This window comes from Actinomadura barringtoniae (genome assembly GCF_017573505.1).
Classification (GTDB): Bacteria; Actinomycetota; Actinomycetes; order Streptosporangiales; family Streptosporangiaceae; genus Spirillospora; species Spirillospora barringtoniae.
This window is the reverse complement of sequence record NZ_JAGEOJ010000004.1, coordinates 227,644-449,724: the sequence shown is the minus strand read 5'-3', so window position 1 is coordinate 449,724 and position 222,081 is coordinate 227,644. Positions and strand designations below refer to the sequence as shown.

At 71.2% G+C, this 222,081-nt stretch carries 222 protein-coding genes, 1 pseudogene and 1 riboswitch (1 of these 224 only partly in view); of the genes and pseudogenes, 128 read left to right on the top strand and 95 right to left on the bottom strand.

Annotated elements, in window-relative coordinates; all coding sequences use genetic code 11:
- The 5 genes in view from J4573_RS12000 to J4573_RS11980 are tightly spaced (at most 46 nt apart) and all read left to right on the top strand, a layout consistent with a single transcriptional unit that may run on beyond the window.
- A protein-coding gene (locus J4573_RS12000) for a nitroreductase family protein (protein WP_208255444.1) crosses the window boundary here: on the top strand, nucleotides 1–551 show its 3' portion. Its footprint begins 205 nt before the window's first position; only the last 551 of its 756 coding nucleotides appear in the window; the start codon falls outside the window, past its left edge; the stop codon is at nucleotides 549–551.
- Nucleotides 548–1,492, top strand: a complete 945-nt coding sequence (locus tag J4573_RS56040) for a zinc-binding dehydrogenase (RefSeq protein WP_307796597.1) — start codon at nucleotides 548–550, stop codon at nucleotides 1,490–1,492. Before J4573_RS12000 ends, J4573_RS56040 begins: the two co-directional genes overlap by 4 nt.
- A complete protein-coding gene (locus J4573_RS11990; protein WP_208255442.1) occupies nucleotides 1,489–2,229 on the top strand; it encodes an enoyl-CoA hydratase/isomerase family protein in 741 nt (246 codons plus the stop codon). Before J4573_RS56040 ends, J4573_RS11990 begins: the two co-directional genes overlap by 4 nt.
- Nucleotides 2,230–2,275: 46 nt before the next feature.
- Nucleotides 2,276–2,761 (top strand): MaoC family dehydratase, encoded by a 486-nt coding sequence (locus tag J4573_RS11985; RefSeq protein WP_208255441.1) that lies wholly within the window; start codon nucleotides 2,276–2,278, stop codon nucleotides 2,759–2,761.
- Nucleotides 2,762–2,781: 20 nt separating this feature from the next.
- Nucleotides 2,782–3,528, top strand: coding sequence for a TetR/AcrR family transcriptional regulator (locus tag J4573_RS11980; RefSeq protein ID WP_208255440.1), 747 nt, complete (start codon nucleotides 2,782–2,784; stop codon nucleotides 3,526–3,528).
- 28 nt (nucleotides 3,529–3,556) lie between these two features.
- Here the strand turns inward: J4573_RS11980 and J4573_RS11975 are convergent, their stop codons facing one another.
- From J4573_RS11975 to J4573_RS11965, 3 genes are read right to left on the bottom strand one after another with little or no spacing between them, the layout of a single operon-like run.
- Nucleotides 3,557–4,072: a flavin reductase family protein gene (locus J4573_RS11975; protein WP_208255439.1), complete on the bottom strand. Its 516-nt coding sequence runs from the start codon at nucleotides 4,070–4,072 to the stop codon at nucleotides 3,557–3,559.
- On the bottom strand, nucleotides 4,069–4,887 hold the full coding sequence (locus J4573_RS11970) for a VOC family protein (RefSeq protein ID WP_208255438.1): 819 nt from the start codon (nucleotides 4,885–4,887) through the stop codon (nucleotides 4,069–4,071). Before J4573_RS11970 ends, J4573_RS11975 begins: the two co-directional genes overlap by 4 nt.
- Nucleotides 4,884–5,621 (bottom strand): enoyl-CoA hydratase/isomerase family protein, encoded by a 738-nt coding sequence (locus J4573_RS11965; RefSeq protein WP_208255437.1) that lies wholly within the window; start codon nucleotides 5,619–5,621, stop codon nucleotides 4,884–4,886. The genes J4573_RS11970 and J4573_RS11965 overlap by 4 nt, the downstream gene beginning before the upstream one ends.
- Nucleotides 5,622–5,827: 206 nt before the next feature.
- On the opposite strand from J4573_RS11965, the gene J4573_RS11960 reads away from it, so the two are divergent.
- Genes J4573_RS11960 through J4573_RS11910 form a run of 11 tightly spaced genes read left to right on the top strand, consistent with a single transcriptional unit; the run spans nucleotide 5,828 to nucleotide 18,079 of the window.
- On the top strand, nucleotides 5,828–7,342 hold the full coding sequence (locus J4573_RS11960) for an ABC transporter substrate-binding protein (protein WP_208255436.1): 1,515 nt from the start codon (nucleotides 5,828–5,830) through the stop codon (nucleotides 7,340–7,342).
- Nucleotides 7,343–7,344: 2 nt separating this feature from the next.
- Nucleotides 7,345–8,187 (top strand): ABC transporter ATP-binding protein, encoded by an 843-nt coding sequence (locus tag J4573_RS11955; RefSeq protein WP_208255435.1) that lies wholly within the window; start codon nucleotides 7,345–7,347, stop codon nucleotides 8,185–8,187.
- Nucleotides 8,184–9,167, top strand: a complete 984-nt coding sequence (locus J4573_RS11950) for an ABC transporter permease (protein WP_208255434.1) — start codon at nucleotides 8,184–8,186, stop codon at nucleotides 9,165–9,167. The genes J4573_RS11955 and J4573_RS11950 overlap by 4 nt, the downstream gene beginning before the upstream one ends.
- Nucleotides 9,168–9,174: 7 nt before the next feature.
- On the top strand, nucleotides 9,175–10,101 hold the full coding sequence (locus J4573_RS11945) for an ABC transporter permease (RefSeq protein ID WP_208255433.1): 927 nt from the start codon (nucleotides 9,175–9,177) through the stop codon (nucleotides 10,099–10,101).
- Entirely contained in the window at nucleotides 10,098–10,913 is an 816-nt protein-coding gene (locus J4573_RS11940; protein WP_208255432.1) for an ABC transporter ATP-binding protein, read from the top strand. The genes J4573_RS11945 and J4573_RS11940 overlap by 4 nt, the downstream gene beginning before the upstream one ends.
- 28 nt (nucleotides 10,914–10,941) lie before the next feature.
- Entirely contained in the window at nucleotides 10,942–12,369 is a 1,428-nt protein-coding gene (locus J4573_RS11935; protein WP_208255431.1) for a hydroxymethylglutaryl-CoA synthase, read from the top strand.
- Nucleotides 12,359–13,543, top strand: coding sequence for an acetyl-CoA acetyltransferase (locus J4573_RS11930; RefSeq protein WP_208255430.1), 1,185 nt, complete (start codon nucleotides 12,359–12,361; stop codon nucleotides 13,541–13,543). Before J4573_RS11935 ends, J4573_RS11930 begins: the two co-directional genes overlap by 11 nt.
- Nucleotides 13,544–13,554: 11 nt before the next feature.
- On the top strand, nucleotides 13,555–14,454 hold the full coding sequence (locus J4573_RS11925) for an SDR family NAD(P)-dependent oxidoreductase (RefSeq protein WP_208255429.1): 900 nt from the start codon (nucleotides 13,555–13,557) through the stop codon (nucleotides 14,452–14,454).
- Between the two features lie 9 nt (nucleotides 14,455–14,463).
- On the top strand, nucleotides 14,464–14,961 hold the full coding sequence (locus J4573_RS11920) for a VOC family protein (RefSeq protein WP_208255428.1): 498 nt from the start codon (nucleotides 14,464–14,466) through the stop codon (nucleotides 14,959–14,961).
- The gene (locus J4573_RS11915) at nucleotides 14,961–16,487 is read left to right on the top strand and encodes a class I adenylate-forming enzyme family protein (protein ID WP_208255427.1); all 1,527 of its coding nucleotides are present in this window, start codon (nucleotides 14,961–14,963) and stop codon (nucleotides 16,485–16,487) included. The genes J4573_RS11920 and J4573_RS11915 overlap by 1 nt, the downstream gene beginning before the upstream one ends.
- Complete coding sequence (locus J4573_RS11910) at nucleotides 16,484–18,079, top strand: class I adenylate-forming enzyme family protein (RefSeq protein ID WP_208255426.1); 1,596 nt, start codon at nucleotides 16,484–16,486, stop codon at nucleotides 18,077–18,079. Before J4573_RS11915 ends, J4573_RS11910 begins: the two co-directional genes overlap by 4 nt.
- On the opposite strand, the gene J4573_RS11905 is transcribed toward J4573_RS11910, so the two are convergent.
- Nucleotides 18,080–19,081, bottom strand: a complete 1,002-nt coding sequence (locus tag J4573_RS11905) for an MBL fold metallo-hydrolase (protein WP_208255425.1) — start codon at nucleotides 19,079–19,081, stop codon at nucleotides 18,080–18,082.
- 67 nt (nucleotides 19,082–19,148) lie between these two features.
- Between J4573_RS11905 and J4573_RS11900 the strand changes: the two genes are divergently transcribed.
- The 18 genes and pseudogenes from J4573_RS11900 to J4573_RS11815 all read left to right on the top strand — a co-directional run bounded on the left by J4573_RS11900 (nucleotide 19,149) and on the right by J4573_RS11815 (nucleotide 36,216).
- Nucleotides 19,149–20,690, top strand: coding sequence for an AMP-binding protein (locus J4573_RS11900; protein WP_208255424.1), 1,542 nt, complete (start codon nucleotides 19,149–19,151; stop codon nucleotides 20,688–20,690).
- 33 nt (nucleotides 20,691–20,723) lie between these two features.
- A complete protein-coding gene (locus tag J4573_RS11895; RefSeq protein WP_208255423.1) occupies nucleotides 20,724–21,875 on the top strand; it encodes an acyl-CoA dehydrogenase family protein in 1,152 nt (383 codons plus the stop codon).
- 12 nt (nucleotides 21,876–21,887) lie between these two features.
- Nucleotides 21,888–22,910 (top strand): acyl-CoA dehydrogenase family protein, encoded by a 1,023-nt coding sequence (locus tag J4573_RS11890; protein ID WP_208255422.1) that lies wholly within the window; start codon nucleotides 21,888–21,890, stop codon nucleotides 22,908–22,910.
- Nucleotides 22,911–23,010: 100 nt separating this feature from the next.
- Nucleotides 23,011–24,093, top strand: coding sequence for an LLM class flavin-dependent oxidoreductase (locus J4573_RS11885; protein ID WP_208255421.1), 1,083 nt, complete (start codon nucleotides 23,011–23,013; stop codon nucleotides 24,091–24,093).
- On the top strand, nucleotides 24,090–25,079 hold the full coding sequence (locus J4573_RS11880; protein ID WP_208255420.1) for an LLM class flavin-dependent oxidoreductase: 990 nt from the start codon (nucleotides 24,090–24,092) through the stop codon (nucleotides 25,077–25,079). The genes J4573_RS11885 and J4573_RS11880 overlap by 4 nt, the downstream gene beginning before the upstream one ends.
- Nucleotides 25,076–26,623, top strand: a complete 1,548-nt coding sequence (locus tag J4573_RS11875) for a class I adenylate-forming enzyme family protein (protein WP_208255419.1) — start codon at nucleotides 25,076–25,078, stop codon at nucleotides 26,621–26,623. The genes J4573_RS11880 and J4573_RS11875 overlap by 4 nt, the downstream gene beginning before the upstream one ends.
- Nucleotides 26,624–26,628: 5 nt before the next feature.
- Nucleotides 26,629–27,615: an LLM class flavin-dependent oxidoreductase gene (locus tag J4573_RS11870; RefSeq protein WP_243772911.1), complete on the top strand. Its 987-nt coding sequence runs from the start codon at nucleotides 26,629–26,631 to the stop codon at nucleotides 27,613–27,615.
- A 58-nt stretch (nucleotides 27,616–27,673) separates the two neighbouring features.
- Nucleotides 27,674–28,648, top strand: a complete 975-nt coding sequence (locus J4573_RS11865; protein WP_208255417.1) for an enoyl-CoA hydratase/isomerase family protein — start codon at nucleotides 27,674–27,676, stop codon at nucleotides 28,646–28,648.
- 7 nt (nucleotides 28,649–28,655) lie between these two features.
- Nucleotides 28,656–29,639 carry an LLM class flavin-dependent oxidoreductase gene (locus J4573_RS11860; protein ID WP_208255416.1) on the top strand — a complete coding sequence of 328 codons (984 nt, stop codon included), beginning with the start codon at nucleotides 28,656–28,658 and terminating at the stop codon, nucleotides 29,637–29,639.
- Nucleotides 29,636–29,947: a VOC family protein gene (locus tag J4573_RS11855; protein WP_243772824.1), complete on the top strand. Its 312-nt coding sequence runs from the start codon at nucleotides 29,636–29,638 to the stop codon at nucleotides 29,945–29,947. The genes J4573_RS11860 and J4573_RS11855 overlap by 4 nt, the downstream gene beginning before the upstream one ends.
- Nucleotides 29,948–30,016: 69 nt before the next feature.
- Nucleotides 30,017–30,562, top strand: coding sequence for a TetR/AcrR family transcriptional regulator (locus J4573_RS11850; protein ID WP_208255415.1), 546 nt, complete (start codon nucleotides 30,017–30,019; stop codon nucleotides 30,560–30,562).
- A gap of 39 nt (nucleotides 30,563–30,601) precedes the next feature.
- Nucleotides 30,602–30,856: pseudogene (locus tag J4573_RS56650) on the top strand (GH12 family glycosyl hydrolase domain-containing protein); the annotation flags it as partial.
- 143 nt (nucleotides 30,857–30,999) lie between these two features.
- On the top strand, nucleotides 31,000–33,147 hold the full coding sequence (locus J4573_RS11840) for an MMPL family transporter (protein ID WP_208255414.1): 2,148 nt from the start codon (nucleotides 31,000–31,002) through the stop codon (nucleotides 33,145–33,147).
- Nucleotides 33,148–33,208: 61 nt separating this feature from the next.
- Entirely contained in the window at nucleotides 33,209–33,475 is a 267-nt protein-coding gene (locus J4573_RS11835) for a metal-sensitive transcriptional regulator (RefSeq protein WP_208255413.1), read from the top strand.
- A 127-nt stretch (nucleotides 33,476–33,602) separates the two neighbouring features.
- On the top strand, nucleotides 33,603–34,082 hold the full coding sequence (locus tag J4573_RS11830) for an O-methyltransferase (RefSeq protein WP_208255412.1): 480 nt from the start codon (nucleotides 33,603–33,605) through the stop codon (nucleotides 34,080–34,082).
- A gap of 101 nt (nucleotides 34,083–34,183) precedes the next feature.
- Nucleotides 34,184–35,302, top strand: a complete 1,119-nt coding sequence (locus J4573_RS56035) for a sensor histidine kinase (RefSeq protein WP_208255411.1) — start codon at nucleotides 34,184–34,186, stop codon at nucleotides 35,300–35,302.
- Nucleotides 35,303–35,377: 75 nt separating this feature from the next.
- Nucleotides 35,378–35,992, top strand: coding sequence for a DUF2975 domain-containing protein (locus J4573_RS11820; RefSeq protein WP_208255410.1), 615 nt, complete (start codon nucleotides 35,378–35,380; stop codon nucleotides 35,990–35,992).
- A complete protein-coding gene (locus J4573_RS11815) occupies nucleotides 35,992–36,216 on the top strand; it encodes a helix-turn-helix domain-containing protein (RefSeq protein WP_208255409.1) in 225 nt (74 codons plus the stop codon). Before J4573_RS11820 ends, J4573_RS11815 begins: the two co-directional genes overlap by 1 nt.
- A 100-nt stretch (nucleotides 36,217–36,316) precedes the next feature.
- Here J4573_RS11815 and J4573_RS11810 read toward each other — a convergent pair whose 3' ends face one another.
- From J4573_RS11810 to J4573_RS11800, 3 genes are all read right to left on the bottom strand, one after another.
- Entirely contained in the window at nucleotides 36,317–37,804 is a 1,488-nt protein-coding gene (locus J4573_RS11810; RefSeq protein WP_208255408.1) for a sialidase family protein, read from the bottom strand.
- Nucleotides 37,805–37,951: 147 nt separating this feature from the next.
- Nucleotides 37,952–39,490, bottom strand: coding sequence for a sialidase family protein (locus J4573_RS11805; RefSeq protein ID WP_208255407.1), 1,539 nt, complete (start codon nucleotides 39,488–39,490; stop codon nucleotides 37,952–37,954).
- A gap of 121 nt (nucleotides 39,491–39,611) precedes the next feature.
- A complete protein-coding gene (locus J4573_RS11800; RefSeq protein WP_208255406.1) occupies nucleotides 39,612–40,658 on the bottom strand; it encodes an LLM class flavin-dependent oxidoreductase in 1,047 nt (348 codons plus the stop codon).
- Between the two features lie 163 nt (nucleotides 40,659–40,821).
- Here J4573_RS11800 and J4573_RS11795 point away from each other — a divergent pair, with 163 nt between their 5' ends.
- Complete coding sequence (locus tag J4573_RS11795) at nucleotides 40,822–41,712, top strand: polysaccharide deacetylase family protein (RefSeq protein WP_208255405.1); 891 nt, start codon at nucleotides 40,822–40,824, stop codon at nucleotides 41,710–41,712.
- Nucleotides 41,713–41,721: 9 nt separating this feature from the next.
- On the opposite strand, the gene J4573_RS11790 is transcribed toward J4573_RS11795, so the two are convergent.
- The 8 genes from J4573_RS11790 to J4573_RS11755 all read right to left on the bottom strand — a co-directional run bounded on the left by J4573_RS11790 (nucleotide 41,722) and on the right by J4573_RS11755 (nucleotide 51,620).
- Nucleotides 41,722–43,221, bottom strand: coding sequence for a peptide MFS transporter (locus J4573_RS11790; protein ID WP_208255404.1), 1,500 nt, complete (start codon nucleotides 43,219–43,221; stop codon nucleotides 41,722–41,724).
- Nucleotides 43,222–43,365: 144 nt separating this feature from the next.
- Nucleotides 43,366–44,808: a DUF1996 domain-containing protein gene (locus tag J4573_RS11785; RefSeq protein ID WP_208255403.1), complete on the bottom strand. Its 1,443-nt coding sequence runs from the start codon at nucleotides 44,806–44,808 to the stop codon at nucleotides 43,366–43,368.
- Nucleotides 44,809–45,228: 420 nt separating this feature from the next.
- Nucleotides 45,229–46,293 carry a zinc-dependent alcohol dehydrogenase gene (locus tag J4573_RS11780; RefSeq protein ID WP_208255402.1) on the bottom strand — a complete coding sequence of 355 codons (1,065 nt, stop codon included), beginning with the start codon at nucleotides 46,291–46,293 and terminating at the stop codon, nucleotides 45,229–45,231.
- 36 nt (nucleotides 46,294–46,329) lie between these two features.
- Nucleotides 46,330–47,142, bottom strand: coding sequence for an ATP-binding cassette domain-containing protein (locus tag J4573_RS11775; protein WP_208255401.1), 813 nt, complete (start codon nucleotides 47,140–47,142; stop codon nucleotides 46,330–46,332).
- Nucleotides 47,139–48,173, bottom strand: coding sequence for an ABC transporter permease (locus tag J4573_RS11770; RefSeq protein ID WP_208255400.1), 1,035 nt, complete (start codon nucleotides 48,171–48,173; stop codon nucleotides 47,139–47,141). The genes J4573_RS11775 and J4573_RS11770 overlap by 4 nt, the downstream gene beginning before the upstream one ends.
- A gap of 22 nt (nucleotides 48,174–48,195) precedes the next feature.
- On the bottom strand, nucleotides 48,196–49,344 hold the full coding sequence (locus J4573_RS11765; protein WP_208255399.1) for a sugar ABC transporter substrate-binding protein: 1,149 nt from the start codon (nucleotides 49,342–49,344) through the stop codon (nucleotides 48,196–48,198).
- Nucleotides 49,344–50,540: an aldose epimerase family protein gene (locus tag J4573_RS11760; protein WP_243772822.1), complete on the bottom strand. Its 1,197-nt coding sequence runs from the start codon at nucleotides 50,538–50,540 to the stop codon at nucleotides 49,344–49,346. The genes J4573_RS11765 and J4573_RS11760 overlap by 1 nt, the downstream gene beginning before the upstream one ends.
- Before the next feature lie 183 nt (nucleotides 50,541–50,723).
- On the bottom strand, nucleotides 50,724–51,620 hold the full coding sequence (locus J4573_RS11755; RefSeq protein WP_208255398.1) for a U32 family peptidase: 897 nt from the start codon (nucleotides 51,618–51,620) through the stop codon (nucleotides 50,724–50,726).
- Nucleotides 51,621–51,811: 191 nt separating this feature from the next.
- Between J4573_RS11755 and J4573_RS56030 the strand changes: the two genes are divergently transcribed.
- Nucleotides 51,812–52,585, top strand: coding sequence for an IclR family transcriptional regulator (locus J4573_RS56030; protein WP_208255397.1), 774 nt, complete (start codon nucleotides 51,812–51,814; stop codon nucleotides 52,583–52,585).
- Here J4573_RS56030 and J4573_RS11745 read toward each other — a convergent pair.
- Genes J4573_RS11745 through J4573_RS11710 form a run of 8 tightly spaced genes read right to left on the bottom strand, consistent with a single transcriptional unit; the run spans nucleotide 52,564 to nucleotide 59,585 of the window.
- Complete coding sequence (locus J4573_RS11745) at nucleotides 52,564–53,202, bottom strand: TenA family protein (protein WP_208255396.1); 639 nt, start codon at nucleotides 53,200–53,202, stop codon at nucleotides 52,564–52,566. The two genes, J4573_RS56030 and J4573_RS11745, sit on opposite strands and share 22 nt — an antisense overlap.
- The gene (locus J4573_RS11740; protein WP_208255395.1) at nucleotides 53,187–53,933 is read right to left on the bottom strand and encodes a glutamine amidotransferase; all 747 of its coding nucleotides are present in this window, start codon (nucleotides 53,931–53,933) and stop codon (nucleotides 53,187–53,189) included. The genes J4573_RS11745 and J4573_RS11740 overlap by 16 nt, the downstream gene beginning before the upstream one ends.
- A gap of 30 nt (nucleotides 53,934–53,963) precedes the next feature.
- Entirely contained in the window at nucleotides 53,964–54,995 is a 1,032-nt protein-coding gene (locus tag J4573_RS11735; RefSeq protein ID WP_208255394.1) for a phosphotriesterase family protein, read from the bottom strand.
- Entirely contained in the window at nucleotides 54,992–56,008 is a 1,017-nt protein-coding gene (locus J4573_RS11730; RefSeq protein WP_208255393.1) for an ABC transporter permease, read from the bottom strand. Before J4573_RS11730 ends, J4573_RS11735 begins: the two co-directional genes overlap by 4 nt.
- A gap of 1 nt (nucleotide 56,009) precedes the next feature.
- Nucleotides 56,010–56,765 carry an ATP-binding cassette domain-containing protein gene (locus tag J4573_RS11725; protein WP_208255392.1) on the bottom strand — a complete coding sequence of 252 codons (756 nt, stop codon included), beginning with the start codon at nucleotides 56,763–56,765 and terminating at the stop codon, nucleotides 56,010–56,012.
- A complete protein-coding gene (locus tag J4573_RS11720; RefSeq protein ID WP_208255391.1) occupies nucleotides 56,765–57,778 on the bottom strand; it encodes a substrate-binding domain-containing protein in 1,014 nt (337 codons plus the stop codon). The genes J4573_RS11725 and J4573_RS11720 overlap by 1 nt, the downstream gene beginning before the upstream one ends.
- Nucleotides 57,775–58,713 (bottom strand): carbohydrate kinase family protein, encoded by a 939-nt coding sequence (locus tag J4573_RS11715; RefSeq protein WP_208255390.1) that lies wholly within the window; start codon nucleotides 58,711–58,713, stop codon nucleotides 57,775–57,777. Before J4573_RS11715 ends, J4573_RS11720 begins: the two co-directional genes overlap by 4 nt.
- Nucleotides 58,710–59,585 (bottom strand): BtpA/SgcQ family protein, encoded by an 876-nt coding sequence (locus tag J4573_RS11710; protein WP_208255389.1) that lies wholly within the window; start codon nucleotides 59,583–59,585, stop codon nucleotides 58,710–58,712. The genes J4573_RS11715 and J4573_RS11710 overlap by 4 nt, the downstream gene beginning before the upstream one ends.
- A gap of 143 nt (nucleotides 59,586–59,728) precedes the next feature.
- Between J4573_RS11710 and J4573_RS11705 the strand changes: the two genes are divergently transcribed.
- Together J4573_RS11705 and J4573_RS11700 are read left to right on the top strand one after the other, a co-directional pair.
- Nucleotides 59,729–60,751, top strand: a complete 1,023-nt coding sequence (locus J4573_RS11705) for a LacI family DNA-binding transcriptional regulator (RefSeq protein WP_208255388.1) — start codon at nucleotides 59,729–59,731, stop codon at nucleotides 60,749–60,751.
- Between the two features lie 2 nt (nucleotides 60,752–60,753).
- On the top strand, nucleotides 60,754–61,872 hold the full coding sequence (locus J4573_RS11700) for a M20 family metallopeptidase (RefSeq protein WP_208255387.1): 1,119 nt from the start codon (nucleotides 60,754–60,756) through the stop codon (nucleotides 61,870–61,872).
- Here J4573_RS11700 and J4573_RS11695 read toward each other — a convergent pair.
- The 3 genes from J4573_RS11695 to acuI are packed head-to-tail and all read right to left on the bottom strand — an operon-like array spanning nucleotide 61,861 to nucleotide 65,818.
- A complete protein-coding gene (locus J4573_RS11695) occupies nucleotides 61,861–63,567 on the bottom strand; it encodes a class I adenylate-forming enzyme family protein (RefSeq protein WP_208255386.1) in 1,707 nt (568 codons plus the stop codon). The genes J4573_RS11700 and J4573_RS11695 overlap by 12 nt on opposite strands.
- A 33-nt stretch (nucleotides 63,568–63,600) precedes the next feature.
- A complete protein-coding gene (locus J4573_RS11690; RefSeq protein ID WP_208255385.1) occupies nucleotides 63,601–64,797 on the bottom strand; it encodes an FAS1-like dehydratase domain-containing protein in 1,197 nt (398 codons plus the stop codon).
- 25 nt (nucleotides 64,798–64,822) lie between these two features.
- Nucleotides 64,823–65,818 carry an acrylyl-CoA reductase (NADPH) gene (acuI, locus tag J4573_RS11685; protein WP_279575414.1) on the bottom strand — a complete coding sequence of 332 codons (996 nt, stop codon included), beginning with the start codon at nucleotides 65,816–65,818 and terminating at the stop codon, nucleotides 64,823–64,825.
- Nucleotides 65,819–65,975: 157 nt separating this feature from the next.
- On the opposite strand from acuI, the gene J4573_RS11680 reads away from it, so the two are divergent.
- The 7 genes from J4573_RS11680 to J4573_RS11650 are packed head-to-tail and all read left to right on the top strand — an operon-like array spanning nucleotide 65,976 to nucleotide 75,785.
- Nucleotides 65,976–67,604, top strand: a complete 1,629-nt coding sequence (locus J4573_RS11680; RefSeq protein ID WP_208255384.1) for an SMP-30/gluconolactonase/LRE family protein — start codon at nucleotides 65,976–65,978, stop codon at nucleotides 67,602–67,604.
- Nucleotides 67,601–68,446 carry an SDR family NAD(P)-dependent oxidoreductase gene (locus tag J4573_RS11675; protein WP_208255383.1) on the top strand — a complete coding sequence of 282 codons (846 nt, stop codon included), beginning with the start codon at nucleotides 67,601–67,603 and terminating at the stop codon, nucleotides 68,444–68,446. Before J4573_RS11680 ends, J4573_RS11675 begins: the two co-directional genes overlap by 4 nt.
- A 29-nt stretch (nucleotides 68,447–68,475) precedes the next feature.
- The gene (locus tag J4573_RS11670; RefSeq protein WP_208255382.1) at nucleotides 68,476–69,819 is read left to right on the top strand and encodes an aromatic ring-hydroxylating oxygenase subunit alpha; all 1,344 of its coding nucleotides are present in this window, start codon (nucleotides 68,476–68,478) and stop codon (nucleotides 69,817–69,819) included.
- Between the two features lie 46 nt (nucleotides 69,820–69,865).
- Nucleotides 69,866–71,695, top strand: coding sequence for a flavin-containing monooxygenase (locus J4573_RS11665; RefSeq protein WP_208255381.1), 1,830 nt, complete (start codon nucleotides 69,866–69,868; stop codon nucleotides 71,693–71,695).
- An 8-nt stretch (nucleotides 71,696–71,703) separates the two neighbouring features.
- On the top strand, nucleotides 71,704–72,621 hold the full coding sequence (locus tag J4573_RS11660) for an SDR family NAD(P)-dependent oxidoreductase (RefSeq protein WP_208255380.1): 918 nt from the start codon (nucleotides 71,704–71,706) through the stop codon (nucleotides 72,619–72,621).
- A 3-nt stretch (nucleotides 72,622–72,624) separates the two neighbouring features.
- On the top strand, nucleotides 72,625–74,337 hold the full coding sequence (locus tag J4573_RS11655) for a thiamine pyrophosphate-binding protein (protein ID WP_208255379.1): 1,713 nt from the start codon (nucleotides 72,625–72,627) through the stop codon (nucleotides 74,335–74,337).
- Nucleotides 74,337–75,785 carry an aldehyde dehydrogenase family protein gene (locus J4573_RS11650; RefSeq protein ID WP_208255378.1) on the top strand — a complete coding sequence of 483 codons (1,449 nt, stop codon included), beginning with the start codon at nucleotides 74,337–74,339 and terminating at the stop codon, nucleotides 75,783–75,785. Before J4573_RS11655 ends, J4573_RS11650 begins: the two co-directional genes overlap by 1 nt.
- Here the strand turns inward: J4573_RS11650 and J4573_RS11645 are convergent.
- The 4 genes from J4573_RS11645 to J4573_RS11630 are packed head-to-tail and all read right to left on the bottom strand — an operon-like array spanning nucleotide 75,782 to nucleotide 80,264.
- Nucleotides 75,782–77,032 (bottom strand): acetyl-CoA hydrolase/transferase family protein, encoded by a 1,251-nt coding sequence (locus J4573_RS11645; protein WP_208255377.1) that lies wholly within the window; start codon nucleotides 77,030–77,032, stop codon nucleotides 75,782–75,784. The two genes, J4573_RS11650 and J4573_RS11645, sit on opposite strands and share 4 nt — an antisense overlap.
- Nucleotides 77,029–77,922, bottom strand: a complete 894-nt coding sequence (locus tag J4573_RS11640; RefSeq protein WP_208255376.1) for an HpcH/HpaI aldolase/citrate lyase family protein — start codon at nucleotides 77,920–77,922, stop codon at nucleotides 77,029–77,031. Before J4573_RS11640 ends, J4573_RS11645 begins: the two co-directional genes overlap by 4 nt.
- 22 nt (nucleotides 77,923–77,944) lie before the next feature.
- The gene (locus J4573_RS11635; protein WP_208255375.1) at nucleotides 77,945–79,111 is read right to left on the bottom strand and encodes an acyl-CoA dehydrogenase family protein; all 1,167 of its coding nucleotides are present in this window, start codon (nucleotides 79,109–79,111) and stop codon (nucleotides 77,945–77,947) included.
- Between the two features lie 10 nt (nucleotides 79,112–79,121).
- The gene (locus J4573_RS11630) at nucleotides 79,122–80,264 is read right to left on the bottom strand and encodes a CaiB/BaiF CoA transferase family protein (RefSeq protein ID WP_208255374.1); all 1,143 of its coding nucleotides are present in this window, start codon (nucleotides 80,262–80,264) and stop codon (nucleotides 79,122–79,124) included.
- Nucleotides 80,265–80,318: 54 nt separating this feature from the next.
- Here J4573_RS11630 and J4573_RS11625 point away from each other — a divergent pair, with 54 nt between their 5' ends.
- Genes J4573_RS11625 through J4573_RS11590 form a run of 8 tightly spaced genes read left to right on the top strand, consistent with a single transcriptional unit; the run spans nucleotide 80,319 to nucleotide 88,579 of the window.
- Nucleotides 80,319–81,797, top strand: a complete 1,479-nt coding sequence (locus J4573_RS11625) for a class I adenylate-forming enzyme family protein (RefSeq protein ID WP_208255373.1) — start codon at nucleotides 80,319–80,321, stop codon at nucleotides 81,795–81,797.
- Nucleotides 81,798–81,821: 24 nt separating this feature from the next.
- Complete coding sequence (locus tag J4573_RS11620) at nucleotides 81,822–82,625, top strand: FadR/GntR family transcriptional regulator (protein ID WP_208255372.1); 804 nt, start codon at nucleotides 81,822–81,824, stop codon at nucleotides 82,623–82,625.
- Between the two features lie 46 nt (nucleotides 82,626–82,671).
- Nucleotides 82,672–83,448, top strand: coding sequence for an SDR family NAD(P)-dependent oxidoreductase (locus J4573_RS11615; RefSeq protein WP_208255371.1), 777 nt, complete (start codon nucleotides 82,672–82,674; stop codon nucleotides 83,446–83,448).
- A 47-nt stretch (nucleotides 83,449–83,495) separates the two neighbouring features.
- Complete coding sequence (locus J4573_RS11610) at nucleotides 83,496–84,644, top strand: acyl-CoA dehydrogenase family protein (protein WP_208255370.1); 1,149 nt, start codon at nucleotides 83,496–83,498, stop codon at nucleotides 84,642–84,644.
- Nucleotides 84,641–85,582 carry an acyl-CoA dehydrogenase family protein gene (locus tag J4573_RS55230; protein WP_208255369.1) on the top strand — a complete coding sequence of 314 codons (942 nt, stop codon included), beginning with the start codon at nucleotides 84,641–84,643 and terminating at the stop codon, nucleotides 85,580–85,582. Before J4573_RS11610 ends, J4573_RS55230 begins: the two co-directional genes overlap by 4 nt.
- The gene (locus tag J4573_RS11600; RefSeq protein WP_208255368.1) at nucleotides 85,579–86,361 is read left to right on the top strand and encodes an enoyl-CoA hydratase/isomerase family protein; all 783 of its coding nucleotides are present in this window, start codon (nucleotides 85,579–85,581) and stop codon (nucleotides 86,359–86,361) included. The genes J4573_RS55230 and J4573_RS11600 overlap by 4 nt, the downstream gene beginning before the upstream one ends.
- On the top strand, nucleotides 86,358–87,536 hold the full coding sequence (locus J4573_RS11595) for an acyl-CoA dehydrogenase family protein (RefSeq protein WP_208255367.1): 1,179 nt from the start codon (nucleotides 86,358–86,360) through the stop codon (nucleotides 87,534–87,536). The genes J4573_RS11600 and J4573_RS11595 overlap by 4 nt, the downstream gene beginning before the upstream one ends.
- Nucleotides 87,533–88,579, top strand: a complete 1,047-nt coding sequence (locus J4573_RS11590; RefSeq protein ID WP_208255366.1) for an acyl-CoA dehydrogenase family protein — start codon at nucleotides 87,533–87,535, stop codon at nucleotides 88,577–88,579. The genes J4573_RS11595 and J4573_RS11590 overlap by 4 nt, the downstream gene beginning before the upstream one ends.
- Here J4573_RS11590 and J4573_RS11585 read toward each other — a convergent pair.
- The 6 genes from J4573_RS11585 to J4573_RS11560 all read right to left on the bottom strand — a co-directional run bounded on the left by J4573_RS11585 (nucleotide 88,545) and on the right by J4573_RS11560 (nucleotide 94,506).
- Entirely contained in the window at nucleotides 88,545–89,531 is a 987-nt protein-coding gene (locus tag J4573_RS11585; protein WP_208255365.1) for a CU044_5270 family protein, read from the bottom strand. The genes J4573_RS11590 and J4573_RS11585 overlap by 35 nt on opposite strands.
- Nucleotides 89,528–90,064 carry an RNA polymerase sigma factor gene (locus J4573_RS11580; protein WP_208255364.1) on the bottom strand — a complete coding sequence of 179 codons (537 nt, stop codon included), beginning with the start codon at nucleotides 90,062–90,064 and terminating at the stop codon, nucleotides 89,528–89,530. The genes J4573_RS11585 and J4573_RS11580 overlap by 4 nt, the downstream gene beginning before the upstream one ends.
- Nucleotides 90,065–90,172: 108 nt before the next feature.
- Nucleotides 90,173–90,847, bottom strand: a complete 675-nt coding sequence (locus J4573_RS11575) for a hypothetical protein (protein WP_208255363.1) — start codon at nucleotides 90,845–90,847, stop codon at nucleotides 90,173–90,175.
- 113 nt (nucleotides 90,848–90,960) lie between these two features.
- Nucleotides 90,961–92,118: an AI-2E family transporter gene (locus J4573_RS11570; RefSeq protein ID WP_208255362.1), complete on the bottom strand. Its 1,158-nt coding sequence runs from the start codon at nucleotides 92,116–92,118 to the stop codon at nucleotides 90,961–90,963.
- A gap of 179 nt (nucleotides 92,119–92,297) precedes the next feature.
- Nucleotides 92,298–93,143, bottom strand: coding sequence for a GNAT family N-acetyltransferase (locus J4573_RS11565; RefSeq protein WP_208255361.1), 846 nt, complete (start codon nucleotides 93,141–93,143; stop codon nucleotides 92,298–92,300).
- Nucleotides 93,144–93,225: 82 nt separating this feature from the next.
- Nucleotides 93,226–94,506, bottom strand: a complete 1,281-nt coding sequence (locus tag J4573_RS11560) for a serine hydrolase domain-containing protein (RefSeq protein WP_208255360.1) — start codon at nucleotides 94,504–94,506, stop codon at nucleotides 93,226–93,228.
- A 238-nt stretch (nucleotides 94,507–94,744) separates the two neighbouring features.
- On the opposite strand from J4573_RS11560, the gene J4573_RS11555 reads away from it, so the two are divergent.
- From J4573_RS11555 to J4573_RS11525, 7 genes are all read left to right on the top strand, one after another.
- On the top strand, nucleotides 94,745–96,313 hold the full coding sequence (locus J4573_RS11555) for an ABC transporter substrate-binding protein (protein WP_208255359.1): 1,569 nt from the start codon (nucleotides 94,745–94,747) through the stop codon (nucleotides 96,311–96,313).
- 1 nt (nucleotide 96,314) lies between these two features.
- Nucleotides 96,315–97,409 carry an ABC transporter permease gene (locus tag J4573_RS11550; RefSeq protein WP_307796596.1) on the top strand — a complete coding sequence of 365 codons (1,095 nt, stop codon included), beginning with the start codon at nucleotides 96,315–96,317 and terminating at the stop codon, nucleotides 97,407–97,409.
- Nucleotides 97,406–98,302, top strand: a complete 897-nt coding sequence (locus J4573_RS11545) for an ABC transporter permease (RefSeq protein ID WP_243772821.1) — start codon at nucleotides 97,406–97,408, stop codon at nucleotides 98,300–98,302. The genes J4573_RS11550 and J4573_RS11545 overlap by 4 nt, the downstream gene beginning before the upstream one ends.
- Nucleotides 98,299–99,057: an ABC transporter ATP-binding protein gene (locus tag J4573_RS11540; protein WP_208255358.1), complete on the top strand. Its 759-nt coding sequence runs from the start codon at nucleotides 98,299–98,301 to the stop codon at nucleotides 99,055–99,057. The genes J4573_RS11545 and J4573_RS11540 overlap by 4 nt, the downstream gene beginning before the upstream one ends.
- Nucleotides 99,054–99,959 carry an ABC transporter ATP-binding protein gene (locus J4573_RS11535; RefSeq protein WP_208255357.1) on the top strand — a complete coding sequence of 302 codons (906 nt, stop codon included), beginning with the start codon at nucleotides 99,054–99,056 and terminating at the stop codon, nucleotides 99,957–99,959. Before J4573_RS11540 ends, J4573_RS11535 begins: the two co-directional genes overlap by 4 nt.
- 100 nt (nucleotides 99,960–100,059) lie before the next feature.
- Nucleotides 100,060–100,791, top strand: a complete 732-nt coding sequence (locus J4573_RS11530) for a S1 family peptidase (RefSeq protein ID WP_208255356.1) — start codon at nucleotides 100,060–100,062, stop codon at nucleotides 100,789–100,791.
- Nucleotides 100,792–100,927: 136 nt separating this feature from the next.
- Complete coding sequence (locus tag J4573_RS11525; RefSeq protein WP_208255355.1) at nucleotides 100,928–101,305, top strand: hypothetical protein; 378 nt, start codon at nucleotides 100,928–100,930, stop codon at nucleotides 101,303–101,305.
- An 89-nt stretch (nucleotides 101,306–101,394) separates the two neighbouring features.
- Here J4573_RS11525 and J4573_RS11520 read toward each other — a convergent pair whose 3' ends face one another.
- Entirely contained in the window at nucleotides 101,395–101,928 is a 534-nt protein-coding gene (locus J4573_RS11520; RefSeq protein ID WP_208255354.1) for a hypothetical protein, read from the bottom strand.
- A gap of 54 nt (nucleotides 101,929–101,982) precedes the next feature.
- On the bottom strand, nucleotides 101,983–102,633 hold the full coding sequence (locus J4573_RS11515) for an ATP-binding protein (protein WP_208255353.1): 651 nt from the start codon (nucleotides 102,631–102,633) through the stop codon (nucleotides 101,983–101,985).
- A 234-nt stretch (nucleotides 102,634–102,867) separates the two neighbouring features.
- On the opposite strand from J4573_RS11515, the gene J4573_RS11510 reads away from it, so the two are divergent.
- From J4573_RS11510 to J4573_RS11495, 4 genes are all read left to right on the top strand, one after another.
- Entirely contained in the window at nucleotides 102,868–103,734 is an 867-nt protein-coding gene (locus J4573_RS11510) for a DUF5753 domain-containing protein (RefSeq protein WP_208255352.1), read from the top strand.
- Nucleotides 103,721–104,062: a DUF397 domain-containing protein gene (locus J4573_RS11505; RefSeq protein ID WP_208255351.1), complete on the top strand. Its 342-nt coding sequence runs from the start codon at nucleotides 103,721–103,723 to the stop codon at nucleotides 104,060–104,062. Before J4573_RS11510 ends, J4573_RS11505 begins: the two co-directional genes overlap by 14 nt.
- A gap of 97 nt (nucleotides 104,063–104,159) precedes the next feature.
- Nucleotides 104,160–104,987, top strand: coding sequence for an SAM-dependent methyltransferase (locus tag J4573_RS11500; protein WP_208255350.1), 828 nt, complete (start codon nucleotides 104,160–104,162; stop codon nucleotides 104,985–104,987).
- 39 nt (nucleotides 104,988–105,026) lie between these two features.
- Nucleotides 105,027–105,887, top strand: a complete 861-nt coding sequence (locus J4573_RS11495) for an amidohydrolase family protein (protein ID WP_243772893.1) — start codon at nucleotides 105,027–105,029, stop codon at nucleotides 105,885–105,887.
- A 10-nt stretch (nucleotides 105,888–105,897) separates the two neighbouring features.
- On the opposite strand, the gene J4573_RS11490 is transcribed toward J4573_RS11495, so the two are convergent.
- Nucleotides 105,898–106,668, bottom strand: a complete 771-nt coding sequence (locus tag J4573_RS11490) for an SDR family NAD(P)-dependent oxidoreductase (protein WP_208255348.1) — start codon at nucleotides 106,666–106,668, stop codon at nucleotides 105,898–105,900.
- 119 nt (nucleotides 106,669–106,787) lie between these two features.
- Between J4573_RS11490 and J4573_RS11485 the strand changes: the two genes are divergently transcribed.
- The 3 genes from J4573_RS11485 (at nucleotide 106,788) to J4573_RS11475 (ending at nucleotide 109,379) form a co-directional block, all read left to right on the top strand.
- A complete protein-coding gene (locus J4573_RS11485) occupies nucleotides 106,788–107,393 on the top strand; it encodes a TetR/AcrR family transcriptional regulator (RefSeq protein ID WP_208255347.1) in 606 nt (201 codons plus the stop codon).
- Nucleotides 107,394–107,470: 77 nt separating this feature from the next.
- The gene (locus tag J4573_RS11480; RefSeq protein WP_208255346.1) at nucleotides 107,471–108,889 is read left to right on the top strand and encodes a S8/S53 family peptidase; all 1,419 of its coding nucleotides are present in this window, start codon (nucleotides 107,471–107,473) and stop codon (nucleotides 108,887–108,889) included.
- 97 nt (nucleotides 108,890–108,986) lie between these two features.
- Entirely contained in the window at nucleotides 108,987–109,379 is a 393-nt protein-coding gene (locus tag J4573_RS11475; RefSeq protein WP_208255345.1) for a DUF1801 domain-containing protein, read from the top strand.
- A 365-nt stretch (nucleotides 109,380–109,744) separates the two neighbouring features.
- Here J4573_RS11475 and J4573_RS11470 read toward each other — a convergent pair whose 3' ends face one another.
- The 10 genes from J4573_RS11470 to J4573_RS11425 are packed head-to-tail and all read right to left on the bottom strand — an operon-like array spanning nucleotide 109,745 to nucleotide 118,315.
- A complete protein-coding gene (locus J4573_RS11470; protein WP_208255344.1) occupies nucleotides 109,745–111,193 on the bottom strand; it encodes an aldehyde dehydrogenase in 1,449 nt (482 codons plus the stop codon).
- 12 nt (nucleotides 111,194–111,205) lie between these two features.
- Nucleotides 111,206–111,520 (bottom strand): hypothetical protein, encoded by a 315-nt coding sequence (locus J4573_RS11465; protein WP_208255343.1) that lies wholly within the window; start codon nucleotides 111,518–111,520, stop codon nucleotides 111,206–111,208.
- Nucleotides 111,521–112,822, bottom strand: coding sequence for a metal-dependent hydrolase family protein (locus J4573_RS11460; protein ID WP_208255342.1), 1,302 nt, complete (start codon nucleotides 112,820–112,822; stop codon nucleotides 111,521–111,523). It abuts the gene before it with no gap.
- A complete protein-coding gene (locus tag J4573_RS11455; RefSeq protein ID WP_208255341.1) occupies nucleotides 112,819–113,187 on the bottom strand; it encodes a hypothetical protein in 369 nt (122 codons plus the stop codon). The genes J4573_RS11460 and J4573_RS11455 overlap by 4 nt, the downstream gene beginning before the upstream one ends.
- A gap of 5 nt (nucleotides 113,188–113,192) precedes the next feature.
- Nucleotides 113,193–114,464, bottom strand: coding sequence for an aromatic ring-hydroxylating oxygenase subunit alpha (locus tag J4573_RS11450; RefSeq protein WP_208255340.1), 1,272 nt, complete (start codon nucleotides 114,462–114,464; stop codon nucleotides 113,193–113,195).
- A gap of 8 nt (nucleotides 114,465–114,472) precedes the next feature.
- Nucleotides 114,473–115,330, bottom strand: a complete 858-nt coding sequence (locus J4573_RS11445) for a TauD/TfdA dioxygenase family protein (protein ID WP_208255339.1) — start codon at nucleotides 115,328–115,330, stop codon at nucleotides 114,473–114,475.
- Nucleotides 115,327–115,662 (bottom strand): hypothetical protein, encoded by a 336-nt coding sequence (locus J4573_RS11440; protein WP_208255338.1) that lies wholly within the window; start codon nucleotides 115,660–115,662, stop codon nucleotides 115,327–115,329. Before J4573_RS11440 ends, J4573_RS11445 begins: the two co-directional genes overlap by 4 nt.
- Nucleotides 115,663–115,667: 5 nt before the next feature.
- Nucleotides 115,668–116,924, bottom strand: coding sequence for an aromatic ring-hydroxylating oxygenase subunit alpha (locus tag J4573_RS11435; RefSeq protein WP_208255337.1), 1,257 nt, complete (start codon nucleotides 116,922–116,924; stop codon nucleotides 115,668–115,670).
- Between the two features lies 1 nt (nucleotide 116,925).
- On the bottom strand, nucleotides 116,926–117,558 hold the full coding sequence (locus J4573_RS11430) for a carboxymuconolactone decarboxylase family protein (RefSeq protein WP_208255336.1): 633 nt from the start codon (nucleotides 117,556–117,558) through the stop codon (nucleotides 116,926–116,928).
- A gap of 13 nt (nucleotides 117,559–117,571) precedes the next feature.
- Nucleotides 117,572–118,315 carry an SDR family NAD(P)-dependent oxidoreductase gene (locus tag J4573_RS11425; RefSeq protein ID WP_208255335.1) on the bottom strand — a complete coding sequence of 248 codons (744 nt, stop codon included), beginning with the start codon at nucleotides 118,313–118,315 and terminating at the stop codon, nucleotides 117,572–117,574.
- Nucleotides 118,316–118,517: 202 nt separating this feature from the next.
- Between J4573_RS11425 and J4573_RS11420 the strand changes: the two genes are divergently transcribed.
- A complete protein-coding gene (locus tag J4573_RS11420) occupies nucleotides 118,518–119,099 on the top strand; it encodes a TetR/AcrR family transcriptional regulator (protein ID WP_208255334.1) in 582 nt (193 codons plus the stop codon).
- Here the strand turns inward: J4573_RS11420 and J4573_RS11415 are convergent.
- From J4573_RS11415 to J4573_RS11400, 4 genes are read right to left on the bottom strand one after another with little or no spacing between them, the layout of a single operon-like run.
- Nucleotides 119,086–119,688, bottom strand: a complete 603-nt coding sequence (locus J4573_RS11415; protein ID WP_208255333.1) for a TetR/AcrR family transcriptional regulator — start codon at nucleotides 119,686–119,688, stop codon at nucleotides 119,086–119,088. The genes J4573_RS11420 and J4573_RS11415 overlap by 14 nt on opposite strands.
- Nucleotide 119,689: 1 nt before the next feature.
- The gene (locus J4573_RS11410; RefSeq protein WP_208255332.1) at nucleotides 119,690–121,381 is read right to left on the bottom strand and encodes a nitric oxide reductase activation protein NorD; all 1,692 of its coding nucleotides are present in this window, start codon (nucleotides 121,379–121,381) and stop codon (nucleotides 119,690–119,692) included.
- Nucleotides 121,378–122,235 (bottom strand): CbbQ/NirQ/NorQ/GpvN family protein, encoded by an 858-nt coding sequence (locus J4573_RS11405; protein ID WP_208255331.1) that lies wholly within the window; start codon nucleotides 122,233–122,235, stop codon nucleotides 121,378–121,380. Before J4573_RS11405 ends, J4573_RS11410 begins: the two co-directional genes overlap by 4 nt.
- Nucleotides 122,235–123,413, bottom strand: a complete 1,179-nt coding sequence (locus tag J4573_RS11400) for a spirocyclase AveC family protein (protein ID WP_208255330.1) — start codon at nucleotides 123,411–123,413, stop codon at nucleotides 122,235–122,237. Before J4573_RS11400 ends, J4573_RS11405 begins: the two co-directional genes overlap by 1 nt.
- A 163-nt stretch (nucleotides 123,414–123,576) precedes the next feature.
- Here J4573_RS11400 and J4573_RS11395 point away from each other — a divergent pair, with 163 nt between their 5' ends.
- Nucleotides 123,577–125,115 (top strand): AMP-binding protein, encoded by a 1,539-nt coding sequence (locus J4573_RS11395; protein ID WP_208255329.1) that lies wholly within the window; start codon nucleotides 123,577–123,579, stop codon nucleotides 125,113–125,115.
- On the opposite strand, the gene J4573_RS11390 is transcribed toward J4573_RS11395, so the two are convergent.
- Together J4573_RS11390 and J4573_RS11385 are read right to left on the bottom strand one after the other, a co-directional pair.
- Entirely contained in the window at nucleotides 125,096–126,145 is a 1,050-nt protein-coding gene (locus tag J4573_RS11390) for a ferredoxin--NADP reductase (protein WP_208255328.1), read from the bottom strand. The two genes, J4573_RS11395 and J4573_RS11390, sit on opposite strands and share 20 nt — an antisense overlap.
- A 100-nt stretch (nucleotides 126,146–126,245) precedes the next feature.
- Nucleotides 126,246–127,082 carry an SDR family oxidoreductase gene (locus tag J4573_RS11385; protein ID WP_208255327.1) on the bottom strand — a complete coding sequence of 279 codons (837 nt, stop codon included), beginning with the start codon at nucleotides 127,080–127,082 and terminating at the stop codon, nucleotides 126,246–126,248.
- Nucleotides 127,083–127,172: 90 nt separating this feature from the next.
- Here J4573_RS11385 and J4573_RS11380 point away from each other — a divergent pair, with 90 nt between their 5' ends.
- A complete protein-coding gene (locus J4573_RS11380) occupies nucleotides 127,173–128,357 on the top strand; it encodes a cytochrome P450 (protein WP_208255326.1) in 1,185 nt (394 codons plus the stop codon).
- Nucleotides 128,358–128,360: 3 nt separating this feature from the next.
- On the opposite strand, the gene J4573_RS11375 is transcribed toward J4573_RS11380, so the two are convergent.
- The gene (locus J4573_RS11375; RefSeq protein ID WP_208255325.1) at nucleotides 128,361–128,963 is read right to left on the bottom strand and encodes a TetR/AcrR family transcriptional regulator; all 603 of its coding nucleotides are present in this window, start codon (nucleotides 128,961–128,963) and stop codon (nucleotides 128,361–128,363) included.
- Nucleotides 128,964–129,112: 149 nt separating this feature from the next.
- Here J4573_RS11375 and J4573_RS11370 point away from each other — a divergent pair, with 149 nt between their 5' ends.
- The 19 genes from J4573_RS11370 (at nucleotide 129,113) to J4573_RS11280 (ending at nucleotide 147,249) form a co-directional block, all read left to right on the top strand.
- Nucleotides 129,113–130,375 (top strand): cytochrome P450, encoded by a 1,263-nt coding sequence (locus J4573_RS11370; protein ID WP_208255324.1) that lies wholly within the window; start codon nucleotides 129,113–129,115, stop codon nucleotides 130,373–130,375.
- Between the two features lie 26 nt (nucleotides 130,376–130,401).
- Nucleotides 130,402–131,163 (top strand): SDR family NAD(P)-dependent oxidoreductase, encoded by a 762-nt coding sequence (locus tag J4573_RS11365; protein WP_208255323.1) that lies wholly within the window; start codon nucleotides 130,402–130,404, stop codon nucleotides 131,161–131,163.
- A 108-nt stretch (nucleotides 131,164–131,271) separates the two neighbouring features.
- On the top strand, nucleotides 131,272–132,120 hold the full coding sequence (locus tag J4573_RS11360; RefSeq protein WP_208255322.1) for an MlaE family ABC transporter permease: 849 nt from the start codon (nucleotides 131,272–131,274) through the stop codon (nucleotides 132,118–132,120).
- Nucleotides 132,120–132,971: an ABC transporter permease gene (locus J4573_RS11355; protein ID WP_208255321.1), complete on the top strand. Its 852-nt coding sequence runs from the start codon at nucleotides 132,120–132,122 to the stop codon at nucleotides 132,969–132,971. The genes J4573_RS11360 and J4573_RS11355 overlap by 1 nt, the downstream gene beginning before the upstream one ends.
- Complete coding sequence (locus J4573_RS11350) at nucleotides 132,968–134,035, top strand: MlaD family protein (protein WP_208255320.1); 1,068 nt, start codon at nucleotides 132,968–132,970, stop codon at nucleotides 134,033–134,035. The genes J4573_RS11355 and J4573_RS11350 overlap by 4 nt, the downstream gene beginning before the upstream one ends.
- Nucleotides 134,035–135,162 (top strand): MCE family protein, encoded by a 1,128-nt coding sequence (locus J4573_RS11345; RefSeq protein ID WP_208255319.1) that lies wholly within the window; start codon nucleotides 134,035–134,037, stop codon nucleotides 135,160–135,162. The genes J4573_RS11350 and J4573_RS11345 overlap by 1 nt, the downstream gene beginning before the upstream one ends.
- The gene (locus J4573_RS11340) at nucleotides 135,159–136,226 is read left to right on the top strand and encodes an MCE family protein (RefSeq protein WP_208255318.1); all 1,068 of its coding nucleotides are present in this window, start codon (nucleotides 135,159–135,161) and stop codon (nucleotides 136,224–136,226) included. The genes J4573_RS11345 and J4573_RS11340 overlap by 4 nt, the downstream gene beginning before the upstream one ends.
- The gene (locus J4573_RS11335) at nucleotides 136,223–137,272 is read left to right on the top strand and encodes an MCE family protein (protein WP_208255317.1); all 1,050 of its coding nucleotides are present in this window, start codon (nucleotides 136,223–136,225) and stop codon (nucleotides 137,270–137,272) included. Before J4573_RS11340 ends, J4573_RS11335 begins: the two co-directional genes overlap by 4 nt.
- Before the next feature lie 9 nt (nucleotides 137,273–137,281).
- Nucleotides 137,282–138,301: an MCE family protein gene (locus J4573_RS11330; protein WP_208255316.1), complete on the top strand. Its 1,020-nt coding sequence runs from the start codon at nucleotides 137,282–137,284 to the stop codon at nucleotides 138,299–138,301.
- Complete coding sequence (locus J4573_RS11325) at nucleotides 138,298–139,587, top strand: MCE family protein (protein ID WP_208255315.1); 1,290 nt, start codon at nucleotides 138,298–138,300, stop codon at nucleotides 139,585–139,587. Before J4573_RS11330 ends, J4573_RS11325 begins: the two co-directional genes overlap by 4 nt.
- Nucleotides 139,584–140,387 (top strand): hypothetical protein, encoded by an 804-nt coding sequence (locus J4573_RS11320; RefSeq protein WP_208255314.1) that lies wholly within the window; start codon nucleotides 139,584–139,586, stop codon nucleotides 140,385–140,387. The genes J4573_RS11325 and J4573_RS11320 overlap by 4 nt, the downstream gene beginning before the upstream one ends.
- A gap of 7 nt (nucleotides 140,388–140,394) precedes the next feature.
- Entirely contained in the window at nucleotides 140,395–141,138 is a 744-nt protein-coding gene (locus tag J4573_RS11315) for a hypothetical protein (RefSeq protein ID WP_208255313.1), read from the top strand.
- Nucleotides 141,135–141,884 carry a hypothetical protein gene (locus J4573_RS11310; protein WP_208255312.1) on the top strand — a complete coding sequence of 250 codons (750 nt, stop codon included), beginning with the start codon at nucleotides 141,135–141,137 and terminating at the stop codon, nucleotides 141,882–141,884. The genes J4573_RS11315 and J4573_RS11310 overlap by 4 nt, the downstream gene beginning before the upstream one ends.
- Before the next feature lie 10 nt (nucleotides 141,885–141,894).
- Nucleotides 141,895–142,512: a cytochrome c oxidase subunit 3 family protein gene (locus tag J4573_RS11305; protein WP_208255311.1), complete on the top strand. Its 618-nt coding sequence runs from the start codon at nucleotides 141,895–141,897 to the stop codon at nucleotides 142,510–142,512.
- Between the two features lie 2 nt (nucleotides 142,513–142,514).
- Nucleotides 142,515–142,790 (top strand): cytochrome C oxidase subunit IV family protein, encoded by a 276-nt coding sequence (locus tag J4573_RS11300; protein ID WP_208255310.1) that lies wholly within the window; start codon nucleotides 142,515–142,517, stop codon nucleotides 142,788–142,790.
- Between the two features lie 9 nt (nucleotides 142,791–142,799).
- On the top strand, nucleotides 142,800–143,987 hold the full coding sequence (locus J4573_RS11295) for a PucR family transcriptional regulator (RefSeq protein ID WP_208255309.1): 1,188 nt from the start codon (nucleotides 142,800–142,802) through the stop codon (nucleotides 143,985–143,987).
- A gap of 53 nt (nucleotides 143,988–144,040) precedes the next feature.
- Nucleotides 144,041–145,207, top strand: a complete 1,167-nt coding sequence (locus J4573_RS11290; protein WP_208255308.1) for an acyl-CoA dehydrogenase family protein — start codon at nucleotides 144,041–144,043, stop codon at nucleotides 145,205–145,207.
- Between the two features lie 6 nt (nucleotides 145,208–145,213).
- On the top strand, nucleotides 145,214–146,536 hold the full coding sequence (locus tag J4573_RS11285; RefSeq protein WP_208255307.1) for a GDSL-type esterase/lipase family protein: 1,323 nt from the start codon (nucleotides 145,214–145,216) through the stop codon (nucleotides 146,534–146,536).
- 107 nt (nucleotides 146,537–146,643) lie between these two features.
- Complete coding sequence (locus tag J4573_RS11280) at nucleotides 146,644–147,249, top strand: TetR/AcrR family transcriptional regulator (RefSeq protein WP_208255306.1); 606 nt, start codon at nucleotides 146,644–146,646, stop codon at nucleotides 147,247–147,249.
- Here the strand turns inward: J4573_RS11280 and J4573_RS11275 are convergent.
- Together J4573_RS11275 and J4573_RS11270 are read right to left on the bottom strand one after the other, a co-directional pair.
- Nucleotides 147,246–148,388, bottom strand: a complete 1,143-nt coding sequence (locus J4573_RS11275) for an NAD(P)/FAD-dependent oxidoreductase (RefSeq protein WP_208255305.1) — start codon at nucleotides 148,386–148,388, stop codon at nucleotides 147,246–147,248. The two genes, J4573_RS11280 and J4573_RS11275, sit on opposite strands and share 4 nt — an antisense overlap.
- A complete protein-coding gene (locus tag J4573_RS11270) occupies nucleotides 148,385–148,582 on the bottom strand; it encodes a ferredoxin (RefSeq protein WP_208255304.1) in 198 nt (65 codons plus the stop codon). The genes J4573_RS11275 and J4573_RS11270 overlap by 4 nt, the downstream gene beginning before the upstream one ends.
- A gap of 287 nt (nucleotides 148,583–148,869) precedes the next feature.
- On the opposite strand from J4573_RS11270, the gene J4573_RS11265 reads away from it, so the two are divergent.
- Nucleotides 148,870–150,630, top strand: a complete 1,761-nt coding sequence (locus J4573_RS11265) for a serine/threonine-protein kinase (RefSeq protein WP_243772819.1) — start codon at nucleotides 148,870–148,872, stop codon at nucleotides 150,628–150,630.
- 18 nt (nucleotides 150,631–150,648) lie between these two features.
- Here the strand turns inward: J4573_RS11265 and J4573_RS56025 are convergent, their stop codons facing one another.
- The 5 genes from J4573_RS56025 to J4573_RS11240 all read right to left on the bottom strand — a co-directional run bounded on the left by J4573_RS56025 (nucleotide 150,649) and on the right by J4573_RS11240 (nucleotide 156,055).
- Entirely contained in the window at nucleotides 150,649–150,837 is a 189-nt protein-coding gene (locus J4573_RS56025) for a ferredoxin (RefSeq protein ID WP_208255302.1), read from the bottom strand.
- Complete coding sequence (locus tag J4573_RS56020; RefSeq protein ID WP_208255301.1) at nucleotides 150,834–152,138, bottom strand: cytochrome P450; 1,305 nt, start codon at nucleotides 152,136–152,138, stop codon at nucleotides 150,834–150,836. The genes J4573_RS56025 and J4573_RS56020 overlap by 4 nt, the downstream gene beginning before the upstream one ends.
- Nucleotides 152,125–153,483, bottom strand: a complete 1,359-nt coding sequence (locus J4573_RS11250) for an aromatic ring-hydroxylating oxygenase subunit alpha (RefSeq protein WP_208255300.1) — start codon at nucleotides 153,481–153,483, stop codon at nucleotides 152,125–152,127. Before J4573_RS11250 ends, J4573_RS56020 begins: the two co-directional genes overlap by 14 nt.
- Before the next feature lie 86 nt (nucleotides 153,484–153,569).
- The gene (locus J4573_RS11245) at nucleotides 153,570–154,892 is read right to left on the bottom strand and encodes an amidohydrolase family protein (RefSeq protein ID WP_208255299.1); all 1,323 of its coding nucleotides are present in this window, start codon (nucleotides 154,890–154,892) and stop codon (nucleotides 153,570–153,572) included.
- 5 nt (nucleotides 154,893–154,897) lie between these two features.
- Complete coding sequence (locus tag J4573_RS11240) at nucleotides 154,898–156,055, bottom strand: CoA transferase (protein WP_208255298.1); 1,158 nt, start codon at nucleotides 156,053–156,055, stop codon at nucleotides 154,898–154,900.
- A gap of 23 nt (nucleotides 156,056–156,078) precedes the next feature.
- On the opposite strand from J4573_RS11240, the gene J4573_RS11235 reads away from it, so the two are divergent.
- Nucleotides 156,079–157,077, top strand: a complete 999-nt coding sequence (locus J4573_RS11235; protein WP_208255297.1) for an enoyl-CoA hydratase/isomerase family protein — start codon at nucleotides 156,079–156,081, stop codon at nucleotides 157,075–157,077.
- Between the two features lie 3 nt (nucleotides 157,078–157,080).
- Here J4573_RS11235 and J4573_RS11230 read toward each other — a convergent pair whose 3' ends face one another.
- Genes J4573_RS11230 through J4573_RS11200 form a run of 7 tightly spaced genes read right to left on the bottom strand, consistent with a single transcriptional unit; the run spans nucleotide 157,081 to nucleotide 163,891 of the window.
- On the bottom strand, nucleotides 157,081–158,121 hold the full coding sequence (locus J4573_RS11230; protein WP_208255296.1) for an NAD(P)H-dependent amine dehydrogenase family protein: 1,041 nt from the start codon (nucleotides 158,119–158,121) through the stop codon (nucleotides 157,081–157,083).
- Nucleotides 158,122–158,125: 4 nt separating this feature from the next.
- Complete coding sequence (locus tag J4573_RS11225) at nucleotides 158,126–158,914, bottom strand: enoyl-CoA hydratase (protein WP_208255295.1); 789 nt, start codon at nucleotides 158,912–158,914, stop codon at nucleotides 158,126–158,128.
- A 15-nt stretch (nucleotides 158,915–158,929) separates the two neighbouring features.
- Nucleotides 158,930–160,078, bottom strand: a complete 1,149-nt coding sequence (locus J4573_RS11220) for an acyl-CoA dehydrogenase family protein (protein WP_208255294.1) — start codon at nucleotides 160,076–160,078, stop codon at nucleotides 158,930–158,932.
- On the bottom strand, nucleotides 160,069–160,935 hold the full coding sequence (locus J4573_RS11215; RefSeq protein WP_208255293.1) for an acyl-CoA dehydrogenase family protein: 867 nt from the start codon (nucleotides 160,933–160,935) through the stop codon (nucleotides 160,069–160,071). Before J4573_RS11215 ends, J4573_RS11220 begins: the two co-directional genes overlap by 10 nt.
- 42 nt (nucleotides 160,936–160,977) lie before the next feature.
- Nucleotides 160,978–162,648 carry a thiolase C-terminal domain-containing protein gene (locus tag J4573_RS11210; protein ID WP_208255292.1) on the bottom strand — a complete coding sequence of 557 codons (1,671 nt, stop codon included), beginning with the start codon at nucleotides 162,646–162,648 and terminating at the stop codon, nucleotides 160,978–160,980.
- A gap of 11 nt (nucleotides 162,649–162,659) precedes the next feature.
- On the bottom strand, nucleotides 162,660–163,187 hold the full coding sequence (locus J4573_RS11205; RefSeq protein ID WP_208255291.1) for a carboxymuconolactone decarboxylase family protein: 528 nt from the start codon (nucleotides 163,185–163,187) through the stop codon (nucleotides 162,660–162,662).
- Entirely contained in the window at nucleotides 163,184–163,891 is a 708-nt protein-coding gene (locus J4573_RS11200) for an SDR family NAD(P)-dependent oxidoreductase (RefSeq protein WP_208255290.1), read from the bottom strand. The genes J4573_RS11205 and J4573_RS11200 overlap by 4 nt, the downstream gene beginning before the upstream one ends.
- 151 nt (nucleotides 163,892–164,042) lie before the next feature.
- Between J4573_RS11200 and J4573_RS11195 the strand changes: the two genes are divergently transcribed.
- From J4573_RS11195 to J4573_RS11185, 3 genes are read left to right on the top strand one after another with little or no spacing between them, the layout of a single operon-like run.
- Nucleotides 164,043–164,777 carry an SDR family oxidoreductase gene (locus tag J4573_RS11195; protein ID WP_208255289.1) on the top strand — a complete coding sequence of 245 codons (735 nt, stop codon included), beginning with the start codon at nucleotides 164,043–164,045 and terminating at the stop codon, nucleotides 164,775–164,777.
- A 5-nt stretch (nucleotides 164,778–164,782) separates the two neighbouring features.
- The gene (locus J4573_RS11190; RefSeq protein ID WP_208255615.1) at nucleotides 164,783–166,210 is read left to right on the top strand and encodes an aldehyde dehydrogenase family protein; all 1,428 of its coding nucleotides are present in this window, start codon (nucleotides 164,783–164,785) and stop codon (nucleotides 166,208–166,210) included.
- Nucleotides 166,207–167,412: a CaiB/BaiF CoA transferase family protein gene (locus tag J4573_RS11185; RefSeq protein ID WP_208255288.1), complete on the top strand. Its 1,206-nt coding sequence runs from the start codon at nucleotides 166,207–166,209 to the stop codon at nucleotides 167,410–167,412. Before J4573_RS11190 ends, J4573_RS11185 begins: the two co-directional genes overlap by 4 nt.
- Here J4573_RS11185 and J4573_RS11180 read toward each other — a convergent pair.
- Nucleotides 167,349–167,984 carry an alpha/beta hydrolase fold domain-containing protein gene (locus tag J4573_RS11180; protein ID WP_208255287.1) on the bottom strand — a complete coding sequence of 212 codons (636 nt, stop codon included), beginning with the start codon at nucleotides 167,982–167,984 and terminating at the stop codon, nucleotides 167,349–167,351. The two genes, J4573_RS11185 and J4573_RS11180, sit on opposite strands and share 64 nt — an antisense overlap.
- Before the next feature lies 1 nt (nucleotide 167,985).
- Nucleotides 167,986–168,705: an enoyl-CoA hydratase/isomerase family protein gene (locus J4573_RS11175; protein ID WP_208255286.1), complete on the bottom strand. Its 720-nt coding sequence runs from the start codon at nucleotides 168,703–168,705 to the stop codon at nucleotides 167,986–167,988.
- 120 nt (nucleotides 168,706–168,825) lie between these two features.
- Here J4573_RS11175 and J4573_RS11170 point away from each other — a divergent pair, with 120 nt between their 5' ends.
- The 10 genes from J4573_RS11170 to J4573_RS11125 are packed head-to-tail and all read left to right on the top strand — an operon-like array spanning nucleotide 168,826 to nucleotide 179,580.
- Nucleotides 168,826–170,004 carry an amidohydrolase family protein gene (locus J4573_RS11170; protein ID WP_208255285.1) on the top strand — a complete coding sequence of 393 codons (1,179 nt, stop codon included), beginning with the start codon at nucleotides 168,826–168,828 and terminating at the stop codon, nucleotides 170,002–170,004.
- 7 nt (nucleotides 170,005–170,011) lie between these two features.
- The gene (locus tag J4573_RS11165; RefSeq protein ID WP_208255284.1) at nucleotides 170,012–171,445 is read left to right on the top strand and encodes a FadD3 family acyl-CoA ligase; all 1,434 of its coding nucleotides are present in this window, start codon (nucleotides 170,012–170,014) and stop codon (nucleotides 171,443–171,445) included.
- Nucleotides 171,442–173,019, top strand: coding sequence for a methylmalonyl-CoA mutase family protein (locus J4573_RS11160; RefSeq protein WP_208255283.1), 1,578 nt, complete (start codon nucleotides 171,442–171,444; stop codon nucleotides 173,017–173,019). Before J4573_RS11165 ends, J4573_RS11160 begins: the two co-directional genes overlap by 4 nt.
- On the top strand, nucleotides 173,019–173,420 hold the full coding sequence (locus J4573_RS11155) for a cobalamin B12-binding domain-containing protein (RefSeq protein ID WP_208255282.1): 402 nt from the start codon (nucleotides 173,019–173,021) through the stop codon (nucleotides 173,418–173,420). The genes J4573_RS11160 and J4573_RS11155 overlap by 1 nt, the downstream gene beginning before the upstream one ends.
- Before the next feature lie 25 nt (nucleotides 173,421–173,445).
- Complete coding sequence (locus J4573_RS11150; RefSeq protein ID WP_208255281.1) at nucleotides 173,446–174,402, top strand: LLM class F420-dependent oxidoreductase; 957 nt, start codon at nucleotides 173,446–173,448, stop codon at nucleotides 174,400–174,402.
- Nucleotides 174,399–175,451: a CaiB/BaiF CoA transferase family protein gene (locus J4573_RS11145; RefSeq protein WP_208255280.1), complete on the top strand. Its 1,053-nt coding sequence runs from the start codon at nucleotides 174,399–174,401 to the stop codon at nucleotides 175,449–175,451. The genes J4573_RS11150 and J4573_RS11145 overlap by 4 nt, the downstream gene beginning before the upstream one ends.
- The gene (locus J4573_RS11140) at nucleotides 175,444–176,847 is read left to right on the top strand and encodes a class I adenylate-forming enzyme family protein (protein WP_208255279.1); all 1,404 of its coding nucleotides are present in this window, start codon (nucleotides 175,444–175,446) and stop codon (nucleotides 176,845–176,847) included. The genes J4573_RS11145 and J4573_RS11140 overlap by 8 nt, the downstream gene beginning before the upstream one ends.
- A complete protein-coding gene (locus J4573_RS11135) occupies nucleotides 176,825–177,736 on the top strand; it encodes an acyl-CoA dehydrogenase family protein (protein WP_208255278.1) in 912 nt (303 codons plus the stop codon). Before J4573_RS11140 ends, J4573_RS11135 begins: the two co-directional genes overlap by 23 nt.
- Nucleotides 177,723–178,811: an acyl-CoA dehydrogenase family protein gene (locus J4573_RS11130; RefSeq protein WP_208255277.1), complete on the top strand. Its 1,089-nt coding sequence runs from the start codon at nucleotides 177,723–177,725 to the stop codon at nucleotides 178,809–178,811. The genes J4573_RS11135 and J4573_RS11130 overlap by 14 nt, the downstream gene beginning before the upstream one ends.
- A 1-nt stretch (nucleotide 178,812) precedes the next feature.
- A complete protein-coding gene (locus J4573_RS11125) occupies nucleotides 178,813–179,580 on the top strand; it encodes an enoyl-CoA hydratase/isomerase family protein (RefSeq protein ID WP_208255276.1) in 768 nt (255 codons plus the stop codon).
- A gap of 64 nt (nucleotides 179,581–179,644) precedes the next feature.
- Here J4573_RS11125 and J4573_RS11120 read toward each other — a convergent pair whose 3' ends face one another.
- Entirely contained in the window at nucleotides 179,645–180,406 is a 762-nt protein-coding gene (locus J4573_RS11120) for an SDR family NAD(P)-dependent oxidoreductase (protein WP_208255275.1), read from the bottom strand.
- 54 nt (nucleotides 180,407–180,460) lie between these two features.
- Here J4573_RS11120 and J4573_RS11115 point away from each other — a divergent pair, with 54 nt between their 5' ends.
- The 3 genes from J4573_RS11115 to meaB are packed head-to-tail and all read left to right on the top strand — an operon-like array spanning nucleotide 180,461 to nucleotide 183,985.
- Nucleotides 180,461–181,891 (top strand): class I adenylate-forming enzyme family protein, encoded by a 1,431-nt coding sequence (locus J4573_RS11115; RefSeq protein ID WP_208255274.1) that lies wholly within the window; start codon nucleotides 180,461–180,463, stop codon nucleotides 181,889–181,891.
- Nucleotides 181,884–183,035, top strand: coding sequence for a thiolase family protein (locus J4573_RS11110; RefSeq protein ID WP_208255273.1), 1,152 nt, complete (start codon nucleotides 181,884–181,886; stop codon nucleotides 183,033–183,035). The genes J4573_RS11115 and J4573_RS11110 overlap by 8 nt, the downstream gene beginning before the upstream one ends.
- Nucleotides 183,032–183,985 carry a methylmalonyl Co-A mutase-associated GTPase MeaB gene (meaB, locus tag J4573_RS11105; protein WP_307796595.1) on the top strand — a complete coding sequence of 318 codons (954 nt, stop codon included), beginning with the start codon at nucleotides 183,032–183,034 and terminating at the stop codon, nucleotides 183,983–183,985. Before J4573_RS11110 ends, meaB begins: the two co-directional genes overlap by 4 nt.
- On the opposite strand, the gene J4573_RS11100 is transcribed toward meaB, so the two are convergent.
- The 7 genes from J4573_RS11100 to J4573_RS11070 all read right to left on the bottom strand — a co-directional run bounded on the left by J4573_RS11100 (nucleotide 183,921) and on the right by J4573_RS11070 (nucleotide 189,482).
- Nucleotides 183,921–184,736, bottom strand: coding sequence for an acyl-CoA thioesterase (locus J4573_RS11100; RefSeq protein ID WP_208255272.1), 816 nt, complete (start codon nucleotides 184,734–184,736; stop codon nucleotides 183,921–183,923). The genes meaB and J4573_RS11100 overlap by 65 nt on opposite strands.
- 71 nt (nucleotides 184,737–184,807) lie before the next feature.
- Nucleotides 184,808–185,494 (bottom strand): TetR/AcrR family transcriptional regulator, encoded by a 687-nt coding sequence (locus J4573_RS11095; protein ID WP_208255271.1) that lies wholly within the window; start codon nucleotides 185,492–185,494, stop codon nucleotides 184,808–184,810.
- 114 nt (nucleotides 185,495–185,608) lie between these two features.
- Complete coding sequence (locus J4573_RS53875; RefSeq protein WP_208255270.1) at nucleotides 185,609–186,397, bottom strand: acyl-CoA dehydrogenase family protein; 789 nt, start codon at nucleotides 186,395–186,397, stop codon at nucleotides 185,609–185,611.
- Between the two features lie 2 nt (nucleotides 186,398–186,399).
- Complete coding sequence (locus J4573_RS11085; protein WP_243772817.1) at nucleotides 186,400–187,497, bottom strand: acyl-CoA dehydrogenase family protein; 1,098 nt, start codon at nucleotides 187,495–187,497, stop codon at nucleotides 186,400–186,402.
- Complete coding sequence (locus J4573_RS11080; RefSeq protein WP_208255269.1) at nucleotides 187,494–187,889, bottom strand: nuclear transport factor 2 family protein; 396 nt, start codon at nucleotides 187,887–187,889, stop codon at nucleotides 187,494–187,496. Before J4573_RS11080 ends, J4573_RS11085 begins: the two co-directional genes overlap by 4 nt.
- A 43-nt stretch (nucleotides 187,890–187,932) precedes the next feature.
- Nucleotides 187,933–189,156: a metal-dependent hydrolase family protein gene (locus J4573_RS11075; protein WP_208255268.1), complete on the bottom strand. Its 1,224-nt coding sequence runs from the start codon at nucleotides 189,154–189,156 to the stop codon at nucleotides 187,933–187,935.
- A 2-nt stretch (nucleotides 189,157–189,158) separates the two neighbouring features.
- The gene (locus J4573_RS11070; RefSeq protein ID WP_208255267.1) at nucleotides 189,159–189,482 is read right to left on the bottom strand and encodes a hypothetical protein; all 324 of its coding nucleotides are present in this window, start codon (nucleotides 189,480–189,482) and stop codon (nucleotides 189,159–189,161) included.
- A 229-nt stretch (nucleotides 189,483–189,711) separates the two neighbouring features.
- On the opposite strand from J4573_RS11070, the gene J4573_RS11065 reads away from it, so the two are divergent.
- From J4573_RS11065 to J4573_RS11040, 6 genes are all read left to right on the top strand, one after another.
- Entirely contained in the window at nucleotides 189,712–190,026 is a 315-nt protein-coding gene (locus J4573_RS11065; RefSeq protein ID WP_208255266.1) for a hypothetical protein, read from the top strand.
- Nucleotides 190,027–190,036: 10 nt separating this feature from the next.
- A complete protein-coding gene (locus tag J4573_RS11060; protein ID WP_208255265.1) occupies nucleotides 190,037–191,326 on the top strand; it encodes an amidohydrolase family protein in 1,290 nt (429 codons plus the stop codon).
- A gap of 89 nt (nucleotides 191,327–191,415) precedes the next feature.
- On the top strand, nucleotides 191,416–192,042 hold the full coding sequence (locus tag J4573_RS11055; protein ID WP_208255264.1) for a TetR/AcrR family transcriptional regulator: 627 nt from the start codon (nucleotides 191,416–191,418) through the stop codon (nucleotides 192,040–192,042).
- Complete coding sequence (locus J4573_RS11050) at nucleotides 192,039–192,521, top strand: hypothetical protein (protein WP_208255263.1); 483 nt, start codon at nucleotides 192,039–192,041, stop codon at nucleotides 192,519–192,521. Before J4573_RS11055 ends, J4573_RS11050 begins: the two co-directional genes overlap by 4 nt.
- Nucleotides 192,522–192,585: 64 nt before the next feature.
- Nucleotides 192,586–193,098 carry a DoxX family protein gene (locus tag J4573_RS11045; protein WP_208255262.1) on the top strand — a complete coding sequence of 171 codons (513 nt, stop codon included), beginning with the start codon at nucleotides 192,586–192,588 and terminating at the stop codon, nucleotides 193,096–193,098.
- Nucleotides 193,099–193,208: 110 nt separating this feature from the next.
- On the top strand, nucleotides 193,209–194,789 hold the full coding sequence (locus J4573_RS11040) for a serine/threonine-protein kinase (RefSeq protein ID WP_208255261.1): 1,581 nt from the start codon (nucleotides 193,209–193,211) through the stop codon (nucleotides 194,787–194,789).
- Here J4573_RS11040 and J4573_RS11035 read toward each other — a convergent pair.
- Nucleotides 194,740–195,702, bottom strand: a complete 963-nt coding sequence (locus J4573_RS11035) for a hypothetical protein (RefSeq protein ID WP_208255260.1) — start codon at nucleotides 195,700–195,702, stop codon at nucleotides 194,740–194,742. The two genes, J4573_RS11040 and J4573_RS11035, sit on opposite strands and share 50 nt — an antisense overlap.
- Before the next feature lie 269 nt (nucleotides 195,703–195,971).
- Here J4573_RS11035 and J4573_RS11030 point away from each other — a divergent pair, with 269 nt between their 5' ends.
- From J4573_RS11030 to J4573_RS11020, 3 genes are all read left to right on the top strand, one after another.
- Complete coding sequence (locus J4573_RS11030) at nucleotides 195,972–197,189, top strand: PucR family transcriptional regulator (protein WP_208255259.1); 1,218 nt, start codon at nucleotides 195,972–195,974, stop codon at nucleotides 197,187–197,189.
- Between the two features lie 81 nt (nucleotides 197,190–197,270).
- On the top strand, nucleotides 197,271–199,571 hold the full coding sequence (locus tag J4573_RS11025) for an ATP-binding protein (protein WP_208255258.1): 2,301 nt from the start codon (nucleotides 197,271–197,273) through the stop codon (nucleotides 199,569–199,571).
- Between the two features lie 130 nt (nucleotides 199,572–199,701).
- Nucleotides 199,702–200,085, top strand: a complete 384-nt coding sequence (locus J4573_RS11020; RefSeq protein WP_208255257.1) for a hypothetical protein — start codon at nucleotides 199,702–199,704, stop codon at nucleotides 200,083–200,085.
- Nucleotides 200,086–200,185: 100 nt separating this feature from the next.
- On the opposite strand, the gene J4573_RS11015 is transcribed toward J4573_RS11020, so the two are convergent.
- Nucleotides 200,186–200,539: a metalloregulator ArsR/SmtB family transcription factor gene (locus J4573_RS11015; RefSeq protein WP_208255256.1), complete on the bottom strand. Its 354-nt coding sequence runs from the start codon at nucleotides 200,537–200,539 to the stop codon at nucleotides 200,186–200,188.
- A 55-nt stretch (nucleotides 200,540–200,594) separates the two neighbouring features.
- Nucleotides 200,595–201,041 (bottom strand): VOC family protein, encoded by a 447-nt coding sequence (locus tag J4573_RS11010; protein ID WP_208255255.1) that lies wholly within the window; start codon nucleotides 201,039–201,041, stop codon nucleotides 200,595–200,597.
- 69 nt (nucleotides 201,042–201,110) lie between these two features.
- Here J4573_RS11010 and J4573_RS11005 point away from each other — a divergent pair, with 69 nt between their 5' ends.
- Nucleotides 201,111–201,764 (top strand): TetR/AcrR family transcriptional regulator, encoded by a 654-nt coding sequence (locus J4573_RS11005; protein WP_208255254.1) that lies wholly within the window; start codon nucleotides 201,111–201,113, stop codon nucleotides 201,762–201,764.
- 63 nt (nucleotides 201,765–201,827) lie between these two features.
- Here the strand turns inward: J4573_RS11005 and J4573_RS11000 are convergent, their stop codons facing one another.
- Nucleotides 201,828–202,538: a C39 family peptidase gene (locus tag J4573_RS11000; RefSeq protein WP_208255253.1), complete on the bottom strand. Its 711-nt coding sequence runs from the start codon at nucleotides 202,536–202,538 to the stop codon at nucleotides 201,828–201,830.
- A gap of 193 nt (nucleotides 202,539–202,731) precedes the next feature.
- Nucleotides 202,732–203,388, bottom strand: coding sequence for a response regulator transcription factor (locus tag J4573_RS10995; protein WP_208255252.1), 657 nt, complete (start codon nucleotides 203,386–203,388; stop codon nucleotides 202,732–202,734).
- A gap of 88 nt (nucleotides 203,389–203,476) precedes the next feature.
- Between J4573_RS10995 and J4573_RS56015 the strand changes: the two genes are divergently transcribed.
- From J4573_RS56015 to J4573_RS10980, 3 genes are all read left to right on the top strand, one after another.
- Nucleotides 203,477–205,291: a sensor histidine kinase gene (locus J4573_RS56015; protein ID WP_208255251.1), complete on the top strand. Its 1,815-nt coding sequence runs from the start codon at nucleotides 203,477–203,479 to the stop codon at nucleotides 205,289–205,291.
- 75 nt (nucleotides 205,292–205,366) lie between these two features.
- A complete protein-coding gene (locus tag J4573_RS10985) occupies nucleotides 205,367–205,819 on the top strand; it encodes a hypothetical protein (protein WP_208255250.1) in 453 nt (150 codons plus the stop codon).
- 118 nt (nucleotides 205,820–205,937) lie between these two features.
- Nucleotides 205,938–206,852 carry a trypsin-like serine peptidase gene (locus J4573_RS10980; RefSeq protein WP_208255249.1) on the top strand — a complete coding sequence of 305 codons (915 nt, stop codon included), beginning with the start codon at nucleotides 205,938–205,940 and terminating at the stop codon, nucleotides 206,850–206,852.
- Nucleotides 206,853–206,876: 24 nt separating this feature from the next.
- Here the strand turns inward: J4573_RS10980 and J4573_RS10975 are convergent, their stop codons facing one another.
- A complete protein-coding gene (locus tag J4573_RS10975) occupies nucleotides 206,877–207,272 on the bottom strand; it encodes a RidA family protein (RefSeq protein ID WP_208255248.1) in 396 nt (131 codons plus the stop codon).
- A gap of 118 nt (nucleotides 207,273–207,390) precedes the next feature.
- On the opposite strand from J4573_RS10975, the gene J4573_RS10970 reads away from it, so the two are divergent.
- On the top strand, nucleotides 207,391–208,365 hold the full coding sequence (locus J4573_RS10970; protein WP_208255247.1) for a helix-turn-helix transcriptional regulator: 975 nt from the start codon (nucleotides 207,391–207,393) through the stop codon (nucleotides 208,363–208,365).
- A gap of 30 nt (nucleotides 208,366–208,395) precedes the next feature.
- Here J4573_RS10970 and J4573_RS10965 read toward each other — a convergent pair whose 3' ends face one another.
- Nucleotides 208,396–209,043, bottom strand: a complete 648-nt coding sequence (locus tag J4573_RS10965) for a GNAT family N-acetyltransferase (protein ID WP_208255246.1) — start codon at nucleotides 209,041–209,043, stop codon at nucleotides 208,396–208,398.
- Nucleotides 209,044–209,192: 149 nt separating this feature from the next.
- Nucleotides 209,193–209,867 (bottom strand): class I SAM-dependent methyltransferase, encoded by a 675-nt coding sequence (locus J4573_RS10960; RefSeq protein WP_208255245.1) that lies wholly within the window; start codon nucleotides 209,865–209,867, stop codon nucleotides 209,193–209,195.
- A 141-nt stretch (nucleotides 209,868–210,008) separates the two neighbouring features.
- On the opposite strand from J4573_RS10960, the gene J4573_RS10955 reads away from it, so the two are divergent.
- The gene (locus J4573_RS10955; protein WP_208255244.1) at nucleotides 210,009–211,331 is read left to right on the top strand and encodes an MFS transporter; all 1,323 of its coding nucleotides are present in this window, start codon (nucleotides 210,009–210,011) and stop codon (nucleotides 211,329–211,331) included.
- A 21-nt stretch (nucleotides 211,332–211,352) separates the two neighbouring features.
- On the opposite strand, the gene J4573_RS10950 is transcribed toward J4573_RS10955, so the two are convergent.
- On the bottom strand, nucleotides 211,353–212,138 hold the full coding sequence (locus J4573_RS10950) for a DeoR/GlpR family DNA-binding transcription regulator (protein WP_307796594.1): 786 nt from the start codon (nucleotides 212,136–212,138) through the stop codon (nucleotides 211,353–211,355).
- Between the two features lie 179 nt (nucleotides 212,139–212,317).
- Between J4573_RS10950 and J4573_RS10945 the strand changes: the two genes are divergently transcribed.
- The 4 genes from J4573_RS10945 to J4573_RS10930 all read left to right on the top strand — a co-directional run bounded on the left by J4573_RS10945 (nucleotide 212,318) and on the right by J4573_RS10930 (nucleotide 216,233).
- Complete coding sequence (locus J4573_RS10945) at nucleotides 212,318–213,961, top strand: sodium:solute symporter family protein (RefSeq protein WP_243772814.1); 1,644 nt, start codon at nucleotides 212,318–212,320, stop codon at nucleotides 213,959–213,961.
- 23 nt (nucleotides 213,962–213,984) lie between these two features.
- Nucleotides 213,985–214,329, top strand: coding sequence for a hypothetical protein (locus J4573_RS10940; RefSeq protein WP_208255243.1), 345 nt, complete (start codon nucleotides 213,985–213,987; stop codon nucleotides 214,327–214,329).
- A 46-nt stretch (nucleotides 214,330–214,375) separates the two neighbouring features.
- Nucleotides 214,376–215,476 (top strand): galactose-1-phosphate uridylyltransferase, encoded by a 1,101-nt coding sequence (galT, locus tag J4573_RS10935; RefSeq protein ID WP_208255242.1) that lies wholly within the window; start codon nucleotides 214,376–214,378, stop codon nucleotides 215,474–215,476.
- Between the two features lie 73 nt (nucleotides 215,477–215,549).
- On the top strand, nucleotides 215,550–216,233 hold the full coding sequence (locus tag J4573_RS10930) for an O-methyltransferase (protein WP_208255241.1): 684 nt from the start codon (nucleotides 215,550–215,552) through the stop codon (nucleotides 216,231–216,233).
- On the opposite strand, the gene J4573_RS10925 is transcribed toward J4573_RS10930, so the two are convergent.
- Both J4573_RS10925 and cobF read right to left on the bottom strand, forming a co-directional pair.
- The gene (locus J4573_RS10925; protein WP_208255240.1) at nucleotides 216,217–217,161 is read right to left on the bottom strand and encodes a cobalamin-binding protein; all 945 of its coding nucleotides are present in this window, start codon (nucleotides 217,159–217,161) and stop codon (nucleotides 216,217–216,219) included. The genes J4573_RS10930 and J4573_RS10925 overlap by 17 nt on opposite strands.
- Before the next feature lie 10 nt (nucleotides 217,162–217,171).
- The gene (gene cobF / locus J4573_RS10920) at nucleotides 217,172–217,948 is read right to left on the bottom strand and encodes a precorrin-6A synthase (deacetylating) (RefSeq protein ID WP_208255239.1); all 777 of its coding nucleotides are present in this window, start codon (nucleotides 217,946–217,948) and stop codon (nucleotides 217,172–217,174) included.
- A 57-nt stretch (nucleotides 217,949–218,005) separates the two neighbouring features.
- On the opposite strand from cobF, the gene J4573_RS10915 reads away from it, so the two are divergent.
- Nucleotides 218,006–218,740, top strand: a complete 735-nt coding sequence (locus J4573_RS10915) for a cobalt-precorrin-6A reductase (RefSeq protein WP_208255238.1) — start codon at nucleotides 218,006–218,008, stop codon at nucleotides 218,738–218,740.
- On the opposite strand, the gene J4573_RS10910 is transcribed toward J4573_RS10915, so the two are convergent.
- Nucleotides 218,732–219,598 carry a CbtA family protein gene (locus J4573_RS10910; protein ID WP_208255237.1) on the bottom strand — a complete coding sequence of 289 codons (867 nt, stop codon included), beginning with the start codon at nucleotides 219,596–219,598 and terminating at the stop codon, nucleotides 218,732–218,734. The genes J4573_RS10915 and J4573_RS10910 overlap by 9 nt on opposite strands.
- A gap of 32 nt (nucleotides 219,599–219,630) precedes the next feature.
- The gene (locus J4573_RS10905; protein WP_208255236.1) at nucleotides 219,631–219,852 is read right to left on the bottom strand and encodes a CbtB domain-containing protein; all 222 of its coding nucleotides are present in this window, start codon (nucleotides 219,850–219,852) and stop codon (nucleotides 219,631–219,633) included.
- 1 nt (nucleotide 219,853) lies between these two features.
- A riboswitch (adenosylcobalamin (AdoCbl) riboswitch) is annotated at nucleotides 219,854–219,998 on the bottom strand.
- 46 nt (nucleotides 219,999–220,044) lie between these two features.
- Here J4573_RS10905 and J4573_RS10900 point away from each other — a divergent pair.
- On the top strand, nucleotides 220,045–220,623 hold the full coding sequence (locus J4573_RS10900) for a histidine phosphatase family protein (protein WP_208255235.1): 579 nt from the start codon (nucleotides 220,045–220,047) through the stop codon (nucleotides 220,621–220,623).
- Nucleotides 220,624–220,639: 16 nt separating this feature from the next.
- Here J4573_RS10900 and J4573_RS10895 read toward each other — a convergent pair whose 3' ends face one another.
- Together J4573_RS10895 and J4573_RS10890 are read right to left on the bottom strand one after the other, a co-directional pair.
- A complete protein-coding gene (locus J4573_RS10895) occupies nucleotides 220,640–221,062 on the bottom strand; it encodes a GPP34 family phosphoprotein (RefSeq protein ID WP_243772867.1) in 423 nt (140 codons plus the stop codon).
- Nucleotides 221,059–221,688 (bottom strand): TetR/AcrR family transcriptional regulator, encoded by a 630-nt coding sequence (locus J4573_RS10890; RefSeq protein ID WP_243772813.1) that lies wholly within the window; start codon nucleotides 221,686–221,688, stop codon nucleotides 221,059–221,061. Before J4573_RS10890 ends, J4573_RS10895 begins: the two co-directional genes overlap by 4 nt.
- Between the last annotated feature and the right edge of the window lie 393 nt (nucleotides 221,689–222,081).

Below are 222,081 nucleotides of genomic sequence, written 5' to 3'. Positions count from 1 at the left end.
CCGACCTCTACCTCGCCGCGTACGAGGAGCACGTCCTCGCGCCGCTGAACGGGTCCGCGGGCACGGAGGGCCGTGAGGTGAAGGGTCGCCTCGGCGGGGTCGGAGCGGACGGCCAGGTCAGCGAACGCACCCAGCGCATCCTGCGCGGAGCCGACCACCTCGCCCGCACCATCGGCCGCGCGCCGTACCTGGTGATCCCCTGCGCCACCCGCCCGCTTCCCGAACGAGGCGGCCCGGGTACGAGCTCGGCGGTCTACGGGTCGATCTATCCGGCGGTCTGGCAGTTCAACCTCGCGCTGCGCGCCCGCGGGCTCGGCACCGTGATCACCTCGCTGCACCTGCACCACGCCCGGCGGGCGGCCGAGATCCTCGGGATTCCCGGCACCGCCCTCCAGGTCACCCTGCTTCCGGTCGCCTACACCCAGGGCACCGAGTTCAGGCCCGCCGCGCGCAGGCCCGTGAACCAGGTCGCCTACCTCGACCGGTGGGAACGGCCGTTCCCCTACGAAGACAAGCCGATCGACCAGCTCACCGGGGAGGAAGCTCTGTGAGAGCCGCCCACGTCACCACCCCTTCCGCCGAGGACCCCGTCAACGCCATCGAAGTGGGGAACGTCGACATCCCCGAGGCGCCCGACGGCTGGTCCCGCGTCGAGATCCACGCGGGTGCGCTCAACATGCACGACATCTGGATGCTCCGCGGCGTCGCCGGTGGAGCGCCCTGCGTCCTCGGCAGCGACGGGGCCGGGATCTGCGACGGCGAGGAGGTCCTCGTCCATCCCGTCCTGCCCGCGACGGCCGGCAGGGGTGTCGCGCACTCCGTCCTGCTCAGTGACCGGGGGTACGGGCTGCTCGCCGAGCAGGCGGTCGTGCCCGCGGGCGGTGTCGCGCCCAAGCCCGCCCATCTGACGTGGGAGGAGGCCGCGAGCATCCCGACCGCCTGGCTCACCGCGTACCGGATGCTGTTCACCAAGGCCGGGCTTCAGGCCGGCCAGACCGTCCTCGTCCAGGGCGCCGGTGGGGGAGTGTCCACCGCGGTCATCGCGCTCGCGAAGGCCGCCGGGGCCTCGGTGATCGTCACCTCGCGGTCCGAGGCCAAACGCGAACGCGCCCTCGAAGCAGGTGCGGACGCCGCGCTCCGGACGGATGAACGGGTCCCCGACCTCGTTGACGTCGTCATCGAGTCCGTCGGCCCCGCCACGTTCGAGCACTCGGTGAAATCGGCCAAGGCGGGCGGCACGATCGTCGTCTGCGGCGCGTCCACAGGCTTCACCGCGCCGATCGACCTGGCCCGGCTGTTCGCCCGCGAGCTCACCGTGCACGGATCGACGATGGGCACCCGCGAGGAGTTCGCCGCCCTGGTCGCCTTCGTCGGCGAGCACACGATCCGCCCGCTGGTCGACAGCACCGTCGCGCTGGACGACGTCCGGACGGCGGCGCAACGCATGCTCGACGGCGACGCGTTCGGCAAGCTCTGCGTGGCCGTCCGATGAGCACCGTCGTCGTCGAACGCCGCGGGCCGGCGCTCTGGGCCCGCATCGACCGGCCCGGGGCCGGTAACGCCTGCAGTTCGGCCGTCATGGCGGGCCTCGAGGACTGGCTCGACCGGGCCGGCGAGCCCGGCGTCGCGGCCCTCGTTCTCACTGGCACGGGCAGGAGCTTCTGCGCCGGGGCGGACCTGACCGAGGGGCAGAGCCTGCTCGGGGATCCGCCCGCGCTGCGGGCGTTCCTCGAACGCGGGCGCGACCTCGTCGGGCGGGTACGCGAGGCGGGCAGGCCCACGATCGCGGCGGTCAACGGCGCCGCGTACGGCGGCGGGCTGGAGCTCCTCCTGGCCTGCGACATCGCCGTCGCCGGCGCGAGCGCGCGCATCGGCGACCGGCACGTGGCGGTCGGCCAGGTGCCCGGATGGGGTTCCAGCGCCATGCTCCCGAAGGCGGTCGGCCCCGCCATCGCCCGGAGGCTGCTGATCACCGGGGAGACCTGGACGGCCGAGCAGGCCGCGGGCCGCGGCCTGGTCAGCGAGGCCGTCCCCGACACCGACCTCGACGACCACGTACTGGCGATCGCGAACCGCATCGCCGGCCTGGACCCCGTGGCGGTCGCCCGGATGCTCAAGGTCGCCCGGGGCCACGGCGACGAAGACGCCTGGTCACGCGAGGCCCGCGTGCTCCGGGAGCACATCGACGGCCAGATCGCTGCCTTCACCGCCGCCCGGCGCGCACGCTGAGGCGTAGCATTTACATTACGACCAGTCGGAATGGAGTGGCTCCACGATGCGGACGCCCCAACGGACCGCCCTGAACGGGCCGTACGAACTGCTCGACCTGGTCGGCAGTGAACTCGGCGCCAGCCAGACCCGGGTGGTGACCCAGGACGAGATCGACCGGTTCGCCGACGTCACCGGCGATCACCAGTGGATCCACGTCGACGTCGAGCGGGCCGTGGCCGGCCCCTTCGGCGGTACGATCGCCCACGGCTTCCTGACCCTCGCGCTCGTGCCCCGGCTGCTCGCCGACATCCTCACGATCGAGAACGTGTCGATGGGCGTCAACTACGGGCTCGACCGCGTGCGGTTCGTCCGGCCGCTGCCGCCCGGCACCGAGATCCAGGGCGTCGCCACGCTCGTCTCGGCCGAGCGGGTTCCGGCCCGCGGCGGCGGGCAGGAGGGCGTGCAGGCCAAGGCGTCGGTGGTCGTGGAGTTCGCGAACGACGCCAGCACCTGTTGCGTGGCGGAGATCTTGTTCCGTTACCATCCGTGACCGATACCGGAAGGAGCGCGATGGCAGAGGAGACCGCGGTCGCGGCGGACGAGTCCCCGAGCGAGGACGAGTCCCCGGGCGGGCCGGCGGAGCAGTCCCCGGGCGGGCCGGCGGGCGAGGCCCGCGGCGGGCCGGAGGAGGCGGCGGGCTCGCGGACCGAGGACCCCGGCTGGCGGTGGTCCGGCGGCTACGACCCGCAGCGGACCCGCCGGGAGATCGTCGACAGCGCGCTCTACCTGTTCGAGCGGGAGGGCTTCGACCGTACGACGCTCAAGGAGATCGTCGTGCGCGCCAACCTCACCAAGGGCGCGTTCTACCACCACTTCCAGAGCAAGGAGGATCTGCTCTGGAAGATCCAGAACGACTATCTCGACACCCAGATCGAGTCCGCCCGGGCGATCATCGACGAGGACTCCGACCCGGTCGAGCAGCTGCGCGCACTCATCGGCCTGAGCCTGGCCGGGGTGGCGACCTACCGGGCGCACGTCGCGATCTTCTACCAGGAGCGGCGGCACCTCACCGGCGACCGGCTCCTGTCGGTCGGCGAGAAGCGCGACACGCTCGAGACGATCTTTCGCGAGGTGGTGCAGCGCGGCATCGACGCCGGCGCGTTCCGCCGGGAGATGAGCGACCGCATCATCACCTTCGGCATCTTCGGCATGTGCGCGTCGGCCTTCCAGTGGTTCAACCCCGAGGGCAGCCTCGGGATCGACGAGGTGGCCGAGCAGTTCTGCGAGCTGATCCTCATGGGACTGCTCACCGAGTAGGGACGCCGGGGCCCCGGCGCCCCACCCGTCAGTCCGTGGCGGCGACGACGGGCGTGGTGAACCGGCCCTGGTAGAACGACAGGGCCGGCGTCTCGCTCGGCTTCAGGTGAACGTGGTCCACGGCGACCAGGATGATCACGTGGTCGCCGCTGGTGATGATCTCGGCCGGGTGCCCGGCGAGGATGGCGGGGGTCTCGGGCAGCAGCGGGACGCCGCCCGGGCCGGGCGTCCAGCCGACGCCGCCCAGCCGTTCCTCACCCGACAGCCCCGACGTGGCGAACCGCCGCGCGACGTCCTCCTGCTCCTGGCTCAGGATGTGGATCGCGATGCGCTCGGCGTCGGTGAGGGTCTGGAAGCTCGACGACGAGTGCGCCAGGCAGAACAGCACCTTCGCCGGGTCGAGCGACACCGAGGTGAAGGAGTTGACCGTCAGCGCCGCGACCCGCCCGTCGGCGGTACGGGCCGTCACCGCCGTCACGCCGGTGGGGAAGTGACCGCACACGCGGCGGAACTGGGTGGAGTCGAACAACGGTTCGGTCGTCATCGGGTCACCGCCGGGGGAGAGGAAGCGTAGTCGGGCCGGAGGCCGTCCTCGAGCTGGATCAGGCACACCGTGTGGCCTCCGGGGTCCTTCACCAGGTGAAGCGGGCCGTGCGGGCTCTCGATCGGCCCGACGGTCGGGGCGCCTCCGAGCTCGGTCGCCAGAGCGACCGCCTCGTCGAGCGACGTGACGCTGAAGTAGGTGATCCACTTCGACGGCACGAGGTTCGGCCACTCGTTGTCCATCTCCAGCACGCCCGCGACCGGGACGTCGCCGAGGGTCAGCACCGTGTAGGGCCGTCCGGTCGGGGTGTCGTCGCGTTCCTCGGTCCCGTAGTGGAAGAGGGACCGGTAGTAGGCCACCGACTTGCCCGGCTCGCCGGTGTCCAGCTCGTTCCAGCAGAGCGCGCCGGGCACGTTGAGCAGCTGGACGCCCGCGCGGGCCTCGCCCTGGTAGAGGCCGAAGGCCGCGCCGAACGGGTCGATCACGGTCGCGCCCGTCCCGGCGGCCGGGAGGTACCGCGGGCCCGTCACGAGTTCGCCGCCGAGCGCGACCGCCTCCTCGGTGCCCGCCGCGATGTCGTCGATGGCGAAGTAGGTCAGCCAGCCGCGTGGCCGCCCGCCGTGCAGCGACCCGTCGGAGATCCCGGCGACGTCGCGGCCGTCGACCGAGCACATCCGGTACGTCGAGCCGCCGAGCCGCTCATGCCGGGCCGACCAGCCGAGGAGCGCGGAGTAGAACTCCTCCGCCGCCTCGGGATCGGGCGTGCACAGCTCGACCCAGACCGCCTCGCCCGGCTGGAACACGGGGTCGTTCACGATTCGCCTCCCTCGTGGCCGGCGTCGACGATGGTGCGCGCCGACGCCTCGTACGCCCGGTCGGGCCGGCCCGTGCGCAGGCTGGACTCGACGACGTCGACGATCGCGCGCAGGGTGTCGCCCGGCACCGCGAGCAGCCCGTCGACGACCTCGTCGACGGCCTTGTCGAGCTCGGCGGCCCCGGGCACGACCTTGGAGACCAGGCCCCACGCCTCCAGCCGGCGGCCCGTGGCGCTCGTGAGCCCGCACAGCAGGGCGTAGGCCTGGGCGCGCGGCAGCGCCTGGGCGATCAGGTGGCCGACGCCGGCCGGGGCGAACCCGAACCGCGCCTCGGGCAGCGAGACCTGGGCGTCCGCCGCGGCGACCGGGAGGTGCACGGCGTCCAGCAGGCCGACGCCGAACCCGATGACCTTGCCGCGGACCCCGGCCACCACCGGCACCGGCAGCCGCCGGATCCGATCGACGAGCGCGTCGCTGGCCCGCAGGCGTTCGGCCACGGTCTCCGCGGACTCGCCGAAGAGGCCCTCGAACGCCGAGGTGTCCCAGCCGCCGCAGAAGTGCCTCCCGGCCATGTCCAGGCGGATCACGACGCAAGACGGGTCATCGGCTGCGGCCTCCAGGGTCTCGGTCAGCTCCAGCAGCAGGGCGGTGTCGAAGCAGTTGCCCCGCGCGGAGTTGTCGAAGGTCACCCTGGCGACGCGCCCCTCGTAGTCGTTCGTCACTGTGATCGACATGGCCAAATCATACATGCCAGTCGGTATGAAATAAGGCCCGGGCCGTGAAAATCTGGACAGAGTCCTGCATCATGACCTGGATCTGACCATTGACTTGATACCGGCCGGTCGGTACTTTGTGACGACCGTCACGGGCCCGGGTCTGAGAGACACGGGAATGCCGTCGCCCCGACGTCGCGGGCGATGCGACGCTGGGGAGGATCCAAATGATCAAGAACGCCCTGACCCCTCGGCGACTGGCGAGCGTCGCCGTCGCGGCAGCGGTGGCGATCGGCGCCGCCGGTTGCGGCGGCGATCCGGGGACCGGTTCGGCGGGCACGTCCACGATCCGGGCGCTGCTCAACGCCCAGCCGGCCACGCTCGACCCGATCGCCGGAGCCCGTTCGGCCCAGGTCGTCTGGGCGACCATGATCGAGCCGCTCATCGCCACCGACGCCGAGCTGGAGCCCGCCAAGACCGGTCTGATCACCGACTGGAAGCGCTCCTCGCCCGACAAGTGGACGTTCACGATGCGCGAGGGCGTGAAGTTCAGCAACGGGGAGCCCGCGGACGCCGCGGCGGCCGCCGCCACGCTGGAGCTCACCCGCAGCTCGGCCACCTCGCTGCTGAAGACCTACTTCACCAACGTCGCCTCCATCGAGGCCCCGGACGCCACGACCATCGTGATCAACACCAAGCGCCCGCAGTACGACATCCCGAACCTGCTGACCACGGTGTTCCTGCTGCCGCCCAAGTACTACAAGCAGAAGGGCCCGGCGGGCTTCTCGGCCGCCCCGGTCGGCACCGGGCCGTACACGTTCGAGGCCTCCAAGGCCGGACGCGAGATCTCGGTCAAGGCGAACCCGGCCTACTGGGGCCAGAAGCCCGGCAACACCGGGGTCACCTTCACCTGGGCGACCGAGGCCTCGCAGCGGCTGGCGCTGCTGCAGAGCAAGAGCGTGGACGTCGCCTTCGACCTGCCGCCGGCCCAGGCCGACCAGGCCAAGGGCGCCGGGCTCAAGGTCGTCAGCACCGAGAGCGCGCTGAAGATCACTGCGGTCCTGGAGACGACCAAGGCGCCCTTCGACAACCCCACCCTGCGGGAGGCGGCGGCCCTCGCGATCAACCGGGACGACATCGTCAAGGGCATCTTCAACGGCAAGGCGGTCGCCGACGGCGGCCTGCTGAACGTCAAGCCCGGCACGCAGCCCAAGGACAAGGTGGACGCCGACCCGGCCAAGGCCAAGCAGCTCGTCGGCTCGTCGTCGCCCTCGGTCAACCTGACCTATCCGGCCGCGCAGTACACCAACATGAAGGAGGTCGCGCAGGCCGTGGGCGCGAGCCTCGAGCAGGCCGGCTTCAAGGTGAAGTACCTGCCCGTCGACTACGGCACGCTGGTCAAGCAGGTCGTGGGCCGGCAGATCAACGGCATGTACATGCTCGGCGCCGTCCCGAACGTCGCCGTCCCCGACTTCTTCGCCACCGGCTACGTGAAGACGGCGTCGATCACCGGCAACTGCCCGAGCCCGGCGACCGACAAGATGATCGCCAAGGCGCTGGAGCAGAAGGACGCCGCGGCCGCGCAGAGCACCTACGACGAGCTCAACTCGATCAGCGTCGTCCAGGAGCACTGCTTCGTGCCGCTGTACAAGCAGATCTACAACTACGGGCTCGGCTCGGGCGTGGACGGCGTCGTCTACGGGCCGCTGAACAGCGTCGACTTCACGAAGGCGACGCGCTGACGATGGCCGGCATCCTGGAGAAGGAGGTCCCGGCCGGTGACGGCCGCGGCCTCCCCGGCTCCGAGAACGCGCCGGTGCTCGTCGTCGACGGGCTCGTGGTCGAGCACCGCAACCGCACCACCGGCGAGGCCTTCCGGGCCGTCGACCAGGTGTCGCTGAGCGTCGGCGCGGGGGAGAGCGCCGCCGTCGTCGGTGAGTCGGGCTCGGGCAAGACCACCCTGGCGATGGCCGTCACCGGGCTCGGGCCCCGCGGCGAGGGCGACGTCACGCTCCTCGGGCGCTCGCTGGCCACGCTCGGCCGGCGGCGGCTGCGGGAACTGCGCCGCGAGGTGCAGATCGTGTTCCAGGACCCGCACGGATCGCTGGACTCGCGGCAGTCCGTGCGCTCGGGCCTCAAGGAGCTGCGCGGGCTGCAGCGCGAACGCACCTCGTGGATCGACGACGCCGGGCTGCTGGAGCGGGTCCGGCTCTCCCCGGACCTGCTCGACCGGTACCCCCACCAGCTCAGCGGCGGCCAGGCGCAGCGGGTCTGCATCGCGCGGGCGCTGCTCATGCGCCCCCGCCTCATCGTCGCCGACGAACCGACCTCCGGCCTCGACGTCTCCGTCCAGGCCGACGTGCTCACGCTCCTTCGGGAGGTACGGGAGACCACCGGAGCCGCCATGCTCATGATCAGCCACGACCTCGCGGTCGTCCGGTCCGTCTGCGACACCGTCCACGTGATGCGGCGCGGGCGGGTCGTGGAGTCCGGTCCCTGCGAGACCGTCTTCACCGATCCCTCCGACGACTACACGCGCGAGCTTCTCGCCGCGATGCCCGGAGCGCGATGGAGGGCACGCCGATGACCGCTTCGCTGACCGAGAGCACGCCGGCCAAGGGAACGCCGGCCAAGGGCTTCTCGCCGAGGGCCGCCCGCCTGCGGCGCGCCGGAGCCCGGCTCGTGACCCTCTTCGCGTCGTTGTTCATCGCTTTGACGATGGCGTTCGCGCTGGGGCGGCTGTCGGGTGACCCGACGACCAACATCCTCGGACCCACGGCGGCGCCCGACCAGCGCGAGGCGCTCCGCCAGCAGCTGGGCCTGGACCGCCCGCTGCTCGTGCAGTACTTCGACTACCTCAAGGGCGTCTTCACCGGGGACCTCGGCGACTCGCTGCAGTTCTACCAGCCGAACACGACGATGATCTTCGATCGGGTGCCGTTCACCCTCCAGCTCGTCGCGGGCGGCATGCTCCTCGCCATCCTCATCGGGGTGCCGCTGGGCGTGCTCGCGGCGACCCGCGAGGGCACCTGGTGGGACCGGGCCGCCTCCACGGTGGCCCTGCTCGGCCAGTCCGTCCCGGTGTTCTGGCTCGGCATGATGCTCGTCGTCCTGTTCGCCGTGAAGCTGGGCTGGCTCCCGGCCGGGCAGTCGGGGACACCGAAACACCTCGTCCTGCCCGCCCTGACGATGTCGCTGTACCCGATGGCGCACATCGCACGGCTGACCCGGGCGTCCATGAGCGAGGCGCTGTCCGAGCCGTTCATCGACTCGGCCCGCGCCCGCGGCATCAGCCGGGTGCGCGTGGTGTGGCGGCACGCGTTCAAGAACGCGCTGATGCCGGTGCTGACCATCGTCGTCCTGCAGACCGGCATCCTGCTGTCGGGCGCCGTCGCGATCGAGTACGTCTACTCGTGGCCCGGACTGGGACAACTCGCCCTCCAGGCGGTCCAGTTCCGTGACTTCCCGCTGGTCCAGGCCATCGTGGTGTTCGGCGCCGTCGTCTTCGTCTGCCTGAACCTGATCGTCGACGTCATCCACTCCGTCGTCGACCCGAGGGTGAGGTGAACCCGCGATGAGCAGGCTCGGACTCGACCCCCTCACGTCCGGCGACAAGGCGGAGGCCGCGGCCGCCGCGGCGGAGCCCGGCACGACGCCGCGCAAGGCCTCCAGGCGGTCCCGCACCTCGGTGTTCTGGCTGGCCGCGCCGCTGGTGGTGATCGCCGCCCTCGTCTTCGTCCTGCCGCTGACCGGGCTCCTGCCCGAGGGCGGCCAGAACCTGTCGAAGACGCGGCTGCCGCCCGCGTTCCTGGACGGCGGCACCTGGGCGCACCCGCTCGGCACCGACAAGCGCGGCCAGGACATCCTCACCGGCCTGGTGACCAGCGGCCGGCTGACCATCATGATCGGCCTGGTCGGCGCCCTCGTCGCGATCGGGCCCGGCGTGCTGATCGGCCTGGTCGCGGGCTACTTCCGCGGCTGGGCCGACAAGGTGATCTCGATCCTCATCGACGCCCAGCTCGCGCTGCCGTTCATCCTCATCGCGCTGGCGATCATCTCCAACCGGGGCAGCTCGCTCCCGGTGCTGTTCCTGGTCCTGGCGCTCACCGGCTGGGCGGCCTGCGCCCGGGTGACCCGCGCCACCACCATGACCATCAGGGAACGGCAGTTCGTCCTCGGCCTGCGGGCCGTCGGCGCGTCCGAGGCCCGGATCGTGTTCCGGCACGTGCTGCCCAACCTCGCCGGGACGATCGTCGCCCTCGGAACGCTCCAGGTCGGCACCGCGATCCTCGTCGAGAGCGCGCTGAGCTTCCTCGGCCTGGGCGTCGTTCCGCCCAAGTCCAGCTGGGGCTCCATGCTCGCGTCCGGTCAGGACGAGCTGAGCCAGGCCTGGTGGATCGCGTTCTTCCCGGGGCTCGCCATCACCGTCCTGGTGCTGCTGGTGAACCTGCTGGGCGACGCGCTGCTCACCCACCACGACCCACGAAAGCGGCGCCGATGACCGAGCAGGCAACGGAACAGAGGGAGGCCCTGCTGGACGTCGCGGGCCTGTCGATCACGGCCAGGCTCGCCGACAGCGACCTGCCGCTGCTGGAGGACGTCGACCTGGCGATCGGGCGCGGCGAGATCGTCGGCGTCGTCGGCGAGTCCGGCAGCGGCAAGACCACCCTGGCCCGCGCGGTCGTCGGCCTCCTGGAGAAGAACGTCCGGGTGGACGGCGGCTCGATCGCGCTGTCGGGCGACCGGATCGTCGCCAAGGGCGTCGACCGCACCGGCAAGGTCCGCGGCGCCGCCGTCGGGATGGTCTTCCAGGACGCGTCCCGTTCGCTCAACCCGCTGATGAAGGTGCGGGCGCACCTCGCCGAGGTGCTGCGGCGGCACGTCGACGGCATCACCAAGGACGAGGTCGAACGGCGGTCCGTCGAGGTGCTGGAGCAGATGCGGATCACCGACGCCCGCCGCGTCCTCGACAGCTACCCGCACCAGCTGTCCGGCGGCCTGCGCCAGCGGGTCGCCATCGGCCTGGCGGTCGTCACGCGGCCGTCGATGGTCATCGCCGACGAGTGCACCACGGCGCTGGACGTCACCACGCAGACCAAGGTCGTGGAGCTCTTCCGCACGCTGGTCGACGAGCTCGGCATCGGGCTGCTGTTCGTCACCCACGACCTGATGCTGGCCAGCGACCTGTGCGACCGCATCGCGGTCATGAACCGGGGCCGCGTGGTCGAGCAGGGCCCCGCCATGGAGGTCCTGGACCGGCCCCGGGAGGACTACACCCGGCGCCTGCTCGCGGCCATCCCGACCTGGAACTGACCTGGACCTGAGGAGGCACGACCCACCCATGCCCGAGCAGAACGGCATCGGCGCGTACGCGGCGTACCTGCCCGCGTACGCGCTGACCAGCAATAGTCTCGACGGGACGCAGGCGCGCGCCGGTGGACCGGCGCGCAGCGTCGCCGCGTTCGACGAGGACTCGGTGACCATGGCGGTGGAGGCGCTCCGCGAGATCGCGGGCGGTACCCCCGCGGGCCGCCAGCTCATCCTCGCGACGACCAGCGCGCCCTACGACGGCAAGACGTCGGCGGGGATCGTGCACGAGGCACTCGGCCTGGACTCCGGCGTGGCCGCCGCCGACCTGCGCGGCCACCGGTCGGGCGCCACCGCGCTCGACCTGGTGCTGCGGGCCGGTGCCGCCGCCGCGCTCGCCGACGTCCGCACGCCCCGATCCGGGGCGCCCGACGAGCTGGCGCAGGGCGACGCCGCCGCCGCGTTCACCCCGGGTGACGCCGCGGCCGTCCTGCTGGCGCGCGCGGGCCGCACCGCCGAGGTGCTGGACCGCTGGCGGCTGCCCGGCGAGCGCCACGACCACGTCTGGGACGAACGGTTCACCGCCGAGATCCTGGTCGCCGCCGGCCGGGAGGCCGCGCAGCAGGCCCTGAGCGACGCCGGGCTGGATGCTCCCGACCACGTCGTCGTCGCGTCCTCCAACGCCCGCGCCGCCGCCGTGCTCCGCCGCACCCTGCACGGTTCCGGCGAGGACGCCGAGGTCGAGCGGCTCACCGGCTACACCGGCGCCGCCCATCCCGGGCTGCTGCTCGCCGCGGTCCTGGACACCGCCGAGCCGGGCCGGACCGTCCTGCTGGTCTCGGCCGCCGAGGGCGCGGACGCGTTCGTCTTCCGCGTCGGTGCCGGGGTCCGGTCGGCGCGCGGCGGGCGAACGGTGCGGGAACAGCTCGCCGATCGCGAGGAGCTCGCCTACGGCCGCTACCTGCGCTGGCGCGGCCTGCTCGACGTCCAGGGCCCGGCCCGTCCGGCCGCACCGTCCCCGGCCGCCCCGCCGATGCACCGCCGCGCCGGCTGGAAGTACCGGCTGGAGGGCAGCCGCTGCGACGCGTGCGGCGGCGTCACGACCCCGCCGAGCCGGGTCTGCGCGTGCTGCGGCATCGCCGGAAGCGACATCGCCGCAAGCGGCGGCGCCCAGGGCAAGGTCTCGCTGCGCGACCGCGTCGCGACGGTGGTCTCGGTCACCCAGGACCACCTGACGACCATGCCGGAGACGCAGGTCGCGATCGTCATCGCCGACTTCGGCACGGGCGCCGACTCCAGCGGCGGCGGGCGCCTGAACGCCTACGCGACCGACGTCGCGCCCGGGGACGTGACCGTGGGCATGCGGATGCGGCCCGCGTTCCGCCGGCTGTGGACCACCGACGCGATCCACAACTACTTCTGGAAGCTCCGTCCGTGGAAGGCCACGACCAATGACGACTAACCGCATGGCCCACGACGTCGCCATCGTGGCGATGGGCTGCACGCCGTTCCGCGACCACTGGAACTCCTCGGCCGACGACCTGCTCGTCGACGCCGTCGGCGACTGCATGAAGTCCCTGCCCGGCCTGTCGCTGGAGGACGTCGACGCGTTCTGGGTCGGCACCCAGGGGACGGGCCTGTCCGGCCAGGTCCTCGCCCGGCCGCTGCGCCTGGTCGGCAAGCCCGTCACCCGCGTCGAGAACTACTGCGCGACCGGGTCGGAGTCGTTCCGCAACGCCGTCTTCGGCGTCGCGTCGGGCGCGTACGACATCGTCATGGCGACCGGCGTCGAGAAGCTCAAGGACAGCTCGCAGTCGGGCCTGTCGGCGGTCCTGCCGCCCGCCGACGGCACCGACGTCGACTGGACGGCACCGGCCGGCTTCTCGCTGCTCGGCCCCGCCTACCAGGCCGCCCACGGCGTGGGCGACCGGGACATGCGCAGCGCGCTCACCCACGTCGCGGTGAAGAACCACGCCAACGGGGCACTCAACGAGCGCGCCCAATTCCAGAAGGCCGTCTCGGCCGAGACCGTCGAACGGTCGCCGCGCATCGCGGGCCAGCTCGGCGTGATGGACTGCTCCGGCGTGTCCGACGGGGCCGCGGCCGCCGTCATCGTCCGGGCCGAGGACGCGCACAAGTACACCGGCAGGCCCGTGTACCTGCGCGGGATGAGCTTCGTCGCCGGGTCCGGCGCCGGGCTCGCCTCCTCCGGCTACGACTTCACCACGTTCCCCGAGGTCGTCGCCGCCGCCGAGCAGGCCTACGAGCAGGCGGGCGTGGCCGACCCGGCGACGGAGATCTCGCTGGCCGAGGTGCACGACTGCTTCACCCCGACCGAGGTCGTCCTCATGGAGGACCTGGGGTTCTCCGAACGCGGCAAGGCCTGGCGCGACATCCTCGACGGCCGCTACGACCGCGACGGGGCCCTGCCGGTCAACACCGACGGCGGGCTGAAATCGTTCGGCCACCCGGTCGGCGCCACCGGCCTGCGGATGATGTTCGAGTGCTTCACCCAGCTGCGCGGTGAGGCGGGTGAACGGCAGGTCCCGGGCGCCAGGCTCGCCGTCGCGCAGAACCTCGGCGGCCAGCCGGGCTCGTCGGTCGCGTTCGTCGCCGTCCTGGGGAGCGAGCTGTGATGGGGGAGCCGATGGGACGCGTCGACCTCGACGGCCGCGCGGTGATCGTCACCGGCGCCGGCAACGGCATCGGCCGCGCGCACGCGTTCGCGCTGGCCGCACGCGGGGCGCAGGTGGTCGTCAACGACCTCGGGGGCGCCCTCGACGGCAGCGGCGCCTCGGGAGCCGCCGAGCGGGTCGCCCAGGAGATCCGCGACGACGGCGGCATCGCCACCGCCTCCACGGACTCGGTCGCGACCGTCGGGGGCGGCGCGGCCCTGGTGGCGCGGTCGATGGAGGAGTTCGGACGCGTCGACGCCGTGATCCACAACGCCGGGATCCTGCGCGACCGCACCTTCGGGAAGATGAGCGACGACGACGTCACCGCCGTCCTGGACGTGCACCTGGGCGGCGCGTTCAACGTGCTGCGCCCGGCCTGGAACCACATGGTCGAGCAGCGGTACGGCCGGATCGTGCTCACCACCTCCTCGTCCGGGCTGCTCGGCACGTTCGGCCAGGCCAGCTATGCCGCCGCCAAGGCGGGCCTGGTCGGCCTGATGAACGTGCTGTCCCTGGAGGGCGAGCGCAAGGGCATCCTGGTCAACGCGCTGTCACCGACCGCGGCCACCCGCATGACCGAGGGTCTCCTCGGCGAACTGGCCGAACGGTTCGACCCGCGCCACGTCGCGGCGGTCGGCGCCTACCTGGCCTCCGAGCAGTGCGAGCTCAACCGGCACGTCCTCACGGTCGGCGGCGGCCGGGTCGGGCGCATCTTCACCGGCGTGACCCCCGGCTGGTACTCGGGGCGTGAGCCCGCCTCGCCCGACGACGTCCTCGCGTCGATCGAGGAGATCACCTCACTCGACGACCACATCGTCCCGCGCGGCGGCGAGGACGAGGTCGCGCTCATCCAGAAGGTCCTCGGCGCTTAGGAGAGAAGCATGCCCGTCAGCGAAGTCCACCACGTCGCGATGACCGTCTCCGACGTCGACCGCGCCGCCGACTTCTACGAGAAGGCCCTCGGTTACCGCAGGACGCTGCGTTCCAACGTCGGCGGGCCCGGGATCGAGGAGGCGCTCGGTCTCCCCGAGGGCACCACCGGCAAGGTCCAGTACATGCAGGGCCCGTCGCAGATCGGTCAGCTCGAACTGATCGAGTGGAACGGTACAAAGCGCCGCACGGCGTCCGCCGGGCACCTGGAGCTCGGCACGTTCCTGCTGAGCTTCCAGGTCCCGCACGAGGAGATGGACGAGGTCTACAAGCGGGTCTCCGGATTGGGCGCCGAGTGCCTGAGCCCGCCGCACCGGACGCTCCTGGAGAACTACGGCCACATCACCGCGTTCGCGGCCCGCGACCTGGACGGCAACCTCCTGGAGTTCGTCAGCCTGCCCAGCCGGGAGGAGATCAAGGCGTTCCGCGCCGGAGAGGCCGAGAGCTGATGGCGACCAGTAACTTCAGCGAGACCCTCAGGATCCAGGCGCTGCGCCGCGGCGGCCGGGAGGCCCTGGTCGGCGAGGACGGCAGGCGCTGGACCTACGCCGAGCTGGACGCCGACGTGGACCGGCACGCGGCCGCGCTCATCGAGGCGGGCGTCACGCCGGCGGACCTGGTCGGCGTGCTCGGCCGCAACACCGCCACGTACGTGATCGAGCTACTGGCCGTCAGCCGCGTCGGTGCCGTCGTGGTGCCGCTCAACTGGCGGCTGCACGCCACCGAGCAGGCCTACGTCGTCGGTCAGGCCGGGATCGGCTGCCTGCTGTACGACGACGACTTCCGCGACGACGCGGCGCGCCTGAAGGACGACACTGGCCTGCGCGTCGTCGTCGCGAACGGGAAGGACGTGATCCCCGGCGCCCACCGGCTGGGCGAGCTCCTCGCCGCGCAGCCGCCCGGCGCCGGTGTCGCCGACGCCGAGAAGGGCCAGGACGACGTCCACCGGCTCCTCTACACCTCCGGCACCACCGCGCGCCCCAAGGGCGTAGTCCACACGTGCGGCAACCTGGTCGCCAACCACCGGGCGCAGATCCTCGAACTGGAGCTCACCCAGAACGACCGGATCCTCGTCTCGGCGCCGCTGTTCCACGTCAGCGGCCTGGAGGCGCCCGGCCTCGCCACGTTCGTCGCCGGGGCGACGATGGTCCTCACGCCGACGTTCAAGGCCGAGGACATCGCGCGCATCGCCGAGCGGGAGCGCATCACCGGGATGGTCCTGGCCGCCCAGATCCTCTTCGGGATCATGGACCTGGACCCGCGCCCCGATCTCGGCGCCCTGCGGTACCTGCTCTTCGCCGGGGTGGCGCCGAACGTGCGCCGCAGGGTGAAGGCCCTGCTGCCGCACGTGCGCACGATCGACACGTTCGGCATGACCGAGCTGTGCAACGGCGCCTGCTACATGGACGAGGCCCACGAGGAGTCCAAGCTCGGCGCGCTCGGGGCCCCGTTCCCCGGCGTGCACATCCGCATCGTGGACGAGGACTTCCAGGAGGTGCCGCGCGGCACCGAGGGCGAGATCATCGTGCGCGGCGACAAGATCTCGCCCGGGTACTGGAACGACGACGAGGCCAACGCGCGCACCCGCCGGGACGGCTGGTTCCTGACCGGCGACGTCGGCCGGATGGACGAGGACGGCTACCTCTGGTTCGTCGACCGCCGCACCGACCTCATCAAGTCGGGCGGCGAGAACATCGCGAGCGCCGAGGTCGAGCGGGTCATCGCCCAGCACGAGGAGGTAGCCGAGGTCGCGGTCATCGGCGTCCCGGACGAGAAGTGGGACGAGGTGCCCAAGGCCTTCGTCATCCTGCGCGAACCGTCGGCGGCCGGGCCCGAGGACATCCGCCGGCACTGCCTCGGCCACCTGGCCAAGTACAAGGTGCCCAAGCACGTCGAGATCGTCGCCTCCCTCCCGCGCAACGACTCGGGCAAGGTCCTGAAGAAGAGGCTCAGGGAACAGGAGAACCCGACATGAGCACGGCGAACACGGCGAACCTCGCCCGGATGCTCGCGCTCAACGCCGTCCGGTTCGCCGACAGGGACGCGCTGGTCTTCGAGGACCGGCGCTGGACGTACCGCGAGCTGGACGCCGACGTGAACGCGCTCGCGGCGGGCATCACCGCCGACGGCGCTTCGGCGGGCGGCGCCTCGGCGGGCGGCGTCACGCGTGGCACCCGGGTCGCGGTCGTGGCCAACAACGTGCCGGAGTTCCTGATCCTGGCGCTCGCGCTGGCCAAGCTCGGCGCGGTGTGCGTGCCGCTGAACTACCGGCTGACCTCGGGCGAGCTGAGCCATCTCATGCAACGGGCGGGCGTCGAGGCGGTCGCGACCGTTCCGGAGTACGCCGAGCTGACGGCCAAGGCCGTCGCCGGGCTCCCGGGTGTGCGCAAGCTCGCGCTGGAGCCCATCGACGACGCCTGGACGGACGTGAACGCACTGATCGCGGCCCGCCGGGGCGAGCGGGTCCCCGACGCGGAGCTGGACGACGACGCGCTCCAGCGGATCGTCTACACCTCGGGGACGACGAGCCTGCCCAAGGGCGTGCTGCTGACGCACGGGAACGTCAACGCGAACATGCACGCCCAGATCGTCGAGCTGGGCCTGCGCCCGACCGACCGGATCCTGAACTTCGCGCCGCTCTACCACGTCGGCGGCACGGACCTGCCGGGGTACGCGATCTGGCACGTCGGCGGGCGCATGGTCGTGCAGCGGCGGTTCGAGCCCGCCGGCATCCTGACCGCGATCGAGGCCGAGGGCATCACCGGCATGGTGGTCGCGGCGACCATGCTCGACATGATCCGCCGGGCCGCCGAGACCACGAGGGCCGACCTGTCCTCGGTGCGCTGGCTGATCTTCTCGCAGGTGACGTCCGCGCTGTTCAAGGTCGCCCGCGAGCTGTTCCCGAACGCGCGGCTCATCGAGGGATACGGCCTCACCGAGACCTGCAGCGGCCTGACGTACCTGGACGAGGCCCACATGGAGAGCAAGCAGGGCTCGGTGGGCATCCCCGTGCCCTGGGTGGACGTACGGGTGGTGGACGCCGAGGACCAGGACGTCCCGGTGGGGGAGAACGGCGAGGTGATCGCCCGGGGTCCCAAGGTGAGCCCCGGCTACCTCGACGACCCGGGCGCCACGGCCGAGACGTTCCGCGGCGGCTGGTTCCACACCGGCGACGTCGGCTGCTTCGACGAGGACGGCTACCTCTACATCCGGGACCGGCTGAAGGACATGATCCGCAGCGGCGGGGAGAACATGTCCAGCGCCGAGATCGAGAACGTCCTGGCCGACCACCCGCTGGTCCTCGCGGCCTCGGTGGTCGGCGTCCCGCACGCCAAGTGGCAGGAGGTGCCGGTCGCGTTCGTCGTCGGCCGGCCGGGGCTGGAGGCCGGCGAGCTGATCGCGCACGCGCGGGAGCGGCTCGGCAGGTTCAAGGTCCCCAAGGAGATCTACCTCGTGGACGAGCTGCCCACCAATCCGTCCGGCAAGGTCCTCAAGCGCACGCTGCGGGAGCTCCAGCCCGGCATGAGCCCTGACTGGGCCTATGCCGAGCGGGACTCCGGCAGCTGATCAACCCATGATCGCGGGGGATCGGCGGGTGACGCCCAGGATGAGCGACAGCGTATGAACCAGCGCGAAGCGCTTGGTCCCGGGGCCGAGCTCGTCCCACGGCTTGGCCCACTCCAGGTGCGGAACGATCTCCCAGGCGGTGTCGTAGGTGCGCAGGAGCCGTTCCACGGTGTCGAGTTCGGCCTGGTGGTGGGCCTTCAGCTCCTCGGCCCGCCGGGCGATGTCCCGGTAGGGGAACTGGTGTGCCGGGCAGGCGATCTCGGCCCCGAGGTCGCGGATGCGGTCCAGGGATGCCAGCAGGTCGCCGGCCGGGTCGTCGCCCGGCAGGCTCGGGATGGCCAGCTGGGTCGGTCCCTCGGCCATCATCGTGTCCCCGGTGAACACGATGCCGCGCGAGGTGTCGAGGTAGACGGTGTGGCCGTAGGTGTGGCCCGGGGTGTGGATCCCGAGGATCGTCGTGTCGCCCAGGACGTGCTCGGAGTCGCCCTCGGGGGAGTGGTCGAGCTCCAGGTTCTCGGCGTGGTGGGCGACCTTGACGGCGGCGCCGTACATGCCGTCGATGACGTCCCGGGGCGCGCCGGTCCGTTCCAGGGCCCCGCGCAGCTGGACCAGGAACCCGCCGCCGCGCACGCGGCGCTGGTGGGCGAAGTCGTCGTCGCGGCCCATGGCGATCGCGGCCCCGGACGCCGCCCTGATCCGGTGGGCGAAGCCGACGTGGTCGGGATGGTCGTGGGTGAGCAGCACCAGCCGGATGTCGGCGAGGTCGTGCCCGATCTCGCCCAGGGACGCCGTGAACGACTCCCAGCACGAGGGGTGCTCGTACCCGGCGTCGATGAGGACGAGGCCGTCGGAGGTCTCGATGAGGAAGACCGTGACGGACCTGAGCGGGCTGCCGTTCAGGGGCACCGGGACGGCGTGGACGCCGTCGCCGACGCGCAGCGGACCTGGGACTTCACGGGCTCGGTAGGCCGCGGCATGTTGTCCGCTGACAGGTATGGACATGTCGGGTGATCCCCTCTACTCTGCGATAAAGATACCGAATGGTCGGAATGTAGTTCAAGGGAGTGAGATGACCGAGGAGACGCAGGAGCAGGTCGGCTTCCGCCTCTGGGCCGTGTCCGACCCGGACCTGTGCGCGATCATCACGGCCGAGGACGAGCGCATCACCTACGGCGAGCTGTTCGCCGAGGTGAACCGGATCTGCCACGGCCTGCGCGCCCGCGGGGTGAACGAGGGCGACACGGCCGCCGTGGTCATGCACAACAGCGCCGCCCTGGCCGCCGCGTACCTGGCGGCGATGCAGTCGGGCCTCTACCTCGTCACGATCAACTACCACCTGACCACGCCGGAGATCGCCTACATCCTGGAGGACAGCGGCGCCAAGGTCGTCCTGTGCTCGGAGCGCGTCGAGGCGACGGTCCTCGCGGCGGCGGGCCCCGGCGTCGAGGTCTTCGTCGACGGCACGCCGGAGAAGGCCCGCGCGCTGCCGGAGCTGACCGCGGGTATGCCGGCGACCGACCCGGAGACGACCCCGAACGGGTCGCTGATGATGTACACCTCCGGCACCACCGGCCGCCCCAAGGGCGTCAAGCGCCGGCTCAGCGGCGTCAGTGCCGACAAGGGCGCCCTCACCTACGTCTGGCTGTTCAACGAGTTCGGCATGCACCGCGAGGCGTTCGCCTCATGGCTGGTCTCCGCGCCGATGTACCACTCGGCCAACATCACGCCCGCGATCGGGGCGCTGAACTGGGGCGGCACGCTCGTCCTGATGGACGGCTGGACCCCGGAGGGGTTCCTCCAGCGCGTCCAGAAGCACCGGGTCACCGGCACGAGCATGGTCCCCACGCACTTCCACCGGCTGCTGCGGCTCCCCGACGAGGTGCGCGACGCGGCCGACGTCTCCTCGCTGCGGTACGTGCTGCACGGTGCCGCGCCGTGCCCGGCCGAGGTCAAGCAGGCGATGCTGGACTGGTTCGGCCCGGTGATCTACGAGTACTACGGCTCGACCGAGGTCGGCACGACGATCGCGCGGCCGCGGGAGTGGCTCGCCCACCCCGGCACCGTCGGCCGGCCCGCCTCGATCTCGACCCTGAAGATCCTCGACGACGCCGGCCGCGAGGTCGCGACCGGCGAGACCGGCATCGTCTACATGCGCCAGGGCGAGGACAGGGTCGAGTACCACAACGACCCCGGCAAGACCGACGGCTCGCGCCGCGACGGGCTCATGACCGTCTGGGACGTCGGCCACGTCGACGAGGACGGCTTCCTCTACATCACCGGCCGCGCCGCCGAGCTGATCCTGGTGGGCGGCGTGAACGTCTACCCCGCCGAGATCGAGGGCGCCCTCGTCGCGCACGAGTGGATCGCGGACGCGGGCGTCGTCGGCGCGCCGGACCCCGACTACGGCGAGGTGCCCGCGGCGCACATCGTCCTCCACGACTCCGCGCCGGACGCCTCCACCGCCGTACGGGCGATCCAGGACCACCTCGCCGCCCGGCTGGCCGGGCCGAAGCTCCCGAAGGCCTACTTCGTGCACGCGGCGCTGCCGCGCGACCCCAACGGGAAGCTCTACAAGGCCCGGCTGGCGGACACCGGGGAGGTCCGCGCGTGACGGCTCCGAAACACAGCGACCGGGCAGGTGAAGATGGACTTCGATGACAGCGCCGCCGAACTGGCGTTCCGCCGGGAGGTCGGCGGCTGGCTCGACGGGGCGCTCCAGGACGTCCCGGATCAGGAGGACCTGACCGAGGAGGAGCGCACCCGCTGGTCGCGCCTCTACCAGGACCGCATGTGCGAGGCCGGCTGGGCCGGGCTCTCGTGGCCGGTCGAGCACGGCGGGCGCGGCATGGACGCGATCTCGCAGGCCATCTTCAACGAGGAGGCCGAGCTGCGGGGCGCCCCGTACGCGCTGAACGGCGTCGGCATGATGCTCGCCGGGCCGACGATCATCGCGCACGGCACGCCCGAGCAGCAGGCCCGTCACCTGCCGGGCATCCTGAAGGGCACCGACTACTGGTGCCAGGGCTTCAGCGAGCCCGGCTCCGGCTCGGACCTGGCCAGCCTGCAGACCGCGGCGGTCAAGGTGGACGGCGGCTGGCGCGTGACCGGATCGAAGATCTGGACGTCGAACGCGCACAACGCCTCCAAGTGCCTGCTGCTGGCGCGCACCGACCCGGACGCGCCCAAGCACCAGGGCATCAGCTACCTCCTCGCGCCGATGGAGGAGTTCGAGGTCCGCTCGCTGGTCATGATCAACGGCGACACCGAGTTCAACGAGATGTTCATCGACGGCGTGTTCGTCCCGGACGAGGACGTGCTCGGCGGCGTGGGCAACGGCTGGCGGGTCGCGCTGACCACGCTGGCCTTCGAACGCGGCAGCATGGCGCTCAACCTGTGGGTCTGGGCGCGGCAGGCCGTCGACCGGCTCACCGACCTGGCCCTGGAACGCGGTGTGGCCGGCGACTCGTCCTTCCACGACGCGATCGGCGCGCTGCGCTGCGACGCCGAGGCCGTCCGGATCGGCTCGCTGCGCATGGTCGGGGAGACCCGCGCGGGAAGCGCGCCGGGTCCGGAGACCTCGGCGCTGAAGAGCCTGTGGGCCGGTGTCGTGCAGGACGCCAACCGGCTGGCGGTGCAGATCGACGAGGCCGGGGGAGTGCTGCTCGACGGAGCGGGCGCCGCGGCCCGGATGCGCCACTACCTTCGCGCGCGTGCCCACACCATCGAGGGCGGCACCGAAGAGGTCCAGAAGTCGATCCTTGCGGAGCGGGTGCTGAGCCTGCCCCGTTCACGCTGAACGGAGGACGGAATGGAAGCGACGTTCACCCAGGAGCAGCGGGACATCCAGGAGTCCCTCCGTTCGATCGCCGAGGCGGAGACGGTCACCGCGCGCGACGCGCTCGCGGGGGAGTGGCGGCCGCCCGGCTGCGACGCCGTCCTGCTGGCCGACTTCGGGCTGCTCGGCGTGCCCGAGTCCGCCGGCGGCATGGGGTCGCCCCTGATCGACCTGCTCGTGGCGGTCGAGGTGCTGGGCGAGCGCCTGGTGCCGAGCCGGTTCCCTGCCCACGCGGCGGCGGTCCAGCTGGCCGCGGGCCTCGGGCCGCTGCCCGACGACGTGCTGGAGGGCCGCACGGTCCTCGCGCCCGCGGTCGACATCCCCGGCTCGCCAGGCTGGCCCGGTGTCGGAACCGGCGAGGGGACCGACCCGCTCGTCCGCACGCTGGTGCCGTACGCGGCCCAGGCGGACGGCTTCACCGTGCTCGGCCCGGACGGGGTCTGGATCGCCGTCCCGGCGGGGATCACGGCCCGCGAGTCGTTCGACCCCTCCACTCCGCTGTCCGACGTGACCTTCACGGCGCCACCCGATGCCGGACCCGCCGGGCCCGGCGCCGGGCGCGCGACGCTCGTCGCCGCCGCCGGGCTGTGCGGCGTCGCGGCAGGCGCCATCGAACTCGCCGCCGAGTACGCGAGGACCCGCGCGCAGTTCGGGCGAATCATCGGCTCGTTCCAGGGCGTGGCGTTCCAGCTCGCCGACGCGGTCAAGTACCGCAAGGCGGCCTGGGACCTGACCCTGTACGCGGCCTGGGCCGTCGACAAGGGCAGGCCCGAGGGAGAGCACCTCGTGCACGCCGCCAAAGCCGCGGCCGGGAAGGCCGCGGTCTTCGCCGCCGAACGCTGCGTCCAGGTGCACGGCGGCATGGGCATCACGATGGAGGCGGACCCGCACCTGTACCTGCGGCGCGCGCACGTGCTCGACGCGTGGCTGGGCCGCGGCTCGTGGCACCGGCGCCGGGTCGGTGAACTGCAGGTCCGGCACCGCCGGAGCGCCTGATGGGGGCCGGCGTGTAGGCGGGGCGTGGGGCGGTCCGTTTCCTTGCGGGCCCCACACTTCGGCAGATAACATACCGACTGGTCGGAATATAGGAGTCACAGTGAAGTTCGGGATCATGAACCTGTTCCCCGTGAGCGACGGGGCGTCGGACCACCAGGTGCTGCGCGAGACCCTCGAGGAGATCGAGCTCGCCGACCGGCTCGGTTTCGACTCGGTCTGGCTGGCCGAGCACCACTTCTCCAAGTACGGCATCCTCGGCAGCCCGATCAACTTCGCCATGGCCGTGGCCGAGCGGACGAAGTCGATCACCATCGGCACCGCCGTCCTGGTCCTGCCGCTGCACGACCCGCTCCGGCTGGCCGAGGACATCGCGGCGCTGGACGTGCTGTCGGGCGGCCGCGTGGTCATCGGCGTCGGCCGCGGCTACCAGCCGTCGGAGTTCGCCGGCTTCGGGATCCCGCTGGAGGAGTCCAAGGTTCGGTACAAGGAGACCCTGGACGTCCTCCGCCTGGCCCTCACCCAGGAGAACTTCAGCTACCACGGTGAGGTGCTCCACTACGAAGGCATCACCACCTACCCGCGGCCGTTCACCCCGGGCGGCCCGCCGATCCTGCAGGGCACGGTGTCGCCGGACAGCTTCCGGGAACGCGGCGCGATCGGCGAGCCGATCATCACCTCGCCCAACTTCACGCCGCTCGGCATCATGCAGAAGAACTATGACCTGTACCGGGCGGCGATGGCCGAGAACGGCTTCGACGTCACCTCCTACGACCTGCCGTACATGCAGCAGGTCTGGAGCGGCGAGAGCGAGGACGGCCTGCGCGAGGCGGCCCGGGCCGCGCTGAACTACTACCAGTCGGTCGGCAAGGTCATCCCGGGCTCCGAGCAGGCCATGGCGAAGGAACGGGCCTACTACGAGGCCGTCGCCAAGAACATCCAGCTGCTCACGCTGGAGCAGACGCTGACGCACGGCGGCAACTTCGGCTCGGCCGGCCAGGTCATCGAGACCATCGAGATGCTGCGCGACCAGCTCGGCATCAACCACTACATCGGCTGGTTCCGCATCCCGTCGCTGGACCGCAAGGCGGCCCTGCGGTCCATGGAGGAGTTCGCGGCGAAGGTCATCCCGCACTTCCGCGCGCAGGAGCCGGTCGCCGCGACGCCCGAGAGGGTCGCCGGGTGAAGATCAGCGCCTTCCTGAGCGCCCAGTTCGACCCCTCGGCATCGGCGGTCGACGGGCTCGACGACGTTCTCCGGCAGGCCGCCGCCGCCGAGGAGGCCGGGTTCCACGCCCTCTACCTCGGGCACCACTACCTGGCCAAGTCGGCGTTCCTCCAGCCCGTCCCGCTCGCGGGGCACCTGGCCGCCTCCACCTCGCGCATCCGCATCGGGTTCGGCGTGCTGCTGGCGCCGCTGCTGAACCCGGTCGCGCTCGCCGAGGACCTGGCCTCCCTCGACGTGCTCTCCAAGGGCCGGCTGACGGTCGGCCTGGGCGCCGGTTACCGCAAGCGCGAGAACGCGGCGTTCGGCGTCGCCTGGGACGACCGGCTGCGGAGGCTGCGCGAGTACGTGCCGATCCTCCGCTCCCTGTGGGCGGGGGAGACCCTCGACATCAAGGGCAGCTGGGGCGAGGCGCCCGGGGCGTCACTGCCGCTGCGCCCCGTCCAGCCCGGCGGCCCGCCGATCTGGATCGGCGCGTTCGCCGAACCCGCGGTCCGGCGCGCCGCCCGCCTGGACGCGCCCTGGCTCATCGGCCCGAAGGGCAACGACGCCCAGCTCGCGACGATGCTGAAGATCTACCGGGACACGCTGGCCGAGCACGGTTTCCCGCTCGAACGCGAGTACCCGATGGCCCGCGAGGCCTACGTCGCCGACACGCGCGCGGCGGCGATCGCGGGCGTACGGCCCCATATGGAGCGCCAGTACGCGGGCTACAAGTCGTGGGAGGACGCCCAGACCCTCGACCTCGACCGCTACCTGGCCGAGGACTGCCTGGTGGGCACCGCGGACGACATCGTCGCCAAGCTGCGCCGCTGGGAGGACGAGCTCGGCATCACCGAGGTGTCCCTGCGGCTCCAGTTCGTGGGCGGCGGTCAGGAGGAGACGATGGGGCAGATCCGCCGGTTCGGCGCCGAGGTCATCCCCCGGTTGAACGGGGGACCGCGATGAGCGGCACCAACCTCGCCCGGATCCTCGAAGCGCGCGCCGCCGAGCGCGGCGAGGCCGTGGGCCTGTACGGCGAGGACGGCCGGTCCTGGACGTTCGACCAGATCGACCTCGTCGCCGGAGGCGTCGCGCGGGCACTGGCCGCGGAGGGCGTCGGGCCGGGCGACCGGGTCGCGTTCTACCTGGCCAACGGCCCGGAGATCGTGTTCTTCCTGTTCGGCGCGTGGAAGCTCGGCGCCGTCCCGGTCACGATCAGCAGTCTCTACAACGCCGCCGAGCTCGCCGAGTCGGTCGCGAAGACCGACCCGAAGCTGCTGCTCGTCGACGCCGGCCGTACCGACGCCGTCGCCGACCTCGACGACGCGACCCTCGCGATCCGTTCGATCTCAACGCAGGTCCCTGCCGGCGGCGTACGGCCGCTGTCCTGGGGCGGCGAGGCCCGGGTGAACGCGGTCGACGTCGAGGCGGACTGGGAGTCGTGCATCCTGTTCACCGGCGGGACCACCGGGCGCCCCAAGGCGGTGAGCGTCACGCACGGCGGGACGCTCGGCTCGCTGGAACGCCTCGCCCGGGTCTCGACCGGCTCGACGGGACAGGGGACGGCGGCGCCCGACGCCAAGGCCAACCTGATCGCCCTGCCGCTGTTCCACTCCGGCGGCCAGCACGCCCTGCTGTTCGGCTACTTCGTCGGCCGCGGCGCGGTCGTGTGGGAACGCTTCGGGATCGACCGGCTGGCGGGCCTGATGGAACGGTTCGCCTTCGACAACTTCTTCTTCCTGCCCACGATGGTCTACGACATCGTGCACGCCGACCGCGACCTCCCGTTCGAGGGGGTGAAGCACGTCCTGGTCGCCGGCCAGGCCATCTCGTGGACGGTGCGGCGCCAGTTCGAGGAGCGCTACCGCGTCCCGATCCTGGTGAGCTACGGCTCCACCGAGTCCGGCCACATCGCCGGCTGGAACGGCAGGGACATGAAGGCCGGCCTGTGGAGGCCCGGCTCGGCGGGCCGGATCTACCCGGGCGTCGAGCTGGAGATCCGCGACGACGACGGCGCCGCCCTGCCGACCGGCGCCGAGGGCGAGGTCGTCGTGCGGTCCGAGCTCACCAAGGGCTACGTCGACGACGCCGAGGCGTCGGCCGAGCTGGTCCGCGACGGCTGGGTGCACACCGGCGACATGGGCCACGTCGACGAGGACGGCGTCCTGTGGCTGTCCGGCCGCAAGCGCGACATGATCAAGTGCGGCGGCTTCCAGGTGTGGCCCGAGGAGATCGAGGACGTCCTGCGCGAGCACCCGCTCGTCCACGACATCCGCGTCTTCGGCAGGCCCGATGACCGCCTCGGCGAGATCCCGGTCGCGCTCGTGGTCCGCGACGCCGAGGCGCCCGCCACCGACGACGAGCTCACCGCCGACCTGGTCGCGTTCGCCCGCGACAGGCTGGCCCACTTCAAGACCCCACGGCGGGTGGAGTTCGTTCCCGAGCTGGAGCGCAGCGCGGCCGGCAAGGTCAGCCGCGCCTCGGTGCCCGATCTGGAGGAGCACTCGTGAAACCCATGAAGTTCGGGATCATGGCGTCGCACCAGTACGCGCACGAGGACGACCTCGGCAAGCACCTGGACGAGCTGTTCGGGACCGTCGAACTGGCCGCGGAGCTGGGTTACGACTCGGTGTGGACGATCAACCACTTCCAGTCCAACCTGGCGACGCCCCAGCCCATCTCCATGATGGCGAGCCTCATCCCGCGGTCGGGCGACATGACCCTCGGGACCGGGATCCTGCTGCTGCCGCTGTTCCACCCGGTGCACGTGGCGGAGGAGTTCGCGACCCTCGACCACCTGTCGGGCGGGCGGGTCGTCCTCGGCGTCGGGGCCGGGTACCGCGAGAACGAGTTCGCCGCGTTCGGCATCGACCCCGAGACCCGGTTCCGGCGGTTCGACGAGGGCATCCGGCTCATCCGGGAGCTGTGGACCGGTGAGACGGTCGACCACGACGGCGAGTTCTACCCGCTGCACGACGCGTCCATCGGCATCCGGCCGCTGACGCCCGGCGGCCCGCCGATCTGGGTCGGCGCGGGCGGCAAGAAGGCCGTGCGCCGCGCCGCGCGCCTGGGCGACGCCTGGTACGCGCCGGGCAACTCGCCCAGCCGCAAGTACCTGCCCGAGCACCTGGCCGTCTACAACGACGCGCTCGTCGAGTTCGGCGCGGACCCCGCCTCGGTCGAACGGCCGATCGGCGTGGAGCTGTACTGCGCGCCGAGCACCGAGCAGGCCGTGGAGACCGCCCTGCCGCACGCCCGCGTCGAGTACTCGACGTACGCCGAGTATCCGGCCCTGCGCTGGCAGCGGGACCGCTTCGACGACCTCGTGCGCAACACGCTGCTGCTGGGCTCGCCGGAGTTCCTCATCGAACGGATCTCGGCCCTCCGGGAGATGGGCTTCGACCACCTGATCTTCCGCCCGGGCTGGCTCGGGATGCCGCCCGAGAAGATCCACGACTCGCTGCGGCTGTTCGCCGCCGAGGTCTTCCCCGCCTTCCGCTGACCATCCCTCGTTCCGCCGACCCGCCTTCCGCCGACCACCCCGACATCTGAGGAGAGCCATGAAGAAGACCGAAGCAGAGCTCCTGGAAAACCAGTGGGACGTCGCCAACATGGAGGTCGACCCCGAGGTCATCGCCTCCTACGTCAAGTACGACGTGGACGAGAAGCGCTCGGTCGCCACCATCACCTTCGACCGCCCCGACCGGCTGAACGCCATCCCGGTCGCCGCGTTCGAGCGCGTCGGCGACCTGGTCCGCGAGGCCGAGGCCGACGACCGCGTGAAGGTCATCGTCTTCAAGGGCGAGGGCGACCACTTCGGCACCGGCGCCGACGCCGCGGAGCTCGGCCACTACATCGGCTACAAGTCGGGCACCGACAAGGCCTCGCGCCGCCGCCCGGCCCAGCGCCAGCGCATCCTGCCCGACCGCAACGTGCTCAGCTCCGGCTTCACCCGCCCGATCATCGAGTCGCTCAAGGCGACCATCTGCCAGGTGCAGGGCTACTGCTACGGCGGCCACTTCCAGATCGCGCTGTCGGCCGACATCGTCATCGCGACGCCGAACGCCAAGTTCACCCACCCCGCGTTCCGCTACCTCGGCCCCGGCCCGCAGGACATGTACCACTGGATCGAGAAGGTCGGCCTGACGACCATGAAGGACGTCATGCTCACCATGCGCGCCATCGGCGCCGAGGAGGGCGAGCGCAAGGGCCTGGTCACCAAGGTCGTCGAGCCGGACGAGCTGCAGAAGTGGGTGGACGACTACGCCGACGCGATCGCGGTCATGCCGCTCGACTCGCTGATGATGGGCAAGTCGATGATGCAGGTCGTGATGGAGGCCCGCGGCAAGGGGCTCGGCGCCATGACCGGCTGGGTCGGGCACGGCTGGGCCACCAACGTCGCGTTCGAGGACGGCGACTGGAACTTCCTCAGGGCACGCCGCGAGAAGGGCGTCGCCAAGGCCCTGGAGGAGCGCGACATGCTGGTCGCGCCCTACTTCCGGCTGAGCGAGACCCGTTCCGCCGAGGAAGAGTAGGAGCGCCGTGAAGTTCGGAGTCCTCCTCGACCACCAGTACGAATTCGGCGACGACCTCAACCGCCGCACGGGCGAGCTCGTCGAGTTCACCCAGCACGTCCGGGACCTCGGCTACGACTCGGTCTTCGGCATCCACCACTACCTGTCGTCGTTGAGCACGCCGCAGCCGCTGCCCCTGCTGTCGCGGCTGATCGACCACTCGGGTGACATGCGGATCGGCACGGGCATCCTCATCCTCCCGATGGGGCATCCCGTGCACTGGGCGGAGGAGATCGCGACCATCGACCAGATGTCCGGCGGCAGGTTCGTGCTGGGCATCGGGTCGGGGTACCGCGAGGACGAGTTCAACGCGTTCGGGATTGAGCGCCGCACCCGCGTCTCGCGGATGAACGAGTCCCTGGAGGTGATGCGGAAGCTCTGGACCGGCGAGAAGATCTCCCACCAGGGGCAGCATTTCCAGATCGAGGGCGTGCGCTGCAGTGTCCTGCCCGCGCAGAAGCCCGGGCCGCCCGTCTGGGTCGGGGCGAACGGGCCGATCGGCATCAAGCGCATCGCCGGCCAGGGCCACCCCTGGATCGCGCCGTCGAACGTCCGCCGCAACTGGGCCGTGGGCAACCTCGCCGACTACCGGGCCGAACGCAAGGCAGCGGGATTCGGCGAGGAGGGCGCGGTCCTCCCGATCCACCGCGACCTGTGCGTGGCCGACTCGTTCGAGGAGGCGTACGAGATCGCCGGCACCGCCGTGCGCGCCTCGTACAACGAGTACGTCCAGTACGGCATGGACTACTTCGACACGCAGTGGGAGGGCATCAAGCACAAGGCGCTCTTCTTCGGGTCGCCCGACGACATCGCCGCCAAGATCGAGGACTTCGCGCAGGCCGGGTTCAATCACTTCGTGTTCCGGGCGCAGTGGCTCGGCCTGCCCATCGAGCGGTCCTTCGAGATCGTGGAGAGGTTCGCCCGCGACGTGATGCCGAGGTTCCGCCCATGAAGATCGGACATGTGATCGTCCCGGCCGCCGACCTGGACGCGCAGCTGGAGTTCTACGCCTCGCTCGGGCTGACGCTGAGGTTCCGCGACGGCGACCGGTACGCCGCCCTCACCGACGGCACGACCACGATCGGACTGGCGGACGAGTCGCAGCAGCCCGTCCCAGGCCGGATGGTGCTGAGCATCGAGGTCGACGACCTGGACGCGTTCGCCGCAGGCGGCGAGCCGGTGACCGGGCCGCACGAACGCCGGCTGGTGGTCACCGACCCGGGCGGCAACCCGGTGGTCCTGTACGAGCGGCTGCCCTGAGCCGCTGAACGGCGCTGGCGCGGGTGACCGGCAATTACGGAAATGACCATTTCTGTTATGCTGATCACGATGAGCACCGAAAGGCGACGAGGGCGGCCCCGCGACCCGGACGTCGATCGGGCGATCCTGCAGGAGACGCTGGCCCGGCTGGACGACGGCGGTTACGAGCGGCTGCGCGTGGCCGACGTCGGCCGCAGGGCCGGGGTCGGTCTCGGCTCGCTCTACCGGCGCTGGCCGACCAAGTACGCGCTGGTCGTCGACGCCCTGCGCGCCGCCGCGCCCGCCGACCAGGCCGAGCCCACCGACGACCCGGTCGAAGACCTGGTCGCGGTGCTGGCGGGCCTCGCCAAGGAGCTCTCCCGCCACGGCGCGCTCCTGTCGGTCCTGCTGGCCGACCCCGCGTCCGAGGTGGCCTCCGCCGTACGCGAGGCCAAGCTCCGCCCCTTCCAGGAGGCCGCCCGCGAGCGGCTGCGCCGAGCCATCGGCCCCGTCGCCGACCTCGACACCCGGGCCGACCTGGGCACCGCGCTCGTTCTCCAGCACCACCTCCTGCACGGCACGCCCCTCACCGCCCATGACATCCGCGCCCAGATCATCCCCCTGATGACGCCCTAGCCCTTTCCAGGCAAGGGATTCAACTCGGTCGGCGGCCCGGTCGGCACGACCACGATCGGGGGTCGCTCCTGGGAGGTCTGGCAGGGCAACAACGGCGGGAACGACGTCGTCTCCTACGTCGCGCCGTCGGCGATCGGCGGCTGGTCCGTCAACGTCAAGGACTTCATCAACGACGTCGACGGCCGCACCCGCGTCGACGGCTCCTGGTACCTGACCAGCGTCCAGGCCGGCTTCGAGCCCTGGCAGGGCGGCGAGGGCCTGGCCGTCAACAGCTTCTCGACCGACGTGCAGTGAACGCCCGCTGAGCGCCGGCGCCCACGCCGCCCCGCCTGATCCGAGGTCCATCCTCCCGTGCCGCAGATACCCCCTGGGGTATGAGGTATGCTCGCCGCGGACGATACCCCCAGGGGTATATGAAGCGAGCGGGAGGAAGCCGCATGGGGACCGCACAGGCGGAACGGAGCCGGAAGGCCTCCGGCGCGGGGCGGCGGGGACCGCTGGGCAGGCTGGGCGGATGGGCGGCCGGGCACTTCCGGCTGGTCGTCCTGACCTGGCTGGGCCTGGTCATCGTGCTGGGCGCGTTCGCGCCGCAGGTGAACTCCGCCCTGTCGGGGGCGGGGTGGCAGGCCGACGGGTCGGCGTCCGTCCAGGTGCGGGAGCTGGCCGAGAAGCACTTCGGCGGCAACGCCTCCACCGCCCTCCAGGTCGTCGTCAAGGCGGACCGGCCCGTCACCGATCCCGCCGGCGCCGCCGTGATCGACCGTTCGGTACGGCTGCTGAACGGCGACGACCGGATCGGCGAGATCGTCCGGCCTCAGCCCGGGGCGACCGTCAGCCCCGACGGGCGGACCGCGGTGATCCTCGCCGGGGCCGCCGCCGACCCGAACGAGATGGTCCGGGCCGCCGACGACCTCAAGGGGCCCCTCGCGGCCCTGTCCGGCGGCGGGATCACGGTCTCGGCGACCGGGTCGTCGGTGCTGTGGAGCGACTTCAACACCGCCAACCACGACGCGATGATGAAGTCGGAGATGCTGTCGTGGCCGGTCACCCTGGCGATCCTCGTGCTGGCCTTCGGGTCGCTGGTGGCGGCCGGGCTGCCGCTGCTGCTGACCCTCGCGGGCCTGGCCGCCTCGGCCGGGTCGCTGGTGCTGCTGAACGAGCTGACCCCGATCTCGATCTGGGCGATGAACTTCGCGATGATGTTCGCGCTCGCGCTCGGCATCGACTACGCGCTGTTCCTGGTCATGCGGTTCCGCGGCGCGCTCACCCGTTCCGAGCCGCGCCGGGCCGTCGTGGAGACGATGGACACCGCGGGTAAGGCGGTCCTGCTGTCGGGGGTGACGGTCCTGGTCAGCCTGTCGGCCGTCATGCTCGTTCCGTCGCCGGCGTTCCGGTCCATGGCGGGCGGGATCATGCTCGCCGTCGTCTTCGTCCTGGCCGCGACCCTGACGCTGCTGCCCGCAGTCCTCGGCAGGCTCGGGCACAGGATCGACAAGGGTTCGCTGCCGTGGGTGAAGGCGGGGGAGCACCGTTCGCCCCGCTTCGCCGCCTGGGGAGCCCGCCTGTGGCGCAGGCCCGTCCTGTTCGGCCTCGCCGCGGCCGCCGTCCTGATCGCGCTCGCGCTGCCGGTGATCGGGCTGCGCACCGCGATGCCGTCGATCACCGTCATCCCCTCCGACGCCTCGGCCCGCACCGGCTACACCGTCGTACAGCAGGCCTTCGGTCCCGGTGCGCCCGGCGCGCTCCAGGTCATCGCGCCCGCCTCCGAGGCCGGTGATGCGCAGCGCGTCCTGAAGGCCGATCCAGGGATCGCCGCCGTGACGCCCGGCATGCCGTCCGCGGACGGATCCGGCCTCACCCTGATCCAGGCCGTTCCGAAGGTCGACCCGTCCGACCCGGCCCTCGCCACGACCGTCGACCGGCTCCGCGCCGGCCTGCCGGACTCCGCCCTCGTCGGCGGCGCCGCAGTGGAGAACCTCGACCTCAAGTCACTGCTGGACGGCAAGACGCCGCTGGTCCTCGGCACCGTTCTGGCGCTGGGTTTCCTGCTGTTGCTGTTCGCGCTGCGGGCCCCGCTCATCGCGCTGCTGGGCGCGCTGACCAGCCTGCTGTCGACCGCCGCCGCGTTCGGCGCCGCCCGGCTGATCTTCCAGGACGGCCACGGCTCCGGCCTGCTCGGCTTCACCCCGCAGGGCTTCCTGGACGGCTGGGCGCCCGTGTTCTTCTTCGCCATGATCTTCGCGATCGCGATGGACTACACCGTCTTCCTGCTCGCCTCCGCCAAGGAGCACTACGAGAAGAGCGGAGACCCGCGCGAGGCCGCCGTCGGTGCTCTCGCGCACTCGGGCCGCGTCATCTTCGCCGCCGCCGGCGTCATGGTCGCGGTGTTCCTCACCTTCGCCCTGTCCGGGCCGCTGCCGCCCAAGGAGATGGGCATCGTGCTGGGCGTCGCGGTCCTCCTCGACGCGTTCCTCGTCCGGCTCGTCCTGCTGCCGGTCCTGCTCCGCGTCACCGGCCACGCCGCCTGGGCGTGCCCCGGCTGGCTCGCGCGGATCCTGCCCGACGTCCGCTTCTCCCACGACTGACGCCGCCTGGCCGGATACCCCCGTAGGTATCATCGAGCCCTGACCTCGGGAGGTAGCAGGCATGAAGGTCGACGAAGACGCACAGAAGGCCGTACTGAACCGGCTCCGCCGGGCTCAGGGCCAGCTGGCCGCCGTGATCGCCATGGTCGAGGCCGGGCGCGACTGCAAGGACGTCGTCACCCAGCTCGCCGCCGTCTCCCGCGCCCTCGACCGCGCCGGATTCAAGATCGTCGCCAGCGGCATGCGCCAGTGCATGGCGGCCGCCGACGATCAGGATCCGCCGATGACCCAAGAGGAGCTGGAGAAGCTGTTCCTCACCCTCGCCTGACATCGTGGTGGAGGAGATTCCGCCTCTGGTGGCACGCGCGCGGCTGCTTGCCCGGCGAGCTGGATTCGCACTTGCTCGACAGGACGCGCCCGGTGCCGTTCCCGCCCCGTCCGCGTCGCTTCCCGGTGTGGGGCGCTTTCTCGCCGTGCTCGCGTCCGGGTGCGTCGGCGGGCGTATCGGCGAGCTTGGTACCGGCGTGGGGATCGGCGCCGCGTGGATCGCCGGTGCCATGCCCGCCGACTGCGAGCTGATCACGGTCGAGATCAACGACGACTACGCCGGCGTGGCCCGCGAACTGCTGGCGGGCGACCCGCGCGTTCAGATCATCACCGGTGACGCGTTCAGCGTCGTGTCCGAACGCGGGCCGTTCGATCTCCTCTTCTGCGACGGCGGTGGCGGCGGGGCGGACCTGGTGGGCCTGCTGCGTCTCGGCGGCCGCATCGTCATGGACGACGTGACGCCGCAGCTGGCGCTGCCGCCCGGCTCACCGTTGCTCGCCGACGACCCCAAGCGGCGGCTCTTCTTCGGCGACCCCAGGCTGACCTCGACCGAAGTGGTCCTGCCCGACCTGCGCAACTCGCTACTGGTAGGAACCAGGACAAGCTGACCGGCGGCGCGTTCGGGTGCGTTCCGGGGTCGTTCCAGGGCGGCTCGCCCCGCCGCGCTCAGGTCGTTGATCTGGGATTTCGGGCTCTCTAGCGTGATCGTGTGCGCGGTACGTGGCGTCGGCTGGGCGTCGATATCGGGATCACCGCGGCGGTGATGCTCTACAGCGTCGGGGACGCGCTCACTTTTTCCGGGTCGGGCACCCTGCTGGGGCTGAACAGGCCGGCGCTCGCGATCGTCACCCTGGCCGGATGCCTGGTCCTGCTGGTGCGGCGGCGCCGGCCGATCACGGTCGCGGTCCTCTGCGCGCTGGTGAACGGCCTGCTGTGGACGCCGTTCCTGCTGATCGTCGGGCTCGCGTCGGCGGCCGGGCTCGCACGGGCGGCCACGCGGGTGGTGGCCGTGACCGTGTTCGCGATCGTCCTGCAGTTCGCGGCCTGCGTGCCGCCGCACGGGCCGCCGCTCGACCGGGCGCTGTTCTGGTCGGCGCTGTACGTCGGCGCGGCGTTCATCGGCTGGATGTTCCGCAGGTACCAGCGGCTGACAGAGCAGCGGGCGGAACTGGCCGCCGCGGCCGCGCGGCAGGACGAGCGGGCACGGATCGCACGCGAGATGCACGACGTGGTCGCGCACCGGGTCAGCCTCATGGTGGTGGACGCCGGGGCGCTGGAGGTGGCGCGCGACCGCGGCGGCGACTGGACGGCGGAGATGGCGCGCAGGATCCGCGAGTCCGGGCGCCGGGCCCTGGAGGAGCTGCGCGAGACCCTGACGATGCTGGGGGACCAGGACGAGGCGCCGCGCGCGCCGCTGTCGGGCGTGGACGACATCCCCACCCTGGTGGCGGGCTTCGAAAGCCGTGGCCTGGACGTTCAACTGTCGATCAACCAGCCGAGGCAAGCGCTGCGCGGGTCGGTCGACAAGGCGATCTACCGGGTGGTGCGCGAGGGCCTGACGAACGTGCTCAAACACGCGGCGGGCGCGCGGGCGTCGGTGGTCGTGGCCTTCAATGACGACCGGGTCGAGGTGAAGGTGGTGAACACCCGGCCCAGGAGCGACAGAAGCCACTTCCCCGGGGGCGGCGCGGGCCTGATCGGCCTGCGGGAACGCGTCGCCCTGCTCGGCGGCGTCCTGGAGGCCGGTCCGACGCCGGACGGCGGCTTCCGCCTCGACGCCGTCCTCCCGTACGAAGCCCGCGAAGCTCCCGACGAACCGGACAGGTGATCCCGCCGCTTGACTGGGGCATATCGTTTATCGATAATATCGAATATCGATACCCCCCGAGTGTTGGGAAGAGACATGAGCGGCAAGGCCTGGCTGTCCTGGAGCCGAATCGACGGTCGCGCGTTGGAGGCGGTGCTCGGGCTGGCCCTGCTGCTGGTCGGCCTGTTCGGCGCGCTGTTCCCGCTGCTCGGCGTGACCGGGCCGTTCCCGCCGGTGGACTCGCGTGAGGTCCGGATCGATGACCTGACGCAGGTGCCCGGCGCCGCGTCGGCGGGCGATGTGACGCTGCGCGGCACGCACACCGGCGAGCTGGCGTTCTCCCATCCCGACTTCATCGAGCGGCTGCTGCTGGCCCTTCCCGGTCTGGTGCAGACCCTGCTCCTGCTCGTGATGCTCGAGCTGTTGCTGCGCATGGCGCGCACGCTGCGCGACGGCGACGTCTTCGTCGCGCAGAACGCGCGGCGGCTCGGCGTCGTCGCCGTGGCGCTCGCGGTCACCGGCACCCTGGTCCCGCTGGTCACCACGGTCACCACCGACCTTCTGGTCAGCGGCACCGACGTCGCGTCCGCGGTCCCGGTCAGCTACGAGCTCTCCGTCCCGTACGTGCTGCTGGCGCTGCTGGTCGCCGCCACGGCCGAGGCGTTCCGCCAGGGCACCCGGCTGCGCGCCGACACCGAGGGCCTCGTCTGATGCCACCCGAGGAGCCGCATCAGATCAGGGTTCATCTCGACCGCCTGCTGGCCGAACGCGACATGACCCTGGCCGAGCTCGCCGCCCGCGTCGGCGTCACCACCGTCAATCTGTCCGTACTCAAGAACGGGCACGCCAAGGCGATGCGCTTCACCACCCTCAGCGCCCTGTGCCGCGAGCTCAAGTGCCAGCCCGGCGACCTCCTCACCTTCGACGGCTCGTAGACGCCGAGCCGGCCCAGACCTGGTTCGACCGGACGGCCCCGCGCTGGGTCGCGCGGGGCCGTCCGGCTTCAGCTAGAGCGAGTGACGAACGCGTTCCACCTCAGCGGATCCTGGGTGGACGCGGGTGACTCGGCTGGTGGCCGGAGGTCACGACCGGCGTGGCCATGGCGCTGCGCGCGCCGCCGCCGATCGCCAGCCCGCCCGTGGGCGTGTTGGAGTTCTGGCTGAACGTGCTGCCGGTCGGGGCCGTGGCGACCTCGAAGACCGGCCAGGCGCGCCCGCCGACGATGGACGTGGAGATGTAGTCGCCGACCATGCGCCCCTGGCTGGTGTTGGGCAGCCACGACAGCGTCATGGGTCCGGCGAGCTGGGTCGGCGCGGACCAGCTCGTTCCGCCGTTGGTCGAGGAGGTGTAGCCGACGGTGAGCTGGCACGTGGCCGCTGTGCAGTTCGCGGTCGGGTAGCGGTAGTAGGTCACCGCGACCCGGGCCGTGCCGCCCGAGGTGGTGGTGTCGACCCCGACGCCCGGGATGAAGTGGTCGCCGGCGTCGCTGGTGACGCGCGTGACCGCGCCCCAGGTCGTCTCGCTGGTCGACTTGCTGAGCACGATGTCGTTGGACGGGCAGCCGGACCGGAACCGGCAGTCCTGCCAGACCACGTACGCGGTGCCCGCGGAGTCGATCTCGGCCGAGGGCAGCGGCTCGGTGCGCAGGCTGCCCGCGACGGTGTGGTCCTGGATCGTCGCGACGAGCACGGTGGCGCGCCAGCTGACGCCGCCGTCCACGGACCGGAACGAGCGGATCTGGCCGTTGTTGCTCTCGTACGGGACCAGGACGGTGCCGTTCGGCCGCACGACGGGCTGGCCGCCGAGGCCGGTGGCGCTGGTGCTCACCACCGTCCAGCTCGTCCCGCCGTTGGTCGAACGCGCCATCTTGATCGCGTTGCCCGCGCCGTTGTCGTCGAACTCGGTGTAGCAGGTGCCGAAGAACGCGCTGGCGGCGCTGTTGTCGCAGCCGATCCAGTTCTTGTCCAGGTTCGCGCTGCCGGTGGCGGTCGCGGTCGTGACCGGGGCGCCCCAGGTCAGGCCGCCGTCGGTGGAACGGCTGGTCACGACGGCCTTGCCGAGCACGCCGCTGGTGTCGGTGATCGCCAGCGTGGAGATCATCCAGACGTTGTGGCGCGAGTCGAAGGTCACCGCCGGGTCGCTGGCCCGGTCGAAGGCGCCGCCGTTCTGGAACTTGGTGACGCCGGGCAGGCATCCGTTCGTCCACGACGACCCGCCGTTGGTCGAGGTGGCGAAGCAGATGTCGGAGGAGCCGCCGTCGAAGAAGCGGCCCGTCTGGAAGGCCGACACGATCGTGTTCCCGAAGGAGAAGGTGTCGGGCTCGACCTGGGTGCGGTGCTGGCTGGTGGTGTTGGTGAACGGGTCGCTGCTCAGCTGGGTGAGGGGCACGTTCGCCAGTGCCGGGCCCGCGCCGAACACCAGGGCCAGCGCCGCGGCGATCGCGGCGACCGCCGTCAGCGAGAGGGGATGACGCCGCGGCGAAGGGATGCCTGCGAGCCGCGGCGATGAGGGGGGATGCCACATGGTGGGCCTCCTGTCCCGCGAATAAGACACGCCAAAGCTCCGCTCACACCCGATTCGTGTCAACGACGAGATGGAACATCCGCGGAGCCCGGCTGTCCTGTTCAGGCCAACCTCCATTGACCTGAACAGGACGAGCCCGCTGGTGCGTCAGGGCGTGATCGCGGCGGCGTAGATGTCCTGCTGGTTGCCGGGGATCGGGTGGGTCATCGCGAAGTTGGCGACGAACGTCGAACCGGCATGGTCCAGGCCCATGTAGTCACCGAGGAAATAGCCCCGGGCGATCGGCGCCAGAGTCACGTCGAACGACCCGCCGACGTGCTGCTCGCGCCACTTGGCCGCGTTGCCCGCGCAGGCACCGCCGCCGCTCGTGCAGGTGACGGCCCAGTAGTCGGTCAGCGCGCCGGGTGCGGGCGTGTTCCTGCGGAAGTCGTAGTAGGTGACCGCGACCTCGCCGGTCGCGGAGACGTCGACCACAGGGGTGAACGCCTGGCCGTTGCCCTGCGGTGGAGACGCGGGCGTCTTGTCGACCCTGGTCGGCCTGCTCCACGTGCGGCCCTGGTTGGTGGAGGAGGAGATCAGGACCCCGGCGCCGCTGGTGGCGGCGGAGGCGTCCTGCCAGGTGACGTACAACCGCCCGGTGTGATGGTCGACCGCGATGTCGGCGATGATGTCGGCCGTGCGCAGCGGCTGCCTGCCGTCGGGGTCGACGATCTCGGCCACGCTCGGGAAGGCCACCGTGCTGGGCGCCGACCATGTACGGCCATGGTCGGAGGAACGGATCACCTGGATCCGGTTGCCGATGATCGGCGCGTTCGGCGAGGCCTTCTTGCGCAGGTCGGGCTTGTGGCCCCAGTCGCCCTCGTCGAGGCTGGAGTTGGAGCCCTCCCAGAACATGTCGACCAGGGTGCCGTCGGGCTCGACGGCGATCTGGTTGCCGATGGTGAAGCGCGGGTCGGTGGCTCCGGGCGCCGTCGGGTCATGGATGGGCCGCGCCGTTGACCAGGTCCGGCCGCCGTCGCTGGTCTGCGAGAACCAGACGGGCTGGCTGAAACGGTCGTCGATGCGGTCCCACACCGCGTACGCGCGCTTGGGGTCCTTGGGGTCGGCGGTGATCAGTTCCTTGTCGTTGAAGAAGTTCGCGTCGTCGTCGCGCCGCAGGGTGACCGGGTCGCTCCAGGTGTCGCCGCCGTTCCGCGAGGTGGAGACCAGGATCGCGCTGGTCACGAAGCCCAGGTTCGGGTCGAAGTCGTCGACCGACAACGAGATCGCGTACAGCGTGCGGCCGTCGGCGGAGAAGCTCACCCCGGGGTCGGAGGCGCGGTCGTAGATCCCGCCCGAGCACTTGGAGACCTTGGGGATGACCACCTGTCTCCAGTGCCTGCCGAAGTCGTGGGTGACGCTGGTGACCAGGCCGCGTGCGCCGCCGTTGTCCCAGCGGTCCTGCTGGTACGCGGTGACGATGTTGGCGGGGTCGCGCGGGTTGACCGCCGTCCAGGGCTCGACCTCGGCGCCCGGCGACACCGTCCCGGGTCCGCCGGCTGTGCAGCCGGGGAACGGAGTGGTGCCGGAGACGACCCTCGGGCCGATCACCCGCTTCGGCTGAGGGGCCGCGTGGGCGGTACCGGTGATCGCGAGCGGCAGGACCGCCGCCGCGGCGAACGCGGTGACGCGTGAGGGGATGCGCATGTCTCACCACCAGGTGTGATCGCGACACGGACAAACAAGTCGAGCACGTCACACAAGGGGGCGAAAAGGCCGATGGCTGGGAGCGGCCAGCCATTGGCTGATAGAGGCCGAGAAGGGTGCCTCAGAGCTTCAGCTCGGCCAGCTCCCGCATTTCGGCCTCCGGGTCGACCACGGGCTGGATGACGATCTCGTCGACCCCTGCCTTCTCGAGCGCGGCGATGCGTTCGGTCAGCTGCGATCGGGTGCCGGTCAGGGACACCTTGTCCACCAGGGAGGGCACGACCAGGTCACGGTCCTCGGGCTCGATTCGGCCCAGGTAGTTGCGGTAGAGCGTGGCGTGCCGCCCGGGGTCGTCAGATGTCGTGCCGCGCCGTTCCAGCAGCCGCCGCATGGCGTCGGCCTCGTCGGGCTCCAGCGTCGCGGCGAGCGCGGGGTTGTCGGCGGCGAAGGTCAGCAGCGACATCGCCAGGTGACCGACCTTGTCCTTGGTCAGGTCGCTGTAGCGGTCCTCGCCCTCGCCGAGCACGTGCAGTGAGGTCATGACGTAGGAGTCGGCCTCCTCCGGCCGACCGGCCTCGCGCGCGGCCTCCAGACGCGTCGCGTCCAGTGCGGACCACGCCTCTGGCGCGAGCACAGCGAAGGAGATGATCCCGGCGCCGCGGCGTCCGGCGATCGCGGCGGCCTTGAGCCCGAACGCGGCCACCACGAACTCGACGGGGTCGGCGGTGTTCACGTACGGGCCGGCGTGCAGGAACTTGACCGTCTGAGTCCGGTCTCCTTCCCTGTAGAGGGTCTCCCGGCCTGCCGCGAGGTCCTGTAGGGACGTCGTGAACGCCTCCAGCTCGGCCATCGTGGTCGGCTTCATGCCCAGCGTCCGCCGCGCCGTGTTGCCGGTGCCGATCCCGCAGATCACCCGGCCCGGGGCGATCGCGTTCAGGCTCGCCACCGCGGCCGCGGCGGCGGGTGCCGAACGCAGCGCCGGCGAGGTGACGCCGATTCCGAGCTTGATCCGGCTGGTCGCCTTCGCGCACAGCGCCAGCGCGATGAACGGGTCCGCGTGGACCATCGGCGTGTCATAGACCCAGAAGCTGCTGAACCCCAGCTCCTCGGCCCGTACGGCAAGATCCTCGACCCCCGGCCGGGCGGTCACCACGATTCCCGTGCGCACACTGCCTCCCAAGAACGACCACCCTCAGTCTGGAGCAGCGCCCGCGACGACGACAGGGCCCATCCCAGAGGGCGGGGGCGACGCCTGGGGAACGTGTGGGTGAACGCACCCGGGTCCAGCGATCATGATGGTCGGAGCCGTTGGTGCCTGGATAGGAGGATGCATGGGCGTGGAACCGTGGCGGTGGGACGAGGACGTGTGGCGGGGGCACGTGGAGCATGTGCGGGCGGGGCGGTCGTTGCGTCCGGCGCGGTGGCCTGGTGGTGCGAAGGTCGCGGTGGCGTTGTCGTTCGACTCCGATCACGAGACGCTGCCTTTGCGGGACGGGGACGTGCTGCCCGGCAAGCTCGCACAGGGGGAGTACGGCGCTCGGGTGGGCGTGCCACGAGTGCTGCGGCTGCTGGAGCGGTACGGGGCTCCTGCCTCGTTCTTCGTGCCTGCGGTGTCGGCGCTGCTGCACGACGGCGAGGTCAAGTCGTACGTGGACGCGGGGCACGAGGTGGGGCTGCACGGGTGGATCCACGAACGCAACACCGCGCTGACTCCGGCCGAGGAACGCGACCTGGCCTTCCGCGCCGCCGACGTGCTGGAACGGCTCGCGGGCACCCGGCCGGTGGGCATCCGGACGCCGTCGTGGGACTTCTCCGCGCACACCCTGGCCATCACGCGCGAGCTGGGGCTGCGGTACGACTCGTCGCTGATGGCCGACGACGACTGTTACGAGCTTGTGGAGAACGGCGAGCCGACCGGTGTCGTCGAGCTTCCGGTGGAGTGGATCCGGGACGACGCGCCGTACTTCGTCATGGACCGGTTCACCTCGTCGCGGCCGTACACGCCACCGCGTGGGGTGCTGTCGATCTGGCAGGACGAGTTCGACCTGGCGTACGCGGAGGGCGGCATGTTCCAGCTGACCATGCACCCGCACATCATCGGGCACCGATCCCGGATCGCGGTGCTCACCGAGCTCCTCGACCACATCAGCGGGCACGAAGGGGTGTGGTTCGCCACGCATGCGCAGATCGTGGACCACGTTGTGGAGGCCGCGGAAGCGTGATCACTGAGGTCAGGCGGTCGGCATGGGCTCCGGGTCGGCGGCGGGTTCCGGCGCGGTGGCCCGGCGCCGGCCGTGGCTGACGAGGGCGAACGCGGCGAGCACGGGTAGGAGTCCGAAGATCAGGAAGTACAGGGGTGCCGGGAGGACGTCGGACAGAAGCACCACCCGGCTGCCGACCGCCATGCCGAGCGCGCAGAACAGCCACCACAGGCCCATCACCCGTCCGCGGAACGAGGCGGGTGCGGCGTCGGCCATCGCGGCGAGTCCGGACGGGCCGAGAGTGATCTCGCCGCAGGCGTGCAGCAGGTAGACGCCGACGAGCCAGGCGGGGGACACCAGGGCGCCGTCGCGGGCGGAGAGGGTGGCCAGCGACATGACCAGGAAGCCGCAGCCCGCGAGGACCAGGCCCAGCGTGACCTTCACCCGTACGCCGGCGCGGGCGCCCAGGCGCAGCGACACCGCGGCGAACAGCGGGGCGGTGATCAGGATGAACAGCGGGGTCGTGGACTGGAACCACGCGGCCGGGATGGTGAAGCCCGCCACGTCGCGGTTCGTGGAGTGCTTCGCGAAGAGGTTCAGCAGGGATCCGGCCTGGCCGACGACCATCCAGAACAGGGCGGCGGCCACGAGCAGCCAGAGGTAGGAGCCCAGGCGGGTGCGGTCGCTGGGTGTGAGGGCCGGGTGGCGGCGCAACGTGAGATAGCCGAGCGGCGGGACGACGAAGGCGACCAGGCCGAGGCCGACCAGGATGTGTTTGATGGTGAGAGTTCCGGCGGCCGCGTCCAGGCCTACGAGCGTTCCGGCGACGGCGAGCGCGATGATCGCCCTGCGGAGCGCGCGGCGCAGCTCGGTGCGCGGTGCGGGACGTGCGGGGGCAGCGCCGACGTCGCCGAACGAGCGGCCGCCGATGGCGAACTGGATCACGCCGAACGTCATCCCGACCCCGGCCGCGGCGAACCCCGCGTGCCAGCCGATGCCGTCGCTCAGCAGGCCCGTGACCAGCGGCGCGAGCAGTGCGCTGACCTGGACGGCGATGTAGAAGACCGCAGAAGCCGCCTCGCGTCTGATCTCCTGGCCGGGAGCGTAGAAGCGGGTGAGCAGGCCGCTCATGTTGGGCTTCAGCAGCCCGGTGCCGACCGCGATGAGCACCAGCCCGGCGAACGTGAAGGCATGCGGGGGCAGCGCCATGCAGTAGTGCCCGGCCGCGACGGTGACGGCGCCGTACAGCACGGCCCTGCGCTCGCCGAGCACCCGGTCGCCGAGCCAGCCGCCCGGCAGCGCCAGCATGAACACCGTCGCCATGTAGACGCCGAACAGTGCCGCGGCGGTCGCCTTCGGCAGGCCGAGACCGCCGTCCGACTCGGGTGCGGCGGCGTACAGCACGAGGATGGCCTGCATCCCGTAGAAGCTGAACCGCTCCCACACGTCGGTGAGAAAGAGGCAGACGAACCACGAGGGACGGGCCGGCCCGGTCGCGGGCAGTACTCGCCTCGGCACGATCTGGATCACGGCCACACCGTGCCCCGGCCCCTAAGAGCGCCGGTCGAGAACCGGTCGAGTACTGCCGAACGCCCACCTCATGGGCGTGGCCGGTGCCCGGGCGGCGGGGGTGCTCCCGCGCCCGGACACCGGCAGTCCGCGTTGAGGGGGCTCTTAGCAGCGGCGGCCCTGGTTGATACAGGTGGCGGCGCGGCGCATGAGGTTGTCGGACATGACGTTGACGAAGTCACCGTGGTCGGTGACCGGGTTGTGGAGTTGCTCGGGGAAGCTGTCGACGGCGTAGACCTTGCCCTGGGCGAGCTGCCGGCGGCTGAGGTTGATGTTGTAGGTGAGCCTCATCCGCAGCTGGGGGACCGCTCGCGTGCCGGACGGGCAGGTGCCGCGCTGGTCGGGGAAGACGACGTGCGTACGGTGGTTGGCGCTGTCGGTGTTCTGGCCGTCCCAGCAGCTGGGGAACTCCAGGACCCTGGTCACCTGGCTGCCACGGGGGCAGAGCGGGTACTTGTCGGTCAGCCGCCGGTTCTCGAACCCCGTGCACGTCCAGGAGGCGTGGGCGTTCGCGGGGCCGTTGGTGGCGGCCTTGGCATCGCCGGTGATGACGCGCATGAAGCGCGGCATCGCGGTCACCCTGCTCCTGGCGTTGCCGCGGAACTGCAGCGTGACGCTCGCGGGACGCAGAACGCGGCCCACGTTGCCGTCCGCGGCGGCCTGATCGTTCTGCGGCGGGTCGTTGGGGGAACGCAGGCGCACCACTGGCCAGTAGTAGGGGGACTTGTCGCCGTTGGAGCAGGTGGTGCCCGCCGCGGCCAGGCTCTGGTCGGTGGAGTTGCCGTCGGTGGACAGGTTGCCGACGTAGTCGTGCGCGTGGTGCGCGCCGTTCGAGACGCCGGGCGCGACGATGAAGTTGTCGGAGTTGGAGTGGCGGTTCTCGTTGCGTCCGCAGCGCGAGCTGAACGTGCCGCGGGAGCCGCGCCGGCCGGCCCGGGCCTGCTGGGCGTTCGGCCGCACCCGCCGGATGTCGACGAAGTCGGAGGCGACGGGACGCTGCTGGGCCTGGCCGCCGCTGCCTGCCCCGTTGCCGTTGCCTTGGCCCCCGTTGCCGGTCCCGTTGCCCTGGCCTCCGTTGCCCATGTCCATGCCATTGCCCATGTCCATGCCGTTCCCCTGGCCGCCGCCCGCGTCGCCGGTCAGCGTGCAGGCGGCCAGGGCGTCCAGCCCGGCGGGACGTTGCGCCACGCGGCCGATGGCGGTGGCGATGCGGTTGATCGCGGCGACGCGCTTGTCTCGCAGCGGTCCCAGGATCGCGTTCTGCACGAAGGCGGGGCCGCCCTGCCCTGCCGAGGTCGCCAGCCGCCGTTCGGCCTCCTGGACCTGCGTGCCGAGCTGCGCGAGGTTGCGGTCCACCTCGGCCTTGGCCTGCGCGGGCACCTGCGGGAGGCGTCCTGCCACGTCCGGGCAGTTGATGGTCTGCGCCCTGGCCGCCGGCAACGCCGAGGCGTTCGCCCCGGCGGGCAGGAAGCTCGCCAGGAGAAGGCCGCCGCCCGCGGCCAGGGTGATGCCGCGCCGAACGGATGGTGATCGCCGTGCATGTCGCATGCGGCGCTCCCTCCTTGTTAAGGGTGTGAGGAAGGGCACCCGGCTCCGTTCCATTGGTACGCGCCGCCGGTCACTCTGGTTCAAGCCTGTCTCACCAATTTCGGTGACGGCCACGCCCACGGGTGAACGGCCCTGCGCGCTTATGGGCCGCTCAGATACAGGTCAACGCAACCTTAAGGAGCCGCGTCAGAGGCCTCGATCGGCCTAATCTCAGCGGGTCGCACAGATGGGAGCGAGTGGTCCGCGCGGTCTCCATTTCACCCGGCTTCCGCCGCACGGGCCACTCGCTCCCGGCCAAGAGGTACGAATCCCTGAAGCATCGCGTCGTCGCACTGCCTTATCGAGTGGTACGCGTCCGGCGCCGGACGTGTTCAACGCTCTTTTCGCAATGAGAAGGGCGTGGGATCTACCCGTTCGGTCTTAGACGGACCGCGGGCACAACAGGACTTTTCCCACCTCGGCGCCGTCGGCGTCGTGGGTGCCCGCGACCAATCGCAGGGCCTTGTCGAAGTCCTCCAGTTCCAGCTCGTGGCTGATCAGCAGTCCGGGCCGCAGCAGACCGGCGCGGAACATCCGTACGGCCTGCACCCAGGCGGCCGACGGCATGCCGAAGACGCTTCCGATGGCGAGCTGCCGCTCGACGATCAGGCTGGGCGGCAGCCCCTCCGGCGTTCCGCCGGGGATGCCCGCGAGAACGAGGCGGCCGCCCCGGCGCAGCATCTGTGCCGCCGCACGAGCCGACCCTTGTACGCCCGCCGTCTCCACGACGGCGTCGAACGACGGGGCCAGTGCGGCGGCCTCGTCAGGCGTGCTCAGCCCGGTCGCGCGGGACTCGCGCGCGAGTCCCGCCCGGCCCGCGCGAGGCTCGACCACCAGCAGCTCGGCGGGGGAGTAGGTGGCGAGCACCTGGACGGCGAGCAGGCCCAGCGTGCCGCCGCCGACGACCGCCACCCGTTCTCCCGGTTGCACGGAGGCCCGCAGCACGGCCGCGACCGCCACCGCGGCGGGCTCCAGCAGGGCCGCCGAACGAAGATCGGTGCCCGGCGGCAGCGGGTGGAGCAGCCGCGCGGGCAGAACGAGATGGTCGGCGAAGGCGCCCGGCCGGGTGAAGCCGGTCTCGTCGTACCCCGTCGTGCACAGGTTCGTGTCGCCCTCGCGGCAACGGTCGCAGGCCTGGCAGTTGCGGTAGCCCTCACCGACGACGGGCGCTCCGGCGAGGCTCGGATCCACGCCGGGGCCCGTCGCCGAGACGATCCCGGACCATTCGTGGCCCGGCACGATCGGGTACGTGCGGAACCCCTCCGGCCGCGTTCCCTCGTACAGCTCCCGGTCGCTGCCGCAGATGCCCGCGGCCGAGACACGGACGAGCGCCTCGCCGTGCCCCGGCCGCGGGATCTCGCCGGTCACCAGCCGCATCCGATGAGGCGCCTCGAGCAGGACCGAACGTGACCGGCCGGTGGCCTCCGGCGGCCGCCCGGCCGTCATGAGGGGCAGCCCGCGGTCATGAGAGCCGGGCCGCAGTCATGAGCCGCCGCCCCTCCGGGTGTTGCGGTACTCGGCGACGACGAGATCGGTGAGCTCCTGCAGCGAGGTCTCCGCGGTCTCCTTGTCGTAGGTGATCCGGCCGTGCTGGAGCAGGTTGACCCGGTCGCACACCTCCAGGACCTGCGCGTAGTTGTGCGCGATGATGATGATCGACACCTCGCCGCGCGCCTTGAGGTCGCGGACGAGGTCGAGGATGAGCGCGCCCTCCTTGGCCCCCATGGCCGCCAGCGGCTCGTCCAGGAGCAGGATCCGGGCGTCGGAGTAGACCGAGCGGGCGACCGCGATGGCCTGGCGCTGGCCGCCCGACAGCTTGGCCACCTCGGCGTCCACCGACGCGATCCGCACGCCCAGGTCGTCCAGGTGCTTCCGGGCGAGCCGCCGCATGGCGCGGTTGTGCAGCAGCGGCCAGCGCACGATCTCCCGGTTCAGGAACATGTTGTGGTAGACGGTCAGCTCGTTGATCAGGGCCAGGTCCTGGTAGACGGTGTCGATGCCGAGCGAGCGCGCGTGGTCCACCGACTTGATCGCCACCTCCTCACCCTCCACCACGATGCGGCCCGTGTCCGGCCGGTGGAAGCCGCTGAGGATCTTGATCAGGGTCGACTTGCCCGCGCCGTTGTCGCCGATCAGGCCGAGGACCTCGCCCTTGCGCAGCCGCAGGCTGACGTCGGTCAGCGCGGCCACGGCACCGAACCGCTTGGCGATGTGGTCGACCTGCAGGGCGGGCGGGTCCGGCGTCCCCGGTGCGCCGGAGTCCGGTGCGCTCTGCGGGCTGGGTGTGTCCGTCACGTTCTGCCCGCCCTCCGCAGCCTGGCGAGATGCACGTTGAGGATCATCGAGACGATGATCGCGATGCCGAGGATCAGGTTGAACGGGTTCGCGCTGATCCCGATGAGGTTGAAGCCGTTCTGCAGCACGGCCAGCACCAGCGCACCGAGCAGCGCGCCGATGACCGTGCCCGACCCGCCGGCCAGCGCCGTCCCGCCGATCACGGCCGCCGACACCGCGAAGAACATCGCGCCGGTGCCGCCGGAGCTGGGGTCGATCGTCTGGGTGCGGAACGCCTCGAGGATCCCCGCGAAGCCCGCCAGCGCCCCCATGATCATGAAGTTGCCGATCTTGATCCGGCCGGTGCGGATGCCGGCCTCGCTGGCCCCGAGCGGGTTGCCGCCGACCGCGATCGTGTGCAGCCCCCACCGCGTGCGGGTCAGCACGACGTGGAAGTAGGCGACGATCGCCAGGCACCAGATCAGCTCCGACCACTCGCCGCGCCCGAACCACTTGCCCAGGTCCACCGCCGCCGGCGGGATCTCCGCCGGGTAGGCGTGCGAGGTGGTCAGGGTGATCCCCTGGATCAGGAAGAGGGACCCGAGCGTGGCGACGAACGACGGCACCCGCAGCACCACGACCACCAGGCCGTTGCCCAGGCCGATGGCCGCGCCCGCCAGCACCGACAGCGCGATCGCGAGGATCGGGTAGACCCCGTAGTAGTCGATCGCGTAGTGCATCAGGAACGGCGACAGGGTGAAGACCATCCCGGCCGACAGGTCGATCTCGCCGCTGACCAGCAGCAGCACCTCGCCGACCGCGAGGATCGCGTACGGCGCCGTGCTCTGCGAGATGTTCACCAGGTTGTCGTGGCTGAGGAAGACCGACTTGGCGTACTGGAAGTAGATGACCAGGCCCAGCGCCACGAGGAGGATCGTCGCCTCGCGACGGCGCATGAACCCGTCGAAGGCGAGCCGGAGCACCCCGTGCACGCGGCGCCCCGGTGCGGGCGCTCCGGCCGCCTCCGCCTTGTCGCTGATGGTGTCGCTCATGGACCGCGTCACTTCCGCGTGTCTACTTGTGCGGGATCGGACCGGACCGGCTGAGCACCTGCTGTTTGGTGCTCGACCCCTCGAACCTGGTCTTGGTCGTCAGGTACGGGTCGACGTTGTCCTTGGTCACGAACAGCAGGCCGGTGTTGGTCTCGGGCGGGGCGACCAGCCCGCCCGACAGCTTGTAGAGCCACAGGTACTGCACGGGCAGGAAGCCCTGCAGATATGGCTGCTGATCGATGGTGAAGTCGAGATTGCCCGCCTTGACCGCGGTGAGCGTGGCCGGGTTCAGGTCGAACCCGCCGGCGACGACCCCCTTGCTCTTGAGGTTGTACTTGGCGACGGTCTTGCCGATGGCCTCGGTCGACCCGGCGTCCACCGCGAAGATCCCCTTGAGGTTCGGGTGCCCCTGAACGTAGGCGTCGATGGTGGACAGCTCCTTCGGCAGCTCGGCGCCGCTCGCCACGTCCTTGAAGTTGATCGGCTTGCCGGACGCCTTGATCGCGTCCTTGGCGCCGTCGATGCGGGGCTGGATGTTGAGCGAGCCGGGCGTCGCGATGAAGCCGACCGCGTCACCGCCCGTCATCAGCGAGGCGATGCGTGTCCCGAGCTGGTAGCCGGAGACGTACAGGTCCTGCCCGATGTAGGCCAGCCGGCTCGTGCCCGGATTGCCGCGCGCTCCGTCGGCGTTGTAGGAGACCACCGGGATGCCCGCGTTCAGCGCGTTGTCCACCGGCTGCTTGAACGCGGTCTTGTCGACGACCGCGACCGCGAGGCCGTCGGCCTTGGCGGAGATCGCCGCGTTGGTCGCGCTGACCATCTCCGGCACCACCGAGTCCTTGGAGCCCGTCCACTGGAACGAGCAGCCGAGCAGGGCGCACGCGTCCTGCGCCCCGTACTGCGTCGGGGTGAAGAACGGGTTGGTGGTGACGTGGTTGACGAACACGAACTTCCACTTGGGCGTCTCGGGGAAGTCACCGGCGCCGCTGCCGCCGCTCCCCGACGACTTCTGGCTGCTGGACTTGTTGTCCGACGAGCAGGCCGCCAGCAGCGCCGAGGCCGCGGCGGTGGCGCTCACCAGGCCCGCGCCGCTGAGCAGCCGCCGGCGCGCCACGTCGCCCAGACCGAGGGTGTCGACGGCCTCTTCGACGGCGGGATCGATCTTCTTCATCACGAGCCTTCCGTGGAGAACGCGTAGACCGTCGAGGTCGTGTAGGTCTGGCCGGGACGCAGGACGGTCGAGGGGAAGTTCGGCTGGTTCGGCGAGTCCGGGAAGTGCTGGGTCTCCAGCGCGAAGCCGTCGCCCTGCCGGTAGGCCCGGCCGCTGGTCCCGTAGAGGGTGCCGTCCAGGAAGTTGCCCGAGTAGAACTGGATGCCGGGCTGGTCGGAGTACATCGACAGGACGCGGCCGGTGCCCGGGTCGTCGGCCCGCGCGGCGAGGCGGAACCCGGAGCCGTCGACGACGAAGTTGTGGTCGTAGCCGCGCCCGAACACCAGCTGCTGGAAGCCGTCGCGGATGCGCGCGCCGATCGCGGTGGCCTGCCTGAAGTCCAGCGGCGTGCCCGCCACGGGGTCCAGCCGCCCGTTCGGGATCAGGGTGGAGTCGACCGGCGTGTAGCGGCTCGCGTTCAGCTTGAGCCGCTGGCCGTAGATGGTGCCGGTGCCCTCACCGGCCAGGTTGAAGTAGGAGTGGTTGGTCAGGTTGACGACCGTCGCCTTGTCGGTCGTCGCCCGGTAGTCGATGCGCAGCGCCGACCCGGACAGGGTGTAGGTCGCGGTGGCCTTCAGGGTCCCCGGGTAGCCCATGTCGCCGTCCGGGCTGGTGAGGTCGAGCCGCAGCGACACCGCGCCGGGGGTCTGCGACGGGGTGGCCGTCCAGACCTTGGTGTCGAACCCCTTGGTGCCGCCGTGCAGGCTGTTCGGGTCGTTGTTGATCGGCAGGTGGTACGTCGCGCCGTCGAGGGTGAAGGTGCCCTTGGCGATGCGGTTGGCGTACCGGCCGATCAGCGCGCCGAAGTAGGGGCCGGGATTGTTGTGCGCGACGTAGTCGTCGAGCGTCTTGAAGCCCAGCGCCACGTTGGTCGTACGGCCGTGCCGGTCGGGCGTCTCGATCGTCTGCACGATCCCGCCGTAGGTGATGATCCTGACGCGGACCTTGCCGCTGGTGAGGGTGTACCGCCAGACCTTGGTGCCGTCGGAGACGGTGCCGAACAGATCCTTCTGAATCGTCGGCGGGCCTCCCCTGCCCCCGGTCGGGGCGGCGGAGGCCGCCGAGCCGACTCCGGCGGCGGTGACGGCGAGCACGGTCACTGCGAACAGCCGGCCGGACATGCGGATCGGCGCGCGCCGTGCAGAACGACTGAGCATGGGCATTCCCTTCCTGGGAGGGCGGTTGCGCTGACATGCCCCGATGTGGGTGATGGCTGGCACTCCTGCTGGCGGCGGCCAAGGACGGGCACTGAAGGCGGAGCGGCTGAGGGGAGTGGTGCGGCCGACGCGGTGGTGTGGCTGAGGGGAGTAAGGGAGTAGTGGGCTAAGGGCTCGGGACGGCTAGGGGCTCGGGATGGCTTCCTTGTAGTAGCGGCTCAGCATCGACAACCCGATCGCGGCCCGACGCACGCGCTCGCGCGCGGTGGAGACCGCGGTCGGGGCGAGGTGACGGCCGGAGGGGTAGAGACCGGGCGCGTTGCGGACGGTGAACTTGAGGTGGACGGGCGCCGCGACCCGGACCAGATCGGGGACCTCGTAGTAGCGGACGGCGCCCCCGAAGTCGTCCGCCCCCTCCACGTAGACGTCCAGCGGGACGTCCACCGCGCCGCGGATCGCGGCGATCTGCGCGAGCGTGAGGTCGGTGGGGACGTTGATGGTGGTGACGCCCAACTCGGCGAGCAGCCGTGCGGTCGCCGGGTTGGAGGAGGGGAACGACACCGAGGCCTTGAACTCCAGGTCCGGCGGCAGATCCCCGGCCGCCCGCATCCGGTGCAGCACCCAGAGCTGACCGACGTCGGCGACGAGCACGCTGCGCACGCCGAGCGTGCAGCCCCGGACGATGTCCTCGATGCCGTAGACGAGCTGGTCGGCGCCGCGCAGGGTGCCCGCGGCGACCCGCCCCGAGGACGTGACGGCCTGGACGCCCACGTCCCACGCCGCGCGGGGGCCGACGAACAGGCAGACCTCGATCCGGTGCTCGCGGCCGAGCGCGACCATCTCCTCGATCTCGGCGTCGGTCAGCAGCATCATTCCGCTGCCCTGGCTGATGCGGTGCACGCGGATCCGGTGTTCCCCGGCCGCCTCGATGACCGCGCGGAACGGCTCGGGCCCCTCGACGGAGGGGATCTCCACCCGGTACTGGGCGCCGTCGGGGAAGCGCTTGGCCGAGGTGGGCAGATCCCCGAGATCACGCCCGGGGAGGCCCAGCGAGGCCAGAAAGTCCCTGGTCGACTGCATGCGCACCTCTTGTTCGATATTTCGAACCCAGTTCGAGATATGCATCAGACCTGAACGCTAAGCCGCCCGGCAGGGGTCGTCAATGCCCTGTTTCATGACCATTAAGTCCGGCTTCGGCCCTTTGACGGGCCGGTGGCCGTTCCTTAGGCTGAGTTCGATATCCCGGCAGCCGTCCGACGAGGGGGACAGAGGTGGGCCGCGCAGTACCAGCCGTCACCCGCGCCCTCGACATCCTGGAGCTCTTCCTCGACAGCGCGCCGCTCTCGGCGGCCGACATCATCGAGCGGCTGAGCCTGCCGCGCACCACCGTGCACGAGCTGCTCGCGACCCTGACCGACCGGTCGTACCTGGTCCCGGTCCCCGGCCAGCCCACGCGGTACGTGCTGGGACTGCGGCTGTTCCAGCTCGGCAGCATCGTCGCCGACCAGCTCGACCTGGCCCACGAGGCCCGGCGGGAGGCCGAGGTGGTGGCCGCGCGCTGCGACGAGACGGTCCAGGTCGCGATTCTCGACGGTACCGACGTCGTCTACATCGCCAAGGCCGACAGCACCCACCCCGTCCGCCTGGTCTCGGCGGTGGGGCGCCGCCTGCCCGCGCACTGCACAGGCCTCGGCAAGGTGCTGCTGTCGGGGCTCAGCGCCGAGGCGCTGGACGCCCGCTATCCGCGCGACCGCGAGCTGGCCGGCATGACGCCCCGCAGCATCACCTCGCCCGCCCGGCTGCGCGAGCACCTGGCCGAGGTCCGCGAACGCGGGATCGCCTATGACGACTGCGAGTCCAACGAGGCGGTCCACTGCGTGGCCGCCCCGGTGTACGACCACACCGGCGCGATGGCCGCCGCCATGAGCATCTCGGTGCCGTCCCTGCGCTGGAGCGACGACCGGCGGCGCGAGTGGGGCGGCCTGGTCAGAGAGGGCGCCGCACTGCTCTCCCGCCGCCTGGGCTACCTGGCCTCGTCCTCGTAGACGGCGTCGTGGAAGGCGATCTCGGCCTCCAGCATGCCGGTGAACCAGGCGGCCAGTTGCTCGTCCGAGGCGGGCAGGCCGTCGACCTCCGCGGCCAGGGCCTTCACCCCGTTCTGGAACGCCGTGTCCGCGTGCATCGCCACCCAGTCGGCGATCGGGCCGGGCGGCACGGTCCCTTCCTCGTGCGCGCGCGTGCACCAGGTCAGGTAGAGGCTCTCCGCGGCGAAGAGCACCGTCATCACCGCCGGATATCCGCCCTCGCGGGCCGCGCTCAGCGCGTATTCCGACAGCACGGGGGCCGCCACGCCAGGACGAGGGCGGCATCCCCAGGCGGCGCGAGCCGCGCGGAAGTAGTCGGCCTGCTCGGTGGTCAGCGCGTGGACCGCTGCGGCGTTGCGTTCCATGGCCGTCCAGCCGGGCGCGTCCCACACGGCGAGGCCGTGCAGGCGCGCGGCCGTCTCCACGAAGGCCGCCTCGATCTGCAGGTAGTCGGCATAGACCTGGTCGCCGATCGTGCCGGTACGGACCTCCTCGACGAACCGCATGCCCAGCGCCCGGTCCATGACCGGGGCGCAGGCGTCGAGGAGCCGGCGCGACCGGGTCAGCGTGCCAGCCATTCGATGAGGCCGCCGAAGACCCGGGCGTAGCCGTCCCAGTCCTCGCAGAACGGCGTGGGCGCCCAGTGCGGGGAGCAGTCGGAGGTGAACACCGCCGAACGCCCCGAGCCGAAGGTGCCGACGGCGACCAGCGGGTCGGCGTTGATCGTGGCCAGGACCTCGGCGCCGTCGCGCGGGCGGACCCGGTTGTAGCCGAGGAGCGCGGGCCAGTCGCCCTCGACGCCGCCGAGCGCCGGATGGGCGGCGCCGGTCACCTGCGCGTGGGCGCCGGCGGGAAGCTCGACGCGGTCGTCCTCCGGCAGCAGCTCGACGGGCAGCACCTCGTGCAGCACGGTGTTGCGGTACGCGGCCTTGGCCTCGAAGCCGGTGAACGAGAGGTACCCGCCGACCATCAGCAGGCCGCCGCCGTCCCCGACCCAGCCGCGGAGCGCGGCGATCCGGTCCTGGCCCGGCGTGGCCTGCTCGAAGACCTGGGGCGAGAGCTGCACGGAGTTCGCGCCGATGTCGGAGAGCACGATCACGTCGTACTCGCCGAGCGCCTCGGCGTCTCCGGGGAACTCGGCGGGCACGAGGTGGGCGGGCAGGTGCACCACCTCGTGGCCCCGGCTCTCCAGGGCGCGGCGCAGCGGGTCGGCGCCGACGACGTAGGAACTGACGGTGAACGAGTCCACGCCCTTGATGTGGGTGGACTGCGTGACCCAGCTCTCGCCGGCGATCAGGACGCGGCTCACGTGTTCTGTCTCCTTTTCTCAGGACGCTGGTCAGGATGCGGCGGCGCGCGCGAAGAGGCGCGCCGGGTTGTCGTTCAGGAGGGTGTCGGCGGTGACGCCGAGTTCGTGCAGGCGCCGGGTGAACAGCTCCGGCACGTAGCGGAAGCCGTTGCCGCCGTACGCGGTGAGCATGCTCTTGAGGAACACGTCGTGGCTGAGCAGCAGCTGCTCGGCGTGGCCTCGGTCGACGAGGCCTGCGATGGCCCGGGCCGTCTCGTGCGGCGCCGGTGACTGGCCCTCGCCCGGGTAGCGGAACGGCATGCCGATCATGTCGAACTCCAGCCAGACGCCGCGTTCGGCGACCGCGTGCTGGTAGTCGGGGTCGTCGTGCGAGGGGTCCATGTGGCACAGCACCACGGCGCCGGGTGGCACCCCGTAGCCGTCCAGGACGATGTCGAGCACCTCGTGCGCGCGGCGCTGCCAGCCGGGCAGGTGAACGTAGAGCGGCACTCCCGTCTCGCGTTGCGCGCGCGCCGCGGCGCGCAGCGCGATGTGCTCGGCAGGGGTGAAGTCCGGCGAGACACCGATCTCGCCGATGACCCCGGGGCCGATCCCGGTGTCGCCCACGCCGCCGGTGAACTCGGCCACGAGCTCGTCCGCGAGGCGTTGTTCCCCGGCCGCCGCCAGGTGAGCCGGATGGTAGGCCTCCAAGTACCAGCCGGAGCCCATGACGATCCGCAGGCCGCTGCGTTCGGCCAGGGAACGCAGCGCCAGCGGGTCCCGGCCCAGGCCGCCCGGCGTGACGTCGACGATCGTTCCGCCGCCCGAGGAGGCGAACGCGACCAGGTCGGTGACCATGGCGTCGGTGTCGTCCAGGACGCAGTGGTCCAGGCAGGCGTACGGCTGCTCGCGCAGCAGCCAGGCCAGCCCGGGCGTCGTCCGGGCGTCGCGCAGGAAGGCCAGCGCGGGGTCGGACGGCTCCTTGACCGCCTTGCGCACGTCGTTGCGCAGATGCTCGTGGGTCAGGGTGAGCCCGAGCCCGTCGCAGGCGACGGGCCCGGTCACCGTGGTCACCGTCGTCATGATCGGCCTGTTAGATGGGCGACCAGGTCCGCGATGGCGCGGCCGCGCAGGTTGATCCAGATCGCGGCGAGCAGCACCAGCCCGGTGACGATCGGGGTGAGGAACGGGCTGACGCCCAGCAGCGTCAGGCCGTTGGCGATCACACCGGTGATCACCGCGCCGATCACGGTGCCGACCATCGTGCCCCGGCCGCCGAACAGGTTGGTGCCGCCGAGCACGACCGCCGCGATCACGGTCAGCTCGAAGCCCTGCCCGGAGTTGGCCGAGCCCGAGCCCAGCCGGGCCGCGGTGAGCAGGCCCGCGACGCCGGCGGCCAGCCCGGCCAGCATCAGCGTGATCATCTTGATCCGGTCGGTGTTGACGCCGGCCCGGCGCACCGACTCCTCCTGGGCGCCGATGCCGTTGACGTAGCGGCCGAAGCGCATCTTGGACAGCAGCACGGCCCCGATCACGACCGTGCCGAGCGCGATCCAGGCCAGCGCGGAGAAGCCGAGGAACTTGGCCTCGCCGATCTTGGCCACGTACAGCCGCTTGTCGATCGGGACCGAGAAGCCCTGGGTCCACAGCTGCGCCAGCCCGCGGATCACCGACATGGTGGCGAGCGTGACGATGAACGGCGGGATCTTCTGGTACGCCGACAGCCAGCCGTTCACCGCGCCCCAGAAGAGCCCGGCCAGCAGCGCGGCGATGATCACCAGCGAGGAGTCCCAGCCGGCCTTCAGCATCTCGGCGGTGCCGGTGGCGACGAAGGCCAGCGTGGAGCCGACCGACAGGTCGATCTGGCCGGTCGTGATCACGAAGGTCATGGCGACCGCGACGATCAGGGTGATCGCGACCTGGGTGGCCAGGTTGGACAGGTTGTCGAAGGTCAGGAAGTTGTCGGAGGCGATCCCGAACCCCGCGAACAGCACGACGGTGACGCCCGCCATGGCCAGGGTCGCCTTGTTGGCACGTTCCCACCAGCTGGGTGTCTCGGCCAGGACGGTGGGCGCGGGCGCGGCCTGCACGGTCATCTCAGGCCACCTCCTCGGTGGGTTCGGCGCCGGAACGGGTGATCATGGCGACGAGATGCTCGATGTCCAGCGCGGCCACCGGCTCGTCCTCGACGCTGCGGCCCTCGTACATCACGGTGATGCGGTCGCAGACCTCGAACAGGTCCTGCAGGCGGTGGGTGATCAGGATGACGCCGACGCCCTGCTCGGCGACGTCGCGGATCATCTTCAGCACCTGGCGGACCTCCGCGACGGCGAGAGCCGCGGTCGGCTCGTCCAGGATCAGCACGCGCGGCTGGAACGAGACGGCCCGCGCGATGGCGACCGCCTGCCGCTGCCCGCCCGACAGCTGCCCGATCTCCTGGTAGGTCGACTTCACGCGGACGTGCAGGTCCGACAGGGTCTCGGCGGCCTTCTCGTGCATCGCCTTGCGGTCGATGAACGGTCCCTTGCGCGGCTCTCGGCCCAGGAACAGGTTGCTGGCGACGTCGAGCGTGTCGCACAGGGCCAGGTCCTGGTAGACGATGCCGATCCGTTCGCGCCGCGCGTCGGCCGGGCTGGCGAAGCGCACGTCGCGGCCGTCGATGGTGATCTGGCCTGCGTCGTGCTGCAGAGCGCCGGCCAGGACCTTCATCAGCGTCGACTTCCCGGCGCCGTTGTCGCCGACCAGGCCGAGCACCTCACCGGGGGCCAGCGTCAGGTCGACCCCGCGCAGCGACTTGACCGCCCCGAACGACTTGGTGATCCCGCTCAGGGTGACCAGCGAGTTCTCGCTCATCACTTCTCCAGGTAGTAGAGGTAGTCCTTGACGTTGGCCGGGGTCACGATCTGGGTCGGGACCGGCACGTCCTTCGGCGCGGCCCGGTCGCAGGACAGGTCGATCGCGGCGTTCATGGCCTCGTAGCCGAACTGGAAGGTGTTCTGCTGCACGACGCCGACGATCCAGCCGGCCCGCAGCCCGTCCACCGCCTGGGTGGACAGGTCCCAGCCGACGACCTTGATGTCCTTGGTGCGCTGCTGGCTGGAGACCGCCGCGGCCAGGCCGATCAGGGCGGGCTCGCCGGTGGCGTAGGCGTAGGGCAGGTCCGGATTGCCGGTGAGCATGTTCTCGGCGGCGGTCTGGGCGTTCTCCTGGATGTTGCGGCCGTCCACCACGGTCTTGATCTTCATGCCGGCGGCGGTGACCGCGTCGGAGAAGCCCTTCTGCCGCTCGTTCTGGATCGTGCTGTTGAGGGCGGCGACCACGCCGATGTCGCCCTTGCCGCCGGTGGCCTTGAGCAGCGAGGCGGCCAGCTGCTGACCGCCCTGGGAGTTGGCGGTGCCGACCTGGGTGGACACCGCCGGGTCCTTGACGGTGGCGTCCACCGCGACGACCGCCACCCCGGCGGCCTGCGCGCGCCGGATCGCGGGCTTGATGCCCTCGGTGTCGATCGCGTCCACGATGATCGCGTCGAACCGGTTGGCCACCAGGTCGTCGATCGCGTTGGCCTGGGTGGCCGAGTCGTCGTTGCCGTTCACGATCTGCACCTGCGCCCCGGCCTTGTTCGCCACGGTCTTGGCACCGGTGTTGATCTGGTTGAAGAACAGCGCCTGGAGGTTGATCGGCACGATTCCGATCTTGAGTGCGCGTCCCTGGGGCTTGCAGGACTGGGCGATCTTGGCGGGCGGGGGCGGGCCCTGCTCGGTCGCCCCCTTCTCGGCGGCGATCTCCTTGCGGGCCTGCACGTCGCAGCCGATGGCCGGCAGCAGCAGGCTCAGCGCGGCCACGGCCGTCACCATGCGTCGCATCATGTCTCCTCTCCGCGGGAACGGGCGAGCACGCCGCCCGGATGCGATTCGGGGTGGGAGTCGATATAGGCGATGACGTCCTCCCGCCGTGGCAGGCCGTCGCGGGCGCCGGGCCGGGTGCAGGACAGGCCCGCCGCGACGGACGCGAACCGCGCCGCCTCCAGCGGGGCCGACCCGCGGTCGAGCTCGGCGCAGTAGGTGCCGGCGAAGCAGTCGCCGGCGCCGGTGGCGTCGACGGTGGCGACCTCGATCGCCCGGCCGTCATGCCGGACGCCCTCGGAGGTGAGCAGCGTCCAGCCCCGGGGACCGTCCGTGACCACCATGTCTACCCGATGTGACACGGCGGCGCTCGCGAGGACGTCCAGGTCACCGAGCAGGTCGAACGCCTGGGCGCGGCCGACGATCACGTGGTCGGCGGCGGTCAGCGCGGCACGCATGCCTTCAGGCCCGTCGCAGCCGTCAAGATCGACGACGACCCGCGGCCCGCCGTTTCCGAGGCCGTCGCCCAGCGTGGCGGCGGCCTCGGGGAAGCGGTAGCCGTCGAGGTAGAGCAGGCTTGCCCCGGCCTCGCGGGCCGTCCGGACGACGCCAGCGACATGCTCGGGGGTGACCTGGTCGTCCTGGCTGATGATCGAGCGCTCGCCGTCGGGTGTGAGCAGCACGACCGCGGTGGTCAGGGCGCCGGTCCGGCCCGTCCAGGCCGTTCCGACGCCGTCGCCCGCGAGCGTCTGCAGGAACGAAGTGCTCAGCGGGTCGGGCCCCACCACGCCCGCGAAGCGGGAGTCGGCGCCCATCCGGGCCGCGGCCACGGCCGCGTTCGCCGCCATCCCGCCCTCGCCGCGCTGCACGGCGGTGGCCTGCACGCGCGCGCCGGGCCCGGGCAGTACCGGGACGCCCACGGTGAGGTCGACGTTGGCGTAGCCGCAGAAGATGATCATGGCAGGTCGGCGCCCGCCTTGGCGGCCGCCGCCGTCAGCTCGCGCACCTTGGCCAGGTCCACCCGGCCCCACCAGCGGCCGTTGTCCTTCACCGAGGAGGCCACGATCACGCCGTCGCAGGCGGGCAGCAGCCCGCCGATGTTGGCCGCGGTGATCCCGGACCCGATCACGACCGGCAGGGTGGTGTGCGCCGCGATCCCCTCGACCTCGTCCAGGGCGGCGGCGTCGCCGGTACGCGAACCGGTGGCGATCAGCACGTCGGCCCCGAAGAACTCGGCGTCCTCGGTCTGCTCGGCCAGCGTGCGGTCGGCGACGATCGCGTGCGAGCCGTGCTTGACGTGCACGTCGGCGAAGACCTTGACCGGGCCCGCGCCGATCCGGCTGCGGTAGCGGGCGGCGTGCGCCGACTGGCCCTCGATGATCCCCTCGTTGGCGACGTAGGCGTTGGCCCACTGGTTGACCCGGACGAAGCCCGCGCCGCCCGACCAGGCGGAGGCGATCGAGCACTCGGCGGCGTTCGACAGGATGCTGACCCCGAGCCGGCCGCTGGTGGCGTGCCGTACGCGGTCGGTCACCACGGCCATGGCCGCCGCCGTCTCGTAGCCGTGCTCGCCCGGCTTGAGGAACGGGATGTCCCAGTGGTTCTCCACGATGAGCCCGTGGCAGCCGCCCTCGAGGTAGGCCTGGGCCTCCTCGATGGCGAACGCGCAGATCTCGTCGAGCGGCGTTCCCTCGTAATGCGGGCTGCCGGGCAGCGGCGGAAGGTGGACCACGCCGATCACGACCTTGGAGGTGCCGAACAGCCCCTCGATCGCGTTGGGCCTGGGCGGGAAGACTCCCAGGGCCCGTTCGCTCCCGGCCGCCGTCACCATGTCGCCTCCTATGTAATCGATTGCAGTAGAGGTTATGGGTGGACCGTAGGCACGTTTCGCCTGGTAGTCAAGGGGTCTATACTTATTCCAGTTCCTCGTCGTCCGTGACAACGTGAGTGCGGACCGGTCAGGAAGGTAAACGATTGCAGCGCGTCACGATCTCCCAGGTCGCCGAACGGGCCGGTGTCTCGACCGCGACGGTCTCGCGGGTCCTGTCCGGTCGAGGGCCGGTCTCGCCGGGTGTCCAGCGCAAGGTCAGGCGGGCCGCCGAGGAGCTCGGCTACCAGGTCAACTCGATCGCCCGCGCGTTGCGCAACAGCCGTACCGACACCGTCGGCATGGTGGTGCCGAGCATCTCCAACCCGTTCTTCACCTCCCTGGTGGAGAACGTCGAGCACGCGCTCGGCCAGGAGGGCAGGGAGCTGTTCCTGTGCGACGCCCGCTCCGACCCGGAGATCGAGGCCCGGCGGCTGGCCTCACTGGTGGCGCGGAACGTGGACGGCATCATCGTCAGCCCGAGCCACGGCACCCTGAGCGGCCCGGCGGTGCAGGAGACGGCCGACCGGCTGCCCCTGGTCCAGCTCGACCGGTTCGTGGGCGGCACCAGCACCGACTGGGTCGGCGTCAACGACGTCGCGGCGATGCGCCTGATCATGGACCACCTGCACGAGGGCGGGGCCCGGTCGGCCGCCTTCGTCGGCTCCCTGCTGACCAACTCCTCGACCGAGCAGCGGTTCGCCGGCTTCCAGCGTCGCGCCGAGGAGCTGAACATCGGCGTGGACCCCGAGCATGTCCTGCTCGGCGACTACAGCGTGGACTGGGGCGAGACCGCCGCGGCCCGGCTCATCGAGGCGGGGGAGCTGCCCGACGCGATCGTGTGCGCCGACGACCTGATCGCCCTCGGCGTCACCCGGGTCTGCCGCAGGTACGGCGTCGACGTGCCGACCCGGGTCCAGGTGACCGGCTACGACAACATCGAGTTCGCCCGGCTCGGTGAGCCCGCGCTGACCACCATCGACCAGCCGCGCGCGCAGATCGCGGCCGAGGCCGTCCGGCTGCTGGACCTGGCGAGCCGGACCGGGACCGCCGAACGCGGCCCGTCCGCCCATATCGCCCTCGTCCCGACCCTCGTGGTCCGTGACAGCACCGTCTCCGGAGGAGCCTGAGGATGAACGACGCGCTGGCGCTGGCACAACGGCTGGTCCGCATCGACACCCGGGGCGGCGGCGAGCGTCCCGCGGCCGATGTGGTCGCGAACGTCCTCGACGACGGCGGGTTCGAGGTCCGGGTGGAGGAGCCGGTCGAAGGGCGAGCCAACGTCATCGCACGCTCCGGTCCGCAGACGCCGCGAACGCCCATCACCCTCACCGGCCACCTGGACACGGTGCCCGCCGACCCGGCGGGCTGGTCGTTCGACCCGATGAGCGGCGACGTGCGCGACGGGCGCCTGCTCGGGCGGGGGAGCAGCGACATGAAGGCCGGGGTCGCCGCCCAGATCCACGCGGCCCTGCGCGCCGTGCGGGAACGCGCCTTCCGGGAACGAGGCGTCCCGGTGCAGCTGGTGTTCACGTTCGGCGAGGAGACCGGCTGCGACGGCGCCGCCCTGATCGACGCGGCCTCGGTCACGCCCACCGACCTGCTCGTCGTCGCCGAGCCCACCGGCAACCGTACGGTCCTCGGCCATAAGGGCACGCTCTGGCTCCAGGCGACCGCCCACGGCGTCTCCGCGCACGGCTCCCGTCCCGAGCTGGGACGCAACGCGCTCGCCGCGCTGGCCGCCGCCGCGACCCGCGTCCACGAGCACAAGGACTGGCCCGCGAGCCCCACCCACGGCGCGGCGACGGTGAACGTCGGGACCTTCCACTCCGGGGTACAGCCCAACCTGGTGCCGGACCGGGCCGAGATGCGCATCGACGTGCGCACCGTCCCCGGCTTCGACTCCTCCGACGCGGTGGCCGCGATCTCGCGGCTGTGCGGCACCGGCATCGACATCGAACGGCTCGTCGACCTGCCCGGCGTGGCCACCGACCCGGCCGCCCCGGGCATCCCCGAGACCCTGGAACTGCTCGCCCCGGGCTCGTCGGCGCGGCCACCCGAGTACGCCACCTATTTCACCGACGCCTCGCTGCTCACCACGACGCTCGGCGGCCCCGCCGTGATCATCTACGGCCCCGGCGATCCGGAGCAGGCCCACGTCACCGACGAGACCTGCTCGGTGGCCGCGATCGAGGCGTCGGCGGACGCCTTCTTCCGCCTCCTCTGCGCGGACCGGGCGTCAACCCGGTGATCCGTCGCCCAGGCGTCCGGACGCCAGGCTGCGAAGGTCGCTGGACTTGATCTTCGAGCTGCCGGTGAGGGTGATCTCGTCCTCCCGGAAGAACAGGACCCGGCGCGGCACCTTGTAGCTCGCCAGGCGTTCTCGCAGGTAGCCGCGCAGTTCCTCGGCGTCGGTCGTCGCGCCGTCGCGCGGGACGACGCAGGCCACGACCATCTCGCCGAGCGTCTCGTGCGGGACGCCGACCGTGTGCGCCACCTTGACCGCGGGATGGCCGGCCAGGGCCGCGTCGACCTCGCGCGGCGACACGTTCGCGCCGCCGGTCTTGATGATGTCGGTCAGCCTGCCCGTCCAGAACAGGCGGTCCTCGTCGTCGAGACTGCCCCCGTCACCGGTGCGGTAGAACCCTTCGGCGTCGAGCGTCTCGTCGAGGGGAACGCCCAGGTAGCCGAGCATGAGCGTCGGGCCCTTGACGCAGATCTCGCCGCGTTCGCCGCGGGGGACGACGGCGCCGGTGAGCGGATCGACGACCTTGACCGTGACGCCCGGCAGCGCCGCGCCGCTGGAGCCCGCGATCACCTCGGGCGGCGTGTCGGCGGGAAAGCAGGTCGTGATGGTGAACGTCTCGGTCGTGCCGTACGCGTGACCGGGCTCGGACCAGCGGGCCGTCACGGTCGGGTGGCGCGCGAGCGGCGTTTCCCGGTCCACAAACCGCATGGCGCCCAGATCCACCTCGTCCCAGTTGGGGGCGGCCTCGAGCTGCGCCCACTGGTGCGGCCAGGCGATCGGCAGGTTGACCCGTTCGGCCTCCATGAGGTCCAGGGCCTCGGCGGCGAGGAAGGTCGACTGCAAGACGAGCGAACCGCCGGCGGCGAGCGTCGTGCCGATCGCCATGCCGAAGTTGCCGGACCAGAAGTAGCCGTTGGCCGTCCAGCAGCGGACGTGGTCGTCGGGCCCGACGCCGTACATCCGCGCGAAGCGCCACAGCTGGACGGCGACGCCGCGGTGCGCGCTCAGGATCCCCTTCGGCAGGCTCGTGGAGCCCGACGAGAAGAAGATCACGGCCGCGTCGCTCGGCCGCACCGTCGCGGCCGTCGCCTCGACCAGCTCGCGCGGCTCGGCGCGGCCGCGTTCCAGGAAGGCGGCCCAGGTCTCGATCGCCTCGGCCCGCGTGGGCTCGCCGACCATCGCCAGGTGACGCAGGAACGGATAGCGCGCGGAACGCAGCGCTCCGGGGCCGACCTTGCCGATTTCGGGTTCGAGGCCGACGAGGACGTCGGCGAAGTCCTTCTTGGCCACGGCACGTTCGAACAACAGGACCGAGACGCCGGAGACCTGCAGCAGATGGTCGAGTTCGGGGGGCGTCGAGAACGTGCTGAGCGTGACGGCGACGCCGCCGGCGAGGGACGTGCCGAACACGGCCGCGACCCACTCGGCGCGGTTGGTCATCATGATCCCGACCCGGCCGTCCTTGCCCAGGCCGCAGGCGCGGAGCGCGCACGCCACCTCGACCGCGCGCTCCCAGAGCTCGGTGTAGGTCCAGCGCGTGACGCCGCCGTCCGCCGCCCGCTGGACGAGCGCCTCGCGTTCGCCGTACCGGGTGGTCACCTCGCGCAGGAAGCCCGGCAGCGTGAGCGGCCCGAGCCCCGGCTCCTCACTCAGCGGCGGACCCGAAACGATCGAGATGGAACCGGTCGCGGTGCCCATGGCCGCCTCCTGACGTTCGCACGTTCTCCGGGGCTACAGCGGAAGCTCGATCTCGGCGGTGCAGGACACCAGCGCGGCGCCGTCCTGGTTGGTGAGGCGCAGCTTCACCTGAACGAGCGGCACCCCCCACGCCGTCTCGGTCTCCTTGCCGGTGACCTCGGCGTCGAAGTACGTCACGTCGCCTTCGAACGCGGGCCCGCGGAAGTCGGCCTTGGAATGGCGGACCATGCCGTCGTGACCGGCCCAGTAGGACAGGTAGTCGGTGCACCAGGCGCCCATCGTGGCGCCGTAGCCGTAGGCGCGCGCCATGCCGACCTCGCTCGCCCGTGCGCCGTCGATGTGACCGCGCGAGGGCCCGACGTACAGGCCGTCCCGCTTGCGCGGATCGATCCTGGCGCCCTCCTCGTCGAAGGCGAAGTCCTCGCCCCAGCCGGGGTCCTGGTTGATCCAGGGGTCGGCGACGCCGGGCGGGGCGACCCAGTGGAACGTCCCCCAGATGTTGAAGAGGAAGGCGCGGTACTCGGTGGTGAAGGTGGCGACGCTGTGCGGGCCGATCACCCGTCGCGGCAGCCGGTCGCCGACCTGCACCTCATCGAACCGCGGTGAGACGCCCTTGCGGTTGGACTCGATCCAGTCGTGCCGCACCCGCGCGACGCCCGCGAGCTCGTCGCCGGTCCAGCTCTTGGCGGTGCCGAGCTGGTTCTCGTACATGCCGCGCTTCCTGGCCTCCGCGGACAGGTAGCGGATCGCGGTGGAACGCTCGCGCGCCACCAGGGCACCGTGCTGATTGGTGTGGACGGTGTCCCCGCGCGAGAACATGGTGGGACCGGCGAACTTGGTCTCGGTCACCTTGTAGTCGTGGAACCGCCGCTCCTGGAACAGCTTGTCGCCCGGCCGTACGGGAGTGCCGTAGAACCACCACTCCTCGCCGCCGAAGATCAGGTGGCTGCCGGGGATGTGGCCCACGCAGGCCGGCTGCGCTCCGTGCCCGTAGTCCAGCGCGACCGCGATCGACTGCGGCGCGACGATCCCGCCGAACCTGGAGTCGCGGGCGAACTCCTCGTCCCAGTGCAGCGGGTTCGGGTAGTCCATCGCCATCACCCAGCGCCGGACGTCGGAGGCCGCGCACGGCTCCCACAGCTGCGCGCCGCCGACCGGCAGGCCCACGCGGTGCTCCACGTCGGACAGGTCGAGCCTTGCCACCTCGGTCTCGGCGGGCTTCTCGCTCACGTCACGCTCCCGTCAGGCTCCCGGTTCATCGATTGACGTCGACGACGACGCGGCCCCGGACCTTGCCCTCCAGGAGGTCGTCCGCCATCGCGATCGCGTCGGCCAGTGCGATCTCCTCGGCGATGTCGTCGAGCACCCGCGGGTCGAGGTCGCGCGCGAGGCGTTCCCAGGCGGCGGTACGCCGCGGATGCGGGGCCATCACGCTGTCGATGCCGAGCAGGGACACGCCGCGCAAGATGAACGGGGCGACCGTGGCGGGGAAGTCCATGCCCTGAGCGAGCCCGCAGGCGGCGACCGCGCCGCCGTAGCGCGTCTGCGCGCAGGCGTTGGCCAGGGTGCCGCTGCCGACGGTGTCGACGACGCCCGTCCAGCGTTCCTTCTGCAGCGGCCTGCCCGGCTCGGCGAGCGCCGCGCGCTCCAGTACGGTCGCGGCGCCGAGCCCCCGCAGGTAGGCGGACTCGGAGGTCTTCCCGGTCGAGGCGGCCACCTCGAAACCGGCCTTGGCCAGCAGCGCGATCGCGATGCTGCCGACGCCGCCGGTCGCGCCCGTGACGAGGACCTCTCCCCGGTCGGGTCTTACGCCATGGTCCAGCAGCGCGTCCACGCACAGGCTCGCGGTGTACCCGGCCGTGCCGATCGCCATGGCCTGCTTGGCCGTGAAGGCTGCGGGCAGCGGCACGAGCCAGTCGCCGTCGACGCGGGCTCGTCCGGCGAGCCCGCCCCAGTGCCTCTCGCCCACGCCCCAGCCGTTCAGCACGACCCGGTCGCCCCGCCGCCACCGCGCGTGCGTGCTCTCGGTGACGACGCCCGCGAAGTCGATGCCGGGCACCATCGGGAAGGCGCGCACCACGGGCGACCTCCCGGTGATGGCGAGGGCGTCCTTGTAGTTCAGCGTGGACGACTCCACCTCGACGCCGACGTCGCCGCCCGGCAGCCGGGCCTCGTCCAGGCCGGTCGTCGAGGCCGTCTGCCCCGCCTCGTTCCTCTCGATGAGGATCGCCGGAAACATCAGTGAAGCCATCCTTCCCCTGAAGAGAATACAATTCTCATCTGCGAGCTGGAGATTCTCATGCCCGATCCGGGCCGTCAAGGTGGAGGTTCAATAGGATGAATCCTTGCAAGGATTGTGATATCAACGGTTCGTCAGCGACGGCAGCGATCGCCGGGAGTCCGTGATCATGTTGCGGCAGGGAGCGCGCTACAGCGGCGCGGCGCAGATCGGTCTGGCCGAGGGCTGGACGCTGGAGCACCTCACCCCGCCGAGTCGCCTGTACGGCGCGAACGGCCTGCGCACCGGCCCCGACGGCCGCGTGTACGTGGCGCAGGTGGCGGGCAGCCGGATCAGCGCGCTCGACGTCGACACCGGCGAGCTGGAGACCGTGAGCGCGCAGGGCTCCGACATCGTCGCCCCCGACGACGTGGACTTCGACGCAGACGGCAACCTCTACGCCACCGAGTACTACGACGGGCGCGTGAGCGTGCGCGGCACCGACGGCCGCACCCGCGTGCTGCGCGACGACGTACCGGGCGCGAACGGCATCACCTTCCACCGGGGCCGGCTGTTCATCGACGAGTGCCGGATCGGCGGACGGCTGCTGGAGCTCGACCCGGGCGGCGGCGCGCCCCGCGTGATCCTGGCGGACCTGCCGCTGCCGAACGCCATGGCGTTCGGGCCGGACGGCAAGCTCTACTACCCGATGCTCGGCAGCAACGACATCTGGCGGATCGATCCGGACGGCGGCGAGCCCGAGCGGGTGGTGGGGGACCTCGGCGTCCCGGACGCGGTCAAGTTCGACGCCGCGGGCTTCCTGGTGTCCACCCAGGTGGGCAGCGGTGAGGTGCTCCGGATCGATCCCCGCAGCGGTGACCGCACGGTTCTCGCCACCATCGCCCCCGGCCTGGACAACCTGACGTTCGTGGGGGACCGCCTCTTCGTCTCCGGCTTCACCGGCCGGATCACCGAGATCCTGGGCGGCGGCCGGACCCGGGCCGTGCTGCCCGAAGGCCTGACCTGGCCGCTGGACCTCACCGTGGGCGGCGACGGCACCCTCTACGTCGCCGACGGCACCTACTTCTACGCTCTTCCGCCCGGTGGTGGTCTCCGGATCCTGGGCATGCTCTTCAGCCCCGGCTGGCCGGGCTACATCCGCGGGGTGACGGCCTCGGGGGAGGGCGAGTTCATCGTCACCACCTCCCTCGGCCAGATCACGCGGTGGCTGCCCGCGAGCGGCGAACACCAGGTGCTGGCGGGCGAGACCGAGCCGTTCGACCAGCTCTACGGCGTGGCGATCGCACCAGGCGGCGACGTCACCGCCGCCGAGCTCGGCACCGGCCGCGTGGTGTCGGTACGGGGCGGCGAGACGACGACGCTGGCCGCCGGGCTGGACCGGCCGATGGGCGTGGCCTACGGCGCGGACGGCATCTGCCTGGTGTCGGAGTCCGGCGCCGGGCGCGTCGTCTCGGTCGGCGGCTCCGGCGTCGACACCGTGGTGGACGGACTGGAGCGCCCCCAGGGGATCCTCGTCCGGGACGGCCGCCTCACGATCGTGGACGCCGGCTCCAAGTCCCTGATCGAGGTCGATCTCGGCACCAAGGCCCGTACGGTGATCGCCCGCGACCTGCCGGTGGGCGATCCGAGCGGCGAGCCGCCCAAGCCCCTCAAGGGGCTGATGCCGTTCTCCGGCCCGCAGGGCCTGTTCGCGGGCATCGCCGCGGGGCCGGACGGCACGCTCTACGTCTCCGCCGACGCAGAGGGCAGCGTCCTCGCGTTCCGCCGCACCCCGCAGGGCGAGGGGAGCCGGTCATGACGGAGGACTTCCTCGGGCTCACCGACCGCGTCGTCATCGTCGCGGGCGCGGGCGGCGGCGGCATCGGAACGGCGGTGACGACCATGGCAGCCCGAGCGGGCGCGATCGTGCTCGCGGTCAGCCGTTCCAAGGACAACCTCGACACGCACATCGGACCGCTGGTGGCGGAGGGGCTGCGGGTCACGCCGGTCGCCGCCGACGTCTCCACCGACGAGGGCATCACGGCGGTGATGGAGGAGGTGGCCCGCGCGGACGGTGAGCTGCACGGGCTCGTCAACGTCGCCGGCGGTGCCGCGCCCGCGACCTGGATGCGCTCGACCCGAGTGACCAGGGAGGACTGGCGGGCGCTGTTCGCGCAGAACCTCGAGACGATGTTCTTCATGAGCCAGGCCGTGGCGGCCGAGCTCACCTGGCGGCGCAGGCCCGGCTCGATCGTCTCGATCTCCTCCATCAGCGGCATGAACACCGCCCCGCTGCACATCGCGTACGGCACCGCCAAAGCCGCGCTCGTCGCGGCGACCCGGACGATGGCCGTCGAGCTGGCCCAGGACGGCATCCGGGTGAACGCCGTCGCGCCCGGCGTCACCGAGACCCCGGCCTCGGGCACCTACGTAGACGAGGATCCCGAACGCGACCGGCGGGCCATCGCCATGGGCCGCCGCGGGCGGCCCGAGGAGCAGGCGGGCGCCGTCCTGTTCCTGCTGTCGGACCTGTCGACCTACGTCACCGGGCAGACCCTGCTCGTCGACGGCGGCCTCAACCTCAAGTGGACCCACCTGGGCGCCGACAACACCTCCCTCTTCCTCAAGGACGAGTCGTTCCGCGCCGCCATCACGCGCTGACAGCCAGCACGCGCTGAGAGGAGTACGTCATGACGACAGAGCCACTGGCCGGGCCGCTCACGATCGGCGTCGAGGCCTACATCTCCGAGGAGTACGCGCGGGCCGAGCGCGACAAGCTGTGGGCGAAGGTCTGGCAGCAGGTCGGCCGGGTCGAGGAGATCTCCAAGGTCGGCGACTTCCTCACCTACGAGATCCTCGACGACTCGGTCATCGTCGTGCGGACCGCGCCGGACACGATCCGCGCGTACTACAACGTCTGCTCGCATCGGGGCCGGCGGCTGGTCGACACCCCGCCGGGCGCGCACGACGCGCGCGGCCGCGGACGCCAGTTCGTCTGCGGCTTCCACGGCTGGCGCTACAGCATCGACGGCGAGTGCACCCACGTGCCCGAACGCGAGGACTGGCCGTGCGGGCTGACCGCCGAGAGCACCGGGCTGAAGAAGGTCCGCGTCGACACCTGGGGCGGCTGGATCTGGATCAACATGGATCCCGGCTGCGAGCCGCTGCGCGACTACCTGGAGCCCGCCGCGTCCCTGCTCGACCCGTTCCATCTGGAGAACATGCGCTACCGGTGGCGCCGCTGGCTCGTCTTCGACTGCAACTGGAAGACCGCCCTCGAGGCGTTCATGGAGACCTATCACGTGCCCTACACCCACCCGGAGTTCATGCCGTTCGGCGGGTTCCTCGGCTGGGCGAAGGCGCAGGGCAAGCACAGCAACATCGGTTACGACGCGCCCAAGGGCATGGACGAGAACAAGGCCAAGCTGCGGATCGGTACCGGCTCGGATCCGCGCGTGTCCACCGCCGACCTGCAGAACTTCACCTGGGAGAACGCCAACACCAACACCACCTGGACTCTGGTCGAGGCGGCGCAGCGGCTGGTCGACGAGCTGCCGGAGGGCACGCCCGCCGACCAGGTGCTCAGGCACTGGCTGACCGCCGCCCGCGAGCACGACGCCGAACGCGGCGTGGTCTGGCCGACCGTCGATCCCGAGATCGTCGGAAAGAGTGGCACGGCCTGGCAGGTCTTCCCCAACTTCCAGATCGGTCACGCGCTGAACAACATGCTCTGTTACAGCGCCCGGCCGTACGGCTACGACCCCGACAAGTGCGTCTTCGAGGCGGCGGTGTACGAGCTCTTCCCGGAGGGCGAGGAGCCGGAGACCGAATGGATCTTCACGCCGGAGGACGACCCGGACTGGCGCACCGTCCTCCCGCAGGACTTCGCCAACATGGCCGCCGTGCAGAAAGGCATGAAGGCCAGGGGGTTCAGCGGCCCGAAGCCCAACCCGTACCGCGAACGCAGCATCGCGAGCCTGCACCACAACCTGGCCAGGTACATGGGGACCGGTGCCCCACGCGACCTCGCCTGACCCGACCGCGGGACGACAGCGACGAGGACAGGGACGAGGACGACGCATGCGGAAATGCGCACCGACGGACACCGCCGACATCGACCACGCCGCGCTCAAGGCCACGTACCTGGCCGAACGCGACAAGCGGCTCCGCCCCGAGGGGCAGAAGCAGTACCTGGAGGCCGAGGGCGAGTTCGAGAGGTACTACGACGCCGACCCGTACACGCCGGTCACGCCCCGGGCGCCGATCAGCGAGGACATCGAGGTCGCCGTCCTCGGCGGCGGGTTCGCGGGCCTGATCGCCGCGGCCAGGATCAAACAGGCCGGCGTCGACGACTGCCGGATCATCGAGCTGGGCGGCGACTTCGGCGGCGTCTGGTACTGGAACCGCTACCCCGGGATCCAGGTCGACACCGACAGCTACTGCTACCTGCCGCTGCTGGAAGAGGTCGGCTACGTGCCGACCGAGAAGTACGCCTCGGGCCAGGAGTGCTACGAGCACGCCCAGCGCATCGGCAAGCACTTCGGCCTGTACGAGAACGCGATCCTCAGCACGAAGGTCGAGTCGGCGGAGTGGGACGAGGAGATCGGCCGCTGGCGGATCGGCACCAACCGCGGTGACGACCTGCGCGCCCGCTTCGTCGTCATGTGCCAGGGCCCGTTCAACCGGCCGAAGCTGCCCGGTATCCCTGGCATCAGCGAGTTCGCAGGGCACATGTTCCACTCGGCCCGCTGGGACTACGACTACACCGGCGGCGACATGAGCGGCGGGATGGACCGGCTCGCCGACAAGCGGGTCGCGATCATCGGCACCGGCGCGAGCGGCGTCGGGGTCATCCCGCACCTGGCCCGTTCCGCCCGTCACCTGTACGTCTTCCAGCGCACCCCGTCCTACGTCCACGAACGCGGCGACTCGCTGACCGATCCCGAATGGGTGAAGACGCTGAAGCCGGGCTGGCAGAAGGAACGGCAGCGCAACTTCCACACCGCCGCGTTCGAGGCGTTCGCCCCGGGCCAGCCCGACCTGGTCTGCGACGGCTGGACCGAGGTCAGCCGCAACCTCGCCGCGCATCTGGACGCCACCGACGGCTGGGCCGCCCTGACCGACCCGCAGAAGTTCATGGAGCTCAGGGAGATCCAGGACTACCGGACGATGCAGCGCCAGCGCGACCGGATCGACGCGATCGTCGAGGACCCGGCGACGGCCGAGGCGCTGAAGCCGTACTACCGCTTCCTGTGCAAGCGGCCGGGCTTCAGCGACCAGTACCTGCCCACGTTCAACCGCCCGAACGTCACCCTCGTCGACGTGTCGGCCACCAAGGGCGTCGAGCGCATCACGGCCAAGGGCCTGGTCGCCCATGGCGTCGAGCACGAGGTCGACTGCGTCATCTTCGCCAGCGGCTTCGAGATTACCACCGACCTCGACCGCCGCCTGGCCATCCAGCCGTTCGCCGGGCGCGGTGGCGTCTCGCTGTACGACCACTGGGCGGACGGCTACCGGACGCTGCACGGGATCACGACCCGCGGCTTCCCCAACCTGCTGTTCACCGGGTTCATCCAGGGCGGCGTGACGGCGAGCACCACGGCGATGTTCGAGCAGCAGTCCGCGCACATCGCCTACATCATCGCCGAGACGCTCGCGCGCGGCGCGTCCACCGCGGAGCCCACCGCGCAGGCGCAGGAGGCGTGGTGCGCGACCATCAGGGAGAACGCGCTCGACATGGTCGAGTTCAACCGCGAATGCACGCCCGGCTACTACAACAACGAGGGCGAGCAGAAGATCCGGTCGCACCTGGGCGAGCCCTACGGTCCCGGCTTCTACGCCTTCGAGGACATCCTGCGGGCCTGGCGCGACACGGGCGAGCTGGAAGGTCTCGCCCTCGACGGCCGATGAGCGGGCCGATGAGCGGGCTCAGATTCGACGACCGGGTCGCCGTGATCACCGGCGCGGGCCGGGGGCTCGGCCGCGCGTACGCGCTGCTGCTCGGCTCTCGGGGGGCCAAGGTCGTCGTGAACGATCCGGGCGGGAGCCTGCGCGGGAACGGCGCCGACGACGCACCGGCCTTCGAGGTCGCCGGGGAGATCACGGCGGCGGGCGGCGAGGCCGTCGCCTGTACCGAGTCGGTGGCGACGGCCGAGGGCGGGCGGGCGATCGTCGAGGCCGCGCTCGACCACTACGGCCGGATCGACGTCCTGATCCACAACGCCGGGATCGTACGCGCGGCGCCGCTGACAGAGATGACCTACGAGGATTTCGACGCCGTCCTCGACGTGCACCTGCGCGGCGCCTTCCACGTCGTACGGCCCGCCTTCCCGCCGATGCGCGAGGCGGGCTACGGCCGCGTCGTCCTCACCTCGTCGATCGGCGGCCTGTACGGCAACCATGGCGTCGCCAACTACGGCATGGCCAAGGCGGGTGTGATCGGGCTGTCCAACGTCGTCGCCCTGGAGGGGGCCGCGCACGGGGTGAAGTGCAACGTGATCGTCCCGGCGGCCGTGACGCGGATAGCCGAGGGCATCGACACCTCGGCGTACCCGCCGATGGGCCCGGAACTGGCCGCGCCGGTCGTGGGCTGGCTCGCCCACGAGTCCTGCTCGATCACGGGGGAGATGCTGGTGGCGATCGCGGGCCGGGTGGCGCGGGCGTTCGTCGCCGAGGCCCCCGGGATCCACCGGCCGGAATGGACGGTCGAGGACGTCGGCGAACGGCTGGCCGCCATCCGCGACACGAGCGACCCGTGGGTCCTGCCGGTCGTCCCGTCGGCCCACGTCGACCACATCCGCAGGAGCTTCGCGATGGCGGTGGAGAAGGTGGAGTGAGACATGCCCGTCAAGGTCTATGAACGCATCCTGCGGCTCTTCGAGGCCGAGGGGATCAACACGATCTTCGGAATCCCCGACCCGAACTTCGTGCACATGTTCCATCTCGCCGAGGAGCGCGGCTGGAACGTCGTCGCGCCGCATCACGAGGAGTCCGCGGGCTTCATGGCCGAGGCGGTGTCGCGCATGACCGGCAAGGCCGCGGTGTGCATCGGCACACTCGGCCCCGGCGTCGCCAACCTCGCGGGCGCCATGATGTGCGCCAAGGTCGAGAACTCGCCGGTGATCTTCCTGGGCGGGCAGCGCGCCCGCATCACCGAGCAGCGGGTCCGCCGCGGGCGCATCCAGTTCGTCAAGCAGTCCGGGCTGTTCGAGCCGTCGGTGAAGTACACCGCCAGTATCGAGTACGCCGACCAGACCGACGAGGTCATCCGCGAGGGACTGCGGAAGGCGCTCACGGGAACGCCCGGTCCGGTCTACATCGAGTACCCCGCGCACGTGATCCAGGAGGAGCTGGACGTTCCGGATCCGGAGCCGCTGCCGCCCGAGCGTTACCGCCTCGTCGGCCAGACGGCCGGGCCGGACCGGATCGCCGAGGCCGTCGCGGCCATCGCCGCGGCCCGGCAGCCGATCCTGCTCGCCGGCCACGGTGTGCACACCGCCCGCGCGGGGGAGCAGGTCAGGGCCCTCGCCGACGCGATGGCCTGCCCGGTCATCCAGACGTCCGGCGGCACCTCCTACATTCCGGGGCTTGAGGACCGCACCTTCCCGTACGGCTTCTCGCCCTCGGCGGTGGACGCGGTGGTGAAGTCCGACCTGTGCCTGGCCATCGGCACCGAGCTCGGCGAGCCGGTTCATTACGGGCGCGGCCGGCACTGGCTGGAGAACGAGGCCGGACGCACCTGGATCCTCGTCGAGCAGGACCCCGAGGCGATCGGCGTGAACCGCCCGGTGGACGTTCCCCTGGTCGGCGACCTGCGCGCGATCGTGCCGCAGCTCGTGGCGGCGCTGGCGGACTCGCCGCGCACGCCGTCCCCGGAGCTGGACGGCTGGATCAGGCAGGACGCGGCACGGCTCGCCGAGCTCGCCGGCACCGCGCCGTCGGGAATGTCGCCGGTGCACCCCGCGCGGCTGATCGTCGAGGCGACGAAGGCCTTCCCGCCGGACGGGATCATGGTGCGCGACGGTGGCGCGACGACCATCTTCGGCTGGACGTACTCGCAGGCCAAGCCGCACGACGTGATGTGGAACCAGAACTTCGGCCACCTCGGCACGGGACTCCCGTACGCCATCGGGGCCTCGGTCGCCGAGGGGCGGCGGCGTCCCGTCATGCTGATCACCGGCGACTCCTCGTTCCAGTTCCAGATCGCCGAACTGGAGACGGCCGCGAGGCTCGGCCTCCCACTCGTGTGCGTCGTCGGCGTCGACTATGCCTGGGGCCTGGAGGTGGGTGTCTACAAGCGCACCTTCGGCCAGGGCTCGCGCGAGACCGGCGTGCACTGGAGCAAGGACACGCGCCTGGACAAGGTCGCCGAGGGGTTCGGCTGCCACGGTGAGTACGTCGAGCGCGACGAGGACATCGCCCCCGCCATCAAACGCGCCTACTCCAGCGGGAAGCCCGGGGTCGTCCACGTGGCGGTCGATCCCAAGGCCAACTCCGAGGAAATGCCGAGCTACGCCGAGTTCCGGACCTGGTACGCGGAGGGAATGCAGTGATGCGGGAGTACGCGAAGTTCTACATCGGCGGCCGGTGGGTCTACCCGGTGGAGTCTAGGACGCTGGAGATCGTGAACCCCGCGACCGAGGGGGTCTGCGGCAGGGTGGCGATGGGGTCGGCCGCAGACGTGGACGAGGCGGTCGCGGCTGCCCGGAGCGCGTTCCCCGCCTGGTCGGCGACCGGAGTCAAGGAACGGATCGAGCTCCTGCAGAACATCCAGGAGGAATACGGGAAGCGTTCCGCCGACCTCGCCGCCGCGCTGACCGAGGAGATGGGCGCGCCCGCCTCGCTGGCGGGCGGCTTCCAGGTCGGACTCGGAGCCGGGCACCTGGCCAAGGCGATCGAGGTCCTCGGCGACTACGCGTTCTCCGAGCAGCGCGGCGCGACGCTGGTGGTCAAGGAGCCGATCGGTGTCTGCGGCCTGATCACGCCGTGGAACTGGCCCATGAACCAGATCGCCGTGAAGGTGTTCCCCGCCCTGGCGACCGGCTGCACCATGGTCCTGAAGCCCTCCGAGCGGTCGCCGTTCACCGGGCAGATCTTCGCCGAGATCCTGGAGGCCGCGGGCGTCCCCGCCGGGGTGTTCAACCTCGTCCAGGGCGACGGTCCGGGCGTCGGCGTGCCGCTGTCCGCCCACCCCGGCGTCGACATGATCTCGTTCACCGGCTCCACGCGGGCCGGCGTCGAGATCGCCAGGAACGCCGCCCCCACGGTCAAGCGGGTCACCCAGGAACTGGGCGGCAAGAGCCCGAACATCCTCCTGGACGACGAGGACTTCGCCGGGAACGTCGCCAAGGGCGTCACCAGCATGATGGGCAACTCGGGCCAGACGTGCAGCGCGCCCTCGCGCATGCTGGTGCCGCGAGCGCGGATGGCGGAGGCGGCCGAGGCCGCGAAGGACGCCGCAGCCAAGACGACGGTCGGCGACCCGAACGGCGACGTCGTGATCGGCCCGGTCGTCGCCAAGGACCAGTTCGACAAGATCCAGGGGCTGATCCAGCAGGGCATCGACGAGGGCGCGACGCTGGTCGCCGGGGGCACCGGACGCCCGGACGGCCTGGCGAAGGGCTACTACGTCAGGCCCACGGTCTTCGCCGACGTCACCGGCGACATGACGATCGCCCGCGAGGAGATCTTCGGGCCGGTGCTGACCATCCTCGGCTACGACGACGTGGACCACGCGATCGAGCTGGCCAACGACACCGAGTACGGCCTCGCCGGATACGTGGCGGGCGCCGACCTGGAGCAGGCGCGCGCCGTCGCGAGCCGGATCCGGGCCGGGTGGGTCGCCATCAACGAGGCGTTCGACTTCGACTGCCCGTTCGGCGGCTACAAGAAGAGCGGCAACGGGCGCGAGTGGGGCGAGTTCGGGTTCCACGACTACCTGGAGATCAAGGGCGTCCTCGGCTACGCCCCGGACGTGGCGGACGTGCCGGACTCGGCCTAGAAGCCTCGCCGTTCGATCGCGTACGCCGCCTCCTCCAGGTCTTCCTGGAAGGCGGGGTGCGCGATCGCGACCAGGCGCCGGGCGCGGTCGGTGAGCGTCCGGCCCCGGAGCTCGGCCGCGCCGAACTCGGTGACGATCACGTCCACCTCGGTGCGCGCGGTGGTGACCGGGCCCGACAGCGCGGGCACGATCCTGCTGATCGTGCCGCCCTTGGCGGTGGCGGGCAGCGCGATGATGCCGTGCCCGCCCGGCGAGCGGGCGCCCGCGCGGACGAAGTCCACCTGGCCGCCGGTGCCGCCGACGTAGACCGGGCCGCTCTGCTCGGCGTTCACCTGGCCGGTGAGGTCGACCTCCATCGCCGAGTTGACGGTCACCAGCCGTTCCAGCCGCGCGAGCACGCCCGCGTCGTGGGTGTGCTCGGCCGGGCACAGCCGGATCGCGGGATTGCGGTCGGCGAACGCGTACAGCCGCCGGGTGCCGATCAGCGCGCCGGTGATCGAGACGCCCCGGTCGACGCTCTTGCGTGCGTTCGTGACGACGCCCGCCTCGACCAGATCGACCAGGCCGTCGCCCAGCATGCCGGAGTGCACGCCGAGATCCGCGCGGTCGTGCAGCAGGCGCAGGATGGCGTCCGGAACCGCGCCCACCCCGGTCTGGATCACCGAACCGTCCTCGATGTAGTCGGCCGCGTGCCGCGCGATGGCCTCGTCCGTCTCGCCGATCTTGGCGGGCGGCACCTCGACGGGCGGCCGTGACACGTGCACGGCGCAGTCGATCTCCGACGCGTGCAGGGACTCGCCCGGGGTGAACGGGACCTGGTCGTTCACCTCGGCGATCACGACGCGCGCCTTCGCCGTGGCCGCGCGCACATGGTCGCCGATGAGGCCGAAGCTGTGGTCCCCCTCCGCGTCCGCCGGGCTGACCTGGACGAACGCGACGTCGCATCCGATGATCCCGGCCTCGATCAGCGGGCCGACCTGGCTGACATGGCAGGGGATCACGCCGAGCCTGTGCTCCTTGGCCAGTGACCGCAGCGTTCCGATGGCGCCCATGCTGGCGAGGGAGAAGGCGTCCGTTGCGGCCGGGGTGAAGAGGCCGGAGAAGCTGGTCGCGATGAACGCCGACAGCCCGCCGATGCCAGGTGCCTGCTCGATCAGCGCCTCGATCAGCGTGGTCGGCTCACCGCACGCCTGGCCGATCACGATGCGGTCGCCGGGCCGCAGGAACGGCCGGAGATCGACCGTCACGTGCCCTCTCCCTGCGTTCCTCCTGCCGCCAGGAGCGCCTGGGCGCGGGCGAGATGCGGGCGGTCCAGCATGGCGCCGTGGTGGGCGACCGTGCCCGCGCCCGGGTTGGCCGCGAAGAGGTCGACGATCTGCTGGGCGGCGGCCAGCTCCTGCGCGGTGGGCGTGAACGCCGCGTTGATCACCTCGACCTGGTCGGGATGGATGGCGAGCATGCCGCGATAGCCGTCACGGCGTACCCTCGCGGCCCGCTCACACAGCCCCTCCAGGTCACGGAAGTCGCCGTGGATCGTCTCGACGGGCAGCACGCCTGCGGCGGCGGCGCCGAGCAGGCACAGGCTCCTGGCCAGCTCGTACGTGAAGCCATAACTCCCGTCGGGTGTGCGGTTGGCGCTGGCGCCCACGGAGTCGGCCAGGTCCTCCGCGCCCCAGGTCATGGCGACCACCCTGGGCGCGCCCTGGTAGGTGCCGGTGGTGAACATGGCCTCGGCCGTCTCGGTCACCAGCACGATGACCTTCGTCGCGCCCCGTTCGGTCCCGGCGGCCACCTCCAGCGCCGACAGGTAGTGGTCCAGCGTCTCCACGTCGTGGCGGCCGCGCGCCTTGGGCAGCATCACGCCTCCGGGCCGTGCTGGAATCACGGCAGCGAGATCGGCCAGCGCGTGCGGTCCGTCGAGCGGATTGATGCGCACCCAGAGCCGGTGCCTGTCCTCCTCCGGCCGGTCGGCGAGGAAGGCCGCGACCATCGCGCGTGCCTTCGGCTTCGTCTCCTCGGTGACCGCGTCCTCCAGGTCGAGGACGACGACGTCGGCCGTCCCGGCCGCGGCCTTCGCCATCTTCCGGTCGCTGTCGCCGGGGGCGAACAACCAGGAACGCGCGCTGAATCCGGTCATCGTTCTCCTCGGTCGGAGTTCCTCAGTACGACTTGGGCATGCCGAGGACCTTCTCGGCCAGGAAGTTGAGGATCATGTGCGGGCTGACGGGGGCCGTACGGGGGATGAGGATCTCCCGCAGGTAGCGCTCGACGTGGTATTCCTGCGCGTAGCCCATCCCGCCCAGGGTCAGCATCGCGGTGTGGCAGGCCTCGAACCCGGCCTCGGCCGCCAGGTACTTTCCCGCGTTCGCCTCGACGCCGCAGTCCCGCCCCGCGTCGAACAGCGACGCGGCCTTCATGATCATGAGGTCGGCGGCCTCCAGCTGTGCCCAGCACTTGGCGAGCGGATGCTGGATGCCCTGGTTCATGCCGATGGGACGGTCGAAGACGACGCGTTCGCGCGCGTAGCGGGCGGCGCGCTGGATCGCGGCGCGGCCGAGCCCGATCGCCTCGGCGCCGAGCAGGATCCGCTCGGGGTTCAGCCCGTGCAGGATGATCTTGAAGCCGTCGCCCTCGGCCCCGATGCGGTCCTCCTCCGGGATCCACAGGTCGGAGATGAACAGCAGGTTGGAGTCCACCGCGTGGCGGCCCATCTTGCGGATCGCCCGGACCTCGATCTTCGACCGGTCGAGGTCGGTGAAGAACAGCGACAACCCGTCCGTCTTGCGCTTCACCTCGTCCAGCGGGGTCGTGCGCGCGAGCAGCATCATCTTGCCGGCCACCTGGGCGACCGAGATCCAGACCTTCTCGCCGTTGACCAGGTAGCCGCCGTCGCGCCGTTCCGCCCGCGTCGTGAGCTTGGTGGTGTCGAGCCCGGCGTTCGGCTCGGTCACCGCGAAGCACATGCGCTCCGCGCCGGTCAGCACCGGCGGGATCATCCGCTGCCGCTGCTCCTCGGTGCCGAACTGCGCGACCGGCTGCAGGCTGAAGACCGGGCCGTGGATGCTGGAGGCCGCGGCCATCCCGCCGCCCGACTCTGCGACGGCCTGCATCATGATCGCGGCCTCGGTGATGCCGAGCCCCGCGCCGCCGACGGGCTCGGGCATCGCGATGCCCAGCCATCCGGCGTCCGCCATCGCCTTGTGGAAGTCGTGCGGGAAGACGCCGTCCTCGTCGCGCTCCAGCCAGTAGTCGTCGGGGAACCGGGAGCAGTGCTCCAGGACCGTGGCCCGGATGAGCCGCTGGTCGTCGGTCAGGGAGAAGTCCACGTCGCCGTCCTCACGTGATGTTCAGCTCGCCCAGCACGTCCTCGGTGTGCGCGCCGAGCCGGGGCGCGGGCCCGGCGACCCGGCCCGGCGTCCGGGAGAACCATGCAGGCGGCCCGGGAAAGCGCACGGGGCCGTTGGGGGAGTCCACCGTCTCGAAGAAGCCCGCCTCGTTCAGGTGCGGATTGTCGAAGAGCTCGTCGAGCGTCCTGACCGGCGCGGCGGGAATGTCCAGTGAACGCAGCAGGGCGAGCCACTCGCCCGTCGTGCGCTGGGCGAAGGTCTCGCCCAGGAGCCCGTAGACGGTGTCGATCTCGCGCGAGCGCAGTTCGAGCGTGGCGAAGCGTTCGTCGGCCCACGGTGGCCGCACGGCTTCGACGAACGCCGTCCACTGCTTGTCGTTGTAGACCAGCGCGGCGATGTGCCCGTCCTTGGTGCGGTAGGGCCTGCGGTTGGGCGCCACGGCACGCGGGTAGGCCGCGGTGCCGAGCGGCGGGCTGAACATCGCGCCGTTGGCGTGCTCGACCAACATGAACGCGGCCATGGTCTCGAACATCGCGACCTCGACCTCCTGGCCCTCGCCGGTCCGCTCGCGATGGAACAGCGCCATCATGGTCGCGTAGAGCGCGGTCATCCCGGCGACCTTGTCGGCCATGATCGTGGCGACGTAGCCGGTCTCGCCCGTGAGGCGGCCCTGCGCGTACGTCAGCCCGCACTCGGCCTGGATGGTGTCGTCGTAGGCGGTGAGATCGGCGTCGGGGCCGCGCCGCCCGTAGCCGTAGCAGTTGGTGTAGACGATCGACGGGTTGACCGAGGCCACGTCGTCGTAGCCGAACCCGAGCCTGGCGATCGCCTTGGCCCGCATCGAGTGGATGAACACGTCGGCGCCCTCGATCAGCCCGCGCAGCGCCCGCTTGCCGTCGCCGTCGCGCAGATCCAGCACGACGCTCCGCTTGCCGCGGTTGGCGTTGACGAACACGCCCGCCATGCCCGGCTCGGGCCCGGCCGAGATGTAGCGGGTGTTGTCGCCCGCCGGCGGCTCGATCTTGATCACGTCCGCGCCCATGTCGGCCATGATCTGCGTGCAGTACGGGCCCATCACCATGGCCGTCAGGTCGACGACGCGCACCCCCGACAGCGGGCCTGTGTGTTCCATACGCCACCGAGCCTAAAGGTAGAATCCTTGTAAGGATAGTGCTATCAAGATTTCGTGAGCATCGCACGGGTCCTGGACGCGTCGCTGGCGGAACGCCCGCAGGCCACGGCGGTCGAGGCGGCCTCGGGGGCGTGGTCCTACGCCGGGCTCGACGACCGGGCGCGGCGGGCGGCGGGCGCGCTCTGGTCGCTCGGCGTGCGTCCCGGCGACCGCGTCGCGGCCTGCCTCCCGAACGACCTGGACATCGTCGCCGCCTTCCACGGCGCGCAGCGGATCGGCGCCGTGTGGGCGGGGATCGGCGAGACCCTCGCGCCGGCAGAGCAGTGGGAACTGCACGACCTCTGCGACCCGGCGATCGTGCTGGCGGGGCCGCGCTGCCTCCTGGACGGACCGGCCTGCGTTCATCCGGATCGGTGGGCGAGCCTGATGGCCCGGGATGAGAAGGCGCCCGCAGTCGAGCAGGACATCGACACGCCCGCCGGGATCGCGTTCACCAGCGGAACCTCGGGCCGCCCCAAGGCCGTCGTGCACAGCCAGCGCAACCTGCTTCTGCCCGGCGCGGTGCTCACCGCCACCAGGGGATGGGGGCCGGACCTGCGCAAGGGCGACAGCTTCCCGCTCACGATCCTCAACCTGATGGTCCTGTCCACCCTGCTCACCGCGCAGGCGGGCGGGTGCTCGATCGTGATGGACCGGCGCGACGCCGCCGGGGTCGCCGACTGGATCGCCGCGCGACGCGTCACCGTCTGGAACGGCGCGCCCGCGCAGCTCTACGACCTGGCCCGGCGTCCGGAGGCGGACCTCGCCTCCCTCCGTGAGGTGTGGAGCGGAGGCGGCGACACCTCCGACTCCGTACGGCACGCGTTCGCCGAGGCGCACGGCCTGGTTCCCCGGGTGACGTACGGGCTCACCGAGGCGCCGACCGTCGTGTCGATCGACCCGCCGGGAAGCGAGTGGCGGCCGCGCGCGAGCGGCCGTGTGCTGCCGCACTACGACGTCGCGTCCTACGACGACGAGGGCCGCCGCCTCGCGTCGGGCGGGGCCGGCGAGCTGCGGCTGGGCGGGACGAGCTTGGGGCGATGGGCCGACGCGTGGACGCCGATGCTCGGGTACTGGGAGGAAGGCCGCGTCAGACCTCCCGAACCCGGGCCGATCCCCACCGGCGACGTCGGGACCGTCGACGAGGACGGCTGGCTGACGGTCATCGACCGCAAGAAGCTGGTCATCGTCAGGGGAGGGGCGAACATCTACCCGCTCGAAGTCGAACGGGTCATCTCGGCGCACCCGGACGTCGCCCGGGTCGCGGTGTGCGGCGTTCCCGACGAACGGCTCGGGCAACGGGTGGCCGCCGTGGTCGAGAGCGCCGGTCCACCGCTCGACTTCGCCGTGCTCACGCGGCTCTGCCGGAACGAGCTCGCGCCGTACAAGGTCCCGGAAGTCTGGTCGCAGGTCGAGGCGCTGCCGGTGAACGCCATGGGCAAGGTCCTGCGTGCCGGGCTGAGCGACCTGGTCGCGTCGCGAACGGGGGAGTGAGCCATCCCTGCTAATCTTGCAATCATGGAACGTGCAGGAGCTCAGCACGCCAAGGTCTCGCAGCTGCGCATGGCCGAACTGGTCGCCTCCGAGCTCCGCGACCGGATCCTCGCGGGTGGCATCGTCGACGGCTCCTCGCTTCCGAAGCAGGACGAGCTCGTCACCGAGTTCGGCGTGAGCTACCCGTCGGTCCGGGAGGCGCTGCGCATCCTGGAGACCGAGGGCTTCATCACCGTCCGGCGCGGCAACCGCGGCGGCGCCGTCGTGCACGCCCCCGACATCGGGACCGCCGGCTACGCCCTCGGGGTGACCCTTCAGGCGATGCAGGTCAGGGTCCCCGACCTCGGCGACGCCCTGGCGAACCTCGAACCGCAGTCGGCGGCGCGCTGCGCGGAACGGCCGGACCGCGAGGAGGTCGTGGTGCCCCGGCTGGAGGAGCTGCTCGCCGAGGGCAAGGACTGCATCGACGACGGCGCGGCCTTCACCCGGGCCTCGCGCGAGTTCCATGACGTCCTGGTGGGCTTCGACCCCAACGCCACCCTCCGCGTGGTCGTGAAGAGCCTGACGTCGCTCTGGTCGGTCCAGGAAGAGGCCTGGGCGGACGTGCAGATGTCGCGCGGCGCCTACCCGTCGCCCGAAGACCGTGCCGTCGCCCACAAGGCCCACGAGCGGCTGGTGAGGAGCATCGCCAAGGGCGACGCGCGCAGGGCCGAACGGCTCGCGCGCGAGCACCTCACGGCGACCCAGCACTGGGTGTGCCGCACGTTCGAGGACAGGGTGATCGACGCGGCGTCCAGCCGGAGCCGGATGCGGTTCCGCCGCGGCTGAGGCGGCAGATCGCGCCCCGGCCGGTTCGCGGTGAAGGGAGACCTGCGTGGCGCCGGACCGCGACGTCGCTCTGCGGATGTTCGGCCTCGACGGCCGCGTCGCGATCGTGACCGGGGCCTCGTCGGGCCTCGGAGCCTCAGTGGCGGAGGCACTGGCCTCGGCGGGCGCGCGGGTCGCGGTGGTCGCCCGCCGCGCCGACCGGCTGGCCGAACTGGCCGAACGGATCGGCGGCCTCGCGGTCGCCTGCGACCTGTCCGACCTCGACCGGGTCGGCTCGGTCGTACCGGCGGTCGTTGAGGGACTGGGCGAGCCGGAGATCCTCGTCAACGCGGCGGGGAGCATGTTCACTTCCGAACGCGCCGAGTCCGAACCCCTCGATGCGATCCGCGGGACCCTCGACCTCAACCTGGTCGCGCCGTTCCTGCTCGCGCAGGGAGTCTTCCCGCACATGCGCGCCGTGGGCCGGGGCGCGATCGTCAACATCTCGTCCATCAGCGGCCGGGTCGGCGTCCCCGGCATCCCGCAGGCGTCCTACGCGGGCGCCAAGGCCGGTCTGTCCGGACTGACCGCCGAGCTGGCCGTGCAGTGGGCACGGCACTCCATCCGGGTGAACACCGTCGCCCCCGGCTTCTTCCGCAGCGAGATCACCGGCCCGCTCTACGAGACCGAGCGCGGCGCCGAGTACCTGCGCCGCAACACCCCGCTGCCGAAGGAGGGCACCGCGGACGACATCGTCGGCGCCGTGCTGTGGCTGGTGAGCGACGCCGGAGGCTATGTCACCGGGCAGACGGTCGTGGTCGACGGCGGCTGGACCGCCCGCTGAGCGATGCAAGCATTGCAAATATTATAAGGATTACCTATCTTCGTCCCATGGACTTCTCGATGGGTCCGGCCGCCGCGGAGCTCCGCGCCGAGTTGCGCAGGCTGGTGGCGGAGCACGTTCCGCGCGGCTACCTCGGGGCCTTCACCGACGACCCCGAGGACCTGGAGACCGCACAGAAGTTCTGCCGGCTGCTCGCCGAGCGCGGCCTGCTCTGCCCGGCCTGGCCGCGGGAGTACGGCGGGTGGGGCGCCTCGCCCTGGGAGCAGACCGTCGTCCGCGAGGAGATGTGGGCGCACCAGGAGCCGCGCGGCGCGCAGTACATGGGCGTCAACTGGGTCGGGCCCACGATCATGCGGCACGGCACGCCGGAGCAGAGCCGCCGCCACCTCCCGCCGATCGCGCGCGGCGAGGTCATCTGGTGCCAGGGCTTCAGCGAGCCCGACGCGGGCTCGGATCTGGCGTCGCTGCGCACGACGGCCCGGCCCGACGGCGACGGGTGGCTGATCTCGGGCCAGAAGGTCTGGACGTCCTACGCGACCATGGCCCGGTGGTGCTTCCTGCTCGCCCGTACCGCCCGGCGCGAGCGACGCCAGGAAGGGCTCACGATCTTCCTGGTGCCGATGGACGCCCCCGGCATCGAGGTCCGTCCGATCGGCTCCCTGATGGGCCCGCACCACCTCAACGAGGTGTTCTTCAACGACGTCCGGGTCACCGCGGCCGACGTGCTCGGCGACGTGGACGGCGGCTGGGCGGTCGTTCAGGAGGTCCTGTCGTTCGAACGCGTCGGCATCGCCCGCTACGCGCGCTGCGAACGGCTGCTCCAGAATGCACCGCGCGTCCTCGGTGACGGCTGGGAGAGCCTGCCGGGCGAGCTGCGGGTGCGCTGGGCGCGGATGCTGACGCACTGCCGCCGCGCGCGGCTGCTCGCCTACCGCGTCATCGCGCTGCAGGACGAGGGGCGGGTCCGGCCGGGCGACGCGGCCGCGTACCGCATCGCGGTGACCAGGCTCGACCAGGAGAGCGCGGAGGTGCTGGTGGAGATCGCGGCGCTGGCGGCCGAGGACGGCGAGGAGGCCGGGCTGTTCCGCCGCGAGGTGGAGGACCACCTGCGGTACTCGCACGCCTCGACCGTCGCGTCGGGAAGCGTGGACGTTCAGCGGATCCTGCTGGCCCGCGCGCTGCTGGCGGCCTCGTGAGGATCGAGCTGAGCGGCGAGGCCGCCGAGTACGGGCGGCAGGCGTCGCGCGCCTTCGAGGCGGCGGGCGGCGACCGGCTGGTCCAGCTCGCCGAGCAGGAGCCCGGACGACGTCGCGAGCTGGTGGAACCGATCCTGCGCGAGCTCGGGATGTCCGATCTCGAACCTCGCGGCGACGCCGACGACCTGGAGGCCGCGGCGGCCCTGTGCCGCAGCGCCGGGTACTGGGCGGTGCCGTACCCGGTCGCCGAACGCCTCGCCCGGCCCGCCGACCTGGATTGCGACGGTCTCGTGGTCGTCGCCGGTCCGGCGCCTGCGGGACCGGTCGCCGGGCTCGGCCTGCGCTGGACGACGGTGACGCCGGACGGCGCGCGTGGCCGCGCGAGGGTCGTGGCCTCGGAGGTCTCGGCCCGCGGCAGCGCGTTCGTCACCCGGCTCGACGTTCAGCCGATCGACGAGAACGGCGGGGGAGACGTGGCGCTCGGCCTGGTCCTGCCGTGCTGGACGCTCCTCGGCATGCTCGACCGCGCCATGGATCTGACCCGGGCGCATGTGCTCGTCCGCGAGCAGTTCGGCAGGACGCTCGCCGAGCAGCAGGGCGTCCGGTTCCAGCTGGCCGACGCCGAGGTGGAACGCGGCGGTGTCGAGGCCCTGGCCGCGTACGCGCTGTGGAGCGTCCAGGCAGGCCTCCCCGAGGCACTCGACGACGCCCTCGTGCTCCGGTCGGCCGCGCTGGAGGCGGCCGAGGCGGTCTTCCGCACCGCGCACCTGCTGCACGGAGCCATCGGCTTCTGCGACGAGTCGGCCCTGTCGTGGGTGTCCAGGTACAGCAGGCCGATCCGGCGCCTGCCGCTGGGCCTGTCCGCGACCCGCGACCGGCTGACGCGCCGCATCGGACGGCACGGCCTCACCGGCCTGTACCCGGGTGGAACGCCGTGACCTATGAGGACCTGCCCGCCGAGCTGACCGTCGAGTGCGACGGCCCCGTCCGCATCGTCCGCCTCGACCGGCCTGCGGAGCTGAACGCCGTCAACCGCTCCCTGCACTGGGCGCTCGCCAACGTCTGGCAGCGCCTCGCACGCGACCCGGAGGCCAAGGCGGTGATCCTCACCGGCGCGGGCCGGGCGTTCAGCGCGGGCGGCGACCTCGGCTGGATCACCTCCTTCCTCGACGACCCGGTCGCACGCGACGAGAGCCTCCGCGAGGGCGCGCAGATCATCGAGGAGATGCTCCGCTTCCCGCTGCCGGTGATCGCGGCGGTGAACGGCCCCGCGGTCGGGCTCGGCTGCAGTGTCGCGTTGCTGTGCGACGTCGTCCTCATCTCCGAGACCGCGCATCTGGCCGACCCGCACGTCGCCGTCGGGCTCGTCGCCGGGGACGGCGGCGCCGCGCTGTGGCCGCTGCTCACCCTGCTGCTGCGTTCCCGCGAGTACCTGTACACCGGCGACCACATCCCGGCGGCCAAGGCCGTCGAGCTCGGACTCGCGACCCGTACGACCGCTCCGGAGGACCTGCTGCCCGAGGCACGCCGCCTCGCCGCCCGGTTCGCCGCGCAGCCCGCCGAGGCGCTGCGCGGCACCAAGCAGGTCGTCACCATGTACCTGTCCCAGGCGCTGGCCGGTCCGGTGCAGGCGGGCCTCGCCGCCGAGGCCGCCACCATGCGTTCGCCCGAACACCGCGCCCGGCTCCTCGCCCTCGCCGACAAGGCCGGGCCATGACCTCCGCCGGCCTCGACGGGTTCCGGGCGCACGTACGCGACTGGTGCCGGACGCACATCCCGCCGGACTGGCGGTCGGCGCAGACCGGCGTCTCCGACGAGGAGTTCGTGGCGTTCCAGAAGGAGTGGTTCCAGGAGCTGCGGGGCGCGGGCTTCGCCGTCCCGCACTGGCCGGCCGAGTGGGGCGGCGGGATGCCGGTGCCCGAGCAGGCCGTTCTCTACCAGGAGCTCGCCGCCCACGACGCGCCGCGCCTCGTACTGGCGTTCGTCGCGATCCACCACGCCGCCTCGACGCTGCTGGCGGCGGGCACCGAGACGCAGCGGCGGCGGCATCTGCCCGCGATCCTCGACGGCGAGATCTGGGTCCAGGGATTCTCCGAGCCCGACGCCGGATCGGACCTGGCCGCCCTCAGAACGTCCGCGCGGCGCGAGGGCGACACCTACGTCGTGAACGGCCAGAAATGCTGGGCGAGCGGCGCCGCGCACGCCGACTGGTGCCTGCTGCTCGCCCGCACCGACCCGAACGCGCCGAAGCGGCGCGGCATCTCCTACTTCCTGATGGACATGCGCACGCCCGGCATCGACGTGCGCCCCACCAGGCAGGCGACGGGAGATTCGCACTTCTGCGAGATCTTCCTCGACGACGTCGCCATCCCGGCGGCGAACCTCATCGGCGCCGAGAACGCAGGTTGGCGCGTTGCCCAGGAGACCCTGGGTGCCGAACGCGGCATGACCATGCTGGAACTGGCCGAACGGCTGGGCAACGGAGGGTTCGACCGGCTCGTGGACCTGTGCGCGAGCCCCGGGCGGGACGGGAGACGACCCCTCGACGACTCCATGGTGCGAGACCGGCTCGCCGTACTGGAGATCGAGCTCACCGGACTGCGGGCACTCTGCGCCGACCTCGTAGCCTCCGATCAACCCGGGCCTGCGGACGCCTCGATCGTGAAGCTCTGCTACAGCGAACTGCTCCAGAGCCTGACCGACTTCGGCACCGAGATCGCGGGCCCGTCCGCTCACACCGACCTGCGCAAGCCCCTGTCGAGCGGCTGGGAGTCAGGGGCGTGGGTCCTGGACTTCATCGGCTCGTGGGAATGGACGATCCCGGGCGGCACGAGCGAGATCCAGCGCACCATCATCGGCGAACGCGGCCTCGGCCTGCCCCGCGAGCCATGACGTTCTCCGAGCTCGATGGCGAGCTGAGCGGCGTGGTGTCCGGCCTGCTCAAGGACGGCGAGGGTGAACGCCTCCTCACCGACTGGCTGGGCCTGGAGGCGCCCGGCGCGGACGCCACATTCGCGGAGGTCGCCGCCGTCCTCCGCGAGATCGGCCGCGCCGCCGCTCACACCCCCTATCCGGCGGCGGCCCTCGGAGTGGGTTCGCTCACCCTCCTGGCGCGCACCCCCGACCGTGACCAGGTCATCCACGCCGCCGCCTCCGGGGCCGTCCTCCCCATCCTGGCCTTGGACGGCGAGACCGCAGCCGGAACCTTCCGCCTCAGGCAAACCCTCGACGGTGACGCCTCGTTCGTCCTCGACGCGCCCACCGCCGACCACCTCCTCATCCCGGCACTCGACTCCCAGAACGAGCCGGTCATCGTCGGCGTCGCCCCCCGCACGCCTGGGCTGACCGTCGCGGAACAGCCCGTCGTCGACGCCACACGCGGCTTCGGCCGAGTCGTCGCCGAGGCTGTGGTGCCCGGATCGGTGTGGCGATTCAACGACCCGGACACGGCCCTGCGCCGTCTGGCCGACCGTGCCGCCGTCGCCATCGCCTGCGACAGCCTCGGTCTCAGCGAGGCCATGCTGGACGCCACCGTCGCCTACGCCGGGGTACGCGAGCAGTTCGGCCGCACGATCGGCTCCTTCCAGGCCGTGAAGCATGCGTGCGCCGACATGCTCGTCCAGGTCACCCTGGCCAGGCGCCTGGTCGCAGCGGCGGTGCGCGGCGTGGCAACGGACGAAACCGGAGTCGCGGTCTCGCGCGCCAAGTCCTACGCCTGCACCGCCGCTGTCGAGATCGCGGGTAAGGCGGTGCAACTCCACGGAGGCATGGGCTACACCTGGGAGGCCGGGATCCACGCCTACCTCAAGCGGGCCGTCCTCAACCGATCCCTCTACGGCTCGCCGGCACAACACCGCGAACGCGTGGCCGAACACTTCGTCGACCGTCGTCAGCGAACGGTCAGGAGCGCTGCCCGGGTCCGTTCACGACCTTGATCGACAGACGGACCATGAGGTGCTGAACGGTCCCCTTGGGGATTCGCCGGGTCGGCTCCCCTTCGGAGCGCGCCGTGTAATCCTTGATCGCGATCGTGCGTTCACCCAGATAGCCGTAGGTCCGGGCGTCCAGCAGTACCTCCTGGTGCACCCAGTCGTTGGTGATGCCGAGCGCCAGCGCCGGACGGCCGAGCGCGTCCGCTCTGGCCTTCACCAGCGTCACGCCCGGGACCAGCTTGATCGCACGGAAGATCGCCGCCTCCACCGCCGGCGGATGGACGTCGTCCCGCAGCAGCGTGACGAGGGTCTCGTACGCCATCTGAGGTCCACCGGGACCGTTTCCACCGACCTTGCGCAGCAGCGCCGCCGGGTCGGTGGGAAGGGGGAGGTACCGGGCGACCACGGCAGAGCCGACCGTCTCGTGCCCCTTCTCCAGGGTGCCGTTGCGGTACGCGGCGAACTGCTTGCCGTCGGCCCGACGCCAGAGCTCCCAGTCGTCGGTCCTGTACGGGCCGCCCGTGACCATTCCACCGGGTTTGGCGGACGAGGTCTCGCGCATCCTGGTGTAGACCCACTGCCGTCGGCTGGGCACGGTGACCGAAGAGGCCGCCGCGGCCTTGGCTGCCTTGTCCAGCACAAGGCTCGTCTCTGCGGCCGACGCCAACTCGACGGAGGGCAGCGCCTTTCCGGGCGGCGCGGCGGGATCGCCATCGCCATGCCAGACGACGATCGTCCCGGCCGAGACCGCGGTCGCGAGCGCCGCACCGGCCACCGTGAGCCGCAGCCCACGGCTGGGCACGACCGATCGGCTCTTGTCGGCCTGCGATTCCGGGAGAGTGGTGATCTCCTCCAGGAGCCCGCGCGCGGCGGGACGGCCGGCATAGCCCGACAGTGACTCGTCGCTCACACGGGCCGTCGAACGCGCCAGTTGATCGAGGGAATGCGGCTTCATGCCAACGAGCTCCGTTCGCTGATCGCGGGTGTGACGGCCAGATGTTCGACGCCCGCCGCGCGCAACGCGCGGGCCAGGCGTTTGCGGGCGCGGTGCAGCCGGACGCGCGCCGTTCCTGGCGAGCAGCCCAGCACGGTGGCCAGGCCGGAGTGGTTCAGGCCCTCCCAGGCGACCAGGCAGATCACCTCGCGGTCGCGCTCGTCGAGCCCGGCGAGTGCCTGGGTGATCGCGGCGGTGTCGGTGGGATCGACCGGGGCTTCGGCGATCTCGTCCCGCAGCCGCGTCGTGTGCAGCCGCCGCCTTTTCTCCGAACGTCGATGGTTGGCCAGGACGTGCCGGGCGACGCCGTACAGCCACAGCCGCGCCCGGTCCCCGGACGGGATCTCCTCGAACCTCCGCCACGCCACGGTGAAGGTCTCCGCGACGACGTCGGCGGCGTCCTCGGGGGAGGCGCACCGGCGCAGCGCGTACCCCAGGATCGGCTCGTACATCACCGCGTACACGGCCTCGAAGTCGGTCACGCGCTCAGCCATCGGCGCCCTTGGGCTTCGCTCGGTACATCGCAGGCTCCTTCACTGGGGGATGCGGACACCCCCCACGTGTCGGCGCCCCCCGAAGTGTTACCGCCTCCGACGAAAGTCTCAGTTGAGCGCGGCGTAGATGTCGCGGGCGGAGCTTAGGACGGCCGCTTCGGCGGTTCGCTGGTCGACCGCGCCGGTGAGATGTCGATGGGAATCGATGTGGTAGCCGTCATAGGTCACCTCAAGCGTGGCATTTCCCCAGTTCGTGCGGAGCTCGGCGGTGCCGTTGTCGGCGGAGTAGTCGGTGCGGTAGGTGATGTAGGCCCAGTCGCCGAGCCCGCGAACTTGGCGCGCGTCCGTCAGATGGCGGTCGTTGCCGCGAGCGGACTGCAGGAGCTCCTGCTTTGGAGTGGGGAACTGCCGCAGGAGTGGTGTGACGGAGAGGTCGGCGTGGAGGCTGGCGTAAAGGCGACCATGGTCTTTCACGCTCTCGGGCGGCTCCCAGTAGGCGCTGCGGTGCAAGGCGCCGTTCGGCAGCTGGGTGTTGTACTGCGCGTCGGCCGTGCAATGCGCGGACGGTACGTACGGCGCGACCGTCGCGGGCTTGACCAGACCGCAGCCCGGGGGGACACGGGTGAACTTTCGAGGTTGCGCCGCGGCGTGGTGGTCGCTCCGCAGTCCGATGGTCACTGCGACGCCCAGCCCTGCCAGGAGGAGGACGGCGATCGCCCCCACGATCAGCCAGCCTCGTCGCGCTTTGGGGATGGGCTGTTGGTGAGCAGGGCTTTCGGGCATCGGTTCCGATCCTCACAGGGGATCCGTCGATCGTGTGGGGGCTCCACGGTGCCAGAGCGGCGGCCGGCGTGTCGATCAGATGGCTCGGATCGGGGGCGTTGTCCGGGTCGAGCTCAGTCGGCCGGCTCCGGATCGGGCGCGAGGGTGCCGGTTGTGCCGGGAACGGGCTCGGGTTCGGGTTCGGCGGGGGCGAGGTCCGATGAATCGCGTAGTGCGGGCAAGGCTCGGTAGAGCACGGCCACCACCGGGACTGCGACGGCCGCTCCCGGGATGCCGCCGAGCACTCCGCCGACGGTGATCGAGACGATGACCGCCAGCGGATGCAGCCGTACCCAGCGACCGACGACGAGCGGCTGGAGCAGGTGGCTCTCCAGCTGGTGCTCGACCACGAGGACGATCAGGAAGATCAGCGCGGCGGTCCCGCCCTTGGCCCCGAACGTCACGGCGACGGCCAGGCCGCCGCCGACCAGGATGCCCACGATGGGGATGAAGCTGCCCAGGAAGACGATGAGCGCCAGGGGCGCGACCAGCGGGACGCCGAGGATCGCCAGTGCGAGGGCGAGGATCACGGCGTGGATGGCCGCGACCATGACGGTGCCGCGAACGTACTGCGACAGGGTCTCCCATCCGGCCCTGCCCGCCTGGTCGACCCGGCGGCGGTAACGGCCCATGCCGCTGATCGCCCAGTTCCAGATCTGCGCGCCGTCCTTCAGCAGGAAGAACGTCACGAAGAGCATGAAGAGGAAGCCCACGATGACCTCGGCGGCCATCGTGCTCGCCTGAACGGCGGTGCTGGCCAGCTGCCCGCGCCGCTTCTCCAGGTAGCTGACGCCGTCGTCGAGGGAGTTCTGCAACTGGGAGTGCTTGACGTGCAGAGGCCCGTTCTCCAGCCAGTGCTGAAGCTGCCGGGAGGTGACCTGGACCTCCGAGACCAGCTTGGGGAACTCCTCGTTGGCCTGGATGCCGACGTAGGTCCCGATGCCGCCCACCACGCCGAGTGCGACCAGCAGGGTCACCCACGTCGCGACGAGGGGCGGCAGCCCTTTTCGTTCGAGCCTGGCGGCCAGCGGACGCAGGAGGGCGCACAGGAACAGTGCGATCGCGCAGGGCAGGAACACGATCTTCAACGCGCCGACGATCCACACCACGCCGTAGACGACGACGCCGATCGCCACCAGCCGCCAGGCCCAGGCGGCGATCACCGCCACCGTCGCCGGAACGGCATGACCTGGTGCCGGCCGCGCCTCCGCGGCACTTCGATCTTCGGTCACCGTTGAACCTCTCCTCGGCGGGTGCGCACGGCGGCAGGGGGATGCCGATCGTGGTCGCGGCGAGGGGCTTCCCGCCTTATGGCCGGTTACTCCTCGGGCTGTGCCGCGATTGGTCCTAAGACTTGCACGCGTGCGGGAGAGCGCCGGTTCTGCGGTGAATCCCGAAGACCCGAGGTGCGTCAGCGGCCGGGCTTGCGTTCGATGAGGTAGCGGCCGTCGCGGGTGAAGCCGGTGACGGCCGCGCCGTCGGCGAAGAGGGCCTTGAGGGTGTCGCCCAGCGCCGAGCGCCAGGCGAGCGCGGCCTGCGGACGCTCGATGCGCAGGGCCTCGATGTCGGGCGGGATCCGGACGGTGAGGCGGGCGCCGTCGAACGAGCCGACGACGGGCAGCCCGGCCGCGTCGGCGTCGAGTGCCGCCGTGGCGTCCGGGGGCGGCGTCGCGTGGTGGGGCCGCCGGACGCAGGCCGCGGCGACGGCTGGGTCGGTCAGGTCCCAGCCGACCAGCAGCCGGTCGGACTCCTGCCCCTGGTTGACGCCGTCGTCCATGGCGCCGTAGAAGTCCGGCAGGTACTGCTCGGGGACCGCGCCCAGCTTGGCGAGGTTGAAGTAGGCGTTGCGGCTGACCAGCGGGTCGTACGTCCAGGTCACCTTGGTGATGGCGCGTTCGAGCGACCAGGCCCGCTGGTGGACCTTCAGCGCGAACCCGACCTCCCGGCCACGGGCCCGGCCGTCGACGCCCGCCAGGTGCGAGTGCAGCCCGGCCGCCGCGAGGAAGCCGATGCACACGCCGACCATCTCGTCGGCCTCGTACGCCCCGAAGACGTAGGAGCCCGAATGCTGGAATCCCCGCAGCAGCGCCATGGTCATCAGCGGGTTGCCCGCCTGCGGCCGCCACACGCGGTCGGTCAGGTCGCAGGCGGTACGCAGCTCCGTCTCCGCCGTCAGCTCCCTGATCACCACTCGCGATCGCCGCTGGGCCAGGTCGGACGCCGCTGCGGCGGCCTCGACGAGGTCGCTCACGCTCATGCCGCCGTCTCCGTTCGTGGTGGTACGCGGCCCTCCACCTCCGCCGGGCTCCCGGCGGAGGTGGAGGGCCGCCGTGAGTGGGTCAGAAGAGTTGCGACGGGCGGACCGCCGAGGGCGCGCTCGTCTGCTTCGCGCTGGAGGTCGAGGTGGGGGTGGAGGCGGGGCAGAAGGCGGCCTGCATCACGTTGTTGGAGATGCCGCCCTGGTCGACCCAGTCGCCGTTGATGGCGGTGCTGGCCATCTTCGATCCGTCGCGCAGGCCCATCGACCACGACAGCGAACCGTGGATCGTGCCGCCGTGCCCCCACACCTGCACGCCGCAGGGCAGCTTCTGGGTGATCAGGCCGAGCCCGTAGCCGGTGTTCGGGATCCAGTTCACGGTCGGCACGGCCGTGAACATCTCCTTCTGCTGGGCGGGAGCCAGCAGGCGGCCGCGGAGCAGGGCGGTGTAGAAGCGGTTGATGTCGCCGGACGTGGAGACCATGTCTCCCGCCGTACCGGCCCAGCTGGGGTTCATGTCGCTCACGTCGTAGACGGGCGCGGCGGGGTCGGGCAGCTCCAGCTTGGAGTAGGCCTTCCCGTGCGGCCCGAAGATGCTCGTGGTCTGACCGGCCACGTAGGTGCTGGTCAGGCCGAGTGGAACGATGATCCGCCGGGTCACCTCGTCGGCGAGCGGACGTCCCGACACCTTCCTGGCGATCATTCCGGCGAGGATGTAGTTGGTGTTGGAGTAGGCCCAGGACGTTCCGGGCGCGAAGTCGGGCGCGTGGGTCATCGCCACCTGGACGAGCTGCTCGGGCTGGTAGGCGTCGAAGCGGTGCTTGAGGTAGGCCGGGCCGGTCAGCTTGTCCAGCATCTGCTGGTCGTTGGTGTAGTTGAAGATGCCGCTGGTGTGGTTGAGCAACTGCCGTACGGTGATCTTGCTTCCGTCGTGCCCGTTGCCCTTCACCACGCCCGGCAGCCACTTCTCGACGGTGTCGTTCAGGCTGAGCCGTCCCTCGCCCACCATCTGCAGCAGGACCGTCGAGGTGAACGACTTGGTCATGCTGCCGATCCGGTAGCGGTCCAAGGGCTGCTGCCTGCGCCCGGTCGCGGTGTCGGCGACGCCGGCGGAGCCGAACCAGTCGGCGTTGCCGTCCTGGACCTCGGCGATGATGCCCGGCGCGCCTCCCTCGCTCACCGCCTGGTCGAGCACGCGCTGGACGGCGTCGTTCTTCGTCGAGGACGTGGCCGTCGAGGGCGTGGCCTGCGTGGCCGGGGATGCCGCCGCGGCCGGTGACGCGGTCAGCGCCGCGGTCGTGACCGCGGTCGCTGCGCTGACCGCGATGCTCGTGAGGAGGACGGTTCTGGAACGTCGGAACATGGGGGGTTCCTTCCGTGGCGAGGCCGGCACGCGAGTGCCGCCGAACGGTGCCTGCGGGAGATCGACATCGTCCCCACTCGCGGCGCGCCCCGACTAAGGACCGCCGCACGAAATCGCGCCCGCCGATTGGTGTCCCCGCACGAACCGGCGCGCGGTTGGTGCCGCCGACGAATCCAAGGCCGCCCGTTCGTTCGGCGCTCCGAAGATGCGCCAGGTCACCCGGCCTAGGGTTCCCGCCATGACGCCCCGTACGAGATTCACAGCGCTGCTGCTCGCCGGTGCTCTGGCCATGGCCGCCTGCTCCGACGGCGGCTCACGGTCCAGGCCGGCCGGTGACACGACACTGGTCATCGACACCTCCTTCGACCTCAAGACGGCCGACCCGGGACGGATGTACGAGACGACCGGGATGTTCGTCGACAAGGCCCTGTACGACACGCTGCTCACCTTCGACGGCGCCGACGTGACCAAGCCGGTGCCGGCGCTGGCCGAGTCGTACGACCTGTCGGGCGACGGCAAGGTGCTGACGCTCAAGCTCCGTTCCGGCGCCAAGTTCAGCGACGGCACCCCGCTCACCGCCGACGACGTGGTCTTCTCGCTGGACCGCGTGCGCGACATGAAGGGCACCCCGTCGTTCCTGCTGGACGGCGTGAAGGTGGCCAAGACCGACGACACCACGATCACGCTGACGTCCAAGGTGCCCAACCCGGCGCTGCCGTACATCCTGCCGAACCCCGTGCTCGGCATCCTCAACAGCAAGGTCGCCAAGGCGCACGGAGCGACGACCGACCCCAAGGACCAGGCCGAGAAGTACCTGAACTCGGCGTCGGCCGGGTCGGGGCCGTACACGCTGGAGTCCCTGAACGTCAGCAACCAGGTGGTGCTGCGGGCGAACCCGAACTACTACGGCACCAAGCCCGCGTACGCCAAGGTCGTGATCCGCAACGTCGCGGCGGCGACGCAGAAGCTCAACGTGCAGCGCGGCGACAGCCAGATCGCGCTGAACCTGTCGGGCGACCAGGTCAAGACGATGCCCGGCGGCCTGCACGTGACCAAGACCGCGTCGGCGAACGTGATCTACCTGCACGCCACCCGGAACGAGGCGGTCAGCAAGACCACGCCTAACCCCAAGTTCGTGGAGGCGGTGCGCAAGGGCGTCGACTACTCGGGACTGCTGGAGCTGGCCGGCGCGGGGGCGGTGCAGGCCCCGGGCCTGATCCCCTCGCAGCTGGTCGGCGCGCTCCCGCAGCAGCAGGCGGCCAAGCGGGACGTGGCCGGTGCCAAGGCGGCGCTGGCGGCGAGCGGGCTGGTGAACCCGACGGTGAAGCTGGAGTACCCGAGCGAGCTCACCGTCAACGGCCTGTCCTTCCAGCCGCTGGCCGAACGCATCCAGGCCAACCTCAAGGAGGTCGGCATCACCGTCGACCTCGCGCCCACCCCCATCACCACCGCGGCGGACAACTACCGCACCGGCAAGGAGGAGATGGGCCTCTGGTACTGGGGTCCCGACTATCCCGACCCCAGCGACTACCTGGTGTTCCTGCCCGGCAAGTCGGTCGGCACGCGCGTCGGCTGGAAGACGGGCGCGGACAAGGACGTGGAGAACGCGGGGGAGAAGGCCGCCACCGCGGTCGGCGACGACGCGCGCAGGCAGGCCTACACCGACATGCAGACCAAGCTGAACGCCTCGGGCCCGTTCATCCCGCTCATCCAGCCCAGCCAGAACATCGTGGCGGCCGCGTCGGTGACCGGCCTGCAGTACCACCCGGTGTGGACCATCGACATCGCCGACCTCGGTGTGAAGTGACGTGGCGTCCTCCCTGCGGATCAACTCACCTGGCCGCCTCCGGCGGAGCGGCCCGCTGGACCGCCTGCGGCGCGGCAGCCCGCTCGTCAGGTTCCTCGTCCGGCGGATCCTCATCGCGGTCCTGCTGGTCTGGGGCATCACGCTGGTGACGTTCGTGCTGACGAACCTGGTGCCGGGCGATCCGGTGGCGGCGAACCTGGGCCAGCGGGCGGTCGCCGACCCGGCGATCGTGGCGCAGTGGCGGGCCGACCACGGGCTCGACAAGCCGCTGCCGCAGCAGTATGTCCTGCACCTGGAGTCGCTGCTGCACGGCGACCTGGGCACGAGCCAGCAGTCGCACCGGCCGGTCGGCGACGACCTGGCCGAGTTCGTGCCGGCGACGCTGGAGCTGGCGGGCGCGGCGATCACGGTGTCGCTGGTCCTGGGCGTGGTGTTCGGCCTGATCGCGGCGCTGCGCCGGGACCGCCTGCCGGACCACGTGCTGCGGATGCTGAGCCTGGTCGGCATCTCGGTGCCGACGTTCTGGCTGGCGCTCGTGGCGTTCTACGTCTTCTTCTACCGGCTGCAGATCACGCCGGGCAGCGGCCGCGTCGATCCCGGCCTCGGCGCGCCGGAGTCGATCACCGGGCTGTACACGGTGGACGCGGCGCTGACCGGCCGGTGGGACATCTTCGTCAGCGCGGTCGGCCACCTGCTCACGCCCGCCCTGGTGCTGTCGCTCTACACGATCGCGCTGCTGACCCGCTTCACGCGTAGCGCCGTTCTGGAGGTGCTCGGCCAGGACCACGTCCGCGCGGGCCGGGCCAAGGGACTGCCCCGGCGGGTGATCCTCAGGAGCTACGTGCTGCGCTCCGCGCTGGTGCCGATCATCACGGTGGCCGGGCTGGCGTTCGGCAGCCTCCTGTCGGGCACCGTCCTGGTCGAGTCGATCTTCGCGTGGCCGGGCGTCGGCCAGTACGCCTACAAGAGCGCGACCACCCTCGACCTGCCCGCCATCATGGGCGTCGGCCTGGTCGTGGGCGTCGTCTACCTGGTCATCAACCTGATCGTGGACGTCCTGTACGGCGTCATCGACCCCCGAGTGAGGTTGCGATGAGGCGGCTTGCCGCGGTGAGACCGCCGCGTGCGGTGGAACGGCGAGGTGTGGTGGGACGGCTGCCCGAGGCGTGGCGGCGGCCGCTCGCCATCGCCGGCGGGACGATCGCGCTCGCCTGGCTGGTGGTCGCCCTCGCCGCGCCGCTGCTGGCGCCGCACGATCCGCTCGCCCAGGACCTGCCCCGCCTCGCCGAGCCGGGTCCCGGGCACTGGTTCGGCACCGACCAGCTCGGCCGCGACATCCTCAGCCGGATCCTGTACGGCGCTCGCGTGTCGCTGCCGCTCACGCTGCTCCTGGTCGTCCTGTCGGTGCTGATCGGCGGGCTCCTCGGCGCCGTCGCCGGGTACTTCGGCCGGTGGGCGGACGAGGCGATCATGCGGACGGCCGACCTCGTCTTCGCGTTCCCGACGATCATCCTGGCGATGGTCGTGGCCGCCGCGCTGGGCGCGAGCCTGGGCAACGCCGTGCTGGCCGTGCTCGTGGTGGCCTGGGCGTCGTACGCGCGGGTCAGCCGCGGCCTGGTGCTGGGCGTGCGCAACCAGGAGTACGTGCTCAGCGGGCGGCTGCTCGGCTTCTCGACCTGGCGCTCGCTGCGGGTGGACGTGCTGCCGAACGTGACAGGCCCGATCCTCGTGCTGGCCACGCTCGACATGGGCACGGCGCTGCTCCTGCTGTCCGGCCTGTCGTTCCTCGGACTGGGCGCCAAGCCGCCGTCGGCGGAGTGGGGGGCGATGGTCGCGTCGGGCGTGGAGGTGTTCGACAGCTGGTGGGTGGCGACGTTCCCCGGGCTGGCGATCCTCACCGTCGTGCTGGCGTTCAACTTCCTCGGCGACACGCTGCGCGACGCCCTCGATCCCCGTACCGCCCGCGCCATCAAGGAGCGTGCGCTGTGACCTTCACGATCACCGATCTGCGCGTGACGATCCGGGGGAACGAGATCCTGCGCGGCGTCGACCTCGGCCTGCGGAAGGGGCAGGTGCACGGGATCGCCGGCGAGAGCGGGTCGGGCAAGACCATGACGGGCCTCGCCGTCCTGGGGCTGCTGCCGTCCGGCGCCGTGGCGAGCGGCCGCGTCGAACTCGAAGGGCGTGACCTGCTCGGGCTCCCGGACAAGGAGCTCAACCGGGTGCGCGGCAACGAGATCGCCATGGTCTTCCAGGACCCGGCCACCAGCCTGCATCCCATGCTCAGCGTCGGGCGGCAGCTGACCGAGCACATGCGCGGGCACCTGGGCCTAGGCCGGGCGGAGGCGCGCGAACGCGCCGTCGAGCTGCTGGCCAAGGTCCGCATCCCCGGCCCGGCGGAGGCGCTGACGCGCTACCCGCACCAGTTCTCGGGCGGCATGCGCCAGCGCATCGCCATCGCGGTGGCGCTGGCCTGCGACCCGCAGGTGCTCATCGCCGACGAGCCCACCACCGCGCTCGACGTGACCGTGCAGGCCGGGATCCTGCGGCTGCTGCGCGGACTCTGCGACGACCTGGGGCTGGGCGTCCTGCTCATCACCCACGACCTGGGTGTCATGTCCGCGATCGCCGACCAGGTGAGCGTGATGCGCTCCGGCCTGGTCGTGGAGTCCGGCAGCCGGGACACCGTGCTGCGCGAGCCCGCCCATCCCTACACCCGTTCGCTGCTGGAGGCCCTGCCGTGACCCTGCTCAGCATCGAGGACCTCGTCGTCGAGCACCGGACCCCCGGGCGGCCCGCCGTCACGGCGGTCGCGGGCGCCGGCCTCACGGTCGCCAAGGGCGAGGTCGTCGGCCTGGTCGGCGAGTCGGGGTGCGGCAAGTCGACGCTGGCCCGCGCCGTCTGCGGGCTGCACCCGGCGGCGAGCGGGTCCATCACGTTCGACGGCCGCCCGGTCACCCCGCTCGGCCTGCGGCGCAGGACCCTGACCGGCATCCAGATGGTCTTCCAGGACCCCTACGCCTCGCTGAACCCGCGGCGCCGCGTCGGCGACCAGATCGCCGACGGCCTGCGCGTGTCCGGCGACCCCGCGACCCCGGCCGACCTGCTGGAACGCGTCGGACTGCCGCGTTCGTTCGCGGGCCGGCATCCGCACGAGTTCTCCGGCGGCCAGCGCCAGCGCATCGCCATCGCCCGCGCGCTCGCCGCGCGGCCCGGCCTGCTGATCGGTGACGAGCCCATCTCCTCGCTGGACGCCTCCGCCCAGTCCCAGGTCGCCACGCTCATGCGCGACCTGGCCGTGGACGCGGGCGCGGGCCTGCTGTTCATCAGCCACGACCTGTCGGTGGTCAGGCTGATCGCCGACCGGATCGCGGTGATGTACCTCGGCAAGATCGTCGAAACGGGGGAGACCGGCGCCGTCTGGAACGCGCCGCAACACCCGTACACCCAGGCCCTCCTGCGCGCCATCCCGCACCCCGACGGCCTCGGCACCCTGCCCGCCGAACTCCCCGGCGACGTCCCCGACCCGGCCGACCCGCCGCCCGGGTGCCGCTTCCACCCCCGCTGCCCGGACGCGATGGATGTCTGCCGCCTCAAGGAGCCCGACTTCGGGCCGGCCGCCTGCTGGCTCCACGCCCCCACATGATCCGAGGGATAGATAACTGCGCGTAACCGGAAACTTCTTGATCTCGCGGCGCATCTACACCACCAGTAAGGCCAAGCCCGCGAGAGAGGAGCTGTTCCGGATGGTGCGTCGCGCTCATGTGCTGTCGGTGTCCGCGTTGGTGCTGGTGACGGGCTCGGTGATGGCGGCAGGCCCGGCCTCGGCCGTCATCGGCGGGTCGAAGAGCACCTACGGGCCATGGGCGGTGCGCATGCTCATCGACGGCAAACCGGTGTGCACCGGAACGGCGGTCACCAAGCAGTGGGTCATCAGCGCCTCGCACTGCTTCTTCGAGCAGGGGCAGGCGGTCGCCGACAAGCGGATCTCCTTCCGCGTCGGCAACCTCGACATGCGCAAGGGCGCCACGGTCCGCCCGGTGGGCAAGCGGGCGGGGAACGCGCGCGCCGACATGATGCTCATCAAGGTCTCGCCGATGAAGGTCCACCCGGCGCGCCTGTCCAAGGTCCACGTCCGCCCCGGTCAGCTCGTACGGCAGTTCGGGTGGGGCGCGACCTGCACCAAGGACGAGAACACCTGCCAGTCGCCCGTGCTCAAGCAGGCGAGACTGCGGGTCGTGCGTTCGAACGCTCCCCGCTGCCGGGGCTTCGCCGAGCCGGGCGGCACGGACTTCTGCATGGAGAAGGTGACCGGCGTCCCCGCAGGCGGCGACTCCGGAGCGCCCGTGATGAGCATCGGCGCGCACGGCAAGGAGACCCTCGTCGGCGTCTTCTACGGCTCGGACCGGGAGAAGATGGCCGGTGCCGGGGAGATTGCCAAGCAGCTCGCCTGGATCAACAAGGTCACCAAGCGCTGACCCGGACCGCTCCGTATGAGGCCCATCCCTGCGCAGGGATGGGCCTCATCGCATGCTCGGACATCCCCCCGCTTCGACCTGCGCCGGTCGGCACGGCATGATGGCCTGGTCCTTGATCATTTAGGAGGAATGTTCGATGCGTCGAGCAATGATCGTTACCGTCGCGGCCGGTGCCGCCCTCGCCGCCGCCGTCCCGGTGGCGAACGCGTCCCAGGTGCACGCGACCAAGGCCTGGACCATCGGCGGCCCGGTCGGCTCCAAGGCGTGGGGCTCCGCGTCCAGGTCCGGGAGCAACGTCAAGGTGGTCGTCAACCTCAAGGCTCGCAAGGGCGCCGGCTGGAAGACCACGCTCTACCTGAAGGCCCAGCACGGCAGCGGCCAGTTCTACGCCTACAACGGCAAGACCGAGCGGGACATGCGCGGGAGCCTGCACGGCACCAAGGTCAGCGGCCGGATCTGCGTCAGCCACCGGGGACTGCACACCACCTGCGGCTCCTGGAAGCGCATCTACTGACGGCCCGGCCAGGGCCGGGCCCGGACATCACGCTCCGGGCTCGGCCTCGGGTGGCTGAGCCGAGCTGAGCCGACTCGTGTGAGAGCGGGTCAGGCGGTCTCGTCGAGGCCCAGGGTGATGTCGGAGAAATGCTCGCACCAGGTGACGAAAGCCGCGGGGAAGCGGCATTGCAGGCAGGGCAGCCGGGCGTCGCTGGGGTCGTTCATGACGCAGCCTCTGCGCAGAGCGTTCATCAGGTGGTAGGCCTGCGCGAGCGGGAGCATCTCGGTCCTGGCCGGTGGCCGCCGCTGCACCAGGTGCTGCCCGATCATGGTCAGGCGCGTTCCCAGGTAGGCGGCGGCGACGTCGCCCGGCACGGCGAACAGAAGCCGGCCCGCGGCGCTGACGCGATCGCCGTGACGGGCCGGGTTCGGCGCGCATTCCAGGAGACGCGCGGCCTCGCGCAGTCGATCGGTGCCGAGCCGCTCGGGCACGTCCTCGGCACCGCGACGATCATTGAGGACCGGCGCCAGCCCGTGCACCGTCGCCTCGGCGAGCCGGGCGTAGGACACTGCGAGTTCGGCGCACCTGTCGCGGTGGGCTTCGCGGGCATCTTTGCCGCAGTCGCATTGCGAGCCGTCCACGGCGATCCCTCCTCGTTCGGCGTTCGTTGTCGGGAAACTTGCTCTGGGGCCGGGCTACGACTCCACCTCGGGCTCGGGAGCGCCGGGCAGGAGCCAGCGGGCGTTGACGGACTTGCCGCCCGCCGGGCACGGGTGAACGTCCAGGTCGTCCGCCAGCGCGGCGATGATCACCAGGCCGCGGCCGCTGGTGGCGAGATAATCGTCGGGGCATTGCGTGGGCACTCCCGCGCCCGGATCCCAGACGCCGGCGGACAACGCTCCGGCGGCTCGCGTCATCTGGAACACCAGGGCCTCGAGCGGCGTGGGGGAGTGCGGGTGGTCCTCGTCGTGCGCGGCGATGCCGCGGACCTCTTTCACGGCGTTGGTGACCAGCTCGCTCACCACCAGACAGACATCGTCGGCCATCGTCTCCAGCCGCCAGTGCGTGAGCCGTTCGGCCGCGAACCTGCGCGCCGTGGCCACCGAGGGCGGCTGCGCGGGCAACGACAGGCACGCCCGTTCGGCCGTCGCGTCGAACGGGAACAGGCGCGCCGCGCGCTCGTCCACGCCCGCACCCGCGTCCGTGACCGCACCGGCCCGCGCATTGATCGATGCGGGTGCGGACGCGGGTGCGGCGGCCAGGGTTCCCTCCGAGATCACCGCGCCGGGTGTGCCGGCGGCAGGCAACGTCATCGTGTCCACCACACCTGACCGAGACGAGTTCATGACGCGGACTCCTGGAGATGTCGGTCGTCGAGCGCGGGAACGATGATCTGCCGTCGTGGTTGACAGGTGGGCGGAACGGCCCTGACTGCCACGGCCAACCGTCCTATGTGGCACACACCGTGTCAAGAACTTCATGTGAATTAACATCGCGAAAAACACTCAAGGGTGGCGAACGCTCCCCGAGGCACAGAATGTAAGTTGCATTGTGTGCGTCATGAAGGGTAGACACGGAGCATGACCCCTGAATCGGGGCCGGTCCTGTCGGGCTGGCTATTGGGCGACCAGCTCACCAAGTTGCGTGAGGCCGCCGGCCACACGGTCGCCGCCGCGGCCAAGGAGCTCGGCGTTCACCAGCTGACGTTGCGGCGGTGGGAGAACGCCGAGGTCACGCCCAACCTGCTGTCCCTACGGGGAGTGTGCTCCCTCTATGAGGTCCCCGACGACCAGCGGGCCGAGCTGGAGCGGCTGCGGGAACGTGCGGCCGAGCCGGGCTGGTGGAACAAGACCGGCAAGTGGCCCGACGCCACCGCCGAGCTGCTCGGCATGGAGATCGCCGCGATCCGGATCCGTGCCTGGGACCTGGCGGCCGTCCCCGGGCTGCTGCAGACACCAGAGTACGCGCGCCTGATCATTCAGGCCGTCGAGCCCAACAACTCGCCCGCCGTCGTCGACGCTGGCGTGAACCTGCGCATGCAGCGTCAGGAGAAGGTGCTGGTCGACGGCCGGGTCCGCGAGGCGACGTTCATGATGGACGAGATGGCGCTGGCGCGCATGCCCGGCGGCGCCGCCGTCCGCCGCGCACAGATCGCACGGCTGCTGGCTCCGCCCGAGCCGGTGTCGATCCAGGTCATCCCCTTCACCGCGGGCCCGCATCCGGGCCTCGGCTCGTTCTTCATGTGCGACTTCGACTCCGACGTCATCCCCGCCGGCGTGTTCGTCGAAGGCTCGATCACCGGTCGCAGCCGCGTCGACACCGGCGAGGACGTCGCGCAGTACGAGCAGGCCTGGTCCTGGCTGCAGGCCAAGGCCTTCTCGGCCAAGGACACCAACGAATTCCTGCACGGCTGGTTGGAAAGCGTGCGCGACGATGACCAGCAGTGAGGCCCCCGGGTCGCGGCCGGCGTTGACGGCCGCGGACGGGGACGACGTGCCGGCGCCGCCAAGGCGCGCGGGGCGGAACTTCTGGCGATTGGGGGAGTGGCGCAAGTCCCGCCGGTCCACCGGCGCGTCCGGGAACTGCGTCGAGATCGCCCCCGGTTTCGCTGTCTCCGGCCCCGAGACCGGCGCGCCTTCCTTCATCGCCATTCGCGATTCGAAGAATCCCGACGCAGGTATGCTGACGCTCAATCCCAGCGCATGGCGACAGCTGCGGAATGAGGTGCACGACAACCGCTACGACCTGACTCCGCGCGATCGCAAACCGCGCTAGGGTCATCGCGTCACACGGCTCACCTGAGCATCAGTTACATACCTCAGGCTTGGGCATCTGGCATCTTCCCCGCCATCTACAAGCCGACAGGACGGACATGGAGAAGTCACGCACGCGCACTTCCAATGTCGACCCCAACGTCCCCTCATCGGGTCGGATCTACGACTTTCTGTTGAACGGCCGGGACCACTATCCCGCCGACAAGGCGGCTGCGCGCAAGGTCTTGGAACGGGTGCCCGAGGCGCATTACATGGCGCACGCGAACCGGGTCTTCCTGCAGCGCGCGGCGGGCCGGATCGCCCGCGCGGGAGTGCGGCAGTTCATCGACATCGGGTCCGGCATTCCCACCGCCTGGAACACCCACGAGGTCGTGCAGGTCGTCGACCCGCAGGCCCGCGTGGTCTACGTCGACAACGACCCTGTGGTCCTGGAGATGTCGCAGGAGATCCTGAGCCGCAACGGCGAGTCCAACGCCGTCTACGTCGACGCCGACGTCCGCGAACCCGACTCGATCCTGACCAATCCGGCGGTCCGCGACCTGATCGACTTCGATCAGCCCGTCGGGTACATGCACATCGCGATCTGGCATTTCGCCGCCGACGAATACGACCCCTGGGGCCTGGTCACCCGCTACCTGGACGCCGTCCCATCGGGCAGCTATCTGGCTCTTTCACATGTCACCTCGGACGACCAGAAGCCCGATAAGGTCCAGCGTTTCAAGGACGTCTACGCCAACACCCCGTCCGGCGTGCATTTCCGTACCCGCGAAGAAATCAACCGTTTCTTCACCGGCCTGGAATTCCTGCCGCCCTACGAAGGCGCCGAACCGGCTCTTTCGTTCGTCGACAAATGGGGCAGCAAGAACCCCAACGTGGTCGACCCCTCCCACACCTGGCTACCGTGCGGAGTAGCCCGCAAACCCTGACCCGCCCAAGCCCCGGGCGCCCATCTTCAAGGAGTGGCGATGGACGAGGTTCAGATCGTCGATGCCCACGTTCACCTCTGGGAGCCGGGCGCCCGGGACTGGTATCCGGACCTGCACGCCTACGCGGCGCATCTGGGTAAGCCGGTGCTGCTCGAACGTCATCTGCTCGCCGACTACCTCGCGCATCAGCCGTCGGTCGGCGTGGCCGGGATCGTGCACGTGTCGGCGACCACCGCCCCGCATGCGTATCTCGACGAGGCGCGGTGGCTGGAGGGTGAGCTCGGCTCGGAGCCGGTGGCGTCGGTGACCATCGGCACGGTCGACCCCGAGCTGCCGGTCGGTGAGCTGGTCGCTCACCTGGACCGGCAGGCGCAGAGTCCGCGGTTCCGTGGGATCCGGGTCTTCGGTGGGCTCAAGCCGGGGTCCGCCGCCTGCGATGCGATTCTGTCGTGGCTGGCGGAGCGGGGACTGGTCTTCGACCTGGTCGCCGATCCGGGGACGTTGTCCACGTGGGTGCGGACCTTGGAGGCGTTCCCCGATCTGAGTGTGGTGCTTGAGCATCTGGGGTCCCCTGGAGATGTCAGCCCGGAGGGGCGGGCTCGCTGGGCTGACGAGATGGGTGAGGCTGCCCGTGCTACGGACTGGTTGTGCAAGTTCTCGGGTCTGGGCATGGTGCTGAGCGAGTTCGACAGGGACTCGGTACGCCCTTGGCTGGAAGCCGCGGTTGACGCCTGGGGATGGGATCGTCTGCTGTTCGGCTCCAACATGCCGATGGACGCGATGACGGTCAGCCATGAGGGGTTGCTCGACACCGTGGTCGGGCTGGTGACCTCGACGGGGACCACCTCGGAAGGCCGCCGGTTCTTCTCTGAGAACGCCCGGCAGGTCTACACGTTGTGAGGCCTGGTGACTAGGCGGCGATGACGGCTACTCCCGTTCTGCCACCGTCGATGTCGACGACGGTGCCGTGGACGAAGGCGGCTTCGTCGCTGGCCAGCCAGACCGCGGCGTGGGCGATGGCGTCAGGTGTGCCGACGCCGCCTGCCGGGGTGCCCTTCATCATGACCTCGCCGGGATGGGGTTCGCCGCCCTCCGGGGTCGGAGGCAGGATGACGCCGGGGGAGACGGCGTTGACGCGTACGCCCAGTGGGCCGAACTCGGCTGCCCATGCCCGGGTGAGGGTTTCCATGGCTCCCTTGGTCGAGCTGTAGAGCGCGCCGACGGGGACGCCCAGGCGGGCGATCCAGGAGCCGAGGTTGATGACGACCCCGCCGCCGGACTCGGCCATGGCGGGCACGACCGCGGCGGTGAGGAAGAACGGGGCCTTCACGTTCACGCCGTAGACCTGGTCGAAGGTGTCCTCGTCGGTCGTGGTGGTGTCGGGGGCGGGGTAGACGCCGGCGTTGTTCACCAGGATGTCGATCCGGCCGCCCAGGGTCTGGCGGGCTCGTTCGGCCAGGTCCTGGGAGGCCTGCTTGCTGCCGTCCAGGTCGGCGGCCAGGAAGTCGGCCTGGCCGCCGGAGGCTCGGATCGCTTCGATGACCCGCTCGCCTCGTTCCCGGTTGCGGCCGGACACGATGACGTGAGCCCCCTCGGCGGCGAACGCCTCCGCGATCGCCTGGCCGATGTTGCTGGTCGATCCGGTGACCAGCGCCGTCTTGCTCCGCAGTCGCCCACTCATGGCGCGCCTCCCTCGTCTCGCGGGTGTGGCGACCACTATGCGTCGGCGAAAATGGACCGGCAAGTCCAAAGTGGTCGTAGGCTGGACCCGTTGGTCCAGTGCCGGGGAGGGGAGTCGGGATGCCGGACGTGCTGACCGCCAAGGGGCGCGCCACGCGGGCCCGCATCATCGAGGGCGCGGCCGAGGTGCTGCGCGACCTGGGCGTCGCGTTCGCCACGCTCGACGACATCCGCAGCCGCACGCGCACCAGCAAGAGCCAGCTGTTCCACTACTTCCCCAACGGGAAGGACGAACTGCTTCTGGCGGTGGCTCAGTTCGAGGCGGACCGCGTTCTGGAGGACCAGCAGCCGCATCTGGGGCGGCTGGACTCGTGGGAGTCGTGGCGCCGGTGGCGGGACGTGGTGGTCGAACGCTACGAACGCCAGGGCGATCATTGTCCGCTGGGATCGCTGTTCCTCCAGGTCGGGCGCTCCACGCCGGGCGCGCGGGCGATCGTGGGCGAGTTGATGCGGCAATGGCAGCAGCACCTCGCCGAGGGCATGCGCGCCCTTCAGAGCAACGGTCTGACGTCGCCGAGTCTGGACGTTGAACGGACGTCCGCCGCACTTCTGGCGGGCATTCAGGGTGGCGTGACCATCCTCATGGCCACCGGCGACTCCACCCATCTGAAAGCGGCCCTCGACAACGGCATCGACCACCTGCGCACCGCGACCGCGCAGCTCTGACCGGCCGGAATAGCCCGGCGGCGTTCCATGTATCGCCGTGTCACTGGGATTTCATCGGTGATCCCTAATTTCCTCTCATGCATACAAGAGGTCTCATGGTCGCCGCGGCTGCTGCGGCCGTCGTCGCGGGCGCCGCCGCGCTGGTGCCGGGCATAGATGGGGGACACGCGTCCCGGGCCGGGTTCACCGCCGCGGAGGGCGACAGTCCCGCTGCCATCCGGCAGTCGGTGCTGAACGGCACCGCGCTGAGCCGCCACAGGCTCGTCAACAACTGCACCACCAAGAGTGGCAAGAAGACCTACCACCTCGGCTGCGACTCCTCGCTGATGGCGTCGCGTACCGACCCGAACAAGCCCCTGGTCACGTCGGAGCCGGCGGCTCTCGGGCCCGCGGACTTCGCGCGGGCGTTCCACCTGCCCGCGAGCGGAGGCCGCCGCGGAACGATCGGGATCATCGACTTCGGCGGGATCTCGACGGTGGACGCCGACCTCGCGGTGTACCGCAAGACCTACGGCCTGCCCGCCTGCACTGCCGCCAGCGGCTGCCTGAAGGTGGTCGGCAGGGACGGCGGAGCGCCGCCCGCACCGTCCAAGCTGCCGGTGCTGAGCACGATCGAGCAGGCGCTCGGGCTGGAGACGACGCTGGACGTCCAGCTGGCCTCGGCGGCCTGTCCGGGTTGCAAGATCGTCCTGGTTCAGCTGCCGGTGGACCTGGTGGCCATGGGCGCCCAGTACGCGGGCTTCCCGGCGCCGCTGGCGACCGCGCTGGCGGACGGCACGGACACCGCGATCAAGAAGGGCGCGAACGCGGTGTCGATGAGCTACATCCTGGCCAACGGCTTCCAGCCGGGCATCGCGACCGGCGACATCGGGCGGCGGCTGCGTCATCCGGGCGTCGCGGTCGTCGCCTCGTCCGGCGACCACGGCTACGTGGCGCGCAAGACCTCCGATCAGACCTGGCCGCAGGAGCTGCCGTGGGTGGTCTCGGTCGGCGGCGTCGAGCTGACCTCCCGCGACGGCGGCGCCACGTTCGCCAAGCGCGCCTGGGGCAAGGTCGAGGGCGACAAGGCCTGGTGGGGCGCGGCGAGCCTGTGCTCGACGACGCTGCCGCCCGCCAACGGGCAGCCCGCGCGGATCTCGAAGCTGTGCGCAGGGCACCGCGCCAGCAGCGACGTCTCCGCGGCCTCCACCGGCTTGGCGATCTACGACGGCTTCGGCTACGTGGGCGGCGGAACGGGCTGGGGCGTCGCGCTCGGCACCAGCGGCTCCGCCCCGTACATCGCCGGCCTGTACGCGCGGACCGGCACCGCCAAGGTGAACGGCCCGAACACCCTCTACCGGGCCCCGCGCGGCGCCATCGAGGACGTCACGACCGGCTCCAGCATGCAGAACGGCGCGACGGGCTGCGCCGACTCCCCGCCCGCGCTGTGCGTGGCCGGTCAGGGCTGGGACGGCCCGACCGGGCTCGGCGTGCCGAACGGCCTGCGCGCCTTCTGACCCGACGCCTGCTGACCCGGCCCGCCGCATCGTCAGGTGGCCGTCGACGGCCCTGGAAGCCCGCGCTTCCAGGGCCGTCGCGTGTGAGACTCGGGGCATGACCACTCTGGCTCAGCTGCGTAAGACCGCTTTCCGTCTCCCTGAGGTCGAAGAGGGCACTCATTTCGGCATGGTCGCCTTTTCCGTGCGCGGCAAGGGATTTGCTTCCATCTCGAAGGACGGCCAGGTGCAGGTGCAACTGCCGGTGGACGAGATGAAGGCCGCCTTGGCCGCGCATCCGAGCGGTGAAGAACTGGCCCGGAACGGCAAGCCGATAGGTTTCCGCGTGCCGCTGGACGACATCGACGGCAAGGATCTGAACGCTCTGGTCCGAGCCTCATGGCTCCACCGTGCTCCACGGCAATTGGCTGAGACGCTGGTCAGCGCGGAAGCGGGCGATGACTCCGACGGCTCCGACGGCTCAGACGGCGATCTGCCTGACTCGCCCTGACTCGGCAGCGCGCCCGTGCCGCGCGGTTCCTTTGGACCGGTGCATCCGCCGGGGCCCCTACCGGCGAACTACAGGCGAGAGGCTCACGTTCTCGAGCGGAGACTCTCGAGTCCGTCAGATGAGGTCGGAAGCGCGGGGGTGCTCATGGAGAAATGGCTGATTACCTACACAATGGAGGAACGCGGGGTCCTCTGGGACTCGCAGGACCCCCATTGGTCGTGGGAAGTGGACGTAGAAAGCGAGCACTTGACCGGGGAAGCGGTCGATCAGCTTCTCCGTGACCTGGTATCTGAGAAGACCAGTGGAATGGGCACCTACGTTCGCGGCGCGCGGGTGGGTGATGCCCCCTCCGCCGTTCCCGAGGATTAGCCCCGGCCGGTGGAGATCGCCTTGGTGTCCAGGAAGGCGTCTATGCCTTCCGGGCCCCATTCCCGGCCGTGGCCGCTGGCCTTGACGCCTCCGAAAGGTGCGGCCGGGTCCATGCTGTAGGGCTGGTTGACGCCGAACGAGCCGCTGCGGACCTGGTGGGCGACGCGCAGGCCACGGTCGAGGTCGGGGGTCCAGACCGACCCGGACAGGCCATAGGGCGTGCCGTTCGCGATCGCGACGGCATCGCTCTCCCGGTCGTACGGGATGACGGTGAGGACCGGGCCGAAGATCTCCTCCTGCGCGATGCGCATGCCGTTGTCGACGTCGGTGAAGAGCGTGGGCCGGACGTACCAGCCGCGTTCCACGCCCGGCGGGAGGTCGGCGCCGCCGGTGACCAGGCGGGCTCCCTCCCGCTGCCCGAGGCTGATGTACGAGCGGACGCGTTCTTGCTGGCGCCGGGCGACCAGGGGACCCAGCTGCGTCGCGGGGTCGGTCGGGTCGCCCAGCTGGAGGGACTCGACCATCGCGGTGAGCGCGTCGACGAAGGCGACGGCGCGGGAACGAGGGACGAGGATCCGCGTCTGGGCCACGCACGCCTGGCCGCCGTTCATGAGACCCGCGACCTTGACGCCGTCGGCAACGTGAGCCGGGTCGGCGTCGTCCAGGACGATGGCGGAGGACTTGCCGCCGAGCTCCAGGGAGACCCGCTTGAGGTCCGCGCCGCAGGCGGCGGCGACCTTCCGCCCGGCGGCGGTGGAGCCGGTGAAGGTGACCTTGTCCACGCCGGGGTGGCGGACCAGGTGGTCGCCGATTTCGCGGTCGCCGGCCAGGACGCTGACCGTGCCCGGCGGGAGATCGAGGTTCTCCAGGAGCTCGGCCATCAGGTGGGCGTCCAGTGGAGTCTCCGGCGCCGGTTTGAGGACGACCGTACAGCCTGCCAGGAGGGCCGGGACGAGCTTGGCCACGATGAGGAACACCGGCATGTTCCACGGGATGATCGCGGCCACGACTCCCATGGGCTCCTTGCGGACGGTGACGTCCTGCCCGAGGAAGCCCGGACGGGTCTCCTCCCAGCGGTGACGGTCGGCGAGGTCGGCCATGGCGCGCATCATGACCAGGGGGAGTGTGGCGTGCGCCGAGGTGGAGAACGTGATCGGGGCGCCCATCTCGGCCGTGACGATCTGGGCCATGTCGTGACGGCGCGGCTCGTACAGCTTGGCGAGCCGCCGTACGGCGTAGACGCGTTCGCTGGGATGCAGGCGCGGCCACGGCCCTTCGTCGAACGCGCGCCGCGCGGCGGTCACCGCGCGGTCCACGTCCCGCGGGCCGGGCGCGGGGACCTGCGCGATCACCTGCTCGGTGTGCGGGGACACGACGTCGATGGTGCGGTCGGTGCTCGGTGTCTCCCAGCGGCCCCCGATGAAGAGACGGTCCTCTTTCTGCACGGTTCCTCCGGCTCAGACTGTGTGGATCTCCCGGAAATACCGGATCGTCGGGGGCGGGTCCGTCGCGACGCCGACGGGCGGTGACAGCGTGCCGGACCGGCCGGCGTCGGCGACCTGGGCCCGGACGGCCTCGAGGTCCTCGGCGTCGATCTCGTAGATCGCGACGAACGGGCCGTCGTCGCCCAGCGGCGCGAACCTGCGGGCCGACACGATCCCCTTGATCCCGGCCATCTCGCGCATGTGGGTGTCGTTGTACCACTCGTGGTAGGCGGCGGCCTGCTCGGGCGAGCCGGGCCGGGATTCGACGTACAGGATCCCCTTGGGCATCTACTCGTCTCCCTCGTGCTTGTGAATGACGCCGTCCTTCATCACCAGCCGCACGTCCTGCAGCGCGGTGATGTCCTGGGCGGGATCGCCGGGCACGGCGATGATGTCGGCGAGCAGGCCGGGCGCCAGGCGGCCCCGATCGTCGGCGCCGATCAGCTCGGCACTGGTGACGGTGGCGGCGCGGATGGCCTGCATGGGGGTCATGCCGCGATCGACCAGCGCCCACAGCTCCTTGGCGTTGTCGCCGTGCGGGACGGCCGGGGCGTCCGTACCACAGGCGATCTTCACGCCAGCGGCGATGGCCTTGCCGAGCATCCGCCGCGCCTGTGGAAAGACCTCGGCGGCCTTGCGCTGCAGAGCGGGCGCCGCCCTGGAGACGTCCAGGCCCTCCGACAGGTAACTGGTCGGGACGAGGAACGTGCCGTGGTCGACCATCATCTGGATGGTCTCGTCGGTGGCGAGCGACCCGTGCTCGATGCAGTCGACACCGGCACGGACGCAGGCGCGGATCCCGGCGTCCCCGTGGGCGTGGGCCGCGACCGGCAGGCCCGCGCGGTGGGCCTCGTCGACGATGGCGGCGAGTTCCTCGTCGGAGTACTGCTGCGCGCCCGCGGCGGTGCTGTGGGACATCACGCCGCCCGACGCCGAGATCTTGATGACCTGCGCGCCGTACTTGATCTGGTAGCGGACCGCCTTGCGGACCTCGGGGACGCCGTTCGCGATCCCCTCCTCGACGCTCAGCGGCATGATGTGCGGCGCGATCCGCTGGAACATGGTCGGGTCGAGGTGGCCGCCGGTCGGGGTGATGGCGTGCCCGGCGGAGACGATGCGGGGCCCCTGCGCCCAGCCCTGGTCGATGGCGCGGGCCAGGTCCACGTCCAGCAGGTAACCGCCGGTCTTCACCATCAGCCCGAGGTTGCGGACGGTGGTGAAACCGGCGAGCAGGGTCGTGCGGGCGTTCACCGTGCCCCGCAACGTCCGGTAGACGGGGTCGTCGGTCACGCCGTGCTGCGGGCTCGGCAGGCCGGTGGGGTTCTCCGGGCCGCCGATGAGCAGGTTGATCTCCATGTCCATCAGGCCGGGCAGCAGGGTCGCCTCGCCCAGGTCGATCTCGACCGCGACAGAGGACGGCACGTCCGGCGGATTCACGGCGGTGATGAGGTTGCCCTCCACCACGATCACCGCCGGTGAACGGACCCGCCCGGCGTCGACGTCGATCCAGCGGGCCGCCCGCAGCACCGTCGGGCCCGAGGTCACGTGCGGGGCCGCGCCCGAGGCCGCGCCCGAGATCGCGCCCGTCACGGGCCCGGCTCGATGACGCAGTGGAGCGTGGCGGAGGCGGCGTCGGGGACGCGCTGCTGCGACCACACCTCGACCGGGAACGACACGGTGATCATCGAATAGAGCAGGCGCATCAGGTTCGTCGCGTCCTCGGGCAGGTCGTCGATCGGGAAACGGTCGCAGTAGGCGATGGCGTCCTCGGCCCGCGCGGTGATCGCGTCGTAGAACGCCTGCATGTCGGGCATCGAGCCGGCCAGGCGCTTGGCGTACCGTTCGGGCTCGGTCGCCAGGCACCAGTCGCCCGCGTACGGCTCCAGGTCGGCGAACTCGGCGGGCAAGGCCGGCGGGGCGGGCAGGGCGGGCAGGGAGGGCGGCTTCACGGTCATCGGGCTCACGCTCCCGCCAGGTTTCGCCGGTGGTCCTCGACCCAGTCGGCCGCGACCTTGTGCAGGTGCCGGCAGAGGATCTCCTGGTCGCAGAGCGGGAACGCGGTCACCGCTCGCGACTCCAGCATCGACTGGGTCGCCTCCAGCGTGCTGGCGTCCTGCAGCCCGTACTCCTTGAACGTGGCCGCCGCCATCTCGCGGGCGACGCGCTCGCGGGCGTTCGTGGACGGAACGAAGTAGAGGTTGCCCTCGAAGATGTGGGTGTTATAGCTCGTGGGCCAGTAGTGGTACGTCAGGTACCAGCCGCCGGACCAGATGAGGATCGTGAAGTTCGGCCACAGCTGGAACGAGTCCAGCCCCCACGGATCGCAGCCGGCCGGGTTGAGGCCGACGGGCATCTTCTCCATGCCGAGGTCCGGCTCGTCCCACGGCCCGAACAGACCGCTGCGTGTGATGTCCTCCATGGGTTTGCGCATGTCGCCGGGCAGTTCCCACGTGATGACGCCGGACGTGCTGACCAGGCGGTGCGGGCCTTCGAGACGGTAGTGCGGTGCCTCGAAGCCCGCCTGCTGCGCGGCCGCCGAGAACTTGGCCGGTGACTGCGAACCGTGCAGAACGGCCGCGTGGTAGAACTCCTGGAACGCGTCCATGTAGAGCTTCCAGTTGGCGCCGACCTCCGAGCGGTAACACCAGCGTTCGGTCATCTTCTCGAACGGGTAACCGTCCAGATTGGTGATCATCGGGCCGAGGAAGTCGTGCAGGGTCTGCTCGGGCTCGGCGGCCAGGTTGATGAAGATGAACCCGGACCAGACGTCGCAGTGCACGGGCACGAGCCCGTAGTCCTGCTTGTCGAGGTCGAAGAACTCGCCCTCCTGCTGGACGAAGTTGAGCTGTCCGTCCAGGCCGTAGCGCCAGCCGTGGTATTTGCAGGTGAACTGCCTGCACATGCCGGAGGTCTCTTCGCGGGGGAGGTCGTTCCAGACGAGCTTGTTGCCCCGGTGGCGGCAGATGTTGTGGAACGCGCGGACCTCGCCGCCGGTGTCCCTAACGATGATCACCGAGGTCTTGGCGGCCTGGATCTCCTTGGTGAAGTAACTTCCGGTACGCGGCAGCTGCTCGACGCGCCCGACGTTCAGCCAGGCGCGTCCGAAGATCGCCTTGCGTTCCAGCTCGAAGTACTCCGGGGAGATCGAGTCCTCGTACGGCATCGGGGCCGTGCCCAGCTCGGGGTAGTGCTCTGTCCAGCTGCCCTCGGGTGGTTTGGGCCAACGCGGCATGGTTCCTCCTACTGGATCGGTTCGTCGCCCAGGACGGTGGTGCGGAGCATCTCCCGCGGCGACGCGGAGTCGTAGGGTGCCGCGCGATGGATGACCCCGCGGTTGTCCCAGATGACGGTGTCGCCGACCGACCACGTGTGCCGGTAGACGCGTTCGGGCGCGGTGCAGCGTTCGAGCAGGTCGTCCAGCAGCGCCCGGCCCTCGCCGGGGTCCATGTCCACGATGTGGTCGGTGGACGCCCCGAGCACCAGCGACCTACGTCCCGAACGGTGCGTCCAGACCAGCGGGTGCTCCTTGACCGGCCGGCGTCGCCACACGGCCAGCTGCTCCGGGCTGGGCTCGGGGGTCACCAGGCGTTGCGAGGCTTCGAGGGAGTGGACCACGCGCAGCGAGCCGATCCGCTCCTGCTCCTCGGCGGTGAGCTCGTCGTAGGCGGCGTACGTGCTGGCGAACTCGGTCTCGCCGCCGCTGCTCGCCACGGCCTTCGCGGTGAGCATCGTCGCCTTCTGCGGGTACGCGTCGTCCGCCGGGGTGCATCCGTCGATGTGCCAGTCGAACGTGGCGCGCAGATACCCGGCCGAGGAGTTCTTGGAGGTGTCGAGGCTGACCCGGTAGATCCCCTCGACGGGGTGGTGGCCGGGGGAGACGTCGACGTCCCCGAGCCTGCGGCAGAACGCCACCTGAGTCTCGGGATCCAGATGCAGGTCACGGAAGACCAGGACGCCGTGTTCCTCCAGCGCGTCCATGACCGCTCCGGGCAGGGCGTCGTCGTGCATCAGACGGTCGCGGTCGACGCCCGCGATCTCGGCGCCGATCGAGTGGCCGAGGCGGTCGGCCGTCATCGAGGCGGGGACGCGGCCGCTCACGGGATGGGCTCCTTCACGCGGATGATCTCGGCGTCGGCGGCGTCGGTCGCCTTGGGCTGCTGGAACACCTCGATCGCCATCGCGATCATGACCAGCGCGTACACCAGCCACAGCAGCCGCAGGGCGTCCTCGGGCAGGTCGTCGAGCGGGAACTTGTCGCAGTAGGCGATCGCCTCCTCCAGCCGGGGGAAGAAGGCGTCATAGAACTCCTGCATCTCGGCCATCGAACTGTTCAGGCGCCGCTCGTAACGCCGCGTCTCGGTCTCCAGCGACCAGATCTCGGCGAAGCGTTCGAGCTCGGCGAACTCGGCGGGCAGCAGGGCTGCGGCCATCGTCGTCACACCTCCGCGGGTTCGCGCCGGTAGTCGTCGACCCAGTCGGCGACGACCTTGTGGAAATGCCGGACGAGGATCTCCTGGTCGCTCAGCGGAGAGGCGGTGACGATCCCCGATTCGAGCGCGGTCTGCGTGCCGGTGAGCATCCCGGCGTCCTGCAGCGCGAAGTCCTTGAACACCACCGCCGCGACCTCGTGCTCCACCCGTTCGTGAACGGTCGTGGCGGGCTGGAAGCAGAGCATCCCCTCGAACCGGTGGGTGTTGTGGGACGTCGGCCAGTAGCGGTACAGCAGGTACCAGCCCCGGTAGATGAGGATCTCCAGGTTGGGGAAGATCTGGAAGTTGTCGATCCCCCAGGGGTCGATGCGGCCGGGGTTGAGGCCCGGGGGCATCTCGCCGAGTTCCGGCGACTCCCAGGGGCCGACCAGGCCGCTGCGGGTGACGCGTTCGATCGGATACATGTACTCGGGCGGCAGCGTCCAGCGGCGTGCGCCGCCCGAGCTGGTCATGCGATGGGGACCGTCGATCTGGAAGTGCGCGCACTCGAAACCGGCGCCGGGTTGGCGTACCTCGGCCGGAACCTGCTGCGGATGCAGCGCCGGAACGTGGTAGTACTCCTGGAACGCGTCAGCGAAGATCTTCCAGTTGCTGCGGTTGTCGGCGGTGAACTCGTACCACTCGGTCATCCGGTCGAACGGGTAACCGTCCAGGCCCGTGATCATCGGACCGAGGAAGTCGCGCAGGCTCTGCTCGGGCTCGGCGGCCAGGTTGATGAAGATGAACCCGGCCCACACATCGCAATGGACGGGCACGAGCCCGAAGTCCTGCTTGTCGAGGTCGAAGAACTCGCCCTCCTGCTGGATGAACTTGAGCTGTCCGTCCAGGCCGTAGCGCCAGCCGTGGTATTTGCAGGTGAACTGCCTGCACATGCCGGAGGTCTCTTCGCGGGGGAGGTCGTTCCAGACGAGCTTGTTGCCCCGGTGGCGGCAGATGTTGTGGAACGCGCGGACCTCGCCGCCGGTGTCCCTAACGATGATCACCGAGGTCTTGGCGGCCTGGATCTCCTTGGTGAAATAGCTTCCGGTACGAGGTAGCCGCTCAACGCGGCCCACGTTCAGCCAGGCCCGTTTGAAGATGGCCTCGCGTTCCAGCTCGAAGAACTCCGGGGACGTCGAGTCCTCGAACGAGATCGGCTCGGTCCCGAGGCCGGGATAGTGCTCGGTCCAGCTGCCTTCCGCAGGCTTCGGCCAACGACCCATGTCACTCCTCGCTTTCGGGCAGTCGGGTTGGCATCTCTGCGCGCATGTCGGGGTCAAGCTCCAGGCCGACGCTGTTGAAGACCATCGCCAGGCACAGGTAGGAGCCCACGACGAACGGCACCTCCAGCAGCTGACGGGCGTCCAGGTGCGTCTCCAGCGCGGCCCAGGTCGCGTCGCCGATCGCACATCGGTCGATCAGCTGGTCGGCCGCGTGCAGGAGCAGCGCTTCGAGGTGCGTCCACGGGCCGGTCCCGGCCCAGCCGTCTCCGCCCGGCCCGGTGTCTGCGAGCGCCTCGATCTGCTCGGCGGTCACGCCCAGCCGGGCCGCGATCCGCGCGTGCTGGACCCACTCGTAGACCGAGCCGGTCCGCCACGCCACCCGCAGGATCATCAGCTCGCGGTGGCAGGGCTCCAGCGTCGGGTCGTCCAGCAGGACGCCGTTGTAGTTGAGCCAGGCGCCGGCGAGCCGGGCATGATGCCCGAGCACGCCCAGGACGTTCGGCATCCGGGGCGCGCCGGGCGCACCGGACAGGTACTGGTCGATCCGCTTCACGTGACCGCGCAGCTGGGTGCGGGTCGGCTCGTCCCACTGCTCGGGTGCCAGCGGAGCCAGCCGCGGCGATGCAGGGCTCATCTGACCGCGCCCCTCATATGACAGCGCCGCCGTTCACGCCGAGCACCTGCCCGGTGATGAACCCGGCCTCCTCCGAGCAGAGGAAGACGCAGGCGGCGGCGATGTCGTCGCCCGTGCCGAGATGGCCGACCGGGATCGCCCGTGCCATCACCTCGGAGTCGGGCAGGTGACCGTCGGCCTGGGAGGCGCGGGACATCGGGGTGTCGATGCCGGACGGCGGGACGTTGTTGACGGTGATGCCCATCGGGGCGTACTCGCGCGCCAGCGCCTTGGTCATGGCGATGACGCCGCCCTTGGACGCGGTGTAGTGCACCATGCCGGGCGAGCCGCGCTGGGCGCTGGACGAGGAGATCGTGACGATCCGGCCCCACCGCGCCCGCATCATGTCGGGGATCGCGGCCTGGACCACGTTGAACGTCCCGGTCAGGTTCACCTCGATGACCCGGTGCCAGGACTCGGCGGTGATGGCGGTGAACGGGTCGAAGGCGACCAGGCCGGCGCTGGTGACGACGATCTCGACGGGCCCGAGGTCGGCGCGGACCTTGCGCAGCGCCTCGTCGATCGCCGCCCGGTCGGTGACGTCGGCCTGGCACGCCAGCGCCCGCGCGCCCCGGCCCTGGAGCTCCTCGGCGGCCCGCTGCGCGGCCGGGCCGTCGACGTCGAGCACGGCGACCCTGTCACCGCGCCGGGCAAGCTGCCGGCAGATGGAAAGGCCCATCCCCGACGCCCCGCCCGTCACCACCGCGACCCTCGGCATGCACGCTCCTCATTTCACTTGCTCTGTGCTATTAATCGAGTGATTAATAAGGTTTGTATGACAGGGGTGAATGCGTGTCAAGGGTGTCTTGGTAGGTGATCTCTCAATAGGCGAGAATCACCTTTCGTGGTCGTCTGAAAGCTTTAAGTGACGATCGGACGCCGATAGACTCGACCGGCGCCGAGCAGGGGAGGTGGGCTTCATGGAGGACTCCACGACCCGTACCGCGATCCTCGACGCGACCCAGCAGATCATGCTGGAGGACGGTTACGCCGCCGTGAGCTCACGGCGCGTGGCCGACAAGGCGGGCGTCAATTCCGCGCTCGTCTACTACTACTTCGGCACCATGGACGACCTGTTCATCGCGACGTTCCAGCGCGGCGCCGAGCAGTCGTACCGGCGGCAGGTCGAGGCGCTCTCGTCCGACCAGCCGCTGTGGGCGCTCTGGGAGATGATCCACGACGCGCCGCGCACCGCGCTCACCATGGAGTTCGTGGCGCTCGCCAACCATCGCAAGGCGATCCGGAGCGAGATCACCAGATCGTCCCAGCGGTTCCGGGCGATGCACCTGGAGGCCGCGTCGAAGGTCATGGCGAAGAGCCCGCCGGGCCCGGACCTGCCGTCTCCCGAGGCGATCGTCCTGCTCATGTCCAGCGTCTCCCGCTTCCTGCTGATGGAGCAGGCCTTCGAGGTGTCCACCGGGCACGCCGAGATGATCGCCCACGTCGAGGACCACCTGCGGCGGATCGAGGGCGAGCGCCGTACCGCCCTCAGGGACGCTTGATCGCCGACATGTACATCTCCAGGACGGGCCGGTAGAGGTCGACGTCGCCGAGGCGGCTCTCCAGCACGACCGCGTCGCTGGTGGCGATGATCAGGTGCGCGAACGTCAGGGCGGGGATCGTCAGCGTCCCGCCGAAGCGCGCGATGCCGTCCTCGATGAACCGCGCCAGGCTCTCCGCGGCCTCCATCCTCTTGGCCGTCACCCGCTCGCGCGCCTCGGGGTTGCGCAGCAGGTAGAGGGCGAGCTCGTGGCTCAGCGCGGCACGTTCGGCACCGCGGTCCTGGCCGAGCCCGCGCCACAGCTCGGCGACCTCGTCCAGCTCGCGCGCTCCGAGCTCGGTCACCGCCGACACCACTTCGGTGAAGCTGTCGATGTAGCGGCGCCAGTGCCGGTCGCTGACTTCCAGGAACAGGTCCTCTTTGGTGCCGAAGTGCTTGTAAATGGCGCCTTTGGTGAAGCCGGCCGCATAAGCGATGTCGTCGAGGGTCGCCTGCGCGAAGCCTTTCTCGGCGAACACCTCCTCGGCCGCGTCCAGGAGCAGTGAACGGGTGTGGTCGCGCCGCCGTTCCCTCGTCCAGCGTTCCACCATGTCAGCGATTATGCAGCAGCGGCGCGGCGAGCTGCCTGAGGGAGCCCAGGAACAGCTCGTCCATCCGCGGGCTGAGTTCGGCCAGCGTCGCGGCGCCGGCGTGGGCGGCGGAGCCGAAGGAGCGTTCGAGGACATCGGTGGCGGTCGTGCCTATGGAAAGGCAGAGGCAGGCGATCCCGTCGAGGCGCAGTTCTTCGAGTGCCTTGCGAACATCAGCCTCCGCGTATCGGCCTTCATAGCCGTCGTCGTAGGGAAATCCATCCGAAAGGACGAGCAGTAGCCGATGTGGTGTTCCGGCTTCGGTTTTGAGGATCTCGCCCGCGCCGCGGATGCCCGCGCCGAGGCGGGTGTAGCCGGACGGCTGGAGCTGGTTGAGCCGGGCTCGCCCGAGGGCGTCGAACCGTTGCCCGAACGTCTTGATGGCGGGCAACTGGACGGCATGGCGGCCCTGCGACCGGAACGCGTAGACGGCGACGCGGTCACCGAGCTCTTCGAGCGTCGCCGCCAGTGTCGCGGCCGCCCGCCGTTGGTGGTCGTGGACCGCGAGCCCGCCGTGATCGGCGTCGGCGGCCGACCCGGACGCGTCGACCAGGACGAGGACGCCGAGCTCCCGCGCGAGCTTGCGGCGGTCCAGGTAGACGTTCTCGGGTGGCGAGTGTCCCGAGCGCACGTCGACGAACAGGTCGATGAGCGCCTCGACGTCGATCTCGTCGCCGTCCGGACGGCCGCGCAGGATCCTCGGGCCGAGGCCGATGCGGGCCAGGCGTCGCCGCAGCACGTCATCGTGCGGGACCCCGGCGGCGGCGATGTCGGCGGCGGCGGTCAGCGGGAAGCCGACGACCCGGCACCAGCCGGGCCGGTAGCGGTCGTTGTAGACGTCCCACTCCGGATGGAGCGCGGCCCCCACGCCGAGGGCGGCGCCGGGCTTGCCGTCGTCGGCGAAACGGATCGGCGTGGGAAGGGGACGGGCGTGCTCCCCGACCCGTTCCGACCGCCGTACGGAGCGGACCCGCAGCTCCGTACCGGCGGCGCCTTCCCCGGAGGTTCGTGAGCCGCCGAGCAGCTTGCGGAGATAGTCGCCGAGGGTGCGTGAGGCGAACAGCGGATTCTCGAACAGCTTGAGGATGCGGCTCTCTCCGGACTGCTCCTGGTCGCCGTCGTCATCGGCTTCGGGCAAGTCGATGGGATCGAACTCCAGGCGCAGTTCCTTGTCGCCGGCCCGCGCACCCGGCCCCTCCGGAGCAGCCAGCAGCCGCGAAGGCTTGATCGCCCCGAACCACTCCGGCGGATCGGGCACCTTCCCGCGCCCTCTGGCCAGCTCCAGAGACTCCGCAGCGCTCGCGGTTCCCGGGTCTCCAGCGGGACGGATCGCGGCGGCGACCGGGTAGTGCTCCGCGAGTTCGGCGAGCACCCTGCGACCTTCGAGGGTCAGATAGCGGCGCGCGACCGCCGGTCGTGACCAGAGCGCCTTCGCCCACTGCCGGTCCAGGCTCCCCGCGCCGAGCAGCGCACTCTGGACGACGGTCTCGCGGCGCTGCTCGGCGACGGAACCACCGGCCGACACGAAGACGACCCGGCCGTTGGTATGAGCGGCCTCACCGGTCCTCGCCTCCGCGACATCGACGGACCTGCCGGCGATGGCGGTGGCGAGGAACCGGAACCGGCCGGGGCCGCCCTGATCGAGATCGGTCATGTCGTCGGCGGGGCGGGCAGGACGGAGTCGGCCAGTTCTCCGAGGGCGCGGACCACGTCCGGGTCGTCGGACAGGACCTGGACGACGGCCGCCTGGACGGCGCCGCGCAGGCTCAGTCCGTGCGCGACGAGACAGCCCGCGAGGATCAGCATCCGGGTGGAGGCCACCTCGCGCAGCGGCGAGCCGTCCAGCCTCCGGATGACGCCGCCGAACGCGACCAGCGCACCCGCCGTCTCGGCGTCGATCCCCGCCTCGTGCGCGACGACCTGCGCCTCGACCTCGGTGGGCGGGAAGCCGAGCTCGATGGCGACGAACCGCTGCCGCGTCGACTCCTTGATGTTCTTCAGCACGCTCTGGTAGCCGGGGTTGTAGGAGATCACCAGCTGGAACCCGGGTGCCGCCGACAGGGTCGTGCCGAGCCGGTCGAGGGCGAGCTCGCGGCGGTGGTCGGCGAGCGGATGGATGACCACGACGGTGTCCTGGCGTGCCTCCACCACCTCGTCCAGGTAGCAGATGGCGCCCTCGCGCACGGCCCGGGTGAGCGGCCCGTCCACCCAGACGGTCTCGCCGCCCTTGAGCAGGAACCGGCCCACCAGGTCCGCCGACGTCATGTCCTCATGCCCCGCGATCGTGATCAGATCACGGCCGAGCTCGTGGGCCATGGCCTCCACGAAGCGGGTCTTGCCGCATCCGGTGGGCCCCTTCAGCAGCACCGGCAGCCCGCCGCCCGCAGCCGCGCGGAAGATCTCGGCCTCGTCGCCGACCGCCCGGTAGAACGGCGCCCCCGCTTCCGCCCCCGCCTCCGTCCCCGCTTCCGCCACCGAGTCCGCGACAGCGGCCTGATCGGTCAGCATCAGCGGCCCTTGTCGAACGGGACGATCGTCGGCAGCTTCCGGTTCTCCGGCGGAACGACCTTGCCGTCCGGGCCGATGTTCGCCGATCCCGGACCGGGGATCGGCAGCGCCGGGTCGGGGCACAGCCGCCCGGTCCCGTCACCGCAGATGCCGCTGGTGAAGTACGAGCGCTTCTGGATGTCGGTGGGCCAGGAGTCGGCGTGCATCGCGAACCACTGCACCGGGACGTTGTAGAAGACGAAGAACAGCGCGCTGCTCGCCGCGAAGATCGCCAGGAAGCGGGTGGCCTGCTGCCGCACCATGCCGCCCCGGACGCGTTCCAGGCCCCGCTCCACGAACGACCGGCCGCGGTCGTCGGTGAAGTAGCGCAGCGCGCACAGGCCCGCCTGGACGCCGCCCCACATCATCCCTTCGTAGAGCGGCCACTGGTAGTAGTGGCCGGCGTTGATGGACAGGGACCTGATCGCGCCGGGGTAGGTGAACAGCCCCATCGGCATGAGGAACAGGCCCTCCATGAAGAAGTCGAACACGAACGTCCACACCGCCACGACGCAGATCAGTCCGAGGTTGCTGATCCCCGGCCATCGCGCCTTGACCCGCCGCATCACCCAGCAGCCGAGCATCGTGCACAGCAGGACGCCGTAGGAGTAGCCGGGCGCGTTCATCAGCAGCGGCTCGGCCATCATGTGGCCCGGTTCGCCGAACGAGCGCCAGCCCGGGATGTCCTGCGTCCACGAGCCCATGTTCCAGAGCCAGCTGTTGTAGGTGCACCAGGTGTTGAAGTAGTTCAGGAGCGGATCCTGGAAGAACAGCAGGCCGAAGGACACCAGGAGCATCCCGTCGAGCGTGATCCGCCGCTCCCGCCGCCACGGCCTGACGATGAAGAACCAGAGTCCGACCGGGAATCCGATCAGGGTGACGGCGGTCCACGTGGTGAGGACCACCTTCATCAGCGTCGGGGGATCGCTCGGGCCCGCGGGCACCCGCTCGAAGTGCGGCCCGCTGACCCAGCGGATCCAGACGTAGAGCTGGAGGAGGAGGATCGCGGCGCCGATGACGGTCCAGATCTGGACGGGCTTGCTCTTGGACGGGACGGCGGCGCCGGCTGCGGCGGCCGCGTCGCGGGTCTCGGTGAGGGTGGGGGAGGAGGTCTTGTCCGGGTCCGGCTGTCCGCTCACGACACTGTCTCCTTCTGGATCGCTGTCGTACGGCTTCGGAATCCGTCTGGCCGAAAAGATACTCGTAAGAATCTGAGAGGGGAACCGGTATCGACGCTCGACATGGAATCTATCTTCTCGACATGAGAGAGTACAGTTCTCATTCCTGAGAAGGAGGCCGCTGATGCGTGCGATCCCCGCCGAACTCGCCGCCCGGTACGAGGCGGAGGGCTGGTGGACACGGGAGACGATCGGGGATCTGCTGGCCCGCGGCCTGGAGAGGGCGCCCGGGACCGCGTTCCGCGTGCACTCGGACGTGCGCCCGTGGGCGGGGACGTTCAGCGACGTCGAGGAGACGGCGCGCAGGCTGGCCGGCGGCCTGCGCGAACGCGGCGTCGTCCCCGGTGACGTGGTCGCCTTCCAGCTGCCCAACTGGATGGAGGCCGCCGCGGTCTTCTGGGCCTCGGCCTTCCTCGGCGCGGTCGTGGTGCCGATCGTCCACTTCTACGGCCGTAAGGAGGTCGGCTACATCCTGGACGCGGTCAAGCCGCGCGTGTTCGTGACGGCCGAGCGGTTCGGGCGGATGGAGTACGACGCGGACCTGTGCGCCGCGGTGCCCGTGGTCGGCGTCGTGGGGCGCGACTTCGAGGAGCTGCTCGCCGCCGAGCCGATGGCCGGCGCGCTCGCGACCGACCCGGCCGGGCCCGCGCTCATCGCGTTCACCTCCGGCACGACGCGCGACCCGAAGGGCGTCGTGCACAGCCACCAGACGCTCGGCTTCGAGACGCGGCAGCTCGCGGAGATGTTCCCGCCCGATCGTGGGGAGCAGCTCACCGCGGCCCCGGTCGGCCATTTCATCGGCATGGTGAACGCGTTCCTCATCCCGGTGCTCGACGGCACGCCGGTCAACCTCGCCGACGTCTGGGACCCGGGACGCGTCCTCGCGCTGATGGCCGGTGAGGGGCTCACCGTGGGCGGCGGCGCGACATATTACATGACCAGCCTCGTCGACCATCCCGACTTCACGCCCGCGCACCTGCGGCACATGAGGTACGCGGGGCTCGGCGGGTCGTCGGTCCCGGCGGCGGTCACGCGGCGGCTGGCGGCGTTCGGGATCACCGTGTTCCGCTCGTACGGCAGCACCGAGCACCCGTCGATCACCGGCACGCGGCACACCGCGCCCGAGGACAAGCGGCTCTACACCGACGGCAGGCCCCGGCGCGGCGTGGAGATGCGGCTGGCCGAGGACGGCGAGATCCTCAGCCGCGGCCCCGACCTGTGCCTCGGCTACACCGACGCGGCCCTCACCGAGAAGGCCTTCGACGCCGACGGCTGGTACCGCACCGGCGACATCGGCGAACTCGACGACGACGGCTACCTCACGATCACCGACCGCAAGGCCGACATCATCATCCGCGGCGGCGAGAACATCGGCGCGCTGGAGGTCGAGGACGTGCTCCTCGGCATGCCGGGCGTCGCCGAGGTCGCGGTGGTCTCGGTCCCCGATCCGCGCCTGGGGGAACGGGCCGCCGCCGTCATCCGGACCAAGCCGTCCGCCCCCGCCCCCACGCTGGAGAGCATGCGCGCCCACCTGGAGAAGGCGGGCCTGGCCAGGCAGAAGTGGCCCGAGGAGATCCACCTGCGCGACGACTTTCCGCGCACCGCGAGCGGCAAGGTCCAGAAGTTCCTGCTGCGCAAGGACATCACTCGTACACCACGGTGACCGAGTCGCCGTCGGGGATGCCCTGGCAGGTGAGGACGTAGCCCTCGGCGACCTCCTCCTCGGTCAGCGCGTCGTTGACCCGCATCGTCGCGGTGCCCTCGGTCAGCTTGGCCATGCACGTCGCGCAGTTGCCCGCCTCGCAGGAGAACGGCGGCGCGAGACCCGCCCGCCGGGCGCTCTGCAGCAACGTCTCGTTCGGGCGCCGCCGCACCGTGACGCGCTGCTTGCCGAGCACGATCGTCGTCGTCGGCGTGCCGCCGCCCGAGGCCGAGCCGCCTGAGTCCGTGCCGCTGCCCGAATCCGTGCCGTTGGACGACGGCTCGGGGGCGGGCGGGAGAGGCGCGGGCGTGCCGAAGCGTTCGGCGAACGTGCGGCCCGGGCCCGGCAGCGCCTCGGCGACCAGGTCCATGAACGGCTCGGGCCCGCACAGGTAGGAGTCGGCGGCGCCGTCGGGCCCGACGAACGCGCGGACGGCATCCGCGTCGAGCAGCCCGCGTTCGTCGTCGAAGTGACGGACCACGCTGAGGCGGCCGGCGTGGCGGCCGATGAGGTCGTCGAGGGCGTCCAGGAAGATCGCCGAGTCGCGGTCGCGGTCGGCGCACAGCAGGCGCACGGGCCGGTCGGTCGTCGCGAGGGCGCTCTTGACCAGCGACAGGATCGGGGTGATGCCGCTGCCGCCGCAGAACCCGAGCAGTGGCCCCTCGGCGGGGCGCAGGCAGAAGACCCCCATGGGCCGGGTCACCTCGACCTCGTCGCCCTCGGCGACGTTGTCGTGCAGCCAGTTGGAGACCCGGCCGCCGGGCACCCGCTTGACGGTCGTCATCAGCTCGTCGTCGGTCTCCGGCGCGCTCGACATCGAGTACGAGCGCAGCAGTTCCGCGCCGTTCACCCGCACCCGGAAGGTGCAGAACTGGCCGGCCCGGTAGGAGAACGGCCCCTCACACGGAGCGAGCACGAACGTGCTGGTGTCCGCCGTCTCGCGGACGATCCGGGTGACCGTCGCCCGCTGGAACAGAGGAGGTCTCGGCATGTCGGACTCCCTGTGATACGAGGATTCTACTCAAGTGAGAATACTATTCTCATTCAGGTAGAGGGAGTCCATCGACGGGATCGCCCGCGTCGCCAGGCCGCTAGGCGGAGGGCATGTGGTGGCGGACCATCTCCCCGATGAACTCGTCGAAGGTGCCCGGGAGGGGTCCGGTGGGGGCCATGGGGGAGGGGGCGAGGACCTCGTACTGGAGCGAGGGCGGAAGGGTCACGGCCTGGGCGACCGCCTCGGCGACCTGGTCGGGGGTCATCAGGCCCGCGTGCCGGACGAGGGCGTGGCGGAACCAGGCGCGGTTTGCGTCCATCATCTTGTCCGAGCCGAGCTCGCGGGTGACGAACTCGGTGTCCTTGGTGTTGCTGCACCGCAGCGTCGTGACGCGGATCCCGGTGCCGTCGAGCTCGAGGCGCAGCGTCCGGGCGGCCTGCTCGACGCCCGCGCTGGCCGCGGCGTAGGCGAGATGATGCGGCCACGGCTCCACGGCCGAGGTCGAGGTGATGAACAGGATGTCGCCGCCCGAGCCCGCCCGCCGCATCGCGAGAACGCCCTGGCGTGCCATGTAGAGCGAGCCGGTGAGCTTGGTCGCGATCGCCAGGTCGATCTCGCCGGGGTCGGCGTCGCACAACGGGCCGCTGAACGCCACGGCGGCGTTGTTGATCACCACCGAGACCGGGCCTAGCCGCTCCTGCGCCGCCGCGAAGAACGCCTCGACCGAGTCCGCGCTGGTCACGTCGAGCGGGTGGGTGAAGGGGGTCCCGCCGGCCTTGGTGACCAGCTCGGCGGTCCGTTCCAGCAGGTCGGTGCGGCGGCCGCCGACGGCGACCCGCCAGCCGAGGGCGCCGAACCTGGCGGCGATCGCCTGGCCGATGCCCGTGCCGCCGCCCGAGATGAGGGCGACGCGGTCGGTGTCTTGCTCTCCCATTCTCGCTCCTGGATAGGTAGATTCTCTCTGAGTAAGAATCCTATTATCGTCCCCGCAACGTGGTCGTCTCGCAAGTGAAGGGCGTTCCCTATGACCGAGCTCTACTGGGACCCGTACGACAAGACGATCGACCTCGACCCGCATCCGCTGTGGCGCCGCATGCGCGACGAGCGGCCGGTCTACCGCAACGAGCGGTTCGACTTCTACGCGCTGTCCCGGCACGGGGACGTGGAGGCCGCCCACCTGGACCACGAGACCTTCAGCTCGGCGCACGGCACGGTGCTGGAGCTGATCTCGCCCGACCCCTATCCCGGCGCCACGATGATCTTCATGGACCCGCCCGCGCACACGCTGCTGCGGGTGCTGGTGTCGCGCGGCTTCACGCCGCGGCGGGTGGCGGCGCTGGAGGAGTACGTCCGCAAGCTCTGCGCGGAGATGCTCGACCCGCAGATCGGCGGGGGCGGTTTCGACTACGTGCGCGACTTCGCCGCCCAGCTTCCCTCGAAGGTCATCTCCGAGCTGATCGGGGTCGATCCGGAGGACCGCGAGGAGGTCCGGCGGACGATCGACCTCACCTTCCACCTGGATCCCGAGAAGGGGATCATCAACGACGTCGCGTTCAACGCCCAGCTCAAGCTGCACGAGTACTACTGCGAGCAGATCGACGCCCGCCGCAGGACGCCGCGCGACGACCTCATGACCGCGCTCACCGAGGCCGAGATGGGCTCGGGCGCGGACGCGCGCCGCCTCACGACCTCCGAGGCGGCCGACTTCACCGGTCTGCTGGTCGCGGCCGGGACCGAGACGGTGGCGCGGCTGCTCGGCTGGGCCGGGGCGCTGCTGGCGGCGTATCCGGAGGAACGGGCTGTCCTGGCCGCCGACCCCTCGCTGATGGCGAACGCGGTCGAGGAGACGCTCCGGTTCGAGGCGCCGTCGCCGGTGCAGGGTCGTTTCACCAAGCGCGACGTCCCGCTGCACGGGACCACGATCCCCGAGGGGGCCAGGGTCCTGCTGGTCACCGGGGCGGCGGGGCGCGACGGGCGTAAGTATCCCGACCCCGACCGCTACGACGTCCGCCGCTCCTTCGACGGTCATGTCTCGTTCGGGCGCGGGGTGCACTTCTGCCTGGGCGCGTCCCTGGCCCGGCTCGAGGGTCGCGTCGCGCTTGAGGAGACGCTGGCCCGCTTCCCCGAGTGGGAGGTCGACCATGAGCACGCGGTACGTCTGCACACCAGCACCGTCCGTGGTTACGAGGCTTTGCCCATCCTGCTCTGACGCTCAGGTTCCGGGGCGCTGATCCTGGCCCTCTTCGAGTTTGACGAGCCATTTCTCGAACAAGGCGAAGGCTTCCTCATGGCCGGTTTTCATGCCGAGCTCCTTCTCCATGATGACGACGCGGGCGAGGCTCGTCATCACGACGGAGAGGGCGGCGGGAGGCAGTTCCGCGGACGATATCCCCGCTCTTTCGAGAATGACCGCCAGGGCCTTGGCCTGCTCCTGGCGGAACTGTTCCGCGTAACGCGCGATCTCGTCGCGTACCGCCTCGCTGCGATTGGCCATCGCCACGTACTCCATCGTGAAGGCGACGGCGGTCGGGTCGATACTGAACGCCCAAAGTCCCTGCAAGGGCCTGTCGGAGGCCAGGATCTGGGCCTGGAAGGCCAGCCCTTCCTCGGCACGCCGACGGAACATTTCCAGGACCAATTCGTCCATGGTGCGGAAGTAGTAGTGAACGAGCTGGGGTTTCAGCCCGGCACGTTCCGCCACGCGGCGGGAGCTCACCGCCATGAAGCCCGCTTCGAGCATGAGCTCCTCGGCCGCGTCGAGAAGCGCCATGCGGTTCTTGGCGTCCGGCGAGCCGAAACGGCGTTGGGCCGGCATTTCCCACCTCCATGTGTCCCGGGGAGTTCGAGTCCTCGTGCGACCGGGCCCCGGGATTCTGTGACCTTGACCACTCGGACGAGGCCATGCTAAGCATATGCCCAGCATTGCTGTGCGTGCGCTCAGCAAGACTTCGAGAGGGGCCAGCCTTGAGCGGTTTCGAAGAGGTCGACTTCTTCACCGACGAGTCCCTTGTCGCCGATCCGTACCCCTACTACGAGTCGCTGCGGGCACGCTGCCCGGTGCAGGCCGAGCCGCACCACGGCGCGATCGCGGTGACCGGCTATGACGAGGCCACCGAGATCTACCGCGACTCGGCCACGTTCTCCAACGCCAACTGCGTCGTCGGCCCGATGGTCGAGCTGCCGTTCGAGCCGCAGGGCGACGACATCGGCGACCTGATCGAACGCCACCGCGACCAGTTCCCGATGTACGAGCACCTGGTCACCTTCGATCCGCCGCAGCACACCCTGCACCGCGAGCTGCTGAAGAAGCTGTTCACCCCGCGCCGCCTGAAGGAGAACGAGGAGTTCATGTGGCGGCTCGCCGACCGCCAGATCGACGAGTTCCTCGCCCAGGGCAAGGTCGAGATCATGTCCGAGTACGCCCAGCCGTTCGCGCTGCTGGTGATCGCGGACCTGCTCGGCGTCCCCGAAGAGGACCACCAGACGTTCCGCACGCGCCTCGGCGCCCAGCGTCCCGGCCCGCTCGACGAGGAGTTCACGGGCAACCCGCTGGAGTTCCTCGAGGAGCGCTTCTCCGCCTACATCGAGGACCGGCGGCGTGAACCGGGTCAGGACGTGCTGACCTCGCTCGCCAACGCCAGGTTCTCCGACGGGTCGCTCCCCGAGGTCATCGACGTGGTGCGGATCGCCACCTTCCTGTTCGCCGCCGGACAGGACACGACGGCGCGGCTGCTCACCTCGGCGCTGCAGATCCTCGCCGAACGCCCCGATCTGCAGCGGACGCTCCGCGAGGAACGCGACCAGATCCCCGCGTTCGTCGAGGAGACGCTCCGGATGGAGAGCCCGGTGAAGAGCGACTTCCGGCTGGCCAGGAAGACCACCACGATCGGCGGCGTCGAGATCCCGGCAGGCAGCACCGTCATGCTGCTCCCGGGTGCCGTCAACCGGGACCCGGCGCGTTTCGAGTGTCCCGCCGAGTTCCGCATGAACCGCGGCAACGTGCGCGAGCACCTGGCCTTCGCCCGCGGCAACCACTCGTGCCCCGGCGCGCCGCTGGCCCGTGTCGAGGCGCGCGTCAGCCTCGAACGCCTCCTGGACCGGCTGGGCGACATCACGATCTCCGAGGCCGAGCACGGCACGCCGGACGCCCGGCGCTTCACCTACGAGCCCACCTACATCCTGCGCGGCCACAAGGCCCTCCACCTGGAGTACACCCCGCTCGGCTGAGCGCCGCGGAGCCCGAGGAGATCCGGATGAGCAGCAGCGAGAACACCGACAGGGTGGCCATCGTCACCGGCGGAGCCTCCGGGATCGGCCTGGCCACGGCCCGGCACCTGGCCGCCGAGGGACACCCGGTCGCCGTGTTCGACGTCCAGGCCCAGGCGGCGGAGAAGGCCGCCGAGGAACTGCGCGCGGACGGTGCACAGGCGCTGGCGTGCGAGGTCGACGTCACCGACCACGCGGCCATCGCCAAGGCCCTCGGCACCGTCCGCGAGCAGCTCGGCCCCGTCTCGATCATCGTCACCAGCGCCGGTATCGAGGCGTTCGACCCCGTCGGCGAGATCACGCCGGAGAAATGGAACCGCATCATCGGCGTCAACCTCACCGGCACCTTCAACAGCATCCAGCCGGTGATCCCTGACATGGTCGCCGCGGGCTGGGGCCGGATCATCACGATCTCGTCGGTCAGCGCGCAGGGCGGCGCGCCCAACATGGCGCACTACGTCGCGTCCAAGGGCGGCGTCATGGCGCTCACCAAGGCGCTGTCCTACGACCTGGCCCCACAGGGCATCACCGTCAACACGATCCCGCCGTCCATCGTCGACACCCCGATGGCGCGGCACGCCGAGGAGACCGGCGACTTCCCCGGCATCGACGACCTCGCCCCCATGACCCCCGTGCGCCGCATCGGCACGGCCGACGACATCGCCGCGGCCTGCGCGTTCCTGTGCTCGGACAAGGCGAGCTTCATCACCGGTCAGGTCATCGGCGTCAACGGCGGCTGGTACATGTGACGCCCTCCGCCGCGGGCCGTCCGAGCGCGGGCGGCCCCGGCGGCACCTGACACTCCCGGACGCGCCTGTCCGGCAGGCTCACCCACCCCCTCCCTCCGGAGTGCGCTCATGAGCACTGCCCACACAGCCTCCGCACACCGGCGCCGCCGCGCCGCGGTGCCCATCGCCGGGCCGATCGCCGGGCACCTGCGCGGGATCGTTCTGCGCTGGCTCGAACAGGCCGGCACGCTCATAGCCATCTCGCTGGAGGGCCTGCGCAAGACCTGGGCGATCCGCCGCTGGTGGGGCGAGTACCTGGAGCAGTGCTGGTTCATCGCGCGGGTCACCACGCTGCCGGTGATGCTCATCGCGCTGCCGCTCGGCGGCACGATCGCGCTGCAGGTGGGCCAGATCGTCCGGCAGCTCGGTGCCGAGGCCGGCACCGGCGCGACGGTCGTCCAAGCGCTGGTGACGCAGGTCGCGCCGGTCGCCGCGGCGCTGCTGATCTCCGGTGCCGGCGGGTCGGCGATCACCTCCGACATCGGCTCGCGGCGGATCCGCGACGAGCTGGACGCGCTGGAGGTCATGGGGATCAACCCGGTGCACCGGCTGGTGACGCCGCGGCTGTGGGCCGCCGCCACCGTCGGCGCGCTGCTGTGCTCGCTCATCATCCTCGCGGGCGTGGTGGGCGGCTTCTTCTTCAACGTCGTCCGGGAGGGCGTCACGCCCGGCTCCTACTTCGACGGGGCGACCTCGCTGCTGCACCTGTCCGACCTGCTCATCACGCTGTTCAAGGCGTGGGTGTTCGGGCTGATCGCGGCCTCGGTCTCCTGCTGGAAGGGGATGACCTGCCGCCTTGGCCCGAGCGGCGTCGGGCGGGCGGTCAACGAGGCGGCGGTGATCGGCGCGATGCTCGTCTTCGCCGCCAACTACGTGATCTCCACGCTGGCCTACAGCCTCTTCCCCCCGAGGATCTGATGAACCCCGTCGTCCCGCACCGCGTCATGGTCGTCCTGAACCGGGGCCGGCCGGCGCGCAGCCCCCAGTTCGTGGAGTTCTGCGTCTTCGCCGGGATGGTCTTCCACCACCTCGTCTTCGACATCATGCGCGGCAGGCATCTGAAGGCCGTCTTCCGGCAGGTCAGCGACATCATCGCCGGCGTCGGGGCGGTCGTGCTCGGCCTCGGCATGGTGACGGTCGTGTTCTTCATGTCGTTCTTCACCGGCACGACCGTCGGGCTGCAGGCGATCCCCGGGCTGCAGCGGGTCGGCGTGCAGTCGCTCGCCGGGATCATCGCCAGCTACGCCAACGTGCGCGAGGTGACCCCGATCATCGCCGGGGTGGCCCTGATCTTCCAGCTCGGCGCCTCGTTCACCGCCGAGCTCGGGGCGATGCGGATCTCCGAGGAGATCGACGCGCTCGAGGTGATGGGCATCAACTCGCTCGCCTACCTGGTCTGCACCCGGATCGCCGCGACGCTCATCGCGCTGGTCCCGCTCTACCTGCTCGCGCTGTTCGCCAGCTTCTTCGCCACCCGGCTGATCTCGGTCGGCTTCTTCGGCATCTCGTCGGGGATCTACGACTACTACTTCCACCTCTACCTGCCGCCGATCGACGTCCTCTACAGCGTCATCAAGGTGGTGGTGTTCACGGTGATCATCGTGATCATCCACTGCTACCGCGGCTTCAACGCCACGGGCGGGCCCGTCGGCGTCGGCCTGGCGACCGGCCAGGCCATCCGCGAGTCGATGGTGACGATCATCATGGTCAATCTGCTGCTGTCCTACATCTTCTGGGGGCACGGCGGGACGGTGAGCCTCACCGGATGAAGACCACCGACCTCACGCCGCGCACCCGGCTCCGGTTCGGAGCCGTGGGGGCCACCGTCATCGGCGCCTGCCTGGTGGCGTCCTTCGTCGCCGCCCGGGAGACCCACCCGGGCGCCCACTACCTGCGGGCCACGTTCGGCCGCGCGGGCGAGGGGCTGGACACCCGTTCCGACGTCAAGATCCGCGGCGTCAAGGTCGGCGGCGTCGCGTCGGTCCGGCTCACCGCCGACGGCCGCGCCCAGGTCACGATCCGGCTGGACCACGGCGTGCGCGCTCCCGCCAGCACCGAGGCGGCCGTGGTCCCGCTGTCGGTGTTCGGGCCCAAGTACATCGACCTGCGGCCCGGCCAGGGCGAGGGCACCGGCCCCTACCTGGCCGACGGCGGCACCATCGCCAAGACCCAGGACCCGCAGGAGCTCACCGACGTCGCCGAGCCGACGACCCGCCTGTTCGACGCGCTCAACCCGCGCGACATCGCCACCATCATGACCGCGCTGGGCGGCATCGACGGCCGCGGCCAGGAGATGTCCCGGCTGATGGACGACTCCTCCAAGCTGCTCGGCCTGGGCGCGCGCCGCAGCGCCGACCTCGGCGCCGTCCTGGACAACGGCGGCAAGGTGGCGGGCACCGTCGCCGACCACAGCGCCGAGATCGGACCGATGACCGCCGACCTCGACACAGTCCTCACCTCGGTGACCGGCGACCCGGCGCGCTTCGAGACGATGCTGAACGGGATCTCGGGATCGGCGCGCACGCTCGTCCAGATCCTCGGCGTCGACCCGCGCGCACCCGGCCGGATCATCGACTCGATCGGCCCGGTGGCGACCGTCCTGCACACCTACCGCGGCTACTTCCCCGACCTGATCAGCGGGAGCAGCAACGTTCTCACCCAGCTGACCGGCATCGCGCGCGCTCCCGGACCGCACAAGACGCTGCTGTCGCGCGTGACCATCCACATCAACCCGAACGAGGTGCTCTGCGAGACGCTGCCCGGGATCTGTGGACCGATCCCGCCCGCGATCCCGCAGAAACCTCCCACCGGCACCAAGAGGGGAGGCGACTGATGGCCGCCCGTCCGGCGCGCCCGGCGCGCAGATTCCTCGCCTTCGCCCTGGTCTCGATCGTGCTGACGACCTTCTTCGCCTTCCGCATCGTGGGCGCCGACCTCGGGTCGGGCCTGGCGCTGCGCGCCTCGTTCGACGACGTCAGCGGGCTCCGCGAGGGCGACCGGGTCAAGATCGCCGGGACGCCGGTGGGCCGGGTGACCTCGCTCAAGGTGGTGGACGGCCGGGCGGTCGTCTCCATGAAGGTGCGGTCCTCGCTGGAGATCCCCGACGACTCGTCGGCGGCCGTCCGCTGGCGCGACCTGATCGGCGAACGCGAGATCTACCTGGAGCCCGGCTCCAGCCGCACGATGGCCAAGAGCGGGCAGACACTGTCCCGGACCCGTTCGGCAGTGGACCTCGGGGCGCTCATCAACGACCTCGGCCCGCTGGTCGGCGGCATCGACCCGAACGAGGTCAACAAGATCCTGCAGTCGTTCGCCGTGGCGCTCGACGGCAACCAGGACAAGATCAACCAGATCACGGCCAACCTGTCGGCGCTGCTGCGGGTGCTCGGCACGCGCAGCGGCACGATCCGGCAGATGATCGCCGACTACCGCACGGTCACCGGCGCCCTCGCGACCCGTGACCGGCAGATCGCGCAGACCGTCGACAACCTGACCAGCCTCACCCAGGTCTTCGCCCAGGACCGCGCCGCCCTCGGGACCGCGACCTCGCGGCTCAGCAGCGTCGCGGGCAACCTCGACGCGGTGCTCGGCGGCTCGGCGCCCGAGCTCGGCCGGATGGTCGACGGCACGAGCCAGGTGATGGAGATCGCCCACGGCCGGATGGCCGAGCTCGACAAGATGATCAAGAGCCTGCCGACGGCGCTGCAGGCACTCCTCACGCTCATGGACGGTGGCCAGTTCGTCCGCGGCAACGCGCTCTGCATGAACATCGTCCACGACGACACGTGCCCCTTCCCCGAGAACCTGCCGCCCCCGCCCGCCCAGGACCCGCGCAAGCGATCGGGCGGCGGCCCCGCGATCAGCGCGGAGGCGGCCAAGCTCACACCGGGTCAGCAGCAGGTCTTCCGGGCGATGGTCCAGATGCTCTTCCTCGGCAGCCAGCCAGGGAGTTCGTCGTGAAGCGGTTTCTTTCCAAGTCCTTCCGCGACCGCGATCCGAAGGCCGTCGCGCTGATCGCGCTCCCGCTCCTGGCGGTGCTGCTCGTCGCGACCTACGCCTACGGCAACCTCGGCATCGGCCAGGGCGGCTACAGCGTGACCGGCAGCTTCACCGCGACCGGCGGCCTGCAGCGGGGGAGCGAGGTGCAGCTCGCGGGCGTCAAGGTCGGCAAGGTCACCGGCATCAAGCCCGACTTCGAGCACGGGCACGTCGACATCACCTGGAAGGTCGACGGCGGCGTCCGGCTCGGCCAGGGCATGCACGCAGACATCCGGCTGTCCAACCTGCTCGGAGGCCAGTACATCAAGCTGTCGGGGCCCGTCACCCAGCCCTACCTCGGATCGCTGCCCTCCGGACGGCGGCGCATCCCGATGGAACGCACGAGCGTCCCGTACACCCTGAACGGCGCGCTCGACTCGGCGTCCAACCTGGCGGGCGGCCTGGACACCAAGGCGGTCGACCGGCTGCTGGACGCGGCCGCGAAGGTCCGCCTGCCCTCGCAGCGGGAGCTCGCGACGATGCTGTCGGACCTGCGCAAGGTCAGCGCGACGCTGAACGAGTCGTTCCCCCAGGTCGCGGCCATCATCGCGAGCAGCGGCAAGCTCACCGGCACGCTGGCCTCCAAGGACCGGCAGCTCGGGCAGCTGCTGGAGTACGCCGACACGCTGCTGAAGGAGCTGATCCACCGCCGCGACGAGGTCGCCTCGGCGCTCGGCAGCGGCAGCCGGGTCGTCAAGAGCCTCGACGAGGTCCTGTCCAAGCACCAGAAGCAGCTGAACACCGTGCTCAGCGACTTCCACCTCGCCGCGCAGACCCTCACTGGCGACAACCTGCCGTCGATGAACGCCGCCCTCGCCTGGTTCGGGCCGGCGTTCTACGGGCTCAGCCGCAGCGGCAGCCGCGAGGGGCGCTGGATGGAGGGCGGCTTCGTCGGCTTCGGCCCCGTCCAGCCCGGCGTCGTCGGCCCGCAGCCCGACTTCCACCCGCCCAACTGGCCCATGGTCCCGTCGGGGGAGGTCGAATGATGTCGCCGCGGCGCTCCCGCCTGCGCCTGCTCGCCGCCGGGGTCACGGGCCTGCTGGTGCTCGCCCTCGGCGGATGCTCGGTCGTGCCGGGCCCGCTGTCCGCGTCTCCGAGATACCGGATCACGGCCTACTTCGCGAGAGCGGTCTCGTTCTACCCGGGCTCCAGGGTCCAGGTCATGGGCGTGAACGTCGGCAAGGTCGACTCGGTCACGCCGCTGAACGGGGAGGTCCGCGTCGTCGCGTCGATCGACGAGAAGGTGCGCATCCCGGCGAACGCGACCGCGGCGATCGTCCCGCTCAGCCTGATCGGCGAACGCACCCTGACGTTCTCGCCCGCCTGGCGGCCGGGCATGGCGAAGCTGGCACCGGACTCGGTGCTGCACCAGGACCGGACCCGGATCCCCGTCGAGGTGAACGACGCGCTCAAGTCGTTCGGCAAGATCCTGGACGGCCTTGATCCGGCCAAGGCCGACACCGTGCTGGGCAACGCCGCGTCGAGCGTCAACGGCAACGGCGTCGCGTTCAACCAGGCCTTCGAGCAGGCGGGCCTGCTGGTGAACAACCTCGCGGGACAGGACCGGCAACTGCTCAAGGTCGCCCAGGACCTGAACCGGCTGGCCGGGGTCGTCCGCGGCAGAGAGAAGACCCTGGGCTCGCTGGTGGACTCCTTCGGCCAGGCCTCGCAGGTGCTGGCGAGCGAGCGCAAGAACATCCAGACCCTGGTGACCTCGATCGCCGACCTGGTCCGGCGCGGCGACGTCCTCATCAAGATCCACCAGGAGACGCTGCCGGACGACCTGGCCCGGATGGCGCAGGTCTCCCTGATCGTGAAGGGCCGGGCCGAAAGTGTCGGCGGCCTGCTGAAGTCGCTGCCCGGCCTCGGCTACCAGTTCGTCAACGCCTACGACCCGAAGACGCACGCGATCAACCTGCGGGTCACGCTCGACAACTTCGCGCGGGCCTATCTGACCGCGCTTCTCCGCGAGCCCAGGGCCAGCGACAAGGTGCCCTGCCCGCTCCCGCCCCCTTACTCCAACTGCCACTAGGAGCACAGCGTGAGACCTTTCCGCCTCGCCGGGGTGCTCGCTCTCTGCGGGTCCCTGGGCGGGTGCTCGATCCAGACGCTGCACGCGCCGAAGGGCCCGCTCCAGATCAGCGCCGACTTCGCCGACGTGCAGAACCTGGTCGCCGGGCACAGCGTGAAGATCGCGGACGTCGCCGTGGGCTCGGTCAGCAAGGTCTCCCTTGTCGGCAGCGGCGGCGCCTACCGGTCCCAGGTGACCATGTCGATCAAGAACGGCGTGCGGATCCCCACCGGGACCAGCGCCAAGGTCACGGTCACCTCGCTGCTCGGCGAGAACTACGTCCAGTTGCAGCCGCCGCCCGGCAGGCAGCTGAACCAGGGGCCCTTCCTCGCCGACCACGCTCAGATCACCGAGACCGCCACCACCCCCGGCTTCGAGGACATCGTCGGGCGCGCGACGCCCTTGGTCGGCGCGCTCGCGGGCGGTGATGTGCCCGGGCTCGTCCGGACCGCCGGCGAGGCGTTCAGCGGCCGCGGCCCGCAGCTCCACTCGATGATCGGCGACGCCGGGACGCTGATGCAGACGTTCGGCAGGCGCCGCGAGGAGCTCGCCGGTGCCGTCGACGACCTCGCCAAGATCGGCAAGGACCTCGCCGCGCACCAGCGGACCCTGGACCGGCTTCCCGGCAGGCTGGCCGAGACGACCAGGCTGCTGGCCGACGACCGCGAGAAGATCCTCGACGCCGTCCACGCGCTGTCCGGCCTCGCCAGGACCGTCAACGACACCGTCCTCGTCGGCCGCACCGACAGCCTGCGCAAGATCATCCAGCAGATCGGCCCCACCTTCGAGGTGCTGGCCTCCGACCGGACCAGGCTCGGTGACCTGATCACCCATGTCCAGGAGTTCGTCCAGCGGATGCCGCGGCAGGTCTACAACGGTCAGCTGCTCACCTATCCCGTCATCGAGTTCGACTCCCCGGGAGGGAAGAAGGCCGACCGCACACCCGCCTCGCTCGCCGACCTCGTGCGCATGCTCGGACCCCGCCCATGACCCGCCGCATCCAGGTCAACCTCATCGTCTTCGCGCTCCTCGGCCTGGTCCTTTCGGCGTGGGCGCTGCGCAACGTGCTCGGCGTCGACGCGTTCTCCCGCCCCTACCGGATCACCGCGCAGTTCACCAGCTCACCCGGGCTGCAGCCCGGCTTCGACGTCACCTACCTCGGCGTCGCGATCGGGAAGATCCGGTCCGTCCGGCTGGACGGCAAGGTGGTGACCGTCGACCTGGCCATCGACAAGGGCAGGCGGATCCCGGAGGGCGTCACCGCCGCCGCCTCGCTGAAGTCCGCGATCGGCGAGCCGTACGTGGCGCTGGAGCCGGGCCCGGGGCAGGCCGCCGCCACGCCGATGCGGCCCGGCAGCGTCATCCCGGTCGCCAGGACGAGCGTCCCCGAGAGCTACGGCGACCTCTTCGCGGCGGTGAACAGGGCGCTGAACGGGCTCGACCCGAAGAACCTGCGCATCCTCAGCCGCGAGCTCGCGCTCGGCCTCGACGGCCGCGGCGACTCCCTCCGGCTCACCGTGGACGGCGCGTCCCGGCTGGCCGGTACCTTCGCGCGCGACACCGCCACGCTCGACGGGCTGATCACCAACCTGAACGCGCTGACCCGGGTCCTCGCCGATCACCGGGGCGCGCTCGGCACCGGGATCTCCAGTACCGCCGACCTCACCGCGTCGCTGGCGGAGGTGGACGACTCGCTCGCCTCGATCCGCGACCACGCGCCGGACCTGGCGGCACGTTCGGCACGGATTCTGCGACAGTCCCAGCCTGCCGCGCAGTGCATGGTGACCTCCCTCGGCACGGCACTACCCGCCGCGCTGTCCCACGCCAACGTCACCGCCCTCGCCGAAGGCCTGCGGTGGGCGCCGCCGATGGCGGCCGCCATGAACGGGGTCCTCACCTACGTCAACGGAGACCCCAACCTCAACCTCAAGTTCCTGCTGACTTTCACCCCAGTGAAGACCGCGGTCGAGTTCCGCAACGTGAAGCCGCTCCCCGAGATCCCGCCGATTCCGACGTGTCCCGGCGTCACGCTGCCCAAGCAGCAGATCCCGCCGATGGGCAAGAAAGACCTGGCCGAGCGTGCGAAGGGGACCGGAACGGCGCAGACACCCGCCCCCGCCACCGACGTCTCCGCGCACAGCACCGCCGGCGACTCGCGCCACGACCCCCTGGCCTGGCTGGTCTACCTGCCGCCCCTCATAGCGACCCTGATCCTGATCGCCGTCGCCGTGCGGGCGTTCGGACCGGCCTGGCGCCTGAAGAGGAGAAGCAAATGAGCGACGAAGTCTCGCGGTCTTCATCGATCGTCTACGAGCTGTCTCCCGCCGACCTGGCCACCGACGCGGGCGAGACGGAACCTTCCGAGCCCGAGCCCGAGCCCGAGCCTGCGCCGAGCTCGGCGGCGAAGCGCGACGCCCAGGCCGCCGACTCACGTACGAAGCGAGATCCCGCCCCGCGCCGCATCGTTTGGAGACCTCCGAGCTTCAGCCGCGCGCGGATCAGCCGCACGCTGCTCTTGCGGGTGATTTCGGCGGTCGTGCTGGGCGCGCTGGTCACGGTGAGCGTGCTGCTCGTCCTCACGTGGCGGGAGAACGGGCGGCTGTCCGAGCAGGCGCGGCAGCGCAGGGAGCTCGCGGCCAGCGCGAGCGAGGTCACCCGCGTCTTCTTCAACTGGGACTACCAGCACATGCAGCAGTCGTTCGACGCCAAGTACCCGCTGCTAACCAAGGCCGCTGCGGATGCGATCCGGCCGACCGCGGCCACGCTCACCAGCTACTTCACCAGCAACAAGGCCAGCTCGACCGCCTCCATCACCGGCGTCTATCCGGGGGAGAAGAAGGGCCAGGACGCCAGCGTCATGGTCGTCATCAACACGCGGGTGACCACGACCAAGTCGATCCAGTCCAACCAGGGCGCCGCGGTCTCGCTGACCATGAAGCGGGTCGCGGGCGCGTGGCTGGCTAGCAACATCACGCTGCTGGGGTCGGGCGCCGAGACGGTCACCGACCCGAAGGGGAAGCCGCTGCCCGCGAACAAGGACTCCGCGTTGCCGGGAGCCGTCCCCACCCCGAGGTGAAGCAGCCATGACCAGCGTCGTCGAGACCGATCGCGCGCAGCGATCGGTGCCGGTCACCGCGCAATGGATCAGCCTCTGGATCGCACTGGTCTCCGGGGCCGTCCTGCTCGTCGCGTTCCTGAGCTTTCCCGGCTTCTTCCCGCCCGTGTCGCCCGAGCTGCCGGCGGAGAAGGTCGCCGCGTTCTACGCGGACGACACCGCGATGATCCGCTTCAGCATGGTCGTCTTCAACGTGTGCGGCGTGATGCTGATGCCGTTCTTCATGGTGATCGTCGTTCAGATGAAGCGGATGGCGACGCCGAGCCAGGTGCTCGCGTACTGCTACCTCAGTGGGGCCGTCGCCGGCGTGACGCTGTTCGCCATCGCCGACCTGATGTGGCTCGTCGCGGCGTTCCGTCCCGAGCGCGACCCGCAGCTGATCCTGCTGCTGAACGACCTGGCGTGGATCATCTTCACCGCGCCCGTCGGCATGATCGTCGTGCAGAACCTGTGCCTGGCGCTGGCCGTGCGGCTGGACGCCCAGCCCCGGCCGATCTTCCCGCGCTGGGTCGCCGCCTTCAGCGTCGTCATCGGCCTGGCCATCGCGCCGTCCGCCGGTGCCGCCGCGTTCAGGACGGGCCCGCTCGCCTGGAACGGCCTGGTCTCGTTCTGGCTCAGGATCGGCGCCTACGCGCTCTTCGTCGTGGTCATGTTCTTCGTCCTGTGGGGCGCGGTCAGGCGGCAGTCGCGCGAGGAAGAGGCGGCGCGGTGAGCGACACGGCCGTGAGCGACGCTGCGCTGAGCGAGGCGGCGGAGCGCGGGAGCAAGACCGACCTGTGGATCTGCTGGTGGATCCTGCCGGGCTTCTACACCCTCTTCGGGATCATCTTCGTCCCGCTCACCCGGGTCATGCCGCCGCCCCGGCCGGACCGCAGCCCCGAGGAGATCACCCGGTTCTTCCACGCCCACGCGACGACGATCCAGATCGGCTTCGGGCTGCTGATGGTCGTCATCGGCTTCGCGACGGTCGCCAACGGCCTGGTCATGTTCCAGATGAAGCGGATGTCGGTGAGCCCGGTGTTCGCCTACGCCTACACCGCGTCCCTGGCCGTCGGCGCGATCCCCGGCTGCCTGTTCGCCGCGTTCTCGTTCCTGACCGCGGCGTTCCGCCCCGACCGCGACCCGCACCTGCTCGCGCTGCTGTACGACGTCGGGCTGCTCACCTTCATCGGGTCGCTGGGCTGCTTCGCCACCCAGTACCTGATCCTGGCGATCGCCATCCTCCTGGACAAGAACGGGATCTTCCCGACGTGGATGGCCTACGTGTCGATCTGGCAGATCGTCACCGAGCTGGTGGCGGCGCCGCTGTTCGTCTTCAAGGACGGGCCCTTCGCCTGGGACGGCTCGATCAGCTTCTACCTGGGCACGGCCATCTTCGCGGTCTACCAGACGTGCATGATCATCCTGCTTCGCCAGATCATCGAACGCCAGCCGGCCGGCGTGCCGGTCCTGGACTAGGGCGGGCGTCATGACGAGCGCGCGACAGCCGGCGTCCACGACCGCCACCACCTCATCTGCCCAGCCTGCGCAACGGGAGGGACCCCACCTCCCGGGCGACTCGGGCATGTGGGTGTTCGTCCTCGGGGACCTGGTCATCTTCTCGGTCTACTTCGTCATCTTCATGATTCACCGCAACCGCGAAGCCGACCTGTTCCTGGTGTCCCAGCACCATCTCAACCCGACCATCGCCGCCGCCAACACCCTGGTCCTGGTCACCAGCTCGTGGTTCATCGCCCGCGGCGTCCAGGCGGCGCGCACGGGCGATCACGCCCGCGCGCTGAGGCTGGCCATCGCCACGATCGGGTGCGGCCTGCTGTTCATTCTTCTCAAGGCCATTGAATGGGCATTGGAGATATCCCGCGGGCTGACGCTGCCGTCCAACGACTTCTTCATGTTCTATTACATGCTCACCGGCGTGCACCTGGTCCACGTCGTCATGGGCCTGGTCATCATGGGCGTCGTCATCCGCGAGCTGCGCGTTCCGCGCCTCCGCAGGGTCTCCGTCGTCGAAACGGGAGCCACCTATTGGCACATGGTGGATCTGCTCTGGATCGTCATATTCGCGCTTGTCTACGTGATGAGATGAGAATGAAAAGGACAGTGGATTCGCCGCTCACGACCGTGTGGCTCGCGCTGCTGGTCATCGCGGTCGGCTCGTGGTGGTTCGGCGTCGAACGTGGCGGCACCGGTCCCGACCCCAGCCTGCCGATCACCATCGCGGTGCTCGCGCTCGGGCTGATCAAGGCGCGGCTCATCATCCGGTACTTCATGGAGGTGCGCGCCGCCCCCACCTGGCTGCGCGCCTTCACCGACATCTGGCTCGTCCTGCTCTGGGGCGGCGTTCTCGGCATCTACCTCGCCTAGCAGGTGACCATGACCAGAAACGCCTCCTCCAGCCGCGAGCTCGTCCCCGCAGCGGTATGGCGCACCGGGCCGTCGCACTCAGATGTCGTCAGCAAGGCGGTCGACGGTGCGCTGCGAGGCTTCCCCCGGGCGCTGGAGGGCAAGGCCGTCCCGGCTTCCACGCTGCAGAGCTTCCAGCGGGTCGGGCAGCTGTACGCCCGTACGGGGATGAAGACGACCGAGCTGCTCGCCGCCGTGTCCTCCACGGCGGACGTGGCGGTACGGCAGCTCACCGAGCTCGGCCTGCGCAGCGGCGTCGCACTGACCGCGCCCGAGATCGCGCGCCTGATCGGCGTCAGCCTGACCTACTTCGACCAGCTCCGGCTGGCCGCCGTGACCGGGTACGGCGACATCGACGTACCGCGGACCGAGATGGGGACCGCGCGAGCGCGCCTCATCAAACTGCTGCTCGGTCGGCGCGGACAGCGCGGTCGGCCAGGCCATGCCGCGGACCCCGCCGATCGCGCCGACGACGTGGCCGGATGGCAGCCGGCGTCGCTCACCGACTCCGAGCGGCTGGAGGAGGCGGCGGCACGGGCCGGCTGGTCCCTCCCCGCCTCCGTGGCGGTGACGGCCGTGGACTGCGGCGGCTCACGCGGCCCGCTGCCCGGCTTCCTCCCGCCTGACCTGCTGACCGTCATGGACGAGGACACCGTTTTCCTCATCGTTCCCGACCCTTCCGGGCCGGGTCGCCGGGCGATGGTGGAGCAGATCGTCGCCGACCATCCCGCCGCCGTGGGGCCGACCGTGCCACCCGCGCACACGGCGGCGTCGCTGCGGCTCGCCCTGCGCGGCCTGCGGCGGCTCCCGGCCGCGATGCTGACCGCCGGGACACCGGTCCACGTGATCGAGCACATCCCGGCGATGCTGCTGACCAACTGCCCGGACATCACCGGACACCTCATCAAGGAGCGGCTGGCGCCGCTGAACGAGCTGCGCCCCGCCCAGCGTGACCGGCTCGCCGAAACCCTGCTGGCCTGCTTCGAATGCGGGTTCAACACCCCCGAAGTAGCCGCGCGAGTGCACGTTCATCAGCAGACGATCCGCTACCGGCTCCGGCAGCTCGACGACATGTTCGGGCCCGAGCTGCGCGATCCGGAGCACGCGCTGGATTACCTCATGGCGCTGTACGCCTTGCGGCTGCGCGACCAGACCTGAGGCCCAGGACCACTCACCATTTCGGAAGCTTGAGGAAGGGACGTGACCGTCCGGTGGATTTCGAGCTGAGCGACGAGCAGCGGTTGTTCCGGCAGACGCTGCGGGACTTCGCCGACAAGGAGATCGTGCCGGTGGCGCCGGAGTGGGAGCGGACCGGCCGCTACCCGGCGGAGATCGTCGAACGCCTCCGCGAACTGGGTCTGTTCGGCCTGAACGTGCCCGAGGAGTTCGGCGGGCTGGGCGCCGACCGGATCAGCTACGCGCTGGCGTTCGAGGAGATCGCCCGTGCGTGGCTGGGCGCGGCCGGGCTGTTCGGCCCGCATTCGGTCGCGTGCTGGCTGGTCGCCCGCAACGGCACGCCCGAGCAGAAGGAACGGCTCCTGCCGCGCATGGCGAGCGGCGAACTGCGTTCGGGACTCGGGCTGACCGAGCCGGGCGCGGGCACCGACCTGCAGGGCATCGCGACGACCGCCGTCCGCGACGCTGACCACTACGTCGTGTCGGGCACCAAGACCTGGATCACCAACGCGCGGGTGGCGGGCATGCTGCCCGTGCTGGTGAAGACCGGCCGTGCCGAACGGGCGCACGAGGCGATGTCGGTGCTGCTGGTGGACACCTCGGCGCCCGGCTTCACCGTCACCCGCGACCTGCCCAAGCTCGGCTACAAGGGACCGGAGACCTGCGAACTGGTCCTCGACGAGGTGCGAGTGCCGGTCGAAGACCTGCTGGGCGGCCGGGAGGGGCGCGGGCTCCAGCAGGTCCTGAACGGTCTGGAGATCGGCAGGATCAACATCGCCGCCCGCGCCGTGGGTGTGGCGCAGGCCGCCTACGACGCCGCGCTCGGCTACTCGCGGCAGCGGGAGGCCTTCGGGCAACCGATCTCCGGCTTCCAGGCCATCCAGCTGAAGCTCGCCGATATGGCGACCGAGATCCAGGCGGCGCGGCTGCTGACCTACTGGGCGGCGGCCAAGTCCGGGGCCGGCGGCGGCCGGGTCGACCTGGAGGCGGGCATGGCGAAGATGCACGCCTCGGAGGTCGCCATCAAGTGCGCACTGGAGTCGATGCGCATCCACGGCGGCTACGGCTACTCGGCGGAGTTCATCGTCGAACGGCTCTACCGTGACGCCCCGCTGATGGCGATCGGCGAGGGCACCAACGACGTTCAGCGCCTGGTCATCGCAAGGTCGTTGTTGTCGGGCAACGGCCGCCTGGGCTGGTGAGGGCCGGTGCTGCCGAGGAGAGGGCGTACGAGGAGCCTGCGCACGCTGGTCGGCGGAATGCTGGCCGCGGCCTGCGTGGTCGCCGCCGGGCCGGTGGCCAGAGCGTCAGCGGCGTTCGTCGCGAAGCAATGCCCGGGGCGCGGGTGGGTGGCCGCCTGGACGGCCGGCGCCACCGACGGGGTGGTGGGCCTCGACGCTTCTCTCGGCGGCGTCCCCACCACGCTCTCCGACCAGACCGTGCGCATGGTGATCACTCCTCACCTGAGCGGTTCGGAGATCCGGCTGCGGCTCAGCAACCGGTTCGGCAGCCGCCCGGCGACGTTCGGCCGGGTGACCATCGCGCCGCAGACCCAAGGCGCCGCAACCGGCACGCCGGTGCCGGTGTCCTTCGGCGGATCGGCCTCGGTCACGGTGCCCGCCGGGCAGGACGTCGTCAGCGACGCCGCCGCGCTCACCTTCACCGCGTTCACGCCACTGGCGGTCAGCATCTACCTGCCAGAACGCACCGACTCGGTGACCAAGCACTGGAACGCCAACGCCACTTCGTTCTACGCGGACGGCGGCAGCGGGGACCTCACCGGCCGCACGACCGCGGCGGGCTTCACCGGCACGACCCTGAGCTGGCTGCTCGTCACCGGCCTGGACGTCCGGTCGGGCGCCCGGGCGGTGGTGGCGTTCGGCGACTCCATCACCGACGGGTTCGTCGGCGGCAGCCCGTTCAGCCTCCCCGCCGACGCCTCCGTCGCCGACAAGAACGGCCGCTACCCCGACCGGCTCCAGCGCCGCCTCGATGCCGCGGGCCTGCCGATCTCCGTCGTCAACGCGGGCATCGGCAGCAACCAGCTGCTGGGAAGCCTGGGACTCATGGACGGGCCCAGCGGCGTGTCCCGCTTCCAGGCCGATGCCCTCGACATCCCCGGAGCCACGGGCGTCCTGGTCCTGGAGGGCATCAACGACTTCGGCCTGCACCCCGGGATCACTCCCGCCGAGATCCAGGAGGGCTTCACCCGGCTCATCACCAAGACCCACGCGGAGGGCAAGAAGATCTGGCTCGGCACGCTCACGCCCGCCGCCAACTCCATCGTCGACGGGACGGCGACCGCCCCGAACAGTGAGAAGTACCGGCAGCAGATCAACACATGGATCCGGACTCGGTCCCGAGCGGACGGCATCGTCGACTTCGACGCCGCCGTTCGCGATCCCGCACACCCCTCGCAACTGCTGCCCGCCTACGCCAGCCCCGACAACTTGCACCCCAGCCTCGACGGCTACACCACGATGGCCGCCGCCGTGCCGCTCGACCTCCTCGACACCGCCCCGTGTCCCTGAACAGCAGTGCCGTGCAGTTGCCTAGCATGGGTCACGGGCGGGGGCCGTCGACCCCCTTCGCCATTTACGATGACGTCGGGGTCGCGACGAACAGGGGAGGTGGACGCATGCCGCCGCAGCGTCGCATCGGATCGCCGGACGCCAAGAATCGCACGGTGCTCCTGGACGCGGCCGAGCAGCTGTTGCTGGAGACCGGCTACGGAGGCGTCAGCTCGCGCCGCGTGGCCGAGCGGGCCGGGCTGAAGCCTCAGCTGGTGCATTACTACTTCCGCACGATGGACGAGCTCTTCCTGGAGGTCTTCCGGCGGCGCGCGGAGGAGGGCCTGCGCGCGCACGCGCAGGTGCTGGCCTCCGACCGTCCGCTCCAGGCGCTGTGGGAGTTCAGCACCGACCCCGCGGGCACGGCGCTGACGATGGAGTTCATGTCGCTGGCCGTCCACCGCGAGGAGATCCGCGACGAGATCGCCCGGTACGCCGAGCAGTTCCGCCAGGAGCAGACCGAGTTCCTCAAGGCCGTGCTCGAACGCGCGGGAATCTCGACCGAGGAGTGGCCGCCCGCGGCGCTTTCGGTGATCATCACCAGCCTCGGCCGGATGGTCGTGATGGAGAAGGCGCTCGGCATGTCCACCGGTCACGACGAGAGCTTCGCCCTGTTCGAGCGGTGGCTGCACAAGCTCGAAAAGGCCGGCTCCGGCGCGCAGGACACGGCCTAGCCCGCGGTGGTCCGCGCGGCCGCGAGAGCGCGCAACCGGGGGAGCGGGCGCTTCAGGTTCCACGCGACGACGGTCGGGGTTTCACTGCCCGGCCAGCACAGGACGGCGCCTCGTTCCAGGTCCCCTTCGAGGATCTGCGGTTCGCCCGGCGGCGGCAGCGTTCCGATGATCTTTATCGTCCCGCCGAGGATCTCGGTCCAGAAGTAGTCGTCGAACACCGGCGGCGAGCCGGGCGCGCCGAGGATGCCGTGCGCCGCCACCCGGCCCTGCCGGGCCGCGTTCGACCAGAAAGGGCGGCGGGCCAGGCCGCCGCCGGTGCGGACCGTGACGACGTCGCCCGCCGCATAGACGTCCGGGTGGCCGGTGCGGCCGGTCTCGTCGATCACCACCCCGCCCGCGATCTCCAGGCCGGAGCCGCCGAGCCAGGACGTGTTGGCGACGTCGCCCGCGCAGGTGACCACGAGGTCGGCGGTGAGCGTGCCGCCGTCGCCGAAGCGCACGCCCCGCACGGGGTCGCCGAGCATCGTCACCCCGCCCGGATCGACGCGGACCCGCACGCCCGCCGCCTTGGCCCGGTCGAGCGCGAGACTGGACAGAAACGGCCCGAGAAGCCGCCGCAGAGGCGGCTCCACGTCGACCACCGTGACCGCCACCCCACTGCGCACGCACGCGCTGACGACCTCCATGCCGAGGAAGCCCCCGCCGACGACCACGGCGGAGGCCGCCGTGCGGAGCAGCTCCCTGATGCGCCGTGCGTCGTCCAGGGTGCGCAGCACGATCTCGCCGCGCTGCCCCGGCCCGGCGAGCCGCCGCGCGCTCGCCCCCGTCGCGACGACGGCGATGTCGAACGGCCGCGACCCGCCCGAGGCCAGGCGCACGCGCTTGCGGTCCAGGTCCAGGCCCACGGCGGTGTCGCGGACGACGACGGCGTCGATCCCGTCGACGGCGAGGGCAGGCGCCTCGTAGGCGCGGCCGGTGTCGAGGACCTGCTTGGACAGCGGCGGCCGGTTGTAGGCGCCGTGGCACTCGTCGCCGATGATGGCGAGCTCGCCCCGATGCCCGAGCCTGCGCAGCTCGCGGGCGGCGGTGACCCCCGCGAGCGACTCGCCGACGACCGCGATCGAACGGGTCTCGTTCACGGCACCAGCCGCAGCGCGATGACGGGGCACACTCCGATGGCGCTGCGGGCGGCCTCCTCGTGCTCGGCGGGGATGTCCACGCCGTCGAAGTGGTACGTCAGATCGCCGTCGTCGTCGACGGTGAAGACGGCCGGTGCCGACTCCTCGCACAGACCGTGCCCTTCGCAGGCGTCCCAGTCGACATCGATGCGCATGACCAGCTCCGTTCGGCGAGGCCCGGGTGAGCGAGGCGCAGATGCTGAGCGATTGCACAGCATCGCTGAGCATATGCTTAGCACGGTGGGGAAACCAGGGTCAAGAGGGCCGACGGCCTGCACGCCTCGTAGGTGTACATGTGCGCATTGTGAGGCCGATGGTGGTCATACCGGTCACTTCCAGTAGCGGCTCCGTCAGACTTTCTGCACGGGGAAAAACGCACCGCGTGCTCCCGGGGGAGCACGCCACGGGCTACGGGGGTGGCGCGATGGCCAGATTTTCGACGTTGACGGACGATGACCCGCGGGCCGTCGCCGGTTACGCGATCCGCGCACGGCTGGGCTCGGGCGGCATGGGGAAGGTCTATCTCTCGTTCACCCCGGGTGGGCGGCCCATCGCGATCAAGGTGGTCCGCCCGGAGTACGCGGAGGACGAGGAGTTCCGGCGGCGGTTCCGGCAGGAGATCGGCGCCGCCCAGCGCGTGCAGGGCATGTACACCGCGCCCGTCGTGGACGCCGACGCGGGCGCGCCCGTGCCCTGGCTGGCGACCGCCTACGTGCCGGGACCGTCGCTGCACGAGGCCGTCCTGGAGTACGGGCCGTTGCCCGCGGGGACGGTGTTCCGGCTCCTGGCGGGCACCGCCGAGGCACTCACCGGCATCCACGCCGCCGGCCTGATCCACCGGGATCTGAAGCCCGCGAACGTGCTGCTCGCCGAGGACGGCCCCCGGGTCATCGACTTCGGCATCGCCCGCGCCGCCGACGCCACCACGCTCACCCGCACGGGCGCCAAGGTCGGCACGCCGGCGTTCATGGCCCCCGAACAGGTCGCCGGCAAGGCCATCACCACCGCGACGGACGTCTTCGCGCTCGGCCACCTGGCGGTGTGGGCGGCCACCGGCCGTCCGGCCTTCGGTGACGGGCCGACCGAGGCGATCCTGTTCCGCATCCTCAACCAGGCGCCCGATCTGGAGGCCTGCCCCGAGGAGGTCCGCGAGCTGGCACTGCGCTGCATGGCCAAGTCCGCGGCCGACCGGCCGACGCCGACCGAGGTCATCGAGGAGTGCCGGTCGGCGATGGCCGGGCGGACGATGAGCCTGGCGGAGTCGTGGCTGCCGCCGGACCTGAGCCGCGCGCTCGCCGGATACCGCACCGAGATGGCCCCGGTGCCGCCGCGCCCGCCCGCTCCGCAGCCGGCCCCGCAGCCGGCCCCGCAGGCCGTAATGCATCCCGCGCCCACGCACCGTCCGGCGCCCGCGCCCGTGGCTCCCGACAGGACGACCAGGCCGGGGCGTCGCGCCACGGCGGCCGAGACCGGCCGAGACTCGGCGATGCCCATGGCGACGATGGTCACCCTTGCCGCCATGGTCACCGCCATCGTGCTGCTGAGCACCGCGGTGGGGGCCGTCCTGCTGAGCAAGAGCCGGTCGTCGGGCAACGGCGCCGGCCCTTCCTCCGGCCAGAAGGCCCTCACGAGCGGGCACGGCACCTCGGACACCGTCACTGTGACGGCCTCGCCCCGGGAACGCGTGGTCCCGCCGCCCACGCCGGACTCCACGCCGGTCTCCTCCCCGCCCCCCGACCCCCATGAGGGCGAGGACCCGAGCGGCCAGGGCGGGTCCGGTTTCACCCTGGCGATCCCCAACGGCTGGACGCGCCGAGCAAGCAGCGGCGATTCGCCCGCCAGCGTCTTCTGGGACGCCCCCGACGGCGTGAGCTACCTCCAGGTCGACACCCAGTCCTGGAATTCGCCGTTCACCGCCGATGCGCAAGCGCAGCAGGCCGACGCGCGGGCGCGCAAGAGCAAGTCGCCGTTCAAGGGCTACAGCCTGATCGGCATGAACGGCCTGACCTATCAGGGGAACACCGCGGCCGACTGGGAGTTCACCTTCGACGACGCGAGCGGGGCGGGCCGCGTCCACTCCAAGGACCGGTTCTTCCAGTCGAACGGGCGTCCGTTCGCGATCTATCTGCGCACGCCTGACAGCTCGTGGTCCTCGATGCAGGACGAGCTCGCCGGTTTCTACGGCTCCTTCCGGGCGATCTGAGCGAGCCCGGCCCGATCCTCAGCCGAGGGTGATGGCGCGTTCGGGACACTGGGCGGCCGCCGCGCGCACGGCCTGCTCGAACTCCGCCGGGATCTCGGCCTCCCGCACGACCGTGTAGCCGTCGCCCGTCAGCTCGAAGACCTCGGGGCAGAGCGTGCAGCAGATGCCGTGCCCACGGCAGCGGTCGTCGTCGACGTCGGCCTTCACGTGGCCGAGCCCCCGGCCGGCTCCCCGGCCACCGTGAACTCCAGGTTGAGGTGGGTCAGCCCGCGCAGGATGTAGGTCGGGATGTAGCGGTAGCGGCGCGCGCCCTCGGGACCGTGCGCGCGTTCGGAGATCCTGATGTCGGCGGTGCGGTCCAGCAGCCGCTCGATCGCCACCACGGCCTCCGCCCGCGCGAGCGGCGCGCCCGGGCAGGTGTGGATGCCGCGGCCGAACGCGAGGTGGTGCCGCGCGTTCGCACGGGCCGGGTCGAACGTGCCGGGGTCCTCGAAGTGCCGTGGGTCGCGGCTCGCCGCCCCGTTCAGCACCATCACGGTCGTCCCGGCGGGCAGGTCGATGCCGCCGACCGTCGTCGGGACGCGCGCCAGCCGGAAGTCGCCCTTGATCGGGCTCTCGGTGCGGAGCGTCTCCTCGACGAAGCCGGGGATGCGGTCCCGCTCGCTGCGCAGCATGTTCTGGAGGTCGGCGCGTTCGGCGAGCAGCCTCGCCGCCGAGCCGAGCAGCCGGACGGTCGTCTCCTGGCCCGCCGCGAAGAGGTTGGTGGCGACGCGGGCCGCGTCGGCGACGTCGGGCACCGAGCCGTCGGGGAAGGTCGCGTTCGCCAGACCGGTCAGCACGTCGCCGCGCGGCTCGCGCCGCCGGTCGGAGATGTAGCCGATGAAACGGTCGTACAGGTACTCCAGCGGGCTGTGCGCCATCGCCTTGTCACCGGTGCTCCCGACCGCGCCCTCGGAGCGCGGCCGGTGCTGCAGCGCCTCGGTGACCTCGTCGCGGTCCTGGTCGGGCACGCCGAGGAGGTCGGCGATGACCTTCAGGGTGAACGGCGCCGCGAACCCGCCGATGAAGTCGCCCTCGCCACCGGCCAGGAACGGGTCCAGCGTGCTCTCGGCGAGCCGCCACATCGACGCCTCGTTCTCCTTGAGGCGGCGCGGGGTGATCAGCCGCATCAGCAGCGCGCGATGCGCGGTGTGCAGCGGCGGGTCGAACGTCGGCAGCTGGTCGCTCATCGGGAGCTCGTCGCGGTGCCGTTCGATCAGCTCGGTCACGTCATCGCCCTCCAGCGGCACCGGGAAACCCGGGAACGGGCCGGTGACCGAGTTGCAGGACGAGAAGGTCTCGGTGTCGTTGAAGACCTGCACCGCCTCGTCGTACCCCGTCACCATCACCACGCCGTGGTGCGGTTCGCGGCGCACGGGACACTGCGAACGCAGGTCGTCGAGGTAGGGGTAGGGGTCGGCGACCAGGGCGTCGTCCCGGAAGAAGTCGGGCTCCTCAGAGTCCTTCACGTCGCGCACCGTTCCCTTCCGCGTGGCTGCGCCCGGCGGCCTGGCCGTGCCCGGGGGCCTGGCCGTGTCCGGGGGCCTGGCCGTGTCCGGAGGTCTGACCGTGCCGGGCGACCTTGTCCCGGGCGACCTTGTGCAGGTGCCGGAGCAGGACCTCCTGGTCGTTCAGCGGGAAGTCGGTGACGGCGCGGGAGGCGAGCATGGTCTGGGTCGCCTCGAGCGTGTTCCCGTCCTGCAGGGCGTACTCCTTGAAGGTCACCCCGGCGAGCTCCTGCGCGAGGCGCTCGCGTGCCGACGTGGCGGGGACGAAGCACAGGCTGGCCTCGAACACATGCCGGTCGACCGCCGTGGGCCAGTAGTGGTAGGTCAGGTACCAGCCCGGCGCCCACACCAGCAGCATGAAGTTGGGGAACAGGACGAACGAGTCGACGCCCCAGGCCCGGTGCCGCGCCGGGTTGAGCCCGGACGGCAGCGGGTCGAGCCCCTCGATGTCGGGACGGTCCCAAGGCCCGAACAGGCCGCTGCGCAGGACCCGTTCGATCGGCTTGACCATGGACGGGTCGGGCGGGGGAGCCATGCCGCCCCACGAGGAGATCATCGAGTGCGGGCCGGACAGCTCGTAGTGCAGCCCCTCGAACCCGAAGCCCAGCAGCTTGTCGGCCTCCTCCTTCACGGCCTGCTTCTGGTGCAGCACGGGCGCGTGGTAGAACTCGGCGAACGCGTCGACGAACAGCTTCCAGTTGCTGCCGACCTCCGCCCGGTAGGTGTAGACCGAGGTCATCTCGTGGAACGGGTAACCCTCCAGGCCCTTCACCATGTCGCCCAGGTACTCGGTGAGGCTCTCCTGCGGGTCGAGGTTCACGAAGATGAAGCCCTCCCACACGTCGCAGGCGACCTCGACGAGCCCGTAGTCGTCCTTGTCCAGGTCGAAGAACTCGCCCTCCTGCTGGATGAAGGTGAGCTTGCCGGTGAGGTCGTACCGCCAGGCGTGGTACTTGCAGGTGAACTGCCTGCAGACGCCCGCCGTCTCCTCGCCCGGGTAGTCGTTCCACACCAGCTTGTTGCCGCGGTGCCGGCACATGTTGTGGAAGGCCCGGATCTCGCCGTCCTTGCCCCGCACGATGATCAGTGATGTTCCGGCGGCGGCGAGTTCGCGGGTGAAGTAGGCGCCGGTGCGGGCGACCCGTTCGACCCGGCCGACGTTCAGCCAGGTCCGTTTGAAGATGGCCTCGCGCTCGGCCGCGTAGTGGCCCGGATCGATGGAGTCCTCGTAGTTGACGGGCCCGGTTCCCAGCTCGGGATAGTGCTGGGTCCAGCTGCCCGCCTCCGGCTTCACGAAGTGGGACACGCTCTACCTCGCTCTCACTGGCGAGAATCAGATTCTCATTGCTCGCGCATCAGGTTTTCATAGCGGGTGTGAGGCGTCAATACGTCTCAGGCCACGACCGAGCGGACGAGGTCCGCGGACGGCCTGGCCAGCGCCTCGGCCAGCGGCACGTGCAGCAGGACGAGCCCGGCCGCCGCGCCGACGCTCACTCGCCGCGGCGGTCCGCCCGGGTCGCCGGCCTCGCCGAGGTAGGAGCGGAGGGCGGCTCGCGGTGAGACGCGCTCGCCCGCGCCGAGCACGACCCCGGCCTCGGTACGGCGCTGGACGGCCGCGTCCATCACCGCCCAGGGATCGAGCGGGCCGTACGGAGCGTCGCTGGCCAGCGCGACGGGGACGCCCGCCTCCAGCAGCGACGCGCATCGATACAGGTCGGGCCGGTCGCGTGCGTCCACGTCGCGCAGATAGTCGTCGCCGCGATCGGGCAGGAAACCGGGCTGGGTGACCACACGCAGGCCGAGCTTCGCCAGCCGGTCGATGGCGTCGCCGGGCACGACCGAGGCGTGCTCGATCCGGTCGCCCGGCCGTACGCCGGACTCGGTCAGCGCGGCGAGGAGCAGGAACAAGGCCTCGCGCGTGACACAGTGCACGGCCACGCCGCGCCCTTCCGCGTGGGCATGCCGGATGCGCGCGACGAGGTCGTCCAGCGCGGGCAGTCCCGAGTCCGCCAGAACGATCTTGTACGGGCCGACGGTGATCCTCGGAGCTTCCAGGCCCGTTGGGCAGCCGAGCAGGTGCACACGCTGGGGGAGCGCGCCGTCGCGGACGGCCGCCGTGATCGCCTCGACGGCCGTTCGCCCGAGATCGGGCGTGGCGTCGGTGACGGCGGTGATGCCGAGCCGGAGCAACTCGGCGCCCACCGCTCGCAGGTCCGGCGGCTGGCCGGGAGGCAGCCGGTCGCGGAGCCAGTCGTCCGACCGCCAGAGCCGTCCGGTGGGCTCGGCGCCGGTCGCGCGCACGGCGGCCGAGTTGAGCATCCACAGCGCCCCGCTGCGGTGCTGAACGCGGACCGGACGGTCGGCGTGCAGCGCGTCGAGTGCGGTGGCGTCGAGATCGCCCGCGACGGTCTCGATGTAGCCGACGCCCCTCACCCAGCCGTGCTCGTCGGGAACGGCGTCGCGCAGGGCGGCGGCGAGCCCGTCCCGGTCGGTCACGTCCGTCGGCCCGCACCGGACCGAACGCCGCTGCGCCGCGAGCGCGTGCAGGTGAAGGTGGTGATCGCACAGGCCGGGGAGGAGCGCGCCGCCCTCGCAGTCCACGTCCTTCTCACCGGCGCGGCGCGTCAGCCCGTTGCCGATCTCGGTGATCCGGTTTCCGGCCACCCGGACGTCGGCGCGGGTCCGCCCGTCGAGTTCGGCGTTCTGGAAGAGCACGCCGTTCATGATGCGTTTCGCCGGGCCGGTTCGGCGACCGGGACGAGTCCATCGCCCGTCTCGACGAACCAGCCGTCACCCGAACGCACCGCAGCGATCGAGCACGCGTCGTCGCCCGGGTCGAGGGTCGCCGCCACCACGTCGGACATGGCGACGTCCCACAGGACACCGCCGCCGTTCGCCGGGGCCGTGGCGGCCAGGACGGCGGCGGTCAGCCCGGTGAGCGGGTCGGCGATCGCGTCGCCGCAGAACAGCGGCGTCCCGTCCGCCTCCCGGCAGACCAGCCCGGAAGCGGCGGCCACGTCGTCGCCGAAGCCGATCCGGTCGTCGGCTCGCCCGTACGCGGTGATCGAGACCCAGACCGTGCCCGCCGCCGCTGCCGCGTCGGCGTCGAGGCCGAAGCGGGCCAGCGCGCGGGGACGCGAGGCTTCGATGACGATGTCGGCCGCGTCGACCAGGGACGCCATCTCGCGCCGTCCGTCGTGAGTCGTGGGATCGAGCACGACCGACCGATGCCCCGCGTGCAGCAGCTCGTAGAAGCCGGGATCCCCGCGCCGCGCCCCGTCCGGCCGGTCCGGAGTCTCGACCTTGACCACCCGCGCCCCGGCGAGCCCGAGCAGGTGAGCGCAGAGCGGGCCCGCCCACAGAGCACTGAAGTCGACCACCAGGGCTCCGTCGAGGGAACGAGGAGCCAGCGGTGTCGGCACGGGACGCCGACCCGCAGGCCCGCGTACCGGGCCCGCCGCCACCCCGAGCAGCTCCGCTCGTTCGGCCAGTTCGTCGCCGGTGTGGTCGCGCAGCCAGGCGCCGACCGCGGGCCAAGGATCGTCGTCCACCCGCGCGGACGCGAGGGCGCCGAGCAGAGCGGGATCGTCAGGACGGGCGCACGACACCGCCGCCCAGCCGTCCGCCGTCGGAAGCAGCCGGCAGTGGCCGCCCACCGAGACGGGCCCGCGGCGCCCGCGCCGAGTGTAGGCCGCGCGTTCCGAGAGCAGGCGGGGACCGTCCACGCGGACCGAGGTGAACGCGGCGAACCGTTCCGCCAGCTCATGCGCGACCAAGGGCGCCCGCCCGGGGGGAACGAGGGGCGGGCCCTCCGGGCGTCCGCTCAACGTGACCAGGCCGCTGGCGGCCCAGGCGTTCACCGGCGCCGGCATCGGCATGCGGCGACGATACACTCCGCCCGATGGGCGGACCCGTGCGCGTTTCGATCGCCGACCTCGCCGACGGTGCGGCCGGATCGCCGCTGCTCGGACCGGGTGGGACGGTCCACGAACCGCTCCTCGTCGTCGAGCTCACCGGTGCCGAGGAGCCCGCCACCGTCGAACGAGCCGTCCGGCGCGCAGCAGAGAGCGACCGGATCCTCGTCGGCTGGTCGAACGGCGACGCGCCCCGCGCACTGGGCGAGGCGCTCGACATCATCATCATCGACGAGGAGCGGATCGAGCGGCTCCACGGCGCCGTGGCCGCCAACCCGCTGGCCGCGTTGACCTTGCGCGACGTTCTCAGGACGACCGAGGGGATGCGGGCCGAGGCCGCGCTGGACGTCGAGTCCTACGCCTACTCCACGCTGCTGGGCGGCGCGGAGTTCGCGCGCTGGCTGGCGGCCCAGGAAAAACGCCAACCGCCGCCCGAAGCTGACGAGCCGGTGCTGCTGGACCGCGACGGCGACCGCCTCCACGTCACCCTCAACCGCCCGGAACGCCGCAACGCCTACGGCCGGCAGCTCCGTGACGCCCTCGTGGACGCGCTCCAGATCGCCGTGCTCGACGAGACGGTCGGCCGGATCGTGCTGGACGGCGCCGGACCGGCCTTCTGCGCGGGCGGCGACCTGGCGGAGTTCGGCACCGCGCCGGACCTCGCCACCGCCCATCTCATCCGGACCCGGGCGGGCGCCGGGAGGCTGATGCACCGGCTCGCCGAACGGCTGGAGGTCCACGTCCACGGGCCGTGCGTCGGCGCCGGGATCGAGCTGCCCGCCTTCGCCGGGCGCGTCGTCGCCCACCCGGACGTCACGTTCCGCCTCCCGGAGGTGTCTATGGGCCTCATTCCCGGGGCGGGCGGAACGGTCAGCATCCCGCGCCGGATCGGCCGCCGGCGCACCTTCTGGCTCGCCCTCACCGGGGAGCCGCTGGACGCCGCGACCGCTCAGGCGTGGGGCCTCATCGACGAGACGCATCCCTGACCTTCACCCGAGCACGCTGAGGATGTGCGGAAGGTCGACGACGGTGCGGATGCCCGGGGCCGCGGCGCAGACGTGCGGCACGGCGTTGACCGCACGGTTCGCCGTGTACGCGGGGGAGAACTCCGCCATCCGTTCCAGCGGCACCGCGAAGCGCAGGTCGACGTCCAGCGGCGCGTCGCCCTCGACCTCGACGTGCCATCCGGTCGGCCGTACGTCCCACGTGGGCTCGAGTTCGGCGGTGCAGTACCAGGTGGCGCGGAACCTCAGCACCGGCTTCCCGCCGCGCAGGCCCGACACCGTCATCCGCTGCGCCGCGACCGTTCCGGCCCTGACGATCCCGGCGGCGATCTCGATGTCGCGGCGCGCGGTGGCGACCTCGCCGTCGGCCTCCACCGAGTCCAGCGGCATGGACAGCGCCTCGGCCACGAGCTCCAGCGACGGCCCGAAGCTGACCCGCCCGAACGAGAACCGCCCGTCCTCGAACGCCTCGGGCGGCTTCCCGAACAGCATGATGTCGAACAGCAGCCCAGGCGAGTCACGCCGGGACAGGTCGGCGAACTCCTCGATCGTGAGGCCGTCCAGGCGCCGCTGGATCGACGCCAGGGTCAACGGCACGGCCTCGGTGATGAACCCCGGGCTGCTGCCGGTGCTGTGGATCGAGGTACCGCCGCGTTCACACGCGGCCTCGACCCGCGCGCGGACCGCCGGGTCGAGGCTCTGCGGCCGGTGGAACTCGCCGCGCGTGGTGACGATGTCGGCGCCCGACTCCAGCAACCGGCACACCTCGTCGAGGTCGCAGGCACGCGGCATGTAGAGCACGCAGTCGGCGCCGAGCGCCACGACCTCCTCCAGGCTCCGGGTCGCGGCGACACCGACGGGCTCGATCCCGCACAGCTCGCCCGCGTCCGCCCCCGCCTTGTCAGGGGAGTGGACGTACACCCCGGCGAGGGTCAGGCCGGGGTGCTCGATGACGGCGCGCAGAGCCCGGGAGCCGATGTTGCCCGTGGCCCACTGAACGACTCTGAGCTGCCGAGCGGCGGTCATCGGCTCATCCCTTGATGCGCTCCTTCATCCCGTCCAGCCGCATGAGGACGGGGTAGCCGCCGACGCTGAGCGCGTTGCCGTGGCCGGTCTGGTGGATGTCGAAGACCGACTGGATCGCGGCGTGGAAGCCCTGGACGTCCAGCGTCTGGTTGACCGCGCGCTTGGCCTGGCGCAGCGCGAACGGGTGCATCTCGGCGATCTGCCCGGCCAGCTCCATGGCGGTGGACTCCAGGTCCTCCAGCGGGACGACCCGGTTGACCATGCCGATCTTCTCGGCCTCCTCGGCGGTGATCGCCCGGCCGGTGAACAGGATCTCCTTGGCCTTGCGCGGGCCGAGCTCCCAGGTGTGCCCGTGGTACTCCACGCCGCCGATGCCCATGTGCACGACGGGGTCGGAGAACTGCGCGTTCTCGGCCGCCACGATCAGGTCGCACGGCCAGCAGAGCATGAGCCCGCCCGCGATGCACTTGCCCTGCACCGCCGCGATCGACGGCTTGGGCACGTTGCGCCAGCGCAGCGTGTACTCCAGGAAGCGGCGCGACTCGACCGAGTAGATCCACTCCAGCGTGATCTTCTCCGGCGCCCACTCGCGGTCCTTGAGGTCGTGGCCCGCGGAGAAGTGCCGGCCGTTGCCCTTCAGCACGATGACCCGGACCTCCTCGTCGGCGGCGGCCCGGCTCCAGGCCGCGTCCAGGTCGTCCAGCAGGGCCCCGGACTGGGCGTTGGCGGCCTCCGGCCGGTTGAGGGTGATGACCGCCACCCGGTCGGTGACCTCGTACAGAATGTGGCTCATCCGCTTCTCCCTTCCTCACCTGGGCAGGCCGAGCAGGTGCTCGGCGATGATGTTGCGCTGGATCTCCGAGGTGCCGCCCGCGATGGTCGCGCCGAACGTGCGCGCGTACCGCTCGAACCAGCTCGCGGTGAAGACCTCCAGGTTCATGTGGTTGTGCGGCGCGGTCCGCGCGGGATGCTCCAGCGACTCGGTGCCGTGCGCCTCCAGGGCGTGCAGGCTCGACGCCTGGACGGCCTCCGAGCCGAGCAGCTTCAGCACCGACAGCTCCGCCGGATCCCGCTGCCCGCTCAGCTGCCGGTAGCCGAGCAGCCTGAGCGCCTGCAGGTCCATCTGCAGCGTCGCGAACCACTCCTGGTCGCTGGGGGAGTCCCGGATGACGTTCTCCATCCATTCGGCGAAGCTCATCCAGAGCATCGAGCGCTCGTGGCCGAGGGAGCCGTGCGCCACCCGCCAGCCCTTGTTGAGCTCGCCGACCAGGTTCTCCTTGGGCACCCGCACGTCGGTGAAGAACACCTCGTTGAAGTCCAGGTCGTCGGGGGAGGCGATGGACCCGAACGGCCTGCGGACCAGGCCCTCGCTCGCGGTCGGGATGATCAGGACGCTGATGCCCTTGTGCTTGGGCGCGTCCGGGTCGGTGCGCACGAACGTCAGCAGCACGTCGGCGTCGTGCGCCCCCGAGGTCCACACCTTCTGCCCGTTGACCACGAACTCGTCGCCGTCGAGCACGGCGCGCGTGCGCAGCCCCGCGAGGTCGGAGCCCGCGCCGGGCTCGCTCATCCCCAGCGACGCGGTGATCTCGGCCCGCAGGATCGGCACGGCCCAGCGCCGCTTCTGCTCCTCGGTGCCGAACGTCAGCAGCGAGGCCGCGACGATACCGACGCCCTGCGGGTTGAAGCTGCGGTAGATCCGCCGCTTGGACAGCTCCTCCAGGTGGGCGAACTGCTGCGCGAGGGTGGCGTTACGGCCGCCGTACTCCGGCGGGTTCCCCGGCAGCAGCCAGCCCGTCTCGAACAGGGTCCGCTGCCACCGCCGCGCCCACTCGGGCACGTCCGAGCTGGACTTCGGCCGCGGAACGGCCTCGGCCTCGCTCGGCAGGTTCGCGTCCAGGAACGCGGCGAACTCCGCGCGGAAACGCTCGACTTCGGGGTCGGGTCTCAGGTCCATGCCAGCAACGCCTTCCTGTGCACCGACGCAGGTCCGAGCAGCAGGTCGCCCGCCATCGCCCGCTTCAGATAGATCTGGAGCTCGTTCTCCCACGTGTAGCCCATGGCTCCGAACAGCTGGAAACCGTTCCGGAAGACCAGCCGCTGGCACTCGCCGGCCGCGGCCTTGGCCATCGTCGCGGCCCGGCCGCGTCGCGGGTCGTCCTCGGCGATGGTCAGCGCGGAGAAGTAGGCGAGCGCCCGCGCCCGCTCGATCGCGACGTACATGTCCGCCGCCTTGTGCTTGACCGCCTGGAACGAGCCGATCGGCACGCCGAACTGCTCGCGCTGCCGGACGTGGGCGACGGTGAGGTCCAGCACGCGTCGGCACGCGCCGACCGTGGTGATCGCCAGCCCCATGAGCGCGAGGTCGGGCACCCCGGCGGTCAACTCGGGCGCCCCGTCCCCGGTGAGGTGTGCGACGTGCAGGGTCGGGTCCAGGGTCTCGATCCGTTCGGCCGTCAGGTCGGCGCCGCGCACGACCGTCACGCCGTCGGGAGTGAGCAGCGCGACCTCGTCGGCGCGGTCGGCGTCCAGCACGTAGCGGCCTGTCCCGTCGAACACGCCGGTCCCCGATCCGTCGGGCAGCCGCCCGGCGAGCGGCGCGAACCAGGTCGTGGTCGCCAGGAACGGCGTCGGGTCGGCGGCGTATCCGAGCTCTTCAAGGACGATCGCCAGCTCCACGGGCGGCGCGTCCAGCCAGCCCAGCTCCTGGTAGCGCGACCAGAGCCGCTTCTCGGGCTCGGACCGGGACCTCTTCAGGGTCTCGCGCACCGACTGCTGGAGCAGCCGCTGGTCGTCGTCGAATTCCAGATCCATGCGGCTCCTCACATCTGCTGCTCTTCGAGGTGGTCCATGGCGTCACGAGCCGTTCCGCAGGAGCAGGACGCCGCTCGGGGTGAGCCCGCCGCTGCTGACGACGGCGACCTCGGCGTCCTTGACCTGCCGCGCGCCGCCGTCCCCGCGCAGCTGCACAATGGCCTCGTGGATCAGGCCCATGCCGTGCGTGCGCCCGTGCGACAGCTGGCCGCCGTGGGTGTTGAGCGGCAGTTGCCCGTCGCGCGCGATGTTCTTGCCGCCGTCCAGGAAGTCCTTCGCCTCGCCGATGCCGCAGAAGCCGAGCGCCTCGATCCACGACAGGCAGTTGAAGGTGAACCCGTCGTACAGCAGCGCCACGTCCACGTCCTGCGGCCGCAGCGAGGTGCGCGTCCACAGGTGCGCGGCCTGGCCGAGCACCTGCGGCTCGTGCGTCAGCGTGCTCTGGTCCCAGTCCAGGCGTTCGGTGATCTGCGTGCCGACCGCCTCCACCCGGACGGGCGGGCGAGGGGAGTCGGCGGCCGCGTCGGCGGCGGAGACGATGACGGCGATGGCTCCGTCGCAGGGCACGTCGCAGTCGTACAGCCCGAACGGCGTGGTGATCGGCCGGGCGGTCAGGTAGTCGTCCATCGTCATCGGGGACCGGTAGATCGCCGCCGGGTTGAGGCCCGCGTTGGCGCGCTGGTTGAGCGCGATCCACCCGAGCGTCTCCCGCGTCGTACCGTACCGGTGGAAGTGCCGCTGGGCGTTCTGGGCCAGGGTGTGCGCCGCCGAGATCGCCCCGAACGGGTGCTGCCAGCTGGTCGTGCGTTCACCGGCGGGCCGGGGGAGCCTGCCCTGCCGCATCAGCTCGCCGTGCGTGGCCTCCCACAACGTCCGGAAGCACAGCACGTGCCGGGCCAGGCCACCGGCGACGGCCAGCATCGCCGCGATCAGCGAGCCACCCGGCCCGAACGTCTCGGCGCCGCCGTTGTACCAGGTGGGCCGGGCGCCGAGCGCCGACTCCAGCGCCGTCACGCCGCCCTCGCCGAAGCCGCCGACGTTCAGCCCGGCGCCGGGGTAGGTGGCGAGGCCGTCGATGTCGGCGACCTCCAGGCCCGCGTCGGCGATCGCCTCCATGCAGGCGTCCACGGTCAGCGACAGCGGCGGCACCATCAGGCGTCGGCCGATCCTCGACGCGCCGATGCCGGTGATGGCGGCTCGGTCCTCGAACTTGTCCGCGGTGACCATCTGCCGGACCCGCACGGCCATCCGCTCCGGCTCGATGTCGTCGTGGGGCAGAGCGGCGGGCGCGGGCCGCCGCTGTTCCGCGGCGGGACGGAACAGCGGCAGCCACACGTCTTCGAGGTGCTCGAAGACGACCTCCATCCGCATGCCCAGCTCCAGCTCACCGGGATCGCACTCCACCGCGTTCGTCGTCAGCCGGACGCGCGGGTCCTCCTCGACGGCCACCTGCGCGACGACGTAGGGGGCGGGGAGACCGGGCAGGCTGAACCGGTGGTTGACGGTGAACCCGATCAGCGTCGCGAACCCGGAGACCTCCCGGACTCCCAGCCGGTCGCCGCGGCAGTACCGGCACACCGGCTGCGGTGGATGGATCAGCGTCGCGCACGCCTGGCACTCCTGGAACCGCAGCCGCCCGTCGGCGCCGGACGTCCAGAAGAACTCGTTCGCCAAGGTGAGCAGTGGCAGCGGTCGGCCCGGGGCCTCGGCCACGTCGCCTCCTTCTAGAAGTCCTCGTCGGACTGGCCGGGTTCGAGCTCGACGTCGAAGGTGTTGAGCGCGGCGGCGAGCATCCCGTACGCGCCGACGGTGAAGACCAGGTCCATGAGCTGGCGGTCGTCCAGGTCGGCGGCGAGCGCCCGGTAGGTCTCCTCGGAAAGGCGGGAGTCCCCCTCGATCTCGTCCACCGCCGCGCAGATCGGCGCCAGGGTCCCGGCGCGGACCTGGGCGATCTCCTCCTCGGTCACTCCCGCGCGGCGGGCGATGGCCACGTGCTGCGACCACTCGTACCGGCAGCGCCGCCGCCAGGCCGTCCGCAGCACGGCGAGCTCCCGGACGCGGACCGGCAGCGTCGAGGTGACCAGCAGATGCTTGTTGAACGTGAGGAACGCCCTGGCCAGGTCGGGGTGCCGGGCCAGCAGCCCGAGCACGTTGTTCGGCGGGAGCCGCCGCCCGGGGGCCAGCACCGAGAGGGCCTCGGTGTCCCATTCGGCGTGCGGGAGCGGGGCCACGCGGCTCACGGGCTGGGTCATGTGTTCCGCCCGCCGTTCACGCCGAGGATCTGCCCGGTGATGTAACCGGCTTCCTCGGAGACCAGGAACGCGCACGCGGCGGCGATGTCCTCGGGGCGGCCGACGCGGCGGACGGGCGTGCGACGGATGTGGTCCTCGACCGTTCCGCCCAGCAGCTCGCGCTCTTCGGCGCGGCGCAGCATCGGTGTGTCGATGAAGCCCGGCGGGACCGCGTTGACCGTGATGCCGGCCGGACCGAACTCCAGGGCCAGGGCCTTGGTCAGCCCGTTGACCGCGGCCTTGGCCGCCACGTAGTGCGCCATGTACTGCTGGCCCGACTGCGCGCTGGAGGACGAGATGTTGACGATCCGGCCCCAGCCCGCCTCGAGCATGTCGGGGAGCACGGCCTGGACGCAGTGGAAGACGCCGTTCAGGTTGACGTCGATGACGCGCTGCCAGCGGTCGAAGCCGATCTCGGTGAAGCGCTTGAACCCGTCCATCCCGGCCGCGTTCACCAGGATGGCGACCGGCCCCAGGTTCGCCCGCACCTCGGCCAGCGCGGCGTCGATCTGGTCCCGGTCGGTCACGTCGGCCTTGTAGGAGTGCGCCTCGCCTGACGGGTTGAGATCGAGCGTCGCCACCCGGTGGCCGTCGGCGCGCAGCCGTTCGCTGATGGCCAGGCCGATGCCCGAGGCGCCGCCCGTCACCACGGCGGTCGTCGTCATGAGGGCGCCCTGTCGGGAACCGGCATGGAGATCTCCCTTCTCGACTGCGAGAACCATACTCTCCGATTGTCGGCGGCGTGAAGGGCAAGAGTGCGGATGTTGATTTGCATTCAATGAGAATGTAGTTTCCACCCATCGATGAGGAGGCGGGATGCGGTTTGCGGAGAAGGTCGCGATCGTCACCGGCGCAGGCCAGGGCATCGGGGCGGGATACGCCCGGGCGCTCGCGGCCGAGGGCGCGCGCGTGGTGGTCGCCGAGATCGACGAAGAACGCGGCGAGCGGGTGGCCAAGGAGCTCGGCCCGCCGGCCATGTTCGTCCGCGTGGACGTGGGCGACCCTGATTCGGCCGCGGCGATGGCCGCCCGCACCGCCGAGGAGTTCGGCCGGATCGACTATCTGATCAACAACGCGGCCATCTTCCAGGGCATGCGGCGCGACGGGCTGACCACGGTCGACCTGGACTACCTCGAACGCTTCCTGCGGGTGAACCTCATGGGCGCGCTGTACTGCACCCGCGCCGTGATCCCCCACATGGGCGAAGGCGCCGCCATCGTGAACCAGTCGTCGACGGCGGCCTGGATGGCGAGCGGCTACTACGGCCTGGCCAAGGCGGGCCTGAACCACCTGACGGCGTCCCTGGCCGCCGAGCTCGGCCCGCGCGGCATCCGCGTGAACGGTGTCGCGCCCGGCCCGACCGACACCGAGGCGACCCGCGACATCATGCCGGAGGAGTACCGGAACGCGATGGTGCAGGGCCTGGCCATCAAACGCATGGGCACGCCGGCCGACATCGCCGGAACGGCGCTGTTCCTGCTGTCGGACGAGGCGAGCTGGCTGACCGGGCAGGTCGTCAGCGTCGACGGCGGACACGTGGTGCGGCTGTGAAACGGATGCTCATCGACGGCAAGCTCGTCGAGTCCACGCGCACGTTCACCTCTCTCAACCCGGCGACGGGGCAGGAGGTCGGCCAGGCCCCCGAGGCCACGGCGGCCGACACCGAGGCGGCCGTCGCCGCCGCCCGCAGGGCCTTCGACACCACGGGCTGGGCGACCGACACCGAGCTGCGCGCCCGGTGCCTGGACCGGCTGCACCAGGTCCTGGTCGAGCACAAGGAGGAGCTGCGCGAGCTGACGATCGCCGAGGCCGGCGCGCCCCGCATGCTCACCCACGGCAACCAGCTCGACATCCCCATCGAGATCGTCCGCTACTACGCCGACCTGCTGGCGGACTTCTCGTTCCGGGAGGACCTCGCCGAGGTCGAGAGCAACGGCCGCCGCCACCGGCGGTGGGTGGAGAAGGAGGCCGCGGGCGTCGTCGCCGCGATCATCCCGTACAACTACCCGAACCAGCTCGCGCTCGCCAAGCTGGCGCCCGCGCTCGCCGCCGGGTGCACGGTCGTGCTGAAGGCCTCCCCGGACACGCCGCTGATCACGCTCGCGCTCGGCGAGCTCATCGCCGAGCACACGGGCATCCCGCCTGGCGTCGTCAACGTCATCAGCTCGCCGGGCCCCGCGGTCGGTCAGCTGCTCACCGCCCATCCCGACGTGGACGCGATCAGCTTCACCGGCTCCACCGCCACCGGCCGCGCGATCATGGAGTCGGCGAGCAGCACGGTGAAGCGGGTGTTCCTGGAGCTCGGCGGCAAGTCGGCCATGGTCGTGCTCGACGACGCCGATCCGGCCTCGGCCGCGATGTTCGCCGCGTTCACCGTGTGCTCGCACGCGGGGCAGGGCTGCGCGCTCACCACCCGGCTGCTCGTGCCGCGCGAACGCCACGACGAGATCGTCGAGCAGGTCGCGGGCGCCCTCGCCCATGTCAGCTACGGCGACCCCGCCGATCCCAAGACCTACATGGGGCCGCTCATCAGCGGACGCCAGCGCGACAAGGTCGACGGCATGGTCCAGCGGGCGGTCGCCGCGGGCGCGACGCTGGTCACCGGCGGCAAGAAGGTGGACCCCGGCTTCTTCTACGAACCGACCCTGCTCAGCAACGTCGACCCCGACAGCGAGATCGCCCAGGAGGAGGTCTTCGGGCCCGTCCTCGCGGTCATCGCGTTCGAGGACGACGACGACGCGGTGCGCATCGCCAACAACACCATCTACGGCCTGTCCGGCGCGGTGCACAGCGCCGACGAGGAACGGGCCGTCGCGCTGGCACGGCGCATCCGCAGCGGGACCTTCAGCATCAACGGCGGCAACTACTTCGGCCCGGACGCGCCGTTCGGCGGCTACAAGCAGTCGGGCGTCGGCAGGGAGATGGGCGTCGCCGGCCTGGAGGAGTTCCTGGAGCGCAAGACCTTCGCGGTGGTGGTCGGATGAGCCCCCTGGCCGGCATCCGCGTGCTCGAGGTCGCCATGTACGGCTTCGTCCCGTCGGCGGGCGCCGTGCTCGCCGACTGGGGCGCCGACGTCATCAAGGTGGAGCACGCCGTCACCGGCGACCCGCAGCGCGGCCTGCGCCAGACCGGCAGGTTCCGCGTCGAGGGCGACCCGAACCCCAACATCGAGCACGCCAACCGCGGCAAGCGCAGCATCGGCCTGGACATGGCGCGTCCCGAGGGCAGGGAGGTCCTGTACGACCTCGCCCGCCGGGCCGACGTCTTCCTCACCAGCTTCCTGCCGCAGGCCCGCCGCAAGCTCGGCATCGACGTCGAGGACATCCGGGCGGTGAACCCCTCGATCGTGTACGCGCGGGGGAGCGCGCTCGGGCCGCGCGGAGCCGAGGCGGACAAGGGCGGCTACGACATGACGGCGTTCTGGGCCCGTGCGGCGACCGCCGCCAGCATCACCCCGCCCGGCGTCGAGGGGATGATCAGCCCGCCCGCGCCCGCGTACGGTGACACCATCTCCGGCACCAACCTCGCGGGCGGCATCGCGGCGGCGCTGCTGCAGCGCGAGCGCACCGGCGAGACCTCCGTCGTGGACGTGTCGCTGCTCGGCAGCGGCGTGTGGTCGATGGGCCACGCGATCGCGGTCTCGCTGCACCTCGGATCCGCGTGGGTCGGCACCAAGCCGGGCGTGCACGGCTCGCCCACCAATCCCCTCACGGGCCTGTACCGCACGGCCGATGACCGCTACCTGGCCTTCGTCATGATGCAGCCCGGCAAGTTCTGGGCCGACGTGTGCCGCCACGTCCGGCTCGCGGACCTGGCCGACGACCCGCGTTTCGCGGGCGCGGAGCAGATCGCCGCCAACACCGAGGCGGGCGTGAAACTGCTGAGCGAGGCCATCGCCAAGCGCACGCTCGCCGAGTGGACCGAACGGTTCGCCACCCTGTCAGGGCCCTGGGCGCCGGTGCAGGACTCGCTCCAGCTCGGCGAGGACGCACAGGTCCGGGCGAACGAGTACCTGCTGCAGGCGGGCGAGCTCGAACTGGCCGCGAGCCCGGTGCAGTTCGACGTCACCGCCCCCCGGCTCCGGTCCGCGCCGGAGTTCGCGGCGCAGACCGAGGAGATCCTTCAGGAGCTCGGCATGGAATGGGAACGGATCCTGGCCCTCAAGGCCGCGGGCGCCGTGACCTGACCGCCGACCGAGGCCATGGCCGCCCGGGTGGCGAGCCGGAGGCCGCCCGCGTCCGGGCTGACGCACAGATCCACGGCGACCCCCGACCGGGCGGCTCGCGCGGCGAACGCCAGCGAGTCGTCCAGGAGGGGGTCGGTGCCCGCCGCCAGGAGCAGCAGCGGCGGAAGCCCGTGCAGGTTGGCGTGCAACGCGCTGATGCGCGGATCGCCGAGCGGCACGTTCCCCGCGTAGGCCGCCACGCTCGCGCGCAGCGCGGCCGCGTCGAACTCCGGGTCGGCGCTCTGGTTGAGCAGCAGGCTGGGCGCGTCCATGGCCAGGTCGAGCAGCGCCGACACCAGCACCGCGCACCGGGGGAGCGCGGCGCCCTCGTCGCGCAGCCTGAGCAGCAGGGCCGCCGCGATGCCCGCGCCGAGGCCCTCACCGGCCACCATGACCGGTCCCCGCCTCCGGCAGCGTTCGAAGCTCGCGTGCAGATCGTCCAGCGCGCCGGGAAAGCCTGGCCGGAAACGGGGACGGACCACGACCGCGCCTCGGGGGAAGGAGAGGCGCCCGGCCACGTGCAGGATGGTCATCTCACTTGCCACTGTTCATCGCCCTTTCCGCAGCCGCCCAGTGCTCGTCCGCCACCCACAGCCGCGCGAAGGCACCGGCCGCCTCGCGCGGCGGGACCGAGCCGCCGACGACTCGCTTGATCTCGCGCGCCGCCGGGGTCGCGAGCGACCTGGCCAGCGACCGCCAGCCCTCCTCGAAACCGGTCCGCGGCAGCACCCGGTCGACGAGCCCGATCCGTTCGGCCTCGGCCGCGTCCAGCACCGCCCCCGAGCCGGCGAGCAGGAGCGCGCGACCCGGGCCGACCAGGGCACCGAGCCGTTCCGCGCCGCCCCACGCGGGCATGATCGCCAGCTTCACCTGCGTGAAGCCGATCCGGACGTCGTCGGCGGCGACCCGGATGTCGGCGGCCACCGCGACCTCGGCGCCGCCGCCCAGGGCGTGGCCGTTCAGCGCGGCGATCACCGGGCCGGGGAACGCGGCGAGCCGGTCGCAGACGCCCCGCATCCGCAGCGCCATGGCGAGGGCCTCGGGCTCGGTGCGGATCGCGGCGAGCTCTTTCAGGTCGCCGCCCGAGACGAACGCCCGGTCGCCCGCGCCCCTGATCACCAGGACCAGGGCGCCGGCCGCCTCGTCGAGCGCGGCGTCGAGCTCGTCCATGGTGCTGAGCGCGATGGCGTTGCGGGCGTGCGGGCGGTCGATGGTGACGACCGCCAGCCCGTCCTGAAGTTCGAGATCGACCATGCGTGCCTTCCTCGCGTGCCTGGCCCCGAACGGCAAGATCCAGAGGTTCATTCTCCGTCAGGATATTGATACCGGTCGATGATGAGAATAGCATTCTCACACCTGGCAAAGGAGGATCTCATGCCCTCGCGCGTGCTGTCGTATCCGCTGTTCGACGCCGACAACCACCTCTACGAGACCGAGGAGGCCCTGACCAGGCATCTGCCCAAGCAGTACGCCGGCGCGATCCAGTACGTGCAGGTCAAGGGCCGGACGAAGATCGCCATCCGGGGTCAGATCAGCGAGTACATCCCGAACCCGACCTTCGAGGTGGTCGCGCGGCCCGGGTCGATGGAGGAGTACTTCCGCAACGGCAACCCCGAGGGCAAGTCGCGGCGGGAGATCTTCGGCGAGCCGATGCGCTCGATCCCCGCCTTCCGCGAGCCGGGCCCGCGCATGGAGCTCATGGACGAGCTCGGCATCCAGCGGACGCTGATGTTCCCGACGCTGGCCAGCCTCATCGAGGAGCGCATGCGCGACGACCCGGAGCTGATCCACGTCGTCACCCACTCGCTCAACCAGTGGCTGCACGAGGAGTGGAGCTTCAACTACAAGGACCGCATCTACACGACGCCGGTCATCTCCCTGCCCATCGTCGACAAGGCGATCGCCGAGCTCGACTGGTGCCTGGAGCGCGGCGCCAAGGCGGTGCTGATCCGGCCCGCGCCTGTGCCCGGCTTCCGGGGCCCGCGCTCGTTCGCGCTGCCGGAGTTCGACCCGTTCTGGAAGCGGATCCAGGACGAGGGCGTCGTCGTCGGGATGCACTCCTCCGACAGCGGCTACAGCAGGTACGCCAACGAGTGGGAGGGCAGCTCCCGCGAGATGCTGCCGTTCCAGACCAACACCTTCCGGATGGTCCACGAGTGGCGTCCGGTCACCGACGCGGTCGCCTCGATGGTCTGCCACGGGCTGCTGTCGCGCTTCCCCGAGCTGCGCATGACGGTCATCGAGAACGGCTCGTCCTGGATGGCGCCCCTGCTCACCATGCTCGCCGACGTCCACAAGAAGGCCCCCGAGGGCTTCGGCGAGGACCCGGTCGAGGCCGTCAAGCGCAACGTCCACGTCAGCCCGTTCTGGGAGGAGGACATGTCCGAGCTCGCCGAGCTCATCGGCGTCGACCGGGTGCTGTTCGGCTCGGACTACCCCCACCCCGAGGGCCTCGCCGACCCGGTCAGCTACGTCGACGCGCTCGGCACGATGACCGACGCCGACAAGGCGAAGATCATGGGCGGCAACCTGGCCCGGCTGATGGCGGTCTGAGGCGGGCATGAGCGAGCGACCCGAGACCCTTCCGGAGCTGGTGCGCGCCGCCGCGGAACGGTTCGGCGACGCCGAGGCCGTCGTGGACCTGCCGCTCCGGCTCACCTTCACCGAGCTGGCCGAACGGGTGAGCGTCGCCGCCGGGGCGTTCGCCGCGGCCGGAGTGGGCCGGGGCGACCGGGTGGCGATCTGGGCGCCCAACTCCGCCGAGTGGATCATCGCCGCCTTCGGGCTGCTGACGGCCGGCGGGGTGCTGGTCCCGGTCAACACCCGGTTCAAGGCCGAGGAGGCGGGCGACATCATCCGCCGCAGCGAGGCCAAGGCCGTGCTGGTCGAGGAGGGCTTCCTCGGGCTGGACTACGCGGCCCCGGCCGGCGTCCCGGTGATCGACCTGAAGTCGGGCTTCCTGGAGAGCGGGCGCCCGTTCGAGCGCCCGGTACGGCCCGGCGACGTCTGCGACATCATGTTCACCTCCGGCACGACCGGGCGGCCGAAGGGCGTCATGATGACGCACGCCCAGACGCTGCGGCTCTACGCCGAGTGGTGCGCCCTCGCCGATCTCCGGGAGGGCGACCGCTACCTGATCGTCAACCCGTTCTTCCACATCTTCGGCTACAAGGCCGGCTGCGTCGCGTCCCTGATCGCCGGTGCCGCGATCATCCCGGTCCCGGTCTTCGACCTGGACCTCGTGCTCGAACTGGTCGAGCGCGAGCGGGTGACGATGCTGCCCGGTCCGCCGACGCTCTACCACTCGCTGCTGGAGGCGCGGGGCCGCCGCGACCTGTCCTCGCTGCGGTGCGCGGTGACCGGCGCCGCCGACATCCCCGTCGACCTCATCCGCCGGGTGCGGAGCGAGCTGCCGTTCCGCTCGATCATGACCGGGTACGGGCTGACCGAGGCGGGCACGGTCACCGCGTCCCGTCCCGGCGACACCTTCGAGTCCATCGCCACGACGGTCGGCACCCCCTGCGACGGCGTCGAGCTGCGGATCGCCGAGGACGGCGAGGTGCTCGTCCGGGGCTACACCGTGATGGTCGGCTACCTGCACGACCCGGCCGCGACCGCCGAGGCGATCGACCCCGACGGCTGGCTGCACACCGGCGACCTCGGGAAGCTCGACGAGGCGGGCAGGCTGCGGATCGTCGGCCGCAAGAAGGACATGTTCATCGTGGGCGGCTTCAACGCCTACCCGGCCGAGATCGAGAGCTTCCTGCTGGAGCACCCGGCGGTCGCGCAGGCCGCGGTGGTCGGCGTGCCGGACGAACGGCTCGGGCAGGTGGCCAAGGCCTTCGTCGTACGCGCCGCGCCCGTCGAGGGCGACGACCTGATCGCCTGGAGCAAGAAGCGGATGGCGGGCTTCAAGGTGCCGCGCTCGGTCGCCTTCCTGGACGAGCTGCCGACGAACGCGACCGGCAAGGTGCAGAAGGAGCTCCTGCGATGAGCGACGAGGTCCGCACGTCCTCAGGCATCCCGCTCCGGCCGGTGTACGGCCCGCAGGACAGGCGCGCCGAGCCGCCCGAACCCGGCGGCTTCCCGTTCACCCGCGGCAACTACGCCTCGGGATACCGGGGCAGGCTCTGGACGCTGCGGCAGTACTCGGGCTTCGGCACCGCCGAGGAGTCCAACCGCCGCTACCGCTACCTGCTGGACCAGGGCGGCACCGGGCTGTCGGTGGCGCTCGACCTGCCCACCCAGTGCGGCCACGACTCCGACGACCCGGAGGTGAGCGACGAGGTCGGCCGGGTCGGCGTCGCGATCGACACCCTCGCCGACGCCGAGGTGCTGTTCGACGGCATCCCGCTCGACCGGGTCAGCACCAGCTTCACCATCAACGGCACGGCGGCGATCCTGCTCGCGTTCTATGTCGCCGCAGCCGAACGCGCCGGAGTGCCCCGCGCCAAGCTCACCGGCACGATCCAGAACGACATCCTCAAGGAGTACGCCTCGCGCGGCACCTGGATCTGGCCGCCCGAGCCGTCGCTGCGGCTGATCGCCGACACGATCGAGTTCTGCGCGGCCGAGGTCCCCAGGTTCAACGCGATCTCGGTGGCGGGCGCGCACTTCCGTGACGCGGGCGCCAACGCCGTGCAGGAGATGGCGTTCACCCTCGCCGATGGCGTCACCTACTGCGACACCGTGGTGGAACGCGGCCGGATGACCATCGACCAGTTCGCGCCGCAGATCTCGTTCTTCTTCTACACCCACGGCGACTTCTTCGAGGAGATCGCCAAGTACCGGGCGGGCCGCCGCCGCTGGGCGACGATCGTCCGGGAACGGTACGGCGCGACCACCGGCCGGGCCTCGATGTTCCGCTTCGGCTGCGTCGCGGGCGGGGCCTCCCTGTATGCCCCGCAGGCCCACAACAACATCGTCCGGGTGGCCTACGAGGCGATGGCGTCGGTGCTGGGCGGCGTCCAGTCGATGTTCACCGCCGCGTGGGACGAGCCGTTCGCCCTGCCCAGCGAGGAGTCGGCGACGCTCGCGCTGCGCACCCAGCAGATCCTCGCGCACGAGACCGGCGTCGCCCGCGTCGCCGACCCGCTCGGCGGCTCCTACTTCGTGGAGGCGCTCACCGACGCCACCGAGGAACGGATCGCCCAGGTCATGGCCGACCTCGACGCCTACGGCGGCATGGTCCGCGCGATCGAGGACGGCTATCTGCAGGGCCTCATCGCCGACGAGGCGTACCGGCACCACCAGGAGGTCGAGGCGGGCACCCGCCCGGTGGTCGGGGTCAACCGCTTCGCCGCGGACGAGCCGCCGCCCGAGCTCACCACCTACGAACTGGACGCCGAGGGCCGCGACCGCCAGCTGAAGCGCCTGGCCAGGGTCAAGGCCGAACGCGACCACGGCGAGGTGGCGACCACCCTGGCCGCGCTGTCGCGGGCGGCCGAGGGCACCGGCAACCTGATGGGCCCGCTGATCGACTGCGCCGCCGCCTACTGCACGGTCGGCGAGATGGTGGCCGCGCTCAAGGCGGTCTGGGGCGAGTTCCGGCAGCCGGTGGTGTTCTGATGCCGGCCCGGATCCTCATCGCCAAGCCCGGCCTGGACGGCCACGACCGCGGCGCCAAGATCGTCGCCCGGACGCTGCGCGACGCGGGCTTCGAGGTGATCTTCACCGGCATCCGGCAGCGCGTCGAGGACATCGCCGCGATCGCGCTCCAGGAGGACGTCGCCGTCGTCGGTCTCAGCATCCTGAGCGGCGCCCACCTCGGGCTCACCGCCCGGACCGTGCGGGCGCTGCGGGACGCGGACGCCGGCGACATCACCGTGATCGTCGGCGGGACCGTCCCGCCGGCCGACGTGCCCAAGCTGCTGGACGCGGGCGCCGCCGCGGTCTTCCCGACCGGAACCCCGCTGGAGGACCTCGTGGCGCGGGTGCGCGCCCTGACCGCCACACCGGCCGAGTCCTGAGCCCCTTGACGACCTGGAGGAACCTGTGCGGATCGGCGTGATGATCGGGCCCGAGCGCGGCGACGCGGCGCGGAAGGCCGCGCGGATGCTCGAGGACGTGGCGTGGGCGGAGGACGCGGGGCTGGACACCGCGTGGATCCCGCAGATCCCCACCGACTTCGACGCGCTGGTCGCCGTGGCGCTGATGGGCGCACGGACCAGCCGCATCGAGCTCGGCACCGCGGTCGTGCCGATCCAGGCGCAGCATCCGATCGCGCTCGCGCGGCAGGCGATGTCCGCGCAGGCCGCGGCCGGGGGACGGCTGGCGCTCGGCGTCGGGCCCTCGCACCACTGGATCGTGCGGGACATGCTCGGCCTGCCGTACGAGCGCCCGGCCGCGCTCACCCGCGACTATCTGGAGGTCCTGGACGCGGCGCTGAAGGGCTCCGGCTCGGCCGACGTGGAGAACGCCTCGTTCACCGTGCACAACCCGCTCGGCCTCACCCCGGTGGCGCCGCTGCCGGTGCTGGTCGCCGCGCTGGGCCCGGTGATGCTCGCCCTCGCCGGCGAACGGGCGGCCGGGACCGTGCTGTGGATGGCCGACGAACGGGCGATCGGCGAGCACGTCGCCCCGCGCATCACCAAGGCCGCGGCCGAGGCGGGACGCCCCGCGCCCCGGATCGTCGCGGGCATCCCGGTATGCCTGTGCCTCCCGTCGGAGGTGGACGCCGCGCGCGAGCGCGCCAACCGCATCCTCGGCGAGGCCGAGATCTCGCCCAACTACCAGCGGCTCCTGGACCACGGCGACGCCCGGGACGTCGGCGACCTGTGCGCGGCGGGCGACGAGGAGGCCATCGCGGCGCGCTTCCGGCGGTTCGCCGACGCCGGGGTCACGGACCTGTCGGTGCGGCTCCTGCCGATCGGCGAAGGCCGGGACCAGCTGGTCGCCTCCAAGCTGCGCACCCGCGAGATGCTCGCCCGGATCGCGGCGGACCTGCGATGACGCTCAGGCGGCCAGCGGGTGGACCGCTGGCGGGCGTCCGCGTGCTCGAAGTGGGGCACATGCTGGCCGGGCCGTACGCGACGATGATGCTCGCCGACCTGGGCGCGGAGGTCACCAAGATCGAGCCTCCGGGCGGCGACATCTCGCGGCAGGTGAGCGCCTCCTATTTCGCCAGCCTGAACCGCGGCAAGCGCAGCGTCCGCCTCGACCTCACCACGCCGGAGGGCCAGGAACGCCTCGGCGGGCTCGTCGCGGACGCCCACGCGCTGCTGGTCAACCTCAAGCCCTCGGCGATCCGGCGGCTCGGCCTCACCTACGACCGGTTGCGCGCGTGGAACGAGCGCATCGTCTGCGTCGCCCTCACCGGCTTCGGGCTGGAGGCGGGTGACGACCCGGCGTTCGACTACGTGGTCCAGGCGGCGACCGGCGTCGCGGCCCTCACCGGCGACCCGGCCGGGCCGCCGACCCTGCCCGGCTACTCCTCGGCCGACAACTCCGCCGGGCTGACCGCCGCCCTGGGCCTGCTCGCGCAGATCATCTCCGGCCGGGGCGGCCAGGTGGAGGTCTGCCTCCGCGACGTGATGCTGTCCCAGCTGAACTACCGTGCGGCCGCCTATCTCAACGACGGCTCCGAGCCGCAGCGCATGCCCAACGGCGCGCACTCCTACTACGTGCCCGCGCAGCTGTTTCCCACGGCGGACGGCCACCTCGCGCTGTTCGTCACCCACGACGGCTTCTGGAAGGCGTTCGCCGCCGAGGCGGGCATCGAGGGCTTCCTCACGATGGCCGAGCGCGCGGCGCGACGCGACGAGGTGATCGCCCTCGTCGAACGGGCCCTGACCGGCGACTCCGCCGCCGGCTGGGAGTCGCGGCTGCGCCCGCTGGGCGTTCCGGCGGCGGCCGTACGGACGCTGCCCGAGGCCCTGGCGGCGGCTCCCGAACTGGTCGTACGGGCAGGCGACTTCCAGCTGGTCGCCACGCCCATCCGCGTCGCGGGCCACGAGCCCGCCTACGGTCCGCCCCCGCGCCTGGGAGAGCACGATGAATGACACGTCCGTCCTGGTGTTCGAGGAACGGGAGCTCGGCCTCAAGGAGCTGGCGGCGCCGGCCGACGGGATGGCCGCGACGCTGGAGGAACGGGGCGTACGGGCCGGGGACCGAGTCGCGCTGATGTCCTCGAACCGGCCGGAGTTCGTCGTGGCCGTGCTGGCGATCTGGCGGCTGGGCGCCGCCGCCGTGCTGTTCAGCCCGGCCTGGAAACAGGGCGAGATCGAGCACGCGACGGCGATCACGCGGCCCGCGTACGCCGTCGGCGACCATCCACTGCTCGCCGCGGCGATGCCGATGCTGCACCTGGACGAGCCGATCGCGCCCGTGCGGCGGACCTTCCCCGAACCCGACCCGCGGTCCGACGCCGTCCTGGTGTTCAGCTCGGGCACGACCGGCCTCCCGAAGGCCGTGCGGCACACCCACGCCTCGTTCCGCGCCGCCGTACGGCACTGGCAGGACGCGCTGGAGCTGACGTCCCGTGACCGGATGCAGATAGCGACGCCGCCCTCGCACATCCTCGGCCTGCTCAACATCGTCACGGCCCTGGAGACCGGCGCGTGGCTGCGGCTGCACCGCCGGTTCGACCTGGACCGGCTGCTCCACCACATCGAGACCGACCGGATCACCGTCGAGATGGCGGTGGCGCCCATCGCGCTGGCGCTCGCCTCCCACCCGAAGCTGGAGTCCTACGACCTCTCCTCGCTGCGCTACATCATGTGGGGCGCCACACCGGTGACGCCGAGCGTCGCCGAGGCCGTCACCCGGCGTACCGGCGTCGGCTGGGTCCCCGCGTACGGCGCCAGCGAACTGCCCGTCATCTCCTGCAACCCGGTCGACGGCGCTCGCCTGGACAGCGCGGGGCGGGCCGTTCCCGGCGTGGAACTGCGCGTCGTGTCGATGGAGACCGGCGAGCCCGCCGGGCCGGGGGAGGACGGCGAGATCCAGGCCCGGTCGGCCTCGCTGATGGCGGGCTACCTGCCCGCCGAGGCGACGGCCGAGGCGTTCGATGGCGACTGGTACCGCACCGGCGACGTCGGCAACCTCGACGCCGGCGGCTGGCTGCGGCTCACCGACCGCACCAAGGAAATGATCAAGGTGCGCGGCTTCCAGGTCGCGCCCGCCGAGATCGAGGCGGTCCTGCACGGCCATCCCGCGGTCGCCGACTGCGCGGTGTACGGCATCCCGGACGCGGCCGACGGCGAGGCGATCATCGCGGTCGTCGCCCCGTGCGCCCCCGTTGATCCCGACGCACTCACCGCCCTGATCGGCGACCGGCTCGCCTCCTACAAGCGGCCGAGGCGCGTGCTGTTCGCCGACGAGATCCCCCGCCTGCCGTCCGGCAAGGTGCTCCGCCGAGTTCTCAGGGAACGCCATGGACGTACGACTGACCAGTGAGCAGCGCGAGCTGCGCGACGCCGCGAAACGGCTGGCCGGCGACCTCGCGCCGCACTCGGTCCAGGACCTCGACGACGCCGACCGGGTCGCCCGGCTGGAGAAGGCCGTGGCGGCGACCAGCTGGCGGACGCTGCGCTCCGACGGCGCCTCGGGGGTCGAGATCGCCCTGGTGGTGGAGGAGTTCGCGCGCGGTCTGGTCGACGTACCGTGCCTGGGACCGCTGCTGGCCGACGACCTGCGCGGGGCAGTGGGGGCTCCTGCGGACGCCGATCCGTGGACCCTCGGCGTGGACGCCGAGGCGATCGACGCCCGGGGAATCCGGCGGATGGTCATGCTCACCGAGCACCGCGTTCTCGCCGGAATCATCGGCGGCGTCATCCCCGGGCCCGACCTGACCAGGCGCGGCGCTCGCGTTCACGGACCTCTGCAGCAGATCGGCGAGCTGACGCCGCAGGCCGCCGCCCGCTGGCATGCGCTGGCGCTCGTCGTCACCTGCGCGGACGTCCTCGGCGCGGCGCGCGGCGCGCACGCCCTGGCGTGCGACTACGCGAAGGTACGCGAGCAGTACGGGAACCTGATCGGGAGCTACCAGGCAGTGGCCCACCCGCTCGCCGAAGGCCTCGCCCTCATCGAGGGATCGGTGAGCGTCCTGCGGCACGCCGCCTGGGCCGTCGACGAGCTGCCGCCCGACGAGGCGATCCGAGCGGCCCGCATCGCGAAGGTCTACTGCGCCCGCGCGGCCCAGAGCATCTGCGAGACGGCCGTCCAGGTGCACGGCGGCATCGGCAACACCTGGGACTGCCTCGTGCACGTCTACCTGCGGCGAGTCCTGGGCTCCGCCGCGCTGTTCCCCGTGCGACTGGAGGAGATCGACCTTGGACTTTCGTGACTCTCCCGCCGAGACGGCGTTCCGGGAACGGCTGCGGAGCTGGCTGGCCGGGCAGTCCGGAACGTTCCCCACCTCGGGCGAGGACTACTGGCAACGGCAGGGCGAGTGGCACCGCTCGCTCTACGCGGCCGGCTTCTTCGGGCTGTCGTGGCCCCGCAAGTACGGCGGACGCGAGCTGCCACCGGTCTACGACGTCATCCTCGACGAGGAGCTCGCCCGCGCGGGCGCACCGCCCAGGCCGAGCCTCGGCTACCTGGTGCAGGGGCTCGGCAGGCACGGCAGCGAGGAGCTGCGGCAGCGCTTCCTGCCCGGGATGCTCGCCGGAACCGAACGCTGGTGCCAGGGTTTCAGCGAGCCGGGCGCCGGGTCGGATCTCGCGTCGCTGACGACGGCGGCCGTGCGGGACGGAGACGAGTACGTCGTCCACGGCCACAAGATCTGGACGAGCTACTCCGACGTCGCCGACTGGTGCCTGCTGTTGGCGCGGACCGACCCCGACGTGCCGCGTCACAAGGGCCTGTCGGCGTTCGTGGTGTCGATGCGCCAGCCCGGCATCGAGCAGCGGCCGCTCCGGATGATGAACGGCGTGACCAACGAGTTCGGGCAGGTTCTCTTCGATGGCGCGCGGGTGCCCGCGGACCAGATGGTCGGCTCGCCGGGGGAGGGCTGGGCGCTGGCGATGACCGTCGTCGGCCACGAGCGCGAACCGGCCGAGCTCGGCTACTCGGCCCGCTACGGCAAGCTCGTCCGCGAGCTGGCGGCGCGGGCCGAGGGCCCGCCGCCGGCCGAGCTGGCCTGGGCGGCGGTGCAGACCGAGATGCTGCGGCTGCACGTGCGCAGGCGGCTGTCGGAACGGCTCGACGGCGTCGTTCACGGGCCCGAGGGCTCGCTCGACAAGCTGCTGATGACCTGGGCGGAGCAGTCGGTCGGGCACGCGGCGCTCGCCATGGGCGGCACGCGCGACCCCGAGCTGCTGAGCGCCTACCTCTACAGCCGTGCCCAGAGCGTGATGGGCGGGACGTCGCAGATCCAGAAGAACATCATCGCCGCGCGCATTCTCGGACTGGGAGGCTGACGTGTACGACCTGCCGCAGGAGATCGAGGTCCGCAAGGACGGGCCGCTCCGCATCATCACGCTGAACCGGCCCGAGCGGCTGAACGCCGTCAACGACGCCCTCCACACCGGCCTCGCCCGGCTGTGGCCGCAGCTGAGCGAGGACCAGGAAGCCCGCGCCGCCGTACTGACCGGAAGCGGGAAGGGCTTCTCCGCGGGCGGCGACTTCGCCTACCTCGACGAGATCCGCCGCGACGGTGAGCTGCGGGCCCGGACCATCGCCCACGGCCGCGACCTCGTCCTCGGCATGGTGCGCTGCCGCGTCCCGGTCGTCGCCGCCGTCAACGGCCCGGCGGTCGGGCTCGGCTGCAGCCTGGTCGCCCTGAGCGACGTCGTCTACATCGCCGAGTCCGCCTATCTCGCCGATCCGCACGTCCAGGTCGGCCTGGTCGCCGCCGACGGCGGCCCGCTCACCTGGCCGCTGCACACCAGCCTGCACCTGGCCAAGGAGTACGCCCTCACCGGCGCCCGCATCCCGGCGGCCCGCGCGGTCGAGATGGGCCTGGCCAACCACGTCGTGGCCGATCCGCTCGCGGAGGCCACCGCGTGCGCCGAACGGATCGCCGGGCTGCCGCGCCGCGCCGTCGAGAGCACCAAACGGCTGCTGAACCTGCATCTCGAACGCGCGGTCCTCGCGACGCTCGACTACGCGACGACCGCCGAGGACCTCACGTTCCAGAGCGACGACTTCCACGCCGTCATCACCCGCCTCCTGGACAAGGACGGCTGAACGGCGCGGGCAGCGGAGCCGGTCGTGGCCCTGGGAAGGCGCTCCTAGGGCCACGACCTCCGCGCTATTTGGGCGGGAAGCGCAGCGCGCCGTCGAGCCGCACGACCTCGCCGTTCAGGTAGTCGTTCTCGCAGATGTGCGCGACGAGCGAGGCGTACTCGGGGGAGCGTCCCATGCGGCTCGGATGCGGGATCCGCGGACCCCACGCCTCCTCCAGCTTGTCGCCGGCCTGCCCATAGGCGGGGGTCAGGAACATGCCGGGGGCGATCGTGACGACGCGGATGCCGAGCGGGGCCAGGTCGCGCGCCGCGACCAGGGTCATGCCGACGACCCCGCCCTTGGCGGCGGCGTAGGGGATCTGGCCGACCTGGCCCTCGTACGCGGCGATCGAGGCGGTGTTGACGATGACGCCGCGCGCGCCGTCCACTGCCTCCTGGCGGCCCATCGCCGCGGCGGCCAGCCGCATCACGTTGAAGACCCCGGTCAGGTAGTACTCGATCGTCCGCCGGAAGCCCTCCAGGTCCAGCGGCTCGCCGTCCCTGCCGACCAGCCGCCCGCCGCTCGCCGGACCGCCGTGGGCGTCCACCGAGATCCGCAGCGGCCCCGCCGCCTCCGCCTCGGCGAGCGCGGCCGCGAAGCTGTCCTCGTCGGTGGCGTCGGTCCGTACGTAGCGGGTGCCCAGCTCCGCCTCCAGCGCCTTGCCCTTGTCGTCGGCGAGGTCGGCGACGACCACCTTCGCGCCGGCCTCGTGGAGACGCCGGACGGTGGCCTCGCCCAGCCCACCGGCGCCCCCGACGACGATCGCGGAGCTTCCACTGATCTGCATCGCTGTTTCCCTCTCTTGAAAGGGGAGATCTACCTGAGCGAGAATAGCATTCTCATGAACATCACCTTGATCCTTGAGATGGCGGCCTCCGCGGGGGACAGGGCCGTGCTGAAGGCCGGGCCCCGCGACCTGACCGCCGCCGAACTGCTCCGCCTCGCGCACGCCGCCGCGCACCGCTTCCGCGGCCACTCCGCCGTTCTGTACGTCGGCCCCAACGACCTCGCCTATCCCGTCGCGCTCTTCGGCGCGGCTCTCGCGGGCATCCCGTTCGTCCCGCTCAACTACCGGCTCGGCGCCCACCAGCTGACCGACCTGCGCGGCCGCCACCCGGGCGCCCGCGTTCTCCTGCCGGCCGACTTCGAGGACCTGCTGAAGCCCGCGGGCGACGCGCCGACCGGCCCGCCCGCGGAGGTGGACGGCGACTCGGTCGCGGCGGTGCTCTACACGAGCGGCACGACGGCCGCGCCCAAGGCGGCGGTGCTGCGGCACCGGCACCTGCTCGCCTACATCCTGAACACCCTGGAGTTCGCGTCGGCGCAGGACGGCGACGCCGCCCTGGTCGCCGTGCCGCCGTACCACGTGGCCGGGCTCGCGAACCTCCTGAGCAACCTCTACACCGGCCGCCGGGTCGTCTACATGCCCTCGTTCGACGCGGCGGACTGGCTGGCGACCGTACGGCGTGAAGAGATCACCCACGCCCTGCTCGTACCGACGATGCTGGCGCGGATCGTCGCGGAGGTGCCCGGCGACGACGCGGGCACGCCGACGCTGCGCAACCTCGCCTACGGGGGAGCGCGGACGCCGCGTCCCGTGCTGGAACGGGCGCTGCGGATCTTCTCGGGCACCGGGTTCGTCAACGCCTACGGGCTGACCGAGACCGCGTCCTCGATCGCGGTGCTCAGCCCGAGCGACCACCGCGCGGCGCTCGACGCGGACGATCCTGAGGTACGGGCCCGCCTGGCGTCGGTCGGGCGCGCGCTGCCCGGCGTCGAGTTCCAGATCCGCGACGAGGGCGGAAGACCGCTCACGGCGGGGGAGACCGGGCTCGTCTTCGTCCGGGGCGACCAGATCTCCGGCGAGTACGGCGGGCGCAACGCCCTGGACCCCGAGGGCTGGTTCGCCACCCGCGACCGGGGACGCCTCGACGCCGAGGGCTACCTGTTCATCGAGGGCCGCGCCGACGACACCATCATCCGCGGCGGCGAGAACATCGCGCCCGCCGAGATCGAGGACGTCCTGCTCGCCCATCCCGGCGTCCACGAGGCCGTCGTGCTCGGCGTGCCCGACCCCGAGTGGGGGCAGCGGCTGGTCGCCGTCCTCGTCGGCGAGGGCGAACCCGCCGAGATCAGACGGTGGGTCAAGGACCGGCTCCGCTCGTCCAAGACGCCCGACACCATCGTCTTCCGCGACGAGCTCCCCAAGACCGACACCGGCAAGCTGCTGCGCCGGACCCTGCTGGCCGAACTGGAGGACAGCCATGCCTGAAGCGCTCATCGTCTCCGCCCTGCGCACCCCCATCGGCACCGCGATGAAGGGGACCCTGCGCGACACCACCGCCTACGACCTGGCCCACCACGTGGTGAGCGCCGCGGCGGCCCCGCACGACCCCGACACGATCGACGACGTCATCCTCGGCGAGGGGCTGTACGGCGGCGGCGTCCTGGCCCGGCACGCCGCCGTGACCACCGGGCTGACCTCCGTCGCGGGGCTCGCCCACAACCGGCACTGCGCGGCGGGGATGGCGGCCGTTCAGGGAGCCGCGGCGAGCATCCTCGCCGGGATGGACGAACTCGTCATCGCCGGCGGCGTGAACTCCGCGTCCACTTCGCCGCAGACCCGCTTCCGGGTCGACGGCGAATGGGTGGACCCCTGGCACCCGCCGACCCACCCCGACCGCCCGGACGCCCCGAACCTCGACATGTCCATCACGGTGGGCTGGAACGCGGCGGTCAAGGCCGGGGTGTCGCGCGAGGAGATGGACGCCTGGGCGCTGCGATCCCACCGCAACGCCATCCGCGCGATCGACGAGGGACGGTTCAGCAAGGAGATCGTCCCGATCGAGACGCCGCACGGCACGTTCTCCGTCGACGAGCACCCGCGCCGCAACAGCAGCCTGGAGAAGCTGGCCTCGCTCAAGCCGCTCCATCCCGAGATCGAGGGCTTCAGCATCACCGCCGGCAACGCCTGCGGCGCCAACGACGGCGCGGCCGCGCTGGTCCTGGCCAGCGACTGGCTCGGCCTGCCGCCGCTGGCGATCGTGCGTTCGTGGGCGTCGGTCGGCGTCGATCCCGCCGAGACCGGCCTGGCGCCGGTGAAGGCGATACCGAAGGCGCTGGAACGCGCGGGTATCCCGATCTCGGACGTGGACCTGTTCGAGATCAACGAGGCGTTCGCCGCGATGTGCGTCGCCACCGTCCGCCTGCTCGATCTGGACCCCGAGCGGGTGAACGTGAACGGCAGCGGCTGCTCGCTCGGCCACCCGGTCGCCGCCACCGGCGCGCGGATGCTCGTCAGCCTCGTGCACGAGCTGCGGCGGCGCGGCGGCGGCACCGGCGTCGCCGCGATGTGCGCGGGCGGCGGCATGGGATCGGCCACGGTGATCGAGGTGCCGGCGCCGCGCGTCCCGTGAACGCCGCGGAACTGCTGGACGCCGCGCTCGGCGGCTCGGTCCGCGCGGCCGGGCGGCTGCTCAGCCTGGCCGAGGGACCGCGCCGCGCCGAGGTGCTCGCCGCCGTCGCCGCCGTCACGGACGCCGGCGTTTCGGCGCCGCGGGTGGTGGGCGTGACGGGACCGCCGGGCGCGGGCAAGTCGACGACCGTCGCCGCGCTGGTCGGGCCGTACCGTGCGCGCGGGCTGCGGGTGGCGGTGCTGGCCGTCGACCCGTCCTCGCCGTTCAGCGGCGGTGCGCTGCTGGGCGACCGGATCAGGATGGCCGAGCACGCCGCCGACCCGGGCGTCCTCATCCGTTCGCTGGCGGCCAGGGGGCACGTAGGCGGGCTCGCGGCGGCGGTGCCCGCCGCCGTCGGTGTGCTCGCCGCGCTCGGCTACGACCTGGTGCTGGTGGAGACGGTCGGCGTCGGGCAGTCCGAGATCGAGGTCGCGGCCGTCGCCGATCCCGTCGTGGTCGTCGTCGCGCCCGGCGCGGGCGACGCCGTCCAGGCCGCGAAGGCGGGGCTGCTGGAGGTCGCCGACCTGCTGGTGGTCAACAAGGCCGACCGGGCGGGCGCCGAGCAGACGGCCCGTGACCTGCGCGCCGAGACCGGCGGGCAGGTGCTCTCGCTCGTCGCGTCGCGCGGCGAGGGCGTACCCGATCTGGTCGAGGCGATCGAGGCGCATCGGCGTGCCGACACCGAGGAACGCCGTGCCGCTCGCGCTCGCGCCCAGCTCCTGTCGCTGGCCCAGTCGCGCCTCCAGGAGCATCCCGAGCTGGCCCGGCTCGCCGGCGAGGTCGCGGACGGTCGGCGCGACCTCGACGACGCGATCGGCCTACTGCTGGGCGGCCTGGACGGTCAGGTCACGACTGGAAACGGACCAGGGATTCCTGCGCGTACGAGGCGACCAGCGAGCCGTCCTCGGTGAGCAGGTCGCCGCGGCCGAACCCGCGGCCATGGGCCAGCAGCGGGCTGTGCTGGCGCAGCAGCAGCCAGCCGTCGGTACGGAACGGCCGGTGGAACCAGACGCTGTGCGAGGTCACGGCGGAGGTGAACGCCGTGCCCGCGTCGCGTTGCGAGACCCCGTCGATCGGGCGCAGCGCCGTGCCGATGAGGGTGAGGTCGGTCGCGTAGGCGGCCACGGCCGTGGCGAGCGCCGGATCGGTCGCGGGGGTGCGCATCCACAGTTCGAGCTCGGGCGGCTCGGGCTTGGGCGAGTCGAGGTCGATGGCCGACCGGGTCTCCCAGGGCAGCAGGCCGAGCTGCAAGACGTGCTCCGGACCGGGGACGGCCGGGACCGGATCGATCGTCTGGTGGTCGCGGCCGTCCTCGTTCGCGTGCAGGGAGACCGAGGCGATGGCGATGACCCCCGCCTGCGGCTGCACGGCCCGGATCGTCAGCGAAGCGAAGGTACGGCCCTCGTGATGGAGCTCGACCTCGTACCGGACGGGTTCCTCGGCGGTCCCGGCACGCGGGAACAGGACGTGCAGCGACTTCACGGACTTGCCGGGGCAGGCGAGGCGGGCGGCCGTCACCGACTGGGCGAGCAGCTGCCCGCCGAACAGCCGGTGGTAGGTGAGCCGCTGGTTGCCGCCCTCGAAGCTCGCGGCCGTCCCGGGGGCTCCCGGCAGTGGCCGCAGGTCGAGGCAGTCGAGCAGGTCGCTCCACAGGTCGGTCACGAGTGCTCCCGCAGGCTCGGAGAACTCGAGGATAATGGAATTCTATCTAGATGAGAATAGGATTCTCGAACCTACTTGCCCTTGGTCGCGGAGAAGCCGCGGGCGCAGAAGTCCCAGGTCTCCTCGGCGGTGATGGGGTGCGCCGCCTCGTCGTCGGTGACGCCGTTGGCCTGGGCGACGAACATGACCGTCTGCATCGTCAGCGCGGCGGCGCGCCGCGGCGTGGTGCCCGAACGGAGCCCGCCGGCGGCCTCGACCTGCTCCATGAGCTCGGTGTACAGGGCGAGGAGCGGGGCGTGCGCGATCTTGACCTCGGCGGGATGGGAGATCAGCAGCTGCGGCGCGAAGTCGGTGAACAGCGGGCGCCTGGCGGCCGGGTCGGGGCGGCACAGCTCGAACAGCAGCTCGACGGCGGCCTTCAGCCGGTCGAGCGGCTTGGACTTGCCCTCGGCGGCGGCGCGGATCTGGTCGGACGCGCGGCGCAGGGCGTCCTCGAACAGGGCCAGGAGAAGCTCGTGCTTGCCGTCGAAGTGCTGGTAGAAGCTGCGCAGCGACTGGCGGGAACGGTCCACGACCTCCTGGACGGTGAAGTCGGTGCTGCTCTTCTCGCTGATGATCGCCTGGGCCGCGTCGAGGAACCGCTCCACCCGTTGCTCGGCGCGGAGCTTGGCAGCCTTGGTGGAGCGCTCGACCGCGCGCTGCTTCCAGGTCGGTTCGTCAGCCGGAACGCTCACGGTCGGATCCATCTTCTGTGCCATGGTCAGAACCTTACTGCACGCAATCGGTAAGCCGCCTGAATCTTGATCACAACTATCCGTCTAGCATGGGGAGATCCTTCCTCTCGAAGATCGATAATAACCTTCTCGAGCCGATCACAGGTCGACCAGGCGCGGTGCCGCGCCCTCCTCTCGCAGCCGCGTCCCGGCCTCGCGCGTCAGCTCGTGCGCGCTACCGAGCAGGCCGTCGAGAACGAGAACGCGGCGGACGTGCCGCTGCAGGCCGTGCTCGGCCGTGAACCCCAGCCCGCCGAGCACCTGCTGGCAGTGCCGGGCCGCCGTCAGCGCCGCCCGGCCCGCGGCGGCCTTCGCCAGGAGCGCGCCGAGAGCGGCGTCGTCCGGCGCGGCCCGCAGGGTCGCCTCGGCCCCGTCCAGGGCGACGAGCGTTTCGGCGAGCCGGTGCCGTACGGCCTGGAACGAGGCGATCGGACGCCCGAACTGCGCGCGTTCCATGGCGTGCGAACGGGCGAGGTCGAGCATGGCCCGCCCCGCGCCGACCAGCCACCAGCCGAGCGCCACGCGGCCCGCGGCGAGCGGCACCTGACTTCCGTTCGCCGAGGTGCGGAGCGGCAGCTCGTCGTCCAGCGTCTCGCCCGGCTTGTCAGCGCGATCCCAGACCACCCACGTCCCGCCCACGTAAGGCATCGGCACGGTGCCACCGGCATCGTGCCCGGCGGCCCTCAGCAGCACGTCGTTCAGCAGGGGCGCCTGCGCCCCGCTCTCCCCGAGTAGCCGGAAGACCAGGGCGGTTGCGACGTCCGGAGCGTCGTCGAGGAGCTCTACCCAGCCGAGGTCGGACATCGCCGCGTCGAGGGCCTGGCCCGACCCGGCGGCCATCGCCTTGCGGAGCGTCCCGGCCAGCAGCTCTTGCTCGGCGGCGTCCACGGTCAGTCCCTCCCGAGGTCGAGGAGCCGCCGCGCGATGATGTTGCGCTGGATCTCGGCCGTTCCGCCGTAGATGGTCGCGGCGCGCGAGTACAGGAACTCGGCCCGCCACGGTGATTCGGCGAGCTCGATGACGCCCGGGAGCAGGTCCCGCGCGGTGTCGAACAGGCGCTGTTCGGCGGTCGCGAGCAGCACCTTGTCGACCGAGGTCTCCGGGCCGAGCCGCCCGCCCTCGCCGAGCCTGCGCTGGGTGAGGTGCGAGCGGCAGCGCGCAGTGTGCAGCCCCAGGTACGCCTCGCCGAGCGCCGCGTCGTCGGGGTCCTCGGTCTCGGCCACGAGCCGGTCCAGTCGCGTGTACAGGTGCGCGATCCGGTGCCAGAAGCAGGTGGAACGCTCGTACGGGAGCAGGTCCATCGCCAGCCGCCAGCCGTCGCCCGGACGGCCGAGCATCCGGTCGCCGGGCACGGCCACCTCGTCGAAGAACACCTCGGCGAACTCGTCCACGCCGTGCATGGTGCGCAGCGGCCTGACGGTGATGCCGGGGGAGTCCATGTCCACGAAGAAGGCGGTGATGCCACCGTGGCCCGGCGCGGTCCGGGTGAGCAGGACGCATCGCTGCGAGTACTGAGCGAGGCTCGTCCAGACCTTCTGCCCGGTCACGACCCAGCCGCCGTCGCGGGGGACGGCCCGGGTGGTCAGGGACGCCAGATCGCTGCCCGACCCGGGTTCGGAGAACCCCTGGCACCACTGCTCACGCCCGCCGAGCAGCAACGGAACCATCTCCGCCGCCAGCTCCGGGGGAGCGTAGGAGATCATCGTCGGGACGAGGACCTCGACCATCGAGTAGATCCCCGGCTCGGCGAGCCCCCGGGTGGCGACCTCCTCGCCGAGCACCGCGCGCAGCACGGCCGGGCCGCCGAGGCCGGCCACCTCCTTCGGCCAGCCGTACCGCATCCAGCCGGCGTCGTAGAGCGCGCGCCGCACCCGGGCGAGCTGCGCGACCTGGCCGTCCAGCGAGTGGTCGGGCCCCGGCGACAGGTCGTTGTCGTCGAGCCAGGCCCGCAGCCCGCGCCGGAACTCCTGGACGCCCGGCTCGTTCATGCGTCCGAGCGTCTGTGCGCGTGCGGGCGTCCCGAGTCGTGCACGCCGCTGCGGCGGATGAACGTCATCGCGCGCGTGCGCAGCCGCCAGCCGCGGGCGGTCCGCTGGTAGGTGTCGTTGTAGTAGCCGATCCGCATCTCGTGGGTCGCGTGGTCGACGAAGCACAGGGGCTGCGTGCCGCTCGCGGTGTCGCCGGCCAGCTCCACCGCGGCCGTCCCGGTGAGGAACAGGCCCTTGGGCGCGGCCTCGACCAGCTCGGGGAACTCGTCGAGGCCGTAGGTGTCGCCGAACGCGCTGTAGGTGCCGTCGGGCGTGAAGACCGCCAGCAGTCCCTCGACGTCCCCGCGGGTGATGGTGACCGCGTAGCGGGCCAGCACCTGCTGGATCTCCACGAGGTCGTCGGTGTCAGTGGTCGTACGTTCAGAGCTCGCACATTCAGTGGTCGGAGGCTGCGTGGACAAAGACCTTCCCGCCCTTCATCACGAACCGCACGTCCTGCGTGACGGTGATGTCCTGCAACGGGTCGCCCGGAACGGCGATGACGTCGGCGAGGAGTCCCTCGGCGAGCCGCCCCCGGTCGGTGACGCCGAGGAGTTCGGCGTTGGTCACGGTCGCCGCCCTCAGCACCTCGGCCGGGCTCATCCCGCGCTTCACCAGGGCGACCAGCTCCATGGCGTTCTTGCCGTGCGGGATCGCGGGCGCGTCCGTGCCGACCGCGATCCTCACCCCGGCCTTGTGGGCGGCCTGGATCGATGCTCGTGCGCGCGGGAACATCTCGGCGGCCTTGGCCTGGAGTTCGGGAGCGGCCTTGGAGACGTCCATGCCGTCGGCCAGGAACGTGGTGGCGACGAGGTAGGTCCCGCGTTCGACCATCAGCGCGATCGCGTCGTCGTCGATGAGGAAGCCGTGCTCGATGCAGTCGATGCCCGCCTCGACGGCCGCCCGTACCGCGTCCGCGCCGTGCGTGTGCGCCGCCACCCGCAGCCCGCGCCGGTGCGCCTCGTCCACGATCGCGCGGAGTTCCTCGTCGGAGTAGTGCTGCGCACCGGGGAGCCCCGTGTGCGACATGACCCCGCCCGAAGCGCAGACCTTGATGAGCTGCGCGCCGTGCTTGATCTGGTAGCGGACCGCCTTGCGCACCTCGTCCACTCCGTTGGCGATGCCCTCCTCCAGCGTCAGCGGCAGCACTCCAGGGGCGAACGCGGCGAACATCGTCGGGTCCAGATGCCCGCCGGTCGGCGTGATCGCGTGCCCGGCCGGGACGACGCGCGGGCCGTCGATCCAGCCCGCGTCGATCGCCTTGGCGAGCGCGACGTCCAGCAGGTAGCCGCCGGTCTTCACGAACAGTCCCAGGTTGCGGACGGTCGTGAAGCCGGCCCGCAGTGTCCGGCGCGCGTTGCCGACCGCGCGGAGCATGCGCAGCGGCGGGTCGTCCTGCACGGGGGAGTAGGCGGCGGTCTCGCCGCGCCCTCCCATCAGCAGGTTGACCTCCATGTCCATCAGGCCGGGCAGCAGGGTCGCGTCGCCGAGGTCGATGACCTCGCCCCGGGGAGCGCCGCCGATCGCGGCGATGCGGTCGTCCTCGACCCGCACGAGCCCGGGCCGGACGATCTCGCCGGTGTCGACGTCCAGCAGTCCGGCCGCCTTGAGCGTCGGCATCCTCAGACCACGGGCTCCACGACGAGGTCCAGGTACGCGGCCCCGCTGTCGGGTACGCGGGGCTGCTTCCAGACCTCGACCGGGAACGAGACCATCACCACCGACTGCAGCAGGTGGAACAGGGCGCGCGCGTCGTCGGGCAGCTCGTCCAGCGGGAACGCGTCGCAGTAGGCGATCGCCTCCTCCAGGCGCGGGAAGGTCGCGTCGTAGAACTCCTGCATCTCGTCCATGGAGGAGTCGAGCCGCTTGGCGTAGCGCTCCCGCTCGGTGGGCAGCGCCCAGGCCAGGAACGGCTCCAGATCGGCGAAATCGGCTGGCAGCGGCATCGCGGCAACTCCTCCGGCGTGCTCGGTACAGACCCTTTGAGAGTCCTTCTCAAAATCGAGAATAGGATTCTCGCTCGTGAGTGGCAAGTTTCGGCGGCCCGCCTTGAGTGGTTGATTCTCGTTTCCTGAGAAGCTAGTTTCCGGTTTTGGACGGCGTGTCGGTCCTGCGACCTCAGCCTGCTCGCCGAACGCCCGACCGAGGGAACGCCCGACCGAGGGGACACCCGTCATGACAGCACCGGCAGCCCACCCCGGTGACCAGCTCGCCAGCACCGCCTGCGGCACGCGCGTGATCGTCGTCCGCGCCCCGGCGGGCGGCGCCGCGGTGATCGCGTGCGGCGGCGAGCCCATGGTCCCGGCCGCGCCGGCCCCACCGCCCGCCTCCGGCGGCGGGGCCGGCGCGGTCACCCTGATCGGCAAGCGCTACGTGGACTCCACCGGCGAGTACGAGCTGCTGTGCACGGCCTCGGGAACGGGCGCGCTGACCTGCGACGGCGAGCCCATGACCCTCAAGACCGCCAAACCCCTGCCGGCGTCCGACTGAAGGGAACCCCGTGAACCGCGACGACCTCATCCTCATCAGCGTCGACGACCACATCATCGAGCCGCCCGACATGTTCGTGAACCATCTGCCGGAGCGGTACCGGGCGGACGCGCCCCAGCTGGTCCACCGCGAGGACGGCAGCGACGTCTGGAAGTTCCGGGAGACCGTGATCCCCAACGCCGCCCTGAACGCGGTGGCCGGGCGGCCCAAGGAGGAGTACGGGCTGGAACCGCAGGGCCTCGACGAGATCCGCCCCGGCTGCTACGACGTGCACGAGCGCATCAAGGACATGAACGCGGGCGGGATCCTCGGGTCGATGAACTTCCCGTCCTTCCCGGGGTTCGCGGCCCGGCTGTTCGCGACAGAGGACGCCGAGTTCTCGCTGGCGCTCGTGCGCGCGTACAACGACTGGCACATCGACGAGTGGTGCGCGGCCTACCCCGGCCGGTTCATCCCGATGGCGCTGCCCGCGATCTGGGACGCCGAGCTCTGCGCGGCGGAGGTGCGCCGGGTCGCGGCCAAGGGCTGCCACTCGCTGACCTTCACCGAGAACCCGGCCGTCCTCGGCTACCCGAGTTTCCACAACGAGTACTGGGACCCGCTGTGGCGCGCCCTGGTGGACACCGACACCGTGCTGTCGGTGCACATCGGGTCGTCGGGACGGCTCTCGATCCCGGCGGTGGACTCGCCGCCGGACGTGATGATCACGCTGCAGCCGATGAACATCGTCTCCGCCGCCGCGGACCTGCTGTGGTCGCGCGTCATCAAGGAGTTCCCCGGCATCAAGATCGCGCTGTCGGAGGGCGGGACCGGATGGATCCCGTACTTCCTGGAGCGGGTGGACCGCACGTTCGAGATGCACGCGACGTGGACGCTGCAGGACTTCGGCGGGAAGCTGCCCTCGGAGGTCTTCCGCGACCACTTCCTCACCTGCTTCATCAGCGATCCGCTCGGGGTGAAGCTGCGCCACGAGATCGGGATCGACAACATCTGCTGGGAGGCCGACTACCCGCACAGCGACTCGATGTGGCCGGGCGCGCCCGAGGAGCTCGGCGACGTTCTGGAACGCGAGGCCGTCCCCGACTCCGACATCGCGAAGATGACGCACGAGAACGCGATGCGCTGGTACTCCTTCGACCCGTTCGCCCACATCCCGCGCGAGCAGGCGACGGTCGGCGCGCTGCGCAAGGCCGCCGAGGGCCACGACATCAGCATCCGTTCGCGCAGCCACCGGGTCATCGATCCCGCCGACAAGCTGGAGGCCTACCGCTCCCGGGCACGCGCCGCGCAGGCCAGGTGAGGATGGGCTGAAGTGACCGTCGTGTGGCCCTTGTCACACGCGGCCAAACAACCTAACGTCTGTTCAGTAGGTAGGTCGGAGGGAGTCCGGTGACCGACGAGCGCCCGTACGCGGCCCTGCTGGCCAAGGGCGAGGACCGCAAACAGCGGATCCTCGCCGTCGCGCAGCGGCTGCTCACCCGCAACGGGTCGCGCGGCACCACGCTCGGGCAGATCGCCAAGGAGGCGGGCGTCACCCCGGCCGGCCTGCTGCATCACTTCGAGTCCAAGGACCACCTGCTCCACGCGGTGCTCGACGCCCGGGACGCCTACGACGACGCCTCCGCCGACCGGCAGGGCGACATCCTCGAGGAGCTCAAGGGCGTCGCCGAGCGCTACCGGCGCGCCCCCGAGCTGGTCGGCATGTTCGCCGTTCTCCAGATGGAGAACATCGAGCCCGAGGCGCCGCTCCACGACCGGTTCCTCGGGCGCCGCCGGGCCGCCGTCGAGACCCTCGCCGAGGGCATCAGGCGCGGTCAGCGCGACGGCCGCTACCGCGCCGACGTGGACCCCGTCGTCAAGGCCGTCGAGATCGTCGCCTTTCTCAACGGAATAGAGACATCATGGCTGCTCGATCCTTCGATTCCGCTGACCGAGGTGTTCACCGAGTACACCGAGTCGCTTGCCCGGCAACTCGCCCCGCCGCCCGAGGCGGACTCCGGCGACGCCTCCTCGTGATCGCGCCGAGCTCGGCCGAGGCGGTGCGGTCCGCCGGTGGCTACCTGTGCGACCGTGCGCTCGCCGGCTGGAACGTCACGGTCCTCACCGCCGACCGCGCCGACCGGCCGCTGCGCATCCTCGGCGCCCGCCGGGCCGACCTGGAGCTCGCCCTGGCCGCCCCGGTGCGGCCCCGTCCGCACGCCGTCGCCGTCGACGCCAGGTGCTACGGCCTCGACCCGCGCGTGCGGAGCATCGTTCAGGCGGCGCTGAACGACTCGGCCGAGGTCCGCCTCTGGGGCGACCTGGGCGGCGGCCTCGACCTCGCCGGCTCCGAGGCGCCCCAGCCCGTTCCGCACCGCCTCAGCCTGGCGGCGCGCGCGTTCAAGACCCACGCGCTCGCGGCGGTGGCCTCGCCCGGTGACCTCGATGACGGAGGCGCCACCGAGATGTTCCAGACGAGCGATCTTCAGCGCACCCCGGCCACCGGCCGGGAGTGACGCCTTCCGAGGACGACTTCGAGCACGACTTCGAGCATGACCGACCGGCTGGAAGGTGAAGCCGATGGACGCAGACGTTGCCGCCCTGCTGCTCGTGCGCGTGGTGGTGGGCCTCACGATGATCGCGCACGGCCTGAACCACTGGCGCGGTGGCGGGCGCATCGAGGGCACGGCCCGCTGGTTCAGCGGTCTCGGCCTGCGGAACGGGGTCCTGCAGGCCTGGATGAGCGTGGTCACCGAGATCGGCGCGGGCGCGCTGCTGGCGCTCGGCCTGCTCACCCCGCTCGCGTGCGCCGCCGTCATCTCCGTGATGCTGATCGCGGGCCTTCTGGCGCATCGGCGCAACGGCTTCTTCGTCTTCAAGGACGGCTACGAGTACGTCCTGCTCCTGGCGGCGGTGTGCGTGGCCCTCGCGGTCTTCGGCCCGGGCTCGTTCTCCCTCGACCACGCCGCGGACATCGCCGTGACGGGCTGGAAGGGCGCGGCCATCGCACTCGGGGTGGCGGTGCTCGCGACGGCCGGGATGCTCGCCACGTTCTGGCGGCCCGAGAGCGAGAAGGCGGAGGCGCCCGCCTGAGGCCGATGCTCGCCCGGAACGCCCGCGCGAATCGGGCTTGCGCTCCCTATGCGGGTTCGGCTGTAGTGCCTTAGGCCGGGGTTTCCACTGGGGGCGCGAGGGGTGCACAGATGCCGGATGTCGGGCCGTTGCGTGCGAATGATCCGGCGACCCTCGGCGCCTATCGGGTGACCGGCAGGCTGGGCGAGGGCGGGCAGGGCGTCGTCTTCCTCGGGGAGGACCCCGAGGGCACCCAGGTCGCGGTCAAGGTGCTGCGACCCGATCTGGCGGCGGACAAGGGAGTGCGAAGCCGTTTCGCTCGCGAGGTGACGGCCGCCCAGCGCGTGGCCGCGCAGTTCTGCGTGGCGCAGGTCCTGGACGCCGACCTCACGGCCGACTCCCCGTACGTGGTGACCGAGTACGTCGACGGGCCGACGCTCGCCCGGTCCGTTCGTACCGAAGGCCCGCGGACCGGCGCGGCGCTGCACCGTCTCGCGGTCGCCACCGCCACGGCGCTCACCGCGATCCACGAGGCGGGCGTGGCGCACCGCGACTTCAAGCCGGCGAACGTGCTGCTCGGCAGGGACGGCCCCCGCGTCATCGACTTCGGCATCGCCCGCTCGCTCGACGTCGCCGCGACGCAGACCGGCGGGATCGTCGGCACGCCGAGCTACATGGCCCCCGAGCAGTTCAGCGGTCAGGCCGCCGCGCCCGCGGACGTGTTCGCCTGGGGCTGCGTGATGGTCTTCGCCGCGAACGGGCGCCCACCGTTCAACGGCCGCGACATCCCCGTGCTGATGCACCAGATCATCAACCAGGAGCCCGATCTCGGGCAGCTCTCAGGACCGTTGCGCGACGTCGTTCAGGCGGCCCTGCGCAAGGACCCGGCGCACCGGCCGGGCATGCAGGAGATCCTGCTCAGACTGCTGGGCAACCAGCCGCCCTCCTCGCCCCTGCCGCCGCCGTGGCCGGTGGAGTCCTGGCCGCAGCAGCACGGCGACCGTACGACCATCGACGCGGCCACGCCGCGGAGCGGTAAGGCCCGGCCGCTGGCCCTGACCTTCGCCGCGCTCGCCGTGGCCGCCGTCGCGGTGGCCGGGGTGGTGATCTGGCCGCAGCTGAACGACTCGGACAAGCACAAGCCCTCACCGAGCCCGAGCCCGACCGCGAGCGTGGTGGCAGGCGGCGGCCCGACCCGTACGCCCCGGCTCGGCCTGGAGTTCTGGCAGAACAACGCGGCGGTCCCGGTCACCATAAAGGACAACACCGACGCCACCAACGCGACGGTGACCGTCCCCCTCAAGCCCGCGCCGTTCCAGCTCCGCTTCCCCAAGAAGCCCGGAGAGCAGTCGCTGAAGATCTGCGCCTGGACCGATGCCACGATCTTCACCTCGCGCGGCGGGAAGCCGGCGAAGACCGACCCGTGCCTGGGGGAGGGGCACGGGATGGCCGACTACGAGTTCGGCAGCGGAAGCCTCATCCTCAACAACGAGGGCTTCAACTACCTGATCGGCTCACGCTTCCAGTCCCTGTCGGCCGACACCAACAAGGTCGACTACGCCCAGACCTACCAGGGCCAGGCCGCGACGCCGCTGTCGAACCAGCGGGGCGACATCTACCTGGCGATCTACATGCCGCAGGCCAAGGACGGCACGTTCCACGTCACCGGCCCCGCCGAGCTGGAGTACGTGATCCTGCACTTCGCCGCCTAGAGCCGCCCTGCACGTACTCCCGGGCGGGGGCCTCCTGCTCGTCCGGCTCGTCCTCCTCGTGGCGGGGGACGAGCCAGATGGCCGCGAAGTTCACCAGCAGGCCGCCGGCCAGGCTTCCCATCGCCCCGGTGTGCGGCTCCCACCCGCGCCCGTACAGCGCGGTCGACACCAGCAGCATCTGCGGGTTGGCCGTCATGATGACCAGGAACCCGACGATGATCAGGCGGCAGCGCTGGAAGGCGATCTGGATCTGCCCCGCGGCCAGCGCGGTCGCGGCGAAGAACAGGTAGGGGTACGGCGAGGTGACAAGGTCGCCGAGCGGATGGTCGAGCGTCACCATGCCCATGATCGCGACCTCGGCCGCGCCGATGAGCATTCCGGTGCTGACCCCGTAGACGACGCCGCTGAGCGGCCGTTCGTGCGCGCCCTTGCGCCTCAGGTCGCTGGCCAGGAACAGCACGGCGGGCAGGGTGAGCGAGGGGAAGAGCGCGGCGAGCACCAACGGCGCCGAGGGCGTCCGGTCGAAGGAGTACGCGTGGTCGGCGGCGCGTGCGTACAGGACGACGGCCACGGCGGCGAGCACCAGGCAGAGCAGCTCACGGCGGCCGAGCCGTTCGCCCAGGCCGGCGGCGGCGATGAGCGGCAGCAGCACCGCCCCCGCCAGCATCGCGGGCTGGACGGCGGGCAGCACGAGCGCGGTCAGCGCGACGAACTGCAGCGCGAACCCGAGGCCGATCACGCCGAAGCCGATCGCCCAGGTGCGGCTGGAGAGCATCGCGGCGGCGAGCGCGAACGGCCGGGCGCCGTGCAGCGGAGGCATCCGGTCGGTGGCGGTCTTGAGGAACGCCATGCCGACGAAACAGGTGCCGGTCGACAGGAAAGCGACGATCGTCGCCCAGTGTCCCAGTTCCATGCGGACGACCATCCTCTCCCGCGACCACCTGTGGCATCTAACCTACAGTTGTGTCGGTTAGGCCGACCGTAGCAGCCGTTGCAGGCGTTATGAAGGGGTTCTTCTTCGAGGGTTGGTTGCTCGCTCAATCAACCGACATATTCGTCGGTTAGTGCGCAGATGAATGCGGAGGTCATGCCCTGGTCGCGGGCCGCCGCGTCCGGAGATACGCATCCGACTACGTAGTTGTGCGGTGGTGGTCCGGGCGCCGTCCTAGAAGCCTTGCCGCAGTGATCGATCTGAGCTGCCTCCCGTCGGAGCGTTCGGCCGCCCTCTCGGCCGCGCTCCGTCCCGGCGTCGCGGCGGTCGCGGTGCGGACCGTCGTCGAGATCGGGCAGCCGGATCTGGAGGGCTTCGTCGAACGGCTCGTCGGCCATTTCGTGGAGCTGCTGGGACGGCCCGAGCTCTCGTCCGCGGAGATCCTGGAGTTCGCCGGGCGGGCCGGTGCGGCGGAGGCGCGTGCGGGCCGTTCGCTGAACAGGCTGAACGCCGCCCTGCTCGCGGGCTCGGGCGTCGCGGTCGCCGAGCTGGCCGAGCAGGCGGACCTGCTGGGGCTCGGCTGCACGCCGGGGGAGATCGGCCACCTGACCAGGGAGGTCCTGGCCTATACGGAGCTCGTCGCCAAGGCCATGACGGCCGGGCACACCGAGGCCGCGGCCGCCGCCTCCAATGACGGTGACAACCGCCGCCGCGTGCTGTTCGACCTGCTCGTACATCCCGGAACCAGGCCGGTGGCGATCGTCGAAGCGGCGGCGGAGGCCGGATGGCGGCTGCCCGCGAGGGTGGCGGCCGTGGTGTTCCATCCGGCACGGCTCCGCGCGGTTCGCAAGAGTCGGGGGCCGCTGAAGGACGCGGGCGCCGGGGAGACGTTCGGCAGGCCGCGGCCGGTGCTGGGTCCTGACGTGCTGACCAGGCGCGAGGACGGGCGGCTGCACGCCATCATCCCCGACCCGGACGGGCCCGGACGGCGCCACCAGCTGGAGACCGGGCTGGCGGGCTGGACGGCCGCGATCGGTCCCACGGTCGAGGTGCCCGAGGCCGCCGACTCGCTGCGCTGGGCGCGGGACGCGCTGGAGCTCGCCGTCTCCGGCGCGATCACACCGGACAAGCTGATCGTCGCCACCGACCACATGCCGCTCATCCTCCTGGCCCGCGAGCCCGCGCTGGTGGAGCTGGTCGCCGCCGAACGCCTCGCGCCCCTGGCGGCCGCCCGCCCCACGCTGCGGCCCGCGATGGCGCGCACGCTCCTCGCCCTCATCGAGAACCATTTCAAGGTCACCGTGGTCTCGGACCAGCTCGGAGTCCACCCGCAGACCGTCCGCTACCGGCTCCGCAAGCTCGAGGAGCTCTTCGGCCCGGACCTCTACGACACCCGCAAGCAGCTCGACCTCCGCCTCGTCCTCCTCGCCCGGCTCGCCCGCGCGGCCGACCCCGTCGCCGACGACTGACCCGGGCTGGTGGGGGTGGTCCTGATCGACTAGCGTCTGACGTCCGTCACAGGACGTCAGCGGCGTGAGGGGCGAGTCGGCATGGGTGCGGCGCGGGGGACCACGACGGGCCTTCCGCGCCCGAAGACCAGCTACGTCGGCCGGCGGCGGGAGGCCGCGGCGGCGCGCACGGCGCTGGCCGCCGGGCGGCTGGTGACGCTGACCGGGCCCGGCGGGGTCGGCAAGACCCGGCTGGCGACGGCGGTGGCGGACGAGGCGGCGCGCGGCTTCGACGACGGCGCGGTGTTCGTGGAGCTGGGTGAGCTGCGGGACGGGACGCTGCTGCCCAACCTGGCGGCCGACCGGCTCGGGCTTCAGGACCGTACCGGCCAGCCGGTCGTCCAGGCGGTGCTCGACCACCTCCGCGATCGCGCGCTGCTGATCGTTCTGGACAACTGCGAGCACCTGGTCGAGGCGTGCGCGCGGTTCGTCGTCGCGGTCCTGGACGCCTGCCCCGACGTGACACTGCTCGCGACCAGCAGGCAGTCGCTCGGCGTCGAGGGCGAACGGATCCTCCGCGTTCCGCCGCTGCCCGTGCCGGGGCCGGACGCCGGGTCCTCGCCGGACGAGCTCGCGCAGTACGACGGCGTCCGGCTGCTGGTGGAACGGGCCGCCGCCGTCGTCCCGTCGTTCGAGGTCACGGCCGCCAACTCCGCCGCGATCGCGACGCTGTGCAGGCAGCTGGACGGCGTACCGCTGGCGATCGAGCTGGCGGCGGCGCGGCTGAGGTCGCTGTCGCCGCAGCAGATCACGCGGCGGTTGTCGGGCGCCCTGGCGCTGCTGACGAACGCGCCGCGCACCGCGCCGCAGCGACAGCGGTCGCTGCGCGCCACGATCGACTGGAGCTACGAGCTGTGCTCCCCGATCGAGCAGGCGCTCTGGGCGCGCGCGTCCGTCTTCGCCGGATCGTTCGACCTCGACGCCGCCACGCAGGTGTGCGAGGGCCCCGACGTTCCGGCGGACGAGGTGCTGGACGCCGTCGACGGCCTCCTCGACAAGTCCGTGCTGATCCGCGAGGACCGCGGCGACGTCGTGCGCTACCGGATGCTGGAGACGATCCGCGAGTACGGGCAGGAACGGCTGGACGTCGCGGGCACCCGTACCGCCGCCGCGCGCCGCCACCGCGACTGGATCGACCGCCTGACGCGCGAGGCCGACGCCGCCTGGGCCGGTCCGCGGCAGCTGGAGTGGACCGTACGGCTGCGGCTGGAGCACGCCAACCTGCGCGCGGCCCTGAACTGGTCGCTCACCGAACCGGGGGAGGCGGTCGCGGCCCTGCGGATCGCCGCGCGGCTCGACGAGTACTGGACGATGATCGGGCACAGCCTGGAGGCGCGGCAACGCCTCGACCTGGCCCTGGACGCCACCCCGAAGGACCATCCGGACCGGCTGTTCGCCCTGGCGACGTGCGCGCTGCACGCGATCTGGCACGCCGACATCGACATCGCCCTCGCGCGCCTTGCCGAGGGCGACGAGCTCGACCCCGGCGACGACGAGCTGATCACCGCCCATCGGACCTACGTCCGCAGCCTGGCCGTGATGATCCAGGTCAAGCCCGGCTCGGCCAAGCTCTCCATGACCGCGGCCGAGGCGTTCCGCGCGCACGGCCAGATCCGCCGCGAGCTGCACCCGCTGTTCATCCACGGGGTCGCGGTCACCTATCTCGGCGACATCGAGGCGGGCCGCAGGTCGTTGCGGCGCATGCTCACGCTGAGCGAGGAGTGCGGCGAGTTCTGGTACCGCAGCATGGCGCTGTTCGGCATCAGCATGATCGAGGTGGGCGCCGGCGAGCTTGACGCCGCCGAGTCCGCGGCGGCGGAGGCCCTCGCCATCTGCCGCGACACCGGCAACCGCTTCGGCGAGGCGTACCGCCTCGACGCCCTCGCCTGGGTCGCCGACGCGCGCGGCGAGCACGAACGCGCCGCCACGCTGTTCGGCGCCGCGTCCAGGAAATGGGACGAGATCGGCTCCACCCCCGAGGTCGCCGTCTCGCTCCCGCACATGATCCACAAGCGTTCCACCCGCGAGGCGCTCGCCCCCGACCGCTTCGACGAGGCCTACGCCGCGGGCCGCGCCCTCACCGACCGCCAGACGATCGAGTACGCCCTGGGCGAGGCCCCCGAGGCCCCCGAGGCGCCCGGCCCCCCGACCGTCGCCGACCTCACCCGGCGCGAGGGCCAGGTCGCCGCGCTGGTCACCGAGGGCCTGTCGAACGGCGACATCGCGGCGCGGCTCGTCATCTCCCGCCGTACCGCCGACACCCACGTGCAGAACATCCTCAGCAAGCTCGGCTTCCGCAACCGAGCCCAAATCGCCGCCTGGTACACCAGCCGCCGGCGGTAGAGCCCCCGCCACTCGAAGGAATCCCATGACCGACCTGTACGGCGTCCGCGTGCTCGACGTCGACCCCGAGGCGCTGACCGTGCGCTTCCGGGTGTTCGTCGTCTACTACGACACCTGATCCCGCACGCACGTGCCGCTGCCCGAGGACCCCGCGTTCTTCCTGCGCCTGCTGTGGGACTTCGCCGAACTGCACCACGGCGAGCGGGGACCGCCGGCCCGGGTGCTGAGCTACGACGACCTGCGCGACGACGTCACGCACACCTTCCGGCTGGCGACCAACACCCACCGCTTCGTCGCGGACTTCACCCAGGACACCGAACGAAACCACCCGCTGAGCTGGAACGCCTGGCAGAGCCTCGCCGACTTCTACTACCTGCGGTCCGGCGGCTGGTCGGACGAGGAGAGCCTGGTTCAGGCGGACTACACGGTGCGGGTGACGGACGCTCGCTGGCCGGCGGGTGGTGGATCAGCTCCAGGTCGCCGAACCAGCGGGCGGTGCGTTCGGGCTCGGTGATGCTCGCCCACACGTCCTCGATCGGGGCCTTGAAGGGTGCGGCTCAGGACGAGCTGCGCGTCGTCGCCGTCGCGCCGCAGCCTGCCGGTCGGAATCGGTGTCATGCGGTGTTCTCCCTTGTCTCGCCCTGGGCTCTGCGATCACGGCCCGCGCGCCGTACCTCGGTCTCCAGCGCGTCCAGCCGGTGCTCCCAGCTCGTCGGCGCGCGCATCGTCGTGATCCACTCGGCCAGTCCGGTGAGCGGTGCCGGGTCGAGTGAGTAGAGGCGCCTGCGGCCCACGAGTTCGTCGCGGACCAGGCCGCATTCGCGCAGGACGCGCAGGTGGCGGCTGATCGCGGGGCGGCTGATGGTGAACCGCGCCGCGATGTCGCCCGCGCTGTGGGGCTCGCCGCGCAGCAACGCCAGAATCTCCCGGCGCACAGGGTCGGCGATCGCGGTCACCACCTCGTCCACGGGCAAAAGCGTAACTCACAGGTTACGCTTTTGCCCCGGGGGGAGATTGCTTGCTTCAGGCCGTTGTTGATCCGGTGAAGAGTTCGGTGGCGCGGGCGACGATCTCCTCGTGCGGCACGTCCCGCAGGTGCTGGTTCACGGCCCAGCGATGCCCGAACGGGTCGAGGAACTGGCCGGTTCGGTCGCCCCAGAACGCGTCGTGGATCGGCTCGTAGGTGGTGGCGCCGGCTTCCAGCGCCCGGGTCATGGCGGCGTCGGCGTCGGGGACCTGGACGTGGAACGCGGCGGGCGTGCCGCCGAGCGTGGCCGGAGTGCGCATGTCGCGCTCGGGCATTTCTCCCGCCACCGCCAGGACCGTGTCGCCGAGCCGGAGTTCGACGGTGAGCGTGCTGCCGCCGGGAAGGGCGAGGCGGCTGGTCTCTGTCGCCCCCAGAGCCTCGGCGTACCAGGAGGCGGCGTGGTCGGGGTCGCTGACTACCAAATGAATCGCTATCTGAGTCACGCATCGGACCATACAGCTTGTATGGATAGTATGTCCATACAGTTTGTATGGACACGGTTATGATGGGGGATGCCTTCCAAACCGACCGTGCGCTCCGCCCGTCGATCCGGACCGGCCCCGGGGTCCGCCGAGCTGCGGGAGCGGATCCTGTCCGCGACGCGCGAGCTGCTGCGCGAGCAGCGCTTCGACGGGCTCAGCGTGGCCGACATCCTGAACGCCGCCGGGGTCTCGCGGGCCAGCTTCTACTTCTATTTCCCGGGCAAGCAGGCCGTGCTCGGTGAGCTGGTGCGCGAGGCGGTCGCGGGAGGGCAGCAGGCGGCACGGCCCTGGATCGACCAGGAGCAGGATCCGGTGACCGCGTTGCGGTCCGGCGTGGCCGACGGGGCTCGGTTGTGGAGTGAGAACGCGGGCGTTCTCATGGCGATCGTGGAGAGCTGGGGATCGGACCCGGAGCTGCGGGAGCTGTGGGTCGAGCAGATGAACCTGTTCACCGATGCCGCTGTGGCGCGGATCGAGTCCGATGCGAAGGCTCGACGGCGGCTCGGATCCAAGGACGTGCGGGCGGTGGCCGCGTCGCTGACCTGGATGGGTGAACGGCTCTACTACCTGGCTGCGGCCGGTGTTCCGCCGTTCGATGACGAGGAGGTTCTCGTCGACACGCTCACCAACGCGTGGACCTCGATCCTCTACGGCGATGGCGTGACGGGTCCGCAATCGGTGTGAGGGGCCTGGCATGACGAACGGCCCGTCCAGCAGGACAGGCCGTTCGCTAGCTGACTTGCCGGGCTACCAGACGACGACGAACTTGCCGGCGTAGGCGATCTTCTCCCACTGGGTGGCCTTCAGCTTGCGCTTGCCGTGCGCGGGGTCCCAGATGAGGTAGGTCGAGTCGCTCCACTTGGTGGTGTCGTCGAAGCCGTAGATGACGACGTAGTGGGCGACGGCCTTGCCGGCCTTGGGGTACCAGCTCTTCCTGGCGTAGACGGTCAGGACGAGCGGGCCCTGGCCGCGTGCGTAGGAGTAGCGGGTGCCGTTCCAGAGGTTGGCGTTCTTGACGCTGCGATGCGCCTTGTACTTGGTGCCCTTGGTCTTCCAAGCCTTGTTGATGTAGTTGGTCATCTCGCGGCCCATCGCGATGGGCGAGGTGAAGCCGATCTTGTCGGTGGCCATCTTCTTCGCGAGGGAGGCCTGGGTGCCGCTGCCGACCTTGGCGTGGTAGCTGAGGGCGCTGGCGGCGGCGGCCGGGCCGCACCAGTTCCCCTTCTTCTGCTTCTGGCCCGAGATCTTCATCGTCTTCCAGTAGGCCTTCGCGGTGGCCTCGTCGGACGGCGGCTGCCAGAGGATCTTCCAGTGGTGCTGCGCCGCGGCCGGCGTCGCTGCGGCAGCGGTCTGAGGCCCGGCCGGAGCCTGCGGGGCGGCGAAGGCGATCGCCGGGGTGGCCATCGCCACGCCCGCTGTGACCAGGACCGAACCGACACGAGTGAATGCACGCGCCATGGTCTCTCCAGAGGTTGGGATCTTGCTTGGTGGACAGAGCCAAGAAGGACTATGGCGCGCCCGCGAGTCCGCTCGTAGAAGCCCAGGGTCCATGTTCGCCGTCCCGCCCCTAGCCCCTGGGGGCCAACCCGGCCCCGGGCTCAGCCGCCCAGCCGGTCGCGGTGGGCGGCGGCGATGGCGCTGGGTAACCCGATCAGGCGTTGCGCAGGTATCTCAGGACGGCGAGGACGCGCAGGTTGATGTCGGAGCGTTCGTCGTCCTGGGGGAGTCCCAGCTTTCTGGAGACGGCGGTGATGCGCTTCTCCACGGTCTTGGGGCTGTAGTTCAGCTCCCGCGCGATGGCGCTGTTGGAACGGCCCTCGGCCATCAGCGCCAGCACTTGCGTCTCGCTGGGGGTGAGGTCGCGGAGCGGGTCCACGGTACGGTTCCGGCGCATCACGCGCTGGATCACCTCGTTGTCGACCACCACCTCGCCCTGCGCCACCCGGTGCACCGCGTCGATCAGACGGTCGGTGTCCTGCACCCGGTCTTTGACCAGATAGCCGACCGAGCCCGTCGCGAAGTCCAGGAGCCGCACGGCGTAGACGGTCTCGGCGTAGTGCGACAGCACCAGCAGGCCCACGGACGGGTGCCGGGCGCGGATCCGCTGGGCGGCCTGCAGTCCCTCGTCGCGGTGGTCGGGCGGCATCCGGATGTCCAGGACCACGACGTCGGGCGGGTCGGCCTCGACCGTGCGCAGCAGCTCGGGCAGCGATCCGGCCTCGCCGATCACCTGCAGGCCGCGCCGGGTGAAGGTCTCGACCAGCATCTGCCTGAGCAGCCCCGAATCGTCCGCGATCACCAGCCGCATCGGGCGCCCCCGGTTCGGCGGCGGACGTCACATGGCCGACAGAGGTCAGGACGCCGGACCGGGTGATCGGCTGCAGCAGAATGTCGCCGTGTCATCGGACGGCACCGCCGGCGGGGGCCTGCCCGGGATGGGGCCGCGGCGGGTACAGGTGCTCTCGCTTGCCGTCGCCGGGCTCGTGACCGTCGTGGCGGCCAACCTTCTGACCTGGCAGAACGCGCCGTACAGCGCGCCTGTCTGGCTCATGATCGAGCTGCCCGGCGTCTCGTTCGTCGTCTCGGGGCTCGTGCTCGGCCTGCTCCGCCCGGGGCGCAGCATCAGCACCCACATGGGGGTCGTCGGCTGCGCCTGGAACGTGGGCACGCTGCAGGCGAGCGACCATCCGGCGCTGTTCGCGATCGGGTACGTGGGGTTCTTCGTCCCGCTGGTCGCGTTCACCCACATGGTCCTGGCCCTGCCGGACGGCCGCCTCACCCGGGGCGAGCGCCGCAACATCACGGCCCAGTACGTCACCGCCGTCCTGCTCCAGGTGCTGAACCTCGCGCGGGACAGCACGCCCGAACCGGAGATGTGGGGACGTCACGAGCTGGGTCAGGCGGGCTCGTTCTGGGGCTGGCTGGGCAACGGCATGATGCTGATGTTCGTCGTCATCTCGGCCGGGCAGGTCGTGCGCAAGTGGCGCCGTTCGGGCGGGCCGGGGCGCCGGGAGTACGCGCTGGTCTGGACGTCGGTGCTCGGCGTCGGCGTGGTGACCGGCGGCACCGCGGTCCTCTACCTGGTCGGCGTGACCTGGATGGACCGGCAGCGCCTCGGGGTGGCGTTCATGCTGAGCGTGCTGATCATGCCGATCGCGGTGGTGGCCGGCCTGCTGCGCTCCCACCTGGCCCGGCTGGAGGTCGCCCGCCTGGTCGTACGGCTGGACAAGGCGGTCGAGCCCGAGGAGGTGCAGGCCGCGCTGGCCGACGCGCTCGGGGACCCGGGCCTGGAGGTGCGCTTCCCGCTGTCGGGCTCCGAGGGGTACGTCGGGGTGGACGGCCGTCCCGTTCCGGCCGTGTTCCCCGCCGACCAGGTCGTCACGGCGGTGGAACGCCAGGGCCGGGTGCTCGCCGTCCTCGTTCACGATCCCGCCCTGCGGCAGCAGCGGGCCCTGGTCGAATCGGCCGTCGCCGCGGCCCGCCTGTCGCTGGACAACGCGCGCCTGTACGCCGTTCAGCACGCCCAGCTGGAGGAGATCCGCGAGTCGCGCGCCAGGGTGGTGGTCGCCTCCGACGCCGAACGGGTGCGGATCCAGCGCGACCTGCACGACGGCGTCCAGCACAAGCTGCTGGCGATGGCCATGTTCCTCAGCCATGCCCGCGACCACCTGTCCGGCGACGCCCCACGCGACGACCTGCCCGGCGGGGAACACCGGATGGTGCGGCATCTGGAGACCCTCGGCGGGATGATGCGCGAGGCGATCAGGGAGCTGCGCGACCTCGCGGAGGACATCTGCCCGCCGGCGCTGGCCGAGCAGGGCCTGGCCGTCGCGATGGAGTCGGTGGCCGAACGCGCCCCGGTCCCCATGGTCGTGGACATCCCGTCGGCGCGCTGGCCCGAGCACGTGGAACGGGTCGCCTACTTCGTCGTGACCGAGGCGCTGGCCAACGTCTACAAGCACGCGCGGGCCGGGAAGGTGACCGTGCATGTCGCCGACGCGCCCCTCTGGCTGGTCGTCACCGTGCGCGACGACGGGGTAGGCGGCGCGGACCCCGACAGGGGAAGCGGGCTCCGCGGCCTGCATGACCGGGTCGGCGCCCTCGGCGGAACGCTGAGGATCGACAGCGTCCAGGGCTCGGGCACCACCCTCGTGGCGACCCTACCGATCGGCACCGATGAGAACAGGAGGGGAATCCCTCCACTCGCGTAGGGACACCCCCGCTGCCCGCCGCACCCTCCGCCGACAGGGTTGGAAACGCAAACGATCCAACGGAGGGAACAAGCCATGACCAGCACCGTGACGACCAAGCGGGCCGGCCGCATCGCCGCCACCGCGGCCATCGCCACCATGGGCGCCTTGATCGTGAACGTGCCCGCGTACGCCAACGACACCGTGAAGAGCCGCCCGAACGCGAGCACCGTGGTGTTCACCACCTCGGACAGCGGCAGCAACGGCCACGTGACCGGCAACGTCACCTTCACCGTGCGCGCTGACGGCAACTGGACGATGGACAGCCACACGCACAACTCGCACATCGCCTGGCGCAACGTGACGTGGCGCTGCACCCTGCTGTTCGGCCCGTCGCACACCACGACCACCTACACGATCGGCCGCCACCGCGTGGACGGCAAGGAGTCCAGCAACAGGCACGCCGGCGCCTACGACGCCGACATCCAGCGCTTCTTCGGCGACGTCTACCAGTACGGCCAGGCCACCTGCGACCTGAGCGTCGGCTGACGACCTCGACCGCCGCGGCCGGGCCCCGGGCCGCCGGGTAGAACATGTGGCCCGCTCACCGCGCGTCGTGGAGACACCGTCCGCAGCCCCCGGGAAGGATGCCTTCCCGGGGGTGACGATGAACATCAAACGCACTGGTCAGGTCGTCGTACTCACGAGCGTCGCGCTGATGACGGGGATTCCGGCGGGCCATGCCGGCCAGCGGACCGCCCGTGCCGACCACCCTGCGGGCAAGATCCTGACGCCGCACGGCGATGACCACGGCTACGCGCGCTGGCCCAAGCCGTACACCCGCCACGCGTGGTCCCGGATCACCGGCAAACTGCTCAGCGACGCCCACGGCGAGGTCGAGCCCTGCACGGCGTCGGTGATCCGCTCGCGAAGCCGCATGCTGCTGGTGTCCGCTGCGCATTGCGTACGGGACCCGGGCCCCAAGGGCCGGTTCTTCACCAACATCCGCTTCGTGCCCGCCTACAGCGCCAAGGCCGACCCCGACACGGGGAAGAACTATGACGTCCGCGCCCCGTACGGGACCTGGCGCGTGCGCAAGGTCTGGGTCACCAAGCAGTGGCGGCACACCCGCTACGACTTCAACGACCCGAACCCGCCGGTGCGCATCTCCGGCTTCGACGTCTCCGTTCTGAGCGTCGCGCCCAAGAACGGCCGCCGCATCCAGGACGTCGTCGGCGGCTTCGCCCCGGTGGTCTCGGCGGCCGGCCGGTTCCGCTTCACCACGCTCGGCTACCCGGGCGGCGGCATCGCCCCCTACCTTGGCAACCTCCTGGAACGCTGCGTCGGGCGCGGCAAGAACGCCCCCCGCAAGATCGGGCCCGGCGCCGTCCGTACCCGCAACTGCTGGGTCATCCCAGGGCACAGCGGCGGTCCGTGGATCGTTCCCGGCCGGGGAGTCATCGCCGTCACCTCGTCGCAGGTCGCCCGGAGCTCTCTGGGAGCACGGCTGAAGCCCACCACGTTCGGCCCGCTCTACCGCGCCGCCGACCTCTGGTCACTCCACATGACGGGCGCGAAGTGACCAGACGCCCCCGCTGACGTCGGGTCAGGCCACGGCGGTCCCCTCGAGCTCGACCAGCAGGCCGGGGATCGCCAGCCGCGTCACCCCGAGCATCGTGGTGGACGGCGCGACCCCGGCGGCGCCCAGCCGCGCCGCCAGCACGCCGTAGTGCTCGAAGAGCCGGTCGACGTCGGTGGTGTAGACGTTGAGGCGGACGAGGTCGGCCAAGGACATGCCCGCCTCGGCGAGCACGGCCTCCAGGTTGTCGAGGCTCAGCGCCACCTGCGCCGCCATGTCACCGGCGTGCTCGGGCTTGCCGTCGGCGTTCATCGCGGTCTGCCCGGCGCAGTACAGGGTCCGGGTGTGACCGGAGACGAGCTCGCCCTGGTCGTATCCCATCCCCGCCGACCAGGCCCACGGGTTCACCGCAGTACGCTCCATCGCGACATCAGCTCCATTCGATTCGTTGACTCGATCAGAGGCCACGCCCGGTGACCTGCGAATAAGCCTCCCGGGTAATCACGACATCGTGTGTCATGTATTCGGGTAGCTTTTTCGTGTGCGCGCCGATCGGCTGGTCTCGCTGGTGCTGCTGCTGCGCCGGCACGGCCGGCTGTCGGCGGCCACGCTGGCACGCGAGCTGGAGGTGTCCACCCGGACCGTGCTGCGCGACATCGAGGCGCTGTCGGCGGCCGGTGTGCCGGTCTATGCCGAACGGGGGCGGCACGGCGGATTCTCGTTGTTGCCCGGATTCCGGACCGAGCTCACCGGACTGAACCACGACGAGGCCCTCGCGTTGCTGGTCGCCGGGTCACGGCGCGGCGCGCAGGCGTTCGGCCTCGGCTCGGCGCTCGCCTCGGCGATGCTCAAGGTGGTCGACGCGCTGCCGGAGGGCCATCGGGACACCGCGAGCGACGCGGTCCAGCGGCTGCTGATCGACCCGGAGATCGACCTGCTCTCGCGTCGGCAGGCCGCCGAGGAGGCGCCCGACGCCGTCATGGCGGAGGTTCGGCGGGCGGTGCTGGCCGGGCACAAGCTGCGCATCCGGTACGCGGCCGTGGACCAGGCTCCGAAGTGGCGCACGATCGACCCGATCGGCCTGGTCACCGTACGGGATCAGGGCTATCTGCTGGCCACGCGATCCGGCGAGGACCGCACCTACAAGCTGTCCCGGATCTCGGCCGCCGAGGAACTGGCCGAGCCCGCGGAACGACCGGACCGGGTCGATCTGGACCGGGCCTGGCAGGAGCGCAGCACGCGGTTCCGGACCGGCGGCGACCAGGTCACCGTGCTGCTGCGGCTGAACCAGGCGCGGAGGGACGAGTTGATGGGCACCGCGCTGGCCGTTCTCACCGAGGAAACCGAGGAGGACGGCTGGCTGCGGCTGGAAGTGACCTTCCAAGACCCGAGACACGCCGTGTGGGCGTTGTGGCAGCTCGGCACGGGCGCGGAAGCCCTCGACCCGCAGTGGCTGCGCGACTCCTTGCGCGACCGGGCCGCCGTGATCGCCGCCCGTTACAAATCTACAATGTAAAGGCGGCCGCCGAGGTCGCGCCGCCCGGGCTCAGACGGCGCGGGAGAACGTCACGTAGTCGCCGATGGCCTGGTAGCCGAGGCGCTGGTAGGCGGCGGGGTTCGCCGGGGTGGTGGCGTGCACGACCTCGGTGACGCCTGTCGCGAGCAGCGAACGGGTGACGGTGGCGACCAGCGCGGTCGCGTAGCCGTGCCCCCGGTGCTCGAACGTGGTGTAGATCGGGTCCAGGCGCACCGTCGAGCCGAACCGGGGCCCGCGACCCGCCACCGCCACCACGCCGCCGTCGGTCTCCCAGAGGCTCAGGTCGCCGGAGCCGATGCGGGCCGCGACGGTGCCCGGCGTGCCATGGCCTCGGGTGACGGCCTCGTACCAGCGCTCCAGCAGATCCTCGTCGGCACGGGTCGCCGGCCGAGCGGCACCGTCCGGCGTCGCGTACGGGCGAAGCTCCTCCAGCCGGTGCAGCCGGACGCGATGGCCGACCGGCCGACCCGGGCAGGCCGACGCGAACGCCTCGGCGAGATCGCTGCGGCCCTCCCAGGCGTGGGGCGGCTCGTCCAGGAGATCGGGAAGCGCGGCGGCGGCCTCCGCCGGCATGTCGCCCAGCAGCAGCGGGCCGAAGGCTGGGCGGATGAACGCGCCGCCGACCGTTCCCTCCTCCGTCGTCCACCAGCCGAACAACGGCGGCGTCCGGCCGCCGCCGAAGCCGCCGGAATTCCGGTGGGCGGACAGGGCGATCAGCAGGGGGAGACCGGTCGCCGCCCGCGCGAGCAGGAACTCCTCGCCCGCCGCGAACTCGGCCGGGTCACTGGCCGTCGACCAGCCGGATGTCAGAAGAATGGCCGGAACTCCTTGAAGCTCGGTGCCGGGCGCGGATCGGGCAGCCGGTAGGCGCCGGTCCGCGGCCGGCCGGTGGCCGGGTCGACGGTTCCGTCGACCAGAGCGTCCGGCATCGGATCCCACCCCAGATTGGTCTCGAAGTAGGCCACGGCGGTGCCGACCGACGGCCACCAGAGGTCGTCGAGCACCACGATGCCACCGGGCCGGACGATCTCGCTCAGGAAATGCAGGTCGACGAACACGTTGTGGAAGTGGTGGCCGCCGTCGACGAACGCCGCGTCCGCGGTGAAGCCCGCGCCTGCCAGCCGGGGGAGGAAGCGCTGCGACGGCTCGGTCACCAGCTCGGCGATGCCTTCGAGACCGGCGCGCTCCATCAGCTCCCAGCCGACGCCGTCGTACGCCGTGTGCTGGAACGGGTCGATCACCACATGCCGGGGGCTCCGCGAACCGGCGCGCAGCAGCGCCTCGCCGATCGCCAGCGCCGAGCTCGCATAGGCGAGTCCGATCTCGACGACCGTGCCGGCTCCCTCCTCCACCAGGAGGTCACGTACCTGGTCGCAGTCGCGTTCCGGCAGCGTGACGGTCGCGAAGTCCGGGCCATCGGCGGGAATCCGCGGCGGCCCGTTCTCGGCGAGGTCGCGGCGTACGGCCGCCAGTCGCTCCACCAGGCAACACTCCTCCAGCTGAGGGAAACGGGACGTGACCAACTGTGCCATCGCCCGGTCATGGAGGGCTGGACTGTCCGACCCGTGTTGTTCGATGCACCTGTCGGGGACCCTGAACACCGTCGCGAGGGGGAGGTGCGTGTGGGGTATCTGCGGCTGCTGAAGCAGCCCCGGATCCTGTTGTTGTGGTCGGCGCAGACCGCGAGCAGCCTGGGCGACCGGATGTACGCGCTCGCCGTGATGTGGCTGATGTGGGAGACGACCCACTCGGCGGCATGGATGGGCCTGGTCGCGGTGGTGGAGTCCCTCCCGTACGTCGCGGTCGGGATCTGGGGGCGGCGGCTGCTCGCCGCTGCCGCGTCGATGGGACGGCTCGCGCTGGTGGACGTGGCGCGCATGGTGGCGGTCGGGTCCCTGCCGGTGATCTGGGCGGTGCACGGCCCTAGCGTGACCGCGCTGCTGATCGTGGCCGCGCTCGCGGGTGCGCTCGGGGCTGTCTTTGATCCGGTGCTGGGCGCGATGGTGCCCGACCTCGTATCTCCCGATCAGGTCCAGCAGGTGACCGGGCTGATGGACCTGATGGGCCGCATCGCGCGGATCGCCGGGCCGGGCGCGGCCGGGCTGCTCCTGGCCGTCATCTCCGACGCCCAGCTCTACCTGATCGACGCCGCGACGTTCGCGGTGTCGGCTGCCGCGCTCGCGTTCCTCGCACGCCACGCTCCCGCCGCCGACACCTCGCCTGCGTCGGCCGCACGCGCCCAGGCCGAACGCGCGTCGGCCGAACGCGCGTCGGCCGAACGCGCGTCGGGCGAACGCGCGTCGGGCGAACGCGCGTCGGGCGATGCCGAGCGGCGCGGTCACCGGGCGCGTGATCTGCTGCGGGCACGGCCGGTGACCGGGCTCCTGGTCGGGCTGCACGGCGCCGGGCAGTTGCTGCTCGGGGTCTCGCTCGTCATGCCCGCGCTGCTGGAACGGCACGGCGGCGGAGCCCAGACGTTCGCCCTGGTTCTGGCCGCGAACGGCGTCGGCGCCGTCGCCGCGAACGCGGTGGCCGGGAACCTGCGCCTGGCGACGGTGATCCCCGGGGCGTACTGCGTGGCGTGGATGTTCTGCGGCGTGGTGATGGCGGGGATCGGAGCAGCTTGGACGACGTCGCTGATCGTCGCGTTGTCGACGGCGGCGGGCGCCGTCGGGCCGTTCACCGCCGTCGGCCTGCGGACGCATCTCGCCAAGCTCGAACGGACCGAACGGCTCGCCTGGATGACGCTGGATCAGACGGCCCTCCGCTCGGCGGGCACCGCCGGGACGCTGCTGCTGCCGGTCTTGGCCGCTCCGCATCCGGCCGCCGGATTCGTCGGTGCCGGATGCGTCATGGTCGCGCTGGCCGCCGCGACGTGGGCGGCGGGGTCGATGCTGACCGCCCGCGGCATCCCGGTGGAGGTGCCCGCGCCGCAGAGCCCTTGAGCTCCTGGGGGCTCGGCGGTGTCAGTCGGTGATGACCAGCTCGCCCACCTGCTCGGACAGGGCGATGCGGGCGGGCTCGGGGAGGGCGGCGTCGGTGACGAAGACGTCCACGCGGGACAGGGGAGCGAAGGTGGCCAGGCCGACCATGCCCCACTTGGTGTGGTCGGCCAGCACCACGACGCGGCGGGCGGCGGTGACGAACGCGGTGTTGGTCTGGGCCTCGGCGAGGTTGGGGCTGGTGAGGCCGGTCTCGGCGGTCACGCCATGGCAGCCCAGGAACAGCACGTCCACGTGAAGGCCCGCGATGGCGAGGTCGGCGACGGGGCCGACCAGCGCGTCGGACGGCGTGCGGGTCCCGCCGGTGAGGATGACGGTGGGGCCGCCCGGGCGGTGCAGGATGTCGGCCGCCGGGAGCGAGTTGGTGACCACGGTCAGGTCGGGGACCTCGGCGAGGTGCGCGGCCAGCGCGTGGACCGTCGTGCCGGCGCCGAGGCCGACGACGGCGCCGGATGAGACCAGCCCGGCGGCGCGCTCGGCGATGGCGGCCTTGGCGGGCACCGAGGCGTCGGACTTGGCGGTGAAGCCGGGCTCGAACCCGGCCGCCCCGCCCGGCGCGATGGCGCCGCCGTGCACCTTCTGGACGAGGCCCTGGCGCACCAGCTGATCCAGGTCGCGGCGGACGGTCATGTCGGAGACGCCGAGGCGTTCGGCCAGGTCGGCGACGCGGACCGCGCCGCCGCGCTCCAGCTCTTCGATGATCAGCGCGCGGCGTTGCTGTGCCAGCAAGGAGCGCGACTCGTCGGCCATGACGGACAGCTTAAGACATGAATCAACATTTTCGGACAGAGCGCAGGCTCTCCCGAGAAAGACCTTGAGGCTTGGCAAGCGTTCGGTGTTGGTGATAGTTGTTGGTTTTAGTTCGAAAACGTTCACTTACGTGCACCTAGGTGCGGGAGGTGCCCATGCAGGCTCTGGCCGGAGACGAAATGCGTCTGTCGGTGAACGGGCTGGACTACGCGATCCTCGGGGTCTACTTCGTGGTGGTGCTGGGCATCGGCTTCATGGCCCGCCGCAGCGTCCGGACCAGCCTTGACTTCTTCCTGTCCGGACGCTCGCTGCCCGCCTGGGTGACCGGGCTGGCGTTCGTCGCCGCGAACCTGGGGGCCACCGAGATCCTCGGCATGGCCGCCAACGGGGCCCAGTACGGCGCGTACGGCTTCCACTGGTACTGGATCGGGGCCGTCCCCGCGATGGTCTTCCTCGGCCTGGTGATGATGCCGTTCTATTACACGTCCCGCGTTGGGAGCGTTCCAGAGTTCCTGCTGCGGCGGTTCTCGCCCTCCTCGCACATCCTCAGCTCGGTGCTGTTCGCGGTGGCGTCGGTGCTGATCGCGGGCGTGAACCTGTACGCGCTGGCGATCGTGATGCAGGCGCTGCTCGGCTGGTCGCTGTGGGTGTCGGTGATCGTCGCCGGGGCGATCGTGCTGGCCTACATCACCGTCGGCGGGCTCTCCTCGGCCATCTACAACGAGGTGCTGCAGTTCTTCGTCATCCTCGCGGCCCTGATCCCGCTGACCGTGGTCGGGCTGAAGCGGGTCGGCGGCTGGGACGGACTGAGCGACACGCTGAAGAGCCAGCACGGCTCGGACTTCATGACCGCCTGGGGCGGCACCGGCATCGGCCACCAGAACCCGCTCGGCGCCAACTGGCTGACGATCGTGCTGGGCCTGGGCTTCGTGCTCAGCTTCGGCTACTGGACGACCAACTTCACCGAGATCCAGCGGACGCTGTCGTCCAAGAACCTGTCGGCCGCCAAGCGCGCCCCGCTGATCGCCGCGTTCCCCAAGATCCTCATCCCCGCGGTCGTCGTCGTCCCCGGGCTGATCGCGGCCGCGCTGCAGCCCAAGCTCGCCGACGGCCCGAACGGTTACAACGACGCCATCCCGATGCTGATGGGCGACCTGCTGCCGAACGGCGTGCTCGGCATCGCGGTCACCGGGCTGATCGCGGCGTTCATGGCGGGCATGGCGGCCAACGTCTCCAGCCTGAACACCGTCTTCACCACCGACCTCTGGCGGCCGTACGTGGTGAAGGACCGGGAGGACGCCTACTACGTCAAGGTCGGCCGGATCGTCACCGTCATCGGCGTCTTCGCCAGCATGGGCACCGCGTTCCTGGCGTCCAGCTTCTCCAACATCATGGCCTACCTGCAGACGCTGTTCTCGTTCTTCAACGTGCCGATGTTCGTGGTGTTCATCATCGGGCTGTTCTGGAAGCGGATGACCGGGCACGCCGCGTTCTGGGGCCTGCTCGCCGGAACGGTCTCCGCGATGATCAACTACTTCGTCCTCTACAAGCAGGACATCATCAGCATCCCGAGCGACCAGGGCGCCAACTTCGTGTCGGCCATGGTCGGGTTCGGCGTCGGCGGGCTGGTGAGCGTCGCGGTCTCGCTGGTCACCAAGCCCAAGCCGATCGAGGAACTGCAGGGGCTCGTCTACGGCACCACGGCGCCCGACGCCGAGGACGACTCCGAGCCCGGCGACGACGCCTGGTACCGCAAGCCGGCCCTGCTCGGCTGGGGCGCGATCATCCTGGCCGTCGTCTGCTACATCCCGTTCACCATCTGACCTGCCTGAGGAGCGTGACGACCATGAGCGGCGGCACTCCCGAGCCCCCGGTCCAGCCGACGGCCAACGACGAGCGCATCAGGGAGATGCGCGAGCTGGAGGCCAAGTCGGAGTCGGCGGCACGGCTGTTCGACATCCGCGGCATCATCGGCGGACTGCTGAGCCTGTACGGCGTGGTCCTGGTCATCACCGGGCTGCTGGACTCCGACGCCGAGATCGACAAGGCTCAGGGCATCAACATCAACTTGTGGACGGGGCTCGGCATGGCGCTCGTCGGCGGGGCCTTCCTGGCCTGGTGGCGGCTCAGCCCGCCTCCGCCGCCGCCCGCGCCGCCCGCTGCGGGCGACGTCCACGACGAGGAACGCTGACGCCCGCCCGGGCCTCGGCCGGCTGCACGAGTCACCAGAGGAACCGTTGTCCGACACGTCCCGAGTCGCCGCCACGCTGGCGGACGGCCGCGAGCTGATCTACTTCTACGACGACACCTCGCGGGCCGTCCCGCCGCCGCCCGACCTGCGGCCGCTCCCACCGCGGTCGGACCTGATCGAACTGCGCCGCGACCCGCTGCGCGGCGAGTGGGTGTCGATCACGGCGCAGCGCAACGACCGCACGTTCCTGCCGGACGCGGCCGAGTGCCCGCTGTGCCCCAGCCGGGACGGACGGCTGTCGGAGATCCCGGCCTCGGACTACGACGTGGTGGCGTTCGAGAACCGCTTCCCCTCGTTCGCCGTGCCGCCCGCGGACGAGCCTGACCCGGGGCCGGTGGACGGTCAGGAGCTGTTCGCCCGCCGTCCCGGGGCGGGCCGCTGCGAGGTGCTGGCCTTCTCCAGCGACCATGACGGGTCGTTCGCCGGCCTGCCGGCCCGCCGGGTCAAGACGATCATCAAAGCGTGGGTGGACCGGACCGCGGCCCTGTCCGCCCTGCCCGGCGTCCAGCAGGTCTACTGCTTCGAGAACCGCGGCGCCGAGATCGGCGTGACCCTGCACCACCCGCACGGCCAGATCTACGCCTACCCGCTGCTGCCGCCCCGGACCGCCCAGGTCCTCGACGCCACCCGCGAGCATAAGGAACGCACCGGCGGCGACCTGTTCGCCGACATCCTGAAGGCCGAGACCACGGCGGGCACCCGCGTCGTGCTGACGGGCGAGCACTGGACCGCCTTTGTTCCCGCCGCCGCGCGCTGGCCGTTCGAGCTGCACCTGTTCCCGCATCGCCAGGTGGGCGCCTTTCCCGAGCTGACCGATGCCGAACGCGACGAACTGGCCGAGGTCTACCCGCGCCTGCTGCGCGCCTGCGACGACTACTACGGCACGCCCCTGCCGTACGTCGCGGGCTGGCACCAGGCTCCGCGCGGCGCCGAGGACTCCTACCGGCTGCACCTGGAGCTGTTCTCGGTCCAGCGCGCCAAGGGCAAGCTGAAGTTCCTGGCCGGTTCGGAGTCGGGCATGGCCGTCTGGATCAACGACGTACTCCCGGAGACCGTCGCCGAACGGCTGCGCGAGGTCCTCAAGTAAAGCCCGCCGGGGCCGGTCAGGGCGTCGACGTCTGCCGTAGACGAGACGCTACGTTGCGTCTAGTCTGGAGTGCATGACCTCACTCAGCACGCTCAACACACTGCGCGACCCGCGCGTCGGCGCGACCCTGGACCGGATGTTCGCCCTCGCGGAGGAGGACGACGCGGTTTACCAGCGATCGGTGGCGCGCATGCCCGGGGGCTTCGAGCCGGCCACGAACCAGGAGCGCGCCGACGCCTCCGCCGAGATCTACATGCCGGTCTCTGAGCGGGCCGGACGCCTGCTCTACACCCTGGTCCGGGCCGTACGACCGGCCACCATCGTCGAGTTCGGCACCTCGTTCGGCATCTCCACCCTGCACCTGGCCGCTGCCGTACGCGACAACGGCACGGGCCAGGTGATCACCACTGAGCTGTCGGCCGGCAAGGTCGCCGCGGCCCGCGCCACGTTCACCGAGACCGGCCTGGACGACGTCATCACCGTGCTGGAAGGCGACGCGCTGGAGACCCTCCCGAGGCAGCCGGCCTTGGGTGACGGCACTGTGGACTTCGTTCTGCTCGACGGCTGGAAGGACCTGTACCTGCCGGTGCTGCACGCGCTCGAGCCCCGCCTGGCGCCCGGCACCCTCGTGATCGCCGACGACATCGAGTTCGAGTCCGTCCAGCCCTACCTGCGGTACGTCCGCGACCCGGCCTCCGGGTACGAGGGCGTCGACTTCCCGGTCGAGGACGGAATGGAGATCAGCTGCCGGCTCTGAGGGGCTGGAGGAGTCTGGCCTCGGCGTGAGCGACGGGTTCGCCTACGCGCACGTCGTGCAGAACGTGGGCGAGGATCTCCGCGCCGCGCACCACGCGGGGGCCGGGCCGGTTGTAGTAGGCGGGGCCGTCGAGGACCCAGACCCGGCCCGAACGGACCGCATTCAGGTCGTCCCAGCCGGGTCGGCCGGTGAGCGCATCGGCTTCGGCCTCCGTGCGGTCAGGGGAGAAGCCGCAGGGCAGAAGCACGATGACGTCGGGGTCGGCCCGGCGCAGTTCGTCCCACTCGATGGCGGACGTGTGCTGCCCGGAGGAGGCGAGCAGCGCCTCACCGCCCGCGCAGGCGATCTGCTCGGGCACCCAGTGCCCGGCGGGCCACACCGGGTCGAGCCATTCGATCGCGGCCACCCGGGGCCGGGGCCTTCCGGCGACGGACGCGGCGACCTGCGCCAGGCGGGCGCGCAGGTCGGCCGCGCGGCGTTCGGCGGTGTCCTGGACGCCCAGCGTGGCGCCCACCTCCTCCAGGCACTCCAGCACTTGGGGGAGTGTGGCGGGCTCCAGGCTGAGGACGCGCGGCCCGGCCTCCATCACGCGGAGCGTCTGGGCCACCTGCTGATAGGAGACCGCGCAGACGTCGCAGAGGTCCTGGGTCAGGACGACGTCGGGCGCGAGCTCGGCCAGGCGTTCGGTGTCCAGCTCGTAGAGGGACTCGTAGAGGGAGGAGCCGTGGTGTTCGGCGCCGCCGACGGCGCTGGAGATCTCCCGGCTGCTCATCCGGTCGGCGTCGAACCCGGCGGCGGTGACGACCGGCACGTCCGCGACCTGCTCGGGCGGCCAGTCGCATTCGTGGGTGCGGCCGACCAGGTCCGCGGCCAGCCCGAGCTCGGCGACGATGTCGGTCGCGGCGGGGAGCAACGACACGATGCGCATGGTCACGACCCTAACCGCCGCCGTGAGAGGTCCGCGTGCGGCGCAGGAGGTAGGTGTCCATGATCCAGCCCTTGCGCTCCTTGGCCTCGGCCCGTTCGGCGACGATGCGGTCGGCGACCTCGGGCAGCGGGCCCGCGATGAGGATCTCGTCGGGCATGCCGAGGTAGGCGCCGTAGTAGATCTCGACGTCATCCTGGTCGGCGTAGTCGGTGAACGCGTTGCGGGCGTCGAGCATCACGACCACGTCGTCGGTCCCCGAAGGCCACTGTTCGGCGAGGCGCCTGCCGGTGGTGATCTGGACGGGCGCGCCGACCTGGTTGAGGGCGATGCCGTGCCGGGCGGTCAGCGCGGCGACGCAGCTGATGCCGGGGACGACCTCGACGTCGAACGAGAGGCCGCGCGCGGTGAGGTCGTCGAGGATCGCCAGCGTGCTGTCGTAGAGGGCGGGGTCGCCCCAGACCAGGAAGGCCCCGGTCTGCCCCTCGCCCAGGTTGTCGGTGATGAGGGCGGCGCAGACGTCGGCGCGTCGGCGCCGCCAGTCCTCGACCGCCTCGACGTAGCCGTCGGCGGCGCGGTCGCGGTCGGGATCCTGCCCGGTGACCACGCGGTAGGCGCGGTCGCGGGCGTGCCGGTCGAGGATCTCCTGCCGCACGCCGGCGAGTTCCTGCTTGATCTCGCCCTTGTCGAGGACGAAGAAGACGTCCGTCGCGCCGATCGCGGCGACCGCCTGCAGGGTCAGCTGGCCGGGGTCGCCCGCGCCGATGCCGATCACCAAGATCTTCGCCATGCACCGTTCCCTTGCGCCGTGCCGTTCGCGGAGCACCTTACCTGCGAGGATGAGGGCATGCGGGTCCTGGTGCTGGGCGGGACGGCCGAGGCGCGGAGCCTGGCCGCGCTGCTGCACGGCAGCCCCGACGTCGAGGTGATCACCTCGCTGGCAGGACGGGTCGCCGCCCCGAAGCTTCCGGAGGGGCGCACGCGGATCGGCGGGTTCGGCGGTCCGGCCGCCCTCGCCGCCTGGCTGCAGGCGGAACGGATCACTGCCTTGGTCGACGCGACCCATCCGTTCGCCGAACGGATCACCGCCGCGGCGGTGGCCGCTTCAGAACGCACTGGTGTCCCTTTGCTGATGTTGCGTCGGCCCGCCTGGACGGCGGGGCCGGATGACGACTGGCGCCACGAGCCGTCGATGGCGGCGGCCGCGGCGAACCTGCCCGGCGAGCGGGTCTTCCTCACCGTGGGGCGGACGGAACTGGGGCCTTTCGTTGCCGACGAACGGCGATGGTTCCTGATCCGATCGGTCGATCCGCCGGAGCCGCCGATCCCGCCACAGGCTTTGGTGGTGGGCGCGAGAGGGCCGTTCAACATCGAGGGCGAGCTCGGGCTCATGCGCGAGCACGCCATCGACGTCCTGGTCACCAAGAACAGCGGCGGCGAGATGGCGGCGGCCAAACTGGCCGCCGCCCGCCGTCTCACGGTCCCGGTCGTCATGATCGACCGGCCGCCGGTCCCTGCGGTGACCGCCGTGGCCACCGCCCAGGAGGCGATGTCCTGGATCCGGCTCACCCGCTCACGCTGAGGCCGGCGCCTCCTCGACCGGCGAGCCCGCTGGCTGCGAGCCCGCCTTGCCCAGCAGCCGTTCGGCCATGGGCGCGAAGATCAGGCCGATGCCCGCCCACAGGATGAGCTGAGCCCCGACCGAGTAGAGCCGGAACTTGAACAGCACGTCCGCCGGGAAACCCGGATAGACGATCTTGCCCTGGTCGTCGGTGAGCGGCTGCGGAGTCTCGGTGGCGTGCTTGCCGTACTCCTTGACGTTGGCCGACAGCTCGCCGAGCGAGGGGAGCAGCAGCATGACGACGCCGAGCACGACCGCGCCGCCGGCGATCGCCAGCAGTGTCGCGTTCCAGGTGCCGAACCGCGGCCGGAGCCGCTGACCGGCCCAGACCGCCAGGACGAGCAGCACGATCGACACGCAGACCATCAGCAGGAAGAGGCCGCTGCGGTCCTTGATGGTCTCCTCGTGCCCGATCGCCGGCGGGTTGGCCGGGTACTTCAGGAACGGCAGCATGAAGAAGCCGAGGAACCCGCCGAGGGCCGTCAGCATCGCCAGCGTGCGCGGGCGGAGCTTGCCGGTGCGGCCCGCGGCCAGCATGAACGCGACCGCGAAGATGCCGCCCATGGCCGCGCCGAAGGCGACGATGCCGACGCCGATGCCGGCGTTGCCCTGGACGGTGCGGCTGAACGGGTCGGAGTGCTCGGACTCCATCGGGACGCCCTTGGCCTGGTCGAGCACGTGCTGTGCGGCGTCCCGGCCGCTTTCGTAGTCGATGGCCGCCTGGATCTGCGGCTCGGCGAAGATGCGGGCGAAGACGAACGCGAGCAGGCCGGCGATGATGCCGGCCAGGATTCCGCGCACGATGAACTTACGCTCCACGTGGAACTCCTAGGGGGTGTGGAACGCGGGGATCAGTGGCAGGGGAATCCGAGGAAGTGCCGTGCGTCGTGGACGAACTCGTGGATATGGGTGTCGTTCCCGAAGACCGAGGTTGCGCCCTGGTCGATGCCCACGAAGTAGTAGACGAGCAGGCCGAGCGCGACCGTTCCGAAGAGCCAGAGAGTGGCGCGGGTGCCGGGGAGAACGACCGGGACACTGGTGCTGCGGCCCGACGGAACACTGGATGTGGCCATGAATCCTCCTCAGGGATCTTGCGTCCCCGATGGTGCTGGACGGCGATGGCGGAAGATCTGACTCACCGGCCTCGTGGGCTGGCTCACAGTGGCGCGACCGTGCCGGATTTGCACCGGCTTCCTCCTACCATCACTAACGCCCAAATCGTAGAAGTCTGCCGACAGACCAGTCAACGCGGGGGAGCCGTTACGGTGGCCACAAGACTCTTGCTGATCGCGCACGCCGCCACCGAGGCCACCAAGGCCGCACGGTTTCCCGACGACGAACCGGTGACCGAGACCGCCGTGGCCACCGCGCGGCAGGCGGCCGGTGGGATCCGCCGCCCCGGGACCGTTCTGTGCGGACCGGAACGCCGCTGCCTGGACACCTGCGCCGCTCTCGACCTGGCCGCGACGGCCGAACCGGCCCTGGCCGACCTCGACCTCGGAGCGTGGCGGGGCGCGGAGATGCCGCAGATCCAGAGCATCGACCCCGAGGGATTCCACGCCTGGCTGACCGACCCCGACGCGGCTCCGCACGGCGGCGAATCGATCACCGCCCTGCTGGCCCGGGTCGAGGCGTTCCTGGACGCGCTGCCGCGCGAACCGTCCCGGGTCGTCGCCGTCACGCATCCGGCGGTCATCCGAGCAGCGGTCCTGCGCGTTCTCGAAGCCCCCGCCCGAGCGCTCTGGAACCTTGACGCGGCGCCCCTGTCCCAGACCCACCTGTCATGGAACGCGGGGAAGTGGCGCCTCCGGGAGACCGGTCACGTCCTGGCGTTCGCCGACTGAGCCTCGGCCCGCAGGACTACTTGCCCCAGCCGCCGCCGACGCCCCGGCTCGCCAGGAACGAGTCGCGCAGCGCCGCGCGCAGCCCGGGAACGAGCTCGTCGAAGCGTTCGGCGAGCGCCTTGCGCGCGTGCTTGTGCTCGCGGCGTTCCTTGGAGCTGAGGACGGTGGTCACCTCGCACTCGACAGCAAGCACGGCCATGGCCAGCACGTCCACCGGGACCGCCGCCGGATCGGGCGCGGTCACCAGCACGGTCCGCACCGTGCTCTGCAGGGCGAGTACCTCCTGCGGATCGTTCACGATGACCTGGTGAGAGGCGAACGGCCGGAGCGTCCGCTTGCCCGGATCGGTGATCGCGCCCGCCGCCGCGAGCTGGTCACGCACGGGATCCTCGGCCGTGTGCGCCTTGTTCTCCTTAAGTCTGGTGGTGGTGTCCGTCAGGCCACGGGGTCGCCGACGACCCCGCCGGTGGCGGTGCGGATCATGTGGGCGTAGCGGCGGGCCAGCACTTGCACCTCGGCGAACTCGGTGATCGGGGCCCCGGCTACGACGGCGTCGCCGATGTGCTCGTCCAGCACCCGGATCACGGCGGCCGACGCGGCGGCGTGCAGCCGCACCTCCAGGTCGTCGGCCGAACGTCCGAGGCGGTCGCCGATGATGGTGCGCATCTCGCGTTCCACCTGGTCGCAGGCCATCAGCCAGGCCGTGCGCAGCGCCGGCTCGGTCTCGCCCAGGAAGATCATCCTCATCGCCAGCAGCTCGTCGGCCTGATCGACCGGCGGCGCCTCGTCTCCGAACCGGGACAGCTCCGCGATCAGGTGGTCCTCGAGCGAGCTCTCGCGCGGCCACCGGCTCAGCAGCCGCGTCATCGTGACGACGCCCCGCATGACGATCGGCTCGGCGCAGCTCTCCTTGCTGCGGAAGTGCCGCCAGATGGTGCGCGTGGAGAGCCCCACGGCCGCCGCGATCTGGTCGCCGCTCGTGGCGGCCACGCCCTGCTCCCAGAACAGCCGCGCCGCCTCCCGGGAGATCTCCAGCCGCAGCCGCTCGCGCCGCTGCTCACTCATCCCTCCCGACCCACGCTTCGCCGCAGCCACGAGCCTCACTCCTCCAATGATGTCTTTCAACGACATTATGTCACTAAGTGACACACATCAAGTCGTCGAAGTTCGCGCCGGAGGAAACCAAGATTGCCCACCACGGCCGTGGTGACGGCCACATGCGGACGCCGGGCGGCTGGATTTCCTCGAATAAACACTGGTGTTTTTATGATGGTGTCCCGATGATGTCCGGCATGGCTTCGCCACCGGGAGCGTGCCCGATTGTTATTGGCGGATCGCCAATACGCTCTTGGCGTACCGCCAATAAAGCGGATAGCGTCTCCCTCCGGCTTTCCATCGGCGCGAGTGGAGGCGGAATGAGACGGCATGTGCGTGGCGTGGCCACGCGGGCCCTGAGCG

Excerpts from the sequence above, each read along its gene's own strand:
- J4573_RS11725 (WP_208255392.1), bottom strand. The coding sequence starts at position 56,765 with ATGAGCGAGAACTCGCTGGTCACCCTGAGCGGGATCACCAAGTCGTTC.
- J4573_RS11710 (WP_208255389.1), bottom strand. The coding sequence starts at position 59,585 with ATGGTGACGGCGGCCGGGAGCGAACGGGCCCTGGGAGTCTTCCCGCCC.
- J4573_RS11320 (WP_208255314.1), top strand. The coding sequence starts at position 139,584 with ATGAGCGACGAAGTCTCGCGGTCTTCATCGATCGTCTACGAGCTGTCT.
- J4573_RS11115 (WP_208255274.1), top strand. The coding sequence starts at position 180,461 with ATGAACATCACCTTGATCCTTGAGATGGCGGCCTCCGCGGGGGACAGG.
- J4573_RS11805 (WP_208255407.1), bottom strand. The coding sequence starts at position 39,490 with ATGCGCATCCCCTCACGCGTCACCGCGTTCGCCGCGGCGGCGGTCCTG.
- acuI (WP_279575414.1), bottom strand. The coding sequence starts at position 65,818 with ATGGCTTCACTGATGTTTCCGGCGATCCTCATCGAGAGGAACGAGGCG.
- J4573_RS11040 (WP_208255261.1), top strand. The coding sequence starts at position 193,209 with ATGCCGGATGTCGGGCCGTTGCGTGCGAATGATCCGGCGACCCTCGGC.
- J4573_RS11145 (WP_208255280.1), top strand. The coding sequence starts at position 174,399 with ATGACGCTCAGGCGGCCAGCGGGTGGACCGCTGGCGGGCGTCCGCGTG.
- J4573_RS11580 (WP_208255364.1), bottom strand. The coding sequence starts at position 90,064 with ATGGCTGAGCGCGTGACCGACTTCGAGGCCGTGTACGCGGTGATGTAC.
- J4573_RS11720 (WP_208255391.1), bottom strand. The coding sequence starts at position 57,778 with ATGATGCGACGCATGGTGACGGCCGTGGCCGCGCTGAGCCTGCTGCTG.
- J4573_RS11365 (WP_208255323.1), top strand. The coding sequence starts at position 130,402 with ATGAGCAGCAGCGAGAACACCGACAGGGTGGCCATCGTCACCGGCGGA.
- J4573_RS11890 (WP_208255422.1), top strand. The coding sequence starts at position 21,888 with ATGGAAGCGACGTTCACCCAGGAGCAGCGGGACATCCAGGAGTCCCTC.
- J4573_RS11295 (WP_208255309.1), top strand. The coding sequence starts at position 142,800 with ATGACCAGAAACGCCTCCTCCAGCCGCGAGCTCGTCCCCGCAGCGGTA.
- J4573_RS11455 (WP_208255341.1), bottom strand. The coding sequence starts at position 113,187 with ATGACCGTGAAGCCGCCCTCCCTGCCCGCCCTGCCCGCCCCGCCGGCC.
- J4573_RS11810 (WP_208255408.1), bottom strand. The coding sequence starts at position 37,804 with ATGTGGCATCCCCCCTCATCGCCGCGGCTCGCAGGCATCCCTTCGCCG.
- J4573_RS11430 (WP_208255336.1), bottom strand. The coding sequence starts at position 117,558 with ATGAGCCCTGCATCGCCGCGGCTGGCTCCGCTGGCACCCGAGCAGTGG.
- J4573_RS11190 (WP_208255615.1), top strand. The coding sequence starts at position 164,783 with ATGCTCATCGACGGCAAGCTCGTCGAGTCCACGCGCACGTTCACCTCT.
- J4573_RS11240 (WP_208255298.1), bottom strand. The coding sequence starts at position 156,055 with ATGCCGATGCCGGCGCCGGTGAACGCCTGGGCCGCCAGCGGCCTGGTC.
- J4573_RS11925 (WP_208255429.1), top strand. The coding sequence starts at position 13,555 with ATGGGACGCGTCGACCTCGACGGCCGCGCGGTGATCGTCACCGGCGCC.
- J4573_RS11045 (WP_208255262.1), top strand. The coding sequence starts at position 192,586 with ATGGACGCAGACGTTGCCGCCCTGCTGCTCGTGCGCGTGGTGGTGGGC.
- J4573_RS11315 (WP_208255313.1), top strand. The coding sequence starts at position 140,395 with ATGACCAGCGTCGTCGAGACCGATCGCGCGCAGCGATCGGTGCCGGTC.
- J4573_RS11755 (WP_208255398.1), bottom strand. The coding sequence starts at position 51,620 with ATGCAGTCGACCAGGGACTTTCTGGCCTCGCTGGGCCTCCCCGGGCGT.
- J4573_RS11920 (WP_208255428.1), top strand. The coding sequence starts at position 14,464 with ATGCCCGTCAGCGAAGTCCACCACGTCGCGATGACCGTCTCCGACGTC.
- J4573_RS11700 (WP_208255387.1), top strand. The coding sequence starts at position 60,754 with ATGAACGACGCGCTGGCGCTGGCACAACGGCTGGTCCGCATCGACACC.
- J4573_RS11360 (WP_208255322.1), top strand. The coding sequence starts at position 131,272 with ATGAGCACTGCCCACACAGCCTCCGCACACCGGCGCCGCCGCGCCGCG.
- J4573_RS11870 (WP_243772911.1), top strand. The coding sequence starts at position 26,629 with ATGAAGTTCGGGATCATGGCGTCGCACCAGTACGCGCACGAGGACGAC.
- J4573_RS11630 (WP_208255374.1), bottom strand. The coding sequence starts at position 80,264 with ATGGAACACACAGGCCCGCTGTCGGGGGTGCGCGTCGTCGACCTGACG.
- J4573_RS11495 (WP_243772893.1), top strand. The coding sequence starts at position 105,027 with ATGGACGAGGTTCAGATCGTCGATGCCCACGTTCACCTCTGGGAGCCG.
- J4573_RS11415 (WP_208255333.1), bottom strand. The coding sequence starts at position 119,688 with ATGGTGGAACGCTGGACGAGGGAACGGCGGCGCGACCACACCCGTTCA.
- J4573_RS11545 (WP_243772821.1), top strand. The coding sequence starts at position 97,406 with ATGAGGCGGCTTGCCGCGGTGAGACCGCCGCGTGCGGTGGAACGGCGA.
- J4573_RS11410 (WP_208255332.1), bottom strand. The coding sequence starts at position 121,381 with ATGACCGATCTCGATCAGGGCGGCCCCGGCCGGTTCCGGTTCCTCGCC.
- J4573_RS11555 (WP_208255359.1), top strand. The coding sequence starts at position 94,745 with ATGACGCCCCGTACGAGATTCACAGCGCTGCTGCTCGCCGGTGCTCTG.
- J4573_RS11500 (WP_208255350.1), top strand. The coding sequence starts at position 104,160 with ATGGAGAAGTCACGCACGCGCACTTCCAATGTCGACCCCAACGTCCCC.
- J4573_RS11480 (WP_208255346.1), top strand. The coding sequence starts at position 107,471 with ATGCATACAAGAGGTCTCATGGTCGCCGCGGCTGCTGCGGCCGTCGTC.
- J4573_RS11665 (WP_208255381.1), top strand. The coding sequence starts at position 69,866 with ATGCGGAAATGCGCACCGACGGACACCGCCGACATCGACCACGCCGCG.
- J4573_RS11025 (WP_208255258.1), top strand. The coding sequence starts at position 197,271 with ATGGGTGCGGCGCGGGGGACCACGACGGGCCTTCCGCGCCCGAAGACC.
- J4573_RS11300 (WP_208255310.1), top strand. The coding sequence starts at position 142,515 with ATGAAAAGGACAGTGGATTCGCCGCTCACGACCGTGTGGCTCGCGCTG.
- J4573_RS11335 (WP_208255317.1), top strand. The coding sequence starts at position 136,223 with ATGATGTCGCCGCGGCGCTCCCGCCTGCGCCTGCTCGCCGCCGGGGTC.
- J4573_RS11985 (WP_208255441.1), top strand. The coding sequence starts at position 2,276 with ATGCGGACGCCCCAACGGACCGCCCTGAACGGGCCGTACGAACTGCTC.
- J4573_RS11225 (WP_208255295.1), bottom strand. The coding sequence starts at position 158,914 with ATGAGCCACATTCTGTACGAGGTCACCGACCGGGTGGCGGTCATCACC.
- J4573_RS11515 (WP_208255353.1), bottom strand. The coding sequence starts at position 102,633 with ATGAACTCGTCTCGGTCAGGTGTGGTGGACACGATGACGTTGCCTGCC.
- J4573_RS11510 (WP_208255352.1), top strand. The coding sequence starts at position 102,868 with ATGACCCCTGAATCGGGGCCGGTCCTGTCGGGCTGGCTATTGGGCGAC.
- J4573_RS11170 (WP_208255285.1), top strand. The coding sequence starts at position 168,826 with ATGCCCTCGCGCGTGCTGTCGTATCCGCTGTTCGACGCCGACAACCAC.
- J4573_RS11745 (WP_208255396.1), bottom strand. The coding sequence starts at position 53,202 with ATGGCTGGCACGCTGACCCGGTCGCGCCGGCTCCTCGACGCCTGCGCC.
- J4573_RS11395 (WP_208255329.1), top strand. The coding sequence starts at position 123,577 with ATGCGTGCGATCCCCGCCGAACTCGCCGCCCGGTACGAGGCGGAGGGC.
- J4573_RS11230 (WP_208255296.1), bottom strand. The coding sequence starts at position 158,121 with ATGACCGCCGCTCGGCAGCTCAGAGTCGTTCAGTGGGCCACGGGCAAC.
- J4573_RS11385 (WP_208255327.1), bottom strand. The coding sequence starts at position 127,082 with ATGGGAGAGCAAGACACCGACCGCGTCGCCCTCATCTCGGGCGGCGGC.
- J4573_RS11575 (WP_208255363.1), bottom strand. The coding sequence starts at position 90,847 with ATGCCCGAAAGCCCTGCTCACCAACAGCCCATCCCCAAAGCGCGACGA.
- J4573_RS11905 (WP_208255425.1), bottom strand. The coding sequence starts at position 19,081 with ATGTCCATACCTGTCAGCGGACAACATGCCGCGGCCTACCGAGCCCGT.
- J4573_RS11760 (WP_243772822.1), bottom strand. The coding sequence starts at position 50,540 with ATGCTCAGTCGTTCTGCACGGCGCGCGCCGATCCGCATGTCCGGCCGG.
- J4573_RS11695 (WP_208255386.1), bottom strand. The coding sequence starts at position 63,567 with ATGGGCACCGCGACCGGTTCCATCTCGATCGTTTCGGGTCCGCCGCTG.
- J4573_RS11195 (WP_208255289.1), top strand. The coding sequence starts at position 164,043 with ATGCGGTTTGCGGAGAAGGTCGCGATCGTCACCGGCGCAGGCCAGGGC.
- J4573_RS11895 (WP_208255423.1), top strand. The coding sequence starts at position 20,724 with ATGGACTTCGATGACAGCGCCGCCGAACTGGCGTTCCGCCGGGAGGTC.
- J4573_RS11085 (WP_243772817.1), bottom strand. The coding sequence starts at position 187,497 with ATGAACGAGCCGGGCGTCCAGGAGTTCCGGCGCGGGCTGCGGGCCTGG.
- J4573_RS10950 (WP_307796594.1), bottom strand. The coding sequence starts at position 212,138 with ATGGCCGACGAGTCGCGCTCCTTGCTGGCACAGCAACGCCGCGCGCTG.
- J4573_RS11865 (WP_208255417.1), top strand. The coding sequence starts at position 27,674 with ATGAAGAAGACCGAAGCAGAGCTCCTGGAAAACCAGTGGGACGTCGCC.
- J4573_RS11205 (WP_208255291.1), bottom strand. The coding sequence starts at position 163,187 with ATGACCCAGCCCGTGAGCCGCGTGGCCCCGCTCCCGCACGCCGAATGG.
- J4573_RS10940 (WP_208255243.1), top strand. The coding sequence starts at position 213,985 with ATGAGCGGCGGCACTCCCGAGCCCCCGGTCCAGCCGACGGCCAACGAC.
- J4573_RS11490 (WP_208255348.1), bottom strand. The coding sequence starts at position 106,668 with ATGAGTGGGCGACTGCGGAGCAAGACGGCGCTGGTCACCGGATCGACC.
- J4573_RS11235 (WP_208255297.1), top strand. The coding sequence starts at position 156,079 with ATGGGCGGACCCGTGCGCGTTTCGATCGCCGACCTCGCCGACGGTGCG.
- J4573_RS11785 (WP_208255403.1), bottom strand. The coding sequence starts at position 44,808 with ATGCGACATGCACGGCGATCACCATCCGTTCGGCGCGGCATCACCCTG.
- J4573_RS11000 (WP_208255253.1), bottom strand. The coding sequence starts at position 202,538 with ATGGCGCGTGCATTCACTCGTGTCGGTTCGGTCCTGGTCACAGCGGGC.
- J4573_RS11990 (WP_208255442.1), top strand. The coding sequence starts at position 1,489 with ATGAGCACCGTCGTCGTCGAACGCCGCGGGCCGGCGCTCTGGGCCCGC.
- J4573_RS11425 (WP_208255335.1), bottom strand. The coding sequence starts at position 118,315 with ATGCCGAGGGTCGCGGTGGTGACGGGCGGGGCGTCGGGGATGGGCCTT.
- J4573_RS11640 (WP_208255376.1), bottom strand. The coding sequence starts at position 77,922 with ATGACCGGATTCAGCGCGCGTTCCTGGTTGTTCGCCCCCGGCGACAGC.
- J4573_RS11270 (WP_208255304.1), bottom strand. The coding sequence starts at position 148,582 with ATGCGCATCGATGTCGACTGGGACGCCTGCGAAGGGCACGGTCTGTGC.
- J4573_RS10930 (WP_208255241.1), top strand. The coding sequence starts at position 215,550 with ATGACCTCACTCAGCACGCTCAACACACTGCGCGACCCGCGCGTCGGC.
- J4573_RS11405 (WP_208255331.1), bottom strand. The coding sequence starts at position 122,235 with ATGCTGACCGATCAGGCCGCTGTCGCGGACTCGGTGGCGGAAGCGGGG.
- J4573_RS11835 (WP_208255413.1), top strand. The coding sequence starts at position 33,209 with ATGAAGGTCGACGAAGACGCACAGAAGGCCGTACTGAACCGGCTCCGC.
- J4573_RS11935 (WP_208255431.1), top strand. The coding sequence starts at position 10,942 with ATGCCCGAGCAGAACGGCATCGGCGCGTACGCGGCGTACCTGCCCGCG.
- J4573_RS10890 (WP_243772813.1), bottom strand. The coding sequence starts at position 221,688 with ATGAGTGAGCAGCGGCGCGAGCGGCTGCGGCTGGAGATCTCCCGGGAG.
- J4573_RS11450 (WP_208255340.1), bottom strand. The coding sequence starts at position 114,464 with ATGCCGCGTTGGCCCAAACCACCCGAGGGCAGCTGGACAGAGCACTAC.
- J4573_RS11735 (WP_208255394.1), bottom strand. The coding sequence starts at position 54,995 with ATGACGACGGTGACCACGGTGACCGGGCCCGTCGCCTGCGACGGGCTC.
- J4573_RS11965 (WP_208255437.1), bottom strand. The coding sequence starts at position 5,621 with ATGTCGATCACAGTGACGAACGACTACGAGGGGCGCGTCGCCAGGGTG.
- J4573_RS11140 (WP_208255279.1), top strand. The coding sequence starts at position 175,444 with ATGAATGACACGTCCGTCCTGGTGTTCGAGGAACGGGAGCTCGGCCTC.
- J4573_RS11505 (WP_208255351.1), top strand. The coding sequence starts at position 103,721 with ATGACCAGCAGTGAGGCCCCCGGGTCGCGGCCGGCGTTGACGGCCGCG.
- J4573_RS11620 (WP_208255372.1), top strand. The coding sequence starts at position 81,822 with ATGGAACGTGCAGGAGCTCAGCACGCCAAGGTCTCGCAGCTGCGCATG.
- J4573_RS11945 (WP_208255433.1), top strand. The coding sequence starts at position 9,175 with ATGAGCAGGCTCGGACTCGACCCCCTCACGTCCGGCGACAAGGCGGAG.
- J4573_RS11560 (WP_208255360.1), bottom strand. The coding sequence starts at position 94,506 with ATGTTCCGACGTTCCAGAACCGTCCTCCTCACGAGCATCGCGGTCAGC.
- J4573_RS10915 (WP_208255238.1), top strand. The coding sequence starts at position 218,006 with ATGCGGGTCCTGGTGCTGGGCGGGACGGCCGAGGCGCGGAGCCTGGCC.
- J4573_RS10980 (WP_208255249.1), top strand. The coding sequence starts at position 205,938 with ATGAACATCAAACGCACTGGTCAGGTCGTCGTACTCACGAGCGTCGCG.
- J4573_RS11730 (WP_208255393.1), bottom strand. The coding sequence starts at position 56,008 with ATGACCGTGCAGGCCGCGCCCGCGCCCACCGTCCTGGCCGAGACACCC.
- J4573_RS11525 (WP_208255355.1), top strand. The coding sequence starts at position 100,928 with ATGCGTCGAGCAATGATCGTTACCGTCGCGGCCGGTGCCGCCCTCGCC.
- J4573_RS11795 (WP_208255405.1), top strand. The coding sequence starts at position 40,822 with ATGGGCGTGGAACCGTGGCGGTGGGACGAGGACGTGTGGCGGGGGCAC.
- J4573_RS11325 (WP_208255315.1), top strand. The coding sequence starts at position 138,298 with ATGACCCGCCGCATCCAGGTCAACCTCATCGTCTTCGCGCTCCTCGGC.
- J4573_RS11585 (WP_208255365.1), bottom strand. The coding sequence starts at position 89,531 with ATGAAGCCGCATTCCCTCGATCAACTGGCGCGTTCGACGGCCCGTGTG.
- J4573_RS11655 (WP_208255379.1), top strand. The coding sequence starts at position 72,625 with ATGCCCGTCAAGGTCTATGAACGCATCCTGCGGCTCTTCGAGGCCGAG.
- J4573_RS11120 (WP_208255275.1), bottom strand. The coding sequence starts at position 180,406 with ATGCAGATCAGTGGAAGCTCCGCGATCGTCGTCGGGGGCGCCGGTGGG.
- J4573_RS11610 (WP_208255370.1), top strand. The coding sequence starts at position 83,496 with ATGGACTTCTCGATGGGTCCGGCCGCCGCGGAGCTCCGCGCCGAGTTG.
- J4573_RS11765 (WP_208255399.1), bottom strand. The coding sequence starts at position 49,344 with ATGAAGAAGATCGATCCCGCCGTCGAAGAGGCCGTCGACACCCTCGGT.
- J4573_RS11065 (WP_208255266.1), top strand. The coding sequence starts at position 189,712 with ATGACAGCACCGGCAGCCCACCCCGGTGACCAGCTCGCCAGCACCGCC.
- J4573_RS11650 (WP_208255378.1), top strand. The coding sequence starts at position 74,337 with ATGCGGGAGTACGCGAAGTTCTACATCGGCGGCCGGTGGGTCTACCCG.
- J4573_RS11345 (WP_208255319.1), top strand. The coding sequence starts at position 134,035 with ATGGCCGCCCGTCCGGCGCGCCCGGCGCGCAGATTCCTCGCCTTCGCC.
- J4573_RS10945 (WP_243772814.1), top strand. The coding sequence starts at position 212,318 with ATGCGTCTGTCGGTGAACGGGCTGGACTACGCGATCCTCGGGGTCTAC.
- J4573_RS11110 (WP_208255273.1), top strand. The coding sequence starts at position 181,884 with ATGCCTGAAGCGCTCATCGTCTCCGCCCTGCGCACCCCCATCGGCACC.
- J4573_RS10905 (WP_208255236.1), bottom strand. The coding sequence starts at position 219,852 with ATGGCCACATCCAGTGTTCCGTCGGGCCGCAGCACCAGTGTCCCGGTC.
- J4573_RS10925 (WP_208255240.1), bottom strand. The coding sequence starts at position 217,161 with ATGCGCATCGTGTCGTTGCTCCCCGCCGCGACCGACATCGTCGCCGAG.
- J4573_RS11215 (WP_208255293.1), bottom strand. The coding sequence starts at position 160,935 with ATGGATCTGGAATTCGACGACGACCAGCGGCTGCTCCAGCAGTCGGTG.
- J4573_RS11200 (WP_208255290.1), bottom strand. The coding sequence starts at position 163,891 with ATGACGACGACCGCCGTGGTGACGGGCGGCGCCTCGGGCATCGGCCTG.
- J4573_RS11220 (WP_208255294.1), bottom strand. The coding sequence starts at position 160,078 with ATGGACCTGAGACCCGACCCCGAAGTCGAGCGTTTCCGCGCGGAGTTC.
- J4573_RS11950 (WP_208255434.1), top strand. The coding sequence starts at position 8,184 with ATGACCGCTTCGCTGACCGAGAGCACGCCGGCCAAGGGAACGCCGGCC.
- J4573_RS11440 (WP_208255338.1), bottom strand. The coding sequence starts at position 115,662 with ATGGCCGCAGCCCTGCTGCCCGCCGAGTTCGCCGAGCTCGAACGCTTC.
- J4573_RS10985 (WP_208255250.1), top strand. The coding sequence starts at position 205,367 with ATGACCAGCACCGTGACGACCAAGCGGGCCGGCCGCATCGCCGCCACC.
- J4573_RS11160 (WP_208255283.1), top strand. The coding sequence starts at position 171,442 with ATGAGCGACGAGGTCCGCACGTCCTCAGGCATCCCGCTCCGGCCGGTG.
- J4573_RS11530 (WP_208255356.1), top strand. The coding sequence starts at position 100,060 with ATGGTGCGTCGCGCTCATGTGCTGTCGGTGTCCGCGTTGGTGCTGGTG.
- J4573_RS11280 (WP_208255306.1), top strand. The coding sequence starts at position 146,644 with ATGCCGCCGCAGCGTCGCATCGGATCGCCGGACGCCAAGAATCGCACG.
- J4573_RS10975 (WP_208255248.1), bottom strand. The coding sequence starts at position 207,272 with ATGGAGCGTACTGCGGTGAACCCGTGGGCCTGGTCGGCGGGGATGGGA.
- J4573_RS11165 (WP_208255284.1), top strand. The coding sequence starts at position 170,012 with ATGAGCGAGCGACCCGAGACCCTTCCGGAGCTGGTGCGCGCCGCCGCG.
- J4573_RS11975 (WP_208255439.1), bottom strand. The coding sequence starts at position 4,072 with ATGACGACCGAACCGTTGTTCGACTCCACCCAGTTCCGCCGCGTGTGC.
- cobF (WP_208255239.1), bottom strand. The coding sequence starts at position 217,948 with ATGGCGAAGATCTTGGTGATCGGCATCGGCGCGGGCGACCCCGGCCAG.
- J4573_RS11375 (WP_208255325.1), bottom strand. The coding sequence starts at position 128,963 with ATGCCGGCCCAACGCCGTTTCGGCTCGCCGGACGCCAAGAACCGCATG.
- J4573_RS11940 (WP_208255432.1), top strand. The coding sequence starts at position 10,098 with ATGACCGAGCAGGCAACGGAACAGAGGGAGGCCCTGCTGGACGTCGCG.
- J4573_RS11035 (WP_208255260.1), bottom strand. The coding sequence starts at position 195,702 with ATGGAACTGGGACACTGGGCGACGATCGTCGCTTTCCTGTCGACCGGC.
- J4573_RS11185 (WP_208255288.1), top strand. The coding sequence starts at position 166,207 with ATGAGCCCCCTGGCCGGCATCCGCGTGCTCGAGGTCGCCATGTACGGC.
- J4573_RS11850 (WP_208255415.1), top strand. The coding sequence starts at position 30,017 with ATGAGCACCGAAAGGCGACGAGGGCGGCCCCGCGACCCGGACGTCGAT.
- J4573_RS11680 (WP_208255384.1), top strand. The coding sequence starts at position 65,976 with ATGTTGCGGCAGGGAGCGCGCTACAGCGGCGCGGCGCAGATCGGTCTG.
- J4573_RS11840 (WP_208255414.1), top strand. The coding sequence starts at position 31,000 with ATGGGGACCGCACAGGCGGAACGGAGCCGGAAGGCCTCCGGCGCGGGG.
- J4573_RS11175 (WP_208255286.1), bottom strand. The coding sequence starts at position 168,705 with ATGGTCGATCTCGAACTTCAGGACGGGCTGGCGGTCGTCACCATCGAC.
- J4573_RS11955 (WP_208255435.1), top strand. The coding sequence starts at position 7,345 with ATGGCCGGCATCCTGGAGAAGGAGGTCCCGGCCGGTGACGGCCGCGGC.
- J4573_RS11670 (WP_208255382.1), top strand. The coding sequence starts at position 68,476 with ATGACGACAGAGCCACTGGCCGGGCCGCTCACGATCGGCGTCGAGGCC.
- J4573_RS11565 (WP_208255361.1), bottom strand. The coding sequence starts at position 93,143 with ATGAGCGTGAGCGACCTCGTCGAGGCCGCCGCAGCGGCGTCCGACCTG.
- J4573_RS11915 (WP_208255427.1), top strand. The coding sequence starts at position 14,961 with ATGGCGACCAGTAACTTCAGCGAGACCCTCAGGATCCAGGCGCTGCGC.
- J4573_RS11980 (WP_208255440.1), top strand. The coding sequence starts at position 2,782 with ATGGCAGAGGAGACCGCGGTCGCGGCGGACGAGTCCCCGAGCGAGGAC.
- J4573_RS11900 (WP_208255424.1), top strand. The coding sequence starts at position 19,149 with ATGACCGAGGAGACGCAGGAGCAGGTCGGCTTCCGCCTCTGGGCCGTG.
- J4573_RS11960 (WP_208255436.1), top strand. The coding sequence starts at position 5,828 with ATGATCAAGAACGCCCTGACCCCTCGGCGACTGGCGAGCGTCGCCGTC.
- J4573_RS11350 (WP_208255320.1), top strand. The coding sequence starts at position 132,968 with ATGAAGACCACCGACCTCACGCCGCGCACCCGGCTCCGGTTCGGAGCC.
- J4573_RS11435 (WP_208255337.1), bottom strand. The coding sequence starts at position 116,924 with ATGGGTCGTTGGCCGAAGCCTGCGGAAGGCAGCTGGACCGAGCACTAT.
- J4573_RS11390 (WP_208255328.1), bottom strand. The coding sequence starts at position 126,145 with ATGCCGAGACCTCCTCTGTTCCAGCGGGCGACGGTCACCCGGATCGTC.
- J4573_RS11420 (WP_208255334.1), top strand. The coding sequence starts at position 118,518 with ATGGAGGACTCCACGACCCGTACCGCGATCCTCGACGCGACCCAGCAG.
- J4573_RS11780 (WP_208255402.1), bottom strand. The coding sequence starts at position 46,293 with ATGACGGCCGGGCGGCCGCCGGAGGCCACCGGCCGGTCACGTTCGGTC.
- J4573_RS11380 (WP_208255326.1), top strand. The coding sequence starts at position 127,173 with ATGACCGAGCTCTACTGGGACCCGTACGACAAGACGATCGACCTCGAC.
- J4573_RS11180 (WP_208255287.1), bottom strand. The coding sequence starts at position 167,984 with ATGACCATCCTGCACGTGGCCGGGCGCCTCTCCTTCCCCCGAGGCGCG.
- J4573_RS11075 (WP_208255268.1), bottom strand. The coding sequence starts at position 189,156 with ATGCCGACGCTCAAGGCGGCCGGACTGCTGGACGTCGACACCGGCGAG.
- J4573_RS11715 (WP_208255390.1), bottom strand. The coding sequence starts at position 58,713 with ATGATCATCTTCTGCGGCTACGCCAACGTCGACCTCACCGTGGGCGTC.
- J4573_RS11155 (WP_208255282.1), top strand. The coding sequence starts at position 173,019 with ATGCCGGCCCGGATCCTCATCGCCAAGCCCGGCCTGGACGGCCACGAC.
- J4573_RS11305 (WP_208255311.1), top strand. The coding sequence starts at position 141,895 with ATGACGAGCGCGCGACAGCCGGCGTCCACGACCGCCACCACCTCATCT.
- J4573_RS11820 (WP_208255410.1), top strand. The coding sequence starts at position 35,378 with ATGAGCGGCAAGGCCTGGCTGTCCTGGAGCCGAATCGACGGTCGCGCG.
- J4573_RS11070 (WP_208255267.1), bottom strand. The coding sequence starts at position 189,482 with ATGCCGCTGCCAGCCGATTTCGCCGATCTGGAGCCGTTCCTGGCCTGG.
- J4573_RS11590 (WP_208255366.1), top strand. The coding sequence starts at position 87,533 with ATGACGTTCTCCGAGCTCGATGGCGAGCTGAGCGGCGTGGTGTCCGGC.
- J4573_RS11355 (WP_208255321.1), top strand. The coding sequence starts at position 132,120 with ATGAACCCCGTCGTCCCGCACCGCGTCATGGTCGTCCTGAACCGGGGC.
- J4573_RS11770 (WP_208255400.1), bottom strand. The coding sequence starts at position 48,173 with ATGAGCGACACCATCAGCGACAAGGCGGAGGCGGCCGGAGCGCCCGCA.
- J4573_RS11930 (WP_208255430.1), top strand. The coding sequence starts at position 12,359 with ATGACGACTAACCGCATGGCCCACGACGTCGCCATCGTGGCGATGGGC.
- J4573_RS11660 (WP_208255380.1), top strand. The coding sequence starts at position 71,704 with ATGAGCGGGCTCAGATTCGACGACCGGGTCGCCGTGATCACCGGCGCG.
- J4573_RS11135 (WP_208255278.1), top strand. The coding sequence starts at position 176,825 with ATGGACGTACGACTGACCAGTGAGCAGCGCGAGCTGCGCGACGCCGCG.
- J4573_RS11815 (WP_208255409.1), top strand. The coding sequence starts at position 35,992 with ATGCCACCCGAGGAGCCGCATCAGATCAGGGTTCATCTCGACCGCCTG.
- J4573_RS11855 (WP_243772824.1), top strand. The coding sequence starts at position 29,636 with ATGAAGATCGGACATGTGATCGTCCCGGCCGCCGACCTGGACGCGCAG.
- J4573_RS11095 (WP_208255271.1), bottom strand. The coding sequence starts at position 185,494 with ATGGCACAGAAGATGGATCCGACCGTGAGCGTTCCGGCTGACGAACCG.
- J4573_RS11595 (WP_208255367.1), top strand. The coding sequence starts at position 86,358 with ATGACCTCCGCCGGCCTCGACGGGTTCCGGGCGCACGTACGCGACTGG.
- J4573_RS11475 (WP_208255345.1), top strand. The coding sequence starts at position 108,987 with ATGACCACTCTGGCTCAGCTGCGTAAGACCGCTTTCCGTCTCCCTGAG.
- J4573_RS11675 (WP_208255383.1), top strand. The coding sequence starts at position 67,601 with ATGACGGAGGACTTCCTCGGGCTCACCGACCGCGTCGTCATCGTCGCG.
- J4573_RS10995 (WP_208255252.1), bottom strand. The coding sequence starts at position 203,388 with ATGCGGCTGGTGATCGCGGACGATTCGGGGCTGCTCAGGCAGATGCTG.
- J4573_RS11485 (WP_208255347.1), top strand. The coding sequence starts at position 106,788 with ATGCCGGACGTGCTGACCGCCAAGGGGCGCGCCACGCGGGCCCGCATC.
- J4573_RS11875 (WP_208255419.1), top strand. The coding sequence starts at position 25,076 with ATGAGCGGCACCAACCTCGCCCGGATCCTCGAAGCGCGCGCCGCCGAG.
- J4573_RS11910 (WP_208255426.1), top strand. The coding sequence starts at position 16,484 with ATGAGCACGGCGAACACGGCGAACCTCGCCCGGATGCTCGCGCTCAAC.
- J4573_RS11465 (WP_208255343.1), bottom strand. The coding sequence starts at position 111,520 with ATGCCCAAGGGGATCCTGTACGTCGAATCCCGGCCCGGCTCGCCCGAG.
- J4573_RS11005 (WP_208255254.1), top strand. The coding sequence starts at position 201,111 with ATGCCTTCCAAACCGACCGTGCGCTCCGCCCGTCGATCCGGACCGGCC.